226 protein-coding genes, 6 tRNA genes and 1 pseudogene (1 of these 233 running past the window's edge) are annotated in these 225,116 nt (G+C 57.5%); 93 read left to right on the top strand and 140 right to left on the bottom strand.

Going from position 1 to position 225,116, the window contains the following annotated elements:
* Positions 1-137, bottom strand: the beginning of a protein-coding gene (locus FE702_RS01150; protein ID WP_147124378.1) for an RluA family pseudouridine synthase. Its footprint begins 892 nt before the window's first position; 137 of the gene's 1,029 nt are visible here — the first part of the coding sequence; the start codon lies at positions 135-137; its stop codon lies off the left edge, out of view.
* Here FE702_RS01150 and FE702_RS01145 point away from each other — a divergent pair.
* Both FE702_RS01145 and FE702_RS01140 read left to right on the top strand, forming a co-directional pair.
* Entirely contained in the window at positions 136-462 is a 327-nt protein-coding gene (locus FE702_RS01145; RefSeq protein WP_147124377.1) for a DUF6476 family protein, read from the top strand. The genes FE702_RS01150 and FE702_RS01145 overlap by 2 nt on opposite strands.
* Before the next feature lie 139 nt (positions 463-601).
* The gene (locus FE702_RS01140) at positions 602-1,399 is read left to right on the top strand and encodes a ChaN family lipoprotein (protein ID WP_147124376.1); all 798 of its coding nucleotides are present in this window, start codon (positions 602-604) and stop codon (positions 1,397-1,399) included.
* A gap of 87 nt (positions 1,400-1,486) precedes the next feature.
* Here the strand turns inward: FE702_RS01140 and FE702_RS01135 are convergent.
* The 3 genes from FE702_RS01135 to FE702_RS18960 form a co-directional block, all read right to left on the bottom strand.
* Positions 1,487-1,563, bottom strand: a tRNA-His gene (locus FE702_RS01135).
* 57 nt (positions 1,564-1,620) lie between these two features.
* The gene (locus tag FE702_RS18965; protein ID WP_346722090.1) at positions 1,621-1,854 is read right to left on the bottom strand and encodes a GNAT family N-acetyltransferase; all 234 of its coding nucleotides are present in this window, start codon (positions 1,852-1,854) and stop codon (positions 1,621-1,623) included.
* A 15-nt stretch (positions 1,855-1,869) separates the two neighbouring features.
* On the bottom strand, positions 1,870-2,103 hold the full coding sequence (locus FE702_RS18960) for a hypothetical protein (protein WP_346722087.1): 234 nt from the start codon (positions 2,101-2,103) through the stop codon (positions 1,870-1,872).
* Between the two features lie 72 nt (positions 2,104-2,175).
* On the opposite strand from FE702_RS18960, the gene FE702_RS01125 reads away from it, so the two are divergent.
* A complete protein-coding gene (locus FE702_RS01125) occupies positions 2,176-2,367 on the top strand; it encodes a DUF6324 family protein (RefSeq protein WP_147124375.1) in 192 nt (63 codons plus the stop codon).
* Positions 2,368-2,425: 58 nt separating this feature from the next.
* Here the strand turns inward: FE702_RS01125 and FE702_RS01120 are convergent, their stop codons facing one another.
* Together FE702_RS01120 and FE702_RS01115 are read right to left on the bottom strand one after the other, a co-directional pair.
* Positions 2,426-2,887, bottom strand: a complete 462-nt coding sequence (locus FE702_RS01120; RefSeq protein WP_147124374.1) for an MmcB family DNA repair protein — start codon at positions 2,885-2,887, stop codon at positions 2,426-2,428.
* Between the two features lie 35 nt (positions 2,888-2,922).
* Entirely contained in the window at positions 2,923-3,411 is a 489-nt protein-coding gene (locus FE702_RS01115) for an autoinducer binding domain-containing protein (RefSeq protein ID WP_255449540.1), read from the bottom strand.
* 58 nt (positions 3,412-3,469) lie between these two features.
* Here FE702_RS01115 and FE702_RS01110 point away from each other — a divergent pair, with 58 nt between their 5' ends.
* A complete protein-coding gene (locus tag FE702_RS01110) occupies positions 3,470-4,147 on the top strand; it encodes a helix-turn-helix transcriptional regulator (RefSeq protein ID WP_147124373.1) in 678 nt (225 codons plus the stop codon).
* A 139-nt stretch (positions 4,148-4,286) separates the two neighbouring features.
* Complete coding sequence (locus FE702_RS01105; RefSeq protein WP_147124372.1) at positions 4,287-4,895, top strand: acyl-homoserine-lactone synthase; 609 nt, start codon at positions 4,287-4,289, stop codon at positions 4,893-4,895.
* Positions 4,896-5,205: 310 nt separating this feature from the next.
* On the opposite strand, the gene FE702_RS01100 is transcribed toward FE702_RS01105, so the two are convergent.
* From FE702_RS01100 to FE702_RS01075, 6 genes are read right to left on the bottom strand one after another with little or no spacing between them, the layout of a single operon-like run.
* Positions 5,206-6,030 (bottom strand): alpha/beta hydrolase fold domain-containing protein, encoded by an 825-nt coding sequence (locus FE702_RS01100; protein WP_147124371.1) that lies wholly within the window; start codon positions 6,028-6,030, stop codon positions 5,206-5,208.
* Positions 6,027-6,539 carry a transcription antitermination factor NusB gene (gene nusB, locus FE702_RS01095; protein WP_147124370.1) on the bottom strand — a complete coding sequence of 171 codons (513 nt, stop codon included), beginning with the start codon at positions 6,537-6,539 and terminating at the stop codon, positions 6,027-6,029. The genes FE702_RS01100 and nusB overlap by 4 nt, the downstream gene beginning before the upstream one ends.
* Complete coding sequence (locus tag FE702_RS01090; RefSeq protein ID WP_147124369.1) at positions 6,536-7,057, bottom strand: 6,7-dimethyl-8-ribityllumazine synthase; 522 nt, start codon at positions 7,055-7,057, stop codon at positions 6,536-6,538. Before FE702_RS01090 ends, nusB begins: the two co-directional genes overlap by 4 nt.
* Positions 7,057-8,196: a 3,4-dihydroxy-2-butanone-4-phosphate synthase gene (ribB, locus tag FE702_RS01085; protein ID WP_147124368.1), complete on the bottom strand. Its 1,140-nt coding sequence runs from the start codon at positions 8,194-8,196 to the stop codon at positions 7,057-7,059. The genes FE702_RS01090 and ribB overlap by 1 nt, the downstream gene beginning before the upstream one ends.
* Positions 8,193-8,765 carry a hypothetical protein gene (locus tag FE702_RS01080; RefSeq protein WP_147124367.1) on the bottom strand — a complete coding sequence of 191 codons (573 nt, stop codon included), beginning with the start codon at positions 8,763-8,765 and terminating at the stop codon, positions 8,193-8,195. Before FE702_RS01080 ends, ribB begins: the two co-directional genes overlap by 4 nt.
* On the bottom strand, positions 8,765-9,352 hold the full coding sequence (locus FE702_RS01075; RefSeq protein WP_147124366.1) for a riboflavin synthase: 588 nt from the start codon (positions 9,350-9,352) through the stop codon (positions 8,765-8,767). The genes FE702_RS01080 and FE702_RS01075 overlap by 1 nt, the downstream gene beginning before the upstream one ends.
* Before the next feature lie 221 nt (positions 9,353-9,573).
* Between FE702_RS01075 and FE702_RS01070 the strand changes: the two genes are divergently transcribed.
* The 3 genes from FE702_RS01070 to FE702_RS01060 all read left to right on the top strand — a co-directional run bounded on the left by FE702_RS01070 (position 9,574) and on the right by FE702_RS01060 (position 14,109).
* The gene (locus FE702_RS01070) at positions 9,574-10,860 is read left to right on the top strand and encodes a capsule polysaccharide biogenesis protein (RefSeq protein WP_147124365.1); all 1,287 of its coding nucleotides are present in this window, start codon (positions 9,574-9,576) and stop codon (positions 10,858-10,860) included.
* A 134-nt stretch (positions 10,861-10,994) separates the two neighbouring features.
* Complete coding sequence (locus tag FE702_RS01065) at positions 10,995-12,107, top strand: polysaccharide biosynthesis/export family protein (protein WP_147124414.1); 1,113 nt, start codon at positions 10,995-10,997, stop codon at positions 12,105-12,107.
* A 4-nt stretch (positions 12,108-12,111) separates the two neighbouring features.
* Positions 12,112-14,109 (top strand): capsule polysaccharide biogenesis protein, encoded by a 1,998-nt coding sequence (locus FE702_RS01060; RefSeq protein ID WP_255449539.1) that lies wholly within the window; start codon positions 12,112-12,114, stop codon positions 14,107-14,109.
* Here FE702_RS01060 and ribD read toward each other — a convergent pair whose 3' ends face one another.
* The 4 genes from ribD to FE702_RS01040 form a co-directional block, all read right to left on the bottom strand.
* Positions 14,110-15,213: a bifunctional diaminohydroxyphosphoribosylaminopyrimidine deaminase/5-amino-6-(5-phosphoribosylamino)uracil reductase RibD gene (ribD, locus tag FE702_RS01055; protein WP_255449538.1), complete on the bottom strand. Its 1,104-nt coding sequence runs from the start codon at positions 15,211-15,213 to the stop codon at positions 14,110-14,112. It abuts the gene before it with no gap.
* A gap of 35 nt (positions 15,214-15,248) precedes the next feature.
* Complete coding sequence (gene nrdR / locus FE702_RS01050; RefSeq protein WP_147124363.1) at positions 15,249-15,725, bottom strand: transcriptional regulator NrdR; 477 nt, start codon at positions 15,723-15,725, stop codon at positions 15,249-15,251.
* 144 nt (positions 15,726-15,869) lie between these two features.
* Complete coding sequence (locus tag FE702_RS01045) at positions 15,870-16,292, bottom strand: secondary thiamine-phosphate synthase enzyme YjbQ (protein ID WP_255449537.1); 423 nt, start codon at positions 16,290-16,292, stop codon at positions 15,870-15,872.
* A 4-nt stretch (positions 16,293-16,296) separates the two neighbouring features.
* Positions 16,297-16,548, bottom strand: coding sequence for a hypothetical protein (locus FE702_RS01040; protein WP_147124362.1), 252 nt, complete (start codon positions 16,546-16,548; stop codon positions 16,297-16,299).
* A gap of 187 nt (positions 16,549-16,735) precedes the next feature.
* On the opposite strand from FE702_RS01040, the gene FE702_RS01035 reads away from it, so the two are divergent.
* The 3 genes from FE702_RS01035 (at position 16,736) to FE702_RS01025 (ending at position 18,393) form a co-directional block, all read left to right on the top strand.
* Positions 16,736-17,458, top strand: a complete 723-nt coding sequence (locus FE702_RS01035; RefSeq protein WP_147124361.1) for a family 16 glycosylhydrolase — start codon at positions 16,736-16,738, stop codon at positions 17,456-17,458.
* Between the two features lie 62 nt (positions 17,459-17,520).
* On the top strand, positions 17,521-18,195 hold the full coding sequence (locus tag FE702_RS01030; RefSeq protein WP_147124360.1) for an SDR family oxidoreductase: 675 nt from the start codon (positions 17,521-17,523) through the stop codon (positions 18,193-18,195).
* Positions 18,196-18,210: 15 nt separating this feature from the next.
* Positions 18,211-18,393: a hypothetical protein gene (locus tag FE702_RS01025; protein WP_147124359.1), complete on the top strand. Its 183-nt coding sequence runs from the start codon at positions 18,211-18,213 to the stop codon at positions 18,391-18,393.
* A 13-nt stretch (positions 18,394-18,406) separates the two neighbouring features.
* Here the strand turns inward: FE702_RS01025 and FE702_RS01020 are convergent, their stop codons facing one another.
* The 5 genes from FE702_RS01020 to dnaG form a co-directional block, all read right to left on the bottom strand.
* Positions 18,407-18,685, bottom strand: a complete 279-nt coding sequence (locus tag FE702_RS01020) for an HlyU family transcriptional regulator (RefSeq protein WP_147124358.1) — start codon at positions 18,683-18,685, stop codon at positions 18,407-18,409.
* Between the two features lie 13 nt (positions 18,686-18,698).
* Complete coding sequence (locus FE702_RS01015) at positions 18,699-19,460, bottom strand: 7-cyano-7-deazaguanine synthase (RefSeq protein ID WP_147124357.1); 762 nt, start codon at positions 19,458-19,460, stop codon at positions 18,699-18,701.
* Between the two features lie 74 nt (positions 19,461-19,534).
* The gene (locus FE702_RS01010; RefSeq protein ID WP_186826949.1) at positions 19,535-20,200 is read right to left on the bottom strand and encodes a 7-cyano-7-deazaguanine synthase; all 666 of its coding nucleotides are present in this window, start codon (positions 20,198-20,200) and stop codon (positions 19,535-19,537) included.
* Between the two features lie 80 nt (positions 20,201-20,280).
* Positions 20,281-22,272 carry an RNA polymerase sigma factor RpoD gene (gene rpoD, locus FE702_RS01005; RefSeq protein WP_147124355.1) on the bottom strand — a complete coding sequence of 664 codons (1,992 nt, stop codon included), beginning with the start codon at positions 22,270-22,272 and terminating at the stop codon, positions 20,281-20,283.
* Positions 22,273-22,481: 209 nt separating this feature from the next.
* Positions 22,482-24,437 carry a DNA primase gene (gene dnaG / locus FE702_RS01000; protein ID WP_147124354.1) on the bottom strand — a complete coding sequence of 652 codons (1,956 nt, stop codon included), beginning with the start codon at positions 24,435-24,437 and terminating at the stop codon, positions 22,482-22,484.
* A 124-nt stretch (positions 24,438-24,561) separates the two neighbouring features.
* Here dnaG and FE702_RS00995 point away from each other — a divergent pair, with 124 nt between their 5' ends.
* Both FE702_RS00995 and FE702_RS00990 read left to right on the top strand, forming a co-directional pair.
* Complete coding sequence (locus FE702_RS00995) at positions 24,562-25,545, top strand: fatty acid desaturase (RefSeq protein ID WP_147124353.1); 984 nt, start codon at positions 24,562-24,564, stop codon at positions 25,543-25,545.
* A 10-nt stretch (positions 25,546-25,555) separates the two neighbouring features.
* On the top strand, positions 25,556-26,401 hold the full coding sequence (locus tag FE702_RS00990; protein ID WP_147124352.1) for a sugar phosphate isomerase/epimerase family protein: 846 nt from the start codon (positions 25,556-25,558) through the stop codon (positions 26,399-26,401).
* On the opposite strand, the gene FE702_RS00985 is transcribed toward FE702_RS00990, so the two are convergent.
* The 6 genes from FE702_RS00985 to FE702_RS00960 all read right to left on the bottom strand — a co-directional run bounded on the left by FE702_RS00985 (position 26,398) and on the right by FE702_RS00960 (position 33,588).
* On the bottom strand, positions 26,398-26,955 hold the full coding sequence (locus tag FE702_RS00985; protein ID WP_186826948.1) for a sarcosine oxidase subunit gamma: 558 nt from the start codon (positions 26,953-26,955) through the stop codon (positions 26,398-26,400). The genes FE702_RS00990 and FE702_RS00985 overlap by 4 nt on opposite strands.
* A complete protein-coding gene (locus FE702_RS00980) occupies positions 26,948-29,875 on the bottom strand; it encodes a sarcosine oxidase subunit alpha family protein (protein WP_147124350.1) in 2,928 nt (975 codons plus the stop codon). The genes FE702_RS00985 and FE702_RS00980 overlap by 8 nt, the downstream gene beginning before the upstream one ends.
* Complete coding sequence (locus tag FE702_RS00975; RefSeq protein WP_147124349.1) at positions 29,865-30,146, bottom strand: sarcosine oxidase subunit delta; 282 nt, start codon at positions 30,144-30,146, stop codon at positions 29,865-29,867. Before FE702_RS00975 ends, FE702_RS00980 begins: the two co-directional genes overlap by 11 nt.
* Before the next feature lie 72 nt (positions 30,147-30,218).
* Complete coding sequence (locus FE702_RS00970) at positions 30,219-31,472, bottom strand: sarcosine oxidase subunit beta family protein (protein ID WP_147124348.1); 1,254 nt, start codon at positions 31,470-31,472, stop codon at positions 30,219-30,221.
* Positions 31,473-31,598: 126 nt separating this feature from the next.
* Positions 31,599-32,051, bottom strand: coding sequence for a hypothetical protein (locus FE702_RS00965; protein ID WP_147124347.1), 453 nt, complete (start codon positions 32,049-32,051; stop codon positions 31,599-31,601).
* A gap of 112 nt (positions 32,052-32,163) precedes the next feature.
* Positions 32,164-33,588 carry a Glu/Leu/Phe/Val family dehydrogenase gene (locus FE702_RS00960; RefSeq protein WP_147124346.1) on the bottom strand — a complete coding sequence of 475 codons (1,425 nt, stop codon included), beginning with the start codon at positions 33,586-33,588 and terminating at the stop codon, positions 32,164-32,166.
* A gap of 299 nt (positions 33,589-33,887) precedes the next feature.
* Here FE702_RS00960 and FE702_RS00955 point away from each other — a divergent pair, with 299 nt between their 5' ends.
* Genes FE702_RS00955 through FE702_RS00945 form a run of 3 tightly spaced genes read left to right on the top strand, consistent with a single transcriptional unit; the run spans position 33,888 to position 36,837 of the window.
* A complete protein-coding gene (locus FE702_RS00955; protein ID WP_186826947.1) occupies positions 33,888-35,621 on the top strand; it encodes a TadE/TadG family type IV pilus assembly protein in 1,734 nt (577 codons plus the stop codon).
* Positions 35,618-36,253 carry a TadE/TadG family type IV pilus assembly protein gene (locus FE702_RS00950; protein WP_147124344.1) on the top strand — a complete coding sequence of 212 codons (636 nt, stop codon included), beginning with the start codon at positions 35,618-35,620 and terminating at the stop codon, positions 36,251-36,253. The genes FE702_RS00955 and FE702_RS00950 overlap by 4 nt, the downstream gene beginning before the upstream one ends.
* Positions 36,250-36,837: a TadE/TadG family type IV pilus assembly protein gene (locus FE702_RS00945; RefSeq protein ID WP_147124343.1), complete on the top strand. Its 588-nt coding sequence runs from the start codon at positions 36,250-36,252 to the stop codon at positions 36,835-36,837. The genes FE702_RS00950 and FE702_RS00945 overlap by 4 nt, the downstream gene beginning before the upstream one ends.
* Positions 36,838-36,849: 12 nt before the next feature.
* On the opposite strand, the gene FE702_RS00940 is transcribed toward FE702_RS00945, so the two are convergent.
* The 3 genes from FE702_RS00940 to FE702_RS00930 all read right to left on the bottom strand — a co-directional run bounded on the left by FE702_RS00940 (position 36,850) and on the right by FE702_RS00930 (position 38,950).
* Positions 36,850-37,320: a hypothetical protein gene (locus FE702_RS00940; RefSeq protein ID WP_186826946.1), complete on the bottom strand. Its 471-nt coding sequence runs from the start codon at positions 37,318-37,320 to the stop codon at positions 36,850-36,852.
* Positions 37,317-38,261: an NAD(P)-dependent oxidoreductase gene (locus tag FE702_RS00935; protein ID WP_147124342.1), complete on the bottom strand. Its 945-nt coding sequence runs from the start codon at positions 38,259-38,261 to the stop codon at positions 37,317-37,319. Before FE702_RS00935 ends, FE702_RS00940 begins: the two co-directional genes overlap by 4 nt.
* Before the next feature lie 89 nt (positions 38,262-38,350).
* On the bottom strand, positions 38,351-38,950 hold the full coding sequence (locus FE702_RS00930; protein WP_147124341.1) for a TetR/AcrR family transcriptional regulator: 600 nt from the start codon (positions 38,948-38,950) through the stop codon (positions 38,351-38,353).
* Positions 38,951-39,046: 96 nt separating this feature from the next.
* Here FE702_RS00930 and FE702_RS00925 point away from each other — a divergent pair, with 96 nt between their 5' ends.
* The 5 genes from FE702_RS00925 (at position 39,047) to FE702_RS00905 (ending at position 43,749) form a co-directional block, all read left to right on the top strand.
* Positions 39,047-39,322 (top strand): hypothetical protein, encoded by a 276-nt coding sequence (locus FE702_RS00925; RefSeq protein WP_147124340.1) that lies wholly within the window; start codon positions 39,047-39,049, stop codon positions 39,320-39,322.
* A gap of 77 nt (positions 39,323-39,399) precedes the next feature.
* Positions 39,400-40,686: a homoserine dehydrogenase gene (locus tag FE702_RS00920; RefSeq protein WP_147124339.1), complete on the top strand. Its 1,287-nt coding sequence runs from the start codon at positions 39,400-39,402 to the stop codon at positions 40,684-40,686.
* Positions 40,687-40,765: 79 nt separating this feature from the next.
* Positions 40,766-41,728 (top strand): class II fructose-bisphosphatase, encoded by a 963-nt coding sequence (gene glpX, locus FE702_RS00915; protein ID WP_147124338.1) that lies wholly within the window; start codon positions 40,766-40,768, stop codon positions 41,726-41,728.
* Positions 41,729-41,796: 68 nt separating this feature from the next.
* Positions 41,797-43,554, top strand: coding sequence for a single-stranded-DNA-specific exonuclease RecJ (gene recJ, locus FE702_RS00910; RefSeq protein WP_147124337.1), 1,758 nt, complete (start codon positions 41,797-41,799; stop codon positions 43,552-43,554).
* 120 nt (positions 43,555-43,674) lie between these two features.
* Positions 43,675-43,749, top strand: a tRNA-Glu gene (locus FE702_RS00905).
* A 23-nt stretch (positions 43,750-43,772) separates the two neighbouring features.
* On the opposite strand, the gene FE702_RS00900 is transcribed toward FE702_RS00905, so the two are convergent.
* The 4 genes from FE702_RS00900 to FE702_RS00885 all read right to left on the bottom strand — a co-directional run bounded on the left by FE702_RS00900 (position 43,773) and on the right by FE702_RS00885 (position 47,870).
* Positions 43,773-44,819, bottom strand: coding sequence for a GGDEF domain-containing protein (locus FE702_RS00900; protein WP_147124336.1), 1,047 nt, complete (start codon positions 44,817-44,819; stop codon positions 43,773-43,775).
* 1 nt (position 44,820) lies between these two features.
* Positions 44,821-45,408: a heme NO-binding domain-containing protein gene (locus FE702_RS00895; RefSeq protein WP_147124335.1), complete on the bottom strand. Its 588-nt coding sequence runs from the start codon at positions 45,406-45,408 to the stop codon at positions 44,821-44,823.
* An 86-nt stretch (positions 45,409-45,494) separates the two neighbouring features.
* Positions 45,495-47,054, bottom strand: coding sequence for a trimethylamine methyltransferase family protein (locus tag FE702_RS00890; RefSeq protein WP_147124334.1), 1,560 nt, complete (start codon positions 47,052-47,054; stop codon positions 45,495-45,497).
* Positions 47,055-47,141: 87 nt separating this feature from the next.
* A complete protein-coding gene (locus tag FE702_RS00885; protein WP_147124333.1) occupies positions 47,142-47,870 on the bottom strand; it encodes an HAD family hydrolase in 729 nt (242 codons plus the stop codon).
* 76 nt (positions 47,871-47,946) lie between these two features.
* Between FE702_RS00885 and FE702_RS00880 the strand changes: the two genes are divergently transcribed.
* Positions 47,947-48,396 (top strand): MarR family winged helix-turn-helix transcriptional regulator, encoded by a 450-nt coding sequence (locus FE702_RS00880; protein WP_147124332.1) that lies wholly within the window; start codon positions 47,947-47,949, stop codon positions 48,394-48,396.
* 2 nt (positions 48,397-48,398) lie between these two features.
* Here the strand turns inward: FE702_RS00880 and FE702_RS00875 are convergent, their stop codons facing one another.
* The gene (locus FE702_RS00875; RefSeq protein ID WP_147124331.1) at positions 48,399-48,677 is read right to left on the bottom strand and encodes a DUF3572 domain-containing protein; all 279 of its coding nucleotides are present in this window, start codon (positions 48,675-48,677) and stop codon (positions 48,399-48,401) included.
* A 96-nt stretch (positions 48,678-48,773) separates the two neighbouring features.
* Here FE702_RS00875 and FE702_RS00870 point away from each other — a divergent pair, with 96 nt between their 5' ends.
* On the top strand, positions 48,774-50,186 hold the full coding sequence (locus FE702_RS00870; RefSeq protein ID WP_147124330.1) for a diguanylate cyclase: 1,413 nt from the start codon (positions 48,774-48,776) through the stop codon (positions 50,184-50,186).
* Positions 50,187-50,211: 25 nt separating this feature from the next.
* On the opposite strand, the gene FE702_RS00865 is transcribed toward FE702_RS00870, so the two are convergent.
* The 4 genes from FE702_RS00865 to FE702_RS00850 all read right to left on the bottom strand — a co-directional run bounded on the left by FE702_RS00865 (position 50,212) and on the right by FE702_RS00850 (position 52,255).
* Positions 50,212-50,730 carry a periplasmic heavy metal sensor gene (locus FE702_RS00865; protein ID WP_147124329.1) on the bottom strand — a complete coding sequence of 173 codons (519 nt, stop codon included), beginning with the start codon at positions 50,728-50,730 and terminating at the stop codon, positions 50,212-50,214.
* On the bottom strand, positions 50,723-51,121 hold the full coding sequence (locus FE702_RS00860; RefSeq protein WP_147124328.1) for a hypothetical protein: 399 nt from the start codon (positions 51,119-51,121) through the stop codon (positions 50,723-50,725). The genes FE702_RS00865 and FE702_RS00860 overlap by 8 nt, the downstream gene beginning before the upstream one ends.
* Positions 51,114-51,704: an RNA polymerase sigma factor gene (locus FE702_RS00855; RefSeq protein ID WP_147124327.1), complete on the bottom strand. Its 591-nt coding sequence runs from the start codon at positions 51,702-51,704 to the stop codon at positions 51,114-51,116. Before FE702_RS00855 ends, FE702_RS00860 begins: the two co-directional genes overlap by 8 nt.
* 65 nt (positions 51,705-51,769) lie before the next feature.
* The gene (locus tag FE702_RS00850; RefSeq protein WP_147124326.1) at positions 51,770-52,255 is read right to left on the bottom strand and encodes an EF-hand domain-containing protein; all 486 of its coding nucleotides are present in this window, start codon (positions 52,253-52,255) and stop codon (positions 51,770-51,772) included.
* A gap of 191 nt (positions 52,256-52,446) precedes the next feature.
* On the opposite strand from FE702_RS00850, the gene FE702_RS00845 reads away from it, so the two are divergent.
* Both FE702_RS00845 and FE702_RS00840 read left to right on the top strand, forming a co-directional pair.
* Positions 52,447-52,836, top strand: coding sequence for a DUF983 domain-containing protein (locus tag FE702_RS00845; RefSeq protein WP_147124325.1), 390 nt, complete (start codon positions 52,447-52,449; stop codon positions 52,834-52,836).
* A gap of 47 nt (positions 52,837-52,883) precedes the next feature.
* On the top strand, positions 52,884-53,573 hold the full coding sequence (locus tag FE702_RS00840) for an NUDIX hydrolase (RefSeq protein ID WP_147124324.1): 690 nt from the start codon (positions 52,884-52,886) through the stop codon (positions 53,571-53,573).
* On the opposite strand, the gene FE702_RS00835 is transcribed toward FE702_RS00840, so the two are convergent.
* Together FE702_RS00835 and FE702_RS00830 are read right to left on the bottom strand one after the other, a co-directional pair.
* Entirely contained in the window at positions 53,557-54,459 is a 903-nt protein-coding gene (locus tag FE702_RS00835; protein WP_147124323.1) for a DMT family transporter, read from the bottom strand. The two genes, FE702_RS00840 and FE702_RS00835, sit on opposite strands and share 17 nt — an antisense overlap.
* A gap of 17 nt (positions 54,460-54,476) precedes the next feature.
* Positions 54,477-55,424, bottom strand: coding sequence for a fatty acid desaturase (locus FE702_RS00830; protein ID WP_147124322.1), 948 nt, complete (start codon positions 55,422-55,424; stop codon positions 54,477-54,479).
* An 83-nt stretch (positions 55,425-55,507) separates the two neighbouring features.
* Between FE702_RS00830 and FE702_RS00825 the strand changes: the two genes are divergently transcribed.
* On the top strand, positions 55,508-56,365 hold the full coding sequence (locus FE702_RS00825; protein WP_147124321.1) for a helix-turn-helix domain-containing protein: 858 nt from the start codon (positions 55,508-55,510) through the stop codon (positions 56,363-56,365).
* A gap of 69 nt (positions 56,366-56,434) precedes the next feature.
* On the opposite strand, the gene FE702_RS00820 is transcribed toward FE702_RS00825, so the two are convergent.
* The 4 genes from FE702_RS00820 to FE702_RS00805 form a co-directional block, all read right to left on the bottom strand.
* Positions 56,435-57,181 (bottom strand): SDR family oxidoreductase, encoded by a 747-nt coding sequence (locus FE702_RS00820; RefSeq protein WP_147124320.1) that lies wholly within the window; start codon positions 57,179-57,181, stop codon positions 56,435-56,437.
* The gene (locus tag FE702_RS00815; protein ID WP_147124319.1) at positions 57,178-58,635 is read right to left on the bottom strand and encodes a carnitine 3-dehydrogenase; all 1,458 of its coding nucleotides are present in this window, start codon (positions 58,633-58,635) and stop codon (positions 57,178-57,180) included. The genes FE702_RS00820 and FE702_RS00815 overlap by 4 nt, the downstream gene beginning before the upstream one ends.
* A gap of 103 nt (positions 58,636-58,738) precedes the next feature.
* Positions 58,739-59,647, bottom strand: a complete 909-nt coding sequence (gene bcoG / locus FE702_RS00810) for a 3-dehydrocarnitine:acetyl-CoA trimethylamine transferase BcoG (protein WP_147124318.1) — start codon at positions 59,645-59,647, stop codon at positions 58,739-58,741.
* A 78-nt stretch (positions 59,648-59,725) separates the two neighbouring features.
* Positions 59,726-60,769: an aldo/keto reductase gene (locus FE702_RS00805; RefSeq protein WP_147124317.1), complete on the bottom strand. Its 1,044-nt coding sequence runs from the start codon at positions 60,767-60,769 to the stop codon at positions 59,726-59,728.
* Positions 60,770-60,881: 112 nt separating this feature from the next.
* On the opposite strand from FE702_RS00805, the gene FE702_RS00800 reads away from it, so the two are divergent.
* The 8 genes from FE702_RS00800 to FE702_RS00765 all read left to right on the top strand — a co-directional run bounded on the left by FE702_RS00800 (position 60,882) and on the right by FE702_RS00765 (position 69,270).
* Complete coding sequence (locus FE702_RS00800) at positions 60,882-61,565, top strand: ImuA family protein (RefSeq protein ID WP_186826945.1); 684 nt, start codon at positions 60,882-60,884, stop codon at positions 61,563-61,565.
* Positions 61,566-61,657: 92 nt separating this feature from the next.
* Positions 61,658-62,005 carry a hypothetical protein gene (locus FE702_RS00795; RefSeq protein ID WP_147124316.1) on the top strand — a complete coding sequence of 116 codons (348 nt, stop codon included), beginning with the start codon at positions 61,658-61,660 and terminating at the stop codon, positions 62,003-62,005.
* A 60-nt stretch (positions 62,006-62,065) separates the two neighbouring features.
* On the top strand, positions 62,066-62,632 hold the full coding sequence (locus FE702_RS00790) for a YceI family protein (RefSeq protein WP_147124315.1): 567 nt from the start codon (positions 62,066-62,068) through the stop codon (positions 62,630-62,632).
* A gap of 80 nt (positions 62,633-62,712) precedes the next feature.
* On the top strand, positions 62,713-63,933 hold the full coding sequence (locus tag FE702_RS00785) for an MFS transporter (protein WP_147124314.1): 1,221 nt from the start codon (positions 62,713-62,715) through the stop codon (positions 63,931-63,933).
* A 91-nt stretch (positions 63,934-64,024) separates the two neighbouring features.
* Positions 64,025-65,746 (top strand): methionine--tRNA ligase, encoded by a 1,722-nt coding sequence (gene metG, locus FE702_RS00780; protein ID WP_147124313.1) that lies wholly within the window; start codon positions 64,025-64,027, stop codon positions 65,744-65,746.
* Between the two features lie 58 nt (positions 65,747-65,804).
* The gene (locus tag FE702_RS00775) at positions 65,805-66,599 is read left to right on the top strand and encodes a lytic murein transglycosylase (RefSeq protein WP_147124312.1); all 795 of its coding nucleotides are present in this window, start codon (positions 65,805-65,807) and stop codon (positions 66,597-66,599) included.
* A 123-nt stretch (positions 66,600-66,722) separates the two neighbouring features.
* Positions 66,723-68,474 (top strand): bifunctional helix-turn-helix transcriptional regulator/alpha/beta hydrolase, encoded by a 1,752-nt coding sequence (locus FE702_RS00770; RefSeq protein ID WP_147124311.1) that lies wholly within the window; start codon positions 66,723-66,725, stop codon positions 68,472-68,474.
* 271 nt (positions 68,475-68,745) lie between these two features.
* Complete coding sequence (locus FE702_RS00765; RefSeq protein ID WP_147124310.1) at positions 68,746-69,270, top strand: LuxR C-terminal-related transcriptional regulator; 525 nt, start codon at positions 68,746-68,748, stop codon at positions 69,268-69,270.
* Here FE702_RS00765 and FE702_RS00760 read toward each other — a convergent pair.
* Together FE702_RS00760 and FE702_RS00755 are read right to left on the bottom strand one after the other, a co-directional pair.
* Positions 69,267-70,475 carry a surface lipoprotein assembly modifier gene (locus FE702_RS00760; RefSeq protein ID WP_147124309.1) on the bottom strand — a complete coding sequence of 403 codons (1,209 nt, stop codon included), beginning with the start codon at positions 70,473-70,475 and terminating at the stop codon, positions 69,267-69,269. The genes FE702_RS00765 and FE702_RS00760 overlap by 4 nt on opposite strands.
* A 61-nt stretch (positions 70,476-70,536) precedes the next feature.
* Positions 70,537-71,181 carry a hypothetical protein gene (locus FE702_RS00755; RefSeq protein ID WP_147124308.1) on the bottom strand — a complete coding sequence of 215 codons (645 nt, stop codon included), beginning with the start codon at positions 71,179-71,181 and terminating at the stop codon, positions 70,537-70,539.
* A gap of 222 nt (positions 71,182-71,403) precedes the next feature.
* Here FE702_RS00755 and FE702_RS00750 point away from each other — a divergent pair, with 222 nt between their 5' ends.
* Complete coding sequence (locus FE702_RS00750; RefSeq protein ID WP_147124307.1) at positions 71,404-71,682, top strand: hypothetical protein; 279 nt, start codon at positions 71,404-71,406, stop codon at positions 71,680-71,682.
* A 132-nt stretch (positions 71,683-71,814) separates the two neighbouring features.
* Here FE702_RS00750 and FE702_RS00745 read toward each other — a convergent pair.
* Positions 71,815-71,900 (bottom strand) — tRNA-Leu (locus FE702_RS00745).
* Between the two features lie 16 nt (positions 71,901-71,916).
* Positions 71,917-72,474, bottom strand: a complete 558-nt coding sequence (locus tag FE702_RS00740) for a tetratricopeptide repeat protein (protein WP_147124306.1) — start codon at positions 72,472-72,474, stop codon at positions 71,917-71,919.
* Between the two features lie 80 nt (positions 72,475-72,554).
* Here FE702_RS00740 and FE702_RS00735 point away from each other — a divergent pair, with 80 nt between their 5' ends.
* Complete coding sequence (locus FE702_RS00735) at positions 72,555-73,304, top strand: rhomboid family intramembrane serine protease (RefSeq protein WP_147124305.1); 750 nt, start codon at positions 72,555-72,557, stop codon at positions 73,302-73,304.
* Between the two features lie 9 nt (positions 73,305-73,313).
* Here the strand turns inward: FE702_RS00735 and FE702_RS00730 are convergent, their stop codons facing one another.
* Both FE702_RS00730 and FE702_RS00725 read right to left on the bottom strand, forming a co-directional pair.
* Positions 73,314-74,099: an inositol monophosphatase family protein gene (locus FE702_RS00730; protein WP_147124304.1), complete on the bottom strand. Its 786-nt coding sequence runs from the start codon at positions 74,097-74,099 to the stop codon at positions 73,314-73,316.
* 107 nt (positions 74,100-74,206) lie between these two features.
* Positions 74,207-75,118: a LysR family transcriptional regulator gene (locus FE702_RS00725; protein ID WP_147124303.1), complete on the bottom strand. Its 912-nt coding sequence runs from the start codon at positions 75,116-75,118 to the stop codon at positions 74,207-74,209.
* An 85-nt stretch (positions 75,119-75,203) separates the two neighbouring features.
* On the opposite strand from FE702_RS00725, the gene FE702_RS00720 reads away from it, so the two are divergent.
* The 7 genes from FE702_RS00720 (at position 75,204) to FE702_RS00690 (ending at position 80,105) form a co-directional block, all read left to right on the top strand.
* Positions 75,204-76,133 (top strand): methylenetetrahydrofolate reductase, encoded by a 930-nt coding sequence (locus FE702_RS00720; protein ID WP_147124302.1) that lies wholly within the window; start codon positions 75,204-75,206, stop codon positions 76,131-76,133.
* Between the two features lie 64 nt (positions 76,134-76,197).
* Entirely contained in the window at positions 76,198-76,677 is a 480-nt protein-coding gene (locus FE702_RS00715) for a PaaI family thioesterase (protein WP_147124301.1), read from the top strand.
* Positions 76,678-76,787: 110 nt separating this feature from the next.
* On the top strand, positions 76,788-77,639 hold the full coding sequence (locus FE702_RS00710; RefSeq protein ID WP_147124300.1) for a DUF4394 domain-containing protein: 852 nt from the start codon (positions 76,788-76,790) through the stop codon (positions 77,637-77,639).
* A gap of 126 nt (positions 77,640-77,765) precedes the next feature.
* Positions 77,766-78,308: a sigma-70 family RNA polymerase sigma factor gene (locus FE702_RS00705; protein WP_147124299.1), complete on the top strand. Its 543-nt coding sequence runs from the start codon at positions 77,766-77,768 to the stop codon at positions 78,306-78,308.
* A complete protein-coding gene (locus tag FE702_RS00700) occupies positions 78,305-79,009 on the top strand; it encodes an anti-sigma factor (RefSeq protein ID WP_147124298.1) in 705 nt (234 codons plus the stop codon). The genes FE702_RS00705 and FE702_RS00700 overlap by 4 nt, the downstream gene beginning before the upstream one ends.
* 74 nt (positions 79,010-79,083) lie before the next feature.
* Entirely contained in the window at positions 79,084-79,635 is a 552-nt protein-coding gene (locus tag FE702_RS00695) for a fasciclin domain-containing protein (protein WP_147124297.1), read from the top strand.
* 65 nt (positions 79,636-79,700) lie between these two features.
* On the top strand, positions 79,701-80,105 hold the full coding sequence (locus tag FE702_RS00690; protein WP_255449536.1) for a DoxX family protein: 405 nt from the start codon (positions 79,701-79,703) through the stop codon (positions 80,103-80,105).
* A gap of 9 nt (positions 80,106-80,114) precedes the next feature.
* On the opposite strand, the gene FE702_RS00685 is transcribed toward FE702_RS00690, so the two are convergent.
* Both FE702_RS00685 and FE702_RS00680 read right to left on the bottom strand, forming a co-directional pair.
* Positions 80,115-80,522: a nuclear transport factor 2 family protein gene (locus FE702_RS00685; protein ID WP_147124296.1), complete on the bottom strand. Its 408-nt coding sequence runs from the start codon at positions 80,520-80,522 to the stop codon at positions 80,115-80,117.
* Between the two features lie 7 nt (positions 80,523-80,529).
* Positions 80,530-81,126, bottom strand: a complete 597-nt coding sequence (locus FE702_RS00680) for an HD domain-containing protein (RefSeq protein WP_147124295.1) — start codon at positions 81,124-81,126, stop codon at positions 80,530-80,532.
* A gap of 251 nt (positions 81,127-81,377) precedes the next feature.
* On the opposite strand from FE702_RS00680, the gene FE702_RS00675 reads away from it, so the two are divergent.
* The 4 genes from FE702_RS00675 to FE702_RS18490 all read left to right on the top strand — a co-directional run bounded on the left by FE702_RS00675 (position 81,378) and on the right by FE702_RS18490 (position 88,486).
* A complete protein-coding gene (locus tag FE702_RS00675) occupies positions 81,378-83,675 on the top strand; it encodes a xanthine dehydrogenase family protein molybdopterin-binding subunit (RefSeq protein ID WP_147124294.1) in 2,298 nt (765 codons plus the stop codon).
* Positions 83,662-84,717: a T6SS phospholipase effector Tle1-like catalytic domain-containing protein gene (locus FE702_RS00670; RefSeq protein ID WP_147124293.1), complete on the top strand. Its 1,056-nt coding sequence runs from the start codon at positions 83,662-83,664 to the stop codon at positions 84,715-84,717. The genes FE702_RS00675 and FE702_RS00670 overlap by 14 nt, the downstream gene beginning before the upstream one ends.
* 222 nt (positions 84,718-84,939) lie before the next feature.
* Positions 84,940-88,092, top strand: coding sequence for a valine--tRNA ligase (locus tag FE702_RS00665; RefSeq protein ID WP_147124292.1), 3,153 nt, complete (start codon positions 84,940-84,942; stop codon positions 88,090-88,092).
* Positions 88,093-88,309: 217 nt separating this feature from the next.
* Positions 88,310-88,486 carry a hypothetical protein gene (locus tag FE702_RS18490; protein ID WP_186826944.1) on the top strand — a complete coding sequence of 59 codons (177 nt, stop codon included), beginning with the start codon at positions 88,310-88,312 and terminating at the stop codon, positions 88,484-88,486.
* Here FE702_RS18490 and FE702_RS00660 read toward each other — a convergent pair.
* Positions 88,472-89,707, bottom strand: a complete 1,236-nt coding sequence (locus FE702_RS00660) for a pyridoxal-phosphate-dependent aminotransferase family protein (protein ID WP_147124291.1) — start codon at positions 89,705-89,707, stop codon at positions 88,472-88,474. The two genes, FE702_RS18490 and FE702_RS00660, sit on opposite strands and share 15 nt — an antisense overlap.
* Positions 89,708-89,830: 123 nt before the next feature.
* Here FE702_RS00660 and FE702_RS00655 point away from each other — a divergent pair, with 123 nt between their 5' ends.
* Positions 89,831-90,514, top strand: a complete 684-nt coding sequence (locus FE702_RS00655) for a tyrosine-protein phosphatase (protein WP_147124290.1) — start codon at positions 89,831-89,833, stop codon at positions 90,512-90,514.
* Here FE702_RS00655 and FE702_RS00650 read toward each other — a convergent pair.
* Positions 90,511-91,200, bottom strand: a complete 690-nt coding sequence (locus FE702_RS00650; RefSeq protein ID WP_147124289.1) for a TIGR04283 family arsenosugar biosynthesis glycosyltransferase — start codon at positions 91,198-91,200, stop codon at positions 90,511-90,513. The two genes, FE702_RS00655 and FE702_RS00650, sit on opposite strands and share 4 nt — an antisense overlap.
* Positions 91,201-91,257: 57 nt before the next feature.
* Here FE702_RS00650 and ygfZ point away from each other — a divergent pair, with 57 nt between their 5' ends.
* Positions 91,258-91,989, top strand: coding sequence for a CAF17-like 4Fe-4S cluster assembly/insertion protein YgfZ (gene ygfZ, locus FE702_RS00645; RefSeq protein ID WP_147124288.1), 732 nt, complete (start codon positions 91,258-91,260; stop codon positions 91,987-91,989).
* A gap of 56 nt (positions 91,990-92,045) precedes the next feature.
* Here the strand turns inward: ygfZ and efp are convergent, their stop codons facing one another.
* Complete coding sequence (gene efp / locus FE702_RS00640; protein ID WP_147124287.1) at positions 92,046-92,609, bottom strand: elongation factor P; 564 nt, start codon at positions 92,607-92,609, stop codon at positions 92,046-92,048.
* Positions 92,610-92,822: 213 nt separating this feature from the next.
* On the opposite strand from efp, the gene FE702_RS00635 reads away from it, so the two are divergent.
* Positions 92,823-93,134 carry a DUF6280 family protein gene (locus FE702_RS00635; protein ID WP_147124286.1) on the top strand — a complete coding sequence of 104 codons (312 nt, stop codon included), beginning with the start codon at positions 92,823-92,825 and terminating at the stop codon, positions 93,132-93,134.
* A 57-nt stretch (positions 93,135-93,191) separates the two neighbouring features.
* Here FE702_RS00635 and FE702_RS00630 read toward each other — a convergent pair whose 3' ends face one another.
* Complete coding sequence (locus FE702_RS00630) at positions 93,192-93,761, bottom strand: cobalamin biosynthesis protein CobQ (RefSeq protein WP_147124285.1); 570 nt, start codon at positions 93,759-93,761, stop codon at positions 93,192-93,194.
* A 50-nt stretch (positions 93,762-93,811) separates the two neighbouring features.
* On the opposite strand from FE702_RS00630, the gene FE702_RS00625 reads away from it, so the two are divergent.
* Positions 93,812-95,272: a cobyric acid synthase gene (locus FE702_RS00625; protein WP_147124284.1), complete on the top strand. Its 1,461-nt coding sequence runs from the start codon at positions 93,812-93,814 to the stop codon at positions 95,270-95,272.
* Here FE702_RS00625 and FE702_RS00620 read toward each other — a convergent pair.
* From FE702_RS00620 to FE702_RS00610, 3 genes are all read right to left on the bottom strand, one after another.
* Positions 95,265-96,401 (bottom strand): hypothetical protein, encoded by a 1,137-nt coding sequence (locus FE702_RS00620; RefSeq protein WP_147124283.1) that lies wholly within the window; start codon positions 96,399-96,401, stop codon positions 95,265-95,267. The genes FE702_RS00625 and FE702_RS00620 overlap by 8 nt on opposite strands.
* Positions 96,402-96,472: 71 nt before the next feature.
* Complete coding sequence (locus FE702_RS00615; protein WP_255449535.1) at positions 96,473-97,795, bottom strand: TolC family outer membrane protein; 1,323 nt, start codon at positions 97,793-97,795, stop codon at positions 96,473-96,475.
* Between the two features lie 123 nt (positions 97,796-97,918).
* On the bottom strand, positions 97,919-98,572 hold the full coding sequence (locus FE702_RS00610; RefSeq protein ID WP_147124281.1) for a protein-L-isoaspartate O-methyltransferase family protein: 654 nt from the start codon (positions 98,570-98,572) through the stop codon (positions 97,919-97,921).
* Positions 98,573-98,755: 183 nt separating this feature from the next.
* Here FE702_RS00610 and FE702_RS00605 point away from each other — a divergent pair.
* Positions 98,756-98,829 (top strand) — tRNA-Cys (locus FE702_RS00605).
* 202 nt (positions 98,830-99,031) lie between these two features.
* Here the strand turns inward: FE702_RS00605 and FE702_RS00600 are convergent.
* The 9 genes from FE702_RS00600 to FE702_RS00560 all read right to left on the bottom strand — a co-directional run bounded on the left by FE702_RS00600 (position 99,032) and on the right by FE702_RS00560 (position 108,302).
* The gene (locus FE702_RS00600; RefSeq protein ID WP_147124280.1) at positions 99,032-99,859 is read right to left on the bottom strand and encodes a 3-oxoadipate:acetyl-CoA acetyltransferase; all 828 of its coding nucleotides are present in this window, start codon (positions 99,857-99,859) and stop codon (positions 99,032-99,034) included.
* Entirely contained in the window at positions 99,856-100,737 is an 882-nt protein-coding gene (locus tag FE702_RS00595; protein WP_147124279.1) for an intradiol ring-cleavage dioxygenase, read from the bottom strand. The genes FE702_RS00600 and FE702_RS00595 overlap by 4 nt, the downstream gene beginning before the upstream one ends.
* A gap of 9 nt (positions 100,738-100,746) precedes the next feature.
* Positions 100,747-102,501: an FAD-dependent oxidoreductase gene (locus FE702_RS00590; protein ID WP_147124278.1), complete on the bottom strand. Its 1,755-nt coding sequence runs from the start codon at positions 102,499-102,501 to the stop codon at positions 100,747-100,749.
* Between the two features lie 2 nt (positions 102,502-102,503).
* Complete coding sequence (locus FE702_RS00585; protein ID WP_147124277.1) at positions 102,504-103,559, bottom strand: branched-chain amino acid ABC transporter permease; 1,056 nt, start codon at positions 103,557-103,559, stop codon at positions 102,504-102,506.
* Positions 103,559-104,422, bottom strand: coding sequence for a branched-chain amino acid ABC transporter permease (locus FE702_RS00580; protein ID WP_147124276.1), 864 nt, complete (start codon positions 104,420-104,422; stop codon positions 103,559-103,561). Before FE702_RS00580 ends, FE702_RS00585 begins: the two co-directional genes overlap by 1 nt.
* The gene (locus FE702_RS00575; RefSeq protein ID WP_147124275.1) at positions 104,419-105,126 is read right to left on the bottom strand and encodes an ABC transporter ATP-binding protein; all 708 of its coding nucleotides are present in this window, start codon (positions 105,124-105,126) and stop codon (positions 104,419-104,421) included. Before FE702_RS00575 ends, FE702_RS00580 begins: the two co-directional genes overlap by 4 nt.
* Entirely contained in the window at positions 105,126-105,845 is a 720-nt protein-coding gene (locus tag FE702_RS00570) for an ABC transporter ATP-binding protein (protein ID WP_147124274.1), read from the bottom strand. Before FE702_RS00570 ends, FE702_RS00575 begins: the two co-directional genes overlap by 1 nt.
* Before the next feature lie 89 nt (positions 105,846-105,934).
* Positions 105,935-107,212 (bottom strand): ABC transporter substrate-binding protein, encoded by a 1,278-nt coding sequence (locus FE702_RS00565; protein ID WP_147124273.1) that lies wholly within the window; start codon positions 107,210-107,212, stop codon positions 105,935-105,937.
* 25 nt (positions 107,213-107,237) lie between these two features.
* Positions 107,238-108,302 (bottom strand): maleylacetate reductase, encoded by a 1,065-nt coding sequence (locus FE702_RS00560; protein ID WP_147124272.1) that lies wholly within the window; start codon positions 108,300-108,302, stop codon positions 107,238-107,240.
* An 89-nt stretch (positions 108,303-108,391) separates the two neighbouring features.
* On the opposite strand from FE702_RS00560, the gene FE702_RS00555 reads away from it, so the two are divergent.
* Entirely contained in the window at positions 108,392-109,342 is a 951-nt protein-coding gene (locus tag FE702_RS00555; protein WP_147124271.1) for a LysR family transcriptional regulator, read from the top strand.
* Between the two features lie 16 nt (positions 109,343-109,358).
* On the opposite strand, the gene FE702_RS00550 is transcribed toward FE702_RS00555, so the two are convergent.
* The 5 genes from FE702_RS00550 to FE702_RS00530 form a co-directional block, all read right to left on the bottom strand.
* The gene (locus FE702_RS00550; RefSeq protein ID WP_147124270.1) at positions 109,359-115,400 is read right to left on the bottom strand and encodes a LamG-like jellyroll fold domain-containing protein; all 6,042 of its coding nucleotides are present in this window, start codon (positions 115,398-115,400) and stop codon (positions 109,359-109,361) included.
* Between the two features lie 132 nt (positions 115,401-115,532).
* Positions 115,533-117,242, bottom strand: a complete 1,710-nt coding sequence (locus tag FE702_RS00545; RefSeq protein WP_147124269.1) for a hydantoinase B/oxoprolinase family protein — start codon at positions 117,240-117,242, stop codon at positions 115,533-115,535.
* A 3-nt stretch (positions 117,243-117,245) separates the two neighbouring features.
* Positions 117,246-119,324 (bottom strand): hydantoinase/oxoprolinase family protein, encoded by a 2,079-nt coding sequence (locus tag FE702_RS00540; RefSeq protein WP_147124268.1) that lies wholly within the window; start codon positions 119,322-119,324, stop codon positions 117,246-117,248.
* A gap of 95 nt (positions 119,325-119,419) precedes the next feature.
* Positions 119,420-120,316 carry a LysR family transcriptional regulator gene (locus tag FE702_RS00535; RefSeq protein WP_147124267.1) on the bottom strand — a complete coding sequence of 299 codons (897 nt, stop codon included), beginning with the start codon at positions 120,314-120,316 and terminating at the stop codon, positions 119,420-119,422.
* Between the two features lie 86 nt (positions 120,317-120,402).
* A complete protein-coding gene (locus FE702_RS00530) occupies positions 120,403-121,587 on the bottom strand; it encodes a S8 family serine peptidase (RefSeq protein WP_147124266.1) in 1,185 nt (394 codons plus the stop codon).
* Positions 121,588-121,684: 97 nt separating this feature from the next.
* Between FE702_RS00530 and FE702_RS00525 the strand changes: the two genes are divergently transcribed.
* On the top strand, positions 121,685-122,269 hold the full coding sequence (locus FE702_RS00525) for an anti-sigma factor (RefSeq protein WP_147124265.1): 585 nt from the start codon (positions 121,685-121,687) through the stop codon (positions 122,267-122,269).
* Here the strand turns inward: FE702_RS00525 and FE702_RS00520 are convergent.
* The 7 genes from FE702_RS00520 to FE702_RS00490 form a co-directional block, all read right to left on the bottom strand.
* Complete coding sequence (locus FE702_RS00520) at positions 122,266-122,745, bottom strand: RNA polymerase sigma factor (RefSeq protein WP_255449534.1); 480 nt, start codon at positions 122,743-122,745, stop codon at positions 122,266-122,268. The genes FE702_RS00525 and FE702_RS00520 overlap by 4 nt on opposite strands.
* Before the next feature lie 222 nt (positions 122,746-122,967).
* Positions 122,968-124,239, bottom strand: a complete 1,272-nt coding sequence (locus FE702_RS00515; protein WP_147124264.1) for an aspartate aminotransferase family protein — start codon at positions 124,237-124,239, stop codon at positions 122,968-122,970.
* 2 nt (positions 124,240-124,241) lie between these two features.
* On the bottom strand, positions 124,242-125,342 hold the full coding sequence (locus tag FE702_RS00510) for a mandelate racemase/muconate lactonizing enzyme family protein (protein WP_147124263.1): 1,101 nt from the start codon (positions 125,340-125,342) through the stop codon (positions 124,242-124,244).
* Positions 125,339-126,445 carry a mandelate racemase/muconate lactonizing enzyme family protein gene (locus FE702_RS00505; RefSeq protein ID WP_147124262.1) on the bottom strand — a complete coding sequence of 369 codons (1,107 nt, stop codon included), beginning with the start codon at positions 126,443-126,445 and terminating at the stop codon, positions 125,339-125,341. The genes FE702_RS00510 and FE702_RS00505 overlap by 4 nt, the downstream gene beginning before the upstream one ends.
* The gene (locus tag FE702_RS00500; RefSeq protein WP_147124261.1) at positions 126,442-127,548 is read right to left on the bottom strand and encodes a mandelate racemase/muconate lactonizing enzyme family protein; all 1,107 of its coding nucleotides are present in this window, start codon (positions 127,546-127,548) and stop codon (positions 126,442-126,444) included. Before FE702_RS00500 ends, FE702_RS00505 begins: the two co-directional genes overlap by 4 nt.
* On the bottom strand, positions 127,545-128,129 hold the full coding sequence (locus tag FE702_RS00495) for a dimethylsulfonioproprionate lyase family protein (RefSeq protein WP_147124260.1): 585 nt from the start codon (positions 128,127-128,129) through the stop codon (positions 127,545-127,547). Before FE702_RS00495 ends, FE702_RS00500 begins: the two co-directional genes overlap by 4 nt.
* A complete protein-coding gene (locus FE702_RS00490) occupies positions 128,126-130,576 on the bottom strand; it encodes an FAD-dependent oxidoreductase (protein WP_147124259.1) in 2,451 nt (816 codons plus the stop codon). Before FE702_RS00490 ends, FE702_RS00495 begins: the two co-directional genes overlap by 4 nt.
* A gap of 65 nt (positions 130,577-130,641) precedes the next feature.
* On the opposite strand from FE702_RS00490, the gene FE702_RS00485 reads away from it, so the two are divergent.
* From FE702_RS00485 to FE702_RS00430, 12 genes are all read left to right on the top strand, one after another.
* A complete protein-coding gene (locus FE702_RS00485) occupies positions 130,642-131,529 on the top strand; it encodes a MurR/RpiR family transcriptional regulator (RefSeq protein WP_147124258.1) in 888 nt (295 codons plus the stop codon).
* Positions 131,526-132,611: an aromatic ring-hydroxylating oxygenase subunit alpha gene (locus FE702_RS00480; protein ID WP_147124257.1), complete on the top strand. Its 1,086-nt coding sequence runs from the start codon at positions 131,526-131,528 to the stop codon at positions 132,609-132,611. Before FE702_RS00485 ends, FE702_RS00480 begins: the two co-directional genes overlap by 4 nt.
* Positions 132,598-132,993, top strand: a complete 396-nt coding sequence (locus FE702_RS00475) for a GFA family protein (protein ID WP_147124256.1) — start codon at positions 132,598-132,600, stop codon at positions 132,991-132,993. Before FE702_RS00480 ends, FE702_RS00475 begins: the two co-directional genes overlap by 14 nt.
* Positions 132,990-133,811: a hypothetical protein gene (locus FE702_RS00470; RefSeq protein WP_147124255.1), complete on the top strand. Its 822-nt coding sequence runs from the start codon at positions 132,990-132,992 to the stop codon at positions 133,809-133,811. The genes FE702_RS00475 and FE702_RS00470 overlap by 4 nt, the downstream gene beginning before the upstream one ends.
* Positions 133,804-134,544, top strand: coding sequence for a sulfotransferase-like domain-containing protein (locus FE702_RS00465; RefSeq protein ID WP_147124254.1), 741 nt, complete (start codon positions 133,804-133,806; stop codon positions 134,542-134,544). Before FE702_RS00470 ends, FE702_RS00465 begins: the two co-directional genes overlap by 8 nt.
* Before the next feature lie 4 nt (positions 134,545-134,548).
* Positions 134,549-134,932: a carboxymuconolactone decarboxylase family protein gene (locus FE702_RS00460; protein WP_147124253.1), complete on the top strand. Its 384-nt coding sequence runs from the start codon at positions 134,549-134,551 to the stop codon at positions 134,930-134,932.
* Between the two features lie 42 nt (positions 134,933-134,974).
* Complete coding sequence (locus FE702_RS00455) at positions 134,975-135,760, top strand: SDR family NAD(P)-dependent oxidoreductase (protein WP_147124252.1); 786 nt, start codon at positions 134,975-134,977, stop codon at positions 135,758-135,760.
* A 131-nt stretch (positions 135,761-135,891) separates the two neighbouring features.
* Positions 135,892-136,797 (top strand): MBL fold metallo-hydrolase, encoded by a 906-nt coding sequence (locus FE702_RS00450; RefSeq protein WP_147124251.1) that lies wholly within the window; start codon positions 135,892-135,894, stop codon positions 136,795-136,797.
* Positions 136,794-137,738, top strand: a complete 945-nt coding sequence (locus tag FE702_RS00445; RefSeq protein WP_147124250.1) for an MBL fold metallo-hydrolase — start codon at positions 136,794-136,796, stop codon at positions 137,736-137,738. The genes FE702_RS00450 and FE702_RS00445 overlap by 4 nt, the downstream gene beginning before the upstream one ends.
* A 179-nt stretch (positions 137,739-137,917) precedes the next feature.
* The gene (locus tag FE702_RS00440; RefSeq protein WP_147124249.1) at positions 137,918-138,955 is read left to right on the top strand and encodes a YeeE/YedE family protein; all 1,038 of its coding nucleotides are present in this window, start codon (positions 137,918-137,920) and stop codon (positions 138,953-138,955) included.
* Positions 138,956-139,083: 128 nt separating this feature from the next.
* Complete coding sequence (locus FE702_RS00435; RefSeq protein WP_147124248.1) at positions 139,084-139,272, top strand: YgaP family membrane protein; 189 nt, start codon at positions 139,084-139,086, stop codon at positions 139,270-139,272.
* Complete coding sequence (locus tag FE702_RS00430) at positions 139,257-139,745, top strand: rhodanese-like domain-containing protein (protein WP_186826943.1); 489 nt, start codon at positions 139,257-139,259, stop codon at positions 139,743-139,745. The genes FE702_RS00435 and FE702_RS00430 overlap by 16 nt, the downstream gene beginning before the upstream one ends.
* A gap of 5 nt (positions 139,746-139,750) precedes the next feature.
* On the opposite strand, the gene hemA is transcribed toward FE702_RS00430, so the two are convergent.
* The 13 genes from hemA to FE702_RS00365 form a co-directional block, all read right to left on the bottom strand.
* A complete protein-coding gene (gene hemA, locus FE702_RS00425) occupies positions 139,751-140,962 on the bottom strand; it encodes a 5-aminolevulinate synthase (protein WP_147124246.1) in 1,212 nt (403 codons plus the stop codon).
* A complete protein-coding gene (locus FE702_RS00420; protein ID WP_147124245.1) occupies positions 140,962-141,396 on the bottom strand; it encodes a DUF302 domain-containing protein in 435 nt (144 codons plus the stop codon). Before FE702_RS00420 ends, hemA begins: the two co-directional genes overlap by 1 nt.
* A 92-nt stretch (positions 141,397-141,488) precedes the next feature.
* Positions 141,489-142,751, bottom strand: coding sequence for an NAD(P)/FAD-dependent oxidoreductase (locus tag FE702_RS00415; RefSeq protein WP_147124244.1), 1,263 nt, complete (start codon positions 142,749-142,751; stop codon positions 141,489-141,491).
* Between the two features lie 26 nt (positions 142,752-142,777).
* Positions 142,778-143,485 carry a c-type cytochrome gene (locus FE702_RS00410; protein WP_147124243.1) on the bottom strand — a complete coding sequence of 236 codons (708 nt, stop codon included), beginning with the start codon at positions 143,483-143,485 and terminating at the stop codon, positions 142,778-142,780.
* A gap of 2 nt (positions 143,486-143,487) precedes the next feature.
* Positions 143,488-144,777 carry a c-type cytochrome gene (locus tag FE702_RS00405; RefSeq protein ID WP_147124242.1) on the bottom strand — a complete coding sequence of 430 codons (1,290 nt, stop codon included), beginning with the start codon at positions 144,775-144,777 and terminating at the stop codon, positions 143,488-143,490.
* Positions 144,761-146,023: a sulfite dehydrogenase gene (gene soxC, locus FE702_RS00400; protein WP_147124241.1), complete on the bottom strand. Its 1,263-nt coding sequence runs from the start codon at positions 146,021-146,023 to the stop codon at positions 144,761-144,763. The genes FE702_RS00405 and soxC overlap by 17 nt, the downstream gene beginning before the upstream one ends.
* 15 nt (positions 146,024-146,038) lie before the next feature.
* The gene (gene soxB, locus FE702_RS00395) at positions 146,039-147,730 is read right to left on the bottom strand and encodes a thiosulfohydrolase SoxB (RefSeq protein WP_147124240.1); all 1,692 of its coding nucleotides are present in this window, start codon (positions 147,728-147,730) and stop codon (positions 146,039-146,041) included.
* An 86-nt stretch (positions 147,731-147,816) separates the two neighbouring features.
* On the bottom strand, positions 147,817-148,665 hold the full coding sequence (gene soxA / locus FE702_RS00390; protein WP_430303135.1) for a sulfur oxidation c-type cytochrome SoxA: 849 nt from the start codon (positions 148,663-148,665) through the stop codon (positions 147,817-147,819).
* Between the two features lie 73 nt (positions 148,666-148,738).
* Positions 148,739-149,068, bottom strand: a complete 330-nt coding sequence (gene soxZ / locus FE702_RS00385) for a thiosulfate oxidation carrier complex protein SoxZ (RefSeq protein ID WP_147124238.1) — start codon at positions 149,066-149,068, stop codon at positions 148,739-148,741.
* 24 nt (positions 149,069-149,092) lie between these two features.
* Complete coding sequence (gene soxY / locus FE702_RS00380) at positions 149,093-149,512, bottom strand: thiosulfate oxidation carrier protein SoxY (RefSeq protein ID WP_147124237.1); 420 nt, start codon at positions 149,510-149,512, stop codon at positions 149,093-149,095.
* 30 nt (positions 149,513-149,542) lie between these two features.
* Positions 149,543-150,010 (bottom strand): sulfur oxidation c-type cytochrome SoxX, encoded by a 468-nt coding sequence (soxX, locus tag FE702_RS00375; RefSeq protein ID WP_147124236.1) that lies wholly within the window; start codon positions 150,008-150,010, stop codon positions 149,543-149,545.
* Positions 150,011-150,111: 101 nt separating this feature from the next.
* The gene (locus FE702_RS00370; protein ID WP_147124235.1) at positions 150,112-150,678 is read right to left on the bottom strand and encodes a thioredoxin family protein; all 567 of its coding nucleotides are present in this window, start codon (positions 150,676-150,678) and stop codon (positions 150,112-150,114) included.
* A gap of 10 nt (positions 150,679-150,688) precedes the next feature.
* Positions 150,689-151,429 carry a cytochrome c biogenesis CcdA family protein gene (locus tag FE702_RS00365; RefSeq protein ID WP_147124234.1) on the bottom strand — a complete coding sequence of 247 codons (741 nt, stop codon included), beginning with the start codon at positions 151,427-151,429 and terminating at the stop codon, positions 150,689-150,691.
* Between the two features lie 72 nt (positions 151,430-151,501).
* Between FE702_RS00365 and FE702_RS00360 the strand changes: the two genes are divergently transcribed.
* From FE702_RS00360 to FE702_RS00350, 3 genes are all read left to right on the top strand, one after another.
* Positions 151,502-151,864, top strand: coding sequence for a hypothetical protein (locus tag FE702_RS00360; protein WP_147124233.1), 363 nt, complete (start codon positions 151,502-151,504; stop codon positions 151,862-151,864).
* Positions 151,865-151,918: 54 nt separating this feature from the next.
* Positions 151,919-152,284: an ArsR/SmtB family transcription factor gene (locus FE702_RS00355; RefSeq protein WP_147124232.1), complete on the top strand. Its 366-nt coding sequence runs from the start codon at positions 151,919-151,921 to the stop codon at positions 152,282-152,284.
* A gap of 69 nt (positions 152,285-152,353) precedes the next feature.
* Positions 152,354-153,409, top strand: a complete 1,056-nt coding sequence (locus FE702_RS00350; RefSeq protein WP_147124231.1) for a YeeE/YedE family protein — start codon at positions 152,354-152,356, stop codon at positions 153,407-153,409.
* A 45-nt stretch (positions 153,410-153,454) separates the two neighbouring features.
* Here the strand turns inward: FE702_RS00350 and FE702_RS00345 are convergent, their stop codons facing one another.
* The 7 genes from FE702_RS00345 to FE702_RS00315 all read right to left on the bottom strand — a co-directional run bounded on the left by FE702_RS00345 (position 153,455) and on the right by FE702_RS00315 (position 159,763).
* On the bottom strand, positions 153,455-155,206 hold the full coding sequence (locus tag FE702_RS00345) for a SulP family inorganic anion transporter (RefSeq protein ID WP_147124230.1): 1,752 nt from the start codon (positions 155,204-155,206) through the stop codon (positions 153,455-153,457).
* A gap of 111 nt (positions 155,207-155,317) precedes the next feature.
* Positions 155,318-156,997: a bifunctional protein tyrosine phosphatase family protein/NAD(P)/FAD-dependent oxidoreductase gene (locus FE702_RS00340; protein WP_147124229.1), complete on the bottom strand. Its 1,680-nt coding sequence runs from the start codon at positions 156,995-156,997 to the stop codon at positions 155,318-155,320.
* Positions 156,998-157,023: 26 nt separating this feature from the next.
* Complete coding sequence (locus FE702_RS00335; protein ID WP_147124228.1) at positions 157,024-157,908, bottom strand: MBL fold metallo-hydrolase; 885 nt, start codon at positions 157,906-157,908, stop codon at positions 157,024-157,026.
* A 13-nt stretch (positions 157,909-157,921) separates the two neighbouring features.
* Positions 157,922-158,359, bottom strand: coding sequence for a DUF6691 family protein (locus tag FE702_RS00330; RefSeq protein ID WP_147124227.1), 438 nt, complete (start codon positions 158,357-158,359; stop codon positions 157,922-157,924).
* 3 nt (positions 158,360-158,362) lie between these two features.
* Positions 158,363-158,794, bottom strand: coding sequence for a YeeE/YedE family protein (locus tag FE702_RS00325; RefSeq protein WP_147124226.1), 432 nt, complete (start codon positions 158,792-158,794; stop codon positions 158,363-158,365).
* A gap of 3 nt (positions 158,795-158,797) precedes the next feature.
* Positions 158,798-159,004, bottom strand: a complete 207-nt coding sequence (locus FE702_RS00320) for a YgaP family membrane protein (protein ID WP_147124225.1) — start codon at positions 159,002-159,004, stop codon at positions 158,798-158,800.
* Between the two features lie 96 nt (positions 159,005-159,100).
* Positions 159,101-159,763, bottom strand: a complete 663-nt coding sequence (locus tag FE702_RS00315) for a Crp/Fnr family transcriptional regulator (RefSeq protein ID WP_147124224.1) — start codon at positions 159,761-159,763, stop codon at positions 159,101-159,103.
* A gap of 238 nt (positions 159,764-160,001) precedes the next feature.
* Between FE702_RS00315 and FE702_RS00310 the strand changes: the two genes are divergently transcribed.
* A complete protein-coding gene (locus FE702_RS00310) occupies positions 160,002-160,889 on the top strand; it encodes a sugar kinase (RefSeq protein ID WP_147124223.1) in 888 nt (295 codons plus the stop codon).
* A gap of 110 nt (positions 160,890-160,999) precedes the next feature.
* On the opposite strand, the gene FE702_RS00305 is transcribed toward FE702_RS00310, so the two are convergent.
* The 5 genes from FE702_RS00305 to FE702_RS00285 are packed head-to-tail and all read right to left on the bottom strand — an operon-like array spanning position 161,000 to position 171,661.
* Complete coding sequence (locus FE702_RS00305; protein ID WP_147124222.1) at positions 161,000-162,907, bottom strand: hypothetical protein; 1,908 nt, start codon at positions 162,905-162,907, stop codon at positions 161,000-161,002.
* Positions 162,904-165,834, bottom strand: coding sequence for a DUF6603 domain-containing protein (locus FE702_RS00300; RefSeq protein ID WP_147124221.1), 2,931 nt, complete (start codon positions 165,832-165,834; stop codon positions 162,904-162,906). Before FE702_RS00300 ends, FE702_RS00305 begins: the two co-directional genes overlap by 4 nt.
* Positions 165,831-166,538, bottom strand: coding sequence for a hypothetical protein (locus tag FE702_RS00295; protein WP_147124220.1), 708 nt, complete (start codon positions 166,536-166,538; stop codon positions 165,831-165,833). Before FE702_RS00295 ends, FE702_RS00300 begins: the two co-directional genes overlap by 4 nt.
* 42 nt (positions 166,539-166,580) lie before the next feature.
* Entirely contained in the window at positions 166,581-168,029 is a 1,449-nt protein-coding gene (locus FE702_RS00290) for a hypothetical protein (protein ID WP_147124219.1), read from the bottom strand.
* A gap of 26 nt (positions 168,030-168,055) precedes the next feature.
* Positions 168,056-171,661: a hypothetical protein gene (locus FE702_RS00285; RefSeq protein WP_186826942.1), complete on the bottom strand. Its 3,606-nt coding sequence runs from the start codon at positions 171,659-171,661 to the stop codon at positions 168,056-168,058.
* A 1,111-nt stretch (positions 171,662-172,772) separates the two neighbouring features.
* Between FE702_RS00285 and FE702_RS00280 the strand changes: the two genes are divergently transcribed.
* The 8 genes from FE702_RS00280 (at position 172,773) to FE702_RS00250 (ending at position 179,277) form a co-directional block, all read left to right on the top strand.
* Positions 172,773-174,212 carry an asparagine synthase-related protein gene (locus FE702_RS00280; RefSeq protein WP_147124217.1) on the top strand — a complete coding sequence of 480 codons (1,440 nt, stop codon included), beginning with the start codon at positions 172,773-172,775 and terminating at the stop codon, positions 174,210-174,212.
* A gap of 3 nt (positions 174,213-174,215) precedes the next feature.
* Entirely contained in the window at positions 174,216-174,746 is a 531-nt protein-coding gene (locus FE702_RS00275; protein ID WP_147124216.1) for an asparagine synthase-related protein, read from the top strand.
* Between the two features lie 419 nt (positions 174,747-175,165).
* The gene (locus FE702_RS18825) at positions 175,166-175,930 is read left to right on the top strand and encodes an ABC transporter substrate-binding protein (protein ID WP_255449533.1); all 765 of its coding nucleotides are present in this window, start codon (positions 175,166-175,168) and stop codon (positions 175,928-175,930) included.
* A gap of 17 nt (positions 175,931-175,947) precedes the next feature.
* Positions 175,948-176,448 (top strand): periplasmic substrate-binding domain-containing protein, encoded by a 501-nt coding sequence (locus FE702_RS18820; RefSeq protein WP_255449532.1) that lies wholly within the window; start codon positions 175,948-175,950, stop codon positions 176,446-176,448.
* 7 nt (positions 176,449-176,455) lie between these two features.
* Positions 176,456-177,031, top strand: coding sequence for an ATP-binding cassette domain-containing protein (locus tag FE702_RS00265; RefSeq protein WP_255449531.1), 576 nt, complete (start codon positions 176,456-176,458; stop codon positions 177,029-177,031).
* A gap of 288 nt (positions 177,032-177,319) precedes the next feature.
* Entirely contained in the window at positions 177,320-178,075 is a 756-nt protein-coding gene (locus tag FE702_RS00260; RefSeq protein WP_255449530.1) for an ABC transporter permease, read from the top strand.
* Between the two features lie 81 nt (positions 178,076-178,156).
* Positions 178,157-178,543, top strand: a complete 387-nt coding sequence (locus FE702_RS18815) for an ABC transporter permease (protein ID WP_255449529.1) — start codon at positions 178,157-178,159, stop codon at positions 178,541-178,543.
* Positions 178,540-179,277 (top strand): DMT family transporter, encoded by a 738-nt coding sequence (locus FE702_RS00250; RefSeq protein WP_255449528.1) that lies wholly within the window; start codon positions 178,540-178,542, stop codon positions 179,275-179,277. Before FE702_RS18815 ends, FE702_RS00250 begins: the two co-directional genes overlap by 4 nt.
* A gap of 523 nt (positions 179,278-179,800) precedes the next feature.
* Here FE702_RS00250 and FE702_RS18810 read toward each other — a convergent pair.
* The 4 genes from FE702_RS18810 to FE702_RS00230 form a co-directional block, all read right to left on the bottom strand.
* Positions 179,801-180,226 (bottom strand): site-specific integrase, encoded by a 426-nt coding sequence (locus FE702_RS18810; RefSeq protein ID WP_255449527.1) that lies wholly within the window; start codon positions 180,224-180,226, stop codon positions 179,801-179,803.
* A 74-nt stretch (positions 180,227-180,300) separates the two neighbouring features.
* Positions 180,301-181,209: a tyrosine-type recombinase/integrase gene (locus tag FE702_RS18805; protein WP_147124215.1), complete on the bottom strand. Its 909-nt coding sequence runs from the start codon at positions 181,207-181,209 to the stop codon at positions 180,301-180,303.
* A gap of 559 nt (positions 181,210-181,768) precedes the next feature.
* Entirely contained in the window at positions 181,769-182,725 is a 957-nt protein-coding gene (locus FE702_RS00235) for a hypothetical protein (protein WP_147124214.1), read from the bottom strand.
* Positions 182,722-183,477 carry an LbetaH domain-containing protein gene (locus FE702_RS00230; protein WP_147124213.1) on the bottom strand — a complete coding sequence of 252 codons (756 nt, stop codon included), beginning with the start codon at positions 183,475-183,477 and terminating at the stop codon, positions 182,722-182,724. The genes FE702_RS00235 and FE702_RS00230 overlap by 4 nt, the downstream gene beginning before the upstream one ends.
* A 32-nt stretch (positions 183,478-183,509) precedes the next feature.
* Here FE702_RS00230 and FE702_RS00225 point away from each other — a divergent pair, with 32 nt between their 5' ends.
* From FE702_RS00225 to FE702_RS00205, 5 genes are all read left to right on the top strand, one after another.
* Positions 183,510-184,949, top strand: coding sequence for a hypothetical protein (locus FE702_RS00225; protein ID WP_147124212.1), 1,440 nt, complete (start codon positions 183,510-183,512; stop codon positions 184,947-184,949).
* A 3-nt stretch (positions 184,950-184,952) separates the two neighbouring features.
* On the top strand, positions 184,953-185,657 hold the full coding sequence (locus FE702_RS00220) for an HAD family hydrolase (RefSeq protein WP_147124211.1): 705 nt from the start codon (positions 184,953-184,955) through the stop codon (positions 185,655-185,657).
* A complete protein-coding gene (gene tmk, locus FE702_RS18985; protein ID WP_147124210.1) occupies positions 185,654-186,262 on the top strand; it encodes a dTMP kinase in 609 nt (202 codons plus the stop codon). The genes FE702_RS00220 and tmk overlap by 4 nt, the downstream gene beginning before the upstream one ends.
* A 532-nt stretch (positions 186,263-186,794) precedes the next feature.
* On the top strand, positions 186,795-187,364 hold the full coding sequence (locus FE702_RS00210) for a tyrosine-type recombinase/integrase (protein ID WP_147124209.1): 570 nt from the start codon (positions 186,795-186,797) through the stop codon (positions 187,362-187,364).
* A gap of 63 nt (positions 187,365-187,427) precedes the next feature.
* Complete coding sequence (locus FE702_RS00205) at positions 187,428-188,624, top strand: glycosyltransferase family protein (RefSeq protein ID WP_147124208.1); 1,197 nt, start codon at positions 187,428-187,430, stop codon at positions 188,622-188,624.
* On the opposite strand, the gene FE702_RS00200 is transcribed toward FE702_RS00205, so the two are convergent.
* The 5 genes from FE702_RS00200 to FE702_RS00180 all read right to left on the bottom strand — a co-directional run bounded on the left by FE702_RS00200 (position 188,581) and on the right by FE702_RS00180 (position 195,172).
* Positions 188,581-190,338, bottom strand: coding sequence for a hypothetical protein (locus FE702_RS00200; protein WP_147124207.1), 1,758 nt, complete (start codon positions 190,336-190,338; stop codon positions 188,581-188,583). The two genes, FE702_RS00205 and FE702_RS00200, sit on opposite strands and share 44 nt — an antisense overlap.
* Positions 190,339-190,341: 3 nt before the next feature.
* Complete coding sequence (locus tag FE702_RS00195; protein ID WP_147124206.1) at positions 190,342-191,901, bottom strand: hypothetical protein; 1,560 nt, start codon at positions 191,899-191,901, stop codon at positions 190,342-190,344.
* Entirely contained in the window at positions 191,849-192,904 is a 1,056-nt protein-coding gene (locus tag FE702_RS00190; RefSeq protein WP_147124205.1) for a glycosyltransferase family protein, read from the bottom strand. Before FE702_RS00190 ends, FE702_RS00195 begins: the two co-directional genes overlap by 53 nt.
* Positions 192,904-193,395, bottom strand: coding sequence for a hypothetical protein (locus FE702_RS00185; protein ID WP_147124204.1), 492 nt, complete (start codon positions 193,393-193,395; stop codon positions 192,904-192,906). Before FE702_RS00185 ends, FE702_RS00190 begins: the two co-directional genes overlap by 1 nt.
* Positions 193,396-193,594: 199 nt before the next feature.
* Entirely contained in the window at positions 193,595-195,172 is a 1,578-nt protein-coding gene (locus FE702_RS00180; RefSeq protein WP_186826940.1) for a sensor histidine kinase, read from the bottom strand.
* Positions 195,173-195,224: 52 nt separating this feature from the next.
* On the opposite strand from FE702_RS00180, the gene FE702_RS00175 reads away from it, so the two are divergent.
* The 4 genes from FE702_RS00175 (at position 195,225) to FE702_RS00160 (ending at position 199,512) form a co-directional block, all read left to right on the top strand.
* Positions 195,225-195,827 carry a response regulator transcription factor gene (locus tag FE702_RS00175; protein ID WP_147124202.1) on the top strand — a complete coding sequence of 201 codons (603 nt, stop codon included), beginning with the start codon at positions 195,225-195,227 and terminating at the stop codon, positions 195,825-195,827.
* Between the two features lie 222 nt (positions 195,828-196,049).
* Complete coding sequence (locus tag FE702_RS00170; protein ID WP_147124201.1) at positions 196,050-197,156, top strand: ABC-three component system protein; 1,107 nt, start codon at positions 196,050-196,052, stop codon at positions 197,154-197,156.
* A gap of 20 nt (positions 197,157-197,176) precedes the next feature.
* Positions 197,177-197,656, top strand: a complete 480-nt coding sequence (locus tag FE702_RS00165) for an ABC-three component system middle component 2 (RefSeq protein ID WP_222611777.1) — start codon at positions 197,177-197,179, stop codon at positions 197,654-197,656.
* Complete coding sequence (locus FE702_RS00160) at positions 197,653-199,512, top strand: AAA family ATPase (protein ID WP_147124200.1); 1,860 nt, start codon at positions 197,653-197,655, stop codon at positions 199,510-199,512. The genes FE702_RS00165 and FE702_RS00160 overlap by 4 nt, the downstream gene beginning before the upstream one ends.
* Positions 199,513-199,617: 105 nt before the next feature.
* On the opposite strand, the gene FE702_RS00155 is transcribed toward FE702_RS00160, so the two are convergent.
* On the bottom strand, positions 199,618-201,000 hold the full coding sequence (locus FE702_RS00155) for a tyrosine-type recombinase/integrase (protein WP_147124199.1): 1,383 nt from the start codon (positions 200,998-201,000) through the stop codon (positions 199,618-199,620).
* 121 nt (positions 201,001-201,121) lie between these two features.
* Here FE702_RS00155 and FE702_RS00150 point away from each other — a divergent pair, with 121 nt between their 5' ends.
* Positions 201,122-201,475: a hypothetical protein gene (locus tag FE702_RS00150; RefSeq protein ID WP_147124198.1), complete on the top strand. Its 354-nt coding sequence runs from the start codon at positions 201,122-201,124 to the stop codon at positions 201,473-201,475.
* 58 nt (positions 201,476-201,533) lie between these two features.
* Here FE702_RS00150 and FE702_RS00145 read toward each other — a convergent pair whose 3' ends face one another.
* The 4 genes from FE702_RS00145 to FE702_RS00130 form a co-directional block, all read right to left on the bottom strand.
* A complete protein-coding gene (locus FE702_RS00145) occupies positions 201,534-201,989 on the bottom strand; it encodes a DUF6641 family protein (protein WP_147124197.1) in 456 nt (151 codons plus the stop codon).
* A 70-nt stretch (positions 201,990-202,059) separates the two neighbouring features.
* The gene (locus tag FE702_RS00140; RefSeq protein ID WP_147124196.1) at positions 202,060-202,419 is read right to left on the bottom strand and encodes a DUF6626 family protein; all 360 of its coding nucleotides are present in this window, start codon (positions 202,417-202,419) and stop codon (positions 202,060-202,062) included.
* Between the two features lie 944 nt (positions 202,420-203,363).
* Entirely contained in the window at positions 203,364-204,314 is a 951-nt protein-coding gene (locus tag FE702_RS00135) for a heparin lyase I family protein (RefSeq protein WP_147124195.1), read from the bottom strand.
* A 43-nt stretch (positions 204,315-204,357) separates the two neighbouring features.
* Positions 204,358-204,810, bottom strand: coding sequence for a hypothetical protein (locus tag FE702_RS00130; RefSeq protein ID WP_147124194.1), 453 nt, complete (start codon positions 204,808-204,810; stop codon positions 204,358-204,360).
* A gap of 275 nt (positions 204,811-205,085) precedes the next feature.
* Between FE702_RS00130 and FE702_RS00125 the strand changes: the two genes are divergently transcribed.
* The gene (locus tag FE702_RS00125; RefSeq protein WP_186826939.1) at positions 205,086-205,427 is read left to right on the top strand and encodes a helix-turn-helix domain-containing protein; all 342 of its coding nucleotides are present in this window, start codon (positions 205,086-205,088) and stop codon (positions 205,425-205,427) included.
* 123 nt (positions 205,428-205,550) lie between these two features.
* Positions 205,551-206,420: a hypothetical protein gene (locus FE702_RS00120; protein ID WP_147124192.1), complete on the top strand. Its 870-nt coding sequence runs from the start codon at positions 205,551-205,553 to the stop codon at positions 206,418-206,420.
* Between the two features lie 89 nt (positions 206,421-206,509).
* On the opposite strand, the gene FE702_RS18725 is transcribed toward FE702_RS00120, so the two are convergent.
* On the bottom strand, positions 206,510-206,791 hold the full coding sequence (locus tag FE702_RS18725; protein ID WP_255449526.1) for a DUF3768 domain-containing protein: 282 nt from the start codon (positions 206,789-206,791) through the stop codon (positions 206,510-206,512).
* Between the two features lie 145 nt (positions 206,792-206,936).
* Positions 206,937-207,812, bottom strand: a complete 876-nt coding sequence (locus tag FE702_RS00110; RefSeq protein WP_255449525.1) for a LysR family transcriptional regulator — start codon at positions 207,810-207,812, stop codon at positions 206,937-206,939.
* A 106-nt stretch (positions 207,813-207,918) separates the two neighbouring features.
* Here FE702_RS00110 and FE702_RS00105 point away from each other — a divergent pair, with 106 nt between their 5' ends.
* Positions 207,919-208,767 carry an alpha/beta fold hydrolase gene (locus FE702_RS00105; RefSeq protein ID WP_147124189.1) on the top strand — a complete coding sequence of 283 codons (849 nt, stop codon included), beginning with the start codon at positions 207,919-207,921 and terminating at the stop codon, positions 208,765-208,767.
* Positions 208,768-209,088: 321 nt separating this feature from the next.
* Here the strand turns inward: FE702_RS00105 and FE702_RS00100 are convergent.
* The 18 genes and pseudogenes from FE702_RS00100 to FE702_RS00015 form a co-directional block, all read right to left on the bottom strand.
* Positions 209,089-209,163: transfer RNA gene (locus FE702_RS00100), tRNA-Phe, on the bottom strand.
* Between the two features lie 219 nt (positions 209,164-209,382).
* Positions 209,383-209,565: a DNA gyrase inhibitor YacG gene (locus FE702_RS00095; protein WP_147124188.1), complete on the bottom strand. Its 183-nt coding sequence runs from the start codon at positions 209,563-209,565 to the stop codon at positions 209,383-209,385.
* Entirely contained in the window at positions 209,562-210,578 is a 1,017-nt protein-coding gene (locus tag FE702_RS00090; RefSeq protein WP_147124187.1) for a ribonuclease E/G, read from the bottom strand. The genes FE702_RS00095 and FE702_RS00090 overlap by 4 nt, the downstream gene beginning before the upstream one ends.
* A complete protein-coding gene (locus FE702_RS00085; protein WP_147124186.1) occupies positions 210,575-211,150 on the bottom strand; it encodes a Maf family protein in 576 nt (191 codons plus the stop codon). The genes FE702_RS00090 and FE702_RS00085 overlap by 4 nt, the downstream gene beginning before the upstream one ends.
* 96 nt (positions 211,151-211,246) lie before the next feature.
* Positions 211,247-211,465 carry a translation initiation factor IF-1 gene (infA, locus tag FE702_RS00080; RefSeq protein WP_147124185.1) on the bottom strand — a complete coding sequence of 73 codons (219 nt, stop codon included), beginning with the start codon at positions 211,463-211,465 and terminating at the stop codon, positions 211,247-211,249.
* A gap of 90 nt (positions 211,466-211,555) precedes the next feature.
* Positions 211,556-212,443, bottom strand: coding sequence for a carbon-nitrogen hydrolase family protein (locus FE702_RS00075; RefSeq protein WP_147124184.1), 888 nt, complete (start codon positions 212,441-212,443; stop codon positions 211,556-211,558).
* Positions 212,440-213,024 (bottom strand): GNAT family N-acetyltransferase, encoded by a 585-nt coding sequence (locus tag FE702_RS00070; protein WP_430303134.1) that lies wholly within the window; start codon positions 213,022-213,024, stop codon positions 212,440-212,442. Before FE702_RS00070 ends, FE702_RS00075 begins: the two co-directional genes overlap by 4 nt.
* A pseudogene (locus FE702_RS00065) lies at positions 213,021-213,410 on the bottom strand (ketosteroid isomerase-related protein). Before FE702_RS00065 ends, FE702_RS00070 begins: the two are co-directional and overlap by 4 nt.
* Before the next feature lie 233 nt (positions 213,411-213,643).
* Entirely contained in the window at positions 213,644-215,317 is a 1,674-nt protein-coding gene (locus tag FE702_RS00060; RefSeq protein ID WP_186826938.1) for an ATP-binding protein, read from the bottom strand.
* A gap of 229 nt (positions 215,318-215,546) precedes the next feature.
* A complete protein-coding gene (locus FE702_RS00055; protein WP_147124182.1) occupies positions 215,547-216,338 on the bottom strand; it encodes an ABC transporter substrate-binding protein in 792 nt (263 codons plus the stop codon).
* Between the two features lie 268 nt (positions 216,339-216,606).
* Complete coding sequence (locus tag FE702_RS00050) at positions 216,607-217,062, bottom strand: arsenate-mycothiol transferase ArsC (protein WP_147124181.1); 456 nt, start codon at positions 217,060-217,062, stop codon at positions 216,607-216,609.
* Between the two features lie 5 nt (positions 217,063-217,067).
* Positions 217,068-217,547, bottom strand: a complete 480-nt coding sequence (locus tag FE702_RS00045; protein WP_147124180.1) for a UPF0262 family protein — start codon at positions 217,545-217,547, stop codon at positions 217,068-217,070.
* A gap of 140 nt (positions 217,548-217,687) precedes the next feature.
* Complete coding sequence (locus FE702_RS00040) at positions 217,688-218,467, bottom strand: class D beta-lactamase (protein ID WP_186826937.1); 780 nt, start codon at positions 218,465-218,467, stop codon at positions 217,688-217,690.
* Positions 218,468-218,490: 23 nt separating this feature from the next.
* A complete protein-coding gene (hisD, locus tag FE702_RS00035; RefSeq protein WP_147124178.1) occupies positions 218,491-219,789 on the bottom strand; it encodes a histidinol dehydrogenase in 1,299 nt (432 codons plus the stop codon).
* A gap of 49 nt (positions 219,790-219,838) precedes the next feature.
* Positions 219,839-220,330 (bottom strand): GNAT family N-acetyltransferase, encoded by a 492-nt coding sequence (locus tag FE702_RS00030; protein WP_147124177.1) that lies wholly within the window; start codon positions 220,328-220,330, stop codon positions 219,839-219,841.
* 14 nt (positions 220,331-220,344) lie between these two features.
* Complete coding sequence (locus FE702_RS00025; protein WP_147124176.1) at positions 220,345-220,818, bottom strand: DUF2948 family protein; 474 nt, start codon at positions 220,816-220,818, stop codon at positions 220,345-220,347.
* On the bottom strand, positions 220,818-222,080 hold the full coding sequence (gene murA, locus FE702_RS00020) for a UDP-N-acetylglucosamine 1-carboxyvinyltransferase (protein WP_147124175.1): 1,263 nt from the start codon (positions 222,078-222,080) through the stop codon (positions 220,818-220,820). Before murA ends, FE702_RS00025 begins: the two co-directional genes overlap by 1 nt.
* Positions 222,080-222,244, bottom strand: coding sequence for a hypothetical protein (locus tag FE702_RS00015; RefSeq protein WP_186826936.1), 165 nt, complete (start codon positions 222,242-222,244; stop codon positions 222,080-222,082). Before FE702_RS00015 ends, murA begins: the two co-directional genes overlap by 1 nt.
* 165 nt (positions 222,245-222,409) lie before the next feature.
* Here FE702_RS00015 and FE702_RS00010 point away from each other — a divergent pair, with 165 nt between their 5' ends.
* Positions 222,410-224,662, top strand: a complete 2,253-nt coding sequence (locus FE702_RS00010; RefSeq protein WP_147124173.1) for a calcium-binding protein — start codon at positions 222,410-222,412, stop codon at positions 224,660-224,662.
* Between the two features lie 95 nt (positions 224,663-224,757).
* A tRNA-Thr gene (locus FE702_RS00005) sits at positions 224,758-224,832 on the top strand.
* The last annotated feature ends 284 nt before the right edge of the window (positions 224,833-225,116 follow it).

Raw genomic sequence — 225,116 nt, 5'->3', positions numbered from 1 at the left:
GCGACTGCGCCGTCAGAGATCAAGCGTACGAGGCGCGAACGTGACAGCGCAGCTTCGTCTGGCACATCGCGCGCCAAGGCTTTATCCAAACGCGCAGGCGGCGCTGCGCCAATCTGAAAGGTCACGACCGTGGACATGAATTCCTCTTCGGACAAATCGCCGGAACCGTTTGAAGAACCGGCAAACCTGCGGTTTCTAAGACGGCTGGTGACGGTGCTGACCGCCACCATGATTATCGGGGTCATAACCATCGTTGGCCTGCTTGTCATGCGGCTAAACACGCCGATCGCCGCGGATCGGGCTACGGAGTTCTCAGCAACCGAAATCGCGGTTCCTGCAGGAGCGGTGGTAACAGCCGTGACGCGCACCGAAAACGAGGTCCTTGTCGTGACAGAAGATCGACGTCTTCTGATGTTCGACAGGTCGGGACAGACGCTCTTACGTGAGATCCCGCTTGATTGACGGCCCCACGCAGTCTGCGTGCTTAACCGAAAGGGCCGCTTGCCTTGCAACGTTCGTCTGCGTGCCGTTTCAGACCCTGCCTGATGCGGAAAAGGGCATGTGACTGGCCAGCCGTGATCGACACGCTACTGTTTTATGCATGACATGGAAAACCTGCATTCTCGCATCAGTCACTGCCCTTTGGCCAATGGGCGTCGTGGCAGAAACGCTGCCCACGGATCAAGACATTTATCTATTAGGCGAAGTCCACGACAATCCGCGCCATCACCTTGGGCAAGCGGCCATGATCGAAGAAATCCAGCCAAAGGCGGTGGTCTTCGAACAACTTAGCCCGCGCGGCGCGCAGATCGCGAATACCACGCCTCGCGACGATCTGACCGCATTGGGCGAGGCCATGAACTGGGACGAAAGCGGCTGGCCTCCGTTTCGGATGTATGCCGTCATCTTTGACGTCATGGGCGATACTCCTGCTGTGGGAATGGCCAGTCCGTTTGGCAAAGCCCGTGAAGCATTTGCGAGCGGTGCTGCCGCGACGTTTGGTGCTGGCGCAGAGCAATTCGGTCTGACGACGTCGCTGGATGGCACAGAACAAGCCGCGCGCGAACAACTACAGTATGATGCCCATTGCGCAGCGATGCCTCTCGAAATGATGCCTGGCATGGTCGAAGCGCAACGCTACCGGGATGCCGCCTTTGCCCAGACCATCATCCAAGCGGTCGAGACCTATGGCAGCCCGGTCGCCGTGATATTGGGCAATGGACATGCGAGGACAGACTGGGCCGTGCCGCGCTTTCTCGAACGCGTCTCACCGGACTTAGAGGTGTTCTCTGTGGGTTTCGTCGAGATTGGTGCGCCTGACCTGCCCTTTGACCTCCAGATTCCAACCGAGGCGCCGGATCGAGGAGATCCCTGCGCGGCGCTTGCCCCGAAAACCTGAGTTGCAGCATGGAAGCTGTCCGAAAGGACGGCATGCGGACGCGGACACGGGTAGGCCTGCTTAGATTGGCAGCGCTGGAAGGAATGGTGGTACCACCTCCCCGGCTCGAACGGGGGACCTCCTGATCCACAATCAGGCGCTCTAACCAACTGAGCTAAGGCGGCACGCGAGGTGGCATGTAGCAGAGCCACCTTCAGATGTGCAAGGGGCTTTGCGCATGGCTAAAGCTGTTTCAGCCATGTTTGTTCGATCAAATCCTGACCAAAGCTGTGGACTGGGCGCGCCGCTACAAGATCGAAGCCATGCGTGCGGTAAAGATGGCCTGCCGCTCGGTGGCTTTCATGGGTCCAAAGGGTCATTTTGCGGTACCCTGCGTCTCGCGCAAAGGCGCAGCACGTGTTCAACAACAGCTTACCGACCCCCTGTCCCCGAAGGACAGAGGAGACAAAGAACAGCCTGAGTTTTGCGGTTTAGTCATCCAGCGCGACGCAAAAAATCGATCCTGCACGCGCGCCATCCATGTCGACAATCCAGCCGCGTTCTCGCGTTGGATCATGGGCGTCTACAAAGTCGTTCAGGATCGAACGCACCAACGACCCGAAGCTGTCATCAAACCCGTCATTTTCTGCGTAATGCGCGGCATGCGCCTCAACCAGCCAATCCAGATCATCTGATCGAAATGCGCGAAGTGTAACTTTGCTCATGAGGCTAGTCTGATGCAGAGGGCTTGCGGTGCAAGGGGCCTCTGGCCTATCTGCGGTGAAAAGGAGCATCCCATGGGCATCAACACAGAACGCGATATCGAGGCAAACCTGCAAATTGGTCCGACTGATCTGGGCATGGTCCGGTTGTTTATCGAAGCGACCAACGGTCTTGAGATTCCAATGGACTTTGCCCCAGACGAAGCCCGCGAGATCGCAGAAGAGATTTTGGCCGCCGCCAAGGTGGCCGAAGGCGTGAAGCGCTAGGGCCTGCCTTACTTTTCATTGCCAGCACTGACTGACCGCCGTGACGGCCCTGCCGCGACTATCCCCAGACCAAACTGAGTTCAGGATCGCGGGCCGCATGTGACCGCAAGGCGGCGTGGCGTGCAAATTTCTGGATCATCACCTTGCGTCTTGCCGGCGCCAGTTTGGTTTCCGGTCCCATCCTGATGATTTCGGCATCATAGGCGTCCGCAATCATTAACCCCGTATCATCGGGCAAAAGCTCGGTCGGGAATGCCTCATCAACGGCCCAGAAATACCTGTCACACCACTCCAGATACCCCTGCCATTTCTGATCCGAAGCAAAATCCGCACGGCTGGATTTGCATTCGACAATCCAGACCTCACCCTTCGGGCCCAACGCCATAACGTCCACGCGCTTTCCGGATGTGGGTGTCAATTCCTCGACCGTGACGAAATCATAGCCCAGCAAGTGCCGACACACGCCCCGCGCCAAGAGCTGGCCGGGTTTCAACGCTCGTGATGTTGCCAAATCGTTCATGCGTCAATCATGAACGATACGTGAACAAATGCAAGTTAATACGGTTGGGTTGCCCCTACGGACAGCCGACGCAAGGCAGCGTTGTCTTCTTCGTTCAGCCTCTCTGCATCGCGAGTCAGGGCATGGATTTCGCCAACCAGGCCCGTCAGCTCTGCGATCTCGTCGTCAGAAAACTCGCGGTCCTCACGGGCAAATCCGCATACCGAGCGCGAGCCTTCTTCATTGATGGCAATCGCCACGCCAAAACGCAGACCATGCTCTGCAGCGGCCTGCAATACGCCAGCGGGATCGTTCGGTGCAAAGACCGACCATCGCGCTGCACCTGTATTGGCAAGCCCCCAAGCAACAACGGGGTCGCGCATGACAAGCGAATTCTGGGTATAATAGGCCGTCCATTCTGCGCTGTAGGTCTGCAAGAGAAATGCAGGCGACGTGAACTTGAAATGAAGCGCGAGCGCGCAGCCTTGGGGCGCACACTCGGAAATGCGTTCCATGATCGAAACGACGCTTTCGGGGGTTTTCATGCCTGTGGCTCACATTCCTGAATTGTGACGCTGGTCCAAACGCTGTTCGAACTATACCATGCTACTTAAGGCTGTCGAGCATTCGCCCGGCAGTTGCAAGTTGCAAACCTCCGATAGGACAGCCGACACCGTGACCGACCAAGGGTTAAGACAGCAATTGGAAGAGATTGCCCCCGCCGGCCACTATGTCGCCATCCGGATCGGCTTTGCCTTTCCCGTCTACGAAGAGAACGGTCTACCCACGGAGTGGGTCGAGCTTTATACCGCTGACGGGCTCATGCTGCGCGATCCGATTGTCAATTGGATGTACGGCAATGTCGGCGTCATTCGGTGGAGCGCGCTGGACGCCCCTGATCCAAACGCAGTGCTGAAAATGGCCCGGCAACATGGGCTCGTCTACGGTGCGGTGGCGTGTTGCATGGACCCTGCAACTGCCGAGCGCAGCTATGGATCTTTTGCCCGCGCGGATCGTGAGTTTACCGATCAAGAGTTGCGACGCCTTGAGACCATCGTGAAGTCTCAACACACTGCGCGCCGCCGCCCCGCCAGCCTGACCCAGGCCGAGTCTGAGGCGCTGCGTCACGTCCGTGACGGATTGCGGTTCAAGGAAATTGCGTTCTTGCTCGGTATCTCCGAAAGCGCCGTGAAGGCGCGATTGACCAATGCCAAGCGCAAGCTGAATGCCAAGACATCAGTTCAGGCGGTATCTATTGCGACGACTTTCAGTCTGATCTGATCCGCCCTCCTCAAAACAACCATAAATCCTTCATCTTCCACCGCGCCGAGACCTGCTCTGCGCGTTTCATAATTCACGCTTAAGGCAAATACAAATCCATTAACTCTCGTTAAAGTTGTATCTCCAAGAGGAGAAAACAATGGAACTGATCACTTTCAATTTGTCGTCCGCGCACCTCTGTGGGACCGCGTTTCACGACTTTCTGGCGCTCCGCAAACGCCATTTCGTAGACACTTTGAATTGGGACATCCCACATGATGATGCGGTCGAGATGGACCAATACGATACGCCGTTGGCATGGTATTCGTGCGTAAGGCTCAAAGATAAGATCATCGGCGGCGCCCGGATTATGCCGACAAACGCGCGCTGGGGCGCGCATGGCTATATGCTGGGGGACGCGTATCAGGGTCGCATTCCCGGTATCCCGCGAACCGCCCTGCCCCACATGATCCAAAAACGCAGCGTCTGGGAATGCACGCGGCTTGTGATCGACCCGTCTCTGGCTGACCCGACCGCGCGATCCTTTTGCCTGGAACTGATTTGCAACGGGCTGGTTGGCATCGCGCAATCCCATGGGGCAAGCGAACTGATCACTCTCACCCGGCTGCCGCTCATGCGCACGCTGCGCGGTCTTGGGTTCGACGTCTCACTGATCGGTCGACCCTATGTGTCAGAGGAAGACAGGCACACCTATGCCGTCATGGGCATGCCGGCGATCATGAGCAGACCTGCCCTTGCCGCTGAATAAAAGCGAAAGTGAACTGCCGGTTTTTTTGAAATAACGGCAGTCTACCCATCCATCCCGGCGATCCGCTTGCCAAGTGGTTGAGCGACACCTATGTGGACGCTTGGCGGGTGCTGCCCTTCTCGTGACGGCTAAATTCCGGTGGCCTTAAGCAAATCCGAGGGCGCTGGCTCTGTCTGGATCCTGGTTCAGTTAACTGGTGCCCACCTGTACATACAGGTCCTCGGGAATTTTGCGCGCCGCACGGTTGCGATTTTGCGGGCCCGCCACTTTCGACCCTGCGTTTTGAGCACGTCTTGCGATGCGTATGCTCTCAGACCTGGATTTCCACGCTGTCCATCCAGCGAACAACCTGCTTCAGCAGGCTGAGCACCTCTGCATCGCGGGCCGCATCATGCATGAACGCATGCGGCTGTCCCGGTGCCTCAATCACCCGGTGCGGGCGTTCTGCAATCAGGTTCAGAAGCTGTGTGTTGTCATCAGCCAGCGGATCATCCGTCGCCTTGACGAGGCAGACCGGAGCACCGGTCGGCGAAATCCTATCGCGCACTTCGGCAGGGTCACGCAGACCGATCCGGTTGTAGATATCCTGCATCCCCTGGCAGGTCAGCGTCCCGTCCTGTGGTCCGAGCGCGCGAAGCGACGGACTGTCAACAACCCCATAGGCTCCATAGAGCCCAATCACTCCAAGTGTCGCGCCAGGCACACCAGCATCCGCCCAAAGGGCCATCGCCGCCCCAGCACTGTCTCCGGCGACGAACACGCGGCCTTCATGGGCAAGACAGCCGCGTAACCTTGCAACCGCGTCGTCCGGTTGAGCGGGCCAAAGATGTTCAGGCGCAAGGCGGTAAGACACCGAGATTACCCGCCGCCGTGACGTCTTGGCCAGCATGGCGCAGAGCACCCGATGCGTGTCTGGCGACCCGATCATCCAGCTTCCGCCATGGAAATAAAGGATTGGCGCGCCTGCCTCGGTCTCGGGACGGAAATGCAGGCCTTTCAGACCAACGCGATGCTCGACAGTGACCTCAACATCCGCCGGCATATCGACCAAAAGCTCGGCGCGTAGATTTGCATAGTCCCGCCGCATCTGCTCCGGGTCATCATTGGCCCAGTCGATCGGCGGCAGGATTGTCATGCAAAAGCGTCCGGCTTGGCCTCGCGCGCCATGTGATCAAGTACGGCGTTTACAAAGCGCGCTTCTTTTCCGTCAGGGAAAAACGCGGAAGCCACATCAAGGAATTCGACGATCACGACCTTGGGCGGCGTACGCGTGTCCAAAAACTCTGATCCTGCCGCGCGGAAGAGCGCGCGCAAGGTCGGGTCGATCCGCGCAATCGGCCATTTGGCAACCAGCGCGCGGTCGGTCATCTGGTCAATCTTGGCCTGTTCGTTGACAGCCCCGTCCACGATGGACCGAAACAGGTCAACATCCCCTTCTTCGAACTCGCCCTCCTCATAGGAGGCGCCAAAGCGGTGATCTTCGAACTCCTGCTCGACTTCCTTTGTCGTCTGACCAGACGTTTCCATCTGGAAGAGCGCCTGCACAGCATACAGCCGCGCCGCGCTGCGCATGCGGCGTTTCTGGTTGCCAGAGGCGTTATGCCCGCGTGCCGGTGCAGCAGGCTGCGGAGTGTCGTCGGTCATGCCAGTTTGATCTCATCACTTGCGGGTTTGAACCCAAGCGGCCCCTTTGGAGAGCCCCACTTGCGCGCTAGTGCCAAGAGATGCAAGGCCGCCGCTGCCGCACCCCCAGCCGTATCAAGCCGGTTCACGTCGGCGCGTTCTTCGGCCTGCTCCATATTCTCGACGGTGATGATCCCGTTGCCGATGCAAACACCTTGCAGTCCCAGCATCATCAGTCCGCGCGCGCTTTCGTTCACAACAACATCGTAATGTGACGTGCGGCCGCGGATCACGCAGCCCAGCGCGACAAAGCAGTCATAATTCGACATGCGATTGGCCATGCCAACGGCTGGCGGGATTTCCAGCGATCCAGGCACCTCGATCGTGTCATGGTCCGCCCCAACGCTTTCCAGCACGGCACGGGCCGACGCCAACTGCGCATTGGAAATAGCTGTGTAATATGGCGCGATCACGATGGCCGCTTTGACGGGCTTGTCAAAGGCCGGCAGTGCCATGTCATTGTCTGAATGTCCGGCCATCAGCCAAGCTCCGAAATTTTGCGTGTGCCCACAATCTCAAGCCCGTAGGCATCAAGACCCACCACCTTGGGGGTTGGCGAATTGGTCATCAGGATCAGTTTTGAGAGCCCGAGCGATGACAGGATTTGCGCGCCCAGTCCGTATTGGCGCAGTGTCTGCGGGCTGACTTCTTCGGCGGCGGCAAGCTTCATGTGCAGGTCGCGCAACAAGACGACAACGCCGCGTCCCTCGTCTGCAATCATTTTCATCGCATCCGAAAATTCGCCAGCGCGACCTTTGGGTCCGGTACCGACCAGATCAAGCAGTGGGTCCATGGAGTGCATGCGCACCAGCACGGGCTCGCCATCGTCGATATCGCCCTTGATCAGCGCGATATGTTCCGCTCCTTGCGTCTCATCCGTGTAAATCCGCAGCTTCCAAGATCCGCCGAACTCGGACTGGATGGTTTCCTCAGTCCGCACGCGGACAAGGTTATCGTGACGACGGCGATAGGCGATCAAATCGCTGATCGTCCCGATTTTCAGTCCGTGCATCTGGGCAAAGGCGATGAGGTCCGGCAGGCGCGCCATTTCACCGTCTTCTTTCATGATCTCACAGATCACGCCCGAAGGGTTCAGACCGGCAAGACGGCTGATATCCACCGCCGCCTCTGTATGACCGGCGCGCACAAGAACACCGCCTTCGCGGGCGCGCAGCGGAAACACGTGGCCCGGGGTCGCAATATCCTGCGCTCCTTTCGAAGCATCGACAGCCACCGCCACTGTCTTGGCCCGGTCAGCCGCCGAAATGCCCGTGGTGACACCCTCGCGCGCTTCGATCGACACGGTAAAGGCAGTTTCATGACGCGACGAGTTCTGCGACGCCATCAAAGGCAAGCCCAGCGCATCCAGACGTTCCGAGGTCAGCGACAGACAGATCAACCCGCGCCCATGGGTGGCCATAAAGTTGATCGCGTCCGGCGTCGCCCATTGGGCCGGGATCACAAGGTCACCTTCATTCTCACGGTCTTCGTGATCGACGAGGATGAACATCTTGCCATTGCGGGCATCGTCGATGATTTCTTCGATGCTACTGATAGCATCGGACCAGTCCTGTTCGACTGGGCCGGGTTTTTCAAAAGGCACGGTCTCGGCGGTCATCTCATCTCTCCAAAATACCGGTCGGCTGGCAGATAGCCTGCGGTGCGTCCTGCGTCAGCCCATTCGCGTTCTAACGTGGTGTCGCCAATTACAAGTACGCCGTCACGCGGCAGTTTTTGATCCAAAAGCGCCCCGCGCACCTGATCACGCATCGCCGTCCAAGAGTGCGTGAACTTGGGTGCGCCATAGGCCGCGTCCAACTGCACATTGGCGGCAGCGACCTCGTCGGCCACCAAGGGATGATGCACCATCGCGACTTTGCCCGCATCCTTGATCTGATCCAGCGCCCTGGCGTGGCCCTCATCCAGTCGGACAGTTTTCATCCTGAGTGCATTGGACGAAAACAGGAAACCGATGACATCGCGTCCGGTCGAAGCCCGGACACCTGCATAAGTCTTATAATCCAGGCCAAGCTCGCGCGCCCGCTGGACCCGCATTTTCAGAACAAAGAGCGGCAATGTCGGCACAAGGTCCTTGCGCGCCTTGTTCCAAAGGTAGCGGCGGTACGTAACGCCGCGATCCATGCTTGGGCCGTTATTGTGGCCAAGGCCGGGCAAATCCCCCGACATCAGGACGCCTCGGCAAGCCGCGCAACATAGCGAGCCAGCGTATCTATTTCGAGATTGACCGCGTCACCCACGGCTACGCCACCCCACGTTGTCACCTGTTTGGTGTGCGGGATCATGTTGACGCCAAAGACGTCACCTTCGACCTCGTTCACCGTCAGGGATGTGCCATTCAAGGCGACAGATCCTTTGGGTGCAATAAACTTGGCCAATTCGGAGGGCGCTTTGAATCTGACACGGGTGCTGTCGCCTTCGTCCGTCAGGGCGATGACCTCGGCCACCCCATCCACATGGCCTGACACGATATGGCCGCCAAGCTCGTCTCCCACCTTAAGCGCACGCTCAAGATTGACGCTGTCGCCGATGGTCCAAGTGCCAAGGTTCGTTTTAGACAGGCTCTCGGCCGAAATATCGACATCGAACCAACCGTCACCCTTATCTACGACCGTCAGGCAGCATCCGTCGCAGGCGATAGATGCGCCCATGTCGACTGTCGCCATGTCATAGGCAGTTTCAATGCGCGCACGCAGATCACCCTGCGGCGTCAACGCCTTGATACGCCCCACATCTGTGACAATCCCTGTAAACATGGCGTGTGTCCCCTCGTCAGCAACACATCGGAGGTAACGCCTGCTCGGTTTGAGGACAAGGGACTGCATTCGCGCACCCAAAGGCGGGCCCGCCACCCAAATGGACCACTTTGCCTATTCGAAAGAACATTGGATTCCTTAGGAATTTCGTGACAGCAAGCCTTAATGCTGCCTCAAAAGGGGGCTAGAGAATTTACCTAGGGTACGAATGGGTCGTGGGTATGGCCGAACAAAAGCGCAGTTTCTTGTTTCTTCAGGGTCCACATGGCCCCTTTTTCCACAGGCTGGCACGGATTGTGCGGGCTGCTGGCGCCGACGTGCATCGGGTGGGATTCAACGCCGGTGATCGTGCGTTCTGGTTCGGGGCACCCGGTTATATCCCCTTCAAATCTCCGATCGACGAATGGGCGGATCGTTTTGACACCTTGGTCAAGGCGCACAACATCACCGATATCGTTCTCTATGGTGATACCCGCCCCGTTCATGCCATCGCCATCGAACGTGCCCGCGCCTTGGGGCTGGGCGTGCATGTCTTCGAGGAAGGGTACTTGCGCCCTTATTGGGTGACCTACGAACGTGGCGGCTCAAACGGCAACTCACGCCTGATGGACCTCAAAATTCCCGAAATGCAAAAAGCGCTCGAACAGTCTGATCTGGACGTTCCAGAGGCGCCAACGCATTGGGGCGACATGAACCAGCACATCTTTTACGGGTTCCTCTACCACCTGTTCGTGATGTTCCTGAACTTTGGATACCGCGCCATCGGGTCTCATCGCAGCACGCCTGTAGTGATTGAGTTCCAGCTGTATCTAAAGCGGTTCTTGATGTTGCCATTCGTGCGTATGGATCGCGGCATTTCAACAGCCCGCATCAAAGCAGGGGGTTTCCCCTACCACCTTGTTCTGATGCAACTTGAACATGACAGCAGTTTTCAGATGCATTCGCCCTTCGAGGAGATGTCTGAATTCATCGACCTTGTGATCAAGGGCTTCGCAGAGGGTGCGCCGCGCCATCACCATCTGGTGTTCAAGGCCCATCCGATGGAGTCAGGTCGTCTGCCGATGCGCAAAGTCATGCGCCACATGGCCAAAAAGTACGGCGTCGCTGGACGGGTCCACTATGTGCCAGGCGGAAAGCTTGCCAAGTTGCTGAACCATGCCCGGACGGGCGTGACGGTCAATTCGACAGCGGCACAACAGGTCCTGCGCCGAGGCATCCCGCTGAAAGTGTTCGGGACTGCGGTCTACAACAAACCAGAGTTCGTTTCAGACAAACCTCTTGCAGATTTCTTTGCGCAACCCGGACGCCCGGACAACCGCGCCTACAAGGACTACCGCCGCTTCCTGCTGGAAACATCCCAGATGCCCGGTGGCTTTTATTCGATCCGGGGCCGCAGGCAGCTGCTTCGCCAAGTGGTCGACATGATGCTGGCCGAGGAAGATCCCTACGAGGCCCTGCAAACCGGCAGTGCCGCGCCAAGGCAACAGTTGCGTGTCGTGAGCGATTGAGCACAAGCCCTAGCGGTTCCAATTCCCTTGGGATTCTGCTACTTTAAAAGAAAAACTTGAGGCAGTTTCAGGTACAAGGGGTCTGGGCAGTGAACTCCCACTCAACATCCGGCACGCGCCGGTGGGTTCAACTGATGGTTGGACTTTGCAGTTTTCTGGTCGTGGCATCCTGCGGTTTGCCGCGCCCTGGGCCGTCTAAGGCCGAGATTTTCGAAGGCTCTGTGCAGCGCAGCGGTGATGCCTTTATCGTCGTCGTCAGCGACCGGGTCACGCGCGCCACTGCCGTGACCCCAGCATTTGGATTCAGCGAAGGGTTCCAAAACGCCGCCATCGTTGGATCTGATACGATCCGCCCCGGCGACACGTTGGGGCTGACGATCTGGGAAAACGTGCAGGACGGTCTACTGGCATCTGAAGGTCAGAACGCCACTGTTCTGGAAGAAGTGCAGGTTGACGGCGCAGGTTTCATCTTTGTCCCCTACGCAGGTCGCATACGCGCAGCGGGCAATACGCCAGAGGCCATTCGCCGCCTGATCACCTCGCGTCTGGACGAACAAACGCCTGACCCACAGGTCCAGGTCCGCCGCCTCGCAGGCGACGGCGCGACTGTTTCGGTCGTGGGTTCTGTGGGCGGCCAAGGCGTTTATGCCATCGAACGCCCAACGCGCACGCTGTCATCCATGCTTGCACGCGCAGGCGGGATTACGATCCCTGCCGAGATCGCGCAGATTACCGTTATCCGCGGAAAACACAGCGGCAAGATCTGGTTTCAGGATCTGTTCGACAACCCGCATTTCGACATTGCCCTGCGCGGTGGCGACCGCATTCTGGTCGAAGAAGACACCCGCTCCTTCACCGCGCTTGGTGCGACCGGTGCTCAAAACCGTGTTCCGTTTGAAAGCCAGACAATCTCGGCGATTGAGGCGATTGCATCCGTTGGCGGCCTGAATTCAAACACCGCAGACCCAACGGGCGTCTTTGTGTTCCGCAACGAACCAGCAGCGGTCGCAGCCAATGTGGTGGGTCGCAACGATCTGATTGGCGACCAGCGGGTTGCCTATGTCCTCGACCTGACCCAGCCAAATGGGATGTTCCAAGCTCGCGATTTTGCCATCCGAGACGGCGACACGGTTTATGTCACCGAGGCACCATTCGTGACATGGAACAAAACGATCTCAGCACTGACCGGCTCGCTTAGCTCCGTCAACGCGCTCAATACGTTGGCCAGCGGCGGCGGAGCCAACTAAGCCCGTGGAACGGCAGTCGCTGTTTGTCTTTAATGGCGGCTTCCTGACCCAGCGCCGGGTGCGCCGTATCCTTGATCTGGCCGGATTTGATATCCGGCTAGGCAAACCTTCGGAAAATCAGGCGATTGGCATTTGGGGCAACTCGCCCACGGCCCATCGCGGCACGCGTGTTGCAGAAACCACTGGGAGCCCCGTGATCCGGGTCGAAGATGCCCTTCTGCGTTCGGTCCATCCCGGGCGCAATGGCGACCCGGCCTGCGGTCTGTTGATCGACCGTAAAGGCGTGCATTTCGATCCGTCAAAACCATCGCACATAGAAACGCTTCTGGCGACGCATCCACTTGACGACAGCGCTCTGTTGCGACGGGCGCGGCACGGTATTGAGGCGATGACATATTGGCACCTGTCGAAATACAACGCCTTTGCGCCGCATCTTGAACCGCCTGCCCCGGGCTATGTGGTTGTGGTGGATCAAACACATGGCGATGCATCGGTAACAGCGTCTGGCGCCGATCGCGGGACGTTTCAGGAAATGCTGGTTCATGCCCAAACTGAGCACCCTGATGCCCGCATCCTGATCAAGACACATCCCGAGACCTCTGCCGGTCATCGTAGCGGGTATTACACGGATGCTGACACGTCCGAACGTGTGCAGCTTTTCTCTGATCCGATTAGCCCATGGCGGCTCTTGGAAGGTGCAAGAGGAGTCTACACGGTAAGCTCAGGCTTGGGTTTTGAAGCGATTTTTGCGGGGCATAAACCGCGCGTGTTCGGGCAACCCTTCTACGCCGGTTGGGGCCTCACGGATGACGAAAATCCACATCCGCGCCGCGCGCGGACTCTGACACGCGCGCAACTCTTTGCTGCGGCGATGATCCTTTACCCTACATGGTACGATCCCTACCGCGACCGCCTTTGCGAATTGGAAGATGTCATCGCGAACCTAGCCGCGCAGGCGCGCGCTTGGCGTGAGGATTGCGATGGATGGGTCGCGACAGGCATGCGTCTCTGGAAAAGACGGCCGCTGACGCAATTCTTTGGCTCAGTAAAGGCCCCAGTCTTTGTCGATGATCCGGCCAAGGCGGGTGATCGTGCCACCGCCCTCGACCGCCCCACCATGGTCTGGGCGGGCAAAGCATCACCCGATACGGATGCGGCACGCATTGAGGATGGGTTTCTCCGGTCCAAGGGCTTGGGCGCTGACCTTACGCCACCCTTGTCCTTGGTCATCGATGATCTTGGCATCTACTACGACCCGACCCGCGAAAGCAGGTTGGAACACCTCATCGCCGATGCAGCGACCTTACCCGACGCCGCGCTTGAACGAGCCGCTGCCTTGAAGGAACGGCTGATCAAGGGGGGCCTTTCCAAATACAACCTCGGCGGCGCGCAGCGCGACATGCCGGAAGGGCATAGAATCCTTGTTCCCGGCCAAGTCGAAGACGACGCCTCAATCCGTTTGGGAACCGCGGATATCAGCACCAATCTAGCGCTATTGAAGACAACGCGGCAGCACAATCCGGACGCGTTGATCATCTATAAACCACATCCGGATGTCGAAGCAGGGCTGCGCCCCGGACAGGTGTCGCCCGAAGACGCCCATGGATTTGCAGATGTCATCGCGGACCATGCCGACCCCATTGCGCTCTTGTCAGAGGTTCAAGAGGTCTGGACGATGACGTCGCTTCTCGGGTTCGAAGCGCTCTTGCGCGGCATCCCAACAACGTGCCTCGGAACCCCGTTCTACTGTGGTTGGGGCCTGACGCGAGACCTTGGCCGCGTTCCGGCACGCCGTCGGGCGCGCCCCACATTGGATGGTCTCATCCATGCCGCCTTGATCGACTATCCCAGATATTATGACCCGCTCACCAAACAGGCCGCCCCTGTCGAAGTGGTCGTTGACCGTCTTTTGTCCGGACACATCCCAAGGTCAGGGCTTGCCCTGCGCCTATTAGCCAAGGCTCAAGGCGTGTTGGCCTCTCAGGCACATCTGTGGCGCTGATCACTTTTTGATGCGCTGCCAGACGTGCTCTACATCCGGCCCGATCTGCCGCACGTCCTCCAAGGCAAAGCGCGGGGCCTCGGCCAAAACATCAATCCACATGGCTCCAAGTGACGGTTGGCCTTCTGCGCCGAGCACCACGCCCGCCGTGTACCCAATCATCCGATCGACGCAATCTGCTGCCAGCAATGACGCGGCCAGCGCGCCGCCCCCTTCGCAATAGATCGAGGTCAGGCCACGTTGCCCCAGTTGGCTCAGCAAATCGGGCACCGACAACTGTCGCCCCGTCACCTGAACTGGGATCATTTGCGCGCCGAGGCCCTCCCAAGTTGCAACAAGATCAGGATCGGCGTCTGTCCCATGGCAAACCCAAACCGGTACATCCTGCGCGGTGCGGGCGAGTTGCCCTGTCAGCGGAATGTCCACGCGCCGCGATGCCACGATGCGGACCGGCTGATGGTCAATGCCAAGCCCCCGCACAGTCAGCCCCGGATCATCCGCACGCGCCGTTCCTCCGCCCACCAGCACCGCATCATGGCGCGCCCGTTCAGCATGAACCGCGCGCCGTGCCTTTGGACCGGTGATCCACTGACTGTCGCCCGTCGCAGTGGCAATGCGCCCGTCAAACGAGTTGGCCAGTTTTAAGGTCACGGTAGGCCGTCCACGTGTGACGCGACTGAAAAAACCAGCATGGGCTTGATCCGCCTCCTGGTGGCAAACGCCGGCCACAACCGAAATCCCGGCATCTTGCAGGATCTGGATACCCTTGCCGGATACGCGTTCATCCGGGTCACCCGTGGCCACAACCACCCGTGCGATGCCAGCCGCAACAAGGGCCTCGGCACAAGGCGGCGTTTTTCCATGGTGCGCACAGGGTTCAAGTGTGACGTAGGCGGTCGCGCCACGCGCAGCTTCACCGGCTTGGGTCAATGCGACGACCTCGGCATGCGGGCGTCCGCCTGTTTGGGTCCAGCCTCTTCCGACAATGCGTCCGTCACGCACAATCACGCAGCCCACCGCAGGGTTGGGCCAAGTGGTCCCAGAGCCGCGCTGCCCAAGGGACAGCGCCAGGCGCATGTATCGGATATCAGCCGCATCGGTCATGTCAGGTCACCAATCGGCCAACACGGCATCGCGCGTTATTCTTCGTCCTTGGCAGGATCGGCATCCGGACGCAGCGCTTCGACGAATTCTTCAAAGTCATCGGCCGCTTGGAAGTTTTTGTAAACACTCGCAAACCGAACGTAGGCCACGGTGTCGATGCGGGCCAAAGCCTCCATCACGATCTCACCGATTGTCTTCGACGGAATGTCGGTTTCACCCATGCTTTCCAGACGCCGGACAAGACCGCTGATCATCTGATCAATGCGCTCAGGCTCAAGCGGGCGCTTTTGAAGCGCGATGCGGATCGAACGCTCAAGCTTGTCCCGGTCGAAATCCTCGCGCCGACCGTTCGACTTGATCACCGTCAGGTCGCGCAACTGAACCCGTTCATACGTCGTGAAACGACCCCCACACGCAGGGCAAAAACGTCTGCGCCGGATGGCTGCATGATCTTCTGCCGGACGGCTGTCTTTAACCTGTGTGTCCACATTTCCGCAAAATGGGCAGCGCATGGCGGCCTCCTTTGTCTCTGCCTCTCGGACGTCTCTGGGGGTTCGCCCCCTTTTTATCCACAGGCACTATAGGACCACCCCCACGATTTGGGTAGAGGGCAATTGCACCTACGTCATCTTGCGGTTTGTTGGGAAACTGGGGACCTATCGGTCGGCCAAAAACTGCAGCAGAACACGCCGCCTGTGCGGCGCTGTACGATGTTCGAGCAGATAAATCCCCTGCCATGTGCCCAAGGCAAGGCGACCACCGAGAACAGGAATGGAGAGGGACACAGGCAAATGCGCCGCCTTGATATGCGCGGGCATGTCGTCTGGGCCTTCGGCACGGTGGCGCAAATAACTCATGCTGGGATGATCGGCATCAGGAACGAAACGCGCCAACCAAGCAAGCAAATCGCGCTGCACGTCAGGGTCCGCGTTTTCTTGGATCAACAACGAGCAGGACGTGTGGCGTACGAAACACGTCAGCAGGCCATCGCCCATCCCAGACACAAAACCGGCCGCCTGATCGGTAAATTCGAGCAGCGACCGGCCATTGGTGTCGATTAACAACTCCTGTGCAGGCACAGGGTCAGTTTTGGAAGCAGTAGGTCAGATGCGCGGTCTCGGTCGTGGCCCCTGCCAAGACCAGCACAGCCGGCAAAGGATCGACGGACATCGCACAGGCGGTGGCTTGGTCTGCAGGCACCAACGGCAGGTTTGGCGCGGAGACGACTTGCGTGAACCCTGCTCGCGCCTCGGCCTCGATCACATCAATCGGGGCCTGCGTTGCGGATGCGCTCAGCGGCAGAACAATTGCGGTCAGAATTGCGAGCAGTCTCATGTCGGTCTCCATTTCTCACAGGATAAATGGGGCCGCGCGATCTTTGTTCCAATCTTCACCAGCGCACGTTTCAGTGTGCGATCTGTGCACAGATGTGATGGCTTTTAACCAAGTTTTCCAAAAGTTCTTATAAATTTGGAGATTTCCTTCTTTTCTTGCCCTGACACAGCATTTGGTGGGGGCCAGGATGCAAAAAGTTGGCATGGCAGCCTGTGCAACGCTTTGCACTCTGATCGGATTTCATGTGATGGGCGGCGGTTTCGAAGACGAATTCAACCAAATTGACCCGCAAAACTGGCACATCGCGCATTACGACTTTGCCCATCCAATGTTCGATACGGATTGGCGATCTGGTAATGTTGGACTGGCAAACGGTCTCAAGCTGTCGCTCCATCCGCATCACGGCGCCAATTGCTTTGCCGGTGCGTCTGTGCGACGCGCGGAGCCGTCTCATTTCGGCTGGTACGAAGCCACGCTGACAGCTGCGCGCGGCAGCGGCGTGATCACAGGCTTCTTTTTGTACACAGGCCCACACTATGGCACCCAACATGACGAAATCGATTGGGAGTTCTTTGGCCATGACACAACAACCGCACAGGTCGCTTGGTTCAAGGACGGCGTGTTGAGGAACAAGAAAATCCAGCTCGGCTTTGACGCCGCTGAGGGACCGAACACCTACGCGATCCATTGGCAGGCGGAATTCATTGAGTGGTATATCAACGGTCGCCTCGCTTATCGCACCACCGAAGATATTCCGCAGACGCCGCAAATGGTGTTTGCAAACGTTTGGGCCGTTGCACCGGAGTTAGAGCCTTGGGCTGGGCTTGCTGATCCGCACAAATCCACCTTCGCCATCGTGCAAAGACTCTCGGCACAAACCGGCAGCGCGCCTACCGGTCCCGATAGTTAGATGCTCTATGCAACCGTTTCGTCCGCGAAGCGTTAGCCCTCCGACACCAAGGAGGCGCACACATGAGCAACAAAACCCTATTCATCACAGGAGCATCCAGCGGCATCGGCGCAGCGACAGCACGCGCTGCCGTTGGCGCGGGCTGGAACGTCGGGCTTATGGCCCGCTCCGAGGACAAATTGGCCACATTGAAGGACGAACTGGGCGAGGCCGCGATGGCGCTTCCTGGCGATGCAATGGAGTTCTCAGTTCAGGAACAGGCGCTGTCGGCTCTCTCCGAGCGGTTTGGCTCGGTAGATGCGGCCTTCGCAAACGCGGGCACGGGACTGTCGGCTGCGGGCACGGACAAGGGCGACCCCGCAGAGTGGGAGCAGATGATCCGCATCAATGTGATGGGCGTTCTTTGGACAGCCAAGGCCGCAATGCCCTACCTCAAAAAGGCAAAAGGGCATCTTTTGATGACCGGATCCGCGGCGGGGCGCAGGCACATTCCGGGGTCTGTATACGGTGCATCGAAATGGTTTGTGCATGGATATGGCGGCAACCTCGCTGACGAAATGCGCGAATGGGGCGGCCGCTGCACCGTCATCGCACCGGGCATGGTCGATACGCCGTTCTTCGACAGTGAAAAGCCCGACAAACTCAAACCAGAAGACATTGCTGATGCCGTCATCTTCGCGCTTTCCGCTGACCCGCGCGCATCCGTGAACGAAGTCTTCATTATGCCCACAAACTGATACCGGAGAACCCCCATGACACATGCATCAAACTCGGGCAGCTCATCGCTGAGCGGTACGACATCCGACCCAAATCAAGCCAACCGGACGGGTTTGCCGGCGAAATCGGCACGAAACCCAGAAGCCGAAGAGAAGGCCAAGTCAAATGACGGCCAACCGGGCACGACCGACGATCCCAATCAGGCCAATCGCACCTAGGCGTAGGTGGTCGTCAAAAGATCTGATCGCCTTGCTGATCAATGATCTGCTTGGCTTTCAAAACCGATGCCGTCTCAGCGTCTTCGAGCGTTGAGATGACATCGGCTCTGATCAATTGATGTGTTTTGACGGTGCCGTTGATCGTCTTTTCGATCCGGGCGGCGACGCGGTAACCGTTTCCTTCGGAAATGGGTGCCGCGATGATACGGAAACCTTCGTACTCGACGATGTCTTCCTTGGGCTGCGTCTCGGCTGAACCCTTTCCAAGCATCTTTGACAGCTTGCTGAACATGATTTCGTCTCCCCTAATGCGCGCGGCGCTGAAGAAAATCCTTCGCCGCCAGCTTTACCCTCATCTTTAACGGAAAACGAAAGCCCATTCCTTGCTGCCAAGCAATGCGGCAGGGGTTGCATTTGCCGCAAGGTGCCGACGATTTGCGAGGTCGGTGACAAAAGTGGGTCTTTTTCATCAAGCGAAGCCACCCCTCATCCGACGCTATCCGTTGCATGTCACGCTTGGTCAGGTGGATAACCGGGAAGTAGACAGGTCGATAAACGCTGAACTCGGGACGTGATATCTGCGGCTTAAGGCGCCCACCATATCCTTCCTGCGTCAGATCCTTTCGCAACAAATATGCCGTCGAAGTGACATCGGCCGACCGACCTTCGATTGAAAGCTCGAGTGTACGGTCCTTCATGTGATGGGCCAGCGGCATCAGCCAGTCATATTGAGATCCGAGTGGCGTCGTTTCGCGAATTTGCTCCAATTTGAGGGCAACTGAGGGATCCGGACTGATGTCTGCAAGCGCAAAAAAGATCATGCCGCGGAGTCGGTCACGTGTGCCGGCTCCCAAAACCTTGTCTAAATTTCTGGTGATCGCGTCGATTGCTGCCAATTCGTAAGGACGGCTCTGTCGGTGCGGGTCCGTCACGTAATAGGGCTGCACCACATCACCGCGAACAAGTGCGTCAACTACCGCAAAGGTCGAATCCCAACCCCCAGTCCACAGAATATGGCGAACCTTGTTGTTTCGGTTCTCGGAAAGGATTTGGTTGGAATTCTTCATCGTGTTTGGCGGTCTGATTTAATGCACCAGCCCTATTGCGTTCATCAAGCAATGCAAACACCCGCCCCCTTTCGCTAGGCAACTCCCCGCCGGGAAATGCTTCTTAGCCAATTTTGTAGGCGGACGCGACGCGGTATGCGATATCCCATCCCTTCGTTGGTGGTACCAACACAGGCACCGCACCGCCCGCAGGGTTCTCCTGACCGCCGGGGCCGATGGCAAAAATGGGTACGGTTCATGATACTCGTCCAGCCACGTTCCGCTGCAATACGACGCGCATCATGCTTGTCGAGCGCCCGGATCGGAAAGTCGAAAATCGAAAACACTGCGGCGCCAGTCCCGTCCGCAAATGGACCTGCCGGAATATGTGCCTTTTGCGCTGCCATCGCCTCTCCGACGGTGCGGCAAATCAGCGTTTCGCGGCCATGGGGCGCCTCGATCCCGATCTCAATCACCGTGTCGTGCAAGCTTCGCGCATAAGCCACCAACCACGGGTACTGCGATCCGAATGTCCCGCGTTCCGCGAGTTCGACAAAACTGTCCTTGATGTCCTGCGCCACGACGATGTCATCGAGAGGAGTTTCAATCGTGGCCAAAAGCCGTTGCGCGACGGACGCCCCAAGACAGCGGGCGATCTCGTTGCGGATGGCGTCCATTGCCGCGCGTTCGTGACCGAGGCTCGCCCGCTTATCACTGACGATGTAGTGAGGTTGCACAATGGCCCCGTCCTGCAGGGCCATCAGCACCATGAATGTCGAATCCCAACCGCCGGTCCACAAGACGTGCCTAACGCGAACTTGCGGATCGTCGGCGTCTTCGATCACTGATCGAGGAAGCTGCGCAGCTTGCGGCTGCGGCTTGGGTGCTTCAGCTTACGCAGAGCTTTTGCTTCGATCTGGCGAATACGTTCACGGGTCACGCTGAACTGCTGGCCAACTTCCTCAAGGGTGTGGTCAGTGTTCATGCCGATGCCGAAGCGCATCCGCAAAACGCGCTCTTCACGCGGCGTGAGCGAGGACAGGACGCGCGTCGTGGTCTCTTTCAGGTTTTCCTGAATGGCTGAGTCCAGCGGCAGGATCGCGTTCTTGTCTTCGATGAAATCGCCGAGCTGCGAATCCTCTTCGTCGCCAATCGGCGTTTCGAGCGAAATCGGTTCCTTGGCGATCTTCATCACCTTGCGGACCTTTTCCAACGGCATTTGCAGCTTTTCTGCCAATTCCTCTGGTGTCGGTTCGCGCCCAATCTCGTGCAGCATCTGGCGACCTGTGCGGACCAGCTTGTTGATCGTTTCGATCATGTGGACGGGGATACGGATGGTGCGTGCCTGATCCGCGATCGACCGGGTGATCGCCTGGCGGATCCACCACGTCGCATAGGTCGAGAACTTGTAGCCGCGGCGGTATTCGAATTTATCGACGGCCTTCATCAGGCCGATGTTACCTTCCTGAATAAGATCAAGGAATTGTAGGCCGCGGTTTGTGTATTTCTTGGCGATGGAAATCACGAGGCGAAGGTTCGCTTCGACCATTTCCTTCTTGGCCTGACGGGCTTCTTTTTCGCCCTTCTGGACCTGCTGCACGATGCGGCGGAATTCGCTAATGTCGAGGCCAACATATTGACCCACTTGCGCCATGTCGGCGCGCAGGTCTTCGGCCTTGTCACGTGAGCGTTCCATGAACATCGACCAGCCACGACCGGGCTTTTCAGCCATCTCGTCCAGCCAGTTCGGATCCAACTCGCGATCCCGATAAGCTTCGATAAACTCACGACGGTTGATGCGGGCCTGGTCAGCAAGTTTCACCATCGCCGAGTCAATCGACATGATCCGGCGGTTGATGCCGTACAGCTGGTCAATCAGAGCCTCAATCCGGTTGTTGTGCAGGTGAAGTTCATTCACCAGCGCCACAATCTCGGAGCGCAAGGCCTGATAGAGTTCTTCGTCTTTTTTGCTGAAGCTGCCGTCTTCGTTCAGGGTCGCAGAAATCCGGACATCCTGCATTTCGGACAGTTGGGCAAAGTCATGGGCAATCCGGTCCAGCGTCTCAAGCACACGTGGCTTCAGCGCGGCTTCCATAGCTGCCAGGGACATGTTGGCCTGATCGTCTTCGTCGTCATCGTCGTCTTGGGCGATCGGGTTGCCGTCGGCATCCAGCTCGGGGCCGGTGTCTTTCTTGGCTTCTGTCGTTGCTCCGGCGGCAGCCGTCGTGTCGACCACGGGCTCGTCTTCGCCGTCCTCACCCATCTGGTTGCCGAACGTCGCCTCAAGGTCGATCACGTCGCGCAGCAAGATGTCTTCGCCAAGAAGTTCGTCTCGCCAGATCGTAATCGCCTGGAATGTCAGCGGGCTCTCGCAGAGGCCCGCGATCATCGTGTTGCGGCCAGCCTCGATGCGTTTTGCTATCGCGATCTCGCCTTCGCGGGATAGCAATTCAACGCTGCCCATCTCGCGCAGGTACATCCGAACAGGATCGTCGGTGCGATCCAGCTTCTCCTGTTCGCCGCTGCCCAGTACAACGTCGCGCGCCTGATTGGTCGTGACAACTTCGGTCGAGCCCTTGTTGTCGTCTTCGTCGGCCTCTTCATCCTCGATGATATTGATGCCCATTTCCGACAGCATCGACATCACGTCTTCGATTTGTTCCGAGGACACCTGATCGGGCGGAAGAACCTGGTTCAGCTGATCGTAAGTGATGAAGCCTTTTTCCCGAGCTTCGCCGATCATCTTTTTGACCGCCGCTTGGCTCATATCGACCATCGGCTCGTTGTGACGGTCGTCCTGCTTTCGATCTTCGTTGGTGTCTTTTGCAGCCATCCGGCGGGGCTCCTTACGCGGGCAGCCCCGAGCGCGCATACAGCGTGGGGCAGTCTGGGTTTGGGCAGTTCAGGTCGTTCGCAGTATTTTACCGAATCAACCGGTCCCTCCGGTGATTCGCAACCTATTTACCCTGATTCGTTTACGTCTTCCTCATCAAAAGCGGTCTCAGAGCCACAGCAGTGCCGATCCTGAGAGGTCAGGCCGCGTTAGCCGCGTCCTTTGCTCTTGGAGAACTTGATGCCATCGAGCAATTCGTCAAAGCTCGATCTTTCGTCCTTGCTCAGCCGCGCACCATTGGGCGCGGTGTCATATTCCGTTGTGTCTTCGTCGTCCTGACGCCCGGCAGATTGCAGCGCCTGCGCCGCCTGACTCAGCCGCCACGTCAGGCCTTCGTCTACCAAACCATCAATGTCTTCAATGGCTTCCGCAACTTCCTTGGCGTGTCCCATACGGGCGGCAAGCTTGGCAAATTCCTCGGCAAGACATAGCCGGGCAAGCTCCATATCTCCAGGCGTGCGAACCGCTGGCGTTATCGCCACATGGGGTAGCGCGCGCAGGCTTTCAAGGGCCGGCATGGCACCGTGCGCTGACAACACATCATCGGCAACACTCGGATCATCGATGCGCAATAGCGCATCGCGCAAGATCGCGCGATCCCCGGCGCATTCAAGGTCTTCCAATTCCACCTCGAACTCCGACAAAACAGCAGGCGTCGCTGCAACTGTTGCTAGGATCACCGCCTCGCGCAGGGCTGATTCGGCCCCTTCCTGCTGCGCCAGAAACGAGTTGCGCGTGGTTTGCTGCGGACCGGCTGCGGGTTGCCATTTCCCGCGCGGACGCCTGAATTCTCCGCGCTGAATTGGCCGCGACTGACCATATCCAAAAAGCTCCGCGCGCAGACGCTTGATCTCTTCGCCGTAGTGTCCTCGCAGCGATGGGTCCTGTATCAGCTTGAGCTTTTCGCGCAGAGTTTTGTCCAACGCTGCGCGCCGCTCCGGGCTGTCAAACACTCGGCCCTCTGTTTCGCGCTGCCATAAGAGGCTGACCATGGGCTGCGCCTCTGCCAGCACCTCTTGCATGGCATCGGCCCCTCCGGACTTGATCACGTCGTCAGGATCTTTGCCGTCGGGCATCAGCGCGAAGCGCAACCCTTTGCCCGCCGCCAAGAGCGGCATCGCCAAATCGATGACCCGGTGCGCCGCGCGAATGCCGGCCTTGTCGCCATCCAATGCGATCACCGGCTCCTCGGACATCCGCCACAACAGTTCCAACTGCGCCTCTGTCACCGCCGTTCCCAATGGCGCAACGGTCGCCTTGAAGCCTGCTTCGCTCAAGGCGATGACATCCATGTAGCCTTCGGCGACGATGATTGGGTCGCCCTTGCCAGACGCCTCGCGGGCCGGCGCGTGGTTATAGAGGCTGCGTCCCTTATCAAAGAGCAGTGTTTCCGGCGAATTCAGGTATTTGGCGTTATCGTTCGGGTCCATGGCTCGACCGCCAAATGCAATGCAGCGCCCACGCGCATCCCGGATCGGAAACATGATCCGGTTGCGAAAGGTGTCATAGGGCTTGCGCCCCTTGTCCGAAGCCTTGGCCAAACCGCAGGCAAGTATCTTGTCCTCCGGCACGCCCTTCCCTGTCAGGTGATCCCAAAGACCTTGCCATCCATCAGGCGCAAAGCCGAGTTCCCACCTGCCGATAGCGTCATCCGATAAACCGCGCTTGTCTGCCAGATAGCGGTAGGCCGCGGCCCCTGCCCCGGTCTTGAGCTGCAGGCGAAAGAACTGAACAGCCATCTCCATGACCTTGCTCAGTTCGGTGCGCTCATCCGCCTTTTCCTGCGCCTTTGGATCGCGCGCAGGCATCGGCATTCCGGCCTCACCGGCCAGAATTTCGACCGCTTCCATGAAGCCCACATTCTCGGTCTCACGCACAAAGGAAATGGCGTCGCCTTTGGCATGGCAGCCAAAGCAATAGTAGTACCCCTTGCGATCATCGACGTGAAAGCTGGCGGTCTTTTCCTGATGGAATGGGCACGGTGCCCAGAGGTCGCCTTTGCCTTGGTTGGATTTACGGGCGTCCCACATGACCTTACGCCCCGCGACCTGCCCCATGGACACGCGGTTGCGAAGTTCATCTAAGAATCCGGGTGGCAGGCTCATGTAATGAGTATCTGTTGCGCAGCGAGCGGTTTCAAGCATCCCGCTGTGGACAGATCGGACGACAAATGCTCGACAGGCTGCGCATCGGCGCATAGCCTCCCGTTGAAATGGGAGGACGATTGCCATGGACGCCGTATTCTCACGCCGCAAGGTGCTGACACCCGAAGAACTCCGCAACTTAAACCAGCGCTCCGACCTCAGGGGCGGATTGCAAATGGCGTCACATCTTGGAGCCATCGCCTTGGCCGCATGGGCGCACGCGGCCGCCATGGGGACACTTTGGGTGCTATTGACCGGCTTTGTGCTCGGCGTATTGATCAACTTTCTTTATGCCGCCCAGCATGAGCTGAGCCACGCAACCGTGTTCGCCACGCGCAAGCTGAATGAATGGTTCGGACGCGCGATTGGTTTCGTCATGATCTTTCCACGCGATTTCGACCAGATCATGCATTTCGCCCATCACTCGCATACCCAGGACTGGGAACGCGACGGCGAGCTTGTGCGCGAACCCTACACTTTGCAGACCTATCTGTTCTGGCTGTCTGGCATCACCTATTGGCGCAATCGCGTCTTTGGCGTGGTGCGTCGTGCCCGTGGCATCATTGTCGAACCCTACATCCGCAAGGAAGAAGAGCAAAAGGTCGTCAAGGAAAGCCGTCTTCACCTGATCGGCTATGGCTTGATCGCAATCATCAGCATCGCCTTCGGAACATGGGCGGCGTTGACGTTCTGGCTGATCCCGATGGTCCTGACGAAACCGATCCATCAACTTCAAAACACGATCGAACATCTGGGTCTGAGCCACGAAAACGACATTCTGGAAAACACACGCTCGACGCGCACGAACGCAGTGATCCGCTGGCTCTGCTGGCAGATGCCCTATCACACGGCACATCATGCATTTCCTTCGGTCCCATTCTGGAAACTGCGCGACCTCAATACAAAACTCGAAGACCACGCGGGGGAAGTGCATCGTATGGGCTGGATCGAGTTTCAGATCGACGTGATCCGCAAACTGTCACAAAAAGACGAAAGCCAATGGCCCATGAACGAAGTGTGGGTCTACCCGGCCTCGGGCGGACGAATGGCGCGAATGCCCGCTGAATAGGGGTGGTGCCATGGGCGATCTCAAAGTCTACACCTCAGCTTGGGCAATGAAGCCCCATGATCAGACAGGCGTCACGTTGTCGGATCAGGACATTGCCGCGATGGTGGCCGATGCTGGCTACGCCGGTCTCGCGCTGGATCTTGGTGCCGCAGATGTCTCTGCTGCCCGCGCCATGGCACCGCACTTGGCGCGACACGGTCTGACACCCTTGATTGTGGCCTTTCCAAAGACGGTCGAAAGTCTGCGTGAAACCCTGATCATGGCCAAGGATATGGGGTCTCCATTTGTCGATGTAATCGGGCAGGTCACACCTTTGAGCGTGGACGGAATGATCCCCGTCATCCGACGCTGGATTGACATGGCGGACACAGTGGGCATGCCGATCCAGTTCGAGAGCCATCGCAACTGCATCACGAACGATCTCTATTCGACCCTCTTGCTCCTGGACGCCGTGCCAGAGATGCGGATGTGTGCCGACCTGTCTCACTATGTCGTGGATCGAGAATTCTGGTTTCCGCTCTCTGAGCGAGACATGGGCCTGATCAGCCGTGTTCTGCAACGAGCCGACAGCTTTCAGGGCCGCGTCGCATCGCGTCAGCAAATCCAGCTGCAACTCGATTTCCCGCAACATCAGAAATGGGTGAACCTTTTCAAGGACTGGTGGCTCGAAGGCTTCACCGACTATCGAAAGCGGACCGATGACGATTGCATCTTCCTGTGCGAACTCGGTCCGCCGGAATATGCGATGACTGGTCCCGACGGACGAGAAATGTCGAACCGATGGGATGAGGCGTTGCAGATCAAAGCGTGGGTGCAGGACCTGTGGAAGCAGGCTGCTCCAGCGCAGCCCCGCTAGGCGCTACGCATCTCTGCAATGCCTGCGACGGTCTCCAATGATGTCGTTAGGTCATGCACCAATGTCCGGGCCACCGACCGAAACACCATCACCTCCCACACGTCTTCACCCACGCGGGTCAGCGCCCCAGACATGTGCTGAATATCCGTTCGCGCGGTCGCGCCAACTGGCAAAGCTGCGTCACGGAGATCAATTGGCGTCAGGCGTGCTAGCACGTCGCGCGCCGCTTCTCCTGTCATGCGAACACGACACCATGCATCCGACTGATCAGTCACTGCTGCAACCTTGGCCAGCGACGCGTCAGGGGCCGCGCCCATCAGCATCACATGATTCAGACCAAACCAATGGCAGGATACCTCCCCCGCCTGAGTGATCTGCCCAGCCTTCGGCAGGACCACCCCATGAGCCTTTTTCAAAGCTTTGCCCAAGGCTGCGTCCTGTCCCTGAAAAGGTGATAGAGAAGCCAGCGGTGCCACGATTTCTTCAACCCGCACACCCGCGACTTCAACCGGCAACAGCCCTTCAGCCGCGCTTTTCGCAATCAGCTTAACCACGCAGACGTCCTCCTTCCGGGTCGACAAACACAGGATCGCAAAGTTCGACCAGCGTCTCTTCTCCGCGCAAATGGTCCATCATGCGCAGTTTTTCACCCATCCGGTTGCGCCCATTACGCACAAAACCCAGCGCAATGTCGGTGCCAACAGTCGGAGAATATGCGACTGAGGTTATATATCCCTGATCGCGTTCGCGCACGGCGTCTCCGTCCAGCGGGTAAATATGCGCCCCGGCAAGCAGCTTGCCCGTCGGTCGCGCAGGCCGGAATCCGACCAATTCCTCGCGATCCTCAACCAGACCGGGCCGCGCCGCCATCGTCTGACCGATGCAGTCCTTCTTGGACGACACCATCCGCCCCATCCCAATGTCAAATGCGGTTGTACGCCCATGGATTTCCGCGTGGGTTATAAAGCCCTTTTCGATCCGCAGGACGTTCAGAGCCTCCATCCCATAGGCTCCGCCGCCCAGCGCCTCGGCCTGCGCGACAAGCATCCTGAACAAGCTATCGCCATATCGCGCAGGAACAGCGACCTCGTAGGCGTGTTCACCAGAAAACGAGATGCGGAAAAGGCGACCCGCGACACCAGCGACGGAAACAGGCCCGCAGCCCATGTAAGGGAAGCTTTCGTTGTCGATCGGAGCATCAAGCAAAGCATTCAACAAGTCGCGTGATTTGGGTCCTGCCACAGCAAACTGAGCCCATTGCTCGGTCGCCGAGACAATGCTGACATCCAGATCAGGTCGCAAGCATTGATGCACATAATCGAGATGCTTCATGACCTGACCAGCTGCCGCCGTGGTGGTCGTCATGACGAAATGGGTATCGCCCCAGCGCGCGCAGGTGCCGTCGTCCATGACGTGACCATCTTCGCGCAGCATTAGACCATACCGCACCTTGCCGACCTTCAAGGTCGAAAAGGTGTTGGTATAGACAAAATCCAGAAACGCGCCCGCATCCGGACCTTGAATGTCGATTTTGCCCAAGGTGCTGACGTCACAGACCCCTACGGCGTCGCGCACCCAGCCAACCTCACGGTCGCAGCTTTCGCGCCACGTTGTTTCGCCCGCCTGCGGGAAATAGCTTGGCCTGTACCAGAGCCCCGCTTCGATCATCGGTGCGTTTCGCGCAACCGTTGCGGCATGAGACGTCGTCAACCGTTCCGGTGCAAAACCTTTTCCCTTTGCGCCCGCGCCAAGTGCCGCCAAAGCCACGGGCGAATACGGCGGGCGGAATGTCGTTGTCCCGGTCTCGGGAATGCCGCGACCTGTCGCGTCCGCCAGAACCGCCAAGGCCGCAACGTTCGAGTTCTTGCCCTGATCGGTCGCCATACCCTGCGTCGTATAGCGCTTCATATGCTCGACGCTTGCATAGTTTTCCTTGGCCGCCTGCCGCACGTCTTTGGTTGTGACATCGTTCTGAAAATCAAGCCAAGCTCGGCCTTTGCCACCGGCATCCCAAAGCGGCTCAATGGCATACACGTGTCCTTCAGCCTCTGGCAGTTCGGCCGTAGGCGCGGATTTGCCCAGATCGGCGGCGATGTCAGAGGCCACACGCGCAGCCGACGCCAACACATCTGCTGTGGCCATGTCGCCCGCTGCCGACCCGCATGCCACCAACCCCGGCACCGCGCCCGGTGTTGGCACAAACGACGCTATGGACGGCTCCCACACGGGGCGGCCGTTCATGTGACAGGTCAAATGCACCGAGGGGTTCCAACCGCCAGAGACCGCGAGGCAGTCCACCTGCAACGGACGCACGCCACGCCCGGTGTCGATCATGATCTCGCGCAGGCCAAGCCGTCCCTTGGTCCCGACAACCCGCGCGCCTGCCATCACCTTCGCATCCACCGGCACCGACACATCGTCACGGCTATCGATCACCGCTGCCACCTCGACGCCCGCGTCTTGCAGGTCCATCGCCGTGCGATGCGCGTCGTCGTTGTTGCCGAACACCGCGATCTTGCGGCCAGGTGCCACGCCGTACCGGTTCAGGTAGGTGCGCACCGCGCCTGCCGTCATCACGCCGGGGCGGTCATTGTTCGCAAATGCGATCGGACGCTCCAACGCCCCTGCCGCAAGCACCGCGCGTTTTGTCTGAATCCGCCAGAACGTCTCTCGCGGTGCGCCGTTGGGAACAGGGCCGTGATGGCCGACTTTTTCCAGCGCACCAAATATCCCACCGTCATAGGCCCCGGTGACAGTCGTCCGTGTCATCACCCGGACATTGGGCATATCGCCCAAGTCAGCGGCGACACCGGCCGCCCAATCACTCCCTGCTTGTCCGCCAACCTCTTCGGTCTCGGACAAAAGACGTCCGCCCAACTCCCAGCTTTCATCGGCAAGGATCACGTCCAACCCGGCCAGGCCAAGCATACGTGCCGCCATAAGACCGGCAGGGCCTGCGCCAATCACAAGCACATCGCAATGCGCAAAGGCCTTGTCGTATTTGTCCGCGTCATCCGACCCGGAAAGCGCACCAAGACCCGCAGCATTCCGGATAAACGGTTCATAGACCTTCTCCCAAAACGCCTTGGGCCACATGAAGGTCTTGTAATAAAAACCCGCGCTGAGGAATGGAGATATCAGATCGTTGATCTCAAGCACGTCCCAATCAAGTGACGGCCATGCGTTTTGCGGGCGCGCCTCCAGCCCCTCATAGAGCTCTTGCATGGTCGCGCGCACATTGGGCTCCTGCCCTGCGCCCGACCCGATGGTCACAAGCGCGTTCGGTTCCTCGGACCCCGCCGTCAGAACCCCGCGCGGGCGGTGGTATTTGAACGACCGCCCCATCAAACGCACATCATTGGCCAAAAGCGCCGAGGCCAGCGTATCCCCGGCAAATCCTTGATAGGATTTGCCCGCAAAACTGAAGGACCGCGTCGCGCTGCGATCAATCCGGCCTTTCCCGTCAACCCGCATCGCGCATCTCTTTCTTCACATCCCGCGCCAGACGCGCGCCCAGTATTTCGTGAGTCACCGTGTTTCGTGTCACGACAAGCCACGCGCCACAGCCCTGCCCGTGCCACCAAAGCTCATCAATCACGCCGGCCGGGTTCTCGCGGTTGTGCAGATACTCGTTCCACACTTTTGCGCCGGCATGCGGATCCGGCCGGTTCAGCATGGACGCGTGACCCATACAGGTGAATTCGCGAATGTCGCGGTCGCCGCAGATTGGACAGGATATCTTCATGCCTGACCCGCCCCTTCTATGTTTTCATAAATACTCAAATCGCCACGGACCGAGCCGGCGCGACGCTGAGGGTCAATGGAGGTTATGCTGCGCACCGGTCGCCTCCTCATCCATCAGGCCACGACCCGTCTCAAAGCGGCTCAACCGATATTTCTCTGCAGGCGCGTGGTGATTGCCCGTGGCCATCAGATGCGCCATCGAGAAACCCGACCCCGGCACAGCCTTAAAGCCGCCATAACACCAGCCGCAGTTCAGATAGAGACCGTCGATATGCGTGCGGTCGATGATGGGCGACCCATCCGGTGACATATCCATGATCCCACCCCAGGACCGAAGCATCCGCGCCTTGCCGATCATCGGCATCAGCGTCATGCCGGCCTCGACCACATGCTCAACCATCGGCAGGTTCCCCCGCGCCGCATAAGAGGCATAAAAGTCCAAATCGCCGCCAAAGACCAACCCGCCTTTGTCCGACTGGCTGATATAGAAATGCCCCATGCCATAGGTGACGACATGATCAACGCAGGGCTTCAACCCTTCGGTCACAAAGGCCTGCAACACGTGGCTTTCAATCGGAAGACGCATCCCGGCCATCGCGGCTGTTTGAGATGATCGCCCTGCCGTCACCAGCCCCAGCTTGCCGCATTTGATCGGCCCTTTGGACGTCTGGACGCCGACAACCTTGCCGTTTTCGATATCAATCCCCTGAACCTCACAGTTCTGGATGATGTCGACCCCGCGCATATCTGCGCCCCGTGCATAGCCCCAAGCCACCGCATCATGGCGCGCCGTGCCGCCGCGCGGGTGGTAGAGCCCGCCATAGATCGGGAACCGGGTCTGTTCATAGTCGAGGTAAGGCAGCATTTCGCGGACGCCCTCGCGGTCCAACAGGATCGCGTCATCGCCTTGGCTGATCATCATGTTGCCGCGCCGGGCAAAGGCGTCACGCTGGCCGTCTGAATGGAACAGGTTGATGATCCCGCGCTGGGAATGCATGGCGTTGAAGTTGAAATCCGCTTCCATGTTTTCCCAAAGCTTCAGCGAATGGGAATAGAATTGCGAATTGCCCTCAAGCCCATAGTTGGCCCGAACAATCGTGGTGTTGCGCCCCACGTTGCCGCCGCCAATATAGCCCTTTTCAAGCACGGCGACATTCGTGATCCCGTGCTCTTTGGCGAGATAGAAGGCCGTCGCCAGTCCATGCCCCCCGCCGCCAACAATGATCACATCGTAATGCGACTTGGGTTCTGGCGACCGCCAGTGAGGCTTCCAGCCCTTGTTGCCGGTCAGCCCCTGTTTGAGAATCTCAAAAGCTGAAAATCGCACCTTGGTCCCTCGCAATCCATGCGCTGTTCACAAGTGTACAGCCCATCATTTGCGAGCAAACGTAGCAAGAGAGTGCAGAGAGCCTGCGACCATTTCCGCCAATTGCAGGCAGGTCTGCGACAGGAGTTAGAGGATGGTCGCTGCCACCAACCGTGTGGTTTGGGTGGTCTCGGTATCCGTCACCGCTTCAAGCGCGCCACGCACCGTGATCCGCGCGCCCTCTTCCAGTGTGGCCGCAGGGTTTTCAAGCGACACCTGCAAGGCCGTTCCATGTTCAGGATCGCCGCAGAACGGGCAGAAACCCATATCCGAGATCAGCATGAATTCCTGCACGTTTTCATCCGCCCAGAGCAGGACAACATATCCCGTCAGGTCGAACTGCTCGATCCCATCCTTCAACTCCGAGGGGAAGATCTTGCGCACTTCGTAGGACGTGTCGGTGATGATTTCTTCAGTTTCGATCGACTTCAGAAGGTCCCAACCATCTGTTTCAGCGGCCATGACAGGTGCCAGCGGCGCAAAAACAGTCACTTGCGCGGTCGCAAGGGCAATAGCACTGGTGGTCAGTCGACGTGTCATCTGAAGCTCCAAATCGGTTTGGAACCTTGAATCAATTTAGAAACATTGCGTCAACGGTTCTGTTTCGGATTGGCGGCTTTTTGCGCAGCGCCGCCAACCCGTTGCAATTGCTCTAAAGGCCCTTGGCGCGGTAGCTGGCGGCAACCTTGTCGATGGCGACCAGATAAGCAGCAGTCCGCAAGTCGGCGACATCTTCGCGTTCGCGCCAGACATCGGCCATGTCGTTATAGGCCTGCCGCATCGTGTCATCGAGACCTGAGCGAACAAGCTCCAACTCCCCTGCTCCGCGCAGATATTGCTGCTTGAAACCGGGGCTCAGTTCCCATCCGATCCCTGTATCTGCGCTGAGCCGTTCAAGTTCATCCACGATCAACTGATGGCGCGCTTCCTCTGCACGGCGTTGCATTCGGCCAAGGCGGATGTGCGACAAGTTCTTGACCCACTCAAAATAGGACACAGTCACACCGCCTGCATTGGCGTACATGTCGGGAATGATCACCGTTCCCTTGTCGCGCAGGATGTCATCCGCGCCGGCCGTAACAGGGCCGTTGGCGGCTTCGATGATCAGCGGAGCTTTGATCCGTGCCGCGTTGGTCAGATTGATGACTCCCTCCAAAGCGGCTGGGATCAGGATGTCGCACTCAGCCTCCAAAAGCTTTGCGCCGTCTTCTTCGAACGTTGCGCTTGGAAAACCGTTGACGCCGCCGGTCTTGATGATGTGATTACGCAGATTTTCGATGTTCAACCCATGCTCATCAAAAACGGCCCCGTCCCGCTCAATGACTGCGATCACTTTGCTGCCGTCTTCTTCGCTCAGGAACTTGGCTGCGTGGAAGCCCACATTGCCGAGCCCCTGCACGATCACGCGTTTGCCATCGAGTGACCCGGACAGCCCGGCGCGCGACGCGTCATGCGCGTTTCGAAAGAACTCGCGCAGGGCATATTGCACGCCGCGGCCTGTGGCCTCGGTCCGTCCCGCAATCCCGCCTGCATTGACTGGTTTTCCCGTTACACAGGCCCGCGCGTTGATATCGGTGGTGTGCATCCGCTGGTACTGATCGGCCATCCACGCCATCTCACGCTCACCTGTTCCCATGTCGGGGGCCGGCACGTTTTGGGACGGATGGATCAGATCGCGCTTGATCAACTCATAGGCAAACCTGCGTGTGATTTGCTCAAGCTCGCTGTCGTTCCATTCGCGTGGATCGATGCAAAGCCCGCCCTTGGAACCGCCATATGGCGCTTCGACGAGAGCGCATTTGTAGGTCATCAAAGCTGCCAGCGCCTCGACCTCGTCCTGATTGACGGACGTCGCAAAGCGGATGCCACCTTTTACCGGCTCCATATGCTCGGAATGCACCGACCGATACCCAGTGAATGTCTGAATGCCGCCCCGCAACCGCACGCCGAAACGAACCGTGTAGGTTGCGTTGCAAACCCTGATCTTCTCGGCCAACCCGGGTGGCAAATCCATCAGCGCGACGGCGCGCGAATACATGATGTCCACGGATTCCCTGAAGGTGGGTTCTTTCGTCATTTTCGGATTTCCTCCCCGATTCGTGGTGCATCGGCACCATGACTGCGAAGAGTTTAACCACTTTTTCGAAGAGCGAGAGATCATTTCCCAGCCGGAAACAGTTGGTGAAAAATCCGGCCATTAGCGTCTTGGCCGGAAAATTTTCCCAAAATGCGCCATATTTCGCCGGGGACCCGCCCAAATTCTGACACCGACCGCGCGCACACCCAGAGCAACGCCTGTGGTGGGGTGATTGGGTAGAAGACATGTGTAACAAGACAAACAATGGTCATGCGCACCGCTTGCGTGCTGCAGCAGTCATGACCCTTCTCCGTAAGCTTAGACGCGACGACAGCGGCGCGATCCTCGTGCTGTGGCTCTTCCTGTTTCTTTCAATGCTAGTCATCGTCGGCATGGCGGTCGACGCCATGCGTGCAGAAAGCCAACGCGTTAAACTGCAACAGACCGTCGACACAGCTGTGCTGGCCGCGGCTGACCTCGATCAGCCCAATGAAGCCGTCGAGGTGGTGAACGACTACTTCGAGAAGGCGGGGCTTGAGGAATTCCTCGGCAAGGTCGAAGTTGATAAAAAACTGAATTACAAGCGCGTGTCGGCAGTCGCCGGTGCCCGCGTTGAAACCAAGTTCCTCCATATCTCTGGCGTGCAGTCGTTCCCGGCTTTCGCCTCCGGTGCCGCCGAAGAGCGTGTGTCGGACATCGAAATCTCGCTCGTGGTGGACGTGTCGGGTTCGATGGGTTCCAACAGCCGACTGCAGAACCTGAAGACTGCGGCCAAACAGTTCTTTGACCTCGTCGTCAATGAACAGACCGATGAAAGTGGCATCACCTCGGTGTCGATCATCCCCTACAACGCGACCGTGAACGTGGGGCCTGATATCCTCGAGCACTACAACGTGACCGAGTGGCATGATGAGACGCACTGCATCCGTTTCCGCGACACTGACTTTGAGACCATCGCGATCTCGACGACGGACGAGCTGGAACGCGTTGCTCACTTTGCCGAAGGCAACAACAGCTACAACTCCCCACGTTGGTACCACTATCACTGCGAAGATGAATCCGACCACGAAATCCTCGCCTACGAGACCGATGTGTCCAAGATGGACGAGCATATCGACGGCCTCAGCGCAGACGGCTGGACCGGCATCGACAACGGCATGAAATGGGCTGCGGCTATGGTCGATCCAGCATTCCGCCCGGTCGTGAACGCCATGATTGACGATCAAGAGCTGCCGGAACTCATCCGCGACTGGCCGACCGATTACTTCAGCGAAGATACCATGAAAGTTATCGTGCTGATGACGGATGGTGCGAACACGAACCAGTACGACATTCTGGACAAGTACAAGGCACCTGCGCTCGTCGAAACCGAGGAAGAAGCCGACAGCCACGCGTGGAAGTACACCATTCCCGGCTACGTGCATCAATTCCCGGCGAATATGGCTGACAACCCACCAGCTATGTCACCTGTCTATTACTCTGCATCCGCGGGTAGCCATGATGAAGACGATGGTTGGCTTGTTTACCTGAGCCACGAGAGCAGCAGCAAACGCCTGTACCGCCCACGCTCGCCATACACGACAAGTGACGACGACTGGTATTACGCAAGCCAACTGCCATCCGACGCCGTGCAAATGTCGTGGCAAGACCTGTGGGCCGAGTTCACGACGCGCGACGCGGCGGACTACTTCCTTCGCTACTCTGATCCAGATGGCTATTGGGGCAGCAACTATTACGGATACTCCCAGTGGTATGGTTCCGTGCCGAGCTACTACAACGCCGTACGTTCACCGGTGACGCTGCATGACGCCTATGGCGAGGTCGATGACCGCCTGCGCGATATCTGTGACCAAGTGGCTCTGAAACCGGTCCTCGTGTTCTCGATTGCCTTCGAAGCCCCGTCAGGTGGTGAATCCGTGATGCGCTACTGCGCCAGTGCGGTAGGCAACTACTACGACGTGGACGGAACCGACCTGAGCTATGCGTTCCAATCCATCGCAAACCAAATCAACCACCTGAGGCTGATCCAATGATCAAACGGCTTTCCAAATACATGCGCCGCCTGCGTGGTGACACAGAGGGCGCATCGTCCATCGAGTTCGTGATCCTGTTTCCTGCAGCGATGGTGATCTTCCTGAGCACCTTCGAAGCCGGGCTCTATCTGACGCGGCAAGTGTTTCTCGACCGCGGGATTGACCTGGCTGTCCGCGAGATCCGCCTCAGCACCGGATTGGTTTTGACCCATGACGATCTGCGCACGCAAATCTGTGAACACGCTACGCTGATCCCTGACTGTGAAAACGTCGTGCGTGTTGAAATGATCCGCTTCGATCCGTTCGTGAAATTCACGATCCCCGAAACGATCGACTGCGTGGACCGTCCTGACGAAATCGACCCCGTCGACACAACAGGCATGACCGGTGAAGAGGCCGAACAAGCCTATGCCGAAGCAGTGGAAGAAGCATGGGCCAACGTGCGTCCAATCGACGAACAAGAGCCGCGCAGCCTTCAGTTGGGTGACGAAAACGAGATGATGTTCATTCGGGTTTGTGCCCTCTTTGAACCTCACTTCCCGTCATCCGTCTTTGCAGCCGACATCGTCGGTGCCGATGGCAAATTCGCGATGGTGACCCAGTCAGCGTATGTAACGGAGCCAAAAGGATGATCCTACGTTTTATCAAATCCCGGCTCGCTCGCTTTCGCGACGACACTCGTGGTCTAGCCGCCTTAGAAGCGATCATTCTTCTGCCAACGCTTGCAATGGTTGGCGTGGCTGGCGTGGTGTTCTTCGAAGGCTACCGCCTGCAAAATGACAGCCTCCGCGCGACCTATGCCGTTGCAGACGCCATTGCACGTGAAAAGTCAGAGATCACAAACCAGTACCTAAACAGCATGCACGACATGCTGGACCATTTGGTACCGGATGATGGCGGCATCGCAATGCGCGTCACGATCGTTTGCTACTCGGAACGCCGCAAAAAGTACCGCGTCGCGTGGTCTGCCAAGAAAGGACACATGTCCGGTCTGAAAAAGCATACGCACCACACGATCAAACGTGAGGCAGATCGCCTGCCAGACATGCCATACGGCGATCAGGTGATTGTTGTTGAGACCTTTGCCAAGCATCGACCAAGCCTGAGCGTTGGCATTCCGGCGCGGGACGTGTCCAATTTTGTGGTTGTCCGGCCACGCTTTGTGAACCAGGTCAAATTCGCCAACAAACCAACATGGATATGTAAGGGCGGGTAATTCCCACGGATATCAATCGCGTGTGTTGATCAGCATCTGAATTGCTTCGGCCATTGCCTTGCCTTCATGGCCATGGGTGACGCCGCCGATACCAATCGACTTTCCAAGTCTCCACCACAGCCCCGGCGCCCACGCCCGGGGCTGTTTTTCTGAGACGCGCAGCAAAAACCCGTTTGACGGTTTAAAGGCGAACGGTCCGCGCTCGACCGCGCGCATCTGATCGACGGTGACAATGACCGCGCCGCCCGTCTCGCGCAGTTCCTGCGCCGTCAGTTCCACCCCGCGGGACGTCGCACGCCACAGCCACTGCGCCACATAAAGCGCGCCGAACCCTGCCAGGCCGAGGAAGAGCCGCAACCCAAGATCAGCCGGCGTAGACACTGCCATCCAGACCAGCAAAATGCCCAAAAGACCCAGCACACTTGCCGCAAATACGCGCCGTCCAGGAGAAGGGTGCAGTTGGGCAAGGATTGGGTCTGTCATCTGTTGGGTATCACTTCATATCCAGGTTCTTCGGGCTCGGTATCCGTCATTTCCGGCGGAAAGCCCGGCGCGCGGATATCAAGACCGGTCGCCTCTTCCAAGCGCTTGATGATGTTTGGCGACAATTCCCGAGGCCCAAACCGCGCAATCCCCTCGTTGAAGATGCGGATCAGTTCCGGATTGAGCTCAACGGGCACCCCTGCCCTGTCTGCCACGGCTTGGAACAGGCCAATGTCCTTGGCCACAAGATCCATGGTGAAGCTGATGTCACGCGATCCGTTGAGGATCACCTGACTTTCGGTTTCATGAACGAACGACGTGCCGGACGAAATCGCAATCGCCTCATAGGCGGTCGACAAATCCATCCCCGCTGCTTTGGCGACAGTCAGCGCCTCGGCGCAACTGACAAGGTTCACGGTTGCAAGATAGTTGGTGATGACTTTGAGAACGGAGGCCGAACCAAGGTCGCCCGTGTGCAGCACCCGACGCCCCATGGATGTCAAAAGCGGCAGAATACGTTCAAAGGTTTCGCGGTCGCATCCTGCAAAAATACTGATGTTGCCCGTCGCTGCGCGGTGACACCCTCCTGAAACCGGGCAATCGACAGCCGCGCCGCCTGCTTCGATGACCAAAGCGCCCAGCCGCGCGACCTCTTCGGCGTCCGTGGTCGACATTTCCATCCAGATTTTCCCCGGACCAACCTGCGGCAGCATCTCTTGCATCACCGCATCCGACGCCGCCGGACTGGGCAAACAGGTGATCACCGCATCGCAGTCCCGCATCAATTGCGCTGGCGATTGCGCGGCCTTGGCCCCCATGGCCACGAACTGAGCGACCAGTTCATCATTCAGATCATGTACGCTCACGTCATGCCCGTTGCGGATCAACGAACCGCTAAGTTTCCCGCCGACATTTCCCAATCCAATGAAACCAATGTGCATGTTGTCCCCTTCGCGCTTTCAGAGAACCATCCCTGGCGCTTCAGCGGCACGTCCACCCTATCCGCGACATACCTGCAAAGCTTTTGCCGCTATTGCTTATCGGCTCCGACGATCCGCAAAGCCATCTGAACGTAGTGGCGCGTCACGTCGTCGATCTGAAGCCGCCCGCCCCGCCGGAACCAGTTGGTGACACCCGTCAGCATGGCAATCAGAGCAAGCGTGGCCAGCTTGCTATCTTCGATCCGAAACACCCCGTCCGCCTGCCCGCGGCGCAATATCGCTTCAAGCTGGTCCTCATAGGCCCGCCGTGCGGCCTCGATGCGGGCGAAATTTGCGGGCTCAAGCGATCTCAGTTCCATGTAGGAAATGAAGACAAGATCGGACCGGTCAATGTGATAGGTGATGTGGAATTCGACAAACGCCGCCAACGCCTGATCGGCTGATAGATGGCTGGGAATGGCGTCTGGGCTCTGGGACAACAGCTCGTCCATATGCCCCTTAAGCAGACTGAACAAAAGCGTCTGTTTGTCGGGCGTGTAGTTATAGAGAGCGCCCGCCTGCACGCCGACTTCGCTGGCGATCTGGCGCATCGACACCGCAGCAAACCCGTCCCGGGCGAACAATCGCAGCGCAGCGTCCTGCACCTTGGGGCCTGTGATGTCGGAATGTGAACCGGTCTTGCGCGCCATAATCCGCCGATTTATCTGAACACCCGTTCAAAAAAGCGGCTTTGGTTGCATGACGCAAGCCCCCCGGCCTAGGTTGAGCGCGAAAGAGGATGTGCCATGCAACGCTTTGTTCTGATCTTGCTCTGTGCGGGGTGTACGCAGTTTCCCGCGCTTGACGGCACGATCAGCCCAGAAGTCGCAGACGCCGATTACGTCCCGTTCATCGAACTCGACGACATGGACAACACGACGCAACCGGCTGACCAAGTCGTCACCGACCCGCTTGCGACGCGCGCGGCTGCCCTGTCGCGTCGTGCGGACGTCTTGCGGCGCAGATCGGTCCTAAGCCCGGATTTACGCGCGCGCATCCGCGACAACCGCACGCGGCCCTGACAGAACCAGCCGCGTTCGGATTGCACTGCCCCCCTACCCAACCTAAAGAAGACGCGCACAAGATCGGAGCGTTGCCCATGACTACCCCTTTGCGACTTGCAATCGCTGGCCTCGGCACCGTTGGTGTCGGCGTGATCAAGATGGTCCGCCAAAACGCCGCTCTGATCTCGGCGCGCACAGGGCGCGACGTGCAGATCGTCGCCGTGTCGGCCCGCTCCCGCGACAAGGATCGCGGCGTGTCACTGCAAAACTATGACTGGGAAGACGACCCTGTCACCATGGCGACCCGTGATGACGTAGACGTTTTCGTGGAATTGATGGGCGGCTCCGACGGCCCGGCAAAAGCCGCAACAGAGGCGGCGCTGGCCGCAGGCAAAGACGTTGTGACAGCAAACAAAGCCATGCTGGCCATCCACGGTCAGGCCTTGGCACTTGCTGCCGAAGAGGCAGGGCGCGTGCTTCGATATGAAGCCGCCGTGGCAGGCGGTATTCCGGTCATCAAGGCGTTGACCGAAGGGTTGGCAGGCAATGAAATCACCCGCGTCATGGGCGTGATGAACGGGACCTGCAACTACATCCTGACCCGCATGGAAAGCGCGGGCCTACCTTATGACGAGGTCTTCGCCGAGGCCGATGCGCTGGGATATCTCGAAGCGGACCCGACACTGGATGTGGGCGGCATCGACGCGGGCCACAAGCTCGCCATCCTTGCTTCGATTGCCTTCGGAACACAGGTCGCCTTTGACGCGATGGAGCTCGAAGGCATCGACCGGATCACCATCGAAGACATCCGCCAAGCCGCCGACATGGGCTACAAGATCAAGCTCTTGGGCGTTGCCCAGTTGACCGGCCGTGGCCTTGAACAGCGCATGTCCCCTTGCCTCGTGCCTGACACCTCGCCCTTGGGCCAACTCGACGGCGGCACCAACATGGTCGTGCTCGAAGGCGACCACGTTGGCCAGATCGTGTTGCGCGGTGCCGGAGCGGGCGAAGGCCCGACGGCAAGTGCCGTGATGTCCGATATTCTGGACATCGCGCGCGGCATCCGCGTGGCGACCTTTGGCCAACCGGCTACACGCCTGACGCAAGCAACCCCGGCCAAGGCTGTGACGCCTGCGCCCTATTATCTGCGCATGCAATTGTTGGATAAACCGGGCGCAATGGCCAAGGTCGCAACTGTTCTGGGAGAGGCCGGGATTTCAATCGACAGGATGCGCCAGTACGGCCATCAGGATGATACGGCACCGGTCCTCATCGTCACGCACAAGACGACGCGCGCCGCGATTGATGCCGCGCGCAAAGCGTTTGATGCCATCGATGTCATCGCTGAACCGCCCGTGACACTTCGGATCGAACAGGTCTAGCGCAAACAACTTGCACCGACTTGCGACGCGTGCCAACGAACGGCAACGCTATTCCGCCTAGTCAAGAAGGACCTTTTCCATGGCCGAGATTCCCGAATTTCATGATCGCATGCTGTCGCTCGGTCTGGCCCGCGTTTCCGAGGCCGCCGCGATTGCATCGGCGGACTTTATCGGACGTGGTGATGAAAAGGCCGCTGATGCTGCGGCCGTCGCAGGCATGCGCGAACAGCTGAACAAACTCGACATCTCGGGTGTGGTCGTGATCGGCGAAGGCGAACGCGACGAAGCCCCGATGCTCTATATCGGCGAAGAGGTCGGCACCGGCAAAGGTCCGGGCGTGGACATCGCACTCGATCCGCTGGAAGGCACCACGCTGACGGCCAATGACATGCCAAACGCGCTGACCGTCATCGCGATGGGCCCGCGCGGCTCGATGCTGCATGCGCCTGACACCTACATGGAAAAACTGGCAATCGGCCCGGGTTTCAAGCCGGGTACAGTGACATTGGACATGACGCCTGCCGAGCGGGTCCGCCGGCTGGCCCGCGCCAAGGCATGTTCAACGGAAGATATCACTTGCTGTATCCTCGATCGCGACCGCCATGCCGAGATGATTGAAGAAGTCCGAGGCACAGGCGCCGCCATTCGGCTGATCACTGACGGAGACGTCGCCGGCGTCATGCACTGCGCCGAACCTGACCTGACGGGCATCGACATGTATATGGGCATCGGCGGCGCGCCCGAAGGTGTGCTGGGCGCTGCGGCGCTGAAATGCATGGGTGGTCAGTTCTTTGGTCGCCTCATTTTCCGGAATGATGACGAAAAGGCCCGCGCTACGCGCGCTGGCATCACCGACTTTGACCGCATCTATGATCGCGACGAGCTGGTGCAATCGGATGTGATCTTTGCAGCCAGCGGCGTGACCGATGGCTCGCTGATGCCCGGCATCAAACGCGAGGTTGGCCACGTCACGGTCGAAACGATCCTGATGCGCTCCAAAACCGGTTCAATCCGGCGCATGATCTACCGCAACCCCGTCTGATCGGCGTTGCCGCAGGTGTCCCGTATCTGGTAGGGTCTCTCACAACTCCTACCAGATATGATGCACCGATGCTTGCCGTGCCTGCCTTTTTGAATGTCGAATCCTCTTTGACCGGCAAACGCTGGGTCGGACCCAGCGTGGCGCATGACCGGCAGGCACAGCACCTTGCGCAGATGACGGGGCATCCGCCTGCAGTCTGTGCCATTCTTGCCCGCCTCGGGGTCGAGGCGGAGCAAGTCGAACAGTTCCTTGCCCCGTCGCTCCGGGATTTGTTGCCAGACCCGCGTAACCTCAAAGACATGAAGCGCGCCGCCGAACGGTTCCTGTCCGCCGTGAGCAAGCGCGAGAAGATCGCCGTCTTTGCTGATTATGATGTTGATGGCGCAACGTCTGCTGCCCTGCTGATCACGTGGCTCCGGCAGATGGGTCTGCCCGCAACGCTTTATGTCCCAGACCGCATTGACGAAGGCTACGGCCCCAATGCGCCTGCCATGTCGGCCTTGGCACGCGACCACGACCTGATCGTCTGCGTGGACTGTGGAACGTTATCCCATGACGCCATTGCTGCCGCCAAAGGGGCGGACGTGATCATTCTGGATCACCACCTAGGCGGCGAGACCCTGCCCGATGCACATGCCGTCGTGAACCCCAACCGGCAGGATGAATCGGGCGAATTGGCTCATCTCTGTGCGGCAGCGGTTGTCTTTCTGATGCTGGTCGAATGCGGTCGCCAGTTGCGGGAGAACGGCACCAAAGGTCCTGACCTTATGTCGATGCTCGATCTCGTCGGGTTGGCGACGGTGGCTGATGTCGCCCCCCTTATAGGCATCAACCGTGCCTTTGTCCGCCAAGGCCTCAAAGTCATGGCCCAGCGCAAACGTCTGGGGCTGCGCGTTCTGTCCGATACAGCGCGCCTTGATACCGCACCAACACCCTACCACCTTGGGTTCGTGCTTGGCCCGCGGATCAATGCGGGAGGGCGGATTGGACAGGCCGATCTGGGCGCGCGTCTTTTGTCGACCGAAGACCCGCACGAAGCCGCCGCTCTCGCGGAACGGCTGGAAACGCTCAACAGTGAACGCCGCGAGGTCGAGGCCGCCGTTCGTGCGGCAGCGATTGAACAAGCCGAAGATCGCGGTTTTGACGCTCCCTTGGTCTGGGCCTCAGGAGACGGCTGGCATCCCGGCGTGGTGGGGATCGTGGCCTCACGGCTCAAGGAAAAGGCAAATCGTCCGTCGATCGTGATCGGTTTTGAGGACGATATCGGCAAAGGCTCTGGCAGATCCGTCAGTGGCGTTGATCTGGGTGCGGCGATCCAAAGGCTCGCCATGGACGGGCTGATTGAAAAAGGCGGTGGTCACAAGATGGCTGCTGGCTTGACCGTCACGCGTGCCCAACTTGAACCGGCCATGCAGCGCCTGTCCGAGCTTTTGGCAAAGCAAGGGGCCGATGCCCGTGGACCTGTGGATTTGCGCTGCGACGCTGCGGTTATGCCGGGGGCCGCAACCGTCAGCCTGTTGGAGCAGCTTGATACCGTTGGTCCATTTGGGGCAAGCGCCCCGGCACCACGCTTCGTACTGCCTTCCATCCGCATCGGGTTTGCGAAACGCGTAGGTGAAAGCCACCTGAAACTCACTCTGCGCGATGATGCCGGAACAACCTTGGACGCCATCGCCTTCGGTGCCTTTGAGAGCGATCTTGGACAGGCATTGACCGACGGCCAAGGCAGCCATTTTCATATTGCCGGACGCCTTGAAGTAAATTCATGGGGTGGGCGGCAACGGGTACAAATGCGTGTCGAGGATGCCGCGCCTGCACAGACCTGAACCTGCGCACCGCCGTTCCGTACCGTCACGAAGAAAAAGCGAAAATTGCGACCAGATGGGCCAAAAAACCGCTTGCGACCCCTGCACGGTTTTCCTAAATAGCACCGCACACGCCGATGTGCTCCGTTCGTCTATCGGTTAGGACGCCAGGTTTTCAACCTGGAAAGAGGGGTTCGATTCCCCTACGGAGTACCATCGGCGTTTTTCGTTCCCTGACATCAAAACCGTGTAAAATCCGCCTCAGGGTGCGCTGCGCCCCTGTCTCCGGTGGGCTGGGTCGTATCCAGCCGAAGCAGTGCGTCACTGAATAGTGTATGCCTTCCCCGCCCCGCATTCTTCGACGCATAAAGCGCAACGTCCGCATGGTGCAGTATCGTATCTGCTTCTGGGGCTGCATAGCTGCTAGAGCATGACGTCCCTGCTGATCCCGAGATCCTGCAGAAATGTCCTTCAAAGGGAATCGGGTCTTCCAGCTTGTCGATGATCCGGCGGGCAATCGCGTTCAGTGTCTCAGGGTCATCCATGCCATGCACAAGAATCACGAATTCGTCGCCGCCCACGCGGGCGATCGTGTCCTGCGCCCGGGTTTCCGAGACGAGAACCTGCGCAACGACCTGAAGCACATGATCCCCTGCGGCGTGGCCCAGCGTGTCGTTGATGGATTTGAAGTAATCCAGATCGACATGCATGCAGGAAAACAACTCACGCATCGCAATCAGTCGCCCCATGACATGATCCAACGCGCGCCGGTTTTTCAGGCCGGTCAGCGTGTCTGTAAAGGCCTGTTCCTCTGCGGCAATCTTGGCCCCCTGTAGCCTCGAATTCAGCGCGCGGCTTTCATCCATCGCGGCCGATTTTGCTTCGACCAGATAGAGCATTTCGATGGTCAGGTCGGTGGCCGCAAAATCCGCGCTCGTCAGTGCATAATGCCCGACGGCATCGACCAAAGAGAAACCAAAGCTCATGTTGATCAAGGCACCATCGCCCTGTGGGACGACCACGCCTTTCAGCCGAGTCTGGTGCCGATCCCGCATCCGCAATTGCAGCGACCGCCCCGAATAGGACAACAGGTCTGCAACATCGCGCACGCCGCTGGGACGGATCAGGTCGAACGCATTACAGAACCTGTCGCCGATCATCGAATGCCCCTGCGCAAGTTTTGAAACCGTCGGCCCGACATGCTTAATCCTGCCCTGCGCATCAATGGCAACATGCATCGGACACAACACATCCAATCCGCCGGCACTGAGTGTCTGGTCCAACATCTTATCCGGCCTTCTGTGCCAATTCGAAACTCCGACCTGCCGCGAAATCCTCTTGGAGCAGCATGATCGAAATGACCTCATCCTCGGCATCGGCACCGACGTAGTCGGTAAAGGCCAAGGCGCCGTAATCATCCGCCATCGCGCGAATGACGCCCACCATCACATGCCCAAAACCTGGATAATGGGCTGCGCAACGCAGCCGGAACTCTCCTTCGTTGGGTTCCTCCAGCGTCAGCTCGGGCAAAAACAGGTCCGGTACGGCCAACCGCGCCCGATCTGGCAAGTCGTTGAGTGAATGCAGGAATTCAACGAAGTCCACGCCGCCAAACCGCAGCAAACGCCGCAGAGCTTCGACGTTGTCATGGCTGACCAGATAGGTTCCCAAGTCCTCCAGAAGATCATCGGGCGATTTGCGCAACGCCTGCGCGGCAAGTTCCAGCACCCTGAAGGTGACGCTTTCTTCATAGATCAGCATGGATTCAAAGCTAGAGTACCCAAGATCAGCCTGCTGCATGATCTTGTCCCAGACATCGTCACCATAGGTATCGCGCAGAAAACACTGGATCGCGCGATTTATGAGGCCGTGCATAGCACTCTCCCGATCTTTGTCGGATGATGTGCCGGGCAAGGTTTAACAAACCCCGAAGCCCGCAGAACGGCCTTTGGAGGGTTTGATTAAAAGTCGGTCGGCGCTCCGCCTTCGGCCTTACGGCGTGCTACGAAATCAGCGAGTTCCTCGCGGATTGCGATATCCATCGGCGGCTCTTCAAAGGTCGCGATGATTTCCTTGAACTTCTTATGCGCCCGCTCAGCGGTCCACGTACCGCCAGCGATCTCCCACCCTTCAAAGTTGGTCCAGTCGCTAATGATCGGCTGATAAAACGCAGTCTCGTAGCGCTGCTGAGTATGTTCGATCCCAAAGAAATGGCCCGTCGCGCCGACATCCTTGATCGCATCGACGGCGATGTCCTCGGGGCCAGTTGCGTAGGTCGCTGGTTCAAAATAGCGTTGGATCATCTGCAGGACTTCGCAATCCATGATAAACTTTTCGGGGCTGGCGATCAGACCACCCTCAAGCCAACCGGCTGCGTGATAGACCATATTGGTGCCCGATTGGACAGCGGCCCAAAGGCTGTTTGACGTCTCCCACATTGCCTGCCCGTCTGGGACATTCGCCGCGCACACGCCCGACGACCTCACTGGCAAGCCATAGAACCGTGCCATCTGACCGGTCATCTGGGTCGCACGCATGTATTCGGGCGTTCCAAAGGCAGGGGCACCGGTTTTCATGTCGACATTGCTTGTGAACGTCCCAATCACACAAGGCACGCCCGGCGTGTCATATTGGAAGAGAGCAATTGCACTCAAAGCCTCGGCGAGGGACTGCGCGACCGCGCCCGACATCGTCACAGGGGCCATTGCCCCCGCCAGCGTAAAGGGCGTCACGACCACGGCCTGCCCACGGCGGGCCAGCCGCAAACACCCGTCGATCATGGGAATGTCGTGCTTGAGCGGTGAGGTCGAGTTGATGTTGGTGTACATCCTCGGGGTGGCCTGAAACTCCTCTTCGCTCAGCCCTCCGGCGATGCGTACCATTTCCATCACGTCTTCGACACGCTCTTTGCCAAGACTGTAGGCATGCATGACCTTGTCGCACAGCGTCAGCTTGTCGAACAGAACATCAAGGTGTCTGACGGATGCGTGAATGTCCTGCGGTTCCGTTGGATAGCCGCCGGCAAAGTGAATGCAATTGAAGTACTGCGTCAGCTTGAGCAGATTGCGGTTGTCTTCGCGCGTGCCGGCAATTTTGCCTTTTTCCAAGTCCCAGTAGTTGGGCGGCGATGAGACATTGCCGAAGGTCATGGTGTTGTCGCCGATGGTCAAGGCCCGGTCCACGTTGCGCGGTGTCAGGGTAAAGCTGCTTGGCGCTTTCGCCACCATCTCCATGACGAAGTCACGCCCCATGCGGACATTGTCACCGTCCACCGTACACCCCGCCTCACGCAGGATTTCGCGGCCTTCATCATTGTAGAATTCGATGCCGATTTCTTCGAGAATGCGCATAGCGCCATCGTGGATGGCTGCCACACCCTCTTCAGTCAGCGGTTCAATTGGCCGATCCGTGTTCTTGATCAGCCGCCATGGCATTTGATCAATGACCGGGCCTTTGCCGCGCGTATTACCTGCGCGTCCGCCGGAACGCCGTCTGCGAGTGGGTGCTGCTGTGTCTGCCATTTCGCCATTCCCTATCGTTGACCGTCATTGAAGCGGCTTTCGCAGGAAACTGAGCAGAAGAATGCGACCGATCCGGTCGTTTTCCTGTTATGCGCCCAAAGGTGCGGCTGCGGCATCGGACGGCAGACTATCAAGCCAAGCTGGAATTTCGGCGATTGAAGGAAGGACCACAGAAGCGAGGCCACTGAGATCCTCGCGGCGGGCTGGGCCAGTCAACACACCGATGCCCACCATTCCGGCGGCCTGCGCAGCTTCAAGATCATGAGTACTGTCGCCAACCATGGCACAGCGCGAGGGGTCGACCCCGACCCGCTCCGCAAACGCAAGAAGCTGCCCCGGCATCGGCTTGAAACCATGCCCGGAATCAAAACCTACGGCGAAATCCAGAAAGTCACTGACACCAGCAATCTCCAAGTGTCGCTGCATGGACAGTTCGGCGTCATTCGTTGCAACGCCCAATCTCAGACGACGCGCCCGAAGATCATCAAAATACGTGATCAGCGGCGTGACCTCGACCTGCGGGACATCCAGTGACCGTTCCGTCAATTCGGCGATCAGGTTATCAATTGTGCGTCCCGGCAAATGTGGAAGCAAGGCAGCGGCCTGCTCTTCCATCGTTCCGGCGATGACAGAACTGCCCGGAAGAAACTGCTGGTTTTTAAGATCGTACTCAATGCTGTTGGCCAATTGCTGCGCCAGCCCGTGATCACCATCAGCCAGCCCGACAATGGTTGTACCGGCCCACACTGTCCACGTCGCATCGAAATCGAACAACGTGCCGTCTTTGTCGAAAAGGATCGCTTCTATCTGGGTCATGCCCCCACATGCGAAGACAACGTGTAGCCGTCAAGCGTCGTTTGACATGGGTGGGGGGCTCGGCCACCACTGAGGCATGGATATCGATTACCGCCTTCACGACTCGCTTGGGTATCATCTGTCTCTGACAGCTCGCCTGCAGGAGCGCCGCCTTGATGACGGTCTTCGCTCGCTTGGCCTTACACGAACGACATGGTGTATCCTGCTGGCCGTCGGGGTCGAAGGATTGGACGGCCCCTCAGACATTGCCGCCTTTGTAGGCATCGACCGCACCGCCACATCCCGTGGCCTGCGCCAAATGGAGCAGGCCGACCTGATCACGCGCACAGGTGGGCAAAGCGACGGGCGCAAAAGGTCTGTTGTTTTGACGCCAAACGGTGAAACCCGTTTGCGGCAGGGTGCGCCGCTGGCTCGGGCCAATAACGAAGTTCTGGCCACAAAACTCGAAGATGACGAAGTGACTGAGCTTGTGCGACTTCTGCGCAAGCTCAGCAAAGGCGAGCCTTCGGACCTGTCCCGCTTCTGATCTCAGGTCCAGTGTACCTGCGCCCCACCGGGCAAAGATTGGCGCACGATTTGCACCTGCTCGTAAGGCCAGCCAAGGGTGTCACACATCTGAACAACCCACGCATCATCCATCATGATGAAGTCGAGCAACGCGATCTGAAACTCGGGTTCGGTGGCGCGCGCGCGCAAATCCTCAACTCCGGCCCCCGTCGATCCGAGGAAGACAGGCAACAACTCTTCCTGAGAGGTTAACCATCCCAAAGCCTGAAATGCGTGGATTTCCGCTTGTTCCGCGTTCATGGGGGCAAACCTCCTCAAAATCGCCATCAATTGGAAAGGCTTTGTTAACACTTTCCCGCCAAGTCTGGGGCAACAGGTAATAGTTTGGCAGTCGCAATGACAGGACGTATCTTGATCATTGATCCGGTGGTCACCAGCCGGATTGTACTAAAGGTTAAATTGGCTGCGGCGTATTACTCTGTCGCTCACGCCGCCAACTTGGCCGATGCCCGACGGTTGATCCACGGGAACCCTCCGGACCTGATTTTCTGCGAACACGAACTGATGGACGGCACGATTTGCGACCTGATGGATGACATCGGGGGGCAATCTATACCGGTCATTGCCCTTGTACCCGACAACGACTCCACGCTGCGCCTTGATATGCTGTCGCTAGGGGTCGAGGACGTGATCAGCCGCCCCTACGACGAAACGATCCTGCAAGCACGGGTTAGGACGCTGTTGCGCCATTGCGCTGAGCAAGACGACCTTGGCCTTCATTCCGGCACAACGGCAGCACTAGGTCTGGCGGAAACCCCCGGGCATTTCAAACGCCGCGCCCGCATTGGTGTTGTCGCGAAATCCGCCCGATTGAGCCGGATATGGGCTGACGAAATCCGTCAGCGCACCCGGCATGAAGTGGTCAGCTTGGCCGCCGCCGATGTGATCCCCACCATGCAAGGCTCTGCACCGCTTGATGGCTTGGCGCTTGGTCTGTCCGAAAAATCAGCGCGTGCCCGGCTTGACCTTGTCGCGACACTTCGCGCACTGCCGGAAAGCAAGACTCTCGCAATCCTTGGCATCGGCTGCGAAGACAGCGCCAATACGGTTGCCACCGCGCTTGATACAGGGATCGGCGACGTCATGCCATTGGGCTTTGAACCAGCCGAAACCCTAAAGCGCATTGACCGGTTGCTGGATCGCCGCGCCGCCGCTGAACGCCGCCGCAGCACGCTCCGCGCGGGACTTGAGGCGGCTGTGACCGACCCACTTACGGGCCTGCATAATCGCCGCTATGCGCTGTCGTTTCTCAATCGCCTGACCGGACGCGATAAGCCAACCGCGCCTCCCCTGGCCGTCATGTTACTTGATCTCGACCATTTCAAACGGATCAATGACAGCTTTGGTCACGGTATCGGGGACTGTGTCCTGCGCGAATTCGCCCTGCGGATACGTGGCGGCCTCACACCAGAAGACCTGTTCGCACGGGTTGGAGGGGAAGAATTTCTTGTCGCACGCCCTGCGACGTCCCTGACCGAAGCATCGGTTCTGGCAAATCAACTCTGCGGCCTCGTGAAATCGGCCCCATTTGTTCAGAACTTCATCCCCGGCGGGATCGAGCTTTCGGTGTCCGTAGGTCTCGCCATGTATGATGCTGGCGCGGCGCCATTCGCGCCTGCGGACCCGAGTGAGATCAACGGCGCACAGAACTACCCGGTTCACGCGCTTATAGAACAGGCTGACCTTGCTCTCTATGCGGCCAAATCCTCTGGGCGCAATAAGGTTCAGGTCGCCCGCGCCGCCGCCTGAACGTTTGAAAATCTGTCTTTGGCCGTCAGCGGTCTTTGTCGCCATGTTTGCGGCGTTTCGGGATGCCATTCTCGGCAAAATCCTCTAGCCGCGCGGCCAGGGCAGCCCGCTCTTGCGGTGATTTGGCCGACAAAGTGTCGATCAAGACCCGCTGAATGTTCTGATGGCGTGCCATCGCGTCTTCGGAATACTGCCCAAGCAGATCTTGCAATGCGGCCTCGTCAACAGGCTCCGCGCGTAGAATTGCCGCCATTTCCGCAAGCCGCGCCCGCGTTTCAGCCCGTCGGTCCGGGTCTCGGCGGGCCTCGCGAAACACCGCGCGTCCCATCGCGCGGCGGTCCTCTGGCTCCAGCGCCTTTAGTATTGGCGCCACCCCAATCTCGGATCCAACCGGCGGCGGCCTACGGTTCGGGCGATCATCGTGCCCACGCAGAAACGCTCCGGCGACCATACCCAGAACCAAGATGTTCAGAGCCAGCGATATGACCAGTACGATCCGCCATCCGCCGCTGACGCGCGGCCGTTTTGATTGAGCATCAGCCATCTATCAGCTCTCCTTGCAGGTCGGGGATCATCTCAAGCACGTAGACATCACTGACGCCAAAATAAGTGGTTTCCAATGCCTCGATCACCGCGGGTGGGTTCAGTCCAATCCCGACACCAAGACACGCCATCGCTGCCAAGCCCACGGCCCCGGGTGCGCCGCCGAGGCTCGCCATTATCTGCCGCACCCAAATACGCAGCCCTTTGCGATCCGGTATTGCAGCAGATGTCTCGTGTGCTGCCCGGTCGCGCGTCACCTCTTCGGCATCCGCCATGATCCGCGCCAAGAGCGCGTTGGACGGTTTGACCTCTTGCCCACGCAAAGCCGCGAATGCGCTTTCAAGATGATCGTCGGTCAATTCGCTTTTGAAAGGGTCTTGTTTGTCAGTCATCGGTGAACCCCAATTCATCCTTGCGATTGGCCAATGCCGCAGCCAAAGCGCGTTTTCCTCGGGCCGTCAGGCTTTCGACCGCTTCGGTGCTTATTCCCAAAATCTCGCCGATTTCCGGGTTTGCACGACCTTCGATATGGCGCAACACGACCGCCTGCCTCTGTCGCTCGGGTAACGTCATAAGCGCCTGTTGTAACGCCTCTGCGCGGGCCGCGTCTTGCATAGACTGCGCAACTGACGGCCTGCCGTCATCCGGTTCAGGAACATCGTCTAAGCCGCTTGGCCGCCGCTTTCGAAGCCGGTCTGTACACAGGTTGGCAGTAACGCGGTAAAGCCAGGTCGTGACCTTCGCTTCGCCTTGCCTCCAATCCGGAGCAATCTTCCAAAGGCGCATCAACGCCTCCTGCGTGACGTCTTCTGCCTCTGCCTGATCACCAAGAACCCGCGCCGCGTGGGACAGAACAATCGGAGCCAACCGGATGGTCAATAGACGCGCGGCCTCGCGATCGCCATTGGCGAACAGCACCAACAGGGCCTCATCGGTCACCCCTGCATCTGATATTGGCCTCGCATCCAGAGCCATTACTCCGTCCCGTGTTCTCCGGCCCTACCGCAACTGGCAGGGCCGGACAAATCCTGCCGCCTTGGTCAGCCTCTGTCGCGCCCTTCACCGCGCTTGCCCTTGCGGCCCGCGCGCTTGTCTTTGGCGGCATCAAATTCCGCTTCGCTCAGACCGCCAGAGCCATCGGTATCAACGCGGGCAAAGCGCTCTGCCGCGCGGTCAGCGTTGCGTTCCGGCATCTCGTCGAACTGAACGACGCCATCGCCGTTAGCATCCATCCGGTCGATCATCCGGTCAATCCGGCGCTCGGCACGCTCTGCGTTGCGCGCCTCTGCGGCTGCCAGCATTTCCTCACGGCTCAGTGCCCCATCACCATCGGTATCCGCGGCCGCGCGTTGCGCATCACGCCAAGCCGCCATTTCCGCCTGCGTGACCTCGCCCGACCCGTCCGCATCCAGTTGCTCGAACGTCGCCTGCGGCCCTTTGCCGTGCCCGCCACGCGCCATGGCATGGGTCGCCGTCAACGCAAGGGTCGCTGCCATCAAGCCTGCAATCACTGTTGTCGTTTTCATTGTCTTTCCTTTGTCTTTGTCCTGAGGAGCATTTCTTTTGAGGTGCAACCAACGGCCTCAACCCCGTCGATCACACAGCTGATACGCAGCCCCAAAACGGTTCCGTCGCAAATTTTGAAATCTTTTTTTTGGCTGATCTGCCGCAGCGGCCCGGTCTTGCTCGGATCACGCCCGTGCGGCACAAGCCCCGCATGATCGAAGACCGTCCTCTTGGCCTTGCCACCCGTCGTGGATTTCTCCGCCGCTGCCCGAATTGCGGCAAAGGCCATATGTTCAGCGGCTATCTCACGGTGGCAGGGGCCTGCGATCACTGCGGCGAAGACCTGTCTCATCAACGCGCTGATGATGGTCCGGCATGGCTGACGATGTTGATTGTCGGTCACCTTATGGCGCCGCTGTTGCACATCTATTTTGTTCAGTTTCGCCCTGAGCCGCTCGTGCTTTTTGCCGTGTTCGCCATTGGCTGCACTGCACTGGCTCTGGCGCTCTTGCCGCGTCTCAAGGGGCTGATCGTGGCCTTTCAATGGGCCAGACGCATGCATGGGTTTGGCGGAACGCCCGACCCCGATCCTGCCCCCTGACCCAGTTTTGGGCTGGCGCACATGCGCCGCTGCGCTACACAAGGGGAATGACATCCGACCCCACCTCCATCCGCGACGCCGCAACGGTAATCCTTTTGCGTGACACGGCAGAAGGGCCTGCAATCCTGATGGGTCAACGGGGTGCCAAAGCCGCGTTCATGCCCAACAAGTTTGTCTTTCCGGGCGGAGCGGTCGATGCAGCCGATGCCGACGTCGCCCTTGCACAGCCAGTATCGGACCCCTGCGCGACGCGCTTGCGCGAAGACAGCAGCACAGATTTGACCAATGCCTTATCCGCTGCCGCTATTCGCGAGGTGTGGGAGGAAACCGGACAAGTGATCGGCGCCCCGGGTACGTGGGCCACGCCACCTGCAGACTGGGCAGAGTTTGCCGCCAAGGGGCATGTCCCAGACGCGCAGCACCTGCATTTCTTCTTTCGCGCCATCACGCCGCCAGGCCGCCCCCGGCGCTTTGATGCGCGGTTTTTCCTCATGGACGCAGCACGCTTGCAATCTGATCCGGATGACTTCTCTGCCGCGTCTGACGAGTTGTCTCATCTCCAATGGATTCCGGTCGCCCGGGCGCGCGATTTCAATCTGCCCTTCATCACCGAAGTCGTTTTGGCAGAGGTTGCCGCCCTTCGTCGGATTGGGCCACCGGCGTCGGTGCCATTCTTCAAAAATGATGACGAAGACAGCCTCTTTCGGCGGATTTACGGCGCTAGCCCAACAGAATAATCAGAACAACGCTGAGACACAGCGCACCAATTCCAAATAGCTCGCGCGCTGTTGACCGCTCTCCAAAGAAAAACGTGGATGCCAGAAAACTAAAAAGCAGCTCGCTCTGGCCCAAAGCTTTCACATAGGCCGCTTTTTGAAGGCCAAAGGCCGTGAACCACCCCAGCGATCCCAGCATCGACGTGGCCCCAACCAAACCGGCCACACGCCAAGCGCGCAGAACGCGCCCCATCTCTCCGGGCTCACGCAAAACCAACCAGACGGTCATGATCGCGGTCTGGCAAAGCGTCAGGATGGCCAACCCAAAGGCCGCACGCAAAAAGACATCCCCGCCCTCCAACTCAAGCGCAGCGCCCCGATAGCCGACCGCCGCCACTCCAAAGAGCACACCTGAGGCAAGCCCAAGCCCGGTCGCGGGCGTCAGGAACCTGTCTTTGAAACTTCCGCTTTCAGTCGGTGTGTCAGACAGGGCCAGCACGCCGACAAGCCCAATCAGGATTGCCCCCATCGCGCCCCAAGACACGGTTTCGCCCAGAAAAACGAAACCGATCATCACGGTCTGCAAGACCTCGGTTTTCTTGAACGTGACCCCAACTGCAAAATTGCGATGTTGGAACAGGGCAACGGTACACATCGTGGCCGTGATCTGCCCGATGGCGCCAGCCAGCCCATAGACCCAAAAGCCGGGATTGATGTTTGGCATGTCCATCCCGCGCGATGCGGCATAGCCCAAGGCCAACGCAATGAGCAAAGGCCATGAAAACAGGAACCGCGAAAACGTCGCGCCTGCGGTCGACAGGGCCGTTGTGCGCAACTGCTTTTGCAGGACAAACCGCACCGTCTGCGCAAGCGCTGCAAATAAAGTGACTGGAATCCACGCGGCCATGCCGCTGCCTTAAAGCGTCACTCTGCCCGCTTCCAGAGCGGATGCGCCACCGGATCTTTGCGCCGCAGGGCATAACGCGCAAAAATCTCGGCATAAGATCTGAAATGATAGTTCCCATTCCGCCGCAGGTACAAATCGCGACCAGCCCGAAACTTCGCCGGCAGCGCGTACCATGGCAGGTTGGGATGCATGTGATGCACGATATGCAGGTTGTTGTTCAGAAACAGCAGTGCCAAAGGCCCGCGATCTTCGATGATCACTGATCGTCCGCCTGCCTGCACATGGGCTTGGTGTTCGGCAAAGGTACGGATCTTCAGGAGTGCCATCCCCCCATACGCTGCCAAGAGAAATGCCCAAATGGGCAAAGGAGACAGCCAAACACCCCATAAAACCAGTGCCAAAGCCGGAACATGCACCGCCCAGCCCCACAGCACGCGTCTGTCAGCATCCATGATTGCCCGGATGTCTGAACTGATGAACACAACGTGACCAATCAGCGGCCCCAAAATCATGCGTCCAAGCAAAGTGTTATTGGCGTTGAACATGGTTTGAAGCCATCGCGGCAGCACGTCCCAGTCCGCTTGATCCAGGAAATTCGACTCTGGATCATCCAAGGGGTCGGTCAAACGCGCATCCCTATGGTGCGCCAAATGGGTGTCGTAAAACCGAAGGTAAGGCACCATCACCATAAGCGGCGGCCACATCAATGCGGTGTTCATCCATTGAGCTTTGAATGGGTGGCCGTGGATGGCCTCGTGTTGCAAGGATGCATGCTGTGCAATCGCAACGGCCAGAACGGGAACCGCCACCCAAACAGGAAGAAACAAAGCCCCGATCAGCACGACATATGTGATCAGGATCAGCGTGAGCGTCGGCCACTCCACCTCTCTGATCTGCCAAGCCTTCCGAACGTTCCGCCCTAATACGGTAAATGGGGAGTTCGGTTTTCCTGTCGCATAATCCATGCGCCACCTCTCGCCGGATCGCGAGAGGCAGACAATTCTGGATATGGTTCACAAAATCCAGCGTATGTGATTAAACGCAACATATGAGCACAATACACGACAAACGTGATCGCGCTGCGCTTTTTCGCGAACGCCTCACAACGGCGATGGCACGCGTCAGGTCAAATCAATCCGCTTTGGCTCGGGCAATTGGTGTCGACCGTTCTACAATTTCCCAGCTCTTGGCCGCCGATAGCGCACGGCTGCCAAATGCACAGGTTGTCGCGGAATGCGCCTCCCACCTTGGCGTCAGCGCCGATTGGCTTCTGGGCCTGTCCGAACGTCCCGAACAGGTGGGCGAATTGATCGCCGCCTCCATGTTGGTCACAGAAGCCCCGCGCGCATTGGTCGACGAGCAAATCTTTGCATGGCACCAAGAGGCGCAAGGCTACAAAATCCGCCACGTCCCCGCAGGCCTGCCGGACATGCTCAAAACCCATGACACCCTGCGCTGGGAATACGAGCCGTCGCTCGGACGCACAATTGACCAAGCCATCGGTGCCAGCGACGACCGCCTACGTTGGATGCGCGGTGCACGCTCTGACTATGAAATCGCCTTGCCCACCCATGACCTTGCCGCCTTTGCTGCTGGGACAGGCTACTATAACGGGCTTCCGCGCGAGACGCGGCTCACTCAGCTGGAATGGCTGATCGAGGTCACCGAGCAGCTCTATCCGTCTTTGCGCCTCTATCTGTTCGACGCCCACAGGCTGTACTCTGCTCCCATCACGATTTTCGGCCCCTTGCTGGCCGTGATCTATCTGGGCTCAAATTATCTCGCATTCCGCGATGCCGACCGCGTCGATGTCGTCACACGCCATTTCGACCGTCTGGTACGCGAAGCCACCGTCGGCTCGCGCGACATGACCAACCACCTCAAGCAGCTGCTTACCACCGTCTGATCTTCATCTTTCCAGACTACCTTCGGGGGTGTAGGGGCGGGCCCCCACATAGGTCTGGGCCATTGCCCGCTAAACCTTCGGATCCGGGTTTTCGGTATGTCCATCAACGGCGATCACCTGCCCCGACACCAACCGCGCCGCATCAGATGCCAAAAATACAGCCATGTTGGCCACGTCCCTTGCCGTCACAAGCGACCGCATCGAAGTGCCACTAGCATACCCGTTGTAGATCTCATCGCGCGTCAGACCTTTGGCCGCTGCTTCGCGCTGCATCACACCCTCCATCCGCGGACCTTCGACGGCCCCCGGGCAAATGGCGTTCGTGCGAATGCCATACGGCCCGAGTTCCATCGCAGCCGTTTTCATCAAGCCAATGACCGCCCATTTGGCCGCAGAATACGGCGCACGAAAGGGGTACCCGTGCTGCCCAGCTGTCGACGACGTGTAAACGATGGCGCCACGGCCTGCGGCCTTCATCAGCGGCGCAGCGTGTTTCGTTACCAGAAACGCCCCCTCAAGGTTCACGGAAACGCAGCGTTGCCAGTCCTGCAAACCTACATCCTCCAATGCCGCCGTGGGTCCCGCAATACCGGCATTGGCGCACAGAACATCGATTGCGCCGATCTCCGACATAATCGCGCGCACGGCCACCTCATCGGCTGCATCGGCGGCACAGGTCGTCCAGGTATCCGGACAGGCCGCCAGCGCCGCCTCGTCGACATCCGTCACCCAGACGTCAAATCCTTCGGCCTCGAAAACCAGCCCCATGGCGTGCCCGATCCCGGAGCCGCCACCGGTGATCAAAACCCGCTTCACCGCACACCCACAGCAGCGCCAGCGCCCTCTGGCGCAGGCAGCATCGCATGGGCATCAGCAATCAAGGCGAGCGTATCTGCGATGTGCGCAGCAGGTGCCGAGGCCCGGCGGGTCTCAAGGCTGACATGGATCATCATATGCTCGCCCGTCGCGGCAAGCCGATCCCCAACCCGCATTTCATGCCAGAGGTGCATCTTCTTGCCCGCACCGGCCAAAAGCTGTGTGGTGATGGTGATCGTTTCACCAATATTCACCTCATCCAGATGCCGGATATGGGTTTCGGCGGTGAAATAGCTCCCGCCTGAGGCGATGTAATCCGCGTCACAGCCGACCAGTTCCATGAACCGATCCGTCGCGTCGCCAAAAGCCTGCAAATACCGAGCCTCGTTCATGTGGCCGTTGTAATCGGTCCAATCGAGTGGGACAGCGCGTGTCACCGTCGGGATCGGCGCGCTCACATCGGCCTCTGCTGCCGCACGCGGCAAGGTTTCCATCGCTTGGTCTTGCGCCTTTATCAGCGCCCCCGCACCCCAGTTTTGCGCCTTCAGTGCCCGCATCATCGCCACAAGGTTATTGTCGCGTGCGCGCTCCAGCTCTCGGATGGAATAGGCACCTGACTGCGCATCGGACTGGCCTGCAATCAGGTCCACCAATTCGTCGGTGAATTCCGGCACATCCATGAGCTTCGTCCATGGCCATTTCAGCGCCGGGCCAAATTGGGCCATGAAATGCTTCATGCCCGCTTCGCCACCCGCCACGCGATAGGTTTCAAACAACCCCATCTGCGCCCATCGAATGCCAAAGCCATAGCGGATTGCGTTGTCGATCTCTTCTGTCGTCGCGATCCCGTCTTTCACCAGCCATAGCGCCTCACGCCAGACAGCCTCAAGGAACCGGTCGGCGATATGCGCGTCGATCTCCTTCTTCACATGCAGCGGATACATACCGATGCCGCTCAGAATGTCTTTCGCCCGCGCGATCAAAGGGGCTGCGTTCTTATCGGTCGTCACCAACTCGACCAGCGGCAGTAAATAGACCGGATTGAACGGATGGGTGACTACGATCTGGCCCGCATGCGCTGCACCTGCCTGCAGCTCCGAGGGTTTGAACCCGCTCGTGGACGATCCAATAATCGCCGAGGCATCGGCCGTGTCCTGCAGCGTCTGATAGACGCGTTGCTTGACCTCAAGCCGTTCAGGCACGCTCTCCTGTATCCAACTCGCGCCAGACACCGCTTCGGCAATCGTTTTGTGAAAACTCAACTGGCCTTCGGGCGGCAAAGCCACCTCATAAAGCCCCGGCAGAGACCGGCGTGCATTATCCAGCACTTCACCGATCTTGCGCTCGGCATCAGGATCAGGATCAAAGACCTGAACATCCCAGCCGTTCAGCAAAAATCGCGCGGCCCAGCCGCCACCAATCACACCACCGCCAATGATCGCCGCCGTCGCCATCGGCCCCTCCTTCATCTTTCCCAAATAACCTCCGGGGGAGTCCGAAGGACGGGGGCAGAGCCCCCAAACGGGGTGGGTGGGCGGGCCCACCCTGCCCCGCAACTCAAACCGGCGCGCGCTTTACTAGACCCAGTTTCTCACGCACTGCGTCAGGCCCGATCACATTCGCACCAAGACGTTCGATGATTTCGACCGAGCGCGCCACAAGGCTTTCGTTCGTGGCCAGCACACCTTTGTCCAACATCAGGTTGTCTTCCAGACCGACGCGCACATTGCCGCCCGCCAGCACCGACGCTGCCACATAGGGCATCTGGTTGCGGCCCAGCGAGAATGCCGAAAACGTCCAATCATCCGGCACATTGTTCACCATCGCCATGAAGGTATTCAGGTCATCCGGCGCGCCCCACGGCACCCCCATGCACAACTGCACCAAGGCGGGACTGTCCAAAATTCCGTCTTTCACCAGTTGCTTGGCATACCACAGATGGCCTGTATCGAAGGCTTCAATCTCGGGTTTCACGCCCAGATCGGTCATCATCCGTCCCATAGCTTGCAACATGCCCGGCGTGTTGGTCATGACGTAATCGGCCTCGGCAAAGTTCATGGTGCCGCAATCCAGCGTGCAAATCTCGGGCAGGCATTCGGCCACATGCGCCACCCGTTCCTCAGCGCTGATCATGTCTGTGCCTGCCGCGACAGGCAAAGGCGCGTCCACGCCGCCAAAAACGATGTCGCCGCCCATCCCGGCCGTCAGGTTCAGCACGACGTCCACCTCGGCATCCCGAATGCGGTCCGTCACTTCGCGGTAAAGCTTAAGATCCCGCGACGGCACACCTGTCTCTGGGTCACGCACATGGCAATGCACCACCGCTGCACCCGCCTTGGCCGCGGCAATCGCGCTGTCGGCGATCTCTTTCGGGGACCGAGGCACATGCGGACTGCGGTCCTGCGTGCTGCCGGACCCGGTCACGGCGCAGGTAATAAAGACCTCTCGATTCATCGCTAACGGCATTGCACGCCCTCCCTTTCGCGTCGCACTATGCTTCGGCGAGGGCGCAAGATCGTGCAGCCCCCGCCACGATCATGCTGATCAGTACGGCATCGGATGGGTCTGATGGGCCGCATCAAGATCGGCAACAACCTCATCACTCAGCGTCACATCCAGCCCCGACAGAATACGATCCAGTTGCTCCGTCGTGCTGGCCCCAAAGATGTTTGAACACATGAAAGGTCGCGTATCGCACCAAGCCAGCGCCATATGAACGGGATCAAGCCCATGCTTTTCCGCCACATCCAGATAGGCTTGCACCGCTTCAAATGCGCGCTCGGTTTTGCGCCCACCAAGGGACCCGTTGATGTCCATACGTGACCCGGCAGGCACTGCACCGTTTTGGTATTTGCCCGTCAGATACCCAGCGGCCAATGGCGAAAACGCAAGCAAACCGACATCCTCAGCCACGGACATCTCGGCCATATCCGTGTCGTAGAGACGGCACATCAGCGAATACTCATTTTGCACAGAGGCCACCCGCGGAAGGTCATGCTGTTCGGACAGTCGCAGCCACTGGGCTGTTCCCCATGCACTCTCATTCGACAGACCAAATGCACGGATTGTCCCGCGATCCACCTCCGCCTGCAGCGCCTCAAGGCAGTCCAGCATGTCTGCGCGGACGTCCTCGGCGCGCATGCCAGACGGGTCATAGGTCCAGTTCTTGCGGAACATGTAAGATCCGCGATTGGGCCAATGGAACTGGTAGAGGTCGATGTAATCGGTTTGCAGACGCTTCAGGCTGCTTTCTACGGTTTCGCGGATTGTCTTTGAACTGATCGGCGCGCCGTCGCGGACAAATCCCTGCCCTTCGCCGGAATGCTTGGTGGCAAGAATGTAGTCTTTGCGCCGCCCTGTCTTGGCGTTCCAGTTGCCAAGGATCGTTTCGGTCAACCCAACCGTTTCGGCGCTGATCGGATTGACGGGATACATCTCTGCCGTGTCGACAAAGTTGATCCCTGCATCCAGCGCCCGGTCCATCTGAGCGTGACCGCCCGCCTCATCGGTCTGCGTGCCGAAGGTCATCGTGCCGAGGCAGTAAGAACTGACCATCATGTCGGTGCGGCCAAGCTGGTTCATTTTCATCGAAGGCATCCTTTCAAACTTGGCCCCGACCCTAACCTCGCAGCAGGCGGGAACAAGGCCAGACTTGCACCCACCCTTGCCACAAGAACATAACAGGAACATACTACACGCCATGGCCCAGACTGCTGCACATCTTCTGACCCGTCGCCCGGACACCGAACGCCCCGTCGTACCGGTGATGGGCGAACTCGCCCTGCAACCTGGGCGCGTGCATGAACTGTGCGGTGCCGACCGTCGGACGTTGGCCATGATGGTCGCGCAGAAAACCGATGGGGCGATCTTCTGGATACTGCCCGGCTGGCAACCTGATCATATCAGCGGTCAGGGCGCGGCACGCTTTATCAATCCGGGGCGCGTGACATTCATCCGCGCGGGCAACGCCACCGACCTTCTCTGGACCATGGAAGAGGTCTTGCGCTCTGGCGTGGTCCCGCTTGTCGTGGCTGACCTGCCTGCCCCGCCCGCGCTGACGCCCATCCGGCGGCTGCACCTGTCTGCGGAACGCGGTGCTGAACGTGGCATCGCGCCATTGGGGTTAATCCTGACACCGGGCGATGGCGGCTCATCAGGGGTCGAAACCCGCTGGCGGCTGGATCCAGCTTTGCCTGACGCGATGACAGGTGCCCAAAAACATCGCTGGCGGCTCAGCCGTCTGCGCGCCCGCACCCTGCCGCCCAAATCATGGGGGTTGCGCGCGACACAAGCCGGCTTTTGCCTGATCGACCTGCCTGAAAGCGGCGCTGACACCCCTGCATCCGACACCGCAACTCAGCCACCGCTTCCTGCAACCCACTAGTCCCACACGGAAAATCGTGTTACCCCGTTTACGGGGTATATGTGGGGTAAGAGTGTGACGGTGCGTGACCCGCCCGTCCGGTTACAAGCAAAATGACGGGATCGGTGGGGGATGACGCGCTGCAAAGGCAGTTGCTCGAACTGGTGTTTGCCAATGGGCTGACACCTCAGCAAGCCTGTGATCAGGCCTTTCCGGACCACCCGAACCGCAAAGCGCTTGATGTCGTTTTTCTGATCACCTTGATCGCCACAGACCTGAAGTCGTCTTTCCGCGCAGAAAGCCACTGGACCTACACAGACTGGCTCGAAGCGGCCACATCATTGGCCTGTGACGTCTATGCCGCCAGCCGCCTAAATGCCCCTGACCCCAGCCTCGGTGACATTGCAACGCTTTGGTCTGACACGCCCTCACAATCCCGCGCGCCAGACGAGGAAGACTGAACCAAACGGCATCTTCGCGCTACCTACCGTCATATCAGTCTAAGCCAGACGGAGATTGCCATGCACGCCCTGCTTGTCCTTGCCCTGTTCCTGTGTGCGCCATTTGCGGCCTTCGCACAGGTTGTGCCCTACACGCTTGACCGCGACCGTTCGACCGTCGTGTTCACGTTTGACATGGCGGGGACCCCGACGCAGGGCGCAATGCCCATCAGCGCGGCCGATATCCGCCTGAACCTCGGTTCCATCGAAGACTCCAGCGCCAATGTCACGATGAATGCCGCGGCTGCGCGCACCGGTCAGAGCTTTGCGGACGAAGCGATGCATGGTGCGGGCGTCCTGAGCACCAAAGAATTCCCAACAATGCGCTTTCGTACGACCGGCTTTGAAGGGGACTTCAATGGCGGCATGGTCACCGGCCTTCTGACCTTGCGCGGCATCACCCAGCCGGTCGTCATGCAGGCCAATATCTATCGCCAGCGCGGCAGCGCCGACAATGATGTTTCTCGCCTCTCGGTCCTGCTCACCGGTACGGTTGATCGCCGCGTGTTTGGGGCCGATGGCTTTCCGGCGATCGTCAGTCCGCACATCAAGTTCGAGGTTCTGGCGCGCATAGATCGCGCTGAATAAAGCGTCCGAAAGTTCCAAAATCGCCACCCCAATGTCGCCCGGGCGCATTTATCGGGGTCGAACAGGCGTAAGCCAAAGGCATGCGGATGCTGTTGTCCTTTGGTGCGCTCTTTCTGTCGATCATCCTTTTGCAGGTGTCGTCCGGAGGTGTCGGGCCACTTGATGCCGTCACCGGGCTGGGTCTTGGCTTTTCCGCAGGCGAAGTTGGCCTTTTGGGGTCTGCACACTTTGCCGGTTTCTTCATGGGGTGTTGGTGGGCGCCACGTTTGATGGGCGCTGTTGGCCACAGCCGCGCCTTCGCGGCCTTTACCGCAATGGGCGCCATCGGTCTCTTGGGACATACGCTGATCATCGACCCACTGGCATGGGGGCTCTTTCGCATCGGGTCTGGGATTTGCGTAGCGGGGTGCTACACCGTCGTCGAAGCTTGGTTGCAGGCCAAGGTCACGAACGAGACCCGTGGACGCACCATGGGCATCTATCGCTTTGTCGATCTGGGCGCGTCGCTCATGGCTCAGATGATGATCGGAGTGCTGGCCAGCGTCGAAACCTATATCGCCTACAACCTGCTGACGATCATCTGCTGCGCGTCTCTTTTGCCTCTGACGTTGACCCGAGCAAGCCCGCCGGTCACAGGGGCGGCGCTGCGGCTGCGTCCCGCGCTCGCCTTTCAACGTTCGCCTCTGGCGGTGGGTGGGGTGCTGGTCGCCGGGCTTACCGCGTCTGCCTATCGTATGGTCGGGCCGATCTATGGGGCCGAGGTTGGGCTGGCCCCGCGCGATATCGGTCTCTTTCTGGCGGCCTTCGTCGCGGGTGGCGCTCTGGCGCAGTACCCGGCAGGCTGGATGGCCGACAGGTTTGACCGTCGCGCTGTGCTGATCGGGTTTTCGGCGCTCGCGATTGGCTCGTGCTGGATCAGCACCTTTGCCACGGGCACGCAAGGTATCCTCGCTGCGTCGTTCCTGTTCGGATTCGTGACCTTTCCGATCTATTCGATCTCTGCCGCGCACGCGCATGACTTCGCGCAATCAGATGAGCGAGCTGAATTGTCGGCAGCGCTCTTGTTCTATTACGCCGTTGGCGCGATTTTCAGTCCGATCATTGTGGCCCGCCTGATCGACGCGCTTGGTCCGATGTCGTTCTTTGCCTACATCGCCATCGGCCACCTTGCCTTGATCCTTCTGACGCTGGCACGGCGGCTTGTGCGCCCAACGGTCGAGGAGCGCACGCGCTATGTTTATGCGCCACGAACCTCTTTCTTGATCGGTCGGCTGCTGAAGGACCGCCGCGACCGGAACTGAGCGCAGCGCCACGAGTATTTTTGGAAAGATGAAGGGTGGAAGGTCGCGCATCGGTGGCCTATCACACCGTGCAGACGCAACGGAGTGGAACATGGCGCGGATTCTTGTGACCTCGGCGATCCCTTATATCAACGGGATCAAGCATTTGGGCAATCTGGTCGGCTCGCAACTGCCGGCGGATCTCTTTGCGCGCTACAAACGTGGGCGCGGCGATGAGGTCCTGTTTCTGTGTGCCACTGACGAGCACGGCACGCCTGCCGAACTGGCCGCTGCGAAAGCCGGCAAACCAGTGGCCGAGTATTGTGCCGAGATGCATGCCATCCAATCCGAGATCGCTGACGGTTTTGGACTGTCATTTGATCATTTCGGTCGCTCATCCTCGGACGAGAACAAGGCGCTGACGCAACACTTTGCCGGTGTCTTGGCCGACAATGGCCTGATTGCCGAAGTCGAAGAGGAACAGGTCTATTCAAACGCCGACGGGCGCTATCTGCCGGACCGCTACATCGAAGGGACCTGCCCCAATTGTGGCTACGACAAAGCGCGCGGGGATCAGTGTGAAAACTGCACCAAGCAACTGGATCCAACCGATCTGATTGATCCGCGTTCTGCTATCTCGGGCTCGACCGATCTGGAGGTGCGCAAAACCAAGCACCTCTATCTGCGCCAGAAATCCATGCGCGACGATCTGAATACGTGGATCGACAGCAAGACGGATTGGCCAATCCTGACGACCTCGATCGCGAAGAAATGGCTGAACGATGGCGATGGTCTGCAGGACCGAGGCATCACACGCGATCTGGACTGGGGTGTGCCCGTGAAGCGCGGTGATGACGATTGGCCTGGCATGGAAGGCAAGGTATTTTACGTCTGGTTTGACGCCCCTATCGAATACATCGCGTGTTCGCAGGAATGGGTGAACGCAGGCAAAGGCGATGATTGGAAACGCTGGTGGCGCACGGACGTCGAAAACGGGGGCGCAGACGACGTCACTTATTACCAGTTCATGGGTAAGGATAATGTGCCGTTCCACACCCTGTCCTTCCCGGCCACCATCCTGGGGTCCAAGGAGCCTTGGAAGCTGGTCGATTACATCAAATCCTTCAACTACCTGAACTATGACGGTGGTCAGTTCTCGACCTCGCAAGGGCGCGGGGTCTTCATGGATCAGGCGCTGGAAATCCTGCCGGCCGACTATTGGCGCTGGTGGCTTTTGTCGAATGCGCCCGAAAGCAGCGACAGCGAATTCACGTGGGAACGGTTCCAGGACGGTGTGAACAAGGACCTCGCCGATGTGCTAGGAAACTTTGTCAGCCGAGTGACGAAGTTCTGCCGCTCCAAGTTCGGAGAAGAGGTCCCGTCAGGCGGCACTTACGGCCCGCGTGAGGAGAAGCTGATCGCGGACCTCACGGCCCGCATCCGTGCCTATGAGGCGAATATGGACGCCGTCGAAGTGAGGAAGTCCGCCGCTGACCTGCGCGCCATTTGGGTGCTGGGCAACGAATATCTACAAGAGGCCGCGCCTTGGGCCGCATTCAAGGAAGACCCTGACGCCGCCGCCGCAACGATCCGGATGGCGTTGAACTTGATCCGACTTTACGCCGTGCTGTCTGCGCCTTTCATTCCCACATCCGCCGCCAAGATGCTGAGCGCGATGAACACGCTGGACACAGAATGGCCGGGCGATGTGGGCGAGGCATTGAATGTGCTTCCTGCAGGCCATGCCTTTACCGTGCCTGATGTGCTCTTTGCCAAGATCAGCGATGACGCCCGCGCAGAGTGGGCCGAACGCTTTGCCGGTGTGCGCACTTAGGGTCTGTTGCAGGTCACGCGGCATTGATACCCTTTCCGAAACAGTCAGGGAGGTATCAATGCGCCTGTTTCCAGTTCTTGCCCTAATTCTGGCCCCCACATTCGGTCACGCCGCGCAGTGCGGAAATGACAGCAGCGGGTGGAGCGCTTGGAAAGCGGCCTTTGCAACTGAGGCTGCAGCGGCTGGTGTCGGGCCAGCCGGGCTAAGCGCCTTGGCCAACGCCTCCTACTCTACATCGACCATCGCGGCTGATCGGAACCAAAAGGGCGTAAAATACGCGCTGAACGATTTCATCCGCATCCGACTTGGGTCGCTGGATAGCTTCGCCGCGCAGGCGAAAAAGCATAAGAACCGAAACGCTGCCTTTTTCCAGAGCCTGGAAGACATCTACGGCGTTCCTTCGGGCATCCTTCTGGCAATCCACGGCATGGAAACCGGGTTTGGCCGCACCATGGGTCGGACACGGGTCGTCGATAGCATCCTGACCGTGGCGTATGATTGCCGCAGGTCCGAGTTCTTTGAACCCCATGCGATCGCGGCCCTGATCATGATCGACCGGGGCATGATGACTCCGCAAACCCTTGGCGCGGCACATGGCGAATTGGGTCACACTCAGTTCCTGCCCGGCAATGCCCTGAAATATGGCATTGACACCAATGGCGATGGGCGCGTGGACCTTTATGGTGTGGCCGACGCCTTGGGCTCCACCGCGCGGTTTCTGCGCGCGAAGGGCTGGCAACCGGGCCAGCCCTATCAGGAAGGCACAGCCAATTTCCGCGTTTTGAACGAATGGAACGCAGCAACGGTCTACCAACAGGCTATTGCGCTGAGCGCCGAGCGGATTGATCGCTAAAATGATCGCCTGTTAGGCACTCAGCCCCACCAAGGTCTGGATTTCCATATCCCCTGAACAGACTAGTTTGACCTTTGGTCGCAGAATTCTCTATTTTGTGCCAAGGGGTTGGACAATCTATTCATGCCAAAAGACTTTGTACCGTCCGCGCTTGAGCGCATGCTTGAACTGCTCGACAAGCTTTACGAGGCCTCCGAGACGACCGATCCCTATGCCGAGATGGTCGTCGCATCGGATCTGTTCTTCTTTTCCCAATCGGGACAGCGCGATCTTGCGGATGACATTCCGAGCAGTTTGGATGAGCTGGCGAGTTTTCGAAAACACATCACCCGACTGCAACGCACGCTGTTTGCCGAAGCCGACAACCCACAAACAGCCGCCGATCCCGGTGAACGGTTGGCAAACATTTGCATTCACCTCGAAACCAACCAGATCACAGGGAATTCGGCTGCAGAGGCGCTGATCGAACGCAGTCTCCCCTGTCACCTAGATGAGCTGCCTTTGGATGCCGACAGCAAGGTCGCGGTCGACCGGTTGGTCGCCAATGCCCGCAAAGGCATTTTTCAGGGGACATCGGTTCTGCCGCTGTCCTTCGAGCATCGCGAAGACATGCTGATCACCCGCTGTATGAAGCGCGACAATTATTCGATCCATGCTGATACCGATCCGCAGGTACAGCTGACGATAAGCTATGTGCATTGGACACCTGAGGTCCTGCAGTTCGCGATCAAGGAATTTGGCCTGACCGAGGCCGAACTTGAGGTGTTGCTCAAGTTGTTATCCGGGTCATCCCAGACGCAAACCGCTGAAATGCTTGGCAAATCACGCGAGACGGTCAAGGCGCAGGCAAAATCGATCCTCCGCAAATTCGGCGCAACCCAGATGGCGGATGTTCACGCGACGGCGTTGGCTTATGCCTATCTAGGACCGACAGTCACAGTCGAGCAATTATCGCCTCCGGCGATGTCTGGCCCAACGCTCTCTAGTGCGCGCATGGTCTCTGTTGGACAGGGGCGCGAGGTTCAGGTTTTTGAATATGGCGACCCTGACGGGCAACCGATCCTGTTCTGGCATGGGCTCATCGTTGGTCCGTTTTTTACGCCGCACATGATCGCCTCGTTTCGGGCGGCTGGGCTGCGCGTCATCGGCATTTCGCGCCCCGGTTTCGGGCGCAGCGCGCCGCCAACGCGCTGGCCGGATTTCAACGCCACGGTGACTGAAGACACCCAAAGGGTGCTGGACCATTTGGGCATCGACAAGGTGGCCTTCTGGGTCCACCACGCCGGGATCAGTTTTGCCTGCCGGGCAGCGGGTGCAATGCCAGGTCGTGTTTTGGGGGCTGCCATGAACGGCGCGGGTGTCCCGATCCGCAAATACATGCTGCGCAAGATGAACCGTGAGACGCGCGTTGCGGCAGCAACGGTCGTCTATGCGCCGCAACTGCTTGAGATCATGTTGCGCGCTGGCTTCCGGACATGGCGAAAAACCGGCCCGGTTGCGTTTTATCGCGAGTTCTTTGGCAAGGATGGCGTTGAGCAGCAGACTTTGACTGATCCGGAATTTGCGCGGCTCTTCGAACTGGGGATGCTCCATACATCGGCGCAGGACCCCAAGGCGATGGTTTGGGATGGCAAATCGGCCATGTCGGACTGGAGCGATGCCTACAACCACCTCCGTGACTTGCCGCAGCATTGGATGCATGGCGACGTGGACCAGATTCTCGATCACAGCTTTGTCGAGGAATTCCTTGAACAAGAGGGGCAAAATCCGCCGCTCATTGTCAAAGGTTACGGATCAGACCTGCTTTATCGGGGATTCGATCAGGTTTTTTCTGAAACCAGACAGTTTTTTGAGACCGTTAACCCCGCGGGGTGATGGCAGAATCCCAAACCTCTCCGAAAACAGAGGTCCCCTGTTCAGGTGTCTATGGATCCCGCGAACAGGGGACTGATTTGAAAATGGTTTTTCGGAGTGGAGCGTGCAAAGTTTTCCTGCGCAAACGACCGAGGTGGCGTCCTCGGAGATTAAGCAAGTCCTGATATTGGGGGCTAGGCGCCCGGATCGAGCCCGGTTGAGTGGACCGGCTCGATCCGCTTTTCCAAACGCGGACATTGCAACAGGGGACCTGTTGCAGATTGAGCCCTTGATGGTGGCTCACCGACCGGATGTCATCCTTGTGGACGTGGCCCCCGGTGATCTGGGCATGGCTCACTTGCGGCGCGTTTCCCGCAAGATCGTCACCACAAATCGCGCGCCCATGCCTGCGTTGGTTGCGGTACTGGCCGATTGTTCCGACCCGGTCATTGTCGAGGCATTTGGATACGGCGCGGCGGGTGTTGTCTGCCGCAAGGATGCAGAAACCCAGATGACAGCGGCGCTGATCCAGATTGCTTATGGGGGCGTCGCACTGTCCCCTGCGATTGCCGAACGCATTGTCACGCATTTTCGACGCACGGGGCCGCTTCTCAGCAGTGGCACTGATCTTACGGCGCGCGAGACAGATGTGCTGCGCCTGATAGGTCAGGGACTGCGTGTCGCCGATGCGGCCGCAGCTCTTGAATTGGCGCCATCAACCGTGGCCTGCCACATCAAATCCATCTACCGCAAACTTGGCATCAATTGCCGCGCCGAAGCAGCGTTTCAGGCCGCCCGGCTGGGCTTGCTTGGCTAAAACTCGCGCGTGAGGCTCAGCGTCGCGTATCGGTTTTCATAGTCGCTGAGTGGGATCGATGAATTATTGCGCTCGTATCCCAGCTTAAGCTGCGGTGCGAAGCCAAACACGTTGAACTGCGCATGATGCAGGCGCAGTTCAACGGTGTGCTTCTGTTCGTGGCGCTGAACCCCAAAGAGCCGCACGATCCCGTCCCGACGATCGTCCTGGCCTGAGATTGTCAGCCCCCCGACAAAGCCCCCGTCAAACGCATAGATCGCCGAAAGTGACGCGCCGTAGCGCCGGCCTGCATCAAGCGCGTCGTCGCTGTGATAGTTCGTTCGAGAAATTGACGCATCAATCCGTGCATTGCCGCCGATGGCGTGGCTATACAAAGCGGTCGCCGTCACCTCTTTCAAATCCGGGCGCAGAGGGTCATCGAACTCCGTTTGCCGTGCGGACCAGCCCAAATGAATGCGCCCCGCCGCATGCGGTCGCCAACCGTAATTCACATAGACACTTTCCGACCTGTTCAAATCGCCACTGCCATAGCTATGCCAGGCGAGCCGGGTGCCAAAAGTCAGCTTTCGCCCGCCGGTCAATTGTGGTGCCAGCCCAAGGCTAAACGTCGCGTGATCCTGATAGAGCCGCGTATGAGGGCCACGGACAGTTTCCAGATGAATGCCAAAATCACCGCGCCAGTCGGTGCCAAGTGTCGGGCGGTAAGCGCCCCCCATCTTGAGCCGGAACAGCGTCCCGCTTTCTCCTTGCGCGCTGTCATCAAGAGAAAACGCAAATCCACCCAGCAAAAACTGGTCATCCTGTGTCTGGCCGCTGGTGTTGGTCTGCGGCTCAATGCTGAAACTCAGGTATCCCGACCAATCGCTGTCGGTCTCAACCTCACGCGTCAAATGACCGACGGCTGCCTGCTGCCCCATCGTCAGGGGCGCTCCGCGCAAATACTCCAGATGAAATGCCGCCCGGTCGCGAATGCCCGCCCGATAAAGCGCTAGGGCCAATTCGAACCGGTATTCCACATGCCGTGGGTTGCGGGCGACCAAGGCCTCAAGGATCGGGATCGCAGTCCGATGATCGCCGCTGGCCATCGCCGCCAGAGCCGCATCCCACTGGGCCTCAGCCGACAACGTGGACGCTGCGGCTTGTTCCGGGGTCTGCGCCAAAATCGCTGTCGCCAGGACAGCTACACGCCCCAATCCTCCCGCCATTTTGCGCAAAAGACCCGCGCAATGGCTTGCGCGGGTCCAGAGTGTTTGGGTGCTGACCACCTTAGTTGCGATCCGCGTAGAACGTTCCGCCTGTGATGACGGCTGGGCCACTGCTTGGATCAATTGCAACAGCGGCTGCACCGCTCACGCCAGCGCCGTTGTTGCCACGGAAATTGCCCTGCAACGTCATCAACGCATCGCCAGACAGGCTGCCATTCGGGTCAGAGAGCGTACCTTCCAGACCAACCGACATGCCCGTGACGATGCCCACACCCGTGTTCGTCGCCGTGATCGCGTTCACTTGGTTTTGGGCATTCGCCGTGCTCAGTGTGCCGGTGATATCCGTCTGCTGGCCGTTCACAACACCGCTGAAATTCGTCGCGGTCGCACTGATCGGGTTGGCACCGGCGTCAAAGTTGATGTCCATGTTCAGGTCACCCTCGACGGTGTCGCTGTCTTGCACATTGGGATCAGTGCGGATGGACACCTGACCCGTGTAGCTTGCGGTACCTGAGAGCCGCGTCAAAGTGGCCTGCGTACCATTCACGCGGTTGAATTCGCGTTCATAGTTCGAGAGCGAGCCACCCCCGCCGCCGCCAGACCCACCAGCACCATTGCCTGATCCACCCGAGCCACCGCCGCCCAGACACCCCGCCAGCGCTGCGCAACACAAAACAGCCACACCGGTTTTCACAATATTCTTCATGTAATCCTCGTTTCACCAAAGCCCGACCGTGTCAGGCACACGCGGGGAACGTGCCGGTTTGAGGCGTTTTGAACGATCCCCTGATCAGGGGAAATCGACAGGTTTCTGAAGGTCGGCACCCACCACAAGACACTGTTTTTGCACGAAACTCCCCCATTCAGGGGATGTCCAAGTGCAGTCCTTGCTCGTAGCGAGGGCTATCCCTTTCTTCAGGAGTTATTCATGCACACCAAATCACTTATCGTGGCGATGGCCATCGCATCCACAACGCTGTCGGGCTGCATGGGCGGTGCCGCTGGCGTCGTTGCAAGCCAGGCTGTCACCTCGGCAGCGACCGCTGGCGTTGCGCGCAATTCCCATCTGCGCCGCTTCCGCGCCATGGATTGCGCCGCCATCAACGCCGAAATCGCAGCCTCGGCCAGGGCCATTACAAACCCACTTGTTGGTGACGGCGGCTATTCCGCGGCCGCACGGCAGGTCGCCGAAGAAAAAGGCTGCTGACAGGCGCGCGCGTCAACGGTCCACTCCACCGCGTTCCCCCGCGGCGAACGGCATCATGCAATCCCCAGAGCATGGTGTCGTTTTTGCGTGTCCGGCGACGCATTCAGGGAGGGTTGGATTACTGGATTACGCTGGTACCCGCGGCCGGACTCGAACCGGCACGGCACTAGGGCCTAGGGATTTTAAGTCCCCTATGTCTACCATTCCATCACGCGGGCCAGCGTGAGATGGGTGCTATAACTCTTGTCCCAAAGGCTCAAGCAAAAGCGCGCGTTCGCTGAGCCAAGGGTTCAGGCGGACGGCTTTTTTGAGCGGCTCCTGCGCGGCCTCTACATCGCCCAGCGCAACATGCGTCAGCGCCTTCCCCGTTAAAACACCCAGATGGCGCGGCGACAGGCTTTCAGCCTGATCGAGTAATGGCAATGCGGCGCTGTAATTGAATTGCAGATACTCGGCAAAGGCGCGCTGATTATAGCCTTCGGCATAGTTCGGGCAGTAGGCAATCAATTCATCCAAACGCAGTTCGGCGAGACGATAGTCGCCCAAGCGAAGCGCGCGCATTCCTTCGTCCAGCAATGCTTGCGCTTTGTCGTCCGGCGCGTCGGTCCACAATTCCCAAAGGGCATCCGATAGCGGGGGGACGACATCCCCCCGTTGTGCCTGCCGGATCTGGACGAATAACTCGCTCTCAGCGGCAGCGATATCCTTGTTGAGGGGGCAGGTCTCGGCCCATCCCGTCACGGGGATCGCAGCCAAGGCAGACATGAATGAAGCGAATATCGTGTGTCTCATGCGCAAAATGGTGCGCTCGCAGCCTCACAAGTCAAGTCTGGCCCTTGACGCGCCCCGACAGACAGCCCCAAGTCACGTGCATGTTTCCAATTCGCGATCATAACCCGTCCGAGCGTATTCCATTAGTCACCTACACGCTCCTCGCAGCCAATATCCTGATATTCCTGAGTTATCAGAATCTCGCCGGGAACGAGGTCGCGCTGTTCCGCTTTTATCAGGTCTGGGGACTTGTGCCTGAAAATGTCGCCGATGGCCGCAATTGGGAGACCTTCTTTTCGTCGATGTTCCTGCATGGAGGCTGGATGCATCTGGCGGGCAACATGCTGTTCTTATGGATCTTCGGTGACAATCTTGAGGATCAATTCGGGCATGTTGGTTTCTTGATCTTTTATCTGGTCTGCGGCGTGGGCGCGGCGCTTGCGCAGGTCGCCGTCGATCCCAGCTCACAAATCCCGATGGTGGGCGCCTCGGGCGCGATTGCGGGTATTATGGGCGGATACCTTTTGCTGTTTCCCAAGGCGCGGGTCGACATCCTGTTGATCCTGATCGTGTTTTTCCGCGTGTTCCCAGTGCCCGCGTGGATCATGTTAGCTCTTTGGTTCGGGTTTCAGATCGTGGCAGGCGTGGCCGATCAGGCAGCCGGCGGCGGCGTCGCCTATTGGGCGCATGCAGGCGGGTTTGTGGTCGGGTTCATCTTATGTATCCCGATCTGGACCAACCGGGGTGGAACGCGGTTCTGGCGTCGCACAGACGGCCATCCACCACATCCTGAAACGCAATATGCCTTTCAGAAATCCAATGTGCCAAAGGTCCGCCGAAAACGGTCGTAAGACGCTGTCTTAGTCGCGAATGATCTTGGAAAACGCCGGAAATACTGGATCGTTGGCGCAAATCACGTCACCGGTTTCCAGCGGATCGGTATCCGCCACCAGACCTTCGACAAAACCACCGGCCTCTTTCACGATCAGCACACCTGCGGCAATGTCCCAGATGTTCAATCCGCGCTCCCAGAAGCCGTCGTAACGACCAGCCGCCACATAGGCCAAATCAAGCGAGGCTGAGCCCCAACGGCGCACACCGGCAGTCGCAGGCAAAAGCCGCGCAAGATCTTGCAGGGTTTCGGGCAACTCGCGTCGGCCCGCAAAGGGCAGGCCTGTCGCAAACACGCAGTCAATCAGGCTGCGCCGACCGGATACACGCAGGCGGCTTTCGTTTACAAAGGCACCGAGACCCTTTTCAGCGTAGAACATCTCGTCTTTGGCCGCGTCAAAGATAACGCCCGCTACAATCTGCCCTTTATGCTCCAACGCGATGGATACCGCCCAGTGCGGCATGCCGTGCAAAAAGTTCGTGGTGCCATCCAGCGGGTCCACAATCCAGCGACGGGTCGGATCAGACCCTTCGACTCCGCCGCCTTCCTCGCCCAACCATCCATAGTTGGGCCGCGCTTCCATCAGTTGTTCTTTCAGGATTTCTTCGGCGGCAATGTCGGCCTTGCTGACGAAATCACCCGGACCTTTGGACGAAACCTGCAGGTTCTCGACCTCGCGGAAGTCCTTGACCAACGACCGCCCAGCCGCGCGGGCCGCTTTGATCATGATATTCAGATTGGCAGAACCTTGCATGGGACATTCCTGAAGCTAGACAAGCGCGCCGTCTACACAAGCCTTGCACACAGGCCAAGACCCAAGCGTGCCGACGACGCAATTTCTTGGCGGGCGCAGCGTCGCAGCTAACCCTGCCCTTTTTGCAATTTGACAGGCTCCGTCCGCGCGAGCCTCAGCAAATGTGCCATGTAGGGTTTGGTGGCCTCATCCTCACGGACTGCGGCGTATAGACGCCGCGTGACGCCATTTTCGGTCAGGGGCCGCGTCACGTAGTCGGACGAATACCGCACTTCGCGCACCACCCAATCCGGCAAAACAGCAACGCCCCGGTTGGAAGCCACAAGAAGCAGGATGACCGCCGTCAGTTCCACCTGCCGGATCGCGCGTGGTTCAACCCGGGCTGGCATCAGCAACTGAGAAAACACATCAAGCCGTGAGCGGTCCACTGGATAGGTGATCAGCAATTCGTCGCGAAAGTCTTCGGCCTCGATGAAGTCCTTGCTTGCCAACGGGTGCTGCGACGCGGCCACAAACACGGCTTCATAGTCAAAGAGCGGTGAGAATGTGATGCCGTCAATATCCTCAGGGTCCGACGACACAACAAGATCAATCTCTTCTTTTTCCAACGCCGTCATGGCGTCAAAGGCAAGACCGGGGCGAATGTCCACATCCACATCGGGCCAGGCTTTCCGAAACGCCTCTAAAACAGGAAAAAGCCATTCAAAGCAGGCATGGCATTCAATAGCGATATGCATGCGCCCTGTTTTGCCGGCATGCAGTCCGCGAAACTCTTCCTCCAATGCCGCGACTTCGGGCAGCACCTTGTCAGCCAGCCGCAAAATGCGCATCCCGGCGCTGGACAATTTCAGCGGCTTGGAACGTCTCACGAAAAGCTCGACCCCGACCTGTTCTTCCAACGCCTTGATCTGATGGCTCAGCGCCGATTGCGTGAGGTGCAGAATATCGGCCGCACGGCTCAGACCGCCTGCTTCGTGGATCGTGCGCACAGCGCGCAGATGCTTCATCTCCAAATGCATGGAAACCTCATAATGGTTGTGAGGATTATGAATTTGCTTGTTGGATATAGCGCGCCCAAAACCAAAGCACCAGAAGGAGCTTGTGATGTCTCGCCATTCGAACCCACCCGTGTCTTTGCCGCAGCGGCCTACCCCGGCTCCTGCGGCACCTCCGGTCAAGCTGTCGTTCGAATACTTCCCGCCTCGCGATTTGCAGGCCTCCTTCCGGTTATGGGAGGCTGTGCAGGCGCTTTCCCCGTTTGCGCCTGCACACGTTTCTGTCACCTACGGCGCGGGCGGAACTACCCGTGACCTGACTCATGAAACGGTAGAGACATTGCAAAGCCAAGGCACAGACGTGGCTGCGCACCTTACCTGTGTGGGTGCATCACGTGACGATACCTTGGCGGTCGCGGATCGTTACATGGCCGCTGGCGTAAACAAGATCGTGGCCTTGCGGGGCGATATGCCAGACGGCGGCCCCTTCACGCCGCATCCCCATGGTTTTGGCTCTTCCATTACCCTGATCGAGGCTCTGGCCAAACGTGGCTTCGAGGTTCACGCCGGCGCGTATCCCGACTGTCATCCCGATGCTGCGAACCCATCCGCAAATATTGACTGGCTCAAGGCCAAGATCGATGCAGGTGCGTCGACGGCGATCACCCAGTTTTTCTTCAAGGCCGACACCTTTCTGCGCTTCCGCGATGCGTGCGCAGCGGCAGGGATCACCGCACCAATCGTCCCCGGGATCCTGCCGGTGCATAGCTGGAAACAGGTCGAACGCTTTGCCGTGCGTTGCGGCACACCCGTTCCCGATGACATCGCAGCCGGGTTTGAAACCGCCGCCCGCGATGACCGCCATGACCTTTTCGCGCTCGCCCACGCGACGGAACTGTGCAGCGACCTGCGTGACGAAGGGGTCGACCATCTGCATTTCTACACGCTCAATCGCCCGGACCTGACCCGCGACGTTCTGCGTGCCTTGGGCTGTCCGGCGCAAAAAATCGCAAGCGATACGTTCCGCAACGTCGCGTGACGCGAGACTTGAGAGGCGGTACACCCCGCAATTAGCGTGGCCCTGTACAACCAAGGCCACGACCATGTTTATTGCTCAATCGCCAGATGACCTTCCAACGCGCGACGTCCTGCTCTCAATGTCGGGTCTCGCCTTCATGGAAGGCGTGCGCGACGGCACGATCAGCCACCCTCCGATATCGGGTGTGCTTGATTACCACGTCGATCTTGTAGAACCGGGCCGCGTTGTCTTTCGCGGCACGCCCGCCTTCGCACATACCAATCCGATGGGCACCGTTCATGGCGGTTGGTACGGGACGCTTCTGGATAGTTGTATGGCCTGCGCGGTGATGACCACGGTGCCAAAGGGGTCGATCTACACAACGCTGGAATACAAGATCAACATCACACGCAACTTGCCCGTCGGCATGGAAATCCTGGCCGATGGTCGTGTCGATCATGCAGGTCGCTCGACCGGCGTGGCCACGGGTGAAATCCGCGGAGCCCAAGATGGCAAGCTTTATGCCACCGGCTCGACCACCTGCCTGATCATGCAAATCGACTGATATCGGAAAAAGTTTTCGCGCCGGTGAAACTCTTTCCGCGGTCCTCTCGTGGCTTTGGTCAGAGCGCGCAGACATCTGTGTGCAAACCGATCAAATCGAAAGGACACATCATGAAAACCCAGCTTCTTGCGACGTCGCTTCTGGCTTTGACCGCCACCTCCGCATTTGCGGCAGGACATGCCAAAGTGTCGGGCTACGCGTTGGCCAATGACGGTGCAACGCTTGTTGTCATGGCAGATATCAGCATGCCGGGCGACGTGATGACCTTTGACCTCGACGCGCCATTGAAAGCCATCGCATGGCGTCCTGTCACGGGCGAATTGCTGGGCTTTTCGGACGGGATGATCGCAACGATCGACCCGATGTCCGGCACCATGACTGATCTGAACGCAGACTTTATGGACGGCACCATGATCGGTGACGACAAGATGGTCGCCTTTGATTTCAATAACGCCATCGACGCTGTGCGCGCCGTGACGTCCGGCGGCGACAACCTTGTCTATTTCCCGGAAGGCTTCGGCGACAATGATGACCGCGCAGGCTCCGTGCGCCGCTTTACCGATCTGGCCTATGCCGACGGCGACAGCATGGCAGGCACGACGCCGATGATCTTTGCCAACGCCTATACGAACGCGATCAACGGCATGACCGCAGAGAGCACGTTCCAATACGCGCTCGATGCACAGACCGACACGCTGGTCAGCTTGGCCAACAACGCAGGGACACTGGAAACCATTGGCAAAATCACTGTCGACGGTGCGCCGGTCGACCTTGCTCCGATGGGCGGCTTTGACATCGTCTCAGCAGCCGAAGGCGAAGACATGGCCATGGCGATCCTGCAACTGGAAGGCGCCGAGACGGCTGGGCTTTATTCCATCGATCTGTCGACCGGTGCAGCAATGCTTGAAGCTGATCTGGGCATGGGCGGCTTTACCGGATTTGCCGCGTCGCTTGGCTCGTAAGTCACAAGGGTAGGTAGCGAGTGGTGTAGTTTAGGGCAGGTTCCGGACGGCGTGTTGTTGCTGTTTGGGCCTGCCTGTGTCACGAATTTGAGAAGGTGTAGTTCAAGACTGAAGTAATCCAGATACATGACAACCCGGGCAGACATAGAAGAGCTAATATCTAAGGTGTCACTCGGAGATCGGGTGGCCTTTTCGGCGCTTTATGATGCCACCAGCGGCAAGTTGTTCGCAGTGTGCCTTCGGGTTCTGAAGAACCGGTCCGAAGCCGAAGACGCCCTTCAGGATGTCTACATCCGCATCTGGAACAAGGCAGACCGCTATGCCGTCACCGGACACAGCCCGATGACGTGGCTGATCACCGTAGCGCGGAACCTGTCGATTGATCGCCTGCGCGCCCGCCGCACAGATGATGTCGATCTCGACGCAACCGCAGACCTGATCGAAAAATCACCCGGCCCAGAGGCCGTCAGCATCGCAACCTCCGAACAACGGCGTATCAGCGTCTGTTTTGATGAATTGCCTGCCGACCGCGCCGAGGCTGTCCGCGCCGCCTATCTTGACGGCGCAACTTATCAAACTCTGGCGGATCGTTTCGACGTGCCGCTGAATACCATGCGAACGTGGCTGCGTCGCAGCCTGCTATCTTTGAAGGAGTGCCTCTCGCGATGAGCGACGCGCAAGACATACGAGACGACGACGCCCTCGCGGCTGAATACGTCCTGCGCCTGCTCACCCCAGCGGAAGAGCGGGAATTCGAGGCGCGCCTTGACGAAGACGCGGCCCTGCGTGCGCAGGTTCAATTCTGGGAGGCAGAATTCGCCACGCTCGCCGATGACCTGCCAGAGGCGTTCCCTCAGGCCCATGTCAAATCCAACATTCAGGACCGTCTGGGGCATACAGCGCCGGCGTCGCGACTGCGCGGCTTCTGGGGCTGGATCGCCCTACCACTTTTGGCCACTGCGGCCTTTGTGGTGTTCTTTATGATTGTACCAATTCTACGCGGGCCTGAGTTCAACCCGACACTTCATGCAACGCTCATGTCGGCGGACGGTGCGGTGCATATCGAAGCGGGCTATGCTCCGGACGGCAACCTGTTCAAAGTGATCCCTGAACAGGGCAGCCCAGCAGCAGGCCGCGACTTTGAGCTTTGGGTCATCGGCGCGGATGCCCCTGCCCCGGTATCGCTCGGTGTCATCTCGACGACCGAAGAAAGCCTGTTTGAAATCACGCCTGAAATTGCAGCTTTGATCGACGGTGGCATCCTTGCGGTGTCCGACGAACCCGCTGGTGGATCACCCACAGGCGCACCGACCGGCAGCATTCTTGCGACCGATGAATTCTTTGATGCAAAATTATTTCGCGCCAGCTGAAACTTTTTGAAACGCGCATTCGTGGCTCCTGATGTCACCGCCTCAACGGGGCGGAAAACCAAAAGGAGAGACACATGAACTTTGCAGCAAAAATTGCCGCCGCATCCCTTGCAGCCAGCATCGCAACAGTCGCATTCGCCGAAAACCCAATGGTCGGCGGCGCAGCCATGTTCGAAACGAAGAACATCGTAGAAAACGCGGTGAATTCGGCAGATCACACAACCTTGGTTGCTGCTGTTCAAGCTGCCGGTCTGGTGGAAACGCTGCAAAGCCCAGGTCCCTTCACAGTGTTTGCACCGGTCAACGCGGCCTTCGCAGAATTGCCAGAAGGCACAGTCGATACGCTGCTGAAGCCAGAAAACAAGGACATGCTGGTCAAGGTCCTGACCGCTCACGTCGTGGCCGGTGACTGGTCCGCCGCCGAAATCGCCCGTCAGGCTCAGGCCTCGTCAGATGGCTTCTACCACTTCAATGCAGTCTCAGGCGACGCCCTGTCGGCCAAGGTCGTGGGCAACAGTGTCTGGATCTATGACGAAAGCGGCAACGCAGGACGTGTGACCATCGCCGATGTCGATCAATCGAACGGCGTGATCCACGTTGTTGATGCGGTTCTTGTCCCCAAGTAACCGCACACCTTGGCAGGTCCGATGCCGCAAGCGCGGACCTGCCCTTTTATTCTCAGGCGATCATCATGCTTACACCCCCATCCGGTCAGTCCCAGTCCCGTACTGACCCGAGTTTGATCGATCGTCTGGAATTGACAGCAGGGCGTGTGCTGTTCGCCCTGCTGTTTTTCGCCGGCGCCATTCAAAAGGGCCTGAACCCCGACCCGGCTCAGGCCCTTTTGTCTGGCTTTGGATTACCGATCGGGCTGATCTGGCCCGCTTTGATCTTTAACGCCGTCGCTGCGGTGTTCCTGATCGTCAATCTTCACATCCGCCCAACTGCCCGTGCCCTTGCAGCCTATTGCCTGATCACCAGTGCGTTTCACTATGTGCCAGACGACCCTTGGCAGATGTCGATCATGATCAAGAACTGGGCCATCGCGGGCGGGTGTTTTGCCCTGTCTCAGGCAGCAGGACGCAGCAACCGCTGACCCACAGAGCTATTCATTCGGATCGAAAGAATGGTGAATGTGCGCCGCCTGCCAAACGTCTACCTTGCGCACCAAGACAAACGTGCTTCGCACCCCCGGACGCGGCGCTGAAGCGTAGCGCAGCATCGCCGTCACGATAAGACCATCACCCGTTCGACGCGCGCGCGCATCTTCAATAATCAACGGTTCGACACCGCCTGACTCTGTCGTCTTGCCCTTGGCAAAAAATGCCCCGACCGCATCAAGGTGATCACTCAGATCAATTGCATCGCAATCCGGATGATTGTCCCAGAACCCGACAAAGGCATCTGCCGCGTACAATTCCTGCAAGCCAGCCAGATCTTTGCGGTAAAAACAGTCATTGTAGCGCTGGATAAACTCTAACCCGATCCGAAGCGCCTCTGATACCACAGGCATGGCGCGTTTATCCAATAACCAACGGTTCGCGCTCACCCACCCGGATCACGGATGGATCATAGGGCTGCCGCGCGAACACCTCACGCACACGATCCGCAAAATGCGCGATCGGCTGCGTATCGTAGTCTGGATCAAACGACGCCTGATCCCAGCGTTCGCAAAACACCGCGCAATCGTCAAAATAGGGGTGCCCCGCCCACTGGTCGCGTTTGTGCCGATCCCCGCCGACATGGTGCCCGTAATACAACATTTGAAAATCGCCATGCTTTTCGACGACCCATGTGCATTGCTCCCGCACAAATGGTTTCAGAATCGTGGCCGCGTATTCATCGTGATTGTACGGCGCAAAAATGTCGCCGATGTCGTGCAACAGCGCCGATACGATCCAGTCTGTATCCGCGCCATCCCGCTCGGCCCGCGTGGCCGATTGCAGCGAATGGCCAAGCCGCGTGATTTGATATCCTGACAGGCTTTCATCCAGCGACACAAGTGCCGTCAGCAACCGATCCGCTGTCCCGCTGGCATACTCGACCTCCAACGGATGCAGCAGATCATAGTCTTCCTTGTCGCCGTCCTTCATGGCGGTGAATTTGACCTGTTGCATGCGGCATGCGTCCCTGTGTGTCGACATTTTGCAAGAGTTTAAACCGCGCGCTGCAAACAAGGGAATAGGCCCGTCCCTGTAATCAGTTGGCGCGTAATCCTCTTTGGATGCCCGGTCCTCGGCTGCGCGCAGGACATGTGCTCGCCGATCACGTCGCGTAGGACAGTCAACTGCCCCCCTAGACACCGCCACTTTCGCCGCTAGTGTCCGAGCAAAGTCGACAAGACCACCTAGCCCAATGCGAGGTATCCATGGACAAGTTCGGAAAAGCCCAGCCCGTCAAACGGGTTGAAGATGTACGTTTCCTCACCGGCCAGGGTCGGTATAGCGACGACATCGCCCCTGAAAACGCGCTGTACGGGTATTTCCTGCGCTCGCAGGTGGCGCATGCGGATATCACTACGCTCGATACGTCAGATGCTGCTGAAATGGATGGCGTTGTCGCCATCTTTACAGCCGACGACCTGAACAAAGCGGGCGTGACCGGCGATTGCAGCGGAGCTGCGGTCACCAATCGGGACGGGACCAAGGGAGCCAAACCCCGCCGCCCGACGCTCGCCGAGGGCCGCGTGCGCTTTGTCGGTGAAACCATCGCCTTGATCGTCGCGACAAACCTGAACGCCGCCCGCGATGCCGCCGAGATGATCGAGGTCGATTTTGACGAGCGTCCTGTTCACCTTGGTCAAAAGCCCGGTGGCACGGCGATCCACGACGAAGCCCCGAACAATCAGGCCTTTGATTGGGGCCTTGGCGATGAAGCTGCCACGAATGCCGCCTTTGACGCAGCTGCACATACTGTCAGCCTTGAGGTCGAGGACAACCGCGTCATCGCAACCTCGATGGAGGCGCGTGCCGTCTGGGCCGAACCTGTTGAGGGCCGTCTGCATGTGAACATCTCGGGTCAAGGCGTCTGGAACCCAAAATCCGCGATCGCCAAGTACCTGAACATGTCCAAGGACGACGTCCGCGTCACCAACCCAGACGTTGGCGGCGGTTTCGGCATGAAGGCGATGACCTACCCAGAGGACCTCGCCATCGCCTTTGCCGCACGCACGCTGGGCCAACCCGTGCGCTGGTTCGCGGAACGCGGCGAATCCATGATGTCTGACAATGCGGGCCGCGATCTGGTCTCACTCGCCGAATTCGCATTCGACGCCGACCACAAGATCACCGCCTACCGCCTGAAAACCCACTGCAATCTCGGCGCTTACAATTCAGGCTTCGCACAGTTCATCCAGACCGAACTGTTCTCCAAGGTTCTGACCGGAACCTATGATGTGCCTGCCGGCTACATGAATGTTGTTGGGACCTACACCAATACCACGCCCGTGGACGCCTACCGTGGTGCAGGACGCCCCGAGGCGATTTATGTGCTCGAACGTCTGATCGACCACGCGGCCCGCGAACTGGGCGTCGATCCTTGGGACCTGCGCCGCAAGAATTTCATCCGACCAGACGCGTTCCCCTACACCACCGTCACCGAACAGCCCTATGATGTGGGCGAATTCGCCAAGGTGCTGGCACGGGTCGAGGCCGAGTGTGACAAGGCCGGTTTCCCGGCTCGCAAAGCCGAAGCTGCGAAACGTGGCAAGCTGCTGGGTCAGGGTCTGTGCTACTATATCGAAAGCATCCTGGGCGCGCCGGATGAAACCACCCGTGTCGTCTTTGAAAATGGCGGCGCAAAGCTTTTTGTCGGAACGCAATCAAACGGTCAGGGACACGAGACGGTCTTTGCCTCGTTCTTGTCAGACCATACGGGAATCCCGATGGAGCGGATCGAGTTGGTCCAAGGCGACAGCGACGCCATCCCATCTGGCGGCGGCACTGGCGGGTCACGCTCTGTCACCGTCCAAAACACCGCGACGCTCGCGAATGTCGATAAAATGATCGAAGGCTTCACCGCCTTCCTTGCCGAGCTCGAAGGTGCGTCTGCCACCGATATCAGCTTTGACGACGAACGCTTCCGCATCCCAGGCTCGAACCTGACGCCAACGATGCTCGAAGTCGCTGATCTGGCGCGGGAACACGGCCGCGATGACCTGCTCGACGTCTCGGCCACGATCAAGCTGGACAATCGGTCCTTCCCCAACGGAGCCCATGTGGCCGAGGTCGAAATCGACCCGGAAACCGGTGTGACAGAGGTTGTCCGCTATACCGTAACCGACGATTTCGGCAATCTGATCAACCCCATGCTGGTCGAAGGTCAGATCCACGGCGGTGTCGCGCAGGGCATCGGTCAGGCGATCACCGAACACGTTGTGTTTGACGAAGACGGTCAACTGCTCACAGCATCGTTCATGGACTATGGCCTGCCGCGCGCGGACAATATGCCCATGATCGACTTCACGACCGAAGGCACCCCGAGCCTCTATAACCCGATGGGCATGAAAGGCTGCGGCGAGGCAGGCACCGTGGGTGCGCTAGCGGCAGTTTCCAACGCGACCCTGGATGCCCTGTCCGAGGTTGGTGTGACCAGAGTCGACATGCCCTTCACACCGCTACGCGTGTGGGAAATGATCCAGAACGCCAAAGCGGATGCGGCTGCCTGACCGCATCTTTTCATGGCTCGGTCGAGCCTTCCGGCGCGAGGAAATCCCCGCGCCGCCCCCAAAACGAGGTCCCCGTGATCTCGTCGTGATCCTTGACGGTACGCTTTCGACACTGGACGAGGGCTGCGAGACCAATGCTGGTCTCGCCTGCAAGCTTTTGCGCGGCCAACGTGGCAAGTCTCTGGCACTTTATTACGAGGCTGGCCTGCAATGGGACGGCTGGAGAGATACTCTGGCGGTCATGACCGGCAACGGCATCGGCAGCCAGATCCAACGCGCGTATGGGTGGCTCGCATCCAACTACCGACCCGGAGACCGGATCTGGCTCATAGGTTATTCGCGTGGAGCCTATGCCGTCCGTTCGCTCTCAGGCATCATCGGGCGCGTCGGCTTGTTGAAACGGGACCGCGCGACACAGCGCAACGAAAACAAGGTCTATCAACTCTACTGCAACCCGAACCGGCAACAAGAGATCGCCGCGTTTCGCGACAATCGCTGCCACGAAAACGTTCAGATCGAGGCCATCGCCGTCTGGGACACGGTCAAGGCGCTTGGTCTGCGACTGCCGGTCTTTTGGATCATCGCTAACCGGCTGCATGGCTTTCACGATCACGATCTTGGCCACCATGTGCGCGCGGGCTTTCACGCGCTTGCCTACAATGAAACGCGACGGGCCTATGCACCCGTGCTTTGGGACACCCAGCCCGGGTGGAACGGACGCCTTGAACAGGTCTGGTTCCGTGGCACCCATGCCGATATCGGCGGTCAGTTAAACGGTCGCGACTACGCCCGACCGCTGTCGAATATCCCGTTCATCTGGATTTTCGATCGCTTGTCAGAACACGGGCTTCCTTTGCCAGACGACTGGAAAAGCGGTTTTCCGACCGACCCAAACGCACCATCCATCGGCGGTTGGACCGGCTGGGCACGCTTTTTCTTCGCCCGCTGGCCCCGCAAGGTCGGACAGGACAGGTCCGAGCGCCTGCACGAGACGTTGGAGCCGCATGTGAAGGTCAGCGTGAAAGAGCGCCTCACAGCCTAGGGCCAATAATCCTCGCCCCGGGCTTGACCCGGGGCCTCGATATTCAGCGCGATACCCCCACAACGAGGTCGCGGATCAAGCCCGGGACGCGAAACGACCCATTTAAACCTGAGCCCCGGACCCTGATGCGGGGTCTCATGAACAACACGCCAAACGGCCCCCTTCAAACCCCCACCTCAACCCGCTAAGACGCCACACAAACCGATGTACGAGGCGACCCCGATGCCAATGGAAAAGACCTTCAACGCAAGCGAAGCTGAAACCCGCCTTTTCGAGGCATGGCAGGCAGCAGGCTGCTTCAAGGCCGGCGCCAACGCCAAGCCGGAAGCCTCTACGTATTGCATCATGATCCCACCGCCGAACGTCACCGGCGTTCTGCACGTGGGCCACGCCTTCAACAACACGTTGCAGGACATCCTGATCCGCTGGCATCGGATGCGCGGCTTCGACACCCTATGGCAGCCGGGCACGGACCACGCAGGCATCGCGACCCAAATGGTTGTCGAGCGCGAATTGGCCAAAAACCAAGAGCCGTCCCGCACCGAGTTGGGACGTGAAAAATTCCTTGAGAAAGTCTGGGAATGGAAGGCGCAATCCGGCGGCACCATCATCAACCAGCTCAAACGTCTCGGCGCATCCTGTGACTTTGATCGCACAGCGTTCACCATGTCCGGCGCGCCGGGTGCGCCCGCGGATGAAGCTGGCGGCAATTTCCACGACGCGGTGATCAAAGTCTTTGTCGAGATGTATAGCAAGGGCCTGATCTACCGCGGCAAACGCCTCGTGAACTGGGACCCACATTTTGAAACTGCGATCTCCGACCTCGAAGTGGAGAATACCGAAGTCGCAGGCCACATGTGGCACTTCAAATATCCGCTCGCAGGCGGCGCGACCTACACCTATGTCGAGAAAGACGAAGACGGAAATGTGATCCTCGAAGAGGAACGCGACTACATCTCGATCGCCACGACGCGGCCTGAAACCATGCTGGGCGACGGCGCGGTTGCCGTGCACCCATCCGACGAACGTTATTCACCCATCGTGGGCCAGCTGTGCGAAATCCCTGTCGGGCCCAAGGAACATCGCCGCCTGATCCCGATCATCACCGACGAGTATCCCGATCCGGATTTTGGCTCGGGCGCGGTCAAGATCACCGGTGCGCACGATTTCAACGACTACGGTGTCGCCACCCGCAACGACATCCCGCTTTACCGTCTGATGGACACCAAGGCAGCGATGCGCGCCGATGGATTGTCCTATGAGGACAGCGCGACCAAGGCTGGCGAACTGGCCCGCGCCAAAGCCGCTGGTGCGGTCGACATGCCGTCCGAGGCGGAGATCGACCAGATCAACCTGGTCCCCGACGAATATCGCGGCCTCGACCGCATGGAGGCGCGCGAGAAAATCGTTGCCGCCATCACGGCAGAGGGTCTCGCAGTCATGACGACCGAAGACGACGCCCGCCTTGGCGGCAAACGCCCGAAAACTGCAGAGGGCGAAACCGCAGCCGCAGTTCCGCTGGTGGAAGCCAAACTGATCATGCAGCCCTTCGGCGACCGCTCGAAAGTCGTCATCGAACCCATGCTGACCGACCAATGGTTCGTGGACACCGCCAAGATCGTCGAACCCGCGCTGGATGCTGTTCGCACCGGCCGCACCACGATCATCCCCGAGAGCGACCGCAAGGTGTATTTCCACTGGCTGGAAAACATCGAGCCATGGTGCGTCTCACGCCAATTGTGGTGGGGGCATCAGATCCCGGTTTGGTATGGTCTTGACCTGACCGGCAAAACCTTCCGCGATGACGAAGGCGACGGCGCGCTGGATCTGGTCGAAATGATGCGCCTCTTGGCGGCCCAGGCCATCCCACCCGGCGACGAAGCTTTCCATTGCGCAGCCAGCTTCGATGACGCAGCACCCAAATTCAATGATGTGCTGGCGGACTTGCCAACACCGCTGAACCACGCGCGCGTGATCGAAGTCGATAGCCGCGACGACGCGCTTGCGGCACTGGCACAGTCACTGGCGGAGTATGAGGTGTCACAAGACCCAACTGGCTTGGTTTATCCAGTCTGGCGCGACCCCGACGTCCTCGACACCTGGTTCTCCTCCGGCCTCTGGCCCATCGGTACCCTCGGCTGGCCCGAGGACACGCCAGAGCTTGCCAAATACTTCCCGACCAACGACCTGATCACTGGTCAGGACATCCTCTTTTTCTGGGTCGCCCGGATGATGATGATGCAACTTGCCGTCGTGGACGAGGTCCCCTTCACCAACGTCTACCTGCACGGCCTCGTGCGGGATGCGAAGGGCAAGAAAATGTCCAAATCCACCGGCAATGTCATCGACCCGCTTGAGATCATCGACGAATACGGCGCGGACGCGCTGCGGTTCTCCTCTGCCGCGATGGCCGCTCTTGGCGGCGTGCTGAAACTCGACGTCCAGCGTATCGCTGGCTACCGGAACTTTGGCACCAAAATCTGGAACGCGCATCGCTTTGCCGAAATGAACGGTGTCTTTGACATCGACACGCCCGCCTTGCCAACAGCCACCGCCACAGCGAACCGCTGGATCATCGGCGAAACGGCTCGCGTCCTGCAAACGGTAGATGAGGCGCTTAAAGCCTATCGCTTCAATGACGCCGCACAGGCGCTCTATGCATTTGTCTGGGGCAAGGTCTGCGACTGGTATGTCGAGTTCGCCAAACCCCTCTTTGCCGACGACGCGACCAAGCAGGAAACCCAAGAGACAATGGCTTGGGTCCTCGACCAATGCCTGATCCTGCTGCACCCAATGATGCCCTTCATCACCGAAGAGCTTTGGGGCAATCGCAGCCGCTCGAACATGTTGGCCGTTACCGATTGGCCATCCTATACAACTGCGCTGATTGATCCCGCCGCAGATACCGAGATGAACTGGACGATCACGCTGATCGAAAACATTCGCTCGGCCCGCGCCCAGATGAACGTGCCCGCCAGCGCGCAAATCCCGCTGGTTCAGACCCAGGCCGATCCGGTTGCCGAAAACGCGCTCAAGACCAACTGGTCGCTGATTTCACGGATGGCGCGGATAGAGGCTCTGAGTGTGGCCGATGACATGCCAAAAGGTGCCGTCACCGTGGCCGCACCCGGTGCCACCTTCGGGTTGCCGCTGGCCGATATCATCGACGTCGCAGCCGAACATGCGCGCCTCACCAAGTCGCTGGCAAAGCTCGACAAGGAAATCAAAGGTCTGGAAAGTCGGGTCAATAACCCGAAATTCGCCGCATCCGCCCCTCCAGAAGTGGTGGAAGAAGCGCGCGGTAACCTCGCAGACCGCAATGAGGAACGTTCCAAACTTCAGGACGCGCTCGATCGCCTCGCCGAAGTGAACTGAAAAATCAAAGCTTCGCCAACCTGTTAGGCGCCGCTCCTCACCTTCTATGTTTTGCAAATACTCCGGGGTCCAAGGGGCAGAGCCCCTTGCGCCGCCGCTGGCGGCGCTCCCTCTGGTCACAGGTCCGCAGGACCGAAGAGGGAGGCGGGCGGCACCTTCACAGGCTCCGCACGCAAAATTTTCTTGGCGTTCAGTTTTGGCTCGCTACCATCACAGTATGAGCACTCGGCCCCAAGCACCTTCTGCCCCGAATTACACCAACGCGTTTCTGTGGTGCGCTGGTGTGCAGACTTTCATGGCATTCTGGGTGATCCTCGCCTCATGGGGCATCAGCTGGGTGCTTTTGATTGCGCTTGCCATGGACTACGCCATCAAGGCGCTACGCCGCACCTGAGCTAGCCACCACCTTTGCAGCAGCGGCCACACCGCCCGGCGCATGCGGGATATCAAGCGCTAGCAGACCGGCCTCAAGCGTTGCGAGGGTGCCCAGCACCATATGCGCATTCACATGCCCCATATGTCCCACACGGAAAAATCCATGCCATGCCGGGTCTCCGGGCGGAGCCATGCCAAGACCGATACCCAGCGTCACGCCCGCTTGCTGTGACATCCAATCGCGCAGCGCAGTACCGCTGGGCGAACCGATCCGTACGGATGTCACCGCATGTGACCGCAAAGCCGCCTCTTGAATATTCAACTCGATCGGACCGGTTTGGGCCCATGTTTCAAAGGCCGCCCACACAGCCTGCGCCAGCACCTTGTGTCGGGTCAGAACGTTGTCCAATCCCTCTTCCGCGATCATGTCCAACGCCTCACGCAACCCATAAAGATGGTGCGTAGGCGCCGTGCCATCGAAAAACATGTAGTATTCTTCGGGGTTTACCCGCGGCCGCCAATCCCAATAGTGGCTGACATTCCGGGCGGTTTCACGTGCGGCGTCGGCTTTGTCGTTAAAGAACACAAATGACATTCCGGGCGGCGTCATCAGCCCTTTTTGGCAGCCGGTGACCATGACATCCACGCCCCACGCATCCATTTCGAACGCGTCGCATCCCAGACAGGCAATACAGTCGACCATAAGCAAGGCGGGATGCCGTGCTGCATCCAGCGCGCCCCGCAATGCCGAAATATCGTTGCGCACGGATGTCGATGTGTCCACCTGAACGGCAAGAACGGCCTTGTAGGCCTGCGCGCTATCCGCCCGCAGCGCGTCTTCGACGCGGTTCAAGTCAATCGTATCGCGCTTTCCAAAATCAATGATATCGCACTCGACGCCCATCATGCGGGCCATCTCGGCCCAGCCGATGGCAAATCGCCCGGTCGCAAGCACCAGAACCTTGTCGCCCCGCGACAAGGTATTCGACACGGCCGCCTCCCACGCGCCATGCCCGTTGGCGATATACATCGCCACGTCATGTCGTGTGCCGGCGATGGCCTTGAGATCCGGCACGATTGAATGGGTCAAATCGATCAGGTCTCCGGTGTAGATATTCGGCGCGGCTCTGTGCATCGCCTGCAAGACACGATCCGGCATCACAGACGGACCCGGAATAGCCAGATAGTGGCGTCCATTCGACAAACTGAGCTGAGATTTGCCGGGCTTTTGCTGCGTCATGGTCCCTCGCGACGTTAAATGCTCACTGCGAGGTATTTCGACTGCGGCGCGGCGTCAAATCTTGTATCGCGCGGCCTGCATGCATAGACACAGTCCAGTCTTGAACCTGCTTGAAAGTCTTGAATGCTGTCTCGCCTCTGGAATGCCCTTCGGACATGGGACCGCAATGCCCGCCGCTCTTTCGACGGAGACCTGAGCAAGCCCGGCGCACGTTGGCGCGCCTATCTGTTCTTCCATGTGTTCGATCACGCATTTCTGCGCTGGCTCTGGACGAATTTTGACCGGGTTGGCGACGGAGTCTACCGGGCCAATCAGCCAGGGCCGCGCCGTGTGCGCGCATGGGCGAACCAAGGTATCAAATCGATCCTTAGCTTGCGTGGACCTTCGCCGCAGGCCTTTTATGCGCTTGAAAAAGAGGCCGCCGACGAACTTGGCATGACCTTTGAGACCGTGCGCCTGAACGCGCGCGAAGCCAGTCACAAGAACCAGTTCCTGCAGCTTTTTGAGCATTTCCGCACTTTGCCAAAACCGTGGGTCATGCATTGCAAATCCGGCGCAGACCGCGCCGGTTTGGCGTCAGCGATTTATGTCATGTGGGCAGGTGGCACCATCGAAGAGGCACGCGCCCACCTGTCGTGGCGCTACATGCACCTGAACAACAAGAACACTGGGATCTGTGACTATATCCTCGAAGCCTACGATGCCGACCGACAGGAAACCGGGATCGGGATCGAGGAATGGTTTCAAACCCAGTACAATCGAAAAGCGCTTCAGAAATCCTACGACGCCAAGGTCGGGCGCGTCTAGCGACGCCTGTAAGCTTGCGCCAATCGCTTCGGGTCAGCGCCCATGAAATAACGCGTCAGCGTCCAAATGTTCCGCGCGCCACGACGTACCCACCCTGATTGGGCATACCGTTCAGCGCTGGTGGCAGCCTCTGCATCCAATTCTGCGACCCTTGGCAAACGACGGGCCAAGGCGACGTCCTCCATAAGTGGAATGTCATCATAGCCACCCGCCGCGTCATAATCCGGCCGTGCGATCAAAAGCCCCTGATCGCCATACGGCAGCTTGAACACCCGACTGCGCAGATTGGCCCACGCGGCCACAAAGGCCGGCCAAAAGCCCTTGGCCCGAAAGCGTAGCCGAAAATAGCCAGCAGACCGGGATGCAAGGGGCGTGTCGATAGCGCCCCGCGCTGCCTCTGCCCATCCCGGCGACAGATGCGTGTCCGCATGAAGAAACAAGAGCCACTCCCCCTGCGCAGCCTCGGCACCACGTCGCAATTGTCCGCCGCGTCCCGCTGGTCCGGCAATCCACAGCGCCCCTGCACTCTCTGCAATGGTCGCGGTCGTGTCTGTTGATCCACCATCGGTGATGATCACCTCACGGATCAATCCATCAGCCAGCCCTTCCATCAGGCACGCCAGCGTCGCTGGCAGCTCTGATTCAGAGTTCAGCGTTGGGATCACGATGGAAAGCGGTGCGCGCATCTTTTTCCTCCTGCTTGGCCGCTATATGTCAGGAACGTACAGAACGGGAGAACCGAAATGCCACGCCGTCTGATCCGAGTCTCGGGAGCCGACCATGTCAGCTTTCTTCAAGGACTGATCACAAACGATATGGCCAAGTTGGCCGATGGGTTGGTTTATGCGGCTATCCTGACGCCGCAGGGCAAATACCTTGCAGATTTCTTTGTGGTGCCAGATGGCGATGGCGTCTTGATAGATGTGGATGCCGGCTTGGCCGATGGCCTCGCGCAGCGATTGATGATGTACAAACTGCGCGCTGACGTAGCCCTCGACTGGGACGAACGAAAGGTTGCGCAGGGCGTCGGCGAGGCCCCTGCAGGCGCGTTTGCCGACCCCCGGCACCCATCCTTGGGGTGGCGGGCCTATGGCGATGAGGACCTCGCGCTAGAGGATTGGGACGCGCGCCGCGTAGCGGCCATCGTCCCGGAATTTGGCGCGGAACTTGGACCGGACAGCTACATCCTTGAGATGGGGTTTGAGCGGTTGAATGGCGTCGACTTCAAAAAGGGCTGCTATGTCGGTCAGGAGGTGACGGCGCGCATGAAACACAAGACCGAACTGCGTAAGGGCCTCGCCAAGGTGTCCATTGAGGGCCATGCGGAGGCCGGGACGCCAATCACGGTCGGAGACAAAGAGGCCGGCACCCTGCACAGCGTGGTTGGCAACGAAGGGCTTGCTTACGTGCGATTTGACCGCATGACAGAGGCCGCTCAGGCGGATGGAACGCCGGTCACGGTGCTAGAGCGGTGATGATTGTTTGAAAGGGCGGTGTCCCGGATCACGTCCGGGAAACCGCATTGCTCGGATCAGGCGCGTTCCGAGTATTCCATTGTTTCGGTGTTCACGACGATCATCTCATCCTGACCAACGAAGGGCGGCACCATGACCTTTACGCCGTTATCAAGGATGGCTGGCTTAAAGCTGTTGGCGGCGGTCTGACCTTTGACCACTGGCTCTGTCTCGACGATTTTGCAGGTCACCTTTTGCGGGACCGTCGCATTCAGCGCCTCGGCTTCGTAGTATTCGATCTGAACCGTCATTCCGTCCTGCAAGAACGGGCGGCGGTCGCCCAGGATGTCTGCCGAAAGTTCGATCTGTTCGAACGTCTCCATGTCCATAAAGACCAACATGCCATCAGTTTCATACAAAAACTGCTGATCTTTTTGTTCCAAACGCACGCGTTCGACCTTATCCGCAGACCGGAAGCGTTCGTTCAGTTTGGAACCATTGCGCAGGTTGCGAAGTTCCACCTGGGCGAAGGCTCCGCCCTTGCCGGGCTTCACGTGATCGACCTTCACCGCCGACCATAGGCCGCCGTTATGTTCGAGGACATTCCCGATCTTGATCTCGTTACCGTTGATTTTTGGCATGTGGCAAAACTTTGGCAAAAGGTTGAAGAAGATTTGGCCGTTCCTATATCTGGCCATGGTATGCGTGACAAGGCAGCGTATCTTGATCTGAGGGTGGCAGAGCTATGCATGCGACACATGGCAGCCATTCCAAAATCGGACACCCGAATCGGAAAAACTCCGCCATAAGGGCGGGACGCCGAAAGATGCAAGAGCAAGAATAAAGGAAACCCGATGAAAGACTTCGTCGACGGAACTGCATTCAACAACGAACAAGGCAACCGAGCCCGCAAACTGTTTGCGGCTGTTGTGCTGGCTGCCTTGGATGACGCTATTGCCGATGACAAGAAATATGGCAATGGCCCTGAGCAAATCGCACGCTGGGCGCGCTCGCGCGACGGCCGTGAGGTGCTCTCCTGCGCCGGGATCGACCCCAACGAGCGTGTGGTCGAAGGTTTGATGGATTTTGTGGGCAAAGGTGTGCGCACCTCGGTGGCGCTGAGCCGCGAAGAGAGTGAACGCCGTCAACAGGCCGAAGCGGCCTGATCTGACCCAGTTTTTGTTTGGCGCGTCCCTTTGGGGCGCGTCTTTTTGTTTGTCTGGTCAGAAAAACAGACCCCACACGAAAAACGGTGCGACCTGCAAAGTCGCCAGCGTCCCGAACCCGACGCGCCATGTCCAATGACTGTGCCGGATCAGCAGAATGACCGCCAGCACCACGACAAAGAGCATTTCAATCGCACCGATCACGGCTCCGCCTCTGGACGTTTCCCAGTAAGAAACCGGTGAATGAAATTTCCAATCGGTGAGCGGCCAAAAATGCATCCGCGCATCATCTGCATGCAGTGGAAAATCAAACGCAATGTGCAACAGCGCTGATCCGCACAGGGCAATGGCCCAAGCGGTGCGAGTCCAGATCGCTACGGCCAAAGCCAAGCCCCAAAGGACGAATGAATTGTCGATGGCAAAGACCTGTTGCCATGCATCGCTGAAATAAAGCTCTCCAAAAACCACCTGTGGCGATAGGCCCAGCACAAAAAACGCGTAGGCCCCCATCAAGTAGAGCGACAAATCAGGCAATAATGCCCCAACGACCGCCGCCGCCGTCACACGCGGTTGCGCGACCTTTCCAAAAGCAGCTGCGCCAAGCAACAAATGTGCCGGAGTGTTCATTGTGGCGGTTCCCTTGCCGGTTTAGATGACCCTAACGGGAGGATGCTTTGATGGCCAAGGCACTTATGATTCAGGGGGCTGGATCAAATGTTGGGAAATCCATGATCGTGGCGGGTCTGTGCAGATACCTGTCCAATCAAGGGTTCACGGTCGCCCCGTTCAAACCACAGAACATGTCGAACAATGCCGCCGTCACCGAGGACGGAGGTGAGATCGGCCGCGCACAGGCGCTTCAGGCCCGCGCAGCGCGGCGGGCCACCACCACGGATATGAACCCGGTATTGCTCAAACCAGAGAGCGAAATCGGGGCGCAGGTCATCGTACAGGGCCAACGGCTGACAACGGCCAAGGCACGAGACTATGCCCGGTTGAAACCGCAACTTCTGTCGAAGGTTCTGGAAAGCTTTCATCGGCTGGCAAGCCAGGTGGACTGGGTCATCGTCGAAGGCGCGGGAAGCCCGGCGGAGGTGAACCTGCGGGCGGGCGACATCGCGAATATGGGTTTTGCCGAGGCGGCAGATGTGCCCGTGTGCCTTTTCGGGGATATCGACCGCGGCGGCGTGATCGCCCAACTGGTTGGGACGCACGTCATTTTGCCACCTGAGGACGCGTCACGGATCACAAGCTTTGGCATCAACAAATTTCGCGGCGATACCAGCTTGTTTGACGATGGGATGATCGAAATTGCCAAGCGGACCAATTGGGCACCGGTGGGCATCCTGCCGTGGTTCCAAGAGGCGTGGCGTCTTCCGGCTGAAGACGTGCTGGACATTTCCGGCGGCGGCGACGGAGCGTTCAAGATAGCCGTTCCCAAGCTTTCACGGATTGCGAATTTTGATGATTTGGATCCACTGTCATCCGAGCCCGGCGTCACGGTAGACATCATCTCACCCGGACGCCCCCTGCCCGGCGACGCCGATCTTGTTCTGATCCCCGGGTCAAAATCGACCATTTCGGATCTTGCAGATTTCCGGACACAAGGATGGGATATCGATCTTCTGGCGCATGTCCGACGCGGCGGCCACGTGCTTGGCATCTGCGGCGGCTATCAGATGCTGGGCAAAAAAATCATTGATGCCGATGGTATCGAAGGACCACCCGGAGAGGTTGCTGGTCTAGAGCTTCTTGACGTGGTGACGCACATGATCCCGCACAAACGGCTCGCCCTGTCCAATGCGATCCATCTCGCCTCAGGCACACGTGTCCATGGCTATGAAATTCATATCGGACGCTCCGACGGCCCCGATTGTGCGCGCGCATGGCTCAGCGTTGATGGCCGCCCGGAGGGCGCAGCCGATGCAACTGGCCGTATCCGCGGATGCTATCTGCATGGTTTATTCGCGGGCGATGCATTCCGCGCCGCATTCCTGCAAGAGCTTGGAAGTGCGTCACAGTTGGAGAATTTTGAAGACAGCGTGGATCGTGCGCTGGACACATTGGCACGCCACATGGAGACCCATCTGGACCTGCCAAAGCTGCTCGAAACCGCTGGCAATGTGATCGCTAGATAAAGTCCTGACCAGCCAAGGCGCGATTGATCTCACGGCGGACAAGCTTGCGGACATTGCGCGTAATGCGTTCGCCAAGCTCACCCTGAAGTTCTTGGCGCACGATATCGGCAACCAGATCGCGCAGCATAGCCTCGTCGATCACCTGTTCGGCAAATGGATCGTTGACGCTGTCTTCCAGGTATTCGTCATCAAACGGGTCATGCGCTACGCCGCCGTGATCGTCCGACGTATCTTCGACAAACGCGACATATTCAGTGCTTTCAACCGGATCGGGCTCGCGCCGTTGCCGCAAGAACGGTGTCACAATCGGATCTGATCGCGGGATATCAGACGGCTCAGCCGCGCCAGATGCGTCACCTACAGAGGATACCTCCACGCTCACCTGTTGCTCTGGCTCGTCGTCTTCCAGTGCATCTTCCGGCGCTAAGCCGCCATCGGTGGCCGCATCGGCAAAGAACTCTTCCGCAGAAAGATCCTCGGAACCGTCGGTGCTCGTTTCTGTATCGAGTGCATACGTCTCAGAATCCGCTTCAACCTCGGCGGTCTGCGCGTCGGAAGCGTCCTCTTCCTCGACGATTGTTTCGTCAGCAGGCTCGTCGATGCGTGGATTGTCATCGGCGTCGGCCCAAACCTCCTCCGCGTCTTCAACGGCTTCGGCGTCGGACGTTTCTGGCTCTCCGGCGTCTTCACCCGCTTGCTCGGCATCGGCTTCCACGTCGTCAGCGGCCTGAAACTCCGCATCAGACGGCGTGCCATCTACCGCGCGGCCAATTGGAGCGTCCCAATCAAGATCATCTTCGTATGAGGTCTCATCATGCTCCGAATGTTCTTCGGTCGTGGTGGCCGCGTCCTCAAGACCGACTGCCGCTTCGAGCTCTGCGATTGCACGCTCTAACTCCAGCCGGGTCGAAGACTTAACGATGCTGCGGGCGGTCTCTGACACCTGCGCAGCTGGTGCAGGCGCTTCCACCACGCGGTGCTCCTGCGTCAAAACCAACGCCTCTGGCGGGCGCACAGGTGCCGCAGATGGCGCATGATCTGGGTTTGCCGCACGCGTGTCCTCGGACACGAGCCTACGAATTGAGGACAGGACGTCCTCGATTTCAACGTTTGTTACCGGATCGGACATGCCGTACCACTCATTGCCTCACCACAGCTTTAGCGAAATCGGCGATTCCGCACAACAGATAGCGAGGATTGTCAGTTCTTGCCGATGGATTGCAACACGCGTTCCAATGCCTTGCCCTGCTCGCTGATCGCGTTGGGAGCATCCTTGACGCTGTTGTAATAGGCGACCGGATCGTATTGCTGCACACCGAGCTTCAGATAGGTCGCCGTCAGCAGGCCAGCCGCCTCTAGCACACTGTAGGCGGCTTTGAATTCGTCAGTCACCGACTGGACCAAGTTGGTCTGCGCATCCAACAAATCCTGTTCTGCATCCAGCACATCAAGCGTGGTCCGCGCGCCCAGCGTCGCCTCTTCGCGAACGCCCCGGAACGCAACCCGCGCTGCGCGGATCTGGCGCTCGGACGCTTCGCGGCTGGCACGGGCAACGGCCAGGTTTGCGTAGGCGAATTCGATGTTCTGATCGATAAGATGGCGCGTCACGTGAATGCGGGCCAAGGCCGAGTCACGGCGTGCCTCAACCTGTCTGATTTGCGAGCGAATTTGCCCACCACTGCTGATCGGGCCGCTGAGGCGCAAACCTATGCTATTGCTCTCTTCGTCGGGTTCAAACGTGCGTCCGCCGGAAAGCGTCAGGCTTGGGTTCAATGACGCCTGAGCACGCAAAACGGCCAGCTCGGCTGCGGCAGCCGCATGGCGAACAGCCAGTAGATCAGGGTGCGAGCGATGCGCAATCGCGCGGGCCTTGGCAACGGAAGCTGGCAAAGCCGGCAGGCTGCGTGGCTGGACCAGGCTGCCGGGCGCGCGCCCGATCACATTGCGATAGGTGGCAACGCTGCGCGCCAATGTACCTTCCGCTCCGGCCAGACCGCTGCGCGCCTGCGCCAACCTGCTTTCTGCAAGCGCCACGTCGGTGCGAGTGACCTCACCAACGTCAAATCTGTCGCGGGCCGCGCGCAGTTCTTCGGTGATCACTCGGACGTTGTTCTTGCGCAATTGCACAAACTCGGCGGCCGAGCGGACATCCATGTAGGCATCGACCGCATCACCCAGCAAGGTTTGCTCAACGGCGATCAGATCCTGGCGAGTCGCAAGCACCGTTTCCTTAAGCTCTTCTATCCGCAACTCACGTTGACCGCCGTTAAATAGCAGCCACTCCATCCCGATCTCAAATGAGCGTGTTGTGCTGGCAGCGCCGCGGTCAGGGATCGTGTGCCGCAGTTGCGCAGTATAGGTCCAAACCGGACGCAGTGTTGCCACCGCCTGTGCCACGTCCTCGTCAGCGGCGCGCAACAGGGCGCGGTTTTGATCCAGCAAACCGGAGTGATTGTAGGCGCCGACAAGGGCGTCGGCCAGCGACTCTGCCGTGGCGGCGACCGGTGCAAGGGCGGTTGTCACCCCAAATGCAAATGCCAACCAAATTCGTTTTCCAGCGCCGCGCGACATGATCATCCCCAATTCATCCCGGCCCCGTCATTCAGGGGCTCTTTGTTGGCCTGTGACCGTGCCGAAGACCGGCCATCACAGACTAAAGGCAACTTCCTGTTCGAAGCCCGGCAGGACGGGCGCCATCGCATTGAAAGCGTCCCGCCACGAGACCTCTCCGTCAATCTTGTATCCAACGCGCGCCACGCCAAGGGAACCTTCGGCAAAAATCGCTGCAATACGCCCACCTTCAGCCAGTTGGTCGCAAAGTGTTGCAGGAATGCTTTGCACAGCGCCTTCAATGACGATGACATCAAACGGCGCGTGTTCTAGCGCGCCATCGGTCAGGGCGGCGTTCACGATCACGGCGTTATCGATGGTTTCCTCGGCCAGCAGGGTTTCCGCCTCCTTGGCACGCCCCTCGTCGTCTTCGACACCGATGACGGCCTGTCCCAAACGACCAAGCACAGCAGTCGAATAGCCAAGACCACAGCCAATATCGAGCACCAGTTCGTTGGCCTGGATATCGATCGCGTCCAGCAGCTTTGAAAATGTGCGCGCATCAAGGACGACTCGGTCACGCTCAAGCTCGATATGCTCGCCCATATAGGCCGCATCGCGCAGCGCGTCGGGAACGAACGCCTCACGTCTGACGGTCAGCAACGCGTCAATGATAGGCAGCTTGGTGACATCCGAAGGCCGCACCTGGGTATCAACCATGGTTGTGCGGCGGGCGACATAATCGATCATGGGGCAAGGACTCGCAGTGCAGACTTTGGCAAAAGCATTGGCACAAGATCGCCCTTCCTTCAATGGACCTCACCCTGTTTTCACCGCGTGCTTTCGTCCCGCGCCGAACAAGTCCCCCACAACGCGCCATCCCCCTTGACGCCCCGCCCGCCCCGGCCTAACCACGCAACACCACACTGGGACGGCGAGTTGGCGGAGTGGTGACGCAGCGGATTGCAAATCCGTGTACACCGGTTCGATTCCGGTACTCGCCTCCAACAATCCAGCAAGAGTGCTATTCGGATTTTTCGAAGCGGATCATCAGGTCCATAATCGCAGGGTTGCGCATTCCACGATGTTCAGCGGGCCAGCGCAGCATTTTGCAAGCGTAAACAGTCGTGCGGTCTTTGCCCTTTCGCGGCGTTCGGGTGAGGTCTGCGTCCCTAAGACACGTCCAATCCAGAGAAAGCCCAACCGGCGTCAGACCAAACCCAAAATCGAACGAGCCTCTTGGGGGGATGCGACGGGGCGGTTGTGTTGGGCGCAGATGTCAACGGTGCGTTGGACAAGGGCTGCGTTCGAGGGGGCAAGTGTAGTCTTATCCAAGCGCACATTGTCTTCGAGCCCGGTGCGGGCGTGACCGCCTGCGGCGACGGACCATTCGTTGAGGACAATTTGATTGGGACCGATGCCTGCGGCGCACCATGGCGCATCGTCACCGAACAGGCGTTTGACGGTTTGGACATAGAAATCAAAGACATGCTTGTCCGCTGGCATTGCATTCTTCACGCCCATCACGAACTGAACATACGGCAGATCCTTGATCTGACCGCGCTCATGCATCGCTGCTGCTTGCAGGATATGCGACAGGTCAAAGGCCTCGATCTCGGGCTTGACACCATGGCTCACCATTTCCGCCGCGAGCCACTCCACCAGATCAGGTGGGTTTTCATAAACCCGGGTTGGGAAATTGTTCGAACCAACGGAAAGGGACGCCATATCGGGCCGGAGCGGCAGCATGCCGCCGCGCGTCTTGCCTGCACCTGAGCGACCGCCAGTCGAGAACTGAATGATCATGCCCGGACAGTGGGCTTCGATCCCCTCTTTCAACGTCGCAAATCTGTCCGGATCGCTGGACGGGGTTTCATCATCGTTGCGGACATGGGCATGCACAATCGTGGCACCGGCCTCAAAGGCGGCGTGGGTGCTCTCGATCTGTTCGCTGACTGTGATCGGGACGGCCGGATTATCTGACTTGCGGGGCAGACTGCCGGTGATCGCCACACAGATGATGCACGGATTGCTCATGACGCGGGCGCCAGAACGAAATCATGGATTACCTCGTAATACGGCCCCTCAAATCCCTCTTCGGCGATTTTGGCGGGATCTTCGATCAGGTCGAACTTCGCCAAGAGGCTCTCTTTCACGCCGAAAACCGCATCAGAGTGAATGTAGGGGTCGTCGGGATCAAAGATATGCGTGATCAACGTTTCATACCCGTCGGCTTCAAGGATGTAATGCAGATGAGCGGGCCGATATGGGTGCCGCCCGAGTTTGTCGAGCAACTGTCCAACCGGTCCGTCCGCCGGGATCGGATAGAATTTCGGCTTTACGCCCTTGAAGTGATAGCTGCCATCCGCGCCAGTGCGAAAGACGCCGCGCAAATTGAAATCTGGCTGCAATCCCTTTTGCTGAACGTCGTAGAAACCTTCATCATTTGCCTGCCAGACATCAATCTTGGCCGCGTCGATGGGATTGCCGTCGGTCCCTAAGATCCGCCCTTTAACCAGCATCGGTTCGCCCTTTTGGTCAAGGCAAATATCCGCCCCCATCGGAAGCTCGGGCGCATCAGGCACGTGAAACGGGCCAAGGACGGTGGATTCAGACGCCCCTGACGGTTTGCGATTGTTGATCGCATCGACAAGCATCGACACACCCAGACTGTCGCTCAGCAGGATGAATTCCTGACGCCAGTCATCGCACATGTGGCCGACCTTGGTCAGAAACTGGATCGCCTCGAACCATTCTTCCTGCGTCGGCTCGATCTCTTTGACCGCTGCGTGCAGGTGTTTGGTAATCGCCGCCATCACCTCGGCAAGGCGGGCGTCCTTGGCCTCTGCGTTGCGGCTGATGACGACATCTGCCGAGTTTTCCTCGGTGAAATAGCCTTGCTCGTTGCTGGTCATCACATGCTCCTATCGTGCGAGGATTGACGTCATCACGCGGGTCAATTCGGCCTTTGGATCTTCGGCCATGGCTTCGATGCGCCAACACACGTGCTGGTCAGGGCGCGTGACGATACATCCGCTGTCGCTGATCTCTTTTGCGCGCGCCCAATCGCCGCTGTGATCGATATATTCCTGACGCGGGCCGATGACGTGGGCATTCAAAGTGATCCCAAGCGCGTCGGCCACCTCGGCTGCGGCATCTGCCCAAGCCTTGCCGCCCAAACCGGTAAAGAGCGTGAATGCCCCTCCTCCGGCCAGATCGAGTGTCGAATGCTTCGCCCCATCCGCATCAAATAGCCATGCGTGAGGGATGCGCGCGCCGGGCCATGTCGTCGGTTGGTAATGCAAGTCGGCGTCCAATGCGAAATCTGGTTCGATCTGACCGTCCGTGACTGTGGCATCAGACACGTAGCGTTGGTTCATTTCCACACCGTGGGCGTCGAACTCGTACTTCTTGAAGGCGATTGCGGCATTCAAAGCATCCCGTTGGGCCTCGGCCTCAGGCGTGCTGTCGCAGCGTGCATCCATGTTGGCTTTGATCTTTTCGATGTCGGTCCCGCCGGTCATGCCCAGCGCTTCAAAGATCGGGCCGAATTCCCCGATCGACTGATTGGCGCGGGTCACGATCTGTTTGGCCACCGGCGCGCGCTCTTCCGAGTAGCTGTCGAGCAATCGCTCGCCCGCCTGCCCCTTGAGGACGGCCGCGAGCTTCCAAGCCAGGTTAAAGGCATCCTGGATCGACGTGTTCGAGCCAAGCCCGTTTGACGGCGGATGGCGGTGCGCGGCATCGCCCATGATGAACACGCGGCCCTTGGACATCTGCGTCGCGTAGCTGTCGTTGACGGTCCAGGTGTTGGCGCTGATCAGGTCAATCTCAAGCTCGGGATCACCGACCAACTGCCGCGCCACATCTGTCGCCATCTTTTCGTCGACATTCGGCGCAGGCTCGTTGATGTCATAGCCCCAGACGATCAGCCATTCATTCCAAGGACGGATACAGCGGACAAGGCCCATGCCGATACCGCCCACATCTGCACCGGGCTGCATCACCCAGTATAGCACCGATGGGCGGTGCGCGACGTATTGGGACAGGTCCGCACGGAAGTAGATGTTCATCGACCCGCCAACACCCATCTTACCTTCCATGGGCAGGTTTTCGTGCTCAGCGACCAGAGAGTTGCCACCATCGGCTCCAATCAGGTATTTCGACCGAATGGTCAGCTCCTGCCCCGTCATGCGGTCGACACAGGTTGTCGTCACCCCTTCGGCGTCCTGAACGTGGGATTTGTACTCGGTGCTCATGCGCGCCCGCGTGCCGCGTTTGCAGGCAGTCTTGAACAGGATCGGTTCCATGAAGGTCTGCGGCAGATCGTTCATGAAGCTCGGCGACGAAAGCAGGTGTTCAGCCTTGGACAAAGGATGCGTGCCCCAGGATTTCATGCGGCCAATTTCTTCGCCGGCGAGGCTTTCACAAAACACGTTCTCGCCCATGATGCTTTGATCCATGGCGTGAAGATACACCTCGTCCTCGACATCTTTGCCAAGGTCGCGCAGCACCTCCATGGTGCGCTGGTTGGTGATGTGGGCACGGGGCGTGTTCGCCAACCAATGGTAGCGGTTGATGACGACGTTCTCGATACCATAGGTCGAAAGCAATGCTGCCGCCGATGAGCCTGCCGGGCCTGTGCCGATGACAAGAACCTCTGTCGTGATGTCCGCCATGATTACTCCTCCGAAGATGTAAGCCTGCCACCGATCAACCGGCGACGAATTGGAAATAGATGAAGTCCGGTGCGCTCAGACAGCAGCCCCCAAAGGCCGCGTGGTGCCACCAGCATGATCGCAATGGCCAAGACGCCTAGGGTCAAGAGATACCAACTGCCGAAGTCAGCGAGCAGCGATTGCAGCAGGAAGAAGACCAGAACACCGATGATCGGGCCTTCGATCGTGCCGATACCACCGATGACAACGATAAAGATCACGTAAGCGGTCCAGTCAGTGACGCTGAAGGCGGCGTCCGGGCTGATGCGCGCCTTTTGCATGTAGATCAGCCCACCGGCCAAACCTGTGCCAAAGGCGGATGTGAGGAACACGATCCATTTCATGCGGCCAGCATCGACGCCCACGGATTTTGCGGCCTCGGTATTGTCGCGCACCGCCGCCAAAGCCAGCCCGCGGCGCGTGCGCAGCAGCCAATAGATGCCACCGATCGTGACAAGGGCCAAAACCAGCGCCAGCCAATAGGCCAGAATATCGCGTGCGGCTGCCGAGCGAACGTCGAGCGCTTCCTTGATCAATTCGACGAACCACATGTCACGCGTTGCATCACGCGGAAGCGATGTGCCTGTGCCACCGCCGAGCGTCTTCCATTGCGCCACGAGGAGACGGAAGACCTCTGCAATGACCCAAGTCCCAATGGCAAAATATGCGCCATTCAGGCGAAAGGCGAAGAATGCTGTGGGCACCGCAATCACCAACGCGGCAGCGCCAGCCAGCAAAATCGCCGGAACGGGATCAAGCCCCCAGAGGATCACCCCCCCAAACAACGCATAAGCCCCCATGCCGACAAAGGCCTGCTGCCCAATGCTCACCAACCCGCCATACCCGGCCAACAGGTTCCAGAACTGGGCCAGCACCAGCATCGTCAGGATGAAAAACATATCCTGAATCGTCCCGCGCCCGGCAAAGAACGGCAGGGCGAAGAGGACCACGATGAGGACGGCACCCAAGGCGGTGGTGATACGCGAGGCGCGCGTTTGTGTCGTGACGGTATAGGCCATCAGTCGTTCACCCTAGGAAAGAGGCCGCGAGGACGGATCAGAAGCACGGCTAAAAATGCCACATGTCCTGCAAGGATCTGCCATTCCGGATTGATCGCGGCCCCGACTGTCTGCGCGACACCGATGATGATCCCGCCAAGCAGGGTTCCCCACAGCGACCCAAGGCCACCGATGATCACCGCCTCGAAGGCGTAGATCAGCCGCGCGGGACCGATATTGGGATCGAAATTCGCGCGCAGGCCAAGGTACAACGCCGCAATCGTGACGATAACCAAAGCAATTCCGGTGGCCGTGGCAAAGATGTTGCCCGGTTTGATCCCCATCAAGCTGGCAGTGGTGGCATCGTCCGATGTGGCGCGGAAGGCGCGGCCAAGCTCGGTTCGATAGAATAGCTGGTTCAAAGCGACGATGACCAGAACAGCCGAGCCAAAGGTCAAGAGTGGCATGACACCCAAGGTAATCGGCCCCACATCGACAGACGCAGTCGTCAGCGCATTGGTCGGCAGGCGTTGACTGTCTGCCGAAAAGCCTTCGAGCAATGCATTTTGCAATGCGATAGACAGCCCGAATGTCACCAAGAGCGGAGGCAGAATATCGTCACCGAGCGTTCGGTTGAGCAAAAACTTCTGGAGAAGCCAGCCCACCGCAAACATCATTGGCATCGCGATCAAGACGGCCACAAACGGCGACAACCCGAGGAGTGTGACGAGCACGAGGATCAGGTATGCCCCCATGACGATCAGGTCGCCGTGCGCCAGGTTCACCAAACGCATGATCCCGAAAACAAGGCTGAGCCCCGATGCGAAGAGCGCATATAGCCCGCCCAGCAAAACGCCCTGAATAACTGTATCAATCCAGATCAATGGCCTGCTCCGAAATAGGCTTTGTGAATGTCGTCGCGTGACAAGCTGTCCGGGGTGCCCGACAACGTCACGCGGCCTTCCATCATGCAGTACACCCGGTCTGCGACGGCCATCGCCTGCGCGATGTCTTGTTCAACGACAATCAGCGATGCCCCCGCTTCCTTGATCTTTGGCACGGCCTTGTAGATGTCCTTGATGACCACGGGTGCGAGACCAAGGCTGATTTCGTCACAGAGCAAGACGCGTGGGTTGCTCATCAACGCCCGCCCGATGGCAACCATCTGTTGCTGGCCGCCAGACAGGGCCGTACCGGGGTTGTTGCGACGCTCTCCCAGGATCGGGAACAGCTCGTAGATCGTCGTCAGGTTCCAGTGGCCAGAGGTCTTGCGACCGTAGGTTCCAATCAACAGGTTTTCCTCAACGCTGAGCGACGGGAACAGCTTGCGGCCTTCGGGCACCATGGCAACGCCCTGTGCCATGATCTCATCCGCGGGAGTGGTGCCAATTGGTCTGCCATCAAAGCTGACGGCCTCAGGTGTGTTGCGCAGCACACCGGCAATCGAGCGCATCAATGTGGTCTTGCCGGCCCCGTTGGCACCGATGATCGCTACGGTTTCCGCCTCATTCAGCGCGATATCGACGCCGAACAGCGCTTGGAAATCACCGTAATTCGCCGTCAGGTTCGTGGTCTGCAAAAGCGCCATCAGACATCAATCCCCAAATAGATCTCCTGCACGGCGCGGCTCGACATGATCTCATCGGGATCGCCGATGCCAATCACCTGTCCGAAATCAAGAACGAGAAGCCGTTCTACAACCGAGGTCAAAGCGTGCAGAACATGTTCGATCCAGATGATCGTGACGCCTTGGGCGTGGATTTCCTTGATCGTCTGGATCAGGGCCTGACATTCACCTTCGGTCAGGCCCCCTGCGATTTCGTCCAGCAGCAAGAGCTTGGGTTGCGTGGCCATCGCCCGGGACAGTTCCAGCCGTTTGCGTTCCAGCAAAGACAGTTGGCCCGCAGCTACATTGGCCCGTTTGATAAGTTCCGTCCGTTCGAGAATATCCGCGCAGTCATCGCGCACGTCGCTTTCCGAGAGGTTGCGCCCGTGGGTGGCGGCGACAAGAAGGTTTTCGTAGACGGTCAGCTTTTCAAAGGGTTGCGGGATCTGAAACGATCGCCCAATGCCTGTCAGGCACCGCTCCATGGCCGACACATGGGTCACGTCGCGGCCTTCAAAATGAATGCTGCCTTTGTCCGCGCGCAGATTTCCGGTGATCAGATTGAAGAGCGTCGACTTACCCGCACCATTTGGGCCGATAATCCCAAGTGCCTGTCCTTTGGGCACCTCGAAGCTCGCGTCATCCGTCACGGTCAACGCGCCAAAGCTTTTCGAGACATTTTGCAGGGCAAGCATGGTCATACAGGTTCAGCGCCCGGGGACGCAGCCTTTTTGATCAGGAACGGGATGAAGCCACGCCCCCGCACTCCTGCGAGGGCGCGCCTGTCAGTTTACGCTGGAATTTCTTCCATCGTGCCGCCGGTTGGGATGTCCGGATGGTCAGAGTTATCAACGATGACAAGATCGTACCCCCCACCATCACGCAGCCGCCACTGACCACCAACCAATGGGGTCTTGGCGACGTTTTGTGCGGCAAACGGAGGCAGTCCTGCGCCGTCGAATGCGATACGGCCAACCATGGAAGACAGTTGCGTCGCAGCAATCGCTGCAGTCACTTCATCGGGATCGCGGCTGTCTTCGACGCGGCTCATCACACTTGCAGCCATTTCAAACAACGCATGGACAAACCCGATGGGCTGGGTCCACTGCTTGCCGGTCGCGGCCTCGTATCCGGCGGCCAGATCACCAGCCGACTGACCCGTCAGTGACGACGCAAATGGATGCGATGGAGACCACCAGACCTCTGAACTGAGGTTGTGTCCTTGATCGCCCAGCGCCTCGACGGCCTGCGGGAACAGGATCGCCTTACCGATGCTGGCGGCCTTCGGGTTGAAGCCCTGCTGTTTGGCCTGCGTCCAGAATGTCGTGAAATCAGGCGGGATCGGCACGCCCGTGACGATCTCGCAGTTTGCGGCCTTGAACGCGTTGATCTGCGCGCTGAAGTCATCGGTCAGGTTCTGGTAACGACCGGTGTCTGTCAGCGAATAACCTTGGGCGTCCAGCACTGGCGGGAAGCCCACATTTGGATCACCCCAAGCGTTTCCGTCGCCATCGTTGGGGAAAATCGCGCCAACGGATTTGTTGGTTTCCAACTGGTTCCACATCGCCGTGAAGGTCGAGATGACGTCTTCGAGGCCCCAGAAGAAGTGGAAGCTGAAATCAAACGGACGCCAGCTTGACGGATCGCCGGGGTTGCCTTGCTGGCCGATGAAGTATGGTTGCCACGGCGCAACGGTCGAAATCACGGGGATTTCTTCTGCTTCGCAGGTGGTGGCGACCGGGTTCGTTGTCTCGGGTGTGGACGCGACCAACATCATGTCGATCTCGTCATCAATGATCAGCTCCTTGGCCACCTCTGCCGCGCGGTTCGGGTTCGACTGGCTGTCTTTGACGATGACTTCAAAATTCGCGCCCGCATCCGACGCCAGAAACCCGTCGATGATGAACTGATCCGCCTCGGAAAACGCCGCCAATGGCCCTGATTGCGGGCTGACATAGCCCAAACGGATCTTGGCACCTTGGGCCAATGCGGGCGCCGCGAGGCCGCCAGCGGCAAGCGTCAGGCCAGTGGCGGCGCTTGATTTCAGTAGTTTACGGCGTGTGATCATGATGTCCTCCCAGACGTCGTATTGATTATTCTATTGGTGTGTCCCCGGCCCAAGCAGCCGTCAGCAACGCGAGAATATCGTCACGCGTGACGGGCTGCGGGTTCGGGTATGGTTTCATCGTTGCGAGATCGGCGGCACGCTCAAGATCGTCGGCCTTGAGACCCAACTCCTTCAACGCCAGCGGCGCATTCATCGACTTTGCAAAGCTGTACAAAGCCGTGCCTGCATTCGTGCCACCCAGCAGATCACAGATCGGTGTCAGGTCTTTTGCGGCGGCACGGGCATTATAGGCGATGGCATGTGGCAGGATGATCGCGTGTGTATCGGCATGCGGCAGATTGAATGAACCGCCGAGCGTGTGACAAAGCTTGTGATGGAGCGCCATGTCGGCTTGACCAAGTACAGTCCCACAGGCCCATGCGCCGCGCTGCGTCTCTTCCCGCGCTTTCAGGTCCCATGGGTCCTGCAAAACCTTGGGCAGCCCATCGACAAACGCCTTGAGACCCTGAACCGCAAGGGCAGTGGTTTCCAGCGTTCGGTTTGTGGCATAAAGCGCCTCTGCTGCATGCGCCATCGCATTCAAGGCGGATGTGACCGTCATGCCCAGAGGCAGCGTTCTTACAAGCTCGGCATCGTATAGGATGACTTCGGGTAAAACACTGGGATCGCGCAGAGTGGTTTTGACCCCGTTCTCTGTCTGTCCCAGGATTGGAGTGCATTCGCTACCTGCGTAGGTCGTCGGGATGACAACTTGCGTCAGCCCGGTGCGATAGGCGATGGCCTTGCCCAGCCCAATGGTCGAACCGCCGCCGATAGACACGACACAATCTGCCTTGGTCTCGATCACATGCGCCATGGCCGCTTCGGTGACATGAACCGGCGTGTGCATCTCGGCTTTGCAGAATACCCCAACGGCCAGATTGCCCAGATGCTCGGCAATGCCCAAAGCGGCATCATGTTGATGCGGCGTCGCCAACACGAGAGCCTTTGACAAACCCAGCTTGCGGACCTCCGCTGCCACAGACGCGCGCGACCCCGCACCGAAGACGACGCGGACATCTGACGACAGGTCTGGGGCTGGCTGTCCCATCAGGGCAATCTCCATCTGCTTGCAATGTAGCTTAGCGCCAAAAAACATGCAGTTGATCGAAACCCTGACAGTTAATATAACACAAAGTTATGAAAATAGACCCAAACCACCTGCAAATGCTTGCAGCGATCATCGATGCAGGCGGATTGGGCGAAGGTGCCTTGGCCCTGAACAAATCTCAGCCAAGTGTCTCGCGATCGGTCGCGATGCTGGAACAACGGTTAGGGTCGCGCCTGTTTGAAAAGGGCAAACGCCCGTTGCGACCGACAGAATTATGCAAAACTCTGGCAGATCAAGGCCGCATCATCGCAGCGGCGAACGTCGCCGCCGAAACCGCTGTTGCGCTATATTCGGGTGGCAAAGCAGGCACGGCACGGGTCGCGGGGACGCCCATTTTCATGGATGGTGTCATCGCAAGCATGATGGCGTCGTTTCAAAATGCCTTCCCTGATGTGGCGATCCACCAAAGCTACGGATATTTTGATGAGCTTTCAGAGCAACTGGCGCTGGGAAGCATTGATCTTGCGATTTGCCCTGTACGCCCCAACGAAGTGCCTGCGCATCTGAATTTCCGTCCGATCCTGAGGGGCCGTAATGTGCTGGCGTGCGCTCCGTCGCATCCGCTGGCGCGCCGCTCGGCGGTCAAACTGGAAGACATCGCCGCTTACCCTTGGATCGCACCACCGGCTGGCAGCCCGCTTTACGCAGACCTCAAGGCGGCGTTGGCAAGCATCGGCATATCAGATTTCCGGGTGAGCTTTACGGGCGGGTCGCTTGCGTCAATCTTCAGCGTCATGGCGGGGTCTGACTCGCTGACGGTGCTGCCCTACTCGGTCGTGTTCATGCAACGCGCGGCCAAGACCATTACGGCCTTGCCCGTGCGGCTTGAACACCCAGAGCGGGAGCTTGGCCTTTTGTGGCATATCGACCGCCCCATGCGTCCCGCTGTCCGACGTTTCCAGAGGTTCCTTGAAGCCGAATTCAAGGGATTGGCACGTCGCATCGACGAGCGCGGACGCGAGGATGTCTGGCGACGTTGAACGCCGCCGTTACGTCCTAGAAAACGAAATCCGAAGCGTCCAGATCCATTGCAGTAACGTCTTCCAGCGCGACGGTCATCGAGAATTGCGTCATCGCCGATCCGACAATCGGATCCACGGAGGTAATCGTCAGCAATGTGTCTGCCCCGTTTTGAGTGGCCGTGATCGTAACCTGATTGCCGGAGGCGTTTGTCAGGTTTTGTGTGCTTCCCAACAACGCGGTGCCGGATTTGCCGCCACTTTCTGCCGCGATAAATGTCACCGTGTCGAGCGCATCCAGCAGGACCGACAGGTCCATCAGATCTTCGCCTGCGGTAAAGTCAGTGATCGTGTCCGCGTCCATTCCTTCGGTAAACACGAAAACATCTTCGCCGGTTCCGCCGGTCAGCGTGTCAGCGCCGACCCCGCCGATAAGCTGGTCGTCGCCCCCTGCCCCAGACAAGTTGTCGTCCATGCTTTCATGGCCAAACTCGGTGAACTCCGGCCCTCCAACAAGAGACAGCCCCGTGCCACCGACCGCATCTGGGATTATGCCAGGAGATGCAGGATCAACCTGCCAATTGGCGACAAGCCCTGCTTCTGTCTGCGGCTGGTCGATCGCTACAAAGGCGTTGTCCGCGATTTCTTGCGCCGTGCGCGCATCATCCCAAACGCGAATGTCGCCGTAGTCGGCGTGGATAGCCTGATTTGGATCAAAAGAGCCACCGACCACGTCCTGTTCCTGCCCAAAGATCAAAGTACCGCCGGACGCGACACTGCCAAAGGCAATGGCGTTTGAACTGAATTCCAGCGTGCCATCGATATAGAGGGCAAAGGTGTCGGTCGCCGGATCAATCGAGAATGAAATTCGGTGCGCGGCACCGTCCGTGATCAACGAAATTGGGACATCCGTCGACAATGTCGCATTGTTCAACGCGAGCTTGATGAAGCCATTCGCCGCAAAGAGCGACAGCGCGTTGTTGAGGCTGTTCGAGCTTGCGTAAGACATGATCGTCGTAAAAGTCTGATCGTTCGTCAAAAACGGGCCATTCACCCGGAAAAGCATTTCCACCGTCAGATCACCCGATGGCATACCAAAGCTGGAGACTCCGGCATATTGATCAGTCGTCACACCGGGATTGATTGAAACCGCGTCAAAAGCCTGTGTGCCAAACCGGCCATCATCACTGCGTCCAATGATGATGTCAGCACCGGACGTGCCAACGACCTGTTCAATCCCTGTGATCGATCCTTCGTACCCTGTGTGCTCCACCAGATCGGAATACACCGGGCCATTGATCACGTTCATCGCTGTGCCACCTGCGGCGTCCACGATCAAATTCGGCGTCTCTGCATCCGGTTGCCAGTTCGACACCAGCCCCGCCTCGTTTGCCGGATCAGCGATCGGGACAAAGGCTGTGTCTAGGATATCCTGTTCGGATCGGGCGCTGTCCCAGATACGAATATCAGCAACCGAAGCCTGAAGGATCTGAGCCGGATTAAAATCGCCGCCGACTGCATCTTGTTCCTGCCCAATCACAAGACTGCCTTGGGCGGTCAAGGCCGTAATGCTCTGTGTATCGGCTGCAAAGACCTCGTCCCCGTCAATAAACACCCGCACAAAGTCAGTTGCCGGATCGATAGAGACGGAAAAGCGGTGCAGTTGCGCGTCAATCACGGACGACAGGAGAACGCCCGTTTGATAGCTCACGCCGTTATATGTGATCTCGATCCCACGCGAGTCGCGGAAACCATAGACCAAAAAGGCATTGTTGGCCGCGGTGCTGGTGGCGAAGGACGCCAACACCTGATCCGGGCCGGTTGGATCAAGCGGCTCGTCCGAGCGCAACAGCATCTCGAAAGTCATGGCTCCCGAGGGCATGGTATAGCCAGCCGCCTGCGCGTATTCATCCGTGTTCCCGCCGCTGTTCAGGCGCAGCATGTCGATGTTTTCACCGCCAAAAAAGGCGTCCGGTCCCTGCCCCATGGCATTTGCAAAGGCTTCGGACGCTGGGATCATGATGATCTCAAAAGCAGCATTATCGGGCACATCGCGTGCGGCATCTGCCGCGTCTCGAGCATTGACCGGGTCAGCACCCCAAACATCGAGCGGCGTCAGTGTCACACCATCCACTGTGCGCGCCTCGGCAGTTCCGAAATCCGCCCAGACGGGAACCATCCCATCAAGTTCGCCGCTGATCAGGTTCTGGTTCAGGTCAATGACCAACCCACCGTCCATCGAAGATGCATCAAACGCGTCGGTTCCCGCGCCGCCATGCGCTGAGAGATCACCAGCCCCTGTGACAAGGAAGGTGTCGTTTCCGGTTCCTCCCTCTGCCCAATCGCTGCCGTCCAGTGAAAAGAGATCATCCCCGCCACGCCCGGCCAGATAGTCGTCACCAATCCCGCCGTTCAAAACATTGGCGACACCGTTCCCGCTAATCGCATCGTCATTGTTAGAGCCAATGACATTCTCAATGTTCAAGATGGTGTCATTTCCATGAGCGCCAGACGCAGTCCCGGCAGCCAGATCAACAGTCACCCCGCCAAAGGCGTTGGCCACCAAGCCGCCCGTGACAGTGTCGCGATATGCTGTTTCGTATGAAACTGTATCCGCTTCGGCCTCTGTCGGATCGCTGTTCGTTTCACCGTCGATGATATCGTTCCCGAGACCACCGTGAATAAAGTCGGCGCCACCGCCGCCTTCCAGCCGGTCGCGGTCATCGCCGCCGTAGAGGATGTCACGTCCGTCCAGACCATCGAGAAAGTCACGACCCTCACGGCCGATCAGTTCTTCACCGGAATTCGAGCCGATCAATTGGTCGGCCCCTTCGGAACCGACGACGCGTTCGATGGATGTCAAATCCGTCTGGACAAAGTTGTAATTCGATCCGCCAAGATCAAAAAGCGTATCGGCCGTACCACGCAGCAATTCCACACGGATCGCGGCACCGTTCAAGAAATCAAAAAAAGCGAGCGTATCAAAGCCGTCGCCCCCATGGGTGATGGCATTGGCACCGCCGTGCTCGCGGATCATGATGATGTCGTTGCCCGCACCGCCATCAATCACTGCGTTGGCGTTGCTTTGCAGTATTTCGATGTAATCGTCATCGGCACCGCCATCGACATTCGCTACATCGCTGATCTGAACCCAGTCATTGCCCGCGCCCAATTCAAGATCGATGGTTCCGCGATCGATATAGACGCGGTCATTGCCCCCGCCGGTATCGATATTCAGCGTCAGAGATCCGACTGCGGAGTCAAGATCGATAAAATCATCGAAATCCCCAAGCGTGAAATTCTCGATTGAATCGAGGCTTAACTGAAAGAAGGCTGGCACACTTCCCGGGGTTGTGCCGCCCGGCCCGATTTGCCCGTCAAAGGTGGCCGAATGCAGCCGTAAGGTCAGATCAGACGAACCGCCGGATTGAGGGGCCAGCGAAACCCTTGCATCGCCAATCGCCGAGATATCGAGCGTATCATTGCCCGCGCCGCCAGACACCTCGCCACCTGAACCGTCTGGCGTAATGTAAATCGTGTCATCGCCATTGCCGCCTTCGACAATGTTCGAATTGCGCATGTAGAGTTGGTCGTTGCCATTGCCGCCCTTGATCGTGCGGTTGCCCGTCCCGCTCTCTCGAGTCAAATACCCATAGATGATATCGTCATTGTCCGACCCGATGTAGGTCTCGAAACCGGTTGAAGTGTCGGTCGCGATGACAGCGCCAAGGCTGTTCAGATGCTCAATGATCCCGGTTTCAGCGTCGATACGCACCGTGCCATTGGTCGACAGATTGTCGAGCACATCGTTAAAAACTCCAGAAGTATAGACTGTGCCGCGCAGCGAAAGAATACTTGTGGGCAGGTCAGAGATAACGGAAGAGCGGCTCGACTGATAGGACAGGACGTCGACATTGCCTTCCCCGCCATCATAGTGGTCGGTGTCGCCTGCCTGGGGTGTCCCGCCGCTGATGATAAAGTCGTTTCCATCGCCGCCGACGATTATGTCCGACCCGTCACCGCCGATCAGCAAGTCCGCCTCTTCGCCCCCGTCGATCAGGTCGTCACCACCCATGCCGGTGATCACATCGCGCGCTGCGCCGGTTTTGATCGTGTTTGCAAACACACCGCCGATGACAAACCGGTAATCGCCCGAGCTTTCACCTTCGCTGATGTAGTTTTCGAGGTTCAGAAGAATGTCGTCGCCTTCGTCGGATGAGGTTGTCTGAGCGTCGGACGTTCCCGTTCCGTCTCCCAATGTGACAATGATTGCCTCGTTCGATCCCTCTAGCTGAAGGAACGTGTCATTGCCCGTGCCGCCATCCAGAATGTCGTCGCCGCCTTGACCTACCAGCAGGTCGTTACCGCTCCCACCCAGCAGGTGATCGTCTTCGAATGTGCCATAAATCGAGTCATCACCCGTCAGCCCCTCGGCCCTGTGGAAGCCGTCGCTGACCGGATTTCCGAATTCATCATATTCCTGACCCGACGTATTCAGGATCAGCAGATCGTCGGGCAACAGATTGCCTTGGCCATCAAAATTTACGTCGCCCTGCAAGAGCGATCCGCCGATCAGCGCGGATTGAATGTTGTCAAAGACCACGTTCGCGAACGCGAGGATTTCGACGTCAGAATGGATGATCTCGACACCGAAATCGGTGCCGCTGCCAGGTCGGACGTGAATGATGCGGATAGGCCCGCCGGCCGTTTCGCGGAACAGCTCGAATTCGCCAAAATTGGCATCGATATACAGCATATCGACGCCATCGCCGCCATGGATGTTATCGGTCCCTTCACTGGCAACGATGATATCGTTGCCGCCACCTGCTTGGATGGTGTCGGCTCCGGCCCGACCATCGAAGATTTCGTCGTCTGCCCCGCCAAAGATAGTTTCGGGGAGTATTGAGTCACTCCCGATCCCAGTGGGACCCCACGCGATGCTGCCCCAGACCGGTTGTGTGGCCAGCGCATCGCCCATGTATTCGATCGCACCTGTCACACTGTCGGTGAAGGCATCGACTTGGGCGATCGTGTCAGACGCAAATGCTGACAGCTCGTTCAAGAGCGCAGTGACCTGCGCCTGAAATTGAGTGAGCGGAGTAAAATCAGGGAGGATTGCTTCGATCCGATCCGCGATATCATCCAGCAGAGTATCGAGGCTCAGTGTCTCAGTCAGATACTCAATCACCGGATTGATGATCAGATCAACAGCCGCGCCAACTGCGTCAAGGAATGGTTCAACCGGGGCAATGGCTTGCTGTGCCAGCTGAAGTGGCACATCGAGGATTGCCATCAGATCATCAAGCGATCCGAAATCCAGATTTACAGCAATGGACAGATCAATCTCTGCCAATTCGAAAATATCAAACAATTCAACAAGCGAGTCGTAGACCGTTTGAAACGCGTCAAACGTTCCATCTAGCGCCTCCATGGCCGTGTTGGCTGGCTGAACGAAGGTGTCGAGACGATCACGCAAATTGGTAAAGTCCGAAGCGTAAGACGCACCGCTTTGGGTTGCGACGTCCAACGCACTGATGAAAAGATCAGTGCTATCGCCAACACCTTCCAGATACTCGATCTGGGTGTCGACGGCCAAAACCTTCGAAAGAATATCCGCCTTGGCGAGGTTCAGTGCCGATTGAAGATCATCGAGGCGCGTACCCTCTTCGCCATTCGGATTGACATCCAGGCCGTCGATGCGCCCGTTTCCGTTGAGGTCCACATCCCCATTAATGTCCCAAACCACCTGACGAATGTCGTCGGCGATCTCAAGGACGTTTGGGCTGAGGCCCGATGGCCCACCGTCAAGCACATTGCGGATCGTTGTTGCAGCGGTGCCAAGCGGTCCGAATGCTTGCACCAACTGAATGATCTGAACTGCCGTTGTGCCAACCTGATAGACTGTATCGGCAACAGCACCCGTATTCTCGACGTAATCAACCAGGTCTTTTGTGTCGTCGATGAAATCGAATATCGACAGCAATAGCGACCTGACGCTTTCAAGATTGGTGACCGTTTGATCGACGTTATTGCGGAAATCAATAAGTTGCGGTCCAGCCCCAGACATAAGCTCTGCCACCCAGAATAATTAAAAAAAACGGTCAATTGACCAATTTATTCAAAGGTCGCTAGCACAGTTCTTGTGCTTCTCCTAAGCATTTCCTTAACGCGCGCGTTAAGCGCAAAGGTCGGGTGCAGCGCACTTGACAGGCTAAAGTGGCTGTCCTCGCCTGATACGTTCCTCAACCTCGGCGATCTCTTCTTCACTCAGGCCATAGGTCTCATGCGCGGTCTTAGGCGAAATGTAGCCCAGCATCAGATCGCGTTTCGCAAGGCTCTTGTCGCGCTCTTTTGGCGGGCCATAGCCTGCACCACCGGGAAAGGCCATTTGCACAGTCGCGCCGTGCGGCACGAACTGTTTGCCTTTACCCCGCATCGGCGTGCCATCACCGCGCGCGATGGTGGTCGGCGCCCCGGCTAGTCCACCTCGGCGGCCTTGCGCAGGGTGATCGACGCGGTCGAACATGGCCTGAATATCGAACTCATGCCCCTCCATGGCGCCGACCTCCATGTATTGCCCAAGACCACCACGCATTTGACCCGCGCCCCCGCTGTCGGGACGCAATTCCTTGCGCCAGATGATCACCGGGCCTGCATGTTCGGTGGCCTCAATCGGCATCGTCATCACGCCTGACGGAAACGCTGTGGCATTCAGACCATCCACATCGGGCCGCGCGCCGGACCCGCCAGAGTTAAACGTCAGCACCTCAGACCTACGCGCATGCTCGGGCGCAGTAGCGTCCGTGCGTGGCCGCAACGACACCTGAAAATTGCAAAGGCAACCTGCGCCTTCGGCAGGTACCAGACCCGGAACGATCTGATCAAAGGCATTGAAAACCGCGTCCGGCACGAAATGCCCAACGATGTGACGCAAGGCCACGGGGGCTGGATGCAATGCGTGAACGATAGTGTTTTCCGGTGCCGTCACGCGGAACGGCTCAAGCGACGCGGCATTGTTGGGTATCTCGGGTGCAATCGCGACCTTAAGCGCGTAACAGGCGTAGGCCTTGGTATAGACCAGCGGGCAATTGATGCCCTTCTTGTCCAAGCCCGACGTCCCGGCGAAATCGGTCAGAATATGATCACCACGCACGCTGACCTTGACGCGCAGCGTGATCGGCGTGTCGAACCCGTCGACGGTAAGGCTGCCTTCAGCCTCGGACTGCGGCAGCGCGGCGATGCGATCCAGAGTCGCGCGTCGGGAATTCTCAAGGATGAACCCGGCGATACCTTCCAGATCGTCAAGGTCGAATTCGTCCATCATCTCGATCAGGCGGCGATGCCCGATTTCGTTGCATGTGGTGAGCGCATAGATGTCGCCAATCAATTGATCCGGTTCGCGGACATTGCCTCGGATCATGCGGACCAAGGTGGCATCCACTTTGCCCGCGTCGGCAAATTTTATGATCGGGATATAGAGCCCCTCTTCATAGACACTGTTGGCATCCGCGCCAAAGCCACGGCCTCCGATGTCGACAATATGAGCCGTGCAGGCAAAGAAGCCGACAAGCGTGCCGTTTCGAAAGGACGGCGTGACCATGGTGATATCATGCAGGTGACCGGTCCCCTCCCACGGGTCGTTGGTGATGTAGACATCTCCTTCGGCCATGGCGTCCCGGCCAATGCGCCGGATAAAATGAGCCACGGCATCCGCCATCGCATTCACATGACCCGGCGTGCCGGTGACCGCCTGTGCCAGCATGTTGCCGTGCCAGTCGTAGACCCCGGCGGACAAATCCCCCGCTTCGCGGACTGATGTTGAAAATGCAGTTCTGACAAGCGCTTGCGCCTGTTCTTCAACGACCGAGATCAGTCGGTTCCACATGACCTGATAGGCGACGTTCGAAGGTGTCTGTGTCATGGGTTAGCCTTTCACATTCACGTCGATGCAGCCGTCAGGTTGGCAGGTTGCGCTGCGGCTGGATGGAACGATGATCGTCGTTTCATCCTCTAAAATGATTGCCGGTCCTGCAGCGGCCTCTGCGACGCCGAAACCAGAACGATCAACAACAGCCGCATCCGCAAACGCGCCCAAGGCGGGATCAAACACCGACCGATGTGCTTTGACCTTGGCGGGGCTTTCCTGCGCGGCCTCCTTAATGCGCTCAACCGGCGGCGGGGGCGTCGTCGCGTTGACCGACCACACAGTGATCTCGATATCCAACCCCTCGACCGGGCGTCCAAAGAGGCGCGTGTAGTCCTCTTTGAAGCGCGTCTCGAAGACGTCGGCATCGGGTTGCATGGCCTGATCTTCGGTCAATTGGATCGGTATCTCCCACCCCTGTCCGCTGTAGCGCATATAGACCTTGAATTCCGACAGGATCGGGCTGTCGGCGTCACAGGTGCGCACAAAACCTGTGGCCTCGTCCTTAAGCTCAACGAGCAATGCGCGAATGGTGTCAGGCTCAAAGGCACTCAATTTCATGTAAACTGATCTGTTGGCCTCGAAACTGAACGGCGCGCGCAGGAACCCGATGGCCGAACCCACCCCGGCACCCGGCGGAACCAGAAGCCGCTCAACCCCCAGCTTTTCGCAAAGCCGCCCGGCATGCAGGGGCGCTGCGCCGCCAAAGGCGATCATTGTGTATTCGCTCAGGTCTTCACCGTTTTCGACGGCATGAACACGGGCCGCATTGGCCATGTTCTCATCAACGACCTCCGCAACTCCGAACGCCGCCTCAACGGCCTCCATATCCAATGCCTCACCAACAGAGCTGACCAATGCGGCCTGAGAGGCTTTCGCGCTCAATTGGATCGCTCCGCCTGCAAAACCGTCAGGGTCCAATTTGCCCAAGACAAGATCGGCATCCGTCACAGCGGGCCGCACCCCCCCGCGCCCATAACAGGCTGGCCCAGGTTCTGACCCTGCGCTTTCGGGGCCGACACGGATCTGGCGCATGCCGTCGACATGCGCAAGGCTGCCGCCGCCTGCTCCGATTTCGACCATGTCGATCACCGGGATCGAGATCGGCATGCCGGACCCTTTCTTGAACCTGTAGGTCCGCGCGACCTCAAAAACACGGCTGGTCTTGGGGGTCTGGTTCTTGATCAGGCAAATCTTGGCAGTGGTGCCGCCCATGTCGAACGACAAAACCTTGTCCAAGCCGTAACGCGCAGCGATATCGGCCGCAAAGACTGCCCCGCCTGCAGGACCCGACTCAACCAGCCGAACCGGAAACTCGGCCGCATCCGCGATCGACATGATCCCGCCGCCCGAATGCATCAGGAAGATACGGCAATCGACGCCCTCTGCCTTGAGCCGGTCTTCCAGACGGCCAAGATAAGAGGCCATGAGCGGTTTGATATATGCGTTGGCGACGACAGTATTGAAGCGTTCGTATTCCCGCATCTGCGGGCTGACCTCGGAGGAAATCGACACCGCCACATGAGGCAGCCGCTGGCGCAGCACGTCGCGGATCATCTCTTCGTGCGATGGGTTCAGGTAAGAGTGGATCAAACCAATGGCGACGCTATCAAAGCCAGCCACTGCGATCTGGTCCACAACTGGCTCAATCTGCGCTGGGTCGAGCGGGATCATGACCTCGCCCTGCGCATTTACCCGTTCTGGCACTGTGAAACGCATGTGCCGCGGCAAAAGCGGGTCGGGCAGCACAAGGTTCAAATCATATTGTTCAAACCGGCTCTCTGTCCGCATCTCGATGACATCGCGGAAGCCTTGTGTGGTGATCAGCGCCGTCTTTGCCCCACGCCGTTCGATCAAGGCGTTGGTTGCCAAAGTTGTCCCATGAATGATTTGGCCGATATCACCAGCGGCAATCCCGGCCTTTTTGCAGACCGCATGCATGCCTTCGATGATGGCATCCTCAGGCGCAGAATAGGTTGTCAGAACCTTGGTGGACGTGATCGCACCGTCCCGTTCCAGCACGACATCCGTAAACGTGCCGCCAATATCGACGCCCATGCGAATTGATGATCGTGCCACGCAGACGGTCCTTCCATGCAAAGTTCACCGCAAGGGTAGTTGGCAAGCTGGGCCGCGCACAAATTGATTAATTCACAAAGGGCGATAAAATTTCTTTATGCCGTGCCGATCTCGGAAGCGATTGCCGCAGCCTGCGCCACGAAGTCAGCCGAACGCGCCGCATCATATTGGGCGACAAAGGCCAAGGCGGGTGGTGTCCAATCCACAGTGATCTCCCACAAAGTGCCGTCCATCAAGGCTTCCGCACACAGGCGTGCAGGCAACAAGCCCACGCCCATACCGCCGCGCACCATGCCCAAACTGGCCGTCAGACTGTTTGAGTGGGCAATCCGATCAACAGGCAGGCCCCGACGCTTGGCTTCTGCCCGCAAATCCACCGACGCGACGGTGGACCGACCATGTGTCAGGACCGTTGTGCCGAACACATCGTTCAGCGTCACTGTGCCAATGAGACATCCCTTTTGTGCAGGGCTGACCGTCCAGACGTAGCTATCCGAACCGACCGGAACGCTGGCAAACCTCGCGTCAGGGGCGGTTTGGTTAAGGATCGCAAGATCAATGTCGCCAGTCTCCTGTGCCGCCGAGATCGCATGGGACACATCAACTGTCAGCTCCACGCGGATCGCCGGGTATACCCGCCCAAACGCACCCAGAAAATCGTTCAGCCAAGTCGCAGCAATCAGTTCGGTCACACCCAATCGCAAACGATCCGTGATCAGATCGGCCCGCTCGGCCTCGGTCACAAACCGTTCCGTGCCGCGCAACACGTCCCGCGCCAGCGGCAAGAGGTCTTTGCCGCGCGCTGTCAACCGCACCGCCCCCCTGTCGCGCAGCAAGAGCACTGCCCCAAGCGTGTCTTCCAGCGCGGCGATCCGAACAGAGATGTTTGGTTGCGTAGTTCCCAACAGATCAGCAGCGCGGCGAAAGCTGCCTTCGTTTGACACACAGACGAAGGCTTCAAGCTGTTTGAGCGTGATCCGGTTCTTTATCATGCAAACAGTATAGATAAAGAAATGCTATCATCTCAATCGGCCCCAAGCCGGCGCGCATCCTTCCACGCACTACGTCATCGTGCTTCTCATCCGCCGCAAACAGATGCCGCCTGAAGCAAGCCGTGCCCAAACACAGTGTCCTTGCCGCGTGGCCCCAGATCGCGCGCGGCCGCAAAAAGCGCCTTTGGATCAAGCCGATCTTGTGCTGCAAGGCTGGCTGCGACCATTGGCGTGGCGACGGATGTACCGCTGACGAAGCGCCCGTTTGCGCCAGTCGGCACAAACACGTCGACGCCTGCGGCAGCAATATCAACATGGGTGCCACGCCCTGCCGACCGGAAAATCCGCTCGCGCGCATCAACCGCCGTCACCGCAACAACATCCGGAAAGGCCGCCGGGAATTGCGGCGCAGCGCTTGGCCCCGAATTGCCAACGGCGGCAACGATCTGCACTCCACGCGCGCTTGCGGCCTTCACGGCCAGATCAAGCAACTTGTTATACGGCCCCGCAAGTGACACCGACACGATCTTCACATCCGATGAAGCCAGCCAATCAAGGGCCTGAACCATCTCGGCTGCGCCTGCGACCGGGTCACCGGTCGGGTCCGATGCGACCACATTGGCCGAATACAACTCGACATTCTGCAACCGTGTCGGATCAGACAGGATGGCGGCAACCTCGGTTCCGTGACGGGCGGCCTCGGGGTTATCGGTGCCGACAAAACGCGCGGCGCGGACATCAACCGTCTTGAGCGCCCCGATGCTGGCATCGACGGGCCCGTCGATCAGGCCGATCTTGCGCCTCGCGCGGCAGGGCTCATTCGGCCAAGCGATGAGCGTGTTGGCAAAATTCATCAGTGACCCATGCGCAGGCCCGGTAACCTGAAGGCGGTAGGCATGGTTCACACCAACGGTGGCCTCCGGCACGGATGCCTCAATGGCTTGGATCGCCTCCGACCCGGTGACCGGCGACGGCAGATCGACAGGTACCATCCAAAGCCCGAGCGCGGTCAATTGCTGCGCGGTCTCAGGAGTGTAGCCCAACGCCCGCGCGGCCTGCGCCACCCGTGCCACCGCCGCTTCTTCGTGGACGAGCGCATAAACGCGGCCCTCTTCGGTCACGCCACCGCCGCTGCCGGACGCCCCGCCATTGATCGGACCACATGATGACAGCAGCACGATAAACAGGAGCAAGCCCCAGCGCGACGTTTTCAATCGAAATAGCAATGCCAGCATGATTGCCCCCTTGTTGTTCTCAATTAGTCGAGCCATCACGGGATTGGTTCAATTATATTTTGAACCGATCCGCAGACCGGGACGACCCTGTTATGGATGCCAAATCAGCACGGTGTCCTTTAGGAGGATGACGATGACCGATGATGAAAAGATCAGTGGCTACCTGAACGGGCGCTTGGACCAGTCCACGCGCGACGCTTTCGAAGCCGAGATGTCATCAAATTCCGCCTTGGCCGCAGAAGTCGCAATGGCACGCGGAATGAACACTGTGTTCGATCAGGATGACGCGACCGCCTCTGGCAGGTCCGCACAGGGTTGGGCGCGGCTGGAACAAGAGATTGCCACGTCAAAGGCACCCGTTGCGGCCAACGACAACAGGCCTGTTTGGCGATCCTTGGCGCAAACGGCCGCCGCAGTGGTCGTTGCCGTGGGGCTTTGGCAGATGCTGGTCGTTCCAGAACTCTCTGGCACCGACGGCACTGGTTTCACACCCGTATCTGCGGAAACGGCAGGCCCTGTTTTGCAGATCGTCTTTGCCGAAACGGCAGAGTTGGCAGATGTCATCGCGGTTTTGTCCGAAATCGACGGTACCATCGTGGACGGCCCCGGTGCGATTGGGCTGTTCCGTGTCAGCTTTGCTGATGAGGCCGCGCGCGATGCTGCTATGACAGTATTGCGCGACCGCTCAACGCTCGTGCAAAACGTCTCGCCGAACTAATCGCGCTTGCCCAAACAGTTCATCATCAACCGTTTGGCGTGAAAGATTCTGGATTTCACCGTGCCTTCAGGCACGCCTTCGATCTCGCTCACATCGGCGATGCTGAGGTCTTCGTAGAACAACAATCGCAGGACAGTGCGGTGATCCGGCTTGAGGTTTTCCAAGCACCGTCGCACGCGGTCGGCGTCAGACGCCGCCATTGTGACTTCCTCCGGCGTTGAGGCTTCGTCCATGCAGTCGGGCACTTCATCAACAAAGGAAAGCCGCGCCGTTTTCCGCGTTCGGTCGACAAACCGATTTCGTGCAATTGAAAAGAGCCACGACCGAGCCGAGCTTGCGCCTTCGAACCGGTCTGCCGTCTTCCAGACGGCAAGCATGGTGTCATGGATTGCATCGTCGGCTTCATCAGGTGCCGCACCGCGACCGCGCAAGAACCCGTGAAGGCGTGCATGATAGCGATCGTAAAACAGACGCATCGCAGCGGTGTCGCCTTTGGAAATTCTGCTTAAAAGATCGGCATCCGACAGGTCTGACACGCGCCTGCGTCTCCGGTTTGGGAACTCACACTGGTGTTTCGCCCAATCCCGGCATCAGACGCAAAGGATTTCTAACCCGCGCAGATGACAAACACGTGGTTCGCCAGACCATGCCTGTTCAAACGGCACCCCGCAATTGGGCGCGAAAAAGCAAGCGACCGTCTAGGCAATCGCCGCAACAGCCGCCTGCACGGCACGCCGTGTCAGGTCCAGATCATCGGCGGTGATTGCAAGCGAAGGATAAAGCTTGCCCGGTGATTTGAAGACACCGTGTTCACGCAGCACGCGGTTATAGGTGGAATTTCTCTCAGGATCGTCATGCGCCGCGCTGCGGTAGTCTCGGCAGGTCTGATCTGTGAAAAAGATGTCGAACAGCGTCTCATCACCGACGATCTGATGCGGAATGCCAGCATCGCTCAGCGCCGTCGTTTGCATGTCTTGCAGATCACGACCCACGTCCCGAAGGGTGTCATAGGCACCGTCCCGCGCCAAAACTTCCATGGTTTTCAACCCAGCAACCGATGCCACGGGGTTGCCCGAGAGCGTCCCCAATTGCATGAGCCAGCCTTCCGCACCGACGCGCGCCTTGTCAAAGTGATCCATGATCTCGCGGCTTGCGCCGAGGGCTGCCAATGGAAAACCGCCACCGATGATCTTGCCCAAGGTACAGATGTCCGGCGTGACGCCATAGCGTTCTTGCGCACCGCCATAGGCCAATCGGAACCCGGTCACGATTTCATCAAAGATCAGCAAGACGTTGTGCTTGGTACAAAGATCGCGCAGTCCCTGCAGAAAGCCTGGCTCGGCCGGGATGATCCGCTGAAGCGGCTCGGCGATGATCGCAGCCACGTCATCATGCTCCACCAAAAGCGCCTCGACGGCGGCGAGATCATTGAACGGCGCAATCAGCATTTGATCGGCGACGCCTTGTGGAATGCCCGCGCTATCCGGCACAGCCTGTGGGAAATTCACCCGCTTGGCTGGCGCTAGGCTCATCTGAGCCTCAGCGCTCATCCCGTGATAGCCGCCTTCGAATTTCAGGATCTTGTCGCGGCCTGTATAGGCGCGGGCCAGACGGATGGCGTACATATCCGCCTCTCCGCCCGAAGCCACAAATCGGACCTGTTCGCAACACGGCACGGCCTGAACAATGGCTTCGGCCAACGCGACACCTGCGGCGTTATTGGCAAAGAACGTCATGCCCTTGGGCAGTTGTTCCAGGACAGCCTCCATCACCTCCGGGTGACCATGCCCTAATAGCATAGGGCCGGACCCAATCAGGTAATCGACATACTCTTTGCCGTCCTCGTCCCACACCCGGCTTCCCTGCCCCCGGGCGATCATGATGCCGGGGTCAAAGTTGCCAAAGCCTGCAGCGGGCAACACTTCTGTGGCCCGGGCGATCCAGTCAGCCTGAGAATGAACAATCTGCATGGTCAAAGCTCCAAGACGGGCGTCCCGAGGACGGATTGGTCAGGTGTGACGCCCAAGCCCGGACCTTCGGGCGGGGCAATACGGCCATTCTGACGCACTGGCGCGTCCGGGCAAAGGCGCGGACCGACATAGGACGACAAATCGCAGGTATTGAGCAGGTTTGCAGGTGGCGTTGACGCCGCAAAATGCAGCGATGCCGCCGTGACGATGTCGGACCCCCAGGTACATTCGGCGCAAATCTCTGCGCCCAGATGGACCGTCAGGTCACGGCAACGGCGCATCGCGGAAATCCCACCGAACTTGGACAGTTTCAGAGCGACAGCATCCAGCACACCAAGCGCACGCGCCTGCAAGAGCGACGCCTGATCATAGGCCAACTCGTCGATCTTCATCGGAAGCCCGCTCGCCTGACGCACGGCGGCGCAGTCTTCGAGCGTTTTGCAGGGCTGTTCGAGCATGATGTCGAGATGGGCGACAGCCCGCCCGACGCGTGTTGCGTGCAGCTTGGTCGCGCCACAATTCCAATCTCCGTAGACAATCGGGCCATGCCCCACCGCCTCGCGCACCTTGATCAAGCGCTCCGCATCAGCCGCCCAATCAGCATCTGCGCCCAGCTTGACCTGAAATTGCTTGATGCCGGTGGCCTGCGCTTCGCGCGCGATACGAGCCATCTCATCCGGGGCCACACAGGTGATCGAATGATAAAGCGGCATATCCGCCATCCGACGACCACCAAGCAGCGTGTAGAGAGGTTGATCTACGGCTTGCCCGTAGAGATCCCAGAGCGCCATATCCACCACGGATTTCGCTCCAAGATGCCCCACCAAATAGGCATCCAACCGCGCCATCAACGCCTCGACACCCATTGGGTCAGCACCGATCAGCACCTCAGCCATCTCAGACACAGCGCTGGGAATGCCACCTGCAAACGCTGGCAGGTAATGCGGGATCGGACACACCTCGCCCCAACCGCGCAGACCTGTGTCGGTTTCAAGGCACAGCACATGGGACACCACGGTGTCACAGGTTTTCCCCTCGGCCATGTAATAGGTGGCGTGGCTGGTCAGATCGACGGACCAGAGCGTGAGTTTCGTGATCTTCATTGGTAGCTTGCCACTGGGTTGCCCAGCGCCTCTTCATCGGGATGTACGCCAAGGCCTGGAGCCTCGGGCAAATGCAGATGACCGTCTATGTTCCTTGGTCCGCGCCCAGATGCGACATCGACCGTGATCATGTCCTGACAGGCCCAGACCGCGTGGCAATTTGCGTCGGGGATGGTGGCGGCCAGATGCAGCGCCTCGGTATCAGCCAGAACCGATCCACCGGTCGCCATGACAAACATGTCGATGCCATGGGCCAGCGCGATGTCCCGCATGCGGGCCGCTTTGGTCAGGCCGCCAACGCGGTTCAGCTTGATGCCAAAGATTTCTGCTACGCCATCGCGTGCGATGCGGGCTGCGTCCTGCGGTGTCACAAGGCTTTCGTCGACGGACACGGGTGTCGCATGACGTGGTGCAATGGCTGCGATGTCATCCAGCGTTTCGCAGGGTTGTTCGACCATGACATTCAGATCTTCGACCGCTCGCAAGACGGCCATCGCCTGAGGCCGAGTCCAGCCTCGGTTCACATCATAGAGCATGATGTCACCGGGTTGTTTCAGCCCTTCAACGTCACGAATGCGCGCAATATCCCGCGCGACGTCACCGCCAATCTTGACCGAATGCGCAATATACCCGCGCGCCCGATACCGCGCGATCACTTCGCGCGTTTCTTCAATGGTTTTCGCTCCAACTGATGAAGCGATCGGGCGAGGCGTCCGTGAGCCCCCGCCCATCAGGTCTGCGATGGGCAAGCCCGCCGCCTGACCGGCAATATCCCAACAGGCCATGTCGATTGGGCCCTTCGCATATAGATGCCCCGGCAACGCAAGATCCATCGCCCGCTCGACATCCAGCACCCGGCGCGGATCAAGCCCGATGATGAATGGGGCCATCGTTTCAATCCCGGCACGAATGCCCGGCCCGTGCGCGGGCACATAGGTATGCCCCCATGGTGTGCCTTCGCCCCAACCGACTAGCCCCTCGTCGGTTTCGAGTTTGACGAAGGTCGCGTCGAGCGTTTCAAATTTCAGCCGCCCACCAGAAAGCCAGTATGGATGCTCGAGCGGTAGATCGACCTGATAAACAGTGATGCGTGTGATCTTCATGAGGCGTACTCCGCCACAGGCGCACCAAGGCTGTCGAAGTCAGGCGCGACACCCAACCCCGGTGTATCGGTCGCAAAAAGACGCCCAGCCTTTGCAATGGGGCCACCAACCCCTGTCGATGCCGTGTTGTAGTTCATGAGGTCGGTGGTGTTTTGCAGGTATTCTTCGGGCGTCGAGGCCGCGAAATGTGCCACAACCGCAGAGGTGATTTCCCCGCCCCACGTGTCCTCGCTGACCACAGGAATACGGTTGTCGATCAGATAATCGCGAACGCGCCGCGCCTTTGACAGGCCGCCAAGGTTCGAAATCTTCAGACAACAGATCTCGGCTCCACGATCTGCGACGATCCGTTGAGCGGCCTCAATCCCCGTGACGCATTCATCCAGCTTCATAGGCTGCTCGGCGACGCGCCGGACCTGCTGACATTCCTCATAGGTGCGACAGGGTTGTTCAAGGATGTAGTCGAGGTCCTTGGTCGCGCGCGCAACGCGGATCGCATTGTCGACGCGCCAGCCCTGATTGGCATCCGCCATCGCCTTTTCACCGGGTTCAAGCAGGCTGACACCTGTTCTGATGCGGTCAATGTCGCTCGCCCAGTCGCTGCCAACCTTGATCTGAAACTGGCGATACCCTTGGTCGCGATAGCGCTTCATTTCGGCCACTGTCTCATCCGTCGCCTTTTGCGGGGCGACCCGGTACATCGGCGCCCCGTCGGTGAGCTTGCCCCCAATCATCATCCAAACAGGCTGATCGCACGCTTTCCCGAGAATATCCCAACAGGCCGCATCAAAGGGGGCTTTGGCATAGCCATGCCCCTGCACGACATGATCCATGATCCGTTCGATGCGTGCGACTTGCCGGGGGTCTTCGCCTAGCAAAGCATTTGCGGCCAAACGGGCGAACGCCTCCACCCCTTCGGAATGGGCCACCATGTAGTTTTCACCGCAGGGCGTGAATTCTCCGCAGCCTTGCAATCCGGCATCGGTGTCGATCACGACAACACTGGCCCGCGCGACGGTGATGGCATTCCCCGCGCCCCAAAGATACGCCCCGCCCACATAGGGCAGGTCCGTTTTGAACACGCGGATGCGGGTGATCTTCATGACGCCACCATCTTGGGCAGGCCCTCCATCCCGGCCCCGCGCCAGACGGCGTATGCGAGATATGGCCGGTCAAGGGTCACCATGAGATGGGGTTGATTGCTGTGATGCGCGCGCGCTTGACCGGTACGCAGCATGACGTTCGGCGCACCGTGCGCGCAAAACACAGCATTGCCGGACAAAGTGAAGTAGAGTTCCTCAGCCTCATGGGCGTGCCAATCATAGGTCAATCCCGGCCCCCAGAACCCGATATAGCCACGGAGTTTTCGCGACCGGAAATGCCCGCCGGGACCGAACAGTTCGACATAGCCGTAGGTTTGCAGAAACTCTGCGCCCACCTCTGCCTCTGAATAGGTCTGTCGCCACTCCAGATCCGGCGTCGCCGCCCGAAGCGCCTGGATGACTGGGCGCGTTGAACGACTTCCCGGCAGTTTGCGGTCACCCATTGTCTGCGCAACAGGACAAGGATGCGGCATCACCTGCTGCGCAGACAGATCATCTGGCCACGGGGCATAGGCCATCAATTCCGGCGTCGCCTCATGGAGTTTCCGCACCGCGTCAAGGAGGCGCTGAACTCTGCTCACTCCGCGGCAACCTTTTGGGCATCGGTGCGCGGCAGAAGGCTTTGCGGATCATAGGCAGGTTCCGCCAGCACGCGTGCTGGACGTGGCTCCCCATGGATCACGACTTCAAGCTCCGTTCCCGGTTCCGCAGCAGCGGGTTTGATATAGGCAAAGGCCAAAATCTTGCCGACAGTCGGGCCAAAGGCAACCGAGGCCGTCGATCCAACAACCTTGCCATCCAGCATCACAGCCTCGCCGCCATGGCCATCGGCCACGCCGTCAGGGTCGATCTCAAGGTAGGCACAGACCCATGGCAGATCGGTGTTCAGCGTCTTGTTGCGCCCCAGATAGTCTTTGTCCGACCGCGCAAACCGTAAAACATCCGCTTCGGCCAAGGTGACTTCGTTGGTCAGTTCCCCTGCCCCCTTGAAGCCCTTTTCCATACGCATGACGTTCATGGCAAAACTGCCGTAATCAGCAATGCCCATCGGCTCACCCGCCGCCCAAAGCGCCTGATAGACATCAAGGCAGGCGGCGTTCGGCATATGAAGCTCCCAGCCCAGCTCACCAGCATAGGACACGCGCATCGCCCAGATCTTGTGACCGGCGACCGTGATCTCTTGCGCCGACAACCAGCGGAAAGCCGCATTTGACAGGTCTGCATCCGTGCAGGAACCCAGCACGTCACGCGACAGTGGACCGTTGATCGCCAGAGCGGACCATTCCGCCGACAATGCTGTCACGGTCGCGTCTTCACCGTTCATTTGCGCGGCCAGATGATCCAGCAAACGCTGTTCAAAGAATGCGGCGCAAACGAGATAGAACCGATCCGCGGCCATCCGGACGATGGTCGTCTCAAGTTCGATCCGACCCCTGCGGTTCAGCATGTGGGTCAGCGTGATCGACCCATCCTTTTGCGGCATCCGGTTGGCGGTCAACCGATCCAGCAAGGCGTAGGCGTCGGGTCCCGATACCTCGACCTTGGTAAAGGCCGTCACATCAATGATGCCAACGCCCTCACGTACGGCCTTCACCTCGGACGCAACCATGTCATCGACCGGAGTGCGGTTAAAGGAATAGTGGTCGCGCTGTTCAATCCCTTTGGCAAAGAACCGGGGGCGTTCGAACCCATAGACCTCTTCGTGCACCGCACCTTTGGATTTCAGCAGCTCATGCAGCGGTGACGGCTTGATAGGACGCCCAGCCAGACGGTTGAAATGCGGGAACGGGATCTCGTGGCGCAGGCAGTAGTCCTCCTCTGCCTTCACAACCTGCCAATCCTTGGTCGCGTAGCTACCAAAGCGGCGCGGATCGTATTCACGCATGGAAATGTCAGCCGCCCCGTGCACCATCCAACGTGCCAACTCGCGGGTCAGGCCGGGTCCCCAACCGATGCCGATCTGTGTCCCGCAGCAGCACCAGTAGTTGCGCACGCCTGGGGCCGGACCGATCAGCGGATTGCCATCCGGCGGGTGACTGATCGCGCCATGTACCTCACGCTGAATGCCCAGTTCCGCAAAGATCGGCATGCGGTTCAGGCTTTCCTCAAGATACGGCATCACCCGGTCATAATCGGCGTCAAAGAGCCAGTTCTCATACTCCCACGGGCAATGATCGTGCCAAACGGAGTTTGGGTTTTCCTTTTCATAAATCCCGATCAGGCCGCGTTTCTGCTCCATCCGGATGTAACCCGACACCTTCTTGTCATCGCGGATGACAGGTAATTCCTCGGACAAGTCCGCAAACTCTGGCACCGGTTCGGTCACAAAGTAGTGGTGCGTCATCGACGTCATGGGCAGCTGCAGCCCCGACCATTCGCCCATCTGGCGCGCGTATGTGCCACCTGCGTTCACCACATGCTCGCACCGGATCGTGCCTTGCTCGGTTTCTACAATCCATTCGCCGTTATCGGCCTGCGTGATGTTCGTTGCGCGGCAGTTGCGGATGATACGCACGCCCTTTTGGCGCGCGCCTGCGGCCATCGCCATGGTCACATTGGTCGGATCAACGTGGCCATCATCGGGGGTGTGCAGCGCGCCCAAGACACCGTCGAGGTTATAGAACGGATGCAGTTCGGCAATTTTGTCGGTGCCGACCAGTTCGATGTTGAAGCCAAGCGACCGACCCACGGACAGCGTGTGGCGCAGCCAGTCCATCTCGTCCTCGGTATAGGCTAAGCGGAACGAGCCGCAGCCGTGCCACGTTACCGCCTGCCCGGTCTCAGCCTCAAGACCACCAGAATAAAGGCCGATGTTGTAGTCGACGCATTTGCCAAGGCCAAAACTACTGGTCGAATGAGTGATTTGCCCCGCCGCGTGCCATGTAGAGCCGCTCGTCAATTCGGCCTTTTCCAGCAGGACGGTATCGTCGCCCCACCCCTCATGACCCAGATGATAGGCCAGCCCAACACCCATAACGCCACCGCCGACGATGACCACGCGTGCCTGTGTTGGAAATTCGGTCGCCATGGCGATCTCCCGACTCAAAAATTTATGCTCGACACGCTAAGAGCACAAACATACCATCGTCAATCATGAATGGGACAAATGTATCAAGCGCGATTCTAACGCGCCTTGCCGGAGAGCTTGAGGAGCTGACGCCCGAGGCGCGCAAGGCCGCAACATATGTGTTGGAAAACCCGCGCGATGTGGGCGTTTCGACGGTGCGCGAGATTGCCGAGGCCGCGAACGTGAAACCAAACACAGTCGTGCGCATGGCACGTCAGGTGGGTTTTGAAGGCTACGACGACTTCCGCGACCCATTCCGTGAGGCCATCCGCGCCGGCGCGGCAGATTTCCCAGATCGCGCACGTTTGCTGCAAGACATCCAAAAACAGGGCGACATGGGTGGGCTTTATGCCGACATGGTTCAAGGCGCGCTCAGAAACATCGAAGATACCTTCAGCGCCATCTCTGCGGACGCACTGCAGGCAGCCGCCCAAGACATTTGGAACGCACGGAACGTGTTTGTTTTGGGTGTCGGCATCAATAACGCTAACGCGCGGAATTTTACCTATCTCGCATCGACCGGAATGAAGTCGTTTCACACCATCCCGCGCGCCGGATCGACACCGATGGATGATCTGGCCTGGGCGGATGAGCGCGACGTCCTTATCGCCATGACAAGTAAACCGTTCCGGGCCGAGGTGGTTGAGACCGTCAGCATCGCAAAGGATCAGGGATTGACCGTGATCGCCCTGTCCGACAGCCCGGCAAGCCCAATCATGCGGGCCGCGGACCACATGTTTCAGGTGTCCGTTGAGACACCGCAGTTCTTCCCGTCATCAGTATCGATCATCGCGCTTTTGGAAACGCTTTTGTCGTTTGTGATCGCGACGGCGAGTGATGAGATCGTAGAACGAGTCGAAACCTTCCACGCCCGCCGACACCAGCTTGGCCTTTATCACTCGGACGACACATGAACGCGCCTATCCGATCCCTTGCCGCCCGCTATTACACAGACCCTCAGGTCTTTCAGATCGAGACAGAGGGCCTGTTGGCCCGTACCTGGCAGTTCGGTTGCCACACGTCGGACCTGCCCGATGTCGGGTCCTATGCAACGTTTCAGATCGCGGGAGAGAACCTGTTCGCCATTCGCGGCCGCGACGAAAAAATCCGTGTCTTCTACAATGTCTGTCAGCACCGCGCGCACCAGTTGGTGGATGGCACAGGGACGACCCGAGTAGTTGTTTGCCCCTACCATGCATGGACCTATGAGCTGACCGGCGAATTGCGCGCAGGCCCAAATTTGAAAGCCGTGGAAGGCTTTGACAAAACCAGCGTCTGCCTGACCGAGGTGAAGTCGGAAGAATTTCTTGGCTTCCTGTTCGTCAATCTCGACCCAGACGCCGCCCCCATGGAGGAATGGTTCCCCGGCGCGCGCGCCGAACTGGAAGAATGGGTTCCGAATTGGGCCGTTCTGAAACCGCTCGAATGGGTGGAGATACCGGAAAACTGCAACTGGAAGGTCTCGGTCGAGAACTATTCCGAATGCTACCACTGCTCGCTCAACCACCCCACATTTGCCAACGGTGTGGTGAAACCCGAAACCTACGACATTCAACCTCAGGGCATGTGCCTGCGCCACACGACCGAGTGTCAGGCGCTCGAACAGATGACCTATGACATCAACTCGGGCTTCCAGCATTTTGACGAATACAGCAGCTGGTTCCTATGGCCGATGTTTTCGTTCCAAGTCTATCCAGGCAACGTGCTGAACACATACCATTGGCGCGCATTGGATGCCGATCATGTCGTGGTCTGGCGGGGGTGGTATTCTGTAGACGGCATTGATGACCCCAAGATCAGGCAGTTGTCGCAGCAAGATCGGTCAACAACGGTTGAAGAAGACATCCACTTGGTCGAGTCGGTGCATCGTGGTCTGAAGTCGCGGGGGTATGTCCCCGGCCCGCTGGTCGTGGACCCGAAAGGCGGCGTGAACTCCGAGCATCCCGTCATGCACCTGCAACGTTGGATGCGCGAGGCTGTTGATGGGCAGGTTTGATGGCGGCTGTGCTTGCGGCGCGGTTCGACATCGCACCACGGGATCGCCGTTCTGGTCGATGCATTGCCATTGTAACAGCTGTCGTCGAGCGACCGGATCACCGATGACCAGCTTTTTCGGCATGGGTCGCGGTCAGGTCACATGGGAAGGTGAGAGGAGCTTTTACAATTCCTCGCCCGGTGTCACGCGCGGCTTCTGCGGCAAATGCGGAAGTCCTCTGTTTTATATGAGCACGAAGTGGCCGGGTGAGGTTCATCTGTATGCGGCTAACCTTGACGACCCCAACGTCTATACCCCCACAGCACATGTATTCTGGGCCGAGAAGCTGGATTGGCTCGCCGTGTCCGACGATCTGCCCAAACATGAGAGATCAGCGCCATGATGCCCGCGAAATGGGAAGCACGTCATAAGCTGTTCCCACATCAGGTGGGCTTCACCTGCCCACCCTTTGACTATGACGCGGCACCTTCCGACTTTCTCCGCATTGCCCCGCCCACCGTCGGCGTACACGGCTGGATGCTGCATGTGCCGGATTACGTCCACGGGCTGGATCAGCGAAAGCAGAATTTCGGCATGATGGAAGACTTCGTCCACTGCATGTCGCGCAATGGCGTCGACGTCTGTGGGCAGGTCGGTTCGAATTGGGTCCACGCCAGCGGGTTGGGTGTCGAAGGCATTCGCCAGCATTGCCAGGACCTGTCCGACAAATACGAAACCCAGTTTCACATGGCGGGCTATGCCATGGTCGAAGCACTGCGGGCCATGAATGTGGAAAAAGTTGCCTTGAACGCCGCCTACCATTGGCCCGCGTGGTGGCAGGGTACCGTGGGTTTTCTGAATGAGGCCGGGTTTGATGTGCTCTGGGCGGGCAACTTTGTTGATCAAGGCTGGTTTCCCAATCAGGAAGCAGTGAATGATCTGCGTTGGGTTTTCGAAGGCGATCTAGCCGCGCGCAGTTTTGACTATGTCGCCGAACAGGCCCCAGAGGCAGATGCCTATCTGATCAATGGGATGTGCAACTTCCGGTCTGGCCCAGAGGGCCTGCCGGAACGTCCATTGCATCTGACCCCGATGTTGGAGGCGCGGTTGGGCAAACCTGTGATCGGGCATGACACCGCGCTTTATTGGCGGATTTTCAAAAGCCTTGGCATCGCCCCGACAACCGGACACGGACAGCTATTGGATACGCTCAATGCATAAGATCGTTGCGCTTTGGGCCGTCCCTCGGTCCACCTCGACCGCCTTTGAATGGATGATGCGCCAACGTGGCGATCTGGACTGTCTGCACGAGCCGTTCGGCGAAGCGTGGTATCAGGGTGAAGACCCGCTTTGGCCCCGTTTCCGTGAAGGTGAAAAGACGACACCGGGTCTGACCATTGAAAGTGTTTGGGCGGATATTCAGCAGCGCGCGCAGTCAGGCCCCGTCTTTCTGAAAGACTTCCCCCACTATGTGAACCACATCTGGACACCGGATTTGCTGGCCAATTTCACCCATGCCTTTCTGATACGCGATCCAGCCAAGACCATCACATCGATGTACGACAAATGGCCGGACTTTGATGAGCTTGAGATCGGTTTTCCGGAACAGCGCGCCCTGTTCGACCTTTTGACGGCGCTGAACGGTGCGCCGCCGCCCGTCATCGACAGTGACGACCTGTTGGAGCGCCCGGCTGAAATGGTCGAGGCGTTCTGCGATGCCGTCGGCATTCCTTTCGTCCCAGAAGCCTTATCATGGGAGCCGGGCGCAGACACGTCCGACTATAGCTGGTGGGACGGAGGATCGTTCCATGCCAACCTGAAGGCCTCAACAGGGCTGAAACCGCAAAAGCGCAAGTATGTCGAATTGACCGACGCCCCCGAACGGGTGCAGCGGGTCCATCGCCGCATGAAACCGCACTACGATCACCTCTACGCCCATCGCATAAGGCTATGACACCATGAGCACATTTGACGAAGACCTGTTTTTGAAAGGTCTGGAACAGCGCAAATCCACGCTCGGCGCGGAATATGTTGAGAAGAATCTCGCAGCCGCTGACGACTTTACCCGCCCCTTCCAAGAGGCCATGACGGCGTGGTGTTGGGGCTTTGGCTGGGGCGATGATGTGATCGACGCCAAGACGCGGTCGATGATGAACCTGTCGATGATCGGCGCGCTTGGCAAAATGCACGAATGGGAAATCCACTGCCGCGGTGCCATCAACAATGGTGTCACGCAGGATGAAATCCGCGCCATCATCCATGTGATCGGCATCTACTGCGGTGTCCCGCAAGCGCTTGAGTGTTTCCGGGTAGCCAAGAAGGTACTGTCCGAACACTCATAGAGCAGTTGGGCAAAAACGGCCTCGCCCTCAAAGGAACAAGCTATGCGCAAGACAATCCTGATCACGGGGGCGACGGACGGCATCGGCCTGTTGACTGCGCAAAATCTGATCGACGCAGAGCATGAGGTTATTCTGCATGGCCGTAGCCAAGCCAAACTTGATGCTGCTCTCAACAGCCTGAGCGCGCCTGCAAAGGGCTTTCTGGCAGATCTGTCCTCGTTGGAGGCCGCCGCCCAAATGGCCAAAGAGGTGACGGCCCAGCATGCGAAGATCGACGTTTTGATCAACAACGCGGGCGTCTACAAGACCGCCGAGCCGATCCTGCCAAACGGTCATGACATTCGTTTTGTCGTCAACACGCTGGCCCCATATCTTTTGACCAAGGCCTTGCTGCCCCGCATCCCAACCGACGGTCGTATCATTAACCTGTCTTCAGCGGCGCAAGCTCCGGTCAGTCGTGAAGCGTTGGCCGGAACACGTCACGTCGGCGACTTCGAAGCTTATGCGCAAAGCAAACTTGCGATCACGGTCTGGTCTGCCGAGTTGGCAAAGTCGCTTCCCGAAGGGCCGGTTGTGATCTCGGTCAATCCGGGATCGCTGCTCGCGACCAAAATGGTCAAAGAGGGTTTTGGCGTAGCTGGACATGATCTGAACATCGGGGCCGACATTCTCTGCGCGCTTGCGCTGGACGCTCAATTCGAAGGGGCCTCCGGCAAATACTGGGACAATGACGCCGGTCGCTTCAGCGCGCCGCATGAGTGGGCGCAGGATCGCACGGCGGTGGCCGGGATGATGGCGACACTTGAGGACCTGATTGGCTCTGACTGAGCGCGTACGACCGCCTGTCTACCTATGTGACGTCAAACTACCGCGAAGCATCATCGGCTCGCTTACGTTTTTCATTGAGTTTTCCAGCCTAAGACGTATTCATAAATAAGAATATATTGGAAGGGGCTGCGATGACGCTGACCAGACGCTCATTCATCCAGACAGGGACCATGTTTGCAGCAGCCAGCGCGCTGCCGCGCTTTGCAAAGGCGGAAATGTCGCTTGGGTCTAACGCGACACTGACGACGGTGAGCGACGGCAGTCTGATCCTACCGGGCAGCTTCATCTTTGAACCAATGCCGCAGGACAAACTGCTCCCTTTGCTTGAGGAAACCGGCGTGTCGGCAGAACGGCTCACGCCGGAATGCAACCTTGCGCTTTATCGAGATGGCACGAATACAGTCCTCTTTGACGTGGGCTCTGGCCCGGATTTCATGCCAACCGCCGGCACCGTAACCGACAGTCTTGATGCGATGGGACTTGCACCCGAAGACATCACGCACGTCCTGTTCACACATGCCCACCCTGATCACATCTGGGGCCTGTTGGACGATTTTGACGAACCGCTGTTTCACGACGCGACCTACATGATGGGTCGGGCCGAATGGGATTACTGGTGGAACCCCGAGACCGTGAACACCATCGGCGATGCGCGTGCGGCATTTGCCGTCGGAGCCAAACGGCGGATGGAAGCCATTGAGGACGCCGTCGAGCTCTTTGATGATGGCGATGAAGTGCTGCCAGGCATCTCCGCCGTCTCAAGCCCCGGTCACACGCCAGGCCACATGGCTTTCGAGATCGCGGGTGGCGCAATGGTCGTGGGCGACGCGATTGGCAACCACCACGTCGCGCTGCGCCGCCCAGAATGGCGCAGCGGGTCCGATCAAGATGCCGACACCGCCGTCGCCAGCCGACAGATGCTTTTGGATCGTCTCACCAACGAAAATCTTTCGGTGGTGGGCTTTCACCTGCCCAATGGCGGCATGGGCCATATCAGCAAAGGCTCGGACGGGTTCGAATTTGAGGCATCGGCATGAAACAGGCTCTTGTCGCGCTCTTCTGCCTGACCGGGTCAGTGGCCATCGCGGATGAAGACATCGCTGATCAATATCCCGGCAGTCCCCTCTACCAAAAACCGGTTGAGGTGATTCCGAATGTCTGGTCGGCCATCGGCGCAACGGCACCGCCGACCTATGAAAACACCGGCCATAACAACAACCTGAGCTTTTTGATCACCGGCGATGGCGTGGTCGTCGTGAATGCCGGTGCGGCGTGGATCCTTGCCGAGGCCCTGCACGAAGAGATCAAGGCCATCACCGATCAGCCGGTCAAATTGGTCATCAACGAAAACGGGCAAGGCCATGCCATGCTGGGCAATGGGTATTGGGCGGCGCAAGGTGTTCCCATCCTTGCGCATGAAGACGCAGCGCATGAATTTGACGAGCGTGGCGGCGATATCCTTGCCAATGCGCAGCGCTATAATCGGGACAAGTCCGAGGGCACGGTCCTTCAGGGACCGACTGAGACGTTCCGCGACAGCCACACCATCGAAATGGGCGATATGGTGATCGAGGTTCTCCACCTTGGCCCAGCCCATTCGCCCGGGGATATTTCGGTATTTCTGCCCAACGAAAGCCTTGTGATCGCAGGCGACATGGCATTTCACGAACGGCTCTTGCCCATCTTTCCAGATACCGACACAGCAGGCTGGGTCGAAACTTGGGCTGATTTCGAGGCTTTGAATGCCACCTATGTGATCCCTGGGCATGGCCACCCGACCAACATGGCGCAGGTCACGCGCTACACCTTCGACTACCTCACCTATCTGCGCGGCAAGATCGGCGAGCATATCGACAATGGCGGCACGCTGGCGGACGCGTATTACGTCGATCAGACGCCATATGCACATCTCGATACGTTTAACGAACTGGCGACGCGCAACGCGGGCTATGTTTTCGAGGCGATGGAGTGGGAATAAGCAGCATTTAGGAACGCGCGGCCTGCGATGGCCGCGCAACTGGATTTACTGCCCACAGCACGTCCACAATCAGAACAATGTTCTGCAATCATGGCATTTGGCGTAAAATCTGCTGCCTCTGGGGTTTTGACATTGGTCAAACCTAGAACGATATCCCGATTGATTACTGGGGTATCACCATGCTGTTCGAACTCTACGACCTCCCGATTAACACACAAACCGCGCATGTCGTGCTTGGACTTCTTGCCGGATTGATCTTTGGCATTGCAGCCCAGGTGACACGGTTTTGTCTGCGTCGCTCGGTCGTAGGAGACGCTTCGGACCGCGCAGAGGCTGGTGCGGTCTGGCTCACAGCGTTCGCGACGGCGATCGCAAGCTTTGCGGCTCTGCAAGCCACCGGACTGATCGATATGTCGGGCCACCGGTTTGCAGCGACAGAGCTGCCATTGGCTGCAATAATCGTCGGCGGTCTGACCTTTGGTGCCGGGATGGTGCTGACACGCGGGTGCGTGTCGCGCCTGACGGTGTTGGGCGCAAGCGGCAACCTGCGCGCAATCACGGTCATCGCGATTTTTGCCGTCGTGGCCCATGCCACGGCCAAAGGCGTCTTGGCCCCGCTGCGAACCTCGCTTGCCGACTGGACTGTGGCGATTGACCTTGATTTGGCCCGTTTTGCCCCGGTCTTCGCGCTCGCCATCGCGGCTGCGGCTCTGCACCTTGCACGCCGCTCACAGGTGCGCCCCGGTCATCTTGCTCTGGGTGCCTTGATCGGGGTGGTCCCAGTGCTTGGCTGGTCCGGGACGAGCGTCCTGTTGATGGATGAATTTGATCCCCTGCCCGTGCAGTCCGCCGCGTTTACGGCCCCTTGGTCGGACGGTCTTTTCTGGATCATTGCAAGCACAGCCGTCCCTGCGGGATTTGGCGTTGGATGGATTGCTGGCGTTCTGGCTGGTGCCTTTTCCTCATCGGTATTCCGGGGTGAGTTTCAGCTGCAGAGCTTCGAGAGTCCGGCGCAAACTGGTCGTTACGCAGCCGGCGCAGCTTTGATGGGCACGGGCGGTGTTTTGGCAGGCGGCTGTACCGTTGGTGCAGGGCTCAGCGGCGGCGCAATGCTGTCGGTCGCCGCGCTCACCGCGTTGGCAGCGATTGTTATTGGCGCTGTTGTCATGAACCGCGTCCTGCAAAGCAATCCCGCAGCGGTCGTTCCGGCCGAATAGTCGCCGATCGGACGCCACCCGCCTCCTTGGTTCACATGAATGTGGTCGGGCAGGTGCAAATGTGCGTAGGTTCCGCATAGCGGCTTGGCTAAAGTCCCTCTGACAATATCAGAGAAGGACCACACGCCATGTCACGCAACCTCGCCAATTGGGATCGGATCGCACGCTTTGCATTGGGGGCGTTGCTCGTCTTGGGCGCCATTAGCGGTACCATCGGTGCATGGGGATGGATTGGTGTGATCTTGCTCGCTACCGGTTTCATGAACTTCTGCCCGCTTTATCGGATCGTTGGTTTCAAAACGTGTCAGGACTGCTGAAGCACGCGCGCAAGCGCGTGATGCCCACCCTGATGGCGGCCACCATGGCCGTCATCTCGCTGACGATTGATGCCGGTGCCGAACCCGTATCTGTGATGTCCGCCCCGCAAATTCAGGCGGCTGTGGAGAGCGAAGAGCGCATCTTGATCGACATTCGTTCAGAGGCAGAGTGGAAGGAATCCGGATTGGCCAAAGGGGCATTTCCTGTCTCGATGCATGATCCACAGTTCGGCGCCAACCTGTCGAGGCTGTTCCAGATTTACGGGCCAGATCGCATGGCCATGATTTGCGCGACTGGCGGACGGACCGCCTATATTGCCAACGTCCTCAAAGCCAACGGCATCACCGGAGTTATCGATGTCTCAGAGGGCATGTTTGGCAACGGAAAGGCCCCCGGCTGGATCGAGCGAGGCCTTCCCGTCGTGTCTCTGGAGGCAGCCCAAGCCGCCTATGAGGCGGCCTTGGCGCAGTAATCAGGTTACTGCGCCGCCATTGGCACACGTGCCAACTCACATTGCGCCCAAAGCTCACCCAAGGCGTCGATCAGCTTGGCAATGTCTTCCGCTGAATGCACAGGCGACGGTGTGATCCGCAACCGTTCGGTCCCTTTGGGCACGGTCGGATAGTTGATCGGCTGAATATAGACACCATGCTCTGCCAAGAGCGTATCGGAAATGAACCGGCATTTATGCGGGTCACCGACCATTACAGGGATGATATGGCTCGGGTTATCGATATGCGGAATGCCGACCAGATCCAACGCCGCGCGCACCTCGGCCACACGCTCTTGATGCGCTTCGCGTTCCGCATTTGAAGACTTCAAATGACGAATCGATGCCGCCGCACCCGCAGCCACCGCGGGCGGCAAGGCGGTCGTAAAGATGAAGCCTGACGCGAACGAGCGAACGAAATCGCAGAGCGCAGCAGACGCCGCGATATAGCCGCCAACAACGCCAAACGCCTTGCCAAGGGTGCCTTCGATCACGGTCAGGCGGTCCATCAGTCCTTCTCGCTCTGCGATGCCCGCACCGCGCGGTCCGTAGAGGCCAACGGCATGGACCTCATCCAGGTAAGTCATCGCGCCGTATTTGTCGGCCAGATCGCAGATCTCTTTGATCGGTGCGATATCGCCATCCATGGAATAGACGCTTTCAAACGCAATCAGCTTGGGCGCATCACCAGCGGCAATCAGCTTTGCCTCAAGGTCGGCAAGGTCATTGTGTTTCCAGATAACCCTCTGCGCGCGACTGTGACGAATGCCTTCAATCATCGAAGCGTGGTTTTTTTCATCAGAGAAAACAACACAGCCCGGGATTTTCGACGCCAAGGTTCCCAGCGCAGCCCAGTTCGACACATAGCCGGAGGTGAACAATAGAGCCGCCTCTTTGCCGTGCAGATCAGCAAGCTCTGCTTCAAGCGCCACATGCGCAGACGTCGTGCCCGAGATGTTGCGGGTGCCACCGGCCCCTGCCCCGTGATCATCAAGGGCTGAGTGCATGGCATTCAGAACCGCAGGATGTTGCCCCATGCCGAGATAGTCGTTTGAACACCAGATCGTAACGTCCCCGCGCCCTTGGCAGGCTGCATGGGGAAAGTCACCGCGATATCGCGCGAGCTCGGCAAAATGCCGATAGTTGCCATCCGCGCGAAGCTCATCCAGCGCGGTTTCGAAATGGGCTTCGTAGTTCATCAGTCCCCCACAGCCTCGGCAACTATGCCGGCCAGCAAATCCTCGACTGCCTGCATGGAGCCACGGGGATAGTCCCGGTACCCGACCTGCACCCCATTGGTCCCTTCGCTGACAAAGATGCCATACGGGCAATGGGCAAGGTTCATGGGATCAGCTTCCATGACCTGACGCGACACAACGGCCGAACAGAACACAAAGATTTGCGCATTTTCAAAGAGTTGCACGTCGCTGCCAACGTCGCTGCCCGTGCGGTTCAGCATGTCTCCGACATGGCTGACATAGTCGATGACAAGGCCCTGACCGACAATCGCGCTTTCGACAGCGAAGGTCGCGTCATCAAATGACCCGTCATAATCGGTCACCTTTGGCCCTTCGGCCATGACAGGTGCCGCAAAAGCCAAACCAAAAGCCAGCGTCGTCAGAATCCGTTGCATGTCACAGTCTCCCTTGATTGCTGGTTTGATGTTTGGCGGATGTCGCGCCCCGCGACCTTGATACAAGTCAATTGCGGAGCGCGATCAGATGTTTAGGCGAACATGTCCGCGACAATACCCGAGTACCAGCCTTCGCTTTCCTGGTATGTCGCTTCACGCACGTCCGCGCTTTCGCCGGTTTGCGAGATAAAGCCGTCAACCTTGGCGATCTTCTCTTCGGTCGCTTCATAGGTCGCGCCGACTTTGACACCGTCATTGGTGCTGATCAGCGACCAGCAGGTGTTCGAGAACTTCGCAGGGAAGACACGGCTGCCGGTCAGCGCGCCGCGAACCGCGTTTGCACAAACCTTGGCTTGGCTGTTCGCCGAGAAGCCGGACTTTGGCATGTCGCCCTGTTGCGACGCGTCACCCAGAACGTGAATGTCTGGATCAGCTTTGGACGACATGTCCACTGCGTTCACAGGTGCCCAGTTGCCATCGGTCACGCCTGCCAGTTCGGCGATGCGGCCCGCCTTCATGGCTGGGATCACGTTACAAACGTCGACATTCATGACTTCGCCGTCGATGGACAGCGTCATCTCATCAGGGTTCACTTCGACGTTGCCGCCGCCAAAGTCATCACCGATCCAGTCGATCATGCCCGCGTAATGGTTGTTCCAACCTTCTTGGAACAGCGCCATTTTCGAGAATTTTGGCTTCGGGTCCGCAACGATGATCTTCGCGGTTGGGTTGTTGTTCTTCAGGTAGTGCGCAACCATCGACACACGCTCGTATGGTCCGGGCGGGCAGCGATATGGGTTTGGTGGCGCGACCATGGCGTAGGTGCCGCCTTGTGGCATCGCTTCCAGCTGGGCTTTCAGCAGTTCGGTTTGCGAACCGGCCTTGTAGGCATGTGGCATCTTGTTTTGTGACGCAGTCGACCAACCGGCCACAGCACCGTCAACAAAGTCGATACCTGGCGACAGGATCAGTTTGTCATATGGTACGGACCCACCACCGGCGAGCGCGACAGTTTTCGCGTCACGATCCACGCCAACGGCCCAGTCGTGGACGACGTTGATGCCGTGGTTGGCCGCCAGACCACCATAGGTGTGGCCCAGATCGTCCATTTCCTTGAACCCACCGAGGTAGAGGTTCGAGAAATAGCAGGTGTAGTAGGTGCGTGTTGGCTCGATCAGCGTGACGTCAATCTCACCTTTGCTGTCCTTTGCGATGTAGCGCGCAGCGGTTGCACCGCCCGAACCACCGCCGACGACTACGACGCGGGGCTTGCCGCCCATCGCGCGCACCATTGGCGCTGCGAGTGTCGCAGAGGCTGCTACCGCCCCCAGGAACGCTCTTCTTTTCATGTCCATGAGTAATCCTCCCTTAACGGACCTTTTTAGTCTTCGATTGTTGCAAAATACGCAGCCAGTGCTGCGATCTCTTCGTCGCCCAGACGGCCAGCAACGAGTTGCATGACAGGGTTTGGACGTACTTTTTCCTTGTACGCGTGCATGGCGATGACAAAGTCTTCTTCGGGCCAGTACACGATGGATGGAATGCCGGAGTCGCCACCGGATGCCTGATGGCAAGTGGTGCATTCAGAACTCAGGTATTCGCCGTATTCACGGTCCCCAACCAGAGCGAGGATGGCGGGATCAAGGTTGTGATCCAGCACCTGTGCGGTTGGGTCTGCTTCGGGGATGTCGGCTGGATTGTCCGAGAATGTCCGCAGATAGGCAATCAGGTTCGCCCGATCATCGGCATCCTTGACACCCGGAAAGCTCATCCGTGTGCCGCGGCTCATGGCACGCGGGTTTTCGAGGAAGGCGTCCAACGTATCGGCGTGCCATTCCAACCCGGTCGAGCCAAGCCGCTGAAATGCCTTGGAATAGCGGAACTCTTCATGGCTGCCCGCCGCCATCCCGAAAATGCCGTTAAGGTGGGGGCCGACGCGGTGTTTCGCGCCAGAGCCGACCTGATGGCAGCCACTGCATTTCGCAAAGACTTTTTCTCCGGCGGCAGCGTCCCCTTGGACAGCCTCAGCCTGGGCGCTTGTCGCACCCAGGCAGGCCGTGATCACAGCTGTGAACAGGAATTGGCGCATTCTTACGACCCCTCAGCCTCAAGATAGGCAATCAGAGCCTCGACATCGGCGGCTTTCTTCAGACCAGAGAAGGACATCTTAGTGCCTTTCATGTAGTCCTTCGGTTTCGCCAGGAAGGCTGCCATCGACTCTGCGTCCCAAACACGGCCTTCGCTGGCCGCCTCTTTGAATACGTTAGAGTATTTGAAGCCTTCGACGCCACCAATTGTACGGCCAAAAACAGCATTCAGCTGAGGGCCGGACTTGTTCTTGGCACCCGCACCAATGGCATGGCAAGACTGGCATTTCTTGAACACTTTCCCACCTGCCTTGATCAGCGCAGCGCCATCGTCTTCTGCCGCTGGCTCTGCCGTTGCGGCAGGCTGTGTTGCAGCAACCGGCGTTGCAGCCAGCGCTTCGTTGATGTGCGATGCGCCTGCGGCCGTAAAGCTTGGCAGACCTTCCAGCGTGGCGTGGTTCATCACGCTCTCGCTTCCGCCTTCTGGTGGTGTTTCCACGAGGAACACCGAGCGCATGCTGATCTCAACTTCTTCCTTGCAGTTCGACATGCACGGCTCTGCGCGCCATTCGGCGTATTCAAGCTCGGGCCGGTCGTCGATGACGAAGCCGTCTTTGTTGTGCATCTCGAAGTCGCCAAGGTTTTCGTTCGACAGTTCGAAATCATCATCGATCAGGTCGTTCGAATAGAGGATGTAAGCCACGATTGCGTAGGTCTCATCCGGCGTCAGCGTGCCTGCCGCTCCAAACGGCATCGAGCGGTAGATATAGTCATATGCCGTCGACAGGTGTGGCCAGTAAGAGCCAACCGTCTTGACCGGGTCTTCGTCAGCGAGCGTATCGAAGCCGCCTGCAAGAACAGGCCAGTTGTCGACACCTTCGGCAAAGTCTCCGTGGCAGGACGCACATTGCTCGGCAAAGACTTCTTCACCGTCAAATGCGTTACCTGAGCCAACAGGCAGACCACGACCATCCGGTAAGACATCAACGTCCCACGCGGCAATTTCTTCTGCATGAGCCTCGCGGCCTAGGCCGAAGGTCCCGTCACGCTCAGGCACAGGATCGCTCTTGACGGCGACGGTCATCGGACGCGCCTCAAGCTCTTCGATTTGGGCTTGCAACGCTTCGGATGCGGCTGCCTTTTCAGCAACCATCGCCTCTGCTGCGGCGGCCTGCTTTAGCGCAAGATCCGCTTCGGCGGCGCGATAGGTGCGTGTGTTCAGGCCATATGCAAGGCCCAGAACCACCCCGGTGACCCCAAGGGCGGGAAGGAAGATGTTAGGAGACTTCGACATTCTCGGCGATCCCTTGTTCGTTTACATACCAGGTCTGGATGCAGTTGTTGTGGTAGACGGCGTTTTCGCCGCGCTTCTCGCGAAGCTGGTCTTTGGTGGGCTGCACGTAGCCGGTGTCATCCATGGCACGGGACTGGAGCAGCATCGGTGCGCCGTCCCAATCCATGTCGAGGTAGAACCGCGTGAGCGCCTTCGTGTCGCCCTGCTTGCCCAAACGTGCGGTTTCCCAGGTGATGCCGCCGTCTTTGGAGACGTCGACACGTGTGATCTGACCGTGACCGGACCATGCGAGACCCGAAATAACGAGTGGGCCTTTGCCGTGCTTGATCGGCATTTGCGGGCTTGGCGAGGTGATCACGGATTTCGCATCCATGACCCATGTCCATTTGCGTGCGACGCCGTCTTCGTAAACGTCGGTGTATTTTGACGTCTCTTCGCGGGACTCAACAGCCCGGTCGACGATTTCGATCCGGCGCAGCCACTTGACCCACATGTTGCCTTCCCAGCCGGGAACGACAAGGCGCACAGGATAGCCATGCTCCATCCGCAGGGCTTCGCCGTTGGCCTTGAACGCGACCAGACAGTCATCAAGCGCCTTTTCCATCGGGATCGAGCGACCATTCGACGACGCGTCCGCGCCTTCGACATAGACCCATTTGTCCGATGAAATGTCAGCACCAGCCTCTTGCAGAAGCGTGCGCAGAGGGATGCCGGTATATTCCATGTTGTGGATCATGCCGTGCGTGAACTGCGCGCCATTCAGCTGGGCCCCTGCCCACTCCATGCCCGTATTCGCGGCACATTCGCAGAAATACACGTGGTTTTCGCGTGGGAAGCGCTCAAGGTCCTCATAGGTGAAGACCAGCGGACGGTCGACCAGACCGTTGATCATCAACCGGTAGTCTTCCTTGCGCAGTTCAATCGCACCCGAGTGGTGACGCTCAAATGCGCAGCCCTGCGGAGTGATCGTTCCGTCCAAAGCGTGGATTGGCGTGAAGTTGATTGACGAGATCGGCGAGGCCGTCAGCCATTCAACATTGCGGCGGACAACGTGACTTTCGAATTCGATCGGCATGCCATAGGGCGTTTCGTCCACACCGGCACCGGTATAGCTCGCCCAGTCCTGCAGCTCTGTGATCAGCGGGTCTGGCCCACTGGCCGATGCGGCCCCCGCAACCGAGCCCGCTGCCACGGCAGCCGATCCACGCAGGAACGCACGGCGGGATGTTTTCATGTTCTCATCCATGTCCATGTCTCCAAATTAGACGCCGATGACTTCGACGCTGTTGTTCTCTGACACCGTGACGGTGCCCATTTTCTTGATGTGGTTTTCGACGACATCCCAGATCTGCGGACCTTCGGTGCCTTCGTTCACGCTGGCCCAACCGGCCACGACGTAGTTGCGCGCCGGGTCAATGGGTTCACCCGTTGACAGAAGGGTCATGTTGCTGATGCGCGAGCCTTGCGGTTGCGACACGTCGATGGTGTATCCAAGCCCACCAGTGCGGACCATGTCACCGCCCTGCTGATAGTATGGGTCAGGGTTGAAAATGTTATCGGCAACGTCTTCCAGAATGACCTTCAGGAACTCACCAGACATTTCAGTGCGATACGCCTCTCCATAGGTCATGGAGGTGACGTTCCAGATGTCTTCGCGCGTAATGTCCTGGCCCGGCACAATGGACGGCCCCCAGCGCACGCCGGGCGACAGCGCAATCTCAGCGTCGCGTTCGCTGATCAGCGCGTCACAGATGACATCATCCCATGTTCCATTGAAGTTACCACGGCGATAGAGGGTGGCGTCGGACTGCCCGATCACCTCTGACATTTCCGCTTCAAACGGCGCGCGGATGCGGTCGATTTCTGCTGCCATAGTGGCATCTGGCGTGATCACGTCTGAGAAAATCGGGATCAGCTTGGTGCGGTAGCCCATCATGCGGCCATCGCGGACGTCCAGATCAACACGGGTCACGAATTTGCCGTTCGAACCCGATGGGCAGATGATCGTTTCGCCAACCAGAACAGGCTCTGGCAGCGCGTCATGTGTGTGGCCTGACAGGATCACGTCCAGACCGGTCACGCGGCCGGCCATCTTCTTGTCCACGTCGAAACCGTTATGCGACAGGCAGACGACCACTTCAGCGCCCGCGGCACGGACTTCGTCGACCATGGCCTGCATGTTTTCGTCACGGATACCGAACGAATACTCCGGGAACATCCAGCCGGGGTTCGCGATCGGCATGTAAGGGAAGGCCTGACCGATCACGGCCACCAGCGTGCCGCCGCGTTCGAACAGTTGGTAAGGTTTGAACAACTCGGCGGGTTCGTCCCACTCAGCGTCAAAAATATTCTGGCCGAGCGCCGCGAAGGGGAGGTTCTCGACGTGCTCGGCCACACGCCCGGACCCGAGCGTGAATTCCCAGTGGAAGGTCATGGCGTCAGGACGCAACACATTCATAGCGTCGACCATGTCCTGCCCTTGTGTGTGATAGCAGGTGTAAGAGCCGTGCCATGTGTCGCCACCGTCCAGCAGCAGGGCATCTGGGCGGTCAGCGCGGATCGCATTCACGACCGTGGCAACGCGGTCCAAACCGCCAACGCGGCCATAGGCCTGCGCCAAAGCAGAAAAATCACCCGACGACAGCGCATAATGCGAAGGCGACCCATCCGCGATGCCATAGAGCTTGCGGAAATCGGCCCCGGTGACGTGCGGAACGGCCCCTTTGTTGCCGCCAACCCCAAGGTTGATCGACGGCTCGCGGAAGAAGATCGGCTTCAACTGCGCATGGATGTCCGTGATGTGGATCAGCGACACGTTACCAAACGTGTCAAACTGCAACAGCTGGTCCTGTGTCAGCGACTGCTGAGCAGCGACGCGGCTCCATGGCTGGGTACCGCCATAAAGGGCGGCTGCTGCCATCCCCATTTGCAGAAAATCACGGCGCGAGATCATTGGTGCGGCCTTTTCATATGCGCATTTTTGAATGCGTCAGGGTAAAGAAAAACCCGCGCAACCATATGGTTACGCGGGTTTAGCGATTACTGGCGAACAGCTGGCGTTTCGACGCTCAGACCATTCGAACGCGACATGACATACAGTTCCAGTGCGCGGAATTCATCAGAACCCTCAGCAAAGGTGTGCGCACGCGTGTCACGGATGCAGCCACGGAAACGGTTGTGGCGCGAGATCAGCTTGGCTTGCTTCAGACGATAGGTCGGGAAGCCGTTGATCTGACCCTGCGACAGGTGATCGGCGCGGATCATCATGCCGTAGTTGTCTTCGTGGCAGTTCGCGCAAGACAGCTCGAGCTGACCGTAGCGCGTGTAATAGATTTCCTTGCCCTGCTCCCAGTAAGGAGCGGCGTCACCATCAATGGCCACGTTCACAGGCATGCCGCGTGATTGCAGTCCCAGCAGAGCAACCATGCCCTGCATGTCACCACCCGACCACTTCCAAGGTTCGGCTTCCTGAGTGTCAGCGCGGTGCGCGTTCAGGAAATCTTCGGTGGTCGTCAGCTTGCCGTCCATGACTTTGGGCATCGACGCGGTGAAGCCTGCAAATTCTTCTGGTCCGCCTTCGTGGCAAGACGCGCAGGATGCACCGTTAGGTCCGGCTGCGTTGAACGAGTCCATCGCCTTATCGATAAAGACAAATGCCGGGTTGTCGAAATCGTCAATCTGCAACGCCTGCGTCTCATCGGTACGGAACCGCCATCCCGAATAGATCGTGTCAAGATTTTCAAGATGGTCCGGGGCAGCGGTCTCTGTCACCAGAGTGTCCCCGTCAATGGACAGCTGGTCGCTGTCTTGTGCGAACGCGGTTGTCGAAAAGGCCGTCGACAGGCCCAATGCAAGTACGATCGCGATAGGTCTTTTGCCCATTTGCATTCGTCAGTTTCCTCCCTGGGTGGTGCCGGCCCCACACAAACGCGGGACCGCGCAATACCTTGGTGCGTCGGGCTTAGCCGATCGCCACAGCTTTGGTTTCTTCGTAAACCGAGCCGTCATCGTCATACCAAGTGAACTTGAACTCACCGGCTTCAGGAACGACTGCGTCGAAGGCAAAGTATGGGTTGGTCGAAATGGCAGGTGCCATCTCAACGTCCATCACGTTTTGACCGTTAAAATCGACGACAAAGCGGTTGATGATCGAACGCGGAATGACGTTGCCTTCCTTGTCCTTGCGCTGACCGCTCTCCATCGCGTGCGAGATGAGGGTCTTGATCGTGATCGTCTCACCCGCAGCAGCGGTTTTTGGGACTTTCACGCGAGGTTTAACACCAGATGCCATGATCGTGGTCTCCTGTTCTGTTCGTTAGCCGCCGCAGCCGCCGATGGTGACTTTCACTTCCGCGCTGGCGCGCTGGAATGTGCCGTCTTCCATCTTGGCAATGGCGATGACGTTCTGAGTGCCGGCCAGGCGCACACGCGTGGCAGCGCCACGGGATGGGCTGAGCGGGCCAAAGTTGAAAGTCGCGACCGCTGGCGTCGGGTTGCCGTCTGCCAGCAGCATGATCGACGCCGCACCAGGCGCCGATACTTCGATTGGAACGGTGTTGCCGTTTTCCGCGATTTCAGGCGCGGTCAGGGTCACTGCCCCTTCAGCAAGATCAGCACCGCCAGTGAACGCTGCAATCGCGTCCTGTGCTGCCGAAGCGTAGGCTGGCAGACCAAGAGCAGTCGCGGCTGCGGCGCCCCCGGACAGGGCAAGCATGTTGCGTCGTGTCAGTTGCATGGCTTTCAAAGCCTCCGTTAGTCTCTTTGATTACTCATATTTCAGCGTCATGAGGTACGAGACGACGTCTTCGACCTCTTGCGCTGTCAGCAGCGGAGCCAATTCACCCTCGGCTGCTTTGCCCGTGTATGCGTTACCTGGGCGGGTAAACCCTGTGGTCTTGTAGAAAGACGGCATGACCGATTCCGGGAACATGATCTTTGCGTTCGAAACGATCCCGCGAAGCTCTGCCTCGCTCCAGCGCTCGGACACACCATCCAGTGGCGGACCTACTTCTCCGTGAAATGCCAGCTCGGCCAGATCACCAACGGCGTGGCACGCGATGCAGTTGCCAGCCCCTTTGTTCATCAACACGCGGCCGTTCGCCATGTCTCCGGGCACGCCGGTCAACGATTCAGCCACCGCACCATCAACGAACTTAACATCACCGGGTGCGGTCTCTGCCGCCGCCGATGTGGCAAGAAGTGTCAGTGCCGTCGCGCTCAGAAGTTTGCGCATAGGTTCCTCCCAGACCCTGTTATCAGTCTTTCGCATACCGTAGCGTACCGACCGCGCGCGACGCAACGATAAATTCAAATACTTGAATTTAAGTCATTGCCTCACTGGCTTTCGGCCCTACGCTCTTCAATTCTGCGGGCATGATAGCGCTGAAAATCTTCATCTGTTTCAAGAAGATACCGCTCTTCACGAACCCAAGTCAGAAGATCCAGAACAGTGCCACGCCCGAATGCCCCGGGCATCGCAGCGACCGCCGCCTGAGGCGCAGAAAGGCCCTCTTCCACCTCTGGCGGCAGGAACATCATCGTGGGGGTAAAGAGAATCCCCCATTTGCGAGCCATCCGCTTTTCGCTGAGCACCTCGCCGTCAAAATCAGTGACCTCGAGGTCTCCGTGCAGATTGAGCTGCACAACGAAATAGTTGTCTTCGATGATCTGCGTGATGCGAGGGTCAGGAAACACCTCTTCGTGCATCTTGGCGCAGTAGATGCACCCGCGCTGCTCGAACAGGATCATGAGGCGTTTGCCCTCTGCATTGGCTTCAGCCAAATCCTCAGACAGATCCAGAAACGTCTCGCGCATCCACGATGTCTTGTGCAGCCCGTCATCGCCGATCTCGGCCCACGCTGGCACCGCGAGCAAAGCCAGCATCGCAATCAGTCGCAACATATCGGTCCTCCTATCCGATGCGCGCAAAGATCGGGAATGTGTCGATCATCCATTGCGCAATGATGTTGAGTGAATTCGTGGCAATCAGAACCGCGAACAGGATCAGCAAAAGCCCCATCGCCTTTTCCACCAGCGGCAGATGCCGCCGAAACCGTTTCATCCAGGCCATGAACGGTCCGATGAAGAGCGCCGCAATCACAAAAGGCAGCGTCATGCCCAAGCCATAAGTAAACAGCAGCATCGCCCCCTTGGCTGCGGTTTCTGTCCCGGCAGCAGTAAACAGGATCGCCGCCAGAACCGGTCCTACGCACGGGGTCCATCCGAAGGCGAACGCCAGACCGATGACATAAGCCCCGGCCAAGGACACGTTCGAGCTGTCTCCGGCATCGGCCCGGAATTGCCGGTACAGAATTCCGATGCGCACAATTCCCAGAAAATGCAGCCCCATGGCAAAAATCAAAGCCGCTGCCGCGTAACGAAGGACGTCAAACCATTCGCGCACGGCCTGACCAATCAAAGAGGCCGACGCGCCAAGCGCCACAAAGACCGTGATCACGCCGAGGGCAAATAGAGACGCCGCAGCGACGGCCCGAAGGCGCACCGCCCGGCTGATCACGCCGTCTGCACTGATCTGGTTCATGCCGACGCCAGCGAGATAACTGAGGTAAAACGGTACGATGGGCAGGATACAGGGCGACAGGAACGACAGCAGACCTGCGATCAAGGCACCACCAAATGAAATATCGAACATGGTCTTTGGCCCTTGATTTGAATACATTCAAACTATCATATATGTTTTGAACACCGTCAATTGGGCCCATCAATGCGCATTCTCTTATTTCTGATCGCCCTGTGGGGCGCGCCTCTGGCAGCCCAAGACGTGCGCCTGATGATGGTCGACGAGGTTGGCTGCGTCTGGTGCGCACGCTGGACGGAAGAGCTTGGCGATATTTATCCCAAGACACCCGAAGGCCGTGCCGCACCGCTGTTTCGCAACGACATTCATGACCCGCTGCCCGAAGGTGTGACGCTAAAACGAACGCTGCATTACACCCCAACCTTCGTGCTTCTCGTCGATGGGCAAGAGATCAATCGGATCGAAGGTTACCCCGGAGAAGACTTCTTCTGGGGCCTACTTGGCATGATGCTTGAACAGGCCGACGTCCCTCTGGACGAAGGCTCTTAAGCGCCTATGTCTGGCGCTAACGACAGCATTGATGTATGTGAGAGAAAAGAAACCATGACCTCGCAGCAGCCCATCGTGACACAAACCGCATCTCGCCTGCCCGTTTTCGACGAGCATACAACAGCCGCCGAAATGGATGCGATGGCCACCAATGCAGAGCTTGCCGCGAACTTTCTCAAGGCGTTGGGCCATGAAGGGCGGTTGATGATCCTTTGCCACCTGGCGTCTGGCGAAAAGTCTGTGACGGAGCTTGAAGATTTGCTGGCTGCACGTCAGGCCGCCGTGTCCCAGCAGTTGTCTCGACTGCGGCTTGAGGGTCTGGTTACGCCCCGCCGCGAAGGCAAAGTGATTTACTATCGCTTGACAGACGAGCGCTCTCGCAAAATGATCGAGACCGTCTACGACCTGTTCTGCAGGTAGTCAGGACTGGTCCGCAGCAAACACCTAAGAATGCCGGTCTCCTGACAAACGATCTGGGGAGGATCGGATATGCTGGATACCATCGGCGATGCGAATGCGATTGCACTGGTTGGCCTTGTCGGCGGCCTGATCTTGGGTCTTGCGGCGCGACTGGGACGGTTCTGCACGCTGGGGTCCATCGAAGATTTCCTGTATTCCAGCGACGACCGACGCCTTCGCATGTGGGGCGTTGCCATCGGCGTATCGATGATTGGCACCTTTGCGGCCACAGCGCTCGGCATCATCGACATCACCGCTTCCGGCTTTCTGGATGTCCAATGGGTGATCCTCGCTTCTGTCGTTGGAGGTCTGTTGTTTGGCTACGGCATGGCGATCTGCGGAAATTGCGGCTACGGGGCCTTGGCCCGTCTGGGCGGCGGTGACTTGCGATCCTTTGTGATCGTGCTGGTCATGGGCCTTTCAGGCTATGTTGCAATGTCAGGCCCGCTCGCTCATCTGCGCATCTGGCTCTTTCCTGTCGAACAGGGCGCGGCACAGCCGCAAGGATACGCGTATCTGGCGGGTGACGCGCTGAACCTGTCACCGTCCCTTCTGGGGATGCTGGCCGGCACGGTGATCTTGATCGTCAGCTTGGCAAGCACCCGCTTCCTGCGGTCTCCGTCACAGATTGCATGGGGTGCTGCCGTCGGCGTTGCCATCGTCACAGGTTGGGTTGGCTCTTGGTGGGTCGCAAACACAGGCTTTGACGGCGAACGCTTCACCACTCACAGCTTTGTCGCTCCAGTGGGCGACACGCTTTACTACCTGATGACGGCCTCCGGCAACACGCTGTCTTTCTCCGTTGGCTCCGTCTTTGGCGTCCTCGGCGGGGCCTGGATCGGGTCACTGATCAAGGGTCACTTCCGCTGGGAGGCTTGCGAAGACCCCCGCGAATTGCGCCGTCAGGTTGGCGGCGCGGCCATCATGGGCGTGGGCGCAATCATCGCAGGTGGTTGCTCTGTCGGTCAGGGCATCTCGGCTTTTTCGACCCTGAGCTTCAGCGCGCCCATCGTGTTTCTCAGCATCTTTGCCGGAGCGGCCCTTGGCCTAAGGCAGCTGATCGTGGGCTTTGCTCCGGCTGAATAGAAACAGCCAAATACACAAAGCATACCTCGCCGTATCTGCACCACATCAGGCCGCTTTGCGCGGCGGCAACGTTGGCTTAGCCGAGAGCTCCGTGATCGCATCATGGATGCTTAGGTAAACCTTACCGTCGCCCATATGATCAAAGAAAGCGATCCGCTGCAGTTTGTCTGACACCGGCCCTTTGACGTCCGTGAGGTGAACAGTAACACCAGCATCGCGCAAACGCTCTGTCAGGGTTTCAAGCGTTTCCAAAGCGCTAGCATCGATAAAGTTCACGGCGCTCATGATCAACACCAGATGCTTGATGTCGGGGCTATCCGAAACCCTCGCCAGTATCTCATCCTCCAGATAGGCCGTGTTGGCAAAGTAGAGGCTTTCATCCACACGGATCGCAAGAATGGCTGGGTCTGTTTTGACCTCATGGCGCAGGACATTGCGGAAGTGTTCGGTGTCGCCTACACGGCCAACAACCGCCATGTGCGGGCGGCTGGTCCGCCACAGATATAGCACGATCGATAGCCCCGCGCCCACAACGATGCCCAACTCGATCCCCAGTGTAAGAACGGAGATGAACGTCGCCACAAGCGACATGAAATCCGCAAGGTCATAGGCAAAGGTTTCGCGCAAAGTCTTGATGTCGATCAGGTTTGCAACGGCCACCACAATGATCGCCGCCAGCGTCGCCTTCGGCAGAAAGAAGAGCAGCGGCGTCAGAACCATTACGGCGATACCGATCAGAACCGCTGTGATGATCGAGGCCAGAGGCGTGACCGCACCAGACGTGAAGTTCACAAGGCTGCGGCTAAAGCCACCCGTGACCGGATAGCCAGATGTGAACGCCGCCCCAAGGTTGGCTGCGCCCAGCGCGATCAACTCCTGATTGGCATCGATCTTCTGGCGGCGTTTACTGGCCAATGACTTCGCGACCGAGACGCTTTCCAGAAATCCAACGACCGAGATCAGCGCCGCCGCAGGCAGCAATTGCCGCGCGAGATCCACGTCAAAGGCCGGAACCGCCAGAGGTGGAAGACCAGACGGGATGTCCGCTACGATCTTGACCCCTGCGGTATCATTCAAAGCCAGCGCCCAGACAGCAATTGTTGTCACGACCACAGCGACAAGAGGCCCGGATTTTGCAATAGCATCGGCCAAACCAGCAGACACACCTGTAGACTTCAGAACCCCAGCCACGCGCGATTTGAACCCCAACAAGATCGCCAGCGATACCGCAGCGATAAGAAGTGTCGCCCAGTTGACTTGAGCAATATGTGTCAGGGCGTGCAAGATCGTCTCTGTAATCAGGTGCGAGCGCGGGATCTCGAACCCCAAAAGATGCTTGAGCTGCGAAAACCCGATGATCAGCGCGGCAGCGCTGGAAAACCCGGAAATGACCGGATGGCTCAGGAAATTGACCAGAAAGCCAACCCGCGCGACCCCCATCCCCAACAGGATTGCGCCGCTGAGAAAGGCCAGCATAACGGCACCTGCCAGATATCCCGCGCTTCCCTGCTCGGCGATCTCTCCCAAAGTGCTTGCCACCATGAGCGACACAATTGCCACCGGCCCGACCGCCAAGGCCCTGCTCGACCCCAGCAGACCGTAAAAGATCAACGGCACGATGCTGGCATAAAGCCCAACCTCGGCAGGCAATCCCGCCAAGAGCGCATAGGCCATGCCTTGCGGCACAAGCATGATAGCAACGATAAGACCCGCCATGCTGTCGCTGGCCAGCGATTGACGGTCATAGGTGCGCCCCCATTGCAGCAAGGGGACAAAGCGGCGGACTGTGTCGATCATCTATATTTTCCGAAACAAAGGGCGGACAAAGCACAGGCCCAAAAGGGCTGTACCTTGTCCGCAGTTTCATCGCGCAGGAAGGGAGGTCCTACGCGAAATCGGGTTACGCGGTTACTCGGCAGCGACCGCCAGATTTTCAGGCTTGGCCATCCATTCCTTACCGCGCAGCATCGCCTTCCAGTAAATCGGCGGCAGCATGGTCTCCTTCAGGAACCACGCAGCGCGGCTGGGTTTAGTCCCATCGAGGACAAAGGATGGAAAGCTGGGCTTGAGCACACCGCCATAGCCAAATTCGGCCAGCACGATCTTGCCGCGTTCTACCGTGAGCGGGCATGAACCATAGCCATCATAGGCAGCAGTCGGAGAACGCCCGGCGATGTCAGCGACGATGTTGTCTGCCACGGTCGGAGCCTGCTTGCGCGCGGCAGCCGCGGTCTTGGCATTTGGTGCGTTCATGACGTCACCCAGCGACCAGATATTGTCATAGCTCTTGTGGCGCAGCGTCGCCTGATCCACATCAACCCATCCGGCAGCGTCAGCCAAAGGCGACACGCGAATAAAGTCCGGCGCGACCTGTGGTGGGCAGACATGCATCATGTCGAAGTCGACTGTCACCTCTGTCACGTCCGTGTCAGGCTGCGCCACACGGAATGTCGCGGTCTTGGCCGCACCGTCCACCGACTTGAGATTGTGGAAGAAGTTCAGGGTAGCGTCGTATTTCTGGATGTAACTTTCCAAAGCCGGCACATAATCCTTCACCCCGAACAGAACGCCGCCAGCGTTCATGAACTGAATGTCGATGTCCTTGAGGCGTCCGTTGCGGTGCCAGGCGTCACCAGACAGATACATCGCCTTTTGCGGTGCGCCGGCGCATTTGATTGGCATCGGCGGTTGCGTAAAGACGGCGCGCCCGCCCTTCATCTCTTGGACCAGTTGCCACGTGTAGGGCGCAAGGTCGTAGCGGTAGTTCGACGTCACACCATTGCGGCCCAGCGTTTCCTCCAGACCTTCAACGGCGGCCCAATCAAGTTTAAGCCCCGGACAGACAACAAGACGGTCGTATTTCACAACGCGGCACCCATCGAGCACCACAGCGTTGTTGGCTGGCTCAAAGGCCGCAACCGCAGATTTGATCCAGTGAACACCTTTCGGGATCAGGCTTCCCATGGTTTTGGCGGTTGATTGGGCATCAAAGATGCCACCACCGACCATCGTCCAGCCGGGCTGATAGTAGTGAATATCTGCAGGATCGATGATCGCAATGTTCAGGCCAGGTTTGCGGGCCTTCAGGCTGGCGGCAACCGAAATGCCCCCTGCCCCGGCGCCGACAACGACCACCTCGAAATGCGCATCGCCGGTATCTGTCGGGGTCTTGCCGCCGTTTGCGATCCGACGCGCAACACCGTTCATGTCAAACCCTGCGGCCTTGGTCGCAGAGAGGATTTCAGGCATCGGGCGTTTCTTGCTTTCGTGAAACGACCACAGCGTCGCGGACCGTGTCCCTGAGCGGCAATAGGCCAGAACCGGGCGTTGAACATCCTTCAGCGCCTCGCCAAACGCGGCCACGTCTTCATCGCGGACCATGCCGGATGTGACCGGCACGTAGCGGATATCTAGACCAGCCGCCATGGCCGCCACTTCGATTTCCTCAAAGGTTGGCTGATCCGCCCCTTCGCCATCAGGACGGTTGCAGATGATCGCGCGGAACCCTTGAGCCGCGATATCCTTCACATCGGCTGCCGTGATCTGCGGGCTGACCGAGACCTTGTTGCTAATCTTTTTGATGTCCATGAAAAGTCTCCTCCAGCCGCAGCTGATTACAGCCCGTTAACCGGAACCTTGAGCATTGGATTGCCATCTGCGTCGGTTGGAACCTCACCCGCACGCATGTTCACTTGCAGCGATGGGATGATCAGCTTTGGCATGGCCAATTGTGCGTCACGTTCGGTGCGGAATTTGACAAAGTCCGCCTTCGTCTTGCCTTCGCCGACATGGATGTTCTCGGCTTTTTGTTCAGCAACCGTGGTTTCCCAGGCAATCGCGCGACCGTTCGGGCCATAGTCGTGACACATGAACAGGCGGGTTTCATCCGGCAGGGCCAAGACCTTCTGGATGCTGTCATAAAGCTCTTCGGCAGAGCCGCCGGGGAAATCGCACCGTGCCGATCCGCCATCTGGCATGAACAGCGTGTCACCGACAAAGGCGGCATCGCCCATGACATGGACCATGCATGCAGGCGTGTGGCCGGGTGTGTACATGGCAAAACACTTCATTTCGCCCACCATGTAGCTGTCGCCATCTTCGAACAGGGCATCGAATTGGCTTCCGTCACGCTGGAACTCGGTGCCTTCGTTGAACACCTTCCCAAACACGTCCTGAACGATCGTAATCTTGGACCCGACGCCGATCTTGCCACCCAGACGCTCTTGCAGATACGGCGCAGCGCTCAGGTGGTCGGCATGGACGTGGGTTTCGATGATCCACTCCAGCTTGAGGCCTTGCGTCTCAATCTGGCGGATCAACTCGTCAGCATGATCAAAGGTGATGCGGCCAGCCGCATAGTCGATATCCATGACGCTATCGACGATGGCACAGCTATTCGACGCCGGATCTTTGACGATGTAGGTGATCGTGTTTGTCGCCTCGTCAAAGAACGCCTGAACGTCTGGTTTCACCGAGATATCAAGGGGGTAGTCGGACATTGTCTGTTCCTCCTCAGGAAGCGGTCTGCGCACGAGACGCACCGATAGATTGGATGAATTTTGCGATCAGGATTCCGACGACCAGCGCAGCGGTAAAGGCAAAGACCTCCCACCGGCCTGTGCCGAGCGCGGGCAGAGCACCACCGGGACAAAACCCTGCGATGCCCCAACCAACTCCGAACAGGGCCGAACCACCGATCAGCCGGGCATCAATGGTGCGCGCGGTCGGCAGGCTAAAGCGGCCTTCGAATAGGGGTTCTTTGCGCCCCAAAACGATGCGATAGCCGACAAAGGTCGTCACAAGCGCACCGCCCATGACAAAGATCAAGGATGGGTCCCAGGTTCCGGCAACATCAAAGAAATTCAAGACCTTGTCTGGGTTGGCCATACCGGAAATCGAAATGCCAACGCCAAAGACAAGACCGATCAGATAGGTTGAGATCAGCTTCATCGATCAGCCTCCGATAACGTGGCGCGCGACAAATACCGTCACGCCTGTGAAGATCATGAATGTCACGGTGGCCGCGATGGATCGCGGGCTTAGCCGCGCCATGCCACAGACACCGTGGCCGGACGTACAGCCCGATCCATAGGTGACACCGATGCCCACAAGGATGCCGCCGAGGACCAGCGCAGCTGTCGAAATCGGAACCTCAACGGCTGGCATGGCACCGGTCGCCAGCCATACGACGACGGGACCCGTCACCATCCCCGCTAGCAAGGCGGCGCGCCACTGAAAATCCGCCCCGTCACGCGGCTGAAACAGCCCAGCCAACACGCCAGTCGCGCCCATGATACGGCCAAGCGACAGCATCAGAAGGATCGAAGCCAAACCAATCAAAACGCCGCCGGCAAGCGACGCCCAAGGCGTGAACACTGTTTCCATGGATCAGCAGTCCTTGCAGGTTTTCAAACCGACAATGCGATAAAGCGGGCAGTTCCCGACCAGCGCTGTCAGCGTAAACACAGCCGCCACCACCAGCGCGATCCAGAACAGCACGCCGGACAGCGCACCTGTGCCGAGCGCCAGAAAAGCCAGAACTGCCGCGATCACGAGCCGTCCGCCGCGATCAATTGTTCCCATATTCGTCATCATGTTTTGAGCCCTCACGAATCAACGTATTCACACCATTGCATATGAGGGCGCGGACCTTTGGTGACTTGGTCACCAAACTCTGGACGAAAGACAGATTTAGGATGAATTGGCCAGTTGGCGCAGCCCTTCGAGGTTCAGCAAGCGTACTTCTCCACGGGCCTGATCGACCCATCCCCGGCGATGAAATTCGGCGAGTGTCCGCGAAATCACCTCGCGCGCGGTGCCTAACTCGGTCCCGAGAGCCGCGTGTGTAGCCCGGACGATATGGTTGTCATCTGCCAGTTCAAGCAGACGCGACGCCAACCTCACATCCATCCGCTGAAAAACGATATCGTCGATCAAGACAAAAAGATCAGTGATACGCCGGGAATAGGCAGTGAATACGAATTCGCGAAAGACCGGTGATTTCGACACAAGGTCATCAAATGTCGTGCGCGGAATGGCCACGGCACGCACATCCGTTTCGGCGGTGCCTTCTGCCGAATGCTCTTCGAACGCCAACATGTTGGCAGTCGTCAAGACGCAGCTTTCCCCTGCATGGACCCGATACAGAAACACATCACGACCCGTTTCGGACTTCTGCTGAACCTTCACCGTTCCGTCCAACAGCAACCAAAGGTTATCGGCTGTTTGACCGGGGGCGAATATCTGTGTCCCCGCCGTGACATTCACAATCTCGCTTCCCGCCTCAAGCTCGGCACGAATGTCGGCTGGCAGACGGCTCAGGCCCTGAAACTTGGTGATCCATTGTTCATCCATGAGGCTGTCCTAATCGGCAAGGTCGCTGAATGCGAGGATGGAAAGGCAAAGGCGCACGCGTTACGCGACGCGGCAACACCCAACGCTGTGCACCCTTTTTGCCGCCAACACATCGGGCGCAACTTCTCGGATTTCAACTGCCACACTTGTCACAGTCACTTTGGCGGCATCGACCCGCCCCCCTTCATGTTGACGCCGGACGCGCGCTCGGATGAGGTAAACTCAAAGGGGCAACCACATGACATTCACAATCACCTGCATCGGCGAACCGCTGGGCGAAATCACGAATGCCGGAGGATTGCGGGTTTCCTTCGGCGGCGACGTTTTGAACACGGACGTTTACTGCGCCCGCGCTGCAAACCAAAGCACACGCGTACGGTTGGTCAGCGCCCTAGGACCGGATGTGCTGTCGGGCGAAGCCCTTGATTTCATGGCGTCCGAAGCGATCGACACGTCCTATGTCCGCCGACACGCGACACGCGCAATGGGGCTTTATGCCATCCGAACGGACGCACAGGGAGAACGATCATTTCACTACTGGCGCGATACATCCGCCGCGAAGACGCTCTTTGAAGATACCGGGGCATGCGAATTCGAAGCCCTCCCCGGCAACGATATCATCTACCTCTCCGGCATCACGCTGGCGATCCTGAGCCCGAAGGGCCGCGGAAACCTTTTGGCCGCCCTTAGCAAAGCCAAGGACGCGGGAGCCAAGATCGCGTTCGACTCAAACTATCGGCCGCACCTGTGGGACAACATGGACGAGGCCCGCGACGCCATAAGCGCGCTGTGGCGCATCACCGACATAGCCCTACCAACAATCGAAGATGAACAGGCACTCTTTGAAGGCACGTCCGACAGCGCCATCATTGACCGCCTATTGGCGTCCGGCGCGACATTCGGCGCCCTCAAGAGAGGGGCCGTGGGTCCCTGTCCCTTTCCTGACCACGATGTTAGGAAAGACTTTGCTCCGGCTGAGACAGTTGTCGATACCACCGGTGCCGGCGACAGCTTTAACGGAGCATTCCTTGCGGCCATCGCGGACGGAGCCACGGCAACAAAAGCCGCTCATCGCGCCCACGAGATCGCCCGCCGAGTTGTCGCGGTCCATGGGGCGATAGCTTAGCCGGCACCCCTTGAAGACAGGAACACCCGCAAGGCGCGGGCAGCGCGAAACCGGTCCAGTGCCGCCGTTATTGATCCACGCCTTCTGAGGTAAACGCAGTCGTGTCTGGCTTATGCGACGATGATCCGCGTTCTGAATTCAGCTTGGATCATCTGCATGGCAGTGTCCGCAGATGTCCATGTGCCCTGCCCTTCGTGCAAACCAGCTTTTTGCAGCTTGTCGGCCATGACCGCCGCGAATTTCGACGTATCCATCACACGGTTCGGCGCGCCGTCGCGCCAAGTTGCCTCCGCTTGATCAGCAGGGTCATCAGACAGGGCAGCCCCTGTTTCAGGATGTCGAAGCTGTTTGTAAAAACCGGATTTCTCCCCGCTCCCGAGTGTGAGGCCAAAGTGCAGTGTCTCGGGTTTTTGGAAGATATCCAGGCTCTGGATTGGCCCATCATAGAGACAAAGCAGGGTATCATTGCTGAGCTTGTCCAGCCGCAGTAGCCGCGTCGCGTCCCCTTCGGACAGTCCGTTCATCTCGAACCGGAGCTCTGGCCATTTCGCAACCGCTTCCGATCGCAGCAAGAAGCCCGTTATCGGTCTGTGACGGATGGACGGAATTGGGTCGCGGGGCTCGTTCGCGTGCTGCCCAGGCAGTACGCGGCCCAAGCTGAACGCGCCGTCAAGGAGCGCCTCGACCCATTGCCAGTCCAACCAAAACAGGCGCAACGCCTCTCTTGGCAACATCTTCGCGCTTGGAACGAGGTATCCGAACGGCACGGATTTCAGCAGAGCCAGATCCTTAAGCCAAGACTCCAATTCCGGAAATTCGTTTGGCTGGTCGCTCTCTGGAAAAAGGTTTGCGAACATTTGCGCCTCGCCTTCGCGGTGAAGGCGTTGAGCGTGTTTGCGTTTCCAAGCCAAGAGTTTCTGAGCAAAAGGCTTGTCCCGAAGCGCAGTCAGTCGCCCAAGCTGCCAAGCGGCCCCGTAGGATACATCCAAAAGCTCGAACTCTGCATCCGAGGTGTAAAGGTCCTCGGCCGCATGCACGGCAGCAGCCCCATGCTGGTCCGACGCGGTGTTTTGTCCGGGAAGGAGAGGTCCATGGTACCAAGCCGCCCTTTCGCGACCTTCAGCGCATCGGTGAGGCAACAACACGTACCCGTTTGCCTTTTTCGTCGAAACAGCCGCAGTGTCCGCCTCATCAGCTGGGAGGCAGAGCCCGGCCTGACCGGTGTGACCGGATGACAAGCTGAGACCAAGCAAGATGTTGGTAAGGCTGCGCCCGTTTTTCCGACACGAAAAAGACCATGACTTCAGGCTGATCAACCGGATGGTTTCGTCGTCTCTGGCGCCTTGGAAATTGAAAACACCGCCTTCGTAGCGGTTTTCTAGCGAAACAAGATGCACGGTCGTCAGGCCGTCGATCATCGGCAGGCGGTTCGCGACCACCGCCGCCCGCTCAGTATTTTGGGAAAGTGCCTGTTCGGTATGGGTCTTGCGCACATGGCTGAGCAATCGAAGATCAGCCACAGTCGGTACGATGCGTCGCAGGAGCAAAGCCGGAACATCGATGACGGTGGCCGGATCGGACTCCGCTTGCCAGAAGTCCTCCATCTCGATCGATGGAAAAAATGGCGCAGTGCTTGAACCCAGAAACAGTTGGCCCGCTGTCGTGGGCTTGGTCTCTGGCGCTTCGGCTCCGTGAAACACCAATAAACCCAGCCAAGGTACATCTGTGCCAATCTCGGCCGAACGTTCCCACGGCAGCGTGGATCGTTCCAGAATGACGTGTGGCAGCACCGTATCATGATCGCCGCGACTGTGATCCGGCGGAAATACCTGATGGACAGCTTTGGGGTTCAGACTGGTGCGCTCGGCGGCAATACCGATTTTTCGATTGGTAGCAAAACTTGCCGGGTGTGGTTCTTGATCGACCCTGACGGTTTGAGTGACCGAAATCTCATACGCGCCTGCGCTGAGTGATGGCAGGTGGTTCTCAAGGAATGTGAGCTTGGCACTTCGGGTCATGTGTCGCTTGCCACCCCAAGATCAAAGGCATGAAGCAAATCGGCGGAAAGCTCTGTCATTTCGCGCCGGGTTCCGGAGGCGAGTTCCGCGCTTTGCGTCATGTCGCGGGGCGCCCAGTTTGGGTTTACGGCATGGGTCTTGACCCTTTCCGACAGAAGATGACCGTCCAGGCTGGCCGTGGCATCCGGATCTTGAACCTTGGCAGACCGGAGTTCCACACCGCAGAGGGCACCATCAAGATACCTTGGATCGTTTGCCGCTGGCCTGCCAGCTTGCGGAGCCCCCCACAAAGCCAAAGGGACTCGCTTGCGAATGTCGCGCAACACGAAATTGCCCGATGAAGGCTGCGTGATCATGACGGTTAGGTCGCTTTCGACATCGCGGTTTGATTTGCCCATGGGACGGATACCCATATGCGCAAATGTCAGGTCATGTCCTTCTGGCTCAATCCAACTTTGCAGGTTGGCCACGCGCGAGGCGGGAATTGCGCTTTCGATACTCAGGCAGAGGTCCTTTGCACTGACGACCCAAATGTCCTCACCACTGTCTGTCGCACCATTTGGAGAAACCGTCCGCAACAACCCGGACTTTAGGACGATGCTGCACACCTGTTCAGATTTGGGCAGGAACTTCTGACTGAAATCAGTCCACCCAAGCGGAGCGGAAACCGGCCCATGCCCGTTGTGCTCGATGACAAAGGTTTTGATCCCGATGTCGACCTCTGCGTGAACGGCAAATTCTGGCCCCCAAATGTGGAGCTTGGCGCTGACTTCGCCTTCGAATGACTTAGAAAGTCCGAAGGACTCGAACGTATAACTTGCGCCGACTGTCACCTCTATTTTGGCATCATAGGCGAAGGGTTCCCAAACGGCGATGAAGTTTGCGTTTGCGCGAAACCATGCCTTGAACGACCCGGAGCGGTAGACGGCTGACAGATTGCCGCCTGCCATGACTGCCGCGCCTGTCAGCCCGTAATAATAGGACCCCTTCAGCGAAAGCTCAGGCGTCACCTGCCAATTCAGCCTTATGCGGCTGACATTGGGGTAGTGATCGGGGGCTTCGAACTCGGGGTGGAAGCCGCCAACCGTCAGTACGAAGTCGCCAGAATGCTTGCCAGCAAACCATGAATAGAACGCGAAACCACCGGACAGTTTGCAATCGGGGGAAAACAGGAAACTGCCGTCCAAAACCCGTCCATCGATCAGCAATGCATCGGGTTCGATATCGGCGATCAATCCAATGCGTATTCGGGCCAAGGGCGGGGTCGTGGGGCTCTTGGGTGGCGTTTCCAAGGTGGATACACCCAAGAGACGCCCTTCGAGTTTGTGGCCAAAGCCAACCGTCACGAGGGCAAAGCTTTCAATGATCTCAAAGGTCGTGAAACGAACGCCGACGGCGATGAAACCATCATCTTCCGACGCGGGCAGGAAGGTGCGCAGATCAGCAAGCATCTTCTGCCCGCCTTCGGCAGAATTGTCGCCCTTGCCGCGCATCGCGGCGGCGACCAGCGGAAAGTCCTCAATCTGATCAATCGTCGGCGGGATCAGGCGGCGATTATAGCCAACGCCTGCGGCCAGCCCCGTGACAAAGAAATATGGCGGCCCGCCTATGGGGCGGTCCAGAACCGCGTAGAGGAACAACGATGTGTGACCGTCAATCTCTTCATAAGCGCCGACCGCTGATAGCGTCAGCGGCTTGGTCTTGAGAAGCGCTGCACCGGCAAAACGCTCAGAACCATCTGGGTCGACTTCCCGCAACAGATCGCCACTGATCGTCACCGCAGGATTGCTGTAAGCAAGAGATATTCCATCCAGCGCCAGCGCCGGGTGTTCAAGGTCATCAAGCTTGAACCCAAGGCCCAGACCATCAAGACCCATGTGCAACCCGCCACCCGAGAGAGTGGCATTAAAGGTCACCCAAACGCGGCTGTCGCGCAGCGCCAATCCCACACCATCAATATCGAGAGGACCAAGTGAGAAAAACGGGTCTTCCCCCTTAGCGTCCTCTGCCTCGGCGTCGTGGGTGTCGTCCGTGTCGCCGCCAAGCGGGAGCGTTAGGTCCAGACGGCGGTTTCCCATCCTAAGGCCTGAGGCCAACTGCACCCCTGATGAGATGCCGGAAGTTGGCAGAAATGAACCGAGATCGGTTTGGGGAAAAAGGGCGCTCCAACCTTGAGCCTCTTTGGCGTCAATGCTGATGTTGCTGAAATGGAGTTGCAGACCATCAACGGAGACGCCTTCATCCCCTGGCATAGCATTGCCGATCAGCGGCAGTTCCGACCAGTCCATCCCCACCGACGCGCCCAGATCCACGGCAGCCAGATACTTGGCATCGTCGTCCTTCTCGCCGCTTTCATAGGCAAAGCGCAGCAAGGCATTTTTCAGCTCTAATCCCTGTGGGATCGGCTCGGCCAAGTCCTTGGACACAGACGCCACCAAGGCGCGGATATCGACATTGGCGTTCAGCAGACTTGCTGCAAATCGCGTCTGGGAGCTATCACCCCCGAAATGCACCTCTAGCTCTAGAGGAGGATCGCCATCCAGAACCAATCGGCCTGACAGATGTGCCCGACCACCGGTGCGCCCAACCCCAATTCGCATCAAAAGATGATGGCCTGAGAGCTCAATGCGAACCGCGCAAAGCAGTTCAAAATCGCCGCCCGGCGCGCCGCTGACATCGAGTTCGACAACAGCGATCTTGCGCAGGACGTCAGGCAGAGTCTTGGCCAGGTCCGGCTCTACCAAGGCGTCGACGACCGTGGCCACGGTCACGTGGTCAAGACCCGGCGCATGCGCGTCAAAGACCATGGCCGCGTCGTCGCGGCTGAACTCTAAAACAAGCGGCACAGGTCCGGTGCCGAGCACAAGATTTGCGCTCAGTTCGAATTGGAACTCAATTCCAGACGACGTGTGTGGGGACGAAGTCACTCCTCGTCTTGGGCTGGACGATTGATCGTCACCCGAGCCTGTTGCAGCTTGATTTTGTCATCGACAACATCGGCGATTTCCAGCTTTTCCAGATTGGCGATCACTGTGGCGTTAAACGACGTCTTACCGCGCGTGCCATTAAGTTTTGGAGGGACGGCGAGGTCGAACTCTTCAATGCGGAAAGAGATGTCACCAACCCCATGCCCAAGCTGATCCAATTGGTCTTTCAGACCTTGCAAGCCAAAAACATCTTGGGCCAGCGCTGCAAATTCGCTGGCTGAACCAACGTCGAAACCTTCTTCCCCAAGGCTGAGTGAAAGACCGCCGTCGCCGTCTGTTTGGGGGGCTGGGAATTGGGTTTTGTTGGACACCTCGAAATTCATCGGCTTCATCTCGCCGCCTTGTTTAATGCCAACCGTAATTTCTAGTTTGAAGTCTGCCATGTATTGGGTCTCCGATGTGATCAATTTTAATTTGCTTTGGGCTTCAATACCCAAGGTTTGCTGGAATGCAGGGTCAAGCTCTGCGGTGATGGGTATGTCTGAGGATGGGTCGTGGGTGATAGCGTGGACCGGGGTGTCCCAAAGCGCCGAGCGCGAGGTCTGATCGCTCAGTGCTTCGGAAATCCAACCGGGATGCGCCTCCGCAACCGCGCTGATCAGATCGCCCACGGTTGTCGCGCCTATGATGGCGTCATCATCCATGGGCGCTTTGGCCTTTGTGGTGGGGCAAGATGAACGGCTTCATTAACATGCAATGGATCCGTCGCGTTTGAACCCACAGTTCTTTGTCACGAAATCGTGGATCTTTTCGTTGATCAGTTTCTCGAAGTTTCTGCCATCCAACACCTCAGCCATCAATTCCATCGCGACCTCGCTCGCGACAGTTTCCACCGCGCGATCCTCGTCCAGAAACAGCCGCATTTTCCCGCGGTGAAAGCTAAATCCAAATGCGCCGTCCCCTGAGATTTGTCCGTTTACGACAGGCCAAAACTGAATGGCGTCGGGGATCACCTTCATTTCCCACCCAGATTGTCCTTTTTCGTCGGCAAACCGGATTGAAGGCCATTTGCTGCGAATTTCCAATGCAGGCACCGACTGTTTGTCCGACCGTACATCCTGCAACAAGATGCCCGGCGCCCCGTGTTCTCTGCGTTTCAATGTCATGTTGCCATCGGCGCTTAGGCGCATGGCGGTCCAGATGCTGTCCAACGCAATGTTGCGACTTATGCTGAACTGCTCACCCGACATGCCAAGGGTCCATGTGTTGGAAAAACCCTCACCCAAGTGAACGCTTGCCGGTGAGCCGCGAACAAACAAGGAGCCGTTGACTTTCGCGATGCCATTCACATCTAGCGACGATGTCGGGGTTGTTGTGCCAATGCCAACTTTTTCGTCAAAGACTGCTCCGCCTGCTACGTGGAGCCGCGCCTTTGGGTCGGCGGTCCCGATGCCTACATCCCGCCCACGCATCACCAGCGGCTGCTTATGCAAGGCAACATTCGTGTGCGTGCGCGCAACGGTGCGATAGTCACATTTGCCGTGAACCGGATTAACCTGAAGGTTCTGGAACACCAGATGCAAATTGCTTTGCCCGGTCGGCGCTGCGGTGACAGGCAGTTCGATCTTTAGGTCCAGACGCTCGCCTGGGACAATCTCGAAATCGGACCCAAACGACAGTAAAAAACGCGTGTCCCCTGCAACCATGTTGGGGCGGTCCACAGAACCACCAACCGTGACCACATTCACATTCTTCAGCCGAAAGGAAGAGGTGTCAGCGATGCTGACTTTTGCGTTTTTCAGCAAGGTCGCATGCCCAAGTGCCCAGGGCTTTTCAATGGGCGCGTCCTCGCTGCCGGGCTGCAAATCCAGCGATATCGCCAAAGTGGTTCCATCGGCGAAATCGCTATTTGTAAACTTGAATGAATGATCCTTTGATTTCCCGCCAAGATAGTTGGCAATGTTCTCGATCCGAAGAGTCAGCACATTCACAGGTGCGTTCGAAAGGACCTGCCCAGCTGTGCCTGTTTTGTCGTCCCAGTCGTTCAGGATCGTGTCCGACCCCAATACGTCGAACCGCAGTCCTGAGATCATGCCTGTCTTCGGCGCGCAGGCGTTCGATTGAGCCATAGCGGGGACCGTCCAGATCAGCAAACCTGCAAGGGCGAAAGCGATTATTCGGTGAAAAGACGGCATAACAAAATCCTATTCCTAAGACATCTCTACGGTCTGGGTGCGCGGCGCAGAACGAGCCAGCCATCGCGTATTTCGTGTTGTGCTTGAAAGTTCGGGTCTGGCCCAACGTCGCCAATGCTTGGCTGGTCCTCTGGGTCAGAGCTGATTTCCGTCCAATCGTCACCGCGTCGCTCCAGCCACGACCAAGTCGATCCTGCTTCCGGCCCGAGTGGCAGGCGCAGCATAGACCGGTCTGACAGGATCGGCGCAGCCTCGAATGTCACCTCGATCGCCTCCAGCGCGTCGGCATAGGCCTCACGTGGCAGCTCTATGGACTTGGTCGGCAAGATGCCGGTGGTTGCGTGCACCTTGCAGCGCGGGTCCATGAAAAGCGTCAGGGTTTGTGGTTCGGCCCCAAACGTATGGGTGATGTTAACCGGTTGGCTGTCTTTGGCCGGGCCGTGCGTTCGGATACTGGGGCTAGGCTCGGTGGTGGATTGCGGCGCGTGGAATGTTTGGTCCCGAAAAGAGATTTCGCCCGTCTCGGAGCGATCTTCCACCCAATAACCGATCAAGCCGTCGTTCAATTGATGGTACTCGCCCAGCCGGATCGGAAATCGTATGTCTTCGATGCCTTTGGTTGTTCGAACCGATTTCCCGGTTTTGTCCCAACGCTCCATATCGTCGGCAAAGCTCGTTTCGGTACGATCAATCGCGGCGGGTCCTTGCAACTGCAGGTCCAACATCGCCCGAACAACGGCAATGGGACGCCCACACAGCAACGCCATGCTTTTATGCGCCTCGGCATCAACTGGATCGATGTGTTCCAAGGCATTTTGCAAAGTGACCACCAATGCCTCGCCAAAACCGCTTTCTGTCTGCATCGAATGCTGGATTTCGGTGACGACACGGCGCAAGTGGTCATTCGAAATTCCACCGACGTTCAAAACGCTTGAGCCGCCCGGAGCGGGTGTCCAGGTCGCGTCCACGCCAAGCTGGCCTAGAGCCGCACCATCAGCCGCATAGACTGCCAAGCTGTTGTCCAGAAAGTTTGGCAGGATCCAACCGCAAAGCGGCGTCGCGGCGTCGAAGGCCTCTCGGTCTTTTGCTTCTGAGGTTTCCGCATCCAGCCACCGGAAGAAAAGCCGCGCGGGCTGTGTGATGCGTGGCGATAGGGTCAGGTGGCCTGGCTGATGCCCATTGTCAGAAGGCGTCGCCATCTCGCTCAGCACCTGGTCTGAGCGATCAATCTCCATGACCTGCCCGAAACAGTCGATAAGTCGCAATTGGCTGATGCTCAATGCGCCGGACCGCACGGGCGAAAACGTACTGACCGGTCGAGGTGCCCAGACGTTGCTATTCCCGATAAGATTGGCAAGCCGGTGTACAAAGCCATTCCGTTCCGCGCTCTCCATCCGGGGGTCATCAACAGGCAGTTGCAACGTCTGCTTGTGGGTCAGGAGCGTCGCGTTAAAGCCACTCAGAGACTGGCTAAGGACACCGAACCCGTCTCGCGTCATAGCCACATAAGCCTGCAACGCAGCTTCGATGTCTGCGTTGCTTTGCGCCCAATCATAGGCGCGAATTATGTCGCACAGGTTTTGATCAAACGCATCGGTCGAGCGGTCGACCGACGGCAAATATGCGTCCAACAAAGCCAGTTCCAAAGATCCTGTTTCCGGATCATTGCTGTTCCGGTCCGACCTTTGCGAGCGCTTGAAATCAGCAAGCATGGCGCGGCGAAGAAAGCTTTCAAACCGAGCGACGGCCACGTCTTTGATCTGCGGACTGACCAAGCTTGTCCCGACAACCGTGACCAAGCTTGGTACATCGGGCCCTTCTTCCAGAGTTAAATTCGTATCTGTGTCAGAAAGCTGGAACGGAGACACTTCGCCGGTCAAGGCGTCGGACGTTGCCGAGGGGTAATACTCAGCGCTCCATTCCACCATGTGAGCGGACCACGTGTTTCTTTTCCAGACCTGAGGCGGGCTCACAGCATCTAGGACACGCCTGTTTTCTGCGCTGACCGCCTGAACCAAATCCTTTACCGGATCGTCCACTTTGACGATCGCAATTGGCAGCGTTCCGTCTTTGGCCCGTAATGGATGCGACTGCGATCGGGCGCACGGCCCCGCGATCAAGATGGACGGTTCCTTTGGCTGCCAGCATCGTGGCGCGGCGCGCGTAAACAAACCAAGTGCAATCGGAGGTGTTTCAGTGTCGTTCTGTGCCGCCTCGCTGGCGACGCGTGCGTTCATGTCCTCAATTTGCGAAATCAGGTTTGCCGCCGCCGCGCTGACACGGGCTGCATGCTGCCCGCTGGAGATGACGTCTACGGAAGTCACGTTTTTAGCGTCTGTCGCGCTTTCAACTGAAAACTCACCGCATTCTGCGATCAGACCCTCAACCTCGGGTACTGCGTGGTTTTCCAGATAATCGCGAATAATTTGCGCCGAAACATGTCGTCCGCGATAACCCGTCACCGGTGTGTTCGCGTCGTCACCATCAGATTGGCCTGACTCTGCGCCGAAAGGATCGGTTTGTGCATCATCACCATCGCCGCCTAGCCCTAGGGCGGTCTGAGCGTCCTCGCCGGTGTCTTCATCGGTCTCATGGTAAAGCGACAGCTGATATTCGTACCAATCCGAGAACAACCGACTCCGCAGCGCTGCGATCCGATCCTTTGTGCGATCAAACTGTCTTTGGGCCTCGTTCAATGCAGCAAGAGCGTCTGCCAAGCCTGCAGGAACACCCTGATTTGATGTTTCGCCCGCCTGTGACAGCGCCGAAATGCTCCAAAGACGACCGGCATCCCGCGCCGTGAAGCTTTTGTCATGACGCACAACATTGAATTTCGCCGCCCGGTCCACCGACGCCTCAGCCAAATCCTCGTGCTGGAAAATGGCATCAAAGACGCTGGCAGAACTGTCTGGGACGACGTCTCTGGCGAGATAGGCGGCGAGAGCCTCTTCACCGTTGCTCGCCAAGCTTACCGAACTGACTTGCAATGCGCCAACGGTCTCGGGGGCAGATTCAGGCGCAAAGTCCAGCCTTCCGTGGCACAGAATGCCGTCCAGCTCCGACAGTGCCGTTTGTGTTTCTTGCGCAACTGACCAGCCAAACTCACGACGCAGAACATCGTTAATTGTACCTTTCGATGACAGAAGGCAGTCTCTCGCTTGACTTAATAGGTCGTCATCCAGATTCGAATACCAACCGAGGAGCTCATAGCTGAGCCCCGTGAGGTCATTGTCGTCTCTGATGTCCGTGTCGTGAAAACCAAAAACACTCCTGCAATTTGGATAATAGCTCGCAAAGGTCGGCTCACCATACCCAATCGCTGTCAAAAGAGATTGGCCATCGGTCCCGCGCAGGTAAGCCGAACCCGGCTCGGCAGTCGTCGCTTCGTCAAGTCTGACGGTTCTTCCCAACAACCTGAAAGGGGTTTGGTCGTCAGATAGAAACGGGAAGGAAACCGCGTCGTGGCTGGCACCGGGTGGATGCAAGTAATCGCTTTCGATGATCCATTGGGCTGCTCCCAACTGCGGGCTCGCGCGTGAGACGAGCCAACGGTTTGGCACTGCTGGAAATTGACCGCCGCCCTGCGCGTTAGCGGAGGGGCGTGTCAGTCCCGCAGGCAAATGCCAATGCAAATGAACCCCTGATTTCAAGGACAGGTCCGGTTGCTGAAATTCAGCAGGAACCGTTACCTCACTGACGAATGGAGTGTCAGGATCAGCTTTGCCCGGTAGATCACTAAACTCCGCAGACGGCCCCAAAACGGAAACAGAAGTGTTTCCTCCTGCAACATAAAACGCCGTCAAAGCCGTCGGTAAAATACATCTCTGGCCCAAAAATCCCCCAACCAGCCACAGAAAAAAATGCGTCGCTTTATCACTATGACTTTGACGCTAGACGCTTTTTTCAATCCGATCAACGAAGGTTTTCTAGCACGAGATTGCGTGCACAGTGCGCAAACACTCCGGAAGGACCGGCGGCAGCATACTTGCAGCCACCATCTCCTCAAAGTGCTTCTCGGTCAGTTTAAAAGGCGCACCAACCGCTGCCGGGGTACGAGGCCATGGTGCTGACCTGTCTCCGACGCCTTAGCTATGTCATCGCCTGAACAGAGGACGGCACGCGACACAGAAAGGCGTCAAAGCTAGCTTTCGACGCTTATACAGCGTTCGGTAGACCTGAGCTCTTCACGGCCATTCTCCACTTCGTAGCATTAGGCTGGGTCCTTGCAGAGCATCCCGCCGGTAGGACTACACGCCTTGATAAGCTACTGCCTTGCCGCTAGCGTTGCCCCGAAGCGCCTTATTAGACACCTGAGCGCAACGGAGTGGGTCGATCCAATGTGCACACTCAACCAACAGGAATAAATTAAATGAATTCGAATAAGGGAATTGACGCGAAGGCGGAGAGGCAACGGCCAGCATATCAACCGCCGGCACTCATGTGCCTTGAGGTCGATGAAACCGAAGGCGGGTCTGTTGGGAGCCTAGAGTCGGCCATAGCCGGCACATGTGGATCGTTGGGCCATACGGATTTTGGCCTTTGTTCGTGATAGCATAACGCCTTGCGTCTGCGCGCTGCCGATCAGGCCGATCCAAGGGCCTCAACGGTCAGCTTTACGCAACACCGGTGATGGATGACGGGCTTTTCCGGCAGCGTTTGTGGGGGCGTAATCACACAGCAAACTTTGCGTACTCATTCTAGGCCAAGCGCCACGGATCGAAACCCAAAATGGTTTGACGAACGATGTTAACGGCGATCAACGCGGTCTTTTGGTGCCCTGAGCCGGACCGTGTTTCTAGCAATATTCAACGCGCCTTTGCCGAAAGGGTTTCAACAGGCAAGGCGGCCGCAACTACGACCGGCGTAACCGCGACAAGCACACTGGCCTGTCACACCTTCCCCTCGAACAAGCCGGGCCAACCTGCGCCACGCGCCACCGGCATGTACCAAGACGCGTCGGTCCACGTTGTTTGCGCGGCCCATCTGACAAATCGCAAACCACTCGAAAAGCAGCTCGGCTTGCCCGCAGGCAGTGATCCCGCCGTCCTCATCGCGGCCCTCTACGCGCGCGACGGCATTGCAGGTCTTGACCAGTTGGCGGGCGCCTTTGCTCTAGTGCTCCATGACCTTGCCACCGACACAGTGATCGCCCGCCGCGATCCATTTGGCGTTTGCCCTCTGTTCTGGGCATGGGGCGCGGGCGGCCAACTTGCTTTTGCTTCCTTGCCCGAGGTGTTGATCGACGCAGGCGTCATCAAGGCAAAGCGCAACCTGGATGGCGTCGTGGACTTGATCGCCAGTAGTTCCGCAGCGAAACCCCGAACGCTGATCACTGGTCTCTACCGCGTGCCCGCAAACTCGCAGATGACCTTTTCTGCATCCGACGCGGGCAGAGTCCCAGCTGCCAAGACATGCTGGCGCCCCAGCCCTGCGCCAGACGCCCCAAAGGACTTCGACGGATGGTCGCGCGAATTGCGGCGTCTGATGGACCGGGCCGTCGCCACCCGGATACCCACAACAGGGGATCTTGCGGCCTCGGTCTCATCCGGTCTCGATTCGACATCCGTCACCATGCTTGCCGAAGCCCACCTATCGGACGATCAACACATCTTTGCCTCTACCTATGCTGCCTCGGAGGAAGCGGAACAAACCTATTCGGGATTGTTGGACGAAACGGAGGTCGCTCAACAGGTCGTGGCTGGATCGAACCGCATCTCGTGGCGGCGTCACCGGCTCAAACCCAAGATAGACCATAAGCCTGCCGAGCTGGGGGTCATTGCGTGGCAATTCGACGAGGGTGTTCCTGAATATGAAACAGCAATTGCTGCCGCGCAAAGCGGGGCCGACGTCCTGTTGACGGGATGGGGTGGCGACAATGCCGCCAGTTACAAAGGTCTGGGCACGCACGCCGCCCTTCTGAAAAAGGGCAACCTGCGCCAACTTCGTTTGCTGGCGGATGCGCGTAAGCTGCGGGGCCGGAAACGACTGAAATTCTATGCCCGCGCCGCCGCCGATACCTTGATGCCGCAAGGCACCCGCCTGCGCGAGCTGTTCTCGGGCCCCAAGCGCGAGACGATGAACTACAACCACCGAATGTATACGGGCTTCAAACCCCAATATCGCGCAAACAGCGACCTGTTGGAGTTTCGAACAAGCGACACGCAAACCAACCGTCTAAGCTAAGTGATGAGCCCGGTCCTCGCCTTGCGGATTGAGATCCTCGCCTGCCACGGCCTGCGCCACGGGCTCCGCTATATACACCCACTTCTAGATCAGGACCTGATCAACTTTGCCCTTACTTGCCCGCCAGAGTTCGAATATCGCGATGGCCTTTTCCGTGCACCGATCCGCGCCGCGATGGATGGCATCGTCCATGACGCAGCCCGCCTACGCGATCAGGACGGACTGCCTTTCGTCGAACTCGGCCTTCACATCGCGCGCTTAATCCCTGCCATGAAGTCAGAGCTCAACCGCCTGGAAAAGGACCCGCGCCTACACGACTATTTCGACTTCGACTTTGTGCGGCGATCCATGGATCGCCAACCCACCGTGAAAGTAGCGGAAGCCCACATCATCCAAGTCGCCACGACCGGTCGCACAAGCCAATGGCCCCTTAACAGCTCGTTTATCGCTATTTCAAACATGATGGCGTTGCAGAAGGCGCTTGATGAAGAGATGCCCGGCGAAGTTTCCACTGCTTCTAGCAAGCCGCGCTAAGCTCAACGGTGTTTACCGTCTCTGCCACTAGATCATCTATGCACATCTCAGGAAACAATCTGAATAATGGCTAACCGTGGTGATTGACTGTCCACTAAGGATGGAGGGTGTGTTGGCGACGCCTGCCTGGGAAATAGTTATTCCGTCGGGTGGACGCCATGGTCTTTGGAACCGGAACTAAGGGCGCAATATCTACGTCGCAATACAATGTTATTTCATAACATTTTTTGTTTGTTTTTTTTGCGAGAATGCACGGCTACCAGCTTTCCATCATCTGACAAAACCAGTCGGAAATGAAACGCAAACTAGGGACCACATCGCATAAGGCCTGACAGGCCAAAAATAGACGATGCTGCCGTACCCGGCCAGTCTATCCAACCGGTGAAGTGCCAGACCCGCGCGCAGGTTTTAACGGGTGGATGTCGAACCAGACCGGTGTGACGGAAACGCTGATGGGGATCGACTATGATCTGAACCTGTATCGCCGCATGGCGGAGGGTATTGAGCAAGCCAGCCCAACAACATGGCGGGTGATGCTGCGGGATGGGGTGATATTCCATGACGGCACACCGGTAAACGCCGCCGATGTAGTAGCCTCCATCGAGGGCATTCTGGACGAAAAACACCCAGGTCATAACGCGCGAGTTGCCAAGCTGCTGGACCTCGCGGGTATATCTACTGACGGCGACAGCGTTGTGGTGTTTGAGACAAACAGTCCGAACTCTGCCTTCCCATGGACGCTGTCTGATCCGGCGATTGAGGTTCTTGGTGCGGCATCTGAAGGCTTCCCGATCAATGCCACAGGTCCGTTTGTTTTCCAGGAAGCGATCCCAGAGCAGCGTTATCGTGTCGAAGCGAACCCAAACTACAGGCTCGGCGCGCCGGGTATTGCCGAGATCGAGGTTGTAGGCATCCCGTCGCCTGCGACTGCCGCGCTGGCCTTGGAGGCGGGCGAAGTAGACATGGTGATCAATTATCCCGAGACGGATTACGAGCGCATTCTAGAGACTGGCGCTGCAGGTTTCACCGCTGCAACAGCGCGCCTCTATTTCTACACGATGAACGCCAAAGCCGGGCCAATGTCGAACCCACTGATCCGGCAGGCACAGGCTGGGCCGCTGATATCGCCCCAACCTATGACCCGGCCAAGGCCGAGGCTCTGCTGGCCGAGGCTGGCGCGGTAAAGGAAGCCGGGCCGTGAATGCTCAATGGCGAACCGCTTGAGATCGACATTGTAACCTATTCCTCGCGCGCGGCGCTGCCGCCGACCGCGGAGCTAACGCAGGCCTTCCTTGCCGCGATTGGGGTCAAAGCCAACGTGCGTGTCGGTGAATGGGGCGCGAGTAATGACCTGATCAAGGCGAACGAGGCAGACATGTTCCTGCCGACCTGGGTGATGACACCACAGGGCGATCCGGGCGGCGTGCTGGAAACCCTGCTGAAAACGGACGGCGGGTCAAATTCAGGCGGTTATAGCAACGCCGAGTTGGACGCGCTGCTGGACCAAGGCCGCGCCACCTTTAATCAGGACGCACGTGGCGTGATCTATGTTCAGGTGCAAGAGATCATCGCCGCCGACGCCGCCATGATCCCCGTTTATCACGTGAACCAGGTGAACATCGCTAAGCCCGGTCTGGAAGGCTACCGCGTTCATCCGACCGAGACCTACTGGGTCACGCTCGAAACGACGCTTACGGAATAACCCTCCGATGAAACTGACGGTGTCCGGCCTCAGAGCGGTGCTCTCGGGTCAGACGATTCTGCACCCGACATCGCTGTCGATTGCGACCGGCGACAGAATTGGTCTGGTCGGATCATCCGGTTCCGGCAAATCCACGCTGTGCCACGCGCTGATCGACGATCTGCGCGCGCGGGGGCATAGCGTCAGCCATGGGCCACAAAGCCCGGACGAGGCGCTCGATCCGTTGCGGAGTATGGCGTTGCATTGGCGCGAGGCCGAACGCGCCTCGGGTGTTGCAGACGTAGATCGCGCGGCGCTGTTTTCTGCGCTGGGCATTGAAAGCGGGGACATGCGCAAACGCCCCTGGGGGTGGAGCCGCGGGATGCAGCAGTGTGTTGTCATGGCGATGGCGCTGATTGGGACACCTGACTTGATTGCACTGGATGAGCCGACTTCTGCGCTCGCCCCCGTGGGTCGCGGCAGCCTCTATGGATTTGCTAGACCGGCATTTGCAAGGGCGCAATACGGCGATGATGTTAATCACTCACGACCTCGGCCTTGCCGCGCGGCGGGTCATAAAGCTGATGGTGATGTCAGACGGTAAGCTGGTCGAGGAAGGCGCGACCGAGACCATTTTTTTGACACGCCAAAAGTCCGCCGCCGCGCGCACGCTGACAGACCATAAGAGTTGGGCAACGGTGCCGTGCTAGACATATCCCAAGTGTCCGTCCGCCGTGGCAAGAAACCAACTTTGCACGACGTTTCTTTGCGCTCACCGGCGGGACAGCCCCTCGCGGGCGTAGGCGAAGGCCTTTGCGCATACACCACAATCCGACTACGGGCGAACCCTGCGCAACGCCGGAATTGCGCTGGGCTCTCTGGAGTCTGCGGCATGATCGTGACGCTTTCCGGTCTGTTGCTTCGCGCAGCGGTCGTGCTGTTGGGCACGGCGTTGGTCAACTTTGCATTGCTCTGGAACTCACCGGGGGACCCGGCGCAGGCGATTGCGATGGCAAGGTTCGATGCGCTGTTGACCGAGGACGTAATTGATCAGGTTCGCGCCGAGGCAGGTCTGAACCGAACGTTCTGGGTCGCGTTCTGGGATTGGCTGGGTCCAGTTCTGACATTGGATTTTGGGCATTCAGCGGTGACGGACCGCCCCGTATGGCCCGATGTGAGCCACGCGATGAGCTATAACTTCCGACTGGCCATGGCCGCGCTGACAATCCGGCTCGGCACATCATTGCCGCTTGCCTACCTTGCCACGCGGCGACAGGATGTTTGGCTGGACCAGGCATCGGTCGCGGTGGCCACGCTAAGCACAGCGATCCCGGCCTATTGGCTGGATCTATTGCTGATCCTGATCTTTGCCGTCCATCTGGCGTGGTTGCCCGCTATGGGTGCCCGTAAACCGGCCCATGCGGTCCTGCCTGCTGTGACACTCGGGCTTGGTGTGGCGGCCTCAATGACGCGGATCATTCGGTCGGGCATCTTAGAAGCGCGCGCGGTGGTCTTTGGGGTTCGCCTTTGTCGGGTAGCTCATCAGCCGTGTCATAGGAACGGCGGTCGGCCTGCTCGCAGCCTTGGGTGGGCGCGTTGCGGCCTGGGTCATGATGCGGACAACGGATTCCTTCCTTGCGTTCCCTGAACTCGTCGCGGCCATTGTCATCGCAGGGCTAATGGGGCCGGAACGTGGAGCCAGATATTTGCTTTGGCTGTAACTGGTTGGATGCGCTACGCGCGCGACGCACGGGGCATCGGGCTGTCGCTCCAGACCCGAGGTTACGTCATCCAAGCGCACCTGGCCGGGATGTCAGGGCTGGCTATTGCGCGTTGGCATTACCTTCCATCGCTCTTGCCATCGCTGACCGTCGTCTGGACCGGTATGTTCGCGCGCGCGATCCTTGGCATCTCCGCCATCGGGATTCTGGGATTTGGGGTGCAGCCACCCAACCCGGAATGGGGCAGCATGTTGCTGGACGCCCGCGTCCATATTCGGTCAACGCCGCTGCAAATGATACGGCCCGGGCTGGCCGCGATGATCAGTGTTCCCGCCATCAGTCTAGCGGGTGACGCGCTACGAGACGCCTTGGCCGAAGAGCCGGAGCGGCAATGACGGACAACGCCCCACTTGGCATCACACTTCGCCTGTTATCCGGCTTTTTGTTTGCCGGGATGATGGTCTGCGTCAAAGCTGAAAGCGACGCGGTTCCTTTGGGTGAGATCGTCTTTTTCCGTTCCTTTTTCGCTCTGATCCCGTTGGTGATCTTTCTATGGCTTCGGCACGAATTTCCAAACGTCCTTGCCACCAAGCGCCCCGGCGCACATCTGCTCCGTTCAGGCTTCGGCGCCCTCGCCCTCTTTGCATCCTTCGCGGCACTTGCCCGGCTGAACGTCGCCGAGGCCAGCTTGATCGCGCAGCTGTTGCATGTTCTGACAGCCATCGCCGCCGTCGTCCCGCTAGGAGAAAAGTCGACGGTCTGGCGGGTCGCAGGCCTAGCGCTTGGGTTTGCCGATGTGATCGCACTGGTTTGGCCGGAACTGGGCAGCGAAGCCGCGGGTGACAGATTAACTGGCTATTTTCTTGGTTTAGCGTCCGCCGTTCTCGCCGCGCTCGCGCTCATCATGGTGCGAAGCCTGAATACATTGGAAAGCCCGGGCGCCATCGCATTCTACTTTGTTGTGGCTTCCATGGTTGGCGGCTTGGTCACCTTGCCTATGGGTTGGGTCTTACCAAACGGCTGGATGCTCGTGGCTTTGATCGGTGCTGGCGTATTTATGGGCTTTGCCTACATCGCTATGACGCTCGCATTCCGCTACGCTGAGGCATCTCGCCTCGCACCGTTTTAATACGTCGCATTGCTATGGCCCTTGCTCGCTGATCTGCTCATTTTCAACCAACCGCTGGCCACAGCTTTCCTATTTGCGTTTGTGTTGGTTTTAGGGGCGGCCTTGATCGCGACTAAAGAGCCAAAAGCAAAGTAAAATTCCTTCGCAGCAACCCAACAAAGCTGCTTCGCGCTGCTGAAAGGCTGCTTAGGTCAAACTTACTCCAATACTTGCAATTGCGACGAACTTCCGCTGCCCGCCTTTGATGTCGACTTTAGTGAACGGCCCAAAGCAGCCACTCCTCGAAAGGAAATTGCTGCATCGCGGCTTTCCCAACGCAGACCTTGGAAACACAATCCCCAAGACCAACGGTCTAGAAGTTTGGATTGATACGACGGAGTGGACTGACGAACTTCCGAGGCACGTTCAAAGGTATTCTTTTCTAAGCAAATGGATTGCTGGGCATGTCGGGCGTTTCAAACATCGGGCGAACTGTCTTTTTCGTAGACTAAGATTTGGGCGGTGCAGCGACAACCAAGAAGCATCATTTCGGGCCGCTCTTTATCAATTCGCCCTGACGTTCCACCGACACAGGCATGTAGGCGCTGACGGTGGTAACAACGTTTGAATGCCCAATGTTCTGAGAGAAAGCCTTGAAGCATTCCAGCGTTGGGTAGTGCCGCTCGGCCCATTTCACCAATGTCTTGCGGAAGGCGTGTGGAGTGAAGGTAGGCAGTCCGGCGGCAATGAAGGCGGACTTAATCAGTTGGCGGATTGCTTTAGCGTTACGGTAAGTATCGCGCTTCAGGCCAATGACGCAGAACACGCCGCCTGCCTGGCCCATTTCATGGGCGCGCCGGACTTGATTGCTTTCGACATGGGCCAATGCACGCTCAATGGCGTCCGGGTGCCATAAGTTGCTTTCGTTTGCCAGTGTTGAAAACGTCGCCCGGAAGCCAAGTGCTGTCATTTCACCGCTGGAGTACCCCAATCGGTCCAGCGCGGCGTTCAGGGTATTCTAGCTCATAGGCCGGTGGAATGATCTCAACTCGGGAACAGATATCGCCCGTTCCCATTGATCCGGCGCAGATCATCCAGCAACTCAAAAGCCTGCTTTGCCAGCGGAACGCTATGAGGGCGGCGCATCTTCATTCGATCCGCTGAAATTGTCCAAACGGCATTTGCGAAATCAATCTCAGTCCATTCCGCATGGCGCAACTCACCGGGGCGTTGAGCAAGCAAAGCTTGCAACTGCAAAGCAATGCGCGTCGTCACCTGCCCTTCGAAACCGTCAACAGCGCGCAGCAACGCGCCCAGCGCGTTCTTTTCAGTGATAGCCGCACGAGATTTTGGTTTGGGCCGGATTAGCGCATCGCGCAAGGGATGCGCCGGATCGAACTCTGCCACGCCGCTCGCAACAGCAAACCTAAACACCGCGCTAATCTTTGCGCGCAAGCGTTGAGCAGTTTCGTAGTTGCCCTTCGCTTCTACCTTTCGCAGACAATCCAAGATCATCGGCGACTTAATGTCCGTGATGGCCATCTTGCCAAAATCCGCCTTGGCCATGTCCAGCAGCCATGCGTTTTTTGTTTGCGTAGCCTTGGCTCGGCCTTCCTGCCGCCCCTTTTCCAAAAAATCATCCGCAATCTTTTCAAAGGTATGTTCTGAAATGGCGCGACGGGCTTGTTTTTCCGCTTGTTTTGCCGCGCTCGGGTCAATCCCCTTGGCGAGCATAGCTTTGGCGCTTTCGCGTGCGTTCCTTGCATCGGCCAGTGAAACGGCTGGATACGCCCCGAAGGACAACCGCTTTTCACGCCCTTCAAACCGATACTTCAAGCGCCATAGTAGCGATCCCGCCTTTGTAATTTCGATGTACAGCCCACCAGAGTCGCTGACCTTATAGGTCTTTTCCTTGCGTTTGAGATTCCGAAGCTTCGTATCGTTCAACGGCATTGGGGGCATCCTAAAACCAACTATTCCAACCATGCCCCCAATCATGCCCCCAAAGCGGCGGCATAGTGCTGGACGGGAGGAAACCCCATCGGACGACCGGAAGCGCGAAAGCCCTGTTTTATTGGGCTTTATCACATGTAGTTGCTTATCTTCGGATGTTTAAGTGGTGCCCGGGGGCGGAATCGAACCACCGACACGAGGATTTTCAATGCGCGTCACGGCGGGTTAACCCGTTGATATTGATGGACTGAAAACGAACTGTGCTAGCGTTGTGCTAGATTTGAGCATGGGCACGCAGACTGCGTCATTGAAAGTTTCAATGGCCATCAAAGTGAAACGTCCCGCAGAACTATAACTCGGAGATATCCTGAGGAAGGCAACTTGGAGTTCTTCTGCCAAGATAGCTCACCGACTTGGTTAGATCACAGTGTTTCCGTTGACGCAGACCAAGTGCACCCCATGATCCATTGATGTTCTATGCGACATACACGATGCCCCGCACTGCAACAATCAGCTGCATAGATTGACAACTTACATTGGTGGACAACTTTTCAGGATACTACAGGCGGTGCAAAAGCGCCGCTCCAAACTCGTCCTTTATAGACGCATGATCAAATTGAAAGAATTTTGACCCCTGAAACGACTGTATAGTTCCATGCCACTGAAGAGGACAATAAATCAATACAAGCTTGTGTTGACTTGCTTTCGGCCTGAAGAAGAATCCAAAACTACCGGGTGGCACGCTACTAAACAATTGCGAATAGCAGGCGAATAATAAATTGGTTAGCGACGCAACGATTTCAATACTTTCGGATTCTGAAAGAAAAAGATCATCGATGGGAATGCTAAATCCTAGATGAGGAAAGTCGTCACTTGAAACAAATGCTGATCCGGGAAATCCAAAATCAAAGTTTTTCAATTGGTTCTGATCACAGAACAAGTCGAGAAATCGTTCCGGATGTTGGCTCGTGTAGCAATGAAAGTGAAGATGCTCAATCGATTGGCCAGCCTTCCTGTTAACCACTAAACCATGATAAATTGATCTTTTGTTGATGCTAGCAGAACTATCAAGTCCGATTTGATGGGCGCGCCAACGACCTGCAGCAATTTCGAAAACATCGCCGAAGCTGTCAAAATCTTCGATTCTGGTAAGGTGATTTATGGGTCCGATCAATTCGTTAATGAGGTGCCAGCCATTAGGCTTGGCGACCACCCAAAGCCCGTTTCTCCAAAAGTTGCAGTGCTCATCTAGGCTTGTGACAAACTCCCTGTTGCCGTTGAGGCTACCGTACTGCTGATTGATTTTATCTAGCGAAAAACTGCAAAACAAGCACTTTGGATCGTCAACCGGGTCGTCCACCAACGAACGCCACTTCGCAATGTGGCTACGCCAAAAACTCCTGGCATTAGGTTTTTTCTGAGTGAAGTCGGACCCTGTTTGGCCAAGATCTGAAATGGTCAACAGTTCACCGCGCTGGAACTCAAAGCGTCGATTTCTAACTGTAGGATTTTTCATTCTTTATAATCGTTTCTTTCCACTGTTGCTGCTGGCATTTCAAAAATTGCGGTCTCTTTAATGTTGTCAACCATCGTGTTCTTTGTGTCCGAGTAGAGATACTTTCCGCTAGGTACATTTTCATCTACATGTGTGTGTGGACCAATCAGGCAACGTGAACCTATTTCTACCCCTGCAGCAACCGAAACAAACGAGCTAAGGCAAGTGTTATGGCCGATCAAAGCTCCGAGTTTTTGTCCACTCGCGAAAGGCGACTTTAGATCGTCTCTTGGTGCACTGTAGTCGACTCTTGTGGTTTCCGTTACCACGTGTGAGCCAAGTCTTGACCCTAAGCCAAGAATACTCCTCGAGAGCCCACTAAAGTGGAAAACCCCTGAGTTCTGAAGGAGCAGCGCAGAATTCACATAGGAGCTGTTACCGACAAGCGTGGAGTCGGACAAGTAACTGCCAGCCCGCACCATGGCATTGTTACCTACAAAGCAATTACTACCAATGAAGGACGGACCTTCCACGAATGCGCCATGCATAATCCGCGTTCCAGCTAGGACCACCACCGGTCCAACTATCACAGCTGACTTAGCGATAGCCGCCTCGGGGCTGATGTAGTTCGGAATAGTGGAAAGAGCATCGTGGATCGAAAAGAGATCGTCCCAGTTCGAAGGTTTGGTCGAATCACCAGCACCAGCAGCCAACGTCTGCTCTGTATGCAATCGTCGCCATTCATTGAATTGTAGCTCTGGGTTCATACCCATGGTAGTTTCCTTATGACGAGGCGTCAGTCGGCGTGACCTTGGTGTTAGCAGGTGGAATGACTATATCAACCAACGAGATGACTGAGAATGGCACCCAACCAGAGCACGACGTAGGAAGCGAAGCGAACCAAGAACTCGCTGTCAGACATAGCCCGAAAAACTCGCCGCTCCCTGTTGCTCGTGGGAGTTTACGGTTTTCGGTCGAAGAGCAGGTTGTAGTGTTCGCTACAACCTTGACGGAGCTGGCAATCGACCGTTCAGCCGTTCGTAGACTTATTGCTGCAGGGGGGGTCGTGCGAACCCTCGTCGAGGTTAGCGCACGGCGTCCGCCCAAGGATTTTACGTGTTTCAATCGCCAGTATTTGGAGTATCCAACTGAGCTTGGTAGGGAAAAGCACCCTGTTGACCGCTCATTTTTCGAAACCGAAGCTGCTGCCATCGCGACGGTACTGCAAAACGATGAGCATACCGAGGATCTAATGGTCGCGAGCAAGGTGGATGTAAAGGTTCACACTAATGGCGCACTGACCCTTACCTGCAAGGCAAAAACGGGTGCACTATCTAGTCCAAATTCCGTCGATGAAATCATCGTGGCACTTCGAATCCAGAGGGAAAAAATACAGATTGCGCTAAGCAAGTGCCTAGAGCGGTTTGTTTATCATTGGAATACGGTGTTCGAGGACGCTAAAATTGAATTTGATGGACCGCGATCAATAAGCGTTCGGGAGCAGTTTGAATATCTTGATGTCGACATAAACGATACTCACGATTCTGAAATAAATATTGAGCAATGGCTCGTGAACGACGAAGTTGATTTACTACGGGAAGTCGCTGGTTTCTCCAGAATGTCACACGTTTATACAAGGGAAAGCTTTTCACGCAAGTTTTTGGATAGCTTTTTCTCGAACGACATCAGCAACCGCGAGAACGAGCTCTGGCTAATATTTCAAGAGCGGTTTGTGCGCTATTATCCTGAGCGAGAGAAACCAGAGGCCGCGCATCTCAATATGGTTGTGCCATTGCTTATTGAGCAGCTTTTGGCGACGAAGGCGACCTATCGGCAGCAAATATCGTCACTCAAGCAACTTGCTGTCGATCTGCCCTATTCAAACGCTCGAAAAAGGAGAAAATCGGGCGATTGGGATCTTGCTGCATCACAAGAACTTCGAACGTTGCTTGCTGAGGAGTCCCTCCGGCTTAATCGGCTACAGTTTCCTTCTGACCTTGCATACTATGCAAACACTGAGCACACATACAAACTAATTAGAAAACTCGAGGAGACGTTCCAGATTGATCTCCTTGCCGATGCACTTAAGGCAGAACAGAATAAGCTCTCGTCAACAATTGATGCAGTCTCAGAGCGAGCGTATCATGGTCAGAACATGAGGCTGCAAATCAAAATGATGTGGCTCACTATCTTTGCGGCCATCATAGCCTCAGCACTTTCGATAATCCAACTGCTGGGAAGCTAACCGATGTCATCACCTTTTAATGCGAGGGCGGTAATTTTTGACATCGGTGATACTATGCTCAGAGAGCGTGGGTTGAGGTACGAGGCCGTCGAATTTGCGATGAACAAGCTGCAGACAGACGGGTTCGTAGCAGATTCTGCGCCTTTGCACAAAGAGTACCTTGTTCGGGATCAAGAGTTGACAGGTCACAACGTGAACCACTTGTTCTCAAACCTTGAGATGGTGAGAGGAATCTTTGAAACTCATAAGCTTGCAAAGCCTGAGTTTCTAGCAAACTCCTATTTGGCAATCCATCGTAGTTTCGTCCTTGGAGCAATCCAGCGGGATCATCGGCTGGTAGAAATGTTAGAGGAGATCTCAGCAGAAGGCTGGGCAATCGGCGTATTGACGGATGGAACTACTTTGGAGCAATACTTGTTGCTGGAAAAACTTGGGGTGCTCAAACTCATTGATGCTGTGACCGTTTCTGAGGATGTAGGTCAGAGCAAACCGGCTTTTGCCATGTTTAAGGATATTTCTGACAAGCTCAAGATTCCCTTGAATTGCTGCGTTATGGTTGGAAATGATCGCGCTCGAGATATCGAAGGCGCTCAAATGTTTGGAATGAAGTCAATTCTAGTCAATGAATTTAATTTGGAGAGTGAGCCGGAAGAAATTCAATCTATCCTTTCGGTTTCTGAGAAGCTTAAAACGGTGTTCACGTCTTGAAAGGTGAGCTCATCGCGCTTGAAGGGCTTAGTAATGCCGGAAAAACAAGCTTATGCGAGGTCCTAAAGCGCACGTTGAACAAGGGTGGTACACCGATTACCTGCGCTAAAGAGCTTTGCACCCCAGTCGGACATACGTTGGATCGACTATTTCGCGAGGGTGTAGCAATGGAACCCGAATTCAAGGCTCTGGCTTTTGCAACGGACAGACGTATGTTGGTGAGTCAAACAATCCTTCCAAGCCTCGCCTCGGGAATCCATGTAATCGTTGATAGGTACTCCCTTACAAATTTGGTTTACCGAGAACTTGACGGCTGTTCAGCGAGTTGGCTTGCGTCTCTTGACGAAGGGATTCCTAGTCCTGGGCTAACAATCATCGTCGATATATCTCCTAGAACGTCCATTGATCGAGCTTTGGCTTGTGGAAAGCCTACTCCAAATTCAGAGACTTTTCTTGCGTTGGCGCGCCAGAGTTATCTCAAACTCGCTGAATTAGAAGAGTACCCTGTTGTCAACGGTGAAGGATCGTTCTCAAGTGTCACGTCAGAGTGCTGTAAAGTAGTCCAAGCATTCCTTGCAACGTGCGATCGTAACAAAGAAGAATGACCGGCAGTCTGGGTCGGTGCTGGTTTGCACTGGCTTACTTAACGCAGATCGTTTGCAAGACGCGACGTTGTTAACCTAGTGTGTCGGGGGATATGATTGGTGGCACCCGCAGAACTGTTTCCTTTGGCAATTTTATTGCAAATTGGGCACCGAGGCGAGTTTGCGAGATCGCCAAGAAAGCTGCCGTTCGTCATTTATCATATGACGGTCGGCGTGCGCTCATTAGGTGAATTCGCAGCGTCTTGATACAACGTCCGATGTTCCCGCTGGGGTGAGAAGTGATCGGAGAATAGAACCTTCAAGCCAGTTTGTTATGTTCTGATCCAGCCCGACTGAACGGACGGGATAACGCTCAGTGCGATTTCGCTTGCCCACCGAGGAACGTAACAAAACATAATTTTCCTGCTATTCTGTCCTAAGTAGCTGAAATCACTGAGTGTCAGAAAACGGTCGCTCTGCTCATCAGATGGCAACATAACAAAATCCTGCACAGACGGGAAAACGTTATGTTTCAATCATTTGGTGATAACAGATGAAACAGGCAAAAGTGTTATCTTCTGAGGAACTGAAGCGCGTGATGGCCATCTGCGCAAGCATGCAGAACGGCAAGCGCAACAGGTTGATGCTCATGCTGTCCCACTACGCTGGCATGCGCGTGGGCGAGATCGCCTCGCTCAAATGGGCAGATGTGCTGGATCGCGACCTCAAGCCAAAAGCGATGTTTTACCTCAAAGCTGAGAACACCAAAGCAAAGGAAGCACGGCAGGTGCATCTGAACGCTAAGCTGCAGAAGGAGCTTTCCACCTACTGGGCGCAGCTGGATCGCTGGAGGGCACCTGATCGGCCTGTGATCGAGTCCCAGAAGGGTGGACACTTCACACCCAACAGCATGGTCCAGGCCTTTGCCCGTGTGTTTGATGCCGCTGGGATCGAAGATGCGTCCTCACATAGTGGGCGGCGCTGGTTCATAACCCGCATGGCCCATGCTGGGATTTCACCAAAGGTGATCATGGAACTTGCTGGACACAAACAGCTGACCACCACGCAACGCTACATCGATGTTTCGGATGAGCAAAAACGCAGCGCGGTGGAGGTCCTATGAAAACTTGATTTAATCAAGTTTTCCCTGTTCTGGAGCCTTGGGGCCTCAAAAACCAGGGACGCGGTGAAGGATGCCGTGCCGCCAAACGAACAGTGTTTCGGCCAGCAAATGCGCCGCTACCGTATCTACATGGTACAGCATCACATCTACTTTCTCATCTCTAACCAGCACTTCGTTCCAACTGGCGGGATTGGGTCTTTTTTTCGAGGCTTCCGGCGGATGGCGAACCAGTTTGGTTGGCGGGTCACTGTGATCATGGACAACGAGCCATTCGCCTCAGCGAAAACGATGACCGAAACCGCCATTGCAAATGGCGGTTTCATCATGCCGAGCGCACCAGTCAGCCACACGGGCCATAACCCAGACACGAGCATCTATGCCCAGGAAATACCAAACCCGTTCCGCGTCCAGAATTTCTGCGCCGCGTTGTCTAAAGCGTTGGCGTCTGAGCTTCCCACACATCTGCTAATAAACACTCCTGAAGCGGCATTAGCCGTGCTGGAAATGGGCTTGCATGAAAAAATCCCGACCACCTTTTATACCCACCACGAAAACCTGGTGCTGAACCCAATCCCGAAGAGCAGCAAATTCGGGCCAAGCTATATGGAAATGCTGTTAAGGATCGTTGGAACATCTGGGATCACCACAGCCACCCAAAGCGACTACAACATTGAGCGTATGAAACACTTGGAGCTCTCCGCTCCGCCCGTTGTTCTGCCGATGCCAATCCCAGACCCACAGCTTCTGCAGCCATATGCGGGAAAACGACACGGTGTTCTGTTCATCGGCAGACATGAACCACGCAAGCAACCAGCGGTCTTCGCTAAGAAGGTCGCGCAAGCAGGGCTACCGGCCAAAGTCCTTACGCGGAAGAAAGGTGTCGAAAAGTTCCACAAGACATTCAAAAGTCATGGCATCACAGACTACGAAATCCAGTCTGAGATCACAGGCCAGGAAAAGGCCGATTTCATTGGCTCTGCGCGAATAGCGTTCCATCCCGCGAAACTGGAATCCTATGGTTTCTCAGCCATGGAGACCTTGGCAGCTGGACTGCCTACGTTGCTGGTCCATGAGTATGATTGGTGGCAAGCTTTCATCGATGACGGTGTCCACATCACGCCCATCCGTGATGCACACAACGCGCTGTTGGAACTCTACGAACGTCCCCTGAATACTGCTCCCAGCTTTGCGGCGCGCCGAGAGCAGCAAACTTTCGCTACTTGGGAAGAGTATCTGAATTCGGATCAACATCCTGGCTAGGCGCTGGCAAGGCAGCAGGTGGCACGAACATGTCAGTGTTTTCGACGAAACCACCCGCGAGCCCCACAATTAATGGTAGGGTTATCTTGCAAGGGCCGGTCGGTAGCTCGCAGTTTAGCTCGATCCCAAAGGGCGCACCTGCCATGGAAAGAAGTTTGCCTTCAAACGTCATCCCGTAGTCAACGCCGAGACTGATCATGCTTTCCAACTGCCGGGTTTGTACGAGCCAGTCCGACCCAAGAGACAAGGTGCTTTGCGGCGTTGAACTGATCTTTCCAAGCTTCTGTTTTTCGCTGGGGTTGTCTGGGAAATGAACGTACAGATACCCGTCGTCTTCGATGACATTGAGCAGTGTCGGAAACCGTCGATTTGAGTTGCGCGGCAATGACTTTTTGAACGTTTCGCGCCAACCGTGCAGCTCGTTCAGCACACCCTTCGTCACGCTGAACTCATATTCAGGCTCAGCACCAGTTTTGAGCAGGCGAAATCCTTCCCTGCCGGGGGCTACACTGGGAAACGCATATTTCAGTGTGCCGCCGTCGGAACACGTAAGGTGTGACAACTGTGATGTGTGCTCGTCCTCCCATTCAAGTTGGCGCAAAAAATCAGATGCGAAGTTTCGGACGTCATCTGCTGCCATACGCAAAACCCGCGCTTTCTGCTGGAACGCCTCCCATGGAATTTGAGTTTCCAGGGCAATCATTGAAGGCAGTACGGTCCCGTTTTCCACGATGGTAGCCACATCGCCATCTTGCTTGGTGAGCCAGAGCACCTGCTTGGCTTTGTCGATGTTATCGCTCGTGACCTTGGAGTCCTTCTTGGCTTTTGCCCGGCCCAGTTGCCGATCCCTTAGAGCCTGGGCCACTTCATCTCTACTTTCGTTGCCAGTGAGTTCTAACGCCGATTGCATGGAGCTCATTGCTTCAAGTTGAGCAATCACGTTCTCTCGGTCGGGCTGAATGCGTTTGAAAACATCGCAGATAACAAAAAATGCATAAAGCCGCTTTTTGGTCAAACGCCGTTCTGTGCGATCCGTGATGAAAGGAACCAAGCTGATCAACGCACGTTCAAATGTGGCTTGAGGCCCAGTTGGAAGGAAGCCAACAATTTCAGCCCCATTGGTCGTCTGCCGAACAACAGCATTGGCATAGCCGTGAACCATGTGCGGTTTCATAGCGTTCGATTGAAGTCCTGTTACGGAACCCAGGGATTGCGCATCCAAAACTTGTTTGGCCTGCTTGAACTTTTCTGACGCGTCATCTTCGGTGCGGGAATCTCCAGAGGTTTTTTCGGATTCTAGTGCACGAGCATACAGGGTTCTGAGTGTCTCCCCGCTCAAAAAAGCCTGGCGAAACTGCTGAACGCTCCAGTCCTCTTCTTGTGCATACTTTAGAATCTTCCGGTACTGAGATTTGCTGTCGTCGCGAGCAGTGGGGAACGCGATGCCCACCAGCTCATGGAAATCATTGGTCTTTTGCTTTGCACTGATCGACTTGACCTTTTGTCCAATGAACAGCGTGAGCATCTCCAGTTCTTTGAGCTCCAAGCCCAGTTTATAGGTGGCCACCAAAGCTTGATGGACGCGGGTATGGTGACCTGTCAGGGCCTTTTCTGCCTTGGCGGAGAGCTTGAGGATGGACTCAAGTTCGGGGTCGAATTCCGCCAGTTTTTTGCTGGAGTTTGATCCAACGACAACAAGTGCGTTCTCAGTCATGGTTTATACCTTTGCCAGCGCCAGAGCGTTCAAATCTCGCTCGGCCTCTTGAATGAATTGCATGGGGGTTTCCGACGTGAACACGGCGTCCAGGAGTGCCGGAAGACACATCAGTTCCTTGGGGCGCTCCAAGATGTTGCGGTCATCGAGGGTGCGGTATGCGTGCCGGAATCCTTCAAAAAAGGCATGCGTGTTGTGATGGATCAGCAAAACCTGTTGAAGCTTTCGCGTTTGCGAAATCGCGAAGCCTGCCCATGGCTTGTCGACGAAATCATCAAGTGTCAGGTGCGCGCCTAAAGCGGTCATGGTTCGCTTGAAATCCAGTGTCCGCTCACCTTTTTCCCAGATTTCATTTAGTGGGCTCTGGTTGCCGTCATGTGCGGCTTGCCGAGTGCGTGCAGATCGAAAGCTCCAAATGTCGGGAGCCATATCCACGCCGGTCACAGCTTCATACCCGTTGCGCATGACATCCACCGGGCTACCAGAGTCGAAAGACAGTTGGATGTCTTTGGCATCAGTATAGCTGCGCAACGCCCGCTGAAGCATGCTTAAGCCAACTCCTACCCGCAAAGTGGAAACACCGAGGAAGTGCAGCCATTGACCTTGTCTCAGGTGTCCAAGATCGCGCATTTCAATGAGCCGTCGGCATGTCATCGCAAGCTGCGAATGATGCTTGCCTGCGAAGGTCCAGCCATCAAATCGGAACTGTTGCATTCGCTGGAACCAGAATTTGCTTTCCCGTTCGTTGCGACCTTGGATGATGTTCAAGACTTTGGTTTTTCGTGGAATCCGGTTCTTCCAATAGTATCGATTGTTCCGGGTGGTCTGAAACAGGCAGGCAAGAAAACCGGTGTCAAATCCCAGTTGTTTGGAGAGTTTCTCCATTTCGATGCCTTCTGAGATCAGCCGCTGGACGTGGTTGTCCACGCCACCGGAGGCGATTGTGGCTAGAGGAAAGTCCATCACCATTGAGTGCGTGGCGATGTCTTCCAGCCAGCGGAGCATCCGGTCCACCGTTGGCATGCCTTCGAATTCGATGGTGCCCTGCTGGATTTGAAAACCGCCGCTGTCACCTATGAGCGTGACACGGGGATCATGGTCGCCACGGGTCAACCAATTGCGCCGCTTTGCGAGCTTTGGTGTCTTCGCCGCTTGGCCACCGCTGTAAAGAACCCAAGGATAGAAACACAGCTTCGACTTTGGGTTCGTAAATTGCAGGTCCTCGGCAGAAAACCCAAATCGGCTCGGCAGCACCATCACATCGAGGGCATCGACGTACGTGCTGCTTAGCGCAGGCATGTAGTAGGCGACATTTTCATATGCGCTGGCCTGGGTGTAGTCCTGTCCCTGTGGAAGTGCTCGCTGTTTGGCAGGATTGCGCGGAAACATGTCTTCCACAGCTTGATCCAGTTCCGAGTCTTCCAAGCCGGTGCGAGGCTCATTGCCCATCACCCCCATGTGCTGTTCATCGACTGCATCAGCTGGATCGCGGACTACAGCCGGTAAGTTCTTATCTGAGGACGCTGGCATAGAGTTTGCTCCCGCTAAAATACTGACGGCCAACGCGTTTTCCGAGCTCTTTCAGTTCTTTTGGGGTTGGCTCATGAACCGCTTTTTGGATGTACCGAACTAGGTTCATTGCGTTGCGCCGAACGGCGCCTGGGGACTCGCTCCACTTGGACGGATAGCACCAGTCCCGATAGATTTCGGTATAGCTCAACCGCTTAGGAACGATGGGCGCAGCACCAGCCAAAATGCCTTCATATGTTCCAATTCCCAAAGTTTCCTGTTTGTTAGCTGAAAAGACCACCAGAGCGCGGGCCAGTTCCTGATGATATTGAGCCTTTGAGAGCGGCGTCTCTTGCGCAAACACGATCCTGTATTGGGATAGCTTTTCGCCTAGAAGCTCAAACGCCTCTGGCATTTTTTCCGGCGCTATGCGGTGTGGGAAAAGGATCGTATCCTTCTTCACCGACCCCGCTAGCGGCTTCAGAAGCGGCCCAAGATATTCCATCGGCCAGCCGACCACGCGATAGGTACTTCGCTGGCTCGGGTTAATCTTTTTGGTGAAGAGCTTTCGGTGAAACTTAGTCGCGAAGTAGTTTCGGTCTGCGGCTTCAAAGACAGCTCTTTCGAAGTTGTAGCTCCATTTCTTGACCTTTGGTGTCCGCCCTAAAAAATCATACGGATCGTATGATCCTGCGTGCCACATCACATCGATGGACAGCTCTAGTGGAAGCAAATCCGCCATGTACTTGAGATGGATGACACCAGGATGCCAAGCGTCAGCAAATAATGCACGGTCGCCGTCTTTAACGCGCCCCTGCTGAACCAACAGAGAGAACTCAGCGATCTGGCAGGCTTTGTAGGCATTGGTTTCCGCAAAGTTCAGGAATGCACCCGGCGTTGTCCGCCCAGAAGTTGCTGACCCATGGACCACTTCCAGCTTCCATGGCTTCTTGCGCCTTTGCATCGCCGACATAAGCTGTTTTGGCAGATGCTCCTGCCATTCGATGGTGTAGCGTTGTTCATGGGGTTCGATATCGAAGAGCCAAAGCGTGGGCATTACGCTGCCACCTCGGCGGTCTCACGGTTTCGCAGCACAAACCAAAACACCAAAGCCCCAAGCATCTTAGCGGCGCTGACCAGTGCTACGGCGGTCCAATCGAAGAAGCCAACCATCTGCAAAAACACGATGGTATCCACAGGGACAGCTGCAGCAGATGAAACCAAGATACGTTGTGACAGCGGCTTACGTGTGAACGTGTAGACCGCCCAATCAATCGCTTCAGAGATTAAGAATGCCGTTACGCTGGCCAGTGCAACAACAGGGGCCGACATGAAGTAGCTTATGCCGCCAGCAACCAATATGGCGATCACGACCCAATGTCCGATCTCCCGTTGCGCGAAATCACGGAACACAAACACGAAGCCCACGACCAGCATCACTGGCGGAAACATCGTTCCCAGTACAGGCACCATCGGCACCACGACAAACAGCCAATTGATGGCCACTACAGCGCCGATATAGGCGGTTGTCCAAAACCCTTGGGGCATTTTTTCCTCCACAAATTACTTGTGGGGTATTGCTGCCAGAGAACTTGAACCTCGTGTTGTGCACATCTGACCCAATCGGATGCACAAATGGCCTAAAGATAGACCCGCTGTTGTTTTGCCAGATGTAAAACTTGATTAAATCAAGTTTTCGAGCTTTTTCTTCAGCAAAATCAGTGGCGTCTGAGCATCATGAAACTGCTTAAGCAGCTGAGCTACCAAAGCGCAAAACGGCGAGATTTGGCTGCAGCGCGAACTCAGCGCCAAGCATCGATGAGATTTGTTTGACGATCTCCAATCCAAAGCCTGCCTGTCCTGGCTCAGAGTCTTTAGTAGCTATTTCGTCAGACACCGAGATTGTCATAGCGGTTTCATCAATGTCGGTCTTCAAGACCACTTGTTGCCCTTCAGTACTCATCCGGATGGCGTTTTGAACCAAGTTGGAAACAGCTTCCCAAACGAGGTCTTTGTCAGAATGCATCTGATGATTGGTTGGCACTACTATGAGCTTCACGCCCCGCTCAGATGCTTCAGCCGAGAATGACTGCGTGACCTCATCAAACACGCGCTGCAATGCGAACTCAGCGGATATAACCTCAACCTTGCCAGCCTCCCGCTTGGCATACGCCAGCACCTTTTCAATAAAGCCCGTCGCAGTTTGACTGATATCCCGTGCATGGCCCAGAGGGGCGGCTGCGGCGCTGTCTTTGTGCTCAATCACCAGTCCGTCCAACATCATATTAAGAGAGTGTATGGGTTGGCGCAGATCATGTCCGATGGATCTCATCAAATGCTGCTGGAACTCGTAGGCATCACGCAGGTCTTTAGTTTGGCTTTTGACTTCCTCTTCAAGACCTTCTTCGCTGTCCTTGACGGCCTTGAATGCGGTTTCCCGATCAGAAATTGCACCACCGATCATCAAAGTCGAAATTGCCGTGATCAGCAGGAGGAACTGCAACCCAATGCGTTCCCCATCATATCCAAACCACGTCGCAGCAGGCGGAGTTAACAGCGCAGTTAACGTGATCGCAGTTGCTGCCGATGGCAGTCCACCAGTGACGGCGAACACGACAGGTGGCAGCAGTATGATGTATGCCAATGAACCCAAGTGCGGTCCCTGCGGTGCCCCCCAGAACGCTATGAACATGGCTAGCAGGATTGCGATCAATTGGAATGCAACGATCTGCCAATCCGGCAAAGCCAGCGGGCGCACATCACCGAAGAGTTTGAGCAGCAGCGGCACCAAGACGGGCAGGACAATCAAAGTGCCGATTGAGTCGCCCACGCCCCATGGAAGCAGGATTTCCCATGCAACATGCCAAGGAAAATTCCCGACCGCTGCATGCATCGATACTCCGCTCAGAGCACCTACAGCTGCAGCGATGGCAACCACGACAACCAGCTTCAGTTGGTCTCTTAGCTCTGAAATCGGCGTGGCGATGTTCAGTAGGTGCCGAGCAACTAAGCCTGCACCTGCGTAAATCGCAAATAGGCGAAAGCTGTGGAGGATTGGATCACGAAAATTGGTGAACTCTATTCCCAACGCTGAACAAACCGCTGGGATTGCCAAGAGCAGGTTGGCCACAAGCGGCGCAAACAAGAACCGATGTGGGGCCGTCATCGCGATGGCCATCGTTATGCCAGCAGGCAAAAACCAAAGGCTGGAATACGTCTCAAAGAAATTGAACAGGTCAGCGGATTTATAGGCGGCAAGCCACAGGGCCACCAATCCGGTGAACCGAACCAAGTCTTTGCCACGTAAATCAAAAGGCTTTTCCATTGAGGCAAACTGCGTGAAACTCAGCGGCGAACGCAACCTTGGTTTTTTACACATGAAGCGCCTGCTCATTGCCGACGATCATCTGATGATTGGCACCGCTATGGTTTATCTGCTGAAGCAGTTGGACCCGACAGTGGAAGCCATCGCTGTTGGATCAGCCACAGCAGCAATGAAAGCACTGGGTGACAACGGCACATTCGACCTCGTGCTGCTGGATTATGACATGCCAGGGATCAACGGGATCAAGGGCATGGCAATGATCCATGAAGCCTATCCAGACCAGGTTGTTGGAATAATCTCGGGTCGGACCGAGCCGCAGCTTGTGAAGACCGCCGTCGATGCAGGTGCGGTTGGATGGCTCCCCAAGTCCATGTCAGATCAACCCCTGCTACATGCCCTGCGCATGATGGCAGCTGGCGGGCGGTTCGTACCAACAGATGTGCTCGACGAATGGCACCCAGAGGATGATCGCTGGTCAATCTTCAGTGATGCAGAGCAGAAGGTGGCCAGGCTTCTGGCAAAGGCGCTTTCTGATAAGGAAATTGCCAAAGAGCTGCAGATAGAGCCCAAGACTGTGAGAAACCATGTTCGTGCTGTTTTGAAGAAGGCAGGTACCGATAACCGAACCAAGTTTGCTTTGGCGTTTCAGGAATAGACGGCCCTGAGCTGCCGTTGGCTAGTGCTTGGCAACGCTGAGACGCGGCCCGTTAAAGGAGACATTCGCAGCACAAGTGAAATCGGATGACCTGTAAACGTACACAAGCCGACTACCTCTTAGCCGCCACGGTTGGATGCACTAGTATGCGGCCACCTTGTAATGCCTTGGCAAATATGTTGAACTCTACCTAAAAGTGAATTGTTGTGACTTGAGGTCCGGTTGAGCAAGCTTATTTTATCTGCGGCGGAATTGATCGAGCATGAGATAGCCGAACCAGATGATGACGTTCCTCCATCTGCAGCAAAGGTTAACGCATCAACGCCGTTTGCACCGGATCAACTCATATGGCTTTTCAACGATGGGCAATGGGAAGACTTCATAAAAGAATGGGCGCACTCGAAAAAGAAAATCTATCACTTGGTTTGCAGGATGGGCGGTGCCAATGACTTTGGTGTCGATGTTGCCTGTTTTAAATCTGACAAAGGCTTCCAAGGAGATTGGGATAACTTTCAATGCAAGTTCTACGAGAAAGCATTGATGCCGAGTGACGCCGCTCCCGAGATAGGCAAGACACTTTGGCACATCTTCTCCGGGCAAATATCGAAACCGAAAAACTACTATTTCTTCGCACCGAAAGACTGTGGTCCCTCTCTGAAGAAATTGCTTCTGGATTCAGGTAAGCTTAAAAAGTACGTCCTGGATAACTGGGAGAGCCAGTGTCAAAAGACTATAACAAAGAAGCAGGAAGTATTGCTGACAGATAGTTTTCTTGATTTTTTTGAGACATTTGACTTCTCGCTTTTTCAGTACAAACCAACCCACGAAGTGATCGAGGATCACAAAACCACACCTTACCATAGTCAGCGTTTCGGTGGCGGCCTGAGCGAGCGTCCTAAATCGAGTGAACCGCCAGTCGTACCACTCAAAAGCGAGAGCCGCTATATTGAACAGCTGGTAGAAGCCTATAGCGATACTCAAGAAGATCTAAGTGCTCACGCGACTGCGCAAGACCATCCTAGTTTCAAAGACCACTTCAACAGGTCACGAGAAAGCTTCTTTGAAGCGGAATCGCTTCACAAATTTGCACGGGACTCGGTTCCCAACGGAACGTTCGAAAAGCTTCAAGACGAGGTTTACTTTGGCGTTAAAGATACCGAGGAAGAAGATCATAGTGACGCTTTCAAAAGAGTAAAAGAAGTCACAAAGACAGCCAGATCACTGAATGTACAGTCTAGCGGGCTTCATGGCGTCGTTGGTCTCAAGGACCTACAAGGTATTTGCCACCAACTAGCGAACGTAGATCGCTTGACTTGGAAAAAATCATGAGTGGGTCTGAGGCTAGGACCGTGTCTGCATTCAACAGCCCATTAGAAACCGGCATTCGGTCACTTTTTATTCTGTCAGCTGATGTTGAGCGGTCCTATGACCTTCAACAGCTCCTCGCATTTGACCATTTCGTCGTCCATACTGGCGATTTTGCAGGTGCACCAAAGTCGCTCCATCCATCCAACCCTAGCAGAAACGGCGAGTTGATAATCCGCCGTAGTCTAGTGGATCAGGGACTGCGTTTGATGGAGAGTAAGTGCTTGGTGCAAAGGATTGCTTCAGTTGACGGCTTTTTGTTTCAGGCAGAGGAATTCGCTGCTGTAATGGTTAGTCACTTCTCAAGTCCTTACCTTTTGAAGCTTCGCGAGAGGGCCAATTGGGTTGTTGAGAACTACAACACATTTGGTGACCAGCTTTTCGCCAGTGTTTTCGATCAAGCCTTTGATCGGTGGACATCAGAATTTCAGTTCAAACAGATCAGTTCCATAGGCCAGACATGAGCGCTCAAAAAATCACGCTCAGGCATTTAAGCTTTCACAGCCCGCACAAAGAGCCCGCGACGATTGAGTTCAGCAGCGGTTTCAATCTGATCTATGGAGCATCCAACACGGGGAAATCGTCAATACTTGACGCTATCGATTTCATGCTTGGGCGGTCTTCACGCAAGCTAAAAGAAATTCCACAACATATTGGGTATGATGAGATTTTCCTAGGCTTGGAGTTCTCGGACGGATCAACCAATACTCTCTCAAGAAGTATAGATGGTGGTGACTTCGGTCTTTTTGTTGGTCTTCACACTGAGACACCTGATGGCGTCGAACCTTTAACGTTGAAAGCAAAACAACCTACCAAAAAAGTTGAGAGTGTATCTCAATTCTTGCTCAAGAAAATCGGCTTGCACGACAAGCAGTTGAAGAAGAATGCAGACAACCAAAAGGAACGGCTAACTATTAGATCGCTCCTGCCACTTTTCTTCGTCACCGAGACAGACATTCAGAAAGAGATTTCTCCATTCAGAAGCGGGCAGTTCACAAAAGAAACCGTCGAAACCGCCAGGTTGAAGCTCTTACTGACGGGAATTGACGATAGCGCCCTGAAAACATCAGAGAAGAACGAGCGAGAAGCGATTTCCAGGACTGCGCGTATGGGAATGCTTCAAGAGCTAATCCAAGAAGTTTCGGAGAAAATCGAAGCCGTAGCAGCGGAAGAAACTTCGAAAGAAGAGCTGGAAGACCAAGAAAACCGTCTGATTAAAACACTTGAACGCTCCAACGAGCTGTTGTCTGGGCTCGAACAAGATGTATTGCAAATAGTTGAAGAAAAACAAAGTCATCAAACTGACTATGAGCAAAATCTTCGTAGACTTACTGAAATCAAAGAGATGATTGAGAGGTTTGACAAATTGCTGTTGCACTATGCGTCTGACCAAGACCGGTTGACGGGTATCATTGAGGCCGGAAGCTTGATTTCCGAGCTTGAATCCGAGACCTGCCCTCTCTGTGGGGCTGCCAAAGAAGACCAGGGCTTCGATCATGCTTGCAATGCAGAAACCGAAGAAGTTGTTGAATCGGCAAAAGCAGAACTTGGAAAGATCGTTAAGCTCGAAAATGATCTCATAAACACGATCGATCAGCTTAAGTTGGAAGCAGAAGATGTTGGTGTCTCCCTAGCCAATAAGCGAGAGTTAGTCTTAAGAAGCAATCAGAGAATTAGTGAGCTAACCCCGGATTTAGCTCAATATCGAACACGATCAGCGGAGCTACATCAGAAGCAAGCAGCCGTACGCCGCACGATAGACCTTTTTGAAGCAAGAGAAGAGTTAGAAGACAAACTAAACGCCATTGAGGAAGCACCCGAGAAGCTAGAAGAGGCTTCAGATAACCGTGTTCCAACTTCAAGCCTGTTCGAATTGGCTGATCGTGTGAAAAGTCTTCTCAACTCATGGCATTTGCCAAACACCGATCAAGTGCATTTTGATCCAGAGGCAGTTGATATTGTTTTGAATGGCAAGCATCGAATTAGTAACGGTAAAGGTCACAGGTCAATCACTCATGCAGCGATGACACTCGGCTTGGCGAACTACTTGAATGACAAGGACTTGCCGACTTTAGGCTTTGTTGTCTTGGACTCTCCTCTATTGGCTTATGAGGAGCCTGATGAAGACGATGAGATTTCAGAAACTCACCTGAATAGGCATTTTTTTGACGGCCTTGAATTCAGCAATGACGTTCAAACAATTGTTTTTGAAAACAAAAAATCAATTCCAGATGATGTGGAAAAATACAAAAACGTGACGCATTTCACAAAGAGTCGTAGTTTCGGCCGCTATGGGTTTTTTCCCGTTGAACCTGATTGAAGGGCTAGGTTTGCCATTGCAGGCGAACGTCTGCTTTTAAGTCGGTGCCAGTTGATGTTGGCGCCCGCAACGAATTTCCGCTTCCTGCCGTCTATGCGGGAACGTTCACTTCCGCCTGTACTGTAGCAACCGCTTCTTTGACCAATCAGGTATGAGCTGTGCGATCTCATCAGTTGGCCTGATTTTGCTGTAGTAGGCGTCGATCATCTTGGATGACGTGCCAACGTTGCGACCAAGCAGGTGATGGCCAACGCCTTCGCGGATTTGTTGTGTGATGTAAAAGTGTCGGAAGCTGAAGCTGTCACGGATTTTGCCATTTCGGGCCACGCGCAGATCAGCTGCAACGAGCAGTTTGGCAAGACCGCCTTTGAAACTACGGATGCGTTTGCCTTCGTGGGTGAAGAACACTGGGTCGTCATCCTGAGGCATCTCACCAGTGGCCACATAGAACAGTGATTTCAGCAGATTGAAAAACGTGAGGGTCTCAGGCATCGCCGCCAGTTCACGTTCTTTGCCCTTGCCACGCGCTTGGATCACTGTGACATCGCTGAACTCACCGTTTTCCATTTGGATTTTGCGGGTCTCGATGTCGCCCCAGCTGAGATTGAACAGCTCGGTGGGACGCATACCCGTGAACGCAGCAATCATGCAGAAACAGTGGAGGCGAAGGCGGTCCTGATATGTCTTTTGATTTTTGCCGCTGGGGTCATCGTCGGAGAATTCGTACTCGCGCACACGGGCCTCAGAGACGGATTTCAGATGCATGAATTCTTCCCATGTGAACCCAGGTCGCGCATTATCTTTGCGGCGCTTGTCTTTGGGCGCGTTGATCTCTGGAATTTCCGTTGTGTAGCCACGGCGTTGACCAAATTCGAACAACTGACGTAGCAGCAGGCCTTCTTTGTGCAGCGTAGATTTTGAGGGATATCCTTCTTTCACTGGGCGGCAGATGCGGGTCTCTTTCCCTTTGATGACGCGTTTGTATTGGATGTTAGGGTTCTTTGAACCTGGACCTGTGATCCAAAACTCCTTCCGCCAGTTCCAATATTCATCGATGTCATCTGCCTTGATGGCGCTCATCAGCTTGTGTCGGAACTTTTCAACGAAATACCGGCGGATGATCGTTGGATACTGCTTGGCGTGGTATTCCGCTTTCTCCCCACGCTGGACGGCCAGTTCGATGCCCGCGATGAATTCCTCTGCGATTTTCTCGAACTGCTTTTTGCTCACTGACAGACCAACTTCTGCCAGCGCGCAGGCTTTGACCCATTTGGCTTGAGCACGACGCTCTGCCTCAACGGGGTCAGAGGTGCCCAAAGACAGCCGCTGCTGCCCTTGGCCTTTGATTGAGTATTGCACGTAGTAGCGGCCACTGGGTGGGCGTTGATAGAGCGTGTAACCTTCTGAAACTGGGTCCATTGCGATCTGCCTGTGATTGCTGTTGCCGTCGGCATAAAGCCAACCCACCAACGGGACGAGCTCAAACATTGGTTCTTTGACGCATCCCTTTGCGCCGGATCGCTGCCAGATTTTCAGTGGCAAAAACAAAGCCTTCGAAGGCTATCCAACTTGGTTCACGCATAGTGCGTTATCAACCAAGGAGGATCTCATGGATCAATCAAAAGTCACCCGTTGGATCGAAACCAGCTTTGAACGCGACCTCGTACACAGCGACACGGAGGAGGTGCTGCCACTGCACTCTCAGCATCGGCGTAAAGTAACGTTTTCCGTGCGCGTGAGCGTACATCATGCCAACCTCGACATCGAGTTTCTGACACTTCGGAAATTCTGCAGGGATTTGTGGGCCGGTGACACGCATCACGTGGGCAACACCAGTTTGGAACAGATCGGGGAGAACCTGTTGCAGGCTTTGACCAAGGAATATCCAGGCCGCACCTGGGAAATCCGAATCTTGGAAGATGCTGAGAACGGCGCGGTGATCCAGTACGCGGACGCCGCCTAAGACCCAATAGGAAAGCCGCTGGCGCGAACCAGCGGCTTTCATGCGTGTTAATGTGTGGTCAGGCTTTTGGCTTAGTAGCGGGCGTCTTCGGCTTGCCCTTGGGTTTGACCATCTGTTCCAGCGCATCGTCGAGTTCACCAGCAAGAACCGCTGAACGCACTGTCTGCAGAACCTCAACCAAGTTGGTGATCTCACCGATCTCGATGCTGTTTTTGTCTTCCAACAGCGGCAAAGGCTTCGCTCCATCCTTCAGCGTGAGCATCCAAGCGCCCGTATGATGTTGCCACCACCATTTGCGGATTGGGCGTTTCTCCGTCACCTGCTCACGTTCGCCGTCTTCCCCTCGCACCCACTTGCGGATTTCCTCCAGGAACTCTTCATCCCGCAGTTCAGCTTCAGCAGCTTGGATTTGCAGTTCCAGCTTGCGCAGGAGGTTCAGTCGTTTCTTGGCCACCGGCGAAACCGGCTGTTTCTGAGAGGTGACTGTGAGGGAAAGTTTGGACAGATGTTGCATGGCATGGGCCTTCTTATGTGGAACATGCCGGGACCAGTTAAACTCATGTGGTTTTGACTACGACCGAAAACTACAGGCCCGTTTCTGCCTCCAACTGATCCATCGCCTCGGCAAAAGTCAGCTCCAATCGCACGCGTTCCACCAATTGTTCCAACTCGTCAAACGCTTGGTTGAGGTTATGCGCATATGGCTGACGGAAGTGCGGATTGCCCAAGAACGTGCTCATGAGTGTTTTGGTGACGGACAGAAGGCTTTCCAGAACACGCCGACTTGGTTGGCGATGGCGTGTGATCATGCAGGAGTAATAGGAGGGCCGCATGCCAAGCACACATCGGGAGAATGACTGCTGAGACTTGGTTAGGTTGTTTCGGCGGTACACGTGGAAGGCATCTTGCAGAATGCTGCTGGGATTGATTTCTGAGACTTTCATGTTGGTTTCCTTTGCTGCTCGAATATTTATTCAAGTCACGCAATGCCCTCTGAAATAATGATTTTCAGCCTAGGTTCTTGTATAAATACAAGCAGCTGCCGGAGACGGCAGGCCATAGAGGGAACTGATGAAAAACTGGGGCGGGACAAAGACCGTCACTATGAGGCACCCTTAGCCGACTGGAACGTAAATTCAGTCTGGGCCCTGAAAACCGAATGGGACTGCCCAGCTGTTGGACTGCCAGGCATCGATGGATGCAAAAATGGTCATCTCCATGGAGACGTGTGGCGTCAAAATGGGTAGAAATTAGACTGCTGTTGGCGTTGGAAATTGCGCTGGCGCAGGGTTTGCCGAGGTCGGAACATAGCTTCGGCAGACAGCTGGATATCAATCCTAACCGTGTATTGTGAGGGTGGGAGTGAGAACGGAGCTCGGACACCGCCGTTCAAATCTGCATATGCAGGTGCACTCCTTATGTGAAAAGTGATCAACTCGTCTGAAGCGTAGATCTTAAAGACCTTCCCCCCTGCCACAGCCAACTTTCCCTAGTTGGTTCAGCGGGGGGGATAAAAAGCTCTAATCTGTCTGAGTGTAGATGTTTCGCTTTCAGCTTCACAAAAGCCGCCAGCAAAAAAGACAAAATCGACATCCTTGGATCAAAGAAAATCGAAGAAGCCAAATCGATGGAAAACGCCTACGAACGCAAGTGAGCTAGGTGAGTTTCCAGAAGATTGGCAAGGCATATGCGTAAGCATGTGCCAAAGCAATAAACGCTGGTTCGACTTGTTGAGTTTCTATGAAATACAGAAACCCATTGATAGGTCGGAGCTCTATATAAAGCACGCCATCCAAAAACTTGATTTAATCAAGAAATCTGCTGTTAAACCTGTTTCGGATCAACGAATTAGGATACCGCTCTAGACGCATTGCATCCACGTGATCGATCAATCCACTGGCGCTCCACCAGCTGCTTGGATCATGCGAATGTCTACCTCTTCACGGGATCGGCCCTGTCGCCATTCATCATAGTACACCACGAACGTAGGGATTGGTCTGCTTGGGTAGTTGGTGCGCCACCTGTCCGGTCCAAGATGGCCAGACCAATACCCACGTTTGAACAGCGGGCCTTGGTTGCGCACGCCGAAGCTGCGGAAGCGATCCACAGGCGTGACGACGATCTGACCTCGGTAATCACATTGCAGGCGGCCATTGATCCAAACCCGGAGATATCCGTTTTCGTTGTCCGCAAAGTTGGTGTTCACGACGATATCGGTCCATCGGTTCCTTGATTGGCGAATGCTGAACAGCGTACAGACGTAACCAAATCGGTTTGCGCGGGACCACTCGCGACCACGGCTGACTTCCAAGTCATTGAGGTTAATCCCAATATGCGTGCCTTCGGTGCGGCCATCATAAACAGGTGAAAACTCTATGATCGGCGGCGCATCCAAATCGGTTTTCCATTGACCCAGCTTGGGGTTCCACCCGTGATCATGCGCTAAGCCACTGGGCAGGTTTTCATGGTAGAAACTCCAACCAAACCACGCATCTTCGCCAATTCTCAGGTTGTTACGGCTCGGTCTTTGTGTGAGTTCGCTGCGATTGCCGCCGGTGACACCCAAATCCCGCATGGCGTTGTCATCAGTTGCGCGGATTTCAAAGCGTTCTGAATGCGTTCCGTAGCGAACAGGATGGGGCGCTCCAACTATGTTGAACTGATGAGGCAGCTTGGTGCCGCTTCCATTCCAGCCATCGCGCGTGAAGCCTTGGCTGCGTTCATAACGCATGTCGTCATGCCATTGGCTTCGTGGCCAGTTGGGATCAGTGGGTTGCGCTAGGGCTGTTTGAACAAAACCCAAGGCAACGACGGCGGCAGTGAACAAAAGCTTCTTCATGATGCTCCAAACGAGATTTTGATTTTTCTAGTTGGTTGGCTCTTCACTCCGCCAACGTGATGCCCCTGATTTCAGCTTCCCAACGTAGCGAGGGGTGCAAAGAGGCATCCACGTTGTCGAGTTGAAGAACCCGCCAACAATCGCTCCACACTTGGTCCGCCCCAATGATACGATCAGTGGTTTCATAACGTTTGGCCACAGGCTCGGAATGATTGGGCTGATACCCGGTGACTGAGAACCGCATGTTGGTGATGGCGGTTTCACCGCCGTTGTGGATTGTCACCCGCACGTGGCGATCTGGGCATTGATCCGAATATTGGGCGACCACCAACACATTTTGACTGTCCTCAGCCAATTGATCAGCGCCAAACTTGTACAACGCAAAAATCAAAACCGCCCCAACAAACAACCAACGTGGATTGCGCATACCCGCTCCCAGCAGATTGAAAGCCAGCAGCAGGATCAGCGCAACGACGAGGCCAATGACGATGGCCATTCAGCGGATTTCTAATGGGCTGCTGACAATGCATCCTTTCCCGTATTGCGCTTCCAACATCCTGGTGGCTTGCAGCTCGCTATCTGCTTGGACGGTTACTTCTTCAGAGCCACCGCCGATCTTCACGCGTGCTTTGTAAGTTCTCATGAATATGCCTTTCTGATGTTTGGAGCCGTGCTTAACACATGCAATCGGCTTTTAGAGCCGACCTCAGCGGTAATAAGCGAAACCTCATTACATGGGCAAGAACTTTACACGGCTTTATAAGTCGCGTTATGGGCAAGCAGTTGAAGCAAAACATCGGGTTGCGTGTGAAAGCAGCACGGCAACAAAAGGGCCTTACACAGGCTCAGCTGGCCGAAGCCATCGACAAAGCGTTCGAAACGATTTCCAACATCGAGCGGGGCAAAACTGCGCCCAACTTTTCCACACTCTACGACATCGCCAATGTACTGGGTCTGCCCATGCGGGAGTTCTTCGAGCTGGATCATGAGGATGTATCAGATGCCAGACAGCGACTGCTCATCCAGTTGAATACCATGATTGCCCAGATGGATGACCGACAGCTGAATTTGCTGCTCAAATTGGGTCAGGTGCTGCAGGAGGACCAGAGTTAGCGGCTCACAGAACTTGATTTAATCAAGTTTTCTGCTGGCCCTCTTGGATTGTTCTGTTTGTGGTTCTTGAAGAAGTCTGGCCCTCAGGCCTAAAATTAAATCATGTGATTTGAGGACCTAAACATGCTGTCCGACCTACTCGATTTCTACCAAAAATACCCGGATATCCTTTTCTTTTTGAAGGGTATCAAACGCACGTCGTTGGAGCCCAATCTACTTGAGGCATTAGAATTCCATGGCCAAAGACAAAGAGAAATCTTTGAGTTCGCCCAATTCTACGAGATTGACGAACGCGCACATGCGATGCTGCACAATCTGTCTGCCCAAATGCAAAAAGACGGGTTGGAAAGCATGTTCAGCCACGTGCGCTTACCATTCCCTGCTATGTTGCTCACGATACCAAAGCCTGAGCTTGGGGAATGGCCCGCAGCACTGATCACCCAAGATGATGATACACTTTACACTCAAATCTACTTGGCAAATCGCAATGGGCTGTTTCCCAACCTCCTGATTTTCAAGTCACAGGGCGCATCGGTTGATATATTGCACTCCCCCACTTTTGAGCTGGCCCGAGCCAACGGCGATGAAATCACCGAAGAGGCCGCCATCAAGCAGGAAAAGGATCTCTGCTTTAGTTTCCTAGCGATGGCTATAGGGATGTCGGTCTTGTTTGAACACAAGGCTATGCTGGAAAAAGAGGAAGTCTCAGCTTATCCAAGAGCAGAAAGACGTAGAGCTCAAAGGGCCGGTCGGTCCCTACCCAACAAGTCTGTCATCAAGGTACGGCTTGGAGAACTTGGCGCCCGACAGATCGAAGCAAGCCAAAACCCACCAGCACATAGCGAGGAAGAAACATCCAAGCGACGTGCCCATTGGGTGCAGGGCCATTTTATGCGCAACCGTGCTGGCGGAATAAGCTGGAGAAACCCACATATACGGGGCGCTGGCCCGCTGATTGAACAAGAACGCCAAGTTTCGTTCGATGAAGAGTGACCACACGTACTTCCATCCGTTTCTTTCCCGGAAAAAACCAACAAGAACTTTCCTCGCGAAAGTTTCTCTGAATTCTTACAGGGTGCAGCCTACCATTCCTCAGCAAGCATGATCGTAAGAACCCGACGAGTCTTGCTGAGGTCGGTGGGATCGTCAGAACCCAAAGCATAGTCTTGGTCATAGCAATCCAGCTTCCAAAACAGTTGATGCTCGAGGAACTCAAACTGACCAAAGTCATGCTCGCTATATGGGTCATTGTGATCGGTGAAATCATCGAACTGGGCAACCCTGTGGATCAGCGCATCCATGGGAATATCCAGTTGGCTTACCAGATGGAGCACCCCAGCGGTTACAAACCGTTGCCCTGGCACGCTGGGATCGCCTTTCCGAAATGCATCATTGAGTTGGGCTATCCGTTGGATTGTCTGTGACGCCAAGTGGACCTCTTGGGTTAGGTCCAATCCAGTTATGGCGAAGTTATGGAAAGAGCGACCGAAGAACGATGCGTAACCCAGCTTACGCAACGCGAAGCGGAACAGCCTTTCCAACTTCCTTCGAAATCTCGTCTAGGAGAGCACGGACCGCATCATTGCGCTCTTTGGATCGGAAGCGCGCAACATAGGTGATTGCAGGCGGCTTAATAAACACATCCGAAATCACTTCCAAATCTGGTGCCAAGTGCAGTCCATTCATCAGTGCCACGCCCAAACCAGAACGCACTGAGGCCAGTATCCCAGCCACACTGGCGCACTCAAAGACAGTTTCAAAACGGTGGCCAGCTTGCGCCCCCTGCTGTTGCGCCCAGTGCTTGTAGAAGCAGTTGTTGTCGAAGACCAAGAACGGGATTTTGGCATCGGGATCCAAGGGCAAGTCGTAGGATTTGATCCAGTGGAGTTGGTCTTCGTAGAGGATCAAGTCGCCCGGTTCTACCTCCGAAGACAGGACCTGCATGACAGCGATATCGATTGCTCCATCCGCCAGCCAATCCGCCAATGTCAGACTCTGGGCAATCCGTGTGTGGACCTTGGTTTCCGGGTGAACGCGGGAAAAACGTGCCAAAATACGAGCGAGATCGCCGCCGGTCGTATCTTCGGTCATCCCCAGTTTGATGGTCCCTTTGAGGGATTTCTTGCTGAGGACCGCTAAGGCTTCGTCGTGCAGCTCCATCATACGTTCCGCGTAAACCAGCAACTGCTGTCCGGCTGACGTGAACAGCTGATTGCCAGCGCGTCGTGCTAAAAGCTCTTCACCCAGCACCTGCTCTAAACGTTTGATTTTGTGGCTGACGGCTGGCTGAGATAACGCCAAATACTCCGCTGCGCGTGTGACACCACCATGTTTGGAAATGGCCAACAGTGCGCGCAAACCTTCCAAGTCAAGCCGTTCACCCATCGCGTCTCCCATTCTCTATTTCGATCACCGCATCGAAATCATTCATTTGATCTATGTGTGACCAGAAAGCAATTCTACATGCAAAGTTCAAGCATGGAGCAAGTCAATGACACATCTCGTCAATCAACATGCCATCATTGATGGCAATCGCATCGCACATGGGGTGCACGGAGAGGGCGAGCCCGTCTTGCTGCTGCATGGCACACCCTCATCCTCGTATATTTGGCGGAATATTTTGCCGTCTTTGACCCAAGCCGGATACAAAGTGCACGTCTATGATCTGTTGGGTTTTGGCCTATCCGAACGCCCGCATGATCCAAACATCGATACATCTGTGACTGGCCAAGTTCCCGTGCTTGAAGCGTTGCTCGATCTTTGGGGCATTAATGATCTGCACGTCATTGCCCATGATATTGGCGGGGGCGTTGCTCAGAGGTTTTGCATCCAATCCCCTGAGCGGGTCAGATCACTGACGATGATTGATGTTGTCAGCTACGACAGCTGGCCCTCTAAGCGCACCAATCAACAGATGAAGGCCGGTTTAGAAAAACTGATCAAAGCACCTGATGCTGATCACCGCGAGCACTTCCGCGAATGGTTTTACTCAACGGTACATAACAAAGAGCGTTTGGCGGAAACCTCCATGGAGACCTACTTGGATTTCATCTGTGGTCCGGTGGGCCAAGGAAGCTTTTTCCAGCATCAAGTCATGCACTACGATCCCAAGCACACAGACGAAGTTGCACCTCGTTATGCTGAACTCGGCAAAAACCCAGTTCAACTGATTTGGGGTGCTGATGACGCGTGGCAGGTTGTTGATTGGGCGCACCGGTTGCACAAGGCAATCCCAGGTTCGGAACTCCATGTTTTGGAGGATTGCGGCCACTTCTCACTAGAAGATCAGCCTGAGAAGATTTCAGTCTTGCTGGTGGACTTCTTGCAAAGGCAGGCCTGACTCCAGATTGCCCTGTTGCTCACAAAAAATTCGGTGGGCAACAGCATGGTATTGCTTTGTGGGAAAACACTGATTTTCACCCAATGAAATCAACGCGCTAATTCCACAAAAGCAGAGATTAAGCACCATAAGCACGGCAAGGAGCGTTGCTAGGCTGCTGTGCTAGAACTGTGCTAGGTGCACGGCGCGGCGCTCACAACGCACTGTGCTAACTCATGTTTTTCCAACTGTGCTAACACTGTGATAGGGCTTTTCGGCGTTTTCAGCGACTTGCGCTGCCGTGCAGAAATCCGACAAGTTACTGTTTTTTCTATATTTAAATGGTGCCCGGGGGCGGAATCGAACCACCGACACGAGGATTTTCAATCCACTGCTCTACCCCTGAGCTACCCGGGCACGGGGACGGGCGCGGCCCGTCGGGTGGCGTCGGTTTAGGCAAGGGTGCGGGGGGTGTCCAGTGGCTTTTGCATGTTTGTTCACACTTTTCCGAGGTTTGCGCTGCAATCAGTGCAGGCGGTCCAGAGACAGCGGCATGCGGGAGGTGCAACCGTGGACGGTTAGGTGCTCCCCTGCCCGCTCTCAGCATAGGGAGTGTCACAAAAATCGCAGAACGCTTTACTGAAGCTTACTCGGGCCTGCTCCGTCGTCGGGAAGCATGTCGTCAGGTTCATCTTCGGCTGTTCCCGGCAGGACGTAATCATCGTTCAGCCATCGCCCCAGATCAATGTCCGCACAGCGTTTCGAGCAGAACGGTCGATACTTTGGAGCGGTTGGTTTTTCGCATATCGGGCAACTCATCCCAGCACCTCAGACAAGGGACGGCGTTCACGCTTGCGTTTGAGCTCCAGGTGACCAAGCGGCGTCCAGCCGACGATTTCGGTGTCGACGCTGTCGCGGCGGAAGGCGGCTTTGGCCGCGGTTTCAATCTGGCGGCGGTCGCGCTTCATGACGGGGGCGAGGTCCAGCGTAATCTGACCGCCCAACCCGCGCAGGCGCAGTTGTCTTGGCAAATCATTCAACGCCGCGAGATTCACCTTGAGTGCAGCGGCGGGCGATGTGTCGGCGCCGGTGTTAACGTCGACGGCGATCAAGGCGCGCGTCGGTTCAATGGCCATGCTGCCTTGCCCTAGCGGCACATCCACGCGCGATAAGGCGTCGATGGCATCCAATGCCCCGGTGTCCTCCAGACTGCCGGCCTGCGTGTTCACAGATGCCGGTGCGGACCATTCGCGCCACGCGCGCAGGTGTGGCCCGTCCCCGGGGTGCACCAGACCAAGCTCTTGGTGGGCCAGCGTTTGGTCGCACAGGCTACGCATGGCCTCGATGTCTTCGAGTATATCTTCATCGTCGGCGGTTTCGCAGGCTGAGCGCAGGATAAGGCCCGCGTCAGCCCCATCCATCCCGCCGCGCGCAATCCCTTGAAGCACATCGCGCCGATCATCATCCTTGATCGCGCGCGAAATGTTCAACCCGGGCGCGTCCGGCGTGACAATCGCATAGCGGCTCTTGAAGAGAACGCGGTCTGTCACAGGCACCGCCTTGCCTGCTTCGGCATAGCCAGACACCTGCACCAACACCGTTTGCCCCGGCGCGAGACCTTTGGCCCGGCGTAAGAACCCGGTCTGAGGACCCAAGGCCATCATCACGCCACCCTGCCCTTTCAGCGGACGGTCCACGCGGGCGAGATAGACTGTCCCGGGTACAGGCATGTCATCTTTGTCGACAAAGAGATCTTCCAGCCGCCCATCCACAATCAGCGCGGCCACCTCGCGCCCGTTCAGATGATCAAGTGCAATCACACGCCCTTTCATATGATCCCCATCACTGGCAGCCCCGCCGCACGCAAAAGGTGGGCTGTTTCGGTCAAAGGCAGGCCCATGATGGCAGCATGGCTACCGCTGATCCACGGAATGAATGCGCCTGCGGGCCCCTGAATGGCATATCCGCCTGCCTTCCCCTCCCAATCGCCTGTCGCGAGGTAGGCGTCGATTTCTGCATTGCTGAGGCGTTTCATACGGACCTGTGACACGACATCTTTGACCAAAACCCGTTCGGATGTTTTGACGGCCACAGCTGTGATCACCTGATGGCGTCGGCCCGACAGCATTTCGAGAAATTGGCGTGCGCCTTCGGCCCCATCGGGTTTACCCAGAATGCGTCGGCCCAGGGCAACTGTGGTGTCCGCGCAAAGGATCACCTCGTCAGGTGCAGCCTCCAACGCCTCTGCCTTACCGAGGGTAATGCGATTGCAATAGGCGCGCGGCAGTTCGCCTTTGAGCGGGAACTCGTCGATGTCAGGAGCGCGGATGGCGTCGGGGGTTAAGCCCAGGACGCCGATCAATTCGCGGCGGCGCGGTGAGCCGGAACCGAGGATGAGTTTCATTGAGCGATGAGCCCCAAGACGACGGTGCGTGCGAGCACGCACCCTACAATCGCGTCGGCGTTTGGTCTTGTGGTAGGGTGCGTGATGTCACGCACCTTATTTGAAGCGGTAGTTGATCCGTCCCTTGGACAAATCATACGGGGTCATTTCCACCGATACTTTGTCGCCAGTCAGAACACGAATGCGGTTCTTGCGCATTTTGCCTGCCATTGTTGCGACGATCTCATGGCCGTTTTCCAGCTCGACCCGGAATGTCGCATTCGGCAGGAGTTCCTTGACGACACCAGGAAATTCGAGCGGTTCTTCCTTGGCCATGGTCTCTCCTAAATCTTATCACCGGCCCATTTTGCCGGATGGGGGTAGATGATGGCAATTTGCCAAACAATCAAGGGACAACTTGCCCAATCAGCGCGTCGTGATGTGTTCCACGCGCGCAATTCGGTCGATCTGCTCTGGCCAATGCGCAACGCCGCGAACGGCACCCTGCTGTCGAATATCGCGTATCTGGGCCAGATCAATATCAGCATAGGACCAACCGGAAGTGTCAGGCGGACCAAAAGCCAAAACGCCGTCGTCCGGCATTCCGCCGTCCTGCGGTGCGAATACGCCCGCCCTGCCCCGGTTTTCATCGACCGCCGGGCACCAGTCGCAGTCGCCGGTCGTGGAGGATTGAACGGTGATGCACTGCCCTTCCAAGGCGCGTGCAGCGGCCCCGGTGCGGACCCGGTGGTAGCCCTGCCAGGTGTCGGTGCAGGACGGCACGAGGATCATATCGCATCCCGCCTCGATCAGGGCGCGTCCCAAGAGCGGGAATTCAGCGTCATAGCAGATCAGAACACCAACGGTTCCGAACTCGGTTTCTATTGCGCGCAATGGTCCACCAGCGACAACATCCCATGTTTCCCGCTCGAACCGCGTCATGATTTGCTTGTCCTGGCCGATCACGACGCCATTCGGGGCGACAAGGCGGGCGCGGTTCACGGGACGCGTCGGGTGGCACGCAGCGTCAAAGACCGGTGCACTTGCTGCAAGGATATGCACACTAAACCGGGCTGCCAATTCCGCGTGCAGAGCGTCGACCTGAGGCACCAGATCGCTGACGGCCCTTAGCGATGCTTCAAGATCACCGGCTTGGCCGGAAATCGCCGCAAGCTCCATCGCGCCGTATTCAGGAAACACCAGAAGGTCTGCACCCTGTGCTGCAGCCTCCGCCACCCAAGCGTGCAACTTGTCGACATAGGCCTGCCATGAGGGCAGCGGGTCCATTGCATAGGCTGCTGTCGCAATTCTCACAGCCGCCGCATCCATGCCTGAAGGCTGTGCGGCGTTTCCATGTCAGAGCCGATGTCGGTCCAATGGAACGTCGCAGTCACACCTGGCAGCTTCTGATAGCCACGCTTGGCCCAAACGCCTTCAAGCGGTCGATGGTCGACTGGACGTTCAGGGTGATCGTCGGGCCGGACCACGCCACAGAACAGTGCATATTCAAACCCCATGCGGCGGGCTTCGGCCTCTCGGATGTCAAAAAACAGGTGTCCGATACCCCGACCGCGGTAATCCGCAAGAAGCACACTCTCTGCGCAGTAATAGATCGTTTCTGCTGGCGGCAGGTCTGGGTGCGCTAAGGAAGCCGCATCCGCGTGATCGACCAACGGCATGCCCGTGGATGCCCCCACGATCCTATCGCCGTCCCGTGCCGCCACCAACACGGCGCGGGGATTATCACGATAACTGGCGAGGTAGCGTTCCTCGTACTCCATGTCCCCATCGTACAGATAGGGAAACGCGCGAAAGACTGTCATCCTCAGCTGCGCCAAATCCGGAAGCGCCTGCGTAAGCGCGTCGCCAGTCAACGGTTCAACAGTGATCGTCACGACACCTGCCGCTTCCAGTCGGCGAAATTGTAGTAGGTGGTGACGCGCGCGATCTTGCCATCCGCCAGCGTAAAGAAAGACCCTGCGGGAAGTTTGTAGGTCTGGCCATGAGCCTCTGGACAGCCGGGGTCGGTGGCGAGATAGGTGCCGTTGACAACAAATTCTGCCGCTGCGCGATCTTGGTTCACCAAGATAACCATATCGGTCAGATGTTCGCGTTAGCAGCGGTTCATATGCGCGCAAAACTCGGCGAAAGCTGCTTTGCCAGTTCGTATTTGTCCTTCGTTCACATGATGAGCCACGTCATCGGTCAGGCAGTCCAGCATCGCGTCGACGTCACCAGAATTGAAGGCATCGAAATAGGTTTGGATCGTGGTTGCTGACATGCGAGGGTCCAGGTTGGGTTCATGAGTTGGCGCATGTGTAGAGCGATTGTGGCTCACCAGCCAAGCTCTGGTTTTTCGGGTTCGGGACGGAGGCCAGAAAATAGCGGAAACTGGGCGCTTGTCGGTTTTGGCATAAGCTTGGAAGCCACTTATCCTGATTGAGCTTCAGGGGGATCGAATGGATTCCATGCGCATCTGTGCACTGGCCCCCAACCAAGCGTCGCACACAGTCCTCAGGTTTCCATCATCTGATCGAGAACGGAGTCGAAATCTGAGAGTTTAAAGGGCTTCATCAAGATTTGCACCGAAGGCTTCATCCCTTCAAAGCCCTCTAGAATATGCTCAGAAATCAACAGGCAACGCAGATCAGCTCTGTGAGCAATTGCTCGCTTGCAAACCTCTGGCCCATCGAGTGCGCCGGGGAGCATGACATCTGACACGATGAGGTCGATATCTGGATCGTTTTCCAAGAGTTCGAGCCCGATCATCCCGTCTGATGCAATCAGAACTGTGTGCCCTTGCGCCTCAAGGCGTATTTTTAGCACCGTTCGCAATGCATGCCCTGCGTCCACTAGGAGTATCCGTCTTGGAGTCTGCTTTGGAACTTCCGCGTCGGAGACGTTCTGGTCTTGACGATCCGGTGCTTGCGCCATCGGGAGAAAGAGCGAAACTTTCGTCCCTTCCTCAAGCTGGCTTTCAATACTCATTTGGCCATTGGATTGGCGGATGAAACCGAACACCATGGACAGGCCCAAACCACTGCCTTTACCGACACCCTTGGTCGTAAAGAATGGCTCGTAGATTCGGCTCAGAGCATTCTGGGGAATACCGGTGCCAGTGTCGGTAAGTTCGATCGCTACATATCGACCAACCTTAGCCTCAAAGCTCTCGATCAGGTCGTCTGAACTCAGTTCGACGGACCGAAGCCTGACCGTTAACTTTCCTCCATCTGGCATGGCGTCGCGCGCATTGATGGCAAGATTGATCAAGGCATTTTCAAGCTGGCTTCGGTCAACGTAAGCCCAATACGAGCCATTGGAGTCCCACTCCAGTTCGATCCGACCGCCCAAGGTCCGCCGCAGCATTTTGGTTATCTGCTCACCCTCAGCGCTGAGGTCCAAAAGAACGGGAAACAGAGGCTGTTTTTGCGAGTACGCTAGAAGGCGCGCGGTCAACTGACGACCCCGCTCGGTCACGTCCGCTATGTCCTTGAGCATGCCTTTTTGGTTATCGTCCTCTAACAGGCCTTCTAGAAGGTCGGCATTCCCGAGAATAATCTGAAGAAGATTGTTAAAATCGTGTGCGATACCACCCGCCAACTGCCCGACCGCCTCTAATCGGTTCCTTTGGTTCTGCTTTTCCTCTGCATCTAGGATGCTCCGCGACATCTTCTCAAAGCTGTCGAACAAGGCGCCAATTTCGTCATTGCTCTTGTTGGATTTGATGGTCAGTTGCCGATGCGCGGCAAACCGATCCACTCCCGCTTTCAAAGAATTCAGAGGACGAACAACAAGATGACGAACAGTTAGGTACAAAAACAGCGCCAAGCCGCAGAGCAACGCGGAAATAGCAGCCATGTCCAATAGGAAGCGTTCGACCGCGTTCTGCCGCAGTGTCGACATAGAAAACCCAAGCTCGATGGCGGCAACCGGGCGTCTGGCGATGTAAAGTGGCTTGGCAACGGCCAACACCTTGTCACCGCCAGCCCCAACGAGCACTTGATGCAGCTCGCGTTGCTGTTGGTACGCTCTTTCCGCAAGATCACTAGCGGCAGTGCCGAGGTTGGCAACGTCATGCGAGAGTTTCGTGACCAGTCCGTCAGTTTCCGGGACGCTTACTCGTACCGACAAGAGCCGGTACTCTGACAGCATCGCCTGCTGAACCGCAGCAAAGCCCGCCTCTTCCAAAAGAAGAGACGGCTCTGATGTCAACGTGATGCCAAGCGCCCGCGCGGTCGAAAAAGCTTCTCGTATGAGCGTTTCTTCGAACTGCTTGTTGATCCTCGACCAATCGACAACAGCGATCAAAGAAAACACCAATAAAGATGCCGCTGTGATCAGTGCGAGGATTTTTCGGTCAATTGGCATGTGTTTTGAACGGGTTGACTCGCTCTAGAGCGTCCCCGTTCGCACCTTTCTATTCCACGTATTGCTGGACTATCTCGCGGATCTCCCCGTCTTTTTGCATGTCGCGCAGTGTCGTGTTGATGGCGTCCAAGAACGCCTCATCCTCGAGCCTTGTGACAACCCCATAGAAGGATTGTGTCAAAGGCGGCTCCAACGTCCGAATGCCCGGAACGGCGCCCGACAGGAAATGCACAACAGCGGCGTCGATTTCACCTGCTAGTAGGTCCGCCAACCGTTCGTCGTTGTTTTTGTAAGCAACCAAGAGATCGGAATTGATGAAGTCTGATTTCTGCATCAGCTCTTCGCCGATTGTCCCTGACAAAACACCAACTCTTTTATCCGACAGGTCAGCCGTGCTGGAAATCGTTGTGTTCTCAGACGCAACAGCAATCGACATCCCGGCATCCAGATAAGGCACACTGAACGCCATGGTTTCTTGCCGTTCAGGTGTGATCGTCACCGCAGACAACAAGGCATCGACCTTGCCATCTTTCAAAGCTTGGAACAGCTCGTCGAACGGCATGGTTTCGACCGAAAGCTCGACGCCCATGTCCGTTGCGATGCGCCGCGCGATGTCGATATCAATCCCCGCCGGATTTCCTTGATCATCAAAGAATTGCATGACGCCATAGGGTATGTCCGAGCCGATCACCAAGGAACCGCGCTGCTCAACGGTGTCCAGCGTGTCGGCCGCTTGCACCCCAGTAGCGCCGCCAATTGCTGCCGCAACAAGAAGAATACTCGTGCGTGCGGCCCGAAGAGTTGAGTGGTGGAAATATTGGTAAACTGAGCTTGCTAGCAAGACTGCCTCCTCTGAAAAAGTTCTCGGTCACGCTATGCGAGCCGAATCCAATTTCGAAGAAATTCTTGCGATACTTGAACGATTTACAACCTAAACCTGCAGTCCCAACCGCTCGTTCGGCTTCCGGCGAGCATTGAAAACCAACTTCTGAGAGAGCGACGGCAACCGGGCATGAATATCGCGTCGACGCCTGTCCGCAGCCCGACCTGGCCACGAACCGAACAGAGTTACTTCAAAGCCGGGTCGTCCCGGTTCACACCCATCCGATCTAAAGTGCGCCAGGACCCCATTTGTCTTGGAGACGCCCGATGATCTGGTCTCGCGCCTGCCGGTAAGAGACAAGCCGGTCCGCACGGCTTTCACCCAAGCCGGTCGGATCAAGAATTGGCCAGTATTCAACCGTCAGCGAATAGTACCGGGTCAATTCGAGTGCGCGCCTCTGAGAGGCAGGTGACAATGCGATGACCACATCAAACGACGACAGGTCATCCCCCCATTCTTCCATCTCGTCAAAGCTGCGCGACCGGTGCCTCTGTAGCTCTACGTCGATCTCCTGGCAGACGGCGATGGAAAAGCCGTCAATCTCCAGGTCATTCCGAACGCCGGCGGACTGTACGTAGGTTTCCATACCGTACAGCTTCTTCATGATCCCTTCGGCCATCGGGGACCTGACTGCGTTGTGGTCGCAGCAGAACAGAACAGATTGCGGAAGCGGCTCAGCCAAGTGCTTCAGCCCCCGAAATGCAGAACACAGATCAGTGTGAACAGGCGGCGTGCGGTATCATGATCGACATCGGCCTTGCCTTCGAGGCGTTCAATCAGAACGTTGGCACCTTCGTTGTGGATACCGCGACGCGCCATATCGATCGTCTCGATCTGGCTTGGCGGCAGTGTCTTGACCGCTTCGAAGTAGCTCGCGCAAATCTGAAAATAGTCTTTGACGACTTGGCGGAATGGTCCAAGGCTCAGATGAAATTCACCGACCTGCTCTTCGGCCTCGGTCATCACGTCAAAGACAAGCCGTTTATCCCGGATCGACAGATCCAGCCGATACGGTCCGCTCGGCACAGGCCGGTCATCGCGTTCCGGCAAGGAAAAGCTGTTTTCCTCAAGCAGATCGAAAATCGCGACTTTCCGCTCTTGTTCGATTTCCGGCGTCGGTGGCGGAAGGTTCGCGTCGTCGAGTTCGATTTTGGAAATATAGCTCATGGTTTTTTTCGGCATAAGGGAGGTGCTTCCCTCCTTAGTTCCTCGTTACCCAACGCGAAATGCGGCTTTTGTGCCAGTCTGCCCACTCTGGATTGGCAAAAACCGCCGTATTTCTACCACAGCGACCCGCGCAGCTTGCGTCATTTGTATAGTTCAAGAGCCGCAAGCACCTCTTTGCTAAGCTGTTCCCGCAACGGCAGGTCGGCACGGCTTCGCGTATCGATGTTAAGCGCGAATGGCGCTTTGAAATCAGGGGCTTCTACCCACCCCACATACCACCCGATATCTGGGTTCGGTGCCGTCGTCCAACCGGACTTGGCGTAGAGAGCCCGGTCGCCCCGCGCTTCGACGCGCATGATCTCGCGGGTGGACGCCTGTGATTGTGCAGATGCCTCAAGGCTGCCTTGCGCCAGAGCATCCAGGAAGGTCACCTGCTCGACAGCGCTGATCGCGAGGGGGCCTCGCAACCAGAACCGCGTGACATCCTGGCCGACCTCAGCAGAGCCATAGCCAAGACCATCAAGCCAAACCTGATAGGCATCTGCGCCGACGCGTCTGGCGACGGTCTGAAAGATGGCCACATTCGAGATCGGCAGCGCGTCGCGCAGCGACATGTCTTGTTCCCACGCCTTCACGGGTTGCAGCCGCCCGCCAAAGGGGATGACCTCATCCACTGACCCGACCGCGCCGGTTTCCAAGGCAATCAGCGTATTCGCAACCTTGAAGGTCGACGCCGGAAAGAACCGCGTGACCGCGCGCTCTGCATCATTGGTGACGTACTGACCAGTGGCCGGAATGCGTACAACAATGACGCCCTGTTGGCCCAGATCATCAAATGGGACCTGCAAGGCTGGCATTTCAACGATGGCGTTGTCTGCGTGCGCTTCGGCAACTGCCACGACCGACAGGATCATTGCCATGGCCCATCGCCGAACCACCATGGTCATTCGTTCAAACGATCCAATCGCGCACGCACACTCAGACCGTGCGCTTCAAGGCTCTCCGACGTCGCCAGCGTTTCTGCAGCCGGACCGATGGCCTTCAGCGCCTCAGGTGTCATCTGGGCCAGCGTCGTGCGCTTCATGAAATCCAGAACAGACAAGCCGGACGAGAACCGCGCGGAACGCGCCGTTGGCAGCACGTGGTTCGGTCCGCCGATATAGTCGCCAATAGCCTCCGGCGTCCAAGCGCCGATAAAGATCGCGCCCGCATGAGTGATCTGATCTGCCAGGGCCTCTGGTTCGGCCACGCAAAGTTCGAGGTGTTCAGGCGCGATCCGATCGCTCAGCACCACAGCCTCGGCGAGGTCACGCACCGTGATCACCGCCCCGTAGTCCTGCCACGAGGGGCCCGCAATTGCCGCGCGCTCAAGGGTCTTGAGCTGGCGATCCACCTCTTGGGCAACCGCCTGACCAAACGCGGCATCCGTTGTGATGAGGATGGATTGCGCGCTTTCGTCGTGTTCTGCTTGGCTGAGCAAATCAGTGGCAATCCATGCCGGGTCGTTATCGGCATCCGCAATCACAAGGATTTCCGACGGACCGGCAATCATGTCGATGCCGACCTTACCGAACACTCGGCGCTTTGCCGCGGCAACAAAGGCGTTGCCGGGACCCGTGATCTTGTCGACCGGAGCGATGCTGTCTGTCCCATAGGCCAGCGCCGCAACAGCCTGCGCGCCCCCGATACGATAGACCTCGTCCACACCTGCAAGCTGTGCCGCCAATAGAACCAAAGGGTTCACGACACCATCAGGCGTCGGCACGGTGATCGCCAACCGCTGGACCCCCGCCACCTTGGCCGGAATCGCATTCATCAAAACCGAAGACGGATAGCTTGCCAGCCCACCCGGCACATAAAGCCCTGCCGCGCTGACAGCTGTCCAACGCCAGCCCAGACGCGCACCGATATCATCGGTCCACATGGCGTCGGCTGGAAGTTGGCGTTCATGATAGGCGCGGATGCGCTCAGCTGCGAGTTCAAGCGCCTGCCGCTCTGCGTCAGAGACCTTGGCCACGTGCTCTGCGATCTCATCAGGTGAGAACGCCAAGGTTTCGGGCGTCAAATCAAGCCGGTCAAAGCGGGTCGTCAGGTCGATGACGGCCTGATCCCCACGCTCACGCACGTCGGCGATGATGTCAGCCACCACCGCGTCTACATCAGGACTATCTTCCCGCTTGGCCCCAAGAACAGCCGTAAAGGCGGTCTCGAAGTCGGCATCTTGTGTGTTCAAAAACTGCATGTGGCGCACTTAGCGTTTAGACCCGACGAGGGAAAGGGCCACGCGCGCCTCAGCTACTATCCCGCAGATCGCAGACCATGAACAAATCGGTCTCTGGACCGGCGTCGGCAATGATCGAATTCGGCAGTGTCCCGGCGACCCGAAATCCATGCTTCTCGTAGAACCTGCGCGCGCGGGCATTGGCCTCGTTGACGTAAAGCTCTAGCTGCCAAACACCACGATCGCGCGCCTCGGCCACAAGATTGCGCATCAGCGCCTGCGCAGCGCCTTTTCCTTGGGCGTCCGGATGCACGTTAAACCCGCCTATATAGGCCCTGTGTGCCGCGCGTTGAGCCGTTTCAGGGACAAAAGAAGACATCCCAATCAAGGTGCGGTTTTGATCAAACAGACCCCGCGACAGCCCTTGTGACAGCGTTTCGCGATCCTCGTCAGAGGGCTTGTCCTGTTCCTCCTCAAGGGAGGACAGGAAATTTTCGGGATAAAGCCGCAAGCCCAGCAACCGCAACGCGCGGTACGCGGGCTGGTCGTCCGCGACAAGCATCCGATAGCTGTATGTCAAACCTCGTGGTCCGGCCGTGACTTGGACGGCGCGACATAGGGTTTCGTGACGTCGCGCAACGTGACCTCAAGCGCTTCAACGTCAATTGCAATGGCTCCGTCACCCGCGAGCGTCAGGATAACTGTCCCGGCGGCATCGGGCCCCGGTTCGAACGTCACCGACAAAAGTGACAACACCGTATCAGCATCGCGCGACACGCCTTGTGACCGCACGCCTTGCACCTGTTCTATGGTCAAAAGGCTCTGGACCCGTTCGAACGAGCGTGACCGGCGTTCAGCGGCATCCGCGTCTTCCCAGCGGAAGCGGTTGAGCAGAATTGCAAACCGCCGATCATTTCGCCGCCACGACATTTCCGTTGCGGGAAACACGGCGTCCTGGGCCAGCGACGACAGGACCTGCAAATCCTCGTCCGCAAACGCCACAAGCCGCAGGGGCTTTTCCGTACCGTCTTCGAAACTCGCGTCACTCATTAGCTGCTTATCCGTTCCACGCTTGCGCCACAGGCCGAAAGCTTGTCTTCCAAGCGCTCATAGCCACGATCAAGGTGATAAACGCGGCTGACGACCGTTTCACCTTCGGCAGCGAGGCCAGCAAGGATTAGAGACACCGACGCGCGAAGGTCTGTGGCCATCACAGGGGCCCCTTTCAGTTGCTCGACACCAGTCACGGTTGCCGTACCACCTTGCACGTCGATCTTGGCGCCCATGCGCCCCAACTCCGGCGCGTGCATAAAGCGGTTCTCAAAGATCGTTTCCTCTAGAACACTTGTACCCTCGGCAGTGCACATCAACGCCATCATCTGGGCCTGCAAATCGGTAGGAAAGCCGGGGAATGGTTCGGTGGTGACATCAACTGCCTTGGCGCGCCCTTGCGAGGTAACGCGCAAACCTGCGTCTGTATCCTCGACGCTCACGCCGGTTGCTTCCAGCTTTTCGACGAAAGCGGTCAAAAGATCTCGGCGACCACCAATCAATTCGACCGACCCACCCGCAACGGCAGGCGCGAGCATGTAGGTCCCAAGTTCGATCCGGTCTGCCACGACTGGATGCGTTGCACCGCCAAGACGATCAACACCTTGAATGGTAATTGTCTCGGTCCCCGCGCCGTCAATCTGCGCGCCCATCCGGATCAAGCAATCGGCCAGATCGACAATTTCCGGCTCGCGCGCGGCATTTTTCAAAACGGTCGTGCCCTTGGCCAAAGTCGCAGCCATCAACGCATTCTCGGTCGCGCCGACAGACACAAACGGAAACTCAAAGGTGCCACCCTTCAGACCATTCTTAGCTTCTGCGTGGACATAGCCCTCGCGCAGATCAAGCGTGGCGCCCATCGCCTCAAGCGCCTTCAGGTGCAGGTCCACAGGGCGCGCGCCAATCGCACAACCGCCCGGCAGCGAAACAACGGCGTGACCTTCCCGCGCCAGCATCGGCCCAAGGACAAGGATCGAGGCGCGCATCTTGCGCACGATGTCATATTCGGCCGTCAGATTATCCAGCTTGTGCGAGGACATTGCCAGCACTTGCCCATCCTGCATCGAGGCCACTTCGGCCCCAAGCGATTGAAGCAAAGCTGTCATGGTGCCGATGTCGCTCAGTCTTGGCGCATTCGTGAGCGTTAGAGGTTCCTCGCTCAGAAGCGTCGCGGGCATGAGCGTCAGACACGCGTTCTTGGCCCCTGAAATCGGAATTGCGCCGGACAGCGCCCCCCCACCCTTGACGACAATCGAATCCATTACTCGTCCTCTTTTCCGCTCGTTTGCGTGGTCTCGTTTTCTGCCCGCGCGCGGGCCTGTGCCTTGCGACGGGCCATATTTGCCTTGAGCGCCTTTTTCAGGCGCTCTTCCCGCGTCTCTTTGGCCTTGCTTGCCGCGCCCTTTGATGAACTTTGACCTGCCATGCCAGAGGGCTTACCCGCTTGCGAATGCAGCGTCCAGCAGGCTTGGACAGCTATGAGCGGCAGGCGGGGCATATCCCGCTGCGAGGTCAGGATCGCCCGAATTGACAGGTCTCATCTGCCCTCAGAACATCATTTGATTGTACGTAAAGATTTGGAGCGCCGCTCATGAGCCTTTTACCCATGGTTGGTTGGCCCAACCAATTGATGCCCGAGACAACATCTATTGCTGCCACAATCGTTCGTCCGTCGCTACTGAGCGGCGATGTCGATTTGGGATTTTTGCTTGATGATGCGGCGGCCCCGGGGGCCGGGTGTGCATTGATCCTGGACTACAGCGGAACTGGTCCAAAGGGTGAAATTGGGTTGCAGCTGTTGTTCGGTGAGCTTGGAACAGGCGGCAAAGGCACAGTCGTTTACGACGACGGCTTTGGCAATCAGATCAGCAAGCTCCTGTTGCTGACCGGCTGGGACCGGTTTGAAATCACCGGGACGGTGAACGGCGATGAGTTTGTGGGCGGCAGTGGTCAGGACATTTTCCACGGTGGCGGCGGCGCGGACAACCTGACCGGCGGCGCTGGCGGTGACACGCTGAACGGCGGCACGGGAGGTGACACCATCGCCGGCGGGGATGACGACGACACCCTGAACGGCGACGACGGCAACGATTTCCTGTACGGCGAAGACGGCCGCGACATCATTCATGGTGGAGATGACGACGACACCATTCTGGGGGGCGCGGGACAGGACAATCTGTATGGCGATGACGGGAATGACAGCCTGAACGGCGGCACCGGCGTCGACTACATGGACGGCGGTGCGGGCAACGATATCATCTACATCGACAATTTCGGTGAGACCGCCATTGGCGGCACGGGCATCGACACCTTGGTTGTTGATCTGGCGAGCACGTCGAGCAACTCCAATATCGAGACCGGCGACGACGCTGATTTTGCCTTCAATGTGTTTCAGTGGATCACCGGCGTTTTTGGGTCTGGCGACAATACCCTGACCACCCGCCACCAACACATGGACCTTGATACAGGGCTTGGGCACGACGTTGGCCATTTCGACTTTTCAGGGACCTATCTTGGCAACACCGTCACTCAAGCAACCGTCCGCGGCAATGGCGGGCTACAAGGATCGCGCACCGACTTTTCGGACGGGAGCGGCTTCAACTACACCGTGCGCGGCTTCAACGAGCTGCATCTGACCGGCAGCAGCGGCGACGATCTGTTTATCGGCACGACCGGCAACGACACGCTGAATGGCGAAGATGGTGATGACACCCTTCAAGGGGACTCAGGCGCGGACACGATCAACGGCGGCGATGGCGAAGACACAATCACAGGCGGCTTTGGCGCGGACATCCTGAACGGCGGTGGGGACAACGATGTCTTTTTGGATGTCGATTTGCTCGACACCATCGACGGTGGCGACGGCCTGGACCTTGTTGAATTGGATTTCGGGTCCGTGACGGTGTCGAACGGGTTCTACATCGATCTGGTCAACTCGACGCCCACAGCGAACCCCAACTTTACAAATGTTACGTTCGACAATGTCGAGTACCTGACCGGCACCCTGACCGACGAAGCAGACACGGTGCGGATTCACGGATCATCAAATGGGCTGGATGGCGGTGAGGGATCGGATGGATTGTATATCTTTTTCAATACGTTCAATGAATTCACCAGCGTTAACAACATCGACACTGCATCAGGTGACCACTTTCAGCTAACCCGCACAGACGGCAGCACTGAAACCGCCCAATACGAAAATTTTGAACTATGGGTTATCCGTCTTTCAGACGGCGACGACCGGTTCATGGGCACCGAGGGCTCGACGAGCCTATATGGTCTGGACGGGGATGATGAGCTTTATGGCTGGGACGGTGCCGGAAACAATGGCAGCTTCCTTTTTGGCGGTGATGGTGATGACACTTTGGTCAGCGGTGTAAGCAGCGGCACCGATAGGCTGTTCGGCGGCGACGGGGAGGACACGCTTGTCGCTGCGTCTCGTTCTGCCACCATGACTGGTGATGCAGGCGCGGATACATTCCGGTTCCTCAGCAATGAATTCAGAGACAGCAATCCATCAAACATTGGCATCGCCATCACGGATTTCGAAACGGGGATTGATGTCCTCGACTTCAGTCAGTTCGGAGCAGCGCAAGGGGCCATTCTGGTGACATGGATGCATGCGGATGGGAAAACAGAGACTTATGGTATCAACGCAGCGGACAGATGGCAGTCAGATGTCCCGACGTTCCGTCTGGAGGTTACCCAATCCGGCTCTGATGTCTGGATCATGGCATCATACGGCTATTCAGTGGGGGATCCGGACCTAAGCGGCGATGGCGAAGTCATTGAGTTGCGGGACCTAACGCTGGATCAGGTGTCGATGGACGATTTCCTTTTCTGACGTCGTCGAGTACCTGCTTGCCACTCAGTCGCAAGAAACCCAGATTCAGTCTTGCGCCCATCACCTGTTTTCTCTAATCCGCCCCTCACACCGGCGCTGCTGTAGCTCAGTGGTAGAGCGCACCCTTGGTAAGGGTGAGGTCGGGAGTTCAATCCTCCCCAGCAGCACCAGTATACCATATAAATCAAAGACTTATCTGGACGGGCCGCCTGCACCTAGGTTCCATGTAATGTCGGATTGGGCATCCCAGAATCTCGTTAAACTTCAGGCAAGCTATCCGTCTGATATCATTTCGCTTAGTGCTTCGACTCGGTTTCCGCTGGCTTGTGCATGAGCCGGCCCTGCCCGGGTCCTACGCTAAAGTCGGATATTAACCATCGTCCGAAAGAGATTCTTATAGCTGAGACTTTTAAACTGATGGACGAACCGGCTCTAGTTAGCAATTTGCTGTCCC

Origin of the sequence: Shimia ponticola (assembly GCF_007995215.1) — a bacterium.
In the GTDB taxonomy this organism is placed as follows: domain Bacteria; phylum Pseudomonadota; class Alphaproteobacteria; order Rhodobacterales; family Rhodobacteraceae; genus Shimia_B; species Shimia_B ponticola.
This window is presented reverse-complemented; position numbering and strand designations above follow the sequence as displayed.

Excerpts from the sequence above, each read along its gene's own strand:
- FE702_RS01145 (WP_147124377.1), top strand. The coding sequence starts at position 136 with ATGAATTCCTCTTCGGACAAATCGCCGGAACCGTTTGAAGAACCGGCA.
- FE702_RS01140 (WP_147124376.1), top strand. The coding sequence starts at position 602 with ATGACATGGAAAACCTGCATTCTCGCATCAGTCACTGCCCTTTGGCCA.
- FE702_RS18960 (WP_346722087.1), bottom strand. The coding sequence starts at position 2,103 with ATGAGCAAAGTTACACTTCGCGCATTTCGATCAGATGATCTGGATTGG.
- FE702_RS01125 (WP_147124375.1), top strand. The coding sequence starts at position 2,176 with ATGGGCATCAACACAGAACGCGATATCGAGGCAAACCTGCAAATTGGT.
- FE702_RS01120 (WP_147124374.1), bottom strand. The coding sequence starts at position 2,887 with ATGAACGATTTGGCAACATCACGAGCGTTGAAACCCGGCCAGCTCTTG.
- FE702_RS01115 (WP_255449540.1), bottom strand. The coding sequence starts at position 3,411 with ATGAAAACCCCCGAAAGCGTCGTTTCGATCATGGAACGCATTTCCGAG.
- FE702_RS01110 (WP_147124373.1), top strand. The coding sequence starts at position 3,470 with ATGCTACTTAAGGCTGTCGAGCATTCGCCCGGCAGTTGCAAGTTGCAA.
- FE702_RS01105 (WP_147124372.1), top strand. The coding sequence starts at position 4,287 with ATGGAACTGATCACTTTCAATTTGTCGTCCGCGCACCTCTGTGGGACC.
- FE702_RS01100 (WP_147124371.1), bottom strand. The coding sequence starts at position 6,030 with ATGACAATCCTGCCGCCGATCGACTGGGCCAATGATGACCCGGAGCAG.
- nusB (WP_147124370.1), bottom strand. The coding sequence starts at position 6,539 with ATGACCGACGACACTCCGCAGCCTGCTGCACCGGCACGCGGGCATAAC.
- FE702_RS01090 (WP_147124369.1), bottom strand. The coding sequence starts at position 7,057 with ATGGCCGGACATTCAGACAATGACATGGCACTGCCGGCCTTTGACAAG.
- ribB (WP_147124368.1), bottom strand. The coding sequence starts at position 8,196 with ATGACCGCCGAGACCGTGCCTTTTGAAAAACCCGGCCCAGTCGAACAG.
- FE702_RS01080 (WP_147124367.1), bottom strand. The coding sequence starts at position 8,765 with ATGTCGGGGGATTTGCCCGGCCTTGGCCACAATAACGGCCCAAGCATG.
- FE702_RS01075 (WP_147124366.1), bottom strand. The coding sequence starts at position 9,352 with ATGTTTACAGGGATTGTCACAGATGTGGGGCGTATCAAGGCGTTGACG.
- FE702_RS01070 (WP_147124365.1), top strand. The coding sequence starts at position 9,574 with ATGGCCGAACAAAAGCGCAGTTTCTTGTTTCTTCAGGGTCCACATGGC.
- FE702_RS01065 (WP_147124414.1), top strand. The coding sequence starts at position 10,995 with ATGGTTGGACTTTGCAGTTTTCTGGTCGTGGCATCCTGCGGTTTGCCG.
- ribD (WP_255449538.1), bottom strand. The coding sequence starts at position 15,213 with ATGACCGATGCGGCTGATATCCGATACATGCGCCTGGCGCTGTCCCTT.
- nrdR (WP_147124363.1), bottom strand. The coding sequence starts at position 15,725 with ATGCGCTGCCCATTTTGCGGAAATGTGGACACACAGGTTAAAGACAGC.
- FE702_RS01040 (WP_147124362.1), bottom strand. The coding sequence starts at position 16,548 with ATGAGACTGCTCGCAATTCTGACCGCAATTGTTCTGCCGCTGAGCGCA.
- FE702_RS01035 (WP_147124361.1), top strand. The coding sequence starts at position 16,736 with ATGCAAAAAGTTGGCATGGCAGCCTGTGCAACGCTTTGCACTCTGATC.
- FE702_RS01030 (WP_147124360.1), top strand. The coding sequence starts at position 17,521 with ATGAGCAACAAAACCCTATTCATCACAGGAGCATCCAGCGGCATCGGC.
- FE702_RS01025 (WP_147124359.1), top strand. The coding sequence starts at position 18,211 with ATGACACATGCATCAAACTCGGGCAGCTCATCGCTGAGCGGTACGACA.
- FE702_RS01020 (WP_147124358.1), bottom strand. The coding sequence starts at position 18,685 with ATGTTCAGCAAGCTGTCAAAGATGCTTGGAAAGGGTTCAGCCGAGACG.
- FE702_RS01015 (WP_147124357.1), bottom strand. The coding sequence starts at position 19,460 with ATGAAGAATTCCAACCAAATCCTTTCCGAGAACCGAAACAACAAGGTT.
- FE702_RS01010 (WP_186826949.1), bottom strand. The coding sequence starts at position 20,200 with ATGGCCCTGCAGGACGGGGCCATTGTGCAACCTCACTACATCGTCAGT.
- rpoD (WP_147124355.1), bottom strand. The coding sequence starts at position 22,272 with ATGGCTGCAAAAGACACCAACGAAGATCGAAAGCAGGACGACCGTCAC.
- dnaG (WP_147124354.1), bottom strand. The coding sequence starts at position 24,437 with ATGAGCCTGCCACCCGGATTCTTAGATGAACTTCGCAACCGCGTGTCC.
- FE702_RS00995 (WP_147124353.1), top strand. The coding sequence starts at position 24,562 with ATGGACGCCGTATTCTCACGCCGCAAGGTGCTGACACCCGAAGAACTC.
- FE702_RS00990 (WP_147124352.1), top strand. The coding sequence starts at position 25,556 with ATGGGCGATCTCAAAGTCTACACCTCAGCTTGGGCAATGAAGCCCCAT.
- FE702_RS00980 (WP_147124350.1), bottom strand. The coding sequence starts at position 29,875 with ATGCGGGTTGACGGGAAAGGCCGGATTGATCGCAGCGCGACGCGGTCC.
- FE702_RS00975 (WP_147124349.1), bottom strand. The coding sequence starts at position 30,146 with ATGAAGATATCCTGTCCAATCTGCGGCGACCGCGACATTCGCGAATTC.
- FE702_RS00965 (WP_147124347.1), bottom strand. The coding sequence starts at position 32,051 with ATGACACGTCGACTGACCACCAGTGCTATTGCCCTTGCGACCGCGCAA.
- FE702_RS00960 (WP_147124346.1), bottom strand. The coding sequence starts at position 33,588 with ATGACGAAAGAACCCACCTTCAGGGAATCCGTGGACATCATGTATTCG.
- FE702_RS00955 (WP_186826947.1), top strand. The coding sequence starts at position 33,888 with ATGACCCTTCTCCGTAAGCTTAGACGCGACGACAGCGGCGCGATCCTC.
- FE702_RS00950 (WP_147124344.1), top strand. The coding sequence starts at position 35,618 with ATGATCAAACGGCTTTCCAAATACATGCGCCGCCTGCGTGGTGACACA.
- FE702_RS00945 (WP_147124343.1), top strand. The coding sequence starts at position 36,250 with ATGATCCTACGTTTTATCAAATCCCGGCTCGCTCGCTTTCGCGACGAC.
- FE702_RS00940 (WP_186826946.1), bottom strand. The coding sequence starts at position 37,320 with ATGACAGACCCAATCCTTGCCCAACTGCACCCTTCTCCTGGACGGCGC.
- FE702_RS00935 (WP_147124342.1), bottom strand. The coding sequence starts at position 38,261 with ATGCACATTGGTTTCATTGGATTGGGAAATGTCGGCGGGAAACTTAGC.
- FE702_RS00930 (WP_147124341.1), bottom strand. The coding sequence starts at position 38,950 with ATGGCGCGCAAGACCGGTTCACATTCCGACATCACAGGCCCCAAGGTG.
- FE702_RS00925 (WP_147124340.1), top strand. The coding sequence starts at position 39,047 with ATGCAACGCTTTGTTCTGATCTTGCTCTGTGCGGGGTGTACGCAGTTT.
- FE702_RS00920 (WP_147124339.1), top strand. The coding sequence starts at position 39,400 with ATGACTACCCCTTTGCGACTTGCAATCGCTGGCCTCGGCACCGTTGGT.
- glpX (WP_147124338.1), top strand. The coding sequence starts at position 40,766 with ATGGCCGAGATTCCCGAATTTCATGATCGCATGCTGTCGCTCGGTCTG.
- recJ (WP_147124337.1), top strand. The coding sequence starts at position 41,797 with ATGCTTGCCGTGCCTGCCTTTTTGAATGTCGAATCCTCTTTGACCGGC.
- FE702_RS00900 (WP_147124336.1), bottom strand. The coding sequence starts at position 44,819 with ATGTTGGACCAGACACTCAGTGCCGGCGGATTGGATGTGTTGTGTCCG.
- FE702_RS00895 (WP_147124335.1), bottom strand. The coding sequence starts at position 45,408 with ATGCACGGCCTCATAAATCGCGCGATCCAGTGTTTTCTGCGCGATACC.
- FE702_RS00890 (WP_147124334.1), bottom strand. The coding sequence starts at position 47,054 with ATGGCAGACACAGCAGCACCCACTCGCAGACGGCGTTCCGGCGGACGC.
- FE702_RS00885 (WP_147124333.1), bottom strand. The coding sequence starts at position 47,870 with ATGACCCAGATAGAAGCGATCCTTTTCGACAAAGACGGCACGTTGTTC.
- FE702_RS00880 (WP_147124332.1), top strand. The coding sequence starts at position 47,947 with ATGGATATCGATTACCGCCTTCACGACTCGCTTGGGTATCATCTGTCT.
- FE702_RS00875 (WP_147124331.1), bottom strand. The coding sequence starts at position 48,677 with ATGAACGCGGAACAAGCGGAAATCCACGCATTTCAGGCTTTGGGATGG.
- FE702_RS00870 (WP_147124330.1), top strand. The coding sequence starts at position 48,774 with ATGACAGGACGTATCTTGATCATTGATCCGGTGGTCACCAGCCGGATT.
- FE702_RS00865 (WP_147124329.1), bottom strand. The coding sequence starts at position 50,730 with ATGGCTGATGCTCAATCAAAACGGCCGCGCGTCAGCGGCGGATGGCGG.
- FE702_RS00860 (WP_147124328.1), bottom strand. The coding sequence starts at position 51,121 with ATGACTGACAAACAAGACCCTTTCAAAAGCGAATTGACCGACGATCAT.
- FE702_RS00855 (WP_147124327.1), bottom strand. The coding sequence starts at position 51,704 with ATGGCTCTGGATGCGAGGCCAATATCAGATGCAGGGGTGACCGATGAG.
- FE702_RS00850 (WP_147124326.1), bottom strand. The coding sequence starts at position 52,255 with ATGAAAACGACAACAGTGATTGCAGGCTTGATGGCAGCGACCCTTGCG.
- FE702_RS00845 (WP_147124325.1), top strand. The coding sequence starts at position 52,447 with ATGATCGAAGACCGTCCTCTTGGCCTTGCCACCCGTCGTGGATTTCTC.
- FE702_RS00840 (WP_147124324.1), top strand. The coding sequence starts at position 52,884 with ATGACATCCGACCCCACCTCCATCCGCGACGCCGCAACGGTAATCCTT.
- FE702_RS00835 (WP_147124323.1), bottom strand. The coding sequence starts at position 54,459 with ATGGCCGCGTGGATTCCAGTCACTTTATTTGCAGCGCTTGCGCAGACG.
- FE702_RS00830 (WP_147124322.1), bottom strand. The coding sequence starts at position 55,424 with ATGGATTATGCGACAGGAAAACCGAACTCCCCATTTACCGTATTAGGG.
- FE702_RS00825 (WP_147124321.1), top strand. The coding sequence starts at position 55,508 with ATGAGCACAATACACGACAAACGTGATCGCGCTGCGCTTTTTCGCGAA.
- FE702_RS00815 (WP_147124319.1), bottom strand. The coding sequence starts at position 58,635 with ATGGCGACGGCGGCGATCATTGGCGGTGGTGTGATTGGTGGCGGCTGG.
- bcoG (WP_147124318.1), bottom strand. The coding sequence starts at position 59,647 with ATGCCGTTAGCGATGAATCGAGAGGTCTTTATTACCTGCGCCGTGACC.
- FE702_RS00805 (WP_147124317.1), bottom strand. The coding sequence starts at position 60,769 with ATGAAAATGAACCAGCTTGGCCGCACCGACATGATGGTCAGTTCTTAC.
- FE702_RS00800 (WP_186826945.1), top strand. The coding sequence starts at position 60,882 with ATGGCCCAGACTGCTGCACATCTTCTGACCCGTCGCCCGGACACCGAA.
- FE702_RS00795 (WP_147124316.1), top strand. The coding sequence starts at position 61,658 with ATGACGGGATCGGTGGGGGATGACGCGCTGCAAAGGCAGTTGCTCGAA.
- FE702_RS00790 (WP_147124315.1), top strand. The coding sequence starts at position 62,066 with ATGCACGCCCTGCTTGTCCTTGCCCTGTTCCTGTGTGCGCCATTTGCG.
- FE702_RS00785 (WP_147124314.1), top strand. The coding sequence starts at position 62,713 with ATGCGGATGCTGTTGTCCTTTGGTGCGCTCTTTCTGTCGATCATCCTT.
- metG (WP_147124313.1), top strand. The coding sequence starts at position 64,025 with ATGGCGCGGATTCTTGTGACCTCGGCGATCCCTTATATCAACGGGATC.
- FE702_RS00775 (WP_147124312.1), top strand. The coding sequence starts at position 65,805 with ATGCGCCTGTTTCCAGTTCTTGCCCTAATTCTGGCCCCCACATTCGGT.
- FE702_RS00770 (WP_147124311.1), top strand. The coding sequence starts at position 66,723 with ATGCCAAAAGACTTTGTACCGTCCGCGCTTGAGCGCATGCTTGAACTG.
- FE702_RS00765 (WP_147124310.1), top strand. The coding sequence starts at position 68,746 with ATGGTGGCTCACCGACCGGATGTCATCCTTGTGGACGTGGCCCCCGGT.
- FE702_RS00760 (WP_147124309.1), bottom strand. The coding sequence starts at position 70,475 with ATGGCGGGAGGATTGGGGCGTGTAGCTGTCCTGGCGACAGCGATTTTG.
- FE702_RS00755 (WP_147124308.1), bottom strand. The coding sequence starts at position 71,181 with ATGAAGAATATTGTGAAAACCGGTGTGGCTGTTTTGTGTTGCGCAGCG.
- FE702_RS00750 (WP_147124307.1), top strand. The coding sequence starts at position 71,404 with ATGCACACCAAATCACTTATCGTGGCGATGGCCATCGCATCCACAACG.
- FE702_RS00740 (WP_147124306.1), bottom strand. The coding sequence starts at position 72,474 with ATGAGACACACGATATTCGCTTCATTCATGTCTGCCTTGGCTGCGATC.
- FE702_RS00735 (WP_147124305.1), top strand. The coding sequence starts at position 72,555 with ATGTTTCCAATTCGCGATCATAACCCGTCCGAGCGTATTCCATTAGTC.
- FE702_RS00730 (WP_147124304.1), bottom strand. The coding sequence starts at position 74,099 with ATGCAAGGTTCTGCCAATCTGAATATCATGATCAAAGCGGCCCGCGCG.
- FE702_RS00725 (WP_147124303.1), bottom strand. The coding sequence starts at position 75,118 with ATGCATTTGGAGATGAAGCATCTGCGCGCTGTGCGCACGATCCACGAA.
- FE702_RS00720 (WP_147124302.1), top strand. The coding sequence starts at position 75,204 with ATGTCTCGCCATTCGAACCCACCCGTGTCTTTGCCGCAGCGGCCTACC.
- FE702_RS00715 (WP_147124301.1), top strand. The coding sequence starts at position 76,198 with ATGTTTATTGCTCAATCGCCAGATGACCTTCCAACGCGCGACGTCCTG.
- FE702_RS00710 (WP_147124300.1), top strand. The coding sequence starts at position 76,788 with ATGAAAACCCAGCTTCTTGCGACGTCGCTTCTGGCTTTGACCGCCACC.
- FE702_RS00705 (WP_147124299.1), top strand. The coding sequence starts at position 77,766 with ATGACAACCCGGGCAGACATAGAAGAGCTAATATCTAAGGTGTCACTC.
- FE702_RS00700 (WP_147124298.1), top strand. The coding sequence starts at position 78,305 with ATGAGCGACGCGCAAGACATACGAGACGACGACGCCCTCGCGGCTGAA.
- FE702_RS00695 (WP_147124297.1), top strand. The coding sequence starts at position 79,084 with ATGAACTTTGCAGCAAAAATTGCCGCCGCATCCCTTGCAGCCAGCATC.
- FE702_RS00690 (WP_255449536.1), top strand. The coding sequence starts at position 79,701 with ATGCTTACACCCCCATCCGGTCAGTCCCAGTCCCGTACTGACCCGAGT.
- FE702_RS00685 (WP_147124296.1), bottom strand. The coding sequence starts at position 80,522 with ATGCCTGTGGTATCAGAGGCGCTTCGGATCGGGTTAGAGTTTATCCAG.
- FE702_RS00680 (WP_147124295.1), bottom strand. The coding sequence starts at position 81,126 with ATGCAACAGGTCAAATTCACCGCCATGAAGGACGGCGACAAGGAAGAC.
- FE702_RS00675 (WP_147124294.1), top strand. The coding sequence starts at position 81,378 with ATGGACAAGTTCGGAAAAGCCCAGCCCGTCAAACGGGTTGAAGATGTA.
- FE702_RS00670 (WP_147124293.1), top strand. The coding sequence starts at position 83,662 with ATGCGGCTGCCTGACCGCATCTTTTCATGGCTCGGTCGAGCCTTCCGG.
- FE702_RS00665 (WP_147124292.1), top strand. The coding sequence starts at position 84,940 with ATGCCAATGGAAAAGACCTTCAACGCAAGCGAAGCTGAAACCCGCCTT.
- FE702_RS18490 (WP_186826944.1), top strand. The coding sequence starts at position 88,310 with ATGAGCACTCGGCCCCAAGCACCTTCTGCCCCGAATTACACCAACGCG.
- FE702_RS00660 (WP_147124291.1), bottom strand. The coding sequence starts at position 89,707 with ATGACGCAGCAAAAGCCCGGCAAATCTCAGCTCAGTTTGTCGAATGGA.
- FE702_RS00655 (WP_147124290.1), top strand. The coding sequence starts at position 89,831 with ATGCTGTCTCGCCTCTGGAATGCCCTTCGGACATGGGACCGCAATGCC.
- FE702_RS00650 (WP_147124289.1), bottom strand. The coding sequence starts at position 91,200 with ATGCGCGCACCGCTTTCCATCGTGATCCCAACGCTGAACTCTGAATCA.
- ygfZ (WP_147124288.1), top strand. The coding sequence starts at position 91,258 with ATGCCACGCCGTCTGATCCGAGTCTCGGGAGCCGACCATGTCAGCTTT.
- efp (WP_147124287.1), bottom strand. The coding sequence starts at position 92,609 with ATGCCAAAAATCAACGGTAACGAGATCAAGATCGGGAATGTCCTCGAA.
- FE702_RS00635 (WP_147124286.1), top strand. The coding sequence starts at position 92,823 with ATGAAAGACTTCGTCGACGGAACTGCATTCAACAACGAACAAGGCAAC.
- FE702_RS00630 (WP_147124285.1), bottom strand. The coding sequence starts at position 93,761 with ATGAACACTCCGGCACATTTGTTGCTTGGCGCAGCTGCTTTTGGAAAG.
- FE702_RS00625 (WP_147124284.1), top strand. The coding sequence starts at position 93,812 with ATGGCCAAGGCACTTATGATTCAGGGGGCTGGATCAAATGTTGGGAAA.
- FE702_RS00620 (WP_147124283.1), bottom strand. The coding sequence starts at position 96,401 with ATGTCCGATCCGGTAACAAACGTTGAAATCGAGGACGTCCTGTCCTCA.
- FE702_RS00610 (WP_147124281.1), bottom strand. The coding sequence starts at position 98,572 with ATGATCGATTATGTCGCCCGCCGCACAACCATGGTTGATACCCAGGTG.
- FE702_RS00600 (WP_147124280.1), bottom strand. The coding sequence starts at position 99,859 with ATGAGCAATCCGTGCATCATCTGTGTGGCGATCACCGGCAGTCTGCCC.
- FE702_RS00595 (WP_147124279.1), bottom strand. The coding sequence starts at position 100,737 with ATGACCAGCAACGAGCAAGGCTATTTCACCGAGGAAAACTCGGCAGAT.
- FE702_RS00590 (WP_147124278.1), bottom strand. The coding sequence starts at position 102,501 with ATGGCGGACATCACGACAGAGGTTCTTGTCATCGGCACAGGCCCGGCA.
- FE702_RS00585 (WP_147124277.1), bottom strand. The coding sequence starts at position 103,559 with ATGGCCTATACCGTCACGACACAAACGCGCGCCTCGCGTATCACCACC.
- FE702_RS00575 (WP_147124275.1), bottom strand. The coding sequence starts at position 105,126 with ATGGCGCTTTTGCAGACCACGAACCTGACGGCGAATTACGGTGATTTC.
- FE702_RS00570 (WP_147124274.1), bottom strand. The coding sequence starts at position 105,845 with ATGACCATGCTTGCCCTGCAAAATGTCTCGAAAAGCTTTGGCGCGTTG.
- FE702_RS00565 (WP_147124273.1), bottom strand. The coding sequence starts at position 107,212 with ATGATCACACGCCGTAAACTACTGAAATCAAGCGCCGCCACTGGCCTG.
- FE702_RS00560 (WP_147124272.1), bottom strand. The coding sequence starts at position 108,302 with ATGGGACAGCCAGCCCCAGACCTGTCGTCAGATGTCCGCGTCGTCTTC.
- FE702_RS00555 (WP_147124271.1), top strand. The coding sequence starts at position 108,392 with ATGAAAATAGACCCAAACCACCTGCAAATGCTTGCAGCGATCATCGAT.
- FE702_RS00545 (WP_147124269.1), bottom strand. The coding sequence starts at position 117,242 with ATGACACAGACACCTTCGAACGTCGCCTATCAGGTCATGTGGAACCGA.
- FE702_RS00535 (WP_147124267.1), bottom strand. The coding sequence starts at position 120,316 with ATGATAAAGAACCGGATCACGCTCAAACAGCTTGAAGCCTTCGTCTGT.
- FE702_RS00530 (WP_147124266.1), bottom strand. The coding sequence starts at position 121,587 with ATGGCTCGACTAATTGAGAACAACAAGGGGGCAATCATGCTGGCATTG.
- FE702_RS00525 (WP_147124265.1), top strand. The coding sequence starts at position 121,685 with ATGACCGATGATGAAAAGATCAGTGGCTACCTGAACGGGCGCTTGGAC.
- FE702_RS00520 (WP_255449534.1), bottom strand. The coding sequence starts at position 122,745 with ATGCGTCTGTTTTACGATCGCTATCATGCACGCCTTCACGGGTTCTTG.
- FE702_RS00515 (WP_147124264.1), bottom strand. The coding sequence starts at position 124,239 with ATGCAGATTGTTCATTCTCAGGCTGACTGGATCGCCCGGGCCACAGAA.
- FE702_RS00510 (WP_147124263.1), bottom strand. The coding sequence starts at position 125,342 with ATGAAGATCACGAAACTCACGCTCTGGTCCGTCGATCTGACCAGCCAC.
- FE702_RS00505 (WP_147124262.1), bottom strand. The coding sequence starts at position 126,445 with ATGAAGATCACACGCATCACTGTTTATCAGGTCGATCTACCGCTCGAG.
- FE702_RS00500 (WP_147124261.1), bottom strand. The coding sequence starts at position 127,548 with ATGAAGATCACCCGCATCCGCGTGTTCAAAACGGACCTGCCCTATGTG.
- FE702_RS00490 (WP_147124259.1), bottom strand. The coding sequence starts at position 130,576 with ATGGCGACCGAATTTCCAACACAGGCACGCGTGGTCATCGTCGGCGGT.
- FE702_RS00485 (WP_147124258.1), top strand. The coding sequence starts at position 130,642 with ATGAATGGGACAAATGTATCAAGCGCGATTCTAACGCGCCTTGCCGGA.
- FE702_RS00480 (WP_147124257.1), top strand. The coding sequence starts at position 131,526 with ATGAACGCGCCTATCCGATCCCTTGCCGCCCGCTATTACACAGACCCT.
- FE702_RS00475 (WP_147124256.1), top strand. The coding sequence starts at position 132,598 with ATGGGCAGGTTTGATGGCGGCTGTGCTTGCGGCGCGGTTCGACATCGC.
- FE702_RS00470 (WP_147124255.1), top strand. The coding sequence starts at position 132,990 with ATGATGCCCGCGAAATGGGAAGCACGTCATAAGCTGTTCCCACATCAG.
- FE702_RS00465 (WP_147124254.1), top strand. The coding sequence starts at position 133,804 with ATGCATAAGATCGTTGCGCTTTGGGCCGTCCCTCGGTCCACCTCGACC.
- FE702_RS00460 (WP_147124253.1), top strand. The coding sequence starts at position 134,549 with ATGAGCACATTTGACGAAGACCTGTTTTTGAAAGGTCTGGAACAGCGC.
- FE702_RS00455 (WP_147124252.1), top strand. The coding sequence starts at position 134,975 with ATGCGCAAGACAATCCTGATCACGGGGGCGACGGACGGCATCGGCCTG.
- FE702_RS00450 (WP_147124251.1), top strand. The coding sequence starts at position 135,892 with ATGACGCTGACCAGACGCTCATTCATCCAGACAGGGACCATGTTTGCA.
- FE702_RS00445 (WP_147124250.1), top strand. The coding sequence starts at position 136,794 with ATGAAACAGGCTCTTGTCGCGCTCTTCTGCCTGACCGGGTCAGTGGCC.
- FE702_RS00440 (WP_147124249.1), top strand. The coding sequence starts at position 137,918 with ATGCTGTTCGAACTCTACGACCTCCCGATTAACACACAAACCGCGCAT.
- FE702_RS00435 (WP_147124248.1), top strand. The coding sequence starts at position 139,084 with ATGTCACGCAACCTCGCCAATTGGGATCGGATCGCACGCTTTGCATTG.
- hemA (WP_147124246.1), bottom strand. The coding sequence starts at position 140,962 with ATGAACTACGAAGCCCATTTCGAAACCGCGCTGGATGAGCTTCGCGCG.
- FE702_RS00420 (WP_147124245.1), bottom strand. The coding sequence starts at position 141,396 with ATGCAACGGATTCTGACGACGCTGGCTTTTGGTTTGGCTTTTGCGGCA.
- FE702_RS00415 (WP_147124244.1), bottom strand. The coding sequence starts at position 142,751 with ATGGACATGAAAAGAAGAGCGTTCCTGGGGGCGGTAGCAGCCTCTGCG.
- FE702_RS00410 (WP_147124243.1), bottom strand. The coding sequence starts at position 143,485 with ATGCGCCAATTCCTGTTCACAGCTGTGATCACGGCCTGCCTGGGTGCG.
- FE702_RS00405 (WP_147124242.1), bottom strand. The coding sequence starts at position 144,777 with ATGTCGAAGTCTCCTAACATCTTCCTTCCCGCCCTTGGGGTCACCGGG.
- soxC (WP_147124241.1), bottom strand. The coding sequence starts at position 146,023 with ATGGATGAGAACATGAAAACATCCCGCCGTGCGTTCCTGCGTGGATCG.
- soxB (WP_147124240.1), bottom strand. The coding sequence starts at position 147,730 with ATGATCTCGCGCCGTGATTTTCTGCAAATGGGGATGGCAGCAGCCGCC.
- soxA (WP_430303135.1), bottom strand. The coding sequence starts at position 148,665 with ATGCAAATGGGCAAAAGACCTATCGCGATCGTACTTGCATTGGGCCTG.
- soxZ (WP_147124238.1), bottom strand. The coding sequence starts at position 149,068 with ATGGCATCTGGTGTTAAACCTCGCGTGAAAGTCCCAAAAACCGCTGCT.
- soxY (WP_147124237.1), bottom strand. The coding sequence starts at position 149,512 with ATGCAACTGACACGACGCAACATGCTTGCCCTGTCCGGGGGCGCCGCA.
- soxX (WP_147124236.1), bottom strand. The coding sequence starts at position 150,010 with ATGCGCAAACTTCTGAGCGCGACGGCACTGACACTTCTTGCCACATCG.
- FE702_RS00370 (WP_147124235.1), bottom strand. The coding sequence starts at position 150,678 with ATGTTGCGACTGATTGCGATGCTGGCTTTGCTCGCGGTGCCAGCGTGG.
- FE702_RS00365 (WP_147124234.1), bottom strand. The coding sequence starts at position 151,429 with ATGTTCGATATTTCATTTGGTGGTGCCTTGATCGCAGGTCTGCTGTCG.
- FE702_RS00360 (WP_147124233.1), top strand. The coding sequence starts at position 151,502 with ATGCGCATTCTCTTATTTCTGATCGCCCTGTGGGGCGCGCCTCTGGCA.
- FE702_RS00355 (WP_147124232.1), top strand. The coding sequence starts at position 151,919 with ATGACCTCGCAGCAGCCCATCGTGACACAAACCGCATCTCGCCTGCCC.
- FE702_RS00350 (WP_147124231.1), top strand. The coding sequence starts at position 152,354 with ATGCTGGATACCATCGGCGATGCGAATGCGATTGCACTGGTTGGCCTT.
- FE702_RS00345 (WP_147124230.1), bottom strand. The coding sequence starts at position 155,206 with ATGATCGACACAGTCCGCCGCTTTGTCCCCTTGCTGCAATGGGGGCGC.
- FE702_RS00340 (WP_147124229.1), bottom strand. The coding sequence starts at position 156,997 with ATGGACATCAAAAAGATTAGCAACAAGGTCTCGGTCAGCCCGCAGATC.
- FE702_RS00335 (WP_147124228.1), bottom strand. The coding sequence starts at position 157,908 with ATGTCCGACTACCCCCTTGATATCTCGGTGAAACCAGACGTTCAGGCG.
- FE702_RS00330 (WP_147124227.1), bottom strand. The coding sequence starts at position 158,359 with ATGAAGCTGATCTCAACCTATCTGATCGGTCTTGTCTTTGGCGTTGGC.
- FE702_RS00325 (WP_147124226.1), bottom strand. The coding sequence starts at position 158,794 with ATGGAAACAGTGTTCACGCCTTGGGCGTCGCTTGCCGGCGGCGTTTTG.
- FE702_RS00320 (WP_147124225.1), bottom strand. The coding sequence starts at position 159,004 with ATGATGACGAATATGGGAACAATTGATCGCGGCGGACGGCTCGTGATC.
- FE702_RS00315 (WP_147124224.1), bottom strand. The coding sequence starts at position 159,763 with ATGGATGAACAATGGATCACCAAGTTTCAGGGCCTGAGCCGTCTGCCA.
- FE702_RS00310 (WP_147124223.1), top strand. The coding sequence starts at position 160,002 with ATGACATTCACAATCACCTGCATCGGCGAACCGCTGGGCGAAATCACG.
- FE702_RS00305 (WP_147124222.1), bottom strand. The coding sequence starts at position 162,907 with ATGACCCGAAGTGCCAAGCTCACATTCCTTGAGAACCACCTGCCATCA.
- FE702_RS00295 (WP_147124220.1), bottom strand. The coding sequence starts at position 166,538 with ATGGATGATGACGCCATCATAGGCGCGACAACCGTGGGCGATCTGATC.
- FE702_RS00290 (WP_147124219.1), bottom strand. The coding sequence starts at position 168,029 with ATGCCGTCTTTTCACCGAATAATCGCTTTCGCCCTTGCAGGTTTGCTG.
- FE702_RS00280 (WP_147124217.1), top strand. The coding sequence starts at position 172,773 with ATGTTAACGGCGATCAACGCGGTCTTTTGGTGCCCTGAGCCGGACCGT.
- FE702_RS00275 (WP_147124216.1), top strand. The coding sequence starts at position 174,216 with ATGAGCCCGGTCCTCGCCTTGCGGATTGAGATCCTCGCCTGCCACGGC.
- FE702_RS18825 (WP_255449533.1), top strand. The coding sequence starts at position 175,166 with ATGTCGAACCAGACCGGTGTGACGGAAACGCTGATGGGGATCGACTAT.
- FE702_RS18820 (WP_255449532.1), top strand. The coding sequence starts at position 175,948 with ATGCTCAATGGCGAACCGCTTGAGATCGACATTGTAACCTATTCCTCG.
- FE702_RS00265 (WP_255449531.1), top strand. The coding sequence starts at position 176,456 with ATGAAACTGACGGTGTCCGGCCTCAGAGCGGTGCTCTCGGGTCAGACG.
- FE702_RS00260 (WP_255449530.1), top strand. The coding sequence starts at position 177,320 with ATGATCGTGACGCTTTCCGGTCTGTTGCTTCGCGCAGCGGTCGTGCTG.
- FE702_RS18815 (WP_255449529.1), top strand. The coding sequence starts at position 178,157 with ATGCGCTACGCGCGCGACGCACGGGGCATCGGGCTGTCGCTCCAGACC.
- FE702_RS00250 (WP_255449528.1), top strand. The coding sequence starts at position 178,540 with ATGACGGACAACGCCCCACTTGGCATCACACTTCGCCTGTTATCCGGC.
- FE702_RS18810 (WP_255449527.1), bottom strand. The coding sequence starts at position 180,226 with ATGACAGCACTTGGCTTCCGGGCGACGTTTTCAACACTGGCAAACGAA.
- FE702_RS18805 (WP_147124215.1), bottom strand. The coding sequence starts at position 181,209 with ATGCCGTTGAACGATACGAAGCTTCGGAATCTCAAACGCAAGGAAAAG.
- FE702_RS00235 (WP_147124214.1), bottom strand. The coding sequence starts at position 182,725 with ATGAAAAATCCTACAGTTAGAAATCGACGCTTTGAGTTCCAGCGCGGT.
- FE702_RS00230 (WP_147124213.1), bottom strand. The coding sequence starts at position 183,477 with ATGGGTATGAACCCAGAGCTACAATTCAATGAATGGCGACGATTGCAT.
- FE702_RS00220 (WP_147124211.1), top strand. The coding sequence starts at position 184,953 with ATGTCATCACCTTTTAATGCGAGGGCGGTAATTTTTGACATCGGTGAT.
- FE702_RS00210 (WP_147124209.1), top strand. The coding sequence starts at position 186,795 with ATGAAACAGGCAAAAGTGTTATCTTCTGAGGAACTGAAGCGCGTGATG.
- FE702_RS00200 (WP_147124207.1), bottom strand. The coding sequence starts at position 190,338 with ATGACTGAGAACGCACTTGTTGTCGTTGGATCAAACTCCAGCAAAAAA.
- FE702_RS00190 (WP_147124205.1), bottom strand. The coding sequence starts at position 192,904 with ATGCCCACGCTTTGGCTCTTCGATATCGAACCCCATGAACAACGCTAC.
- FE702_RS00185 (WP_147124204.1), bottom strand. The coding sequence starts at position 193,395 with ATGCCCCAAGGGTTTTGGACAACCGCCTATATCGGCGCTGTAGTGGCC.
- FE702_RS00180 (WP_186826940.1), bottom strand. The coding sequence starts at position 195,172 with ATGGAAAAGCCTTTTGATTTACGTGGCAAAGACTTGGTTCGGTTCACC.
- FE702_RS00175 (WP_147124202.1), top strand. The coding sequence starts at position 195,225 with ATGAAGCGCCTGCTCATTGCCGACGATCATCTGATGATTGGCACCGCT.
- FE702_RS00160 (WP_147124200.1), top strand. The coding sequence starts at position 197,653 with ATGAGCGCTCAAAAAATCACGCTCAGGCATTTAAGCTTTCACAGCCCG.
- FE702_RS00155 (WP_147124199.1), bottom strand. The coding sequence starts at position 201,000 with ATGTTTGAGCTCGTCCCGTTGGTGGGTTGGCTTTATGCCGACGGCAAC.
- FE702_RS00150 (WP_147124198.1), top strand. The coding sequence starts at position 201,122 with ATGGATCAATCAAAAGTCACCCGTTGGATCGAAACCAGCTTTGAACGC.
- FE702_RS00145 (WP_147124197.1), bottom strand. The coding sequence starts at position 201,989 with ATGCAACATCTGTCCAAACTTTCCCTCACAGTCACCTCTCAGAAACAG.
- FE702_RS00140 (WP_147124196.1), bottom strand. The coding sequence starts at position 202,419 with ATGAAAGTCTCAGAAATCAATCCCAGCAGCATTCTGCAAGATGCCTTC.
- FE702_RS00135 (WP_147124195.1), bottom strand. The coding sequence starts at position 204,314 with ATGAAGAAGCTTTTGTTCACTGCCGCCGTCGTTGCCTTGGGTTTTGTT.
- FE702_RS00130 (WP_147124194.1), bottom strand. The coding sequence starts at position 204,810 with ATGGCCATCGTCATTGGCCTCGTCGTTGCGCTGATCCTGCTGCTGGCT.
- FE702_RS00125 (WP_186826939.1), top strand. The coding sequence starts at position 205,086 with ATGGGCAAGCAGTTGAAGCAAAACATCGGGTTGCGTGTGAAAGCAGCA.
- FE702_RS00120 (WP_147124192.1), top strand. The coding sequence starts at position 205,551 with ATGCTGTCCGACCTACTCGATTTCTACCAAAAATACCCGGATATCCTT.
- FE702_RS00110 (WP_255449525.1), bottom strand. The coding sequence starts at position 207,812 with ATGGGTGAACGGCTTGACTTGGAAGGTTTGCGCGCACTGTTGGCCATT.
- FE702_RS00105 (WP_147124189.1), top strand. The coding sequence starts at position 207,919 with ATGACACATCTCGTCAATCAACATGCCATCATTGATGGCAATCGCATC.
- FE702_RS00095 (WP_147124188.1), bottom strand. The coding sequence starts at position 209,565 with ATGAGTTGCCCGATATGCGAAAAACCAACCGCTCCAAAGTATCGACCG.
- FE702_RS00090 (WP_147124187.1), bottom strand. The coding sequence starts at position 210,578 with ATGAAAGGGCGTGTGATTGCACTTGATCATCTGAACGGGCGCGAGGTG.
- FE702_RS00085 (WP_147124186.1), bottom strand. The coding sequence starts at position 211,150 with ATGAAACTCATCCTCGGTTCCGGCTCACCGCGCCGCCGCGAATTGATC.
- infA (WP_147124185.1), bottom strand. The coding sequence starts at position 211,465 with ATGGCCAAGGAAGAACCGCTCGAATTTCCTGGTGTCGTCAAGGAACTC.
- FE702_RS00045 (WP_147124180.1), bottom strand. The coding sequence starts at position 217,547 with ATGAGCTATATTTCCAAAATCGAACTCGACGACGCGAACCTTCCGCCA.
- FE702_RS00040 (WP_186826937.1), bottom strand. The coding sequence starts at position 218,467 with ATGGCAATGATCCTGTCGGTCGTGGCAGTTGCCGAAGCGCACGCAGAC.
- hisD (WP_147124178.1), bottom strand. The coding sequence starts at position 219,789 with ATGCAGTTTTTGAACACACAAGATGCCGACTTCGAGACCGCCTTTACG.
- FE702_RS00030 (WP_147124177.1), bottom strand. The coding sequence starts at position 220,330 with ATGCTTGTCGCGGACGACCAGCCCGCGTACCGCGCGTTGCGGTTGCTG.
- FE702_RS00025 (WP_147124176.1), bottom strand. The coding sequence starts at position 220,818 with ATGAGTGACGCGAGTTTCGAAGACGGTACGGAAAAGCCCCTGCGGCTT.
- murA (WP_147124175.1), bottom strand. The coding sequence starts at position 222,080 with ATGGATTCGATTGTCGTCAAGGGTGGGGGGGCGCTGTCCGGCGCAATT.
- FE702_RS00015 (WP_186826936.1), bottom strand. The coding sequence starts at position 222,244 with ATGGCAGGTCAAAGTTCATCAAAGGGCGCGGCAAGCAAGGCCAAAGAG.
- FE702_RS00010 (WP_147124173.1), top strand. The coding sequence starts at position 222,410 with ATGAGCCTTTTACCCATGGTTGGTTGGCCCAACCAATTGATGCCCGAG.